The 230,686-nt window shown below is 45.0% G+C and carries 180 protein-coding genes, 4 tRNA genes, 3 rRNA genes, 12 pseudogenes and 3 riboswitches (2 of these 202 running past the window's edge); of the genes and pseudogenes, 48 read left to right on the top strand and 151 right to left on the bottom strand.

Features of this window, described 5'->3' with window-relative positions; translation table 11 throughout:
• Positions 1-2,435, bottom strand: partial view of a bifunctional cytochrome P450/NADPH--P450 reductase gene (locus NST56_RS03985; protein WP_339180157.1) — the 5' portion only. Its footprint begins 754 nt before the window's first position; only the first 2,435 of its 3,189 coding nucleotides appear in the window; it begins with the start codon at positions 2,433-2,435; its stop codon lies beyond the left edge, outside the window.
• Positions 2,436-2,584: 149 nt separating this feature from the next.
• Here NST56_RS03985 and NST56_RS03980 point away from each other — a divergent pair, with 149 nt between their 5' ends.
• Positions 2,585-3,655 (top strand): DUF3900 domain-containing protein, encoded by a 1,071-nt coding sequence (locus NST56_RS03980; protein WP_229148847.1) that lies wholly within the window; start codon positions 2,585-2,587, stop codon positions 3,653-3,655.
• 33 nt (positions 3,656-3,688) lie between these two features.
• Here the strand turns inward: NST56_RS03980 and NST56_RS03975 are convergent, their stop codons facing one another.
• Positions 3,689-4,798, bottom strand: a complete 1,110-nt coding sequence (locus NST56_RS03975; RefSeq protein WP_339180153.1) for an FAD-dependent oxidoreductase — start codon at positions 4,796-4,798, stop codon at positions 3,689-3,691.
• Between the two features lie 161 nt (positions 4,799-4,959).
• Between NST56_RS03975 and NST56_RS03970 the strand changes: the two genes are divergently transcribed.
• The gene (locus NST56_RS03970) at positions 4,960-5,463 is read left to right on the top strand and encodes a MarR family transcriptional regulator (protein WP_339180151.1); all 504 of its coding nucleotides are present in this window, start codon (positions 4,960-4,962) and stop codon (positions 5,461-5,463) included.
• 38 nt (positions 5,464-5,501) lie between these two features.
• Here the strand turns inward: NST56_RS03970 and NST56_RS03965 are convergent, their stop codons facing one another.
• The 4 genes from NST56_RS03965 to NST56_RS03950 all read right to left on the bottom strand — a co-directional run bounded on the left by NST56_RS03965 (position 5,502) and on the right by NST56_RS03950 (position 7,605).
• Positions 5,502-5,660, bottom strand: a complete 159-nt coding sequence (locus NST56_RS03965; RefSeq protein WP_339180149.1) for a hypothetical protein — start codon at positions 5,658-5,660, stop codon at positions 5,502-5,504.
• A complete protein-coding gene (locus NST56_RS03960; RefSeq protein ID WP_010333322.1) occupies positions 5,653-6,297 on the bottom strand; it encodes a Bax inhibitor-1 family protein in 645 nt (214 codons plus the stop codon). The genes NST56_RS03965 and NST56_RS03960 overlap by 8 nt, the downstream gene beginning before the upstream one ends.
• A gap of 115 nt (positions 6,298-6,412) precedes the next feature.
• A complete protein-coding gene (locus tag NST56_RS03955) occupies positions 6,413-6,580 on the bottom strand; it encodes a YezD family protein (protein ID WP_010333321.1) in 168 nt (55 codons plus the stop codon).
• A 155-nt stretch (positions 6,581-6,735) separates the two neighbouring features.
• Entirely contained in the window at positions 6,736-7,605 is an 870-nt protein-coding gene (locus NST56_RS03950; protein WP_326217774.1) for an STAS domain-containing protein, read from the bottom strand.
• Positions 7,606-7,801: 196 nt separating this feature from the next.
• Between NST56_RS03950 and NST56_RS03945 the strand changes: the two genes are divergently transcribed.
• The 3 genes and pseudogenes from NST56_RS03945 to hmoA all read left to right on the top strand — a co-directional run bounded on the left by NST56_RS03945 (position 7,802) and on the right by hmoA (position 9,135).
• Positions 7,802-8,404, top strand: a complete 603-nt coding sequence (locus tag NST56_RS03945; RefSeq protein ID WP_339180146.1) for a hypothetical protein — start codon at positions 7,802-7,804, stop codon at positions 8,402-8,404.
• Between the two features lie 109 nt (positions 8,405-8,513).
• A pseudogene (locus NST56_RS03940) lies at positions 8,514-8,698 on the top strand (VOC family protein); the annotation flags it as partial.
• 113 nt (positions 8,699-8,811) lie between these two features.
• Positions 8,812-9,135 (top strand): heme-degrading oxygenase HmoA, encoded by a 324-nt coding sequence (gene hmoA / locus NST56_RS03935; RefSeq protein ID WP_168747161.1) that lies wholly within the window; start codon positions 8,812-8,814, stop codon positions 9,133-9,135.
• Between the two features lie 38 nt (positions 9,136-9,173).
• On the opposite strand, the gene NST56_RS03930 is transcribed toward hmoA, so the two are convergent.
• The 28 genes from NST56_RS03930 to NST56_RS03795 all read right to left on the bottom strand — a co-directional run bounded on the left by NST56_RS03930 (position 9,174) and on the right by NST56_RS03795 (position 39,937).
• Entirely contained in the window at positions 9,174-9,869 is a 696-nt protein-coding gene (locus tag NST56_RS03930; RefSeq protein WP_010333316.1) for a DUF421 domain-containing protein, read from the bottom strand.
• 76 nt (positions 9,870-9,945) lie between these two features.
• Positions 9,946-11,289 carry an alpha-galacturonidase LplD gene (gene lplD / locus NST56_RS03925; RefSeq protein WP_339180143.1) on the bottom strand — a complete coding sequence of 448 codons (1,344 nt, stop codon included), beginning with the start codon at positions 11,287-11,289 and terminating at the stop codon, positions 9,946-9,948.
• A gap of 8 nt (positions 11,290-11,297) precedes the next feature.
• A complete protein-coding gene (locus tag NST56_RS03920; RefSeq protein ID WP_010333314.1) occupies positions 11,298-12,185 on the bottom strand; it encodes a carbohydrate ABC transporter permease in 888 nt (295 codons plus the stop codon).
• Positions 12,186-12,197: 12 nt separating this feature from the next.
• Positions 12,198-13,154, bottom strand: coding sequence for a sugar ABC transporter permease (locus tag NST56_RS03915; protein WP_268447756.1), 957 nt, complete (start codon positions 13,152-13,154; stop codon positions 12,198-12,200).
• A gap of 54 nt (positions 13,155-13,208) precedes the next feature.
• On the bottom strand, positions 13,209-14,717 hold the full coding sequence (locus tag NST56_RS03910) for an extracellular solute-binding protein (RefSeq protein ID WP_339180135.1): 1,509 nt from the start codon (positions 14,715-14,717) through the stop codon (positions 13,209-13,211).
• Between the two features lie 121 nt (positions 14,718-14,838).
• Complete coding sequence (locus tag NST56_RS03905) at positions 14,839-17,412, bottom strand: hypothetical protein (protein ID WP_339180133.1); 2,574 nt, start codon at positions 17,410-17,412, stop codon at positions 14,839-14,841.
• Positions 17,413-17,456: 44 nt separating this feature from the next.
• Complete coding sequence (locus tag NST56_RS03900) at positions 17,457-19,451, bottom strand: beta-galactosidase (protein ID WP_339180131.1); 1,995 nt, start codon at positions 19,449-19,451, stop codon at positions 17,457-17,459.
• 5 nt (positions 19,452-19,456) lie between these two features.
• Positions 19,457-20,110: a rhamnogalacturonan acetylesterase gene (locus tag NST56_RS03895; protein WP_339180129.1), complete on the bottom strand. Its 654-nt coding sequence runs from the start codon at positions 20,108-20,110 to the stop codon at positions 19,457-19,459.
• 3 nt (positions 20,111-20,113) lie between these two features.
• Positions 20,114-21,124, bottom strand: a complete 1,011-nt coding sequence (gene mgrA / locus NST56_RS03890; RefSeq protein WP_339180126.1) for an L-glyceraldehyde 3-phosphate reductase — start codon at positions 21,122-21,124, stop codon at positions 20,114-20,116.
• A gap of 9 nt (positions 21,125-21,133) precedes the next feature.
• Positions 21,134-22,972: a rhamnogalacturonan lyase gene (locus NST56_RS03885; protein WP_339180123.1), complete on the bottom strand. Its 1,839-nt coding sequence runs from the start codon at positions 22,970-22,972 to the stop codon at positions 21,134-21,136.
• A 49-nt stretch (positions 22,973-23,021) separates the two neighbouring features.
• On the bottom strand, positions 23,022-24,884 hold the full coding sequence (locus NST56_RS03880; RefSeq protein WP_339180120.1) for a rhamnogalacturonan lyase: 1,863 nt from the start codon (positions 24,882-24,884) through the stop codon (positions 23,022-23,024).
• A 121-nt stretch (positions 24,885-25,005) separates the two neighbouring features.
• Positions 25,006-25,635, bottom strand: coding sequence for a YesL family protein (locus tag NST56_RS03875; RefSeq protein ID WP_168747151.1), 630 nt, complete (start codon positions 25,633-25,635; stop codon positions 25,006-25,008).
• On the bottom strand, positions 25,632-26,294 hold the full coding sequence (locus tag NST56_RS03870; protein ID WP_339180116.1) for a YesU family protein: 663 nt from the start codon (positions 26,292-26,294) through the stop codon (positions 25,632-25,634). The genes NST56_RS03875 and NST56_RS03870 overlap by 4 nt, the downstream gene beginning before the upstream one ends.
• Positions 26,287-26,985, bottom strand: coding sequence for a rhamnogalacturonan acetylesterase (locus NST56_RS03865; protein WP_339180114.1), 699 nt, complete (start codon positions 26,983-26,985; stop codon positions 26,287-26,289). Before NST56_RS03865 ends, NST56_RS03870 begins: the two co-directional genes overlap by 8 nt.
• Positions 26,986-26,998: 13 nt before the next feature.
• The gene (locus NST56_RS03860) at positions 26,999-29,284 is read right to left on the bottom strand and encodes an AraC family transcriptional regulator (RefSeq protein WP_339180111.1); all 2,286 of its coding nucleotides are present in this window, start codon (positions 29,282-29,284) and stop codon (positions 26,999-27,001) included.
• A gap of 22 nt (positions 29,285-29,306) precedes the next feature.
• Entirely contained in the window at positions 29,307-30,341 is a 1,035-nt protein-coding gene (gene yesR, locus NST56_RS03855) for a rhamnogalacturonyl hydrolase YesR (RefSeq protein WP_339180110.1), read from the bottom strand.
• Positions 30,342-30,356: 15 nt separating this feature from the next.
• Positions 30,357-31,247, bottom strand: coding sequence for a carbohydrate ABC transporter permease (locus NST56_RS03850; RefSeq protein WP_010333300.1), 891 nt, complete (start codon positions 31,245-31,247; stop codon positions 30,357-30,359).
• A 3-nt stretch (positions 31,248-31,250) separates the two neighbouring features.
• Positions 31,251-32,180: a sugar ABC transporter permease gene (locus NST56_RS03845; protein ID WP_026014675.1), complete on the bottom strand. Its 930-nt coding sequence runs from the start codon at positions 32,178-32,180 to the stop codon at positions 31,251-31,253.
• Positions 32,177-33,460, bottom strand: a complete 1,284-nt coding sequence (locus tag NST56_RS03840; RefSeq protein WP_339180105.1) for an ABC transporter substrate-binding protein — start codon at positions 33,458-33,460, stop codon at positions 32,177-32,179. The genes NST56_RS03845 and NST56_RS03840 overlap by 4 nt, the downstream gene beginning before the upstream one ends.
• A 103-nt stretch (positions 33,461-33,563) precedes the next feature.
• Positions 33,564-34,679 (bottom strand): response regulator transcription factor, encoded by a 1,116-nt coding sequence (locus NST56_RS03835; protein WP_339180102.1) that lies wholly within the window; start codon positions 34,677-34,679, stop codon positions 33,564-33,566.
• Complete coding sequence (locus NST56_RS03830; protein WP_339180099.1) at positions 34,679-36,412, bottom strand: sensor histidine kinase; 1,734 nt, start codon at positions 36,410-36,412, stop codon at positions 34,679-34,681. Before NST56_RS03830 ends, NST56_RS03835 begins: the two co-directional genes overlap by 1 nt.
• On the bottom strand, positions 36,409-37,038 hold the full coding sequence (locus NST56_RS03825) for a YesL family protein (protein WP_268447771.1): 630 nt from the start codon (positions 37,036-37,038) through the stop codon (positions 36,409-36,411). Before NST56_RS03825 ends, NST56_RS03830 begins: the two co-directional genes overlap by 4 nt.
• Before the next feature lie 114 nt (positions 37,039-37,152).
• Entirely contained in the window at positions 37,153-37,434 is a 282-nt protein-coding gene (locus NST56_RS03820; protein ID WP_339180094.1) for a YesK-like family protein, read from the bottom strand.
• A gap of 52 nt (positions 37,435-37,486) precedes the next feature.
• The gene (locus NST56_RS03815) at positions 37,487-38,032 is read right to left on the bottom strand and encodes a GNAT family N-acetyltransferase (RefSeq protein WP_339180091.1); all 546 of its coding nucleotides are present in this window, start codon (positions 38,030-38,032) and stop codon (positions 37,487-37,489) included.
• 122 nt (positions 38,033-38,154) lie between these two features.
• Positions 38,155-38,724: a spore coat protein CotJC gene (gene cotJC / locus NST56_RS03810; protein WP_010333292.1), complete on the bottom strand. Its 570-nt coding sequence runs from the start codon at positions 38,722-38,724 to the stop codon at positions 38,155-38,157.
• A gap of 14 nt (positions 38,725-38,738) precedes the next feature.
• Positions 38,739-39,002 carry a spore coat protein CotJB gene (gene cotJB, locus NST56_RS03805; RefSeq protein ID WP_010333291.1) on the bottom strand — a complete coding sequence of 88 codons (264 nt, stop codon included), beginning with the start codon at positions 39,000-39,002 and terminating at the stop codon, positions 38,739-38,741.
• Complete coding sequence (cotJA, locus tag NST56_RS03800) at positions 38,986-39,234, bottom strand: spore coat-associated protein CotJA (protein ID WP_010333290.1); 249 nt, start codon at positions 39,232-39,234, stop codon at positions 38,986-38,988. Before cotJA ends, cotJB begins: the two co-directional genes overlap by 17 nt.
• Before the next feature lie 73 nt (positions 39,235-39,307).
• Entirely contained in the window at positions 39,308-39,937 is a 630-nt protein-coding gene (locus NST56_RS03795) for a TetR/AcrR family transcriptional regulator (protein ID WP_010333289.1), read from the bottom strand.
• Positions 39,938-40,188: 251 nt separating this feature from the next.
• Here NST56_RS03795 and NST56_RS03790 point away from each other — a divergent pair, with 251 nt between their 5' ends.
• Positions 40,189-41,172, top strand: coding sequence for an amidohydrolase family protein (locus NST56_RS03790; RefSeq protein WP_339180086.1), 984 nt, complete (start codon positions 40,189-40,191; stop codon positions 41,170-41,172).
• Here NST56_RS03790 and NST56_RS03785 read toward each other — a convergent pair.
• The 12 genes and pseudogenes from NST56_RS03785 to NST56_RS03730 form a co-directional block, all read right to left on the bottom strand.
• Positions 41,162-42,078, bottom strand: a pseudogene (locus tag NST56_RS03785) (NAD-dependent epimerase/dehydratase family protein). The gene NST56_RS03790 and the pseudogene NST56_RS03785 overlap by 11 nt on opposite strands.
• Positions 42,075-42,527: a nuclear transport factor 2 family protein gene (locus NST56_RS03780; protein ID WP_010333285.1), complete on the bottom strand. Its 453-nt coding sequence runs from the start codon at positions 42,525-42,527 to the stop codon at positions 42,075-42,077. Before NST56_RS03780 ends, NST56_RS03785 begins: the two are co-directional and overlap by 4 nt.
• 81 nt (positions 42,528-42,608) lie before the next feature.
• Positions 42,609-43,190, bottom strand: coding sequence for a TetR/AcrR family transcriptional regulator (locus tag NST56_RS03775; RefSeq protein WP_268447776.1), 582 nt, complete (start codon positions 43,188-43,190; stop codon positions 42,609-42,611).
• Positions 43,191-43,301: 111 nt separating this feature from the next.
• Complete coding sequence (locus NST56_RS03770) at positions 43,302-43,673, bottom strand: spore coat protein (protein WP_268447777.1); 372 nt, start codon at positions 43,671-43,673, stop codon at positions 43,302-43,304.
• A gap of 136 nt (positions 43,674-43,809) precedes the next feature.
• Positions 43,810-44,529, bottom strand: coding sequence for a YebC/PmpR family DNA-binding transcriptional regulator (locus NST56_RS03765; protein ID WP_010333282.1), 720 nt, complete (start codon positions 44,527-44,529; stop codon positions 43,810-43,812).
• 169 nt (positions 44,530-44,698) lie between these two features.
• The gene (locus NST56_RS03760; RefSeq protein WP_106021538.1) at positions 44,699-44,878 is read right to left on the bottom strand and encodes a phosphatase RapH inhibitor; all 180 of its coding nucleotides are present in this window, start codon (positions 44,876-44,878) and stop codon (positions 44,699-44,701) included.
• Complete coding sequence (locus tag NST56_RS03755; RefSeq protein ID WP_339180077.1) at positions 44,868-46,010, bottom strand: Rap family tetratricopeptide repeat protein; 1,143 nt, start codon at positions 46,008-46,010, stop codon at positions 44,868-44,870. Before NST56_RS03755 ends, NST56_RS03760 begins: the two co-directional genes overlap by 11 nt.
• Positions 46,011-46,209: 199 nt before the next feature.
• Positions 46,210-46,536 carry a lysozyme inhibitor LprI family protein gene (locus NST56_RS03750; protein ID WP_010333280.1) on the bottom strand — a complete coding sequence of 109 codons (327 nt, stop codon included), beginning with the start codon at positions 46,534-46,536 and terminating at the stop codon, positions 46,210-46,212.
• Positions 46,537-46,890: 354 nt separating this feature from the next.
• A complete protein-coding gene (locus NST56_RS03745; RefSeq protein WP_010333279.1) occupies positions 46,891-47,328 on the bottom strand; it encodes a hypothetical protein in 438 nt (145 codons plus the stop codon).
• A 222-nt stretch (positions 47,329-47,550) separates the two neighbouring features.
• The gene (locus tag NST56_RS03740; protein WP_339180073.1) at positions 47,551-48,558 is read right to left on the bottom strand and encodes a hypothetical protein; all 1,008 of its coding nucleotides are present in this window, start codon (positions 48,556-48,558) and stop codon (positions 47,551-47,553) included.
• 104 nt (positions 48,559-48,662) lie between these two features.
• The gene (locus tag NST56_RS03735) at positions 48,663-49,583 is read right to left on the bottom strand and encodes a DUF5655 domain-containing protein (RefSeq protein ID WP_254518091.1); all 921 of its coding nucleotides are present in this window, start codon (positions 49,581-49,583) and stop codon (positions 48,663-48,665) included.
• Positions 49,584-49,595: 12 nt separating this feature from the next.
• Positions 49,596-49,934, bottom strand: a complete 339-nt coding sequence (locus NST56_RS03730) for a hypothetical protein (protein WP_339180067.1) — start codon at positions 49,932-49,934, stop codon at positions 49,596-49,598.
• A 166-nt stretch (positions 49,935-50,100) separates the two neighbouring features.
• On the opposite strand from NST56_RS03730, the gene NST56_RS03725 reads away from it, so the two are divergent.
• From NST56_RS03725 to NST56_RS03690, 8 genes and pseudogenes are all read left to right on the top strand, one after another.
• Positions 50,101-52,110, top strand: a complete 2,010-nt coding sequence (locus NST56_RS03725; RefSeq protein WP_339180064.1) for a T7SS effector LXG polymorphic toxin — start codon at positions 50,101-50,103, stop codon at positions 52,108-52,110.
• Between the two features lie 4 nt (positions 52,111-52,114).
• Positions 52,115-52,588: an antitoxin YezG family protein gene (locus NST56_RS03720; protein WP_339180061.1), complete on the top strand. Its 474-nt coding sequence runs from the start codon at positions 52,115-52,117 to the stop codon at positions 52,586-52,588.
• Positions 52,589-52,622: 34 nt separating this feature from the next.
• Positions 52,623-53,093 carry a TIGR01741 family protein gene (locus NST56_RS03715; protein ID WP_168747130.1) on the top strand — a complete coding sequence of 157 codons (471 nt, stop codon included), beginning with the start codon at positions 52,623-52,625 and terminating at the stop codon, positions 53,091-53,093.
• A gap of 89 nt (positions 53,094-53,182) precedes the next feature.
• Positions 53,183-53,638 (top strand): TIGR01741 family protein, encoded by a 456-nt coding sequence (locus NST56_RS03710; RefSeq protein WP_339180056.1) that lies wholly within the window; start codon positions 53,183-53,185, stop codon positions 53,636-53,638.
• 238 nt (positions 53,639-53,876) lie between these two features.
• Positions 53,877-54,111: pseudogene (locus NST56_RS03705) on the top strand (hypothetical protein).
• Between the two features lie 153 nt (positions 54,112-54,264).
• Positions 54,265-54,408: pseudogene (locus NST56_RS03700) on the top strand (hypothetical protein); the annotation flags it as partial.
• 14 nt (positions 54,409-54,422) lie between these two features.
• Positions 54,423-55,463 carry a tetratricopeptide repeat protein gene (locus tag NST56_RS03695; protein ID WP_339180053.1) on the top strand — a complete coding sequence of 347 codons (1,041 nt, stop codon included), beginning with the start codon at positions 54,423-54,425 and terminating at the stop codon, positions 55,461-55,463.
• Entirely contained in the window at positions 55,453-55,650 is a 198-nt protein-coding gene (locus NST56_RS03690; RefSeq protein ID WP_339180050.1) for a hypothetical protein, read from the top strand. The genes NST56_RS03695 and NST56_RS03690 overlap by 11 nt, the downstream gene beginning before the upstream one ends.
• Before the next feature lie 206 nt (positions 55,651-55,856).
• Here NST56_RS03690 and NST56_RS03685 read toward each other — a convergent pair whose 3' ends face one another.
• The 4 genes and pseudogenes from NST56_RS03685 to srfP form a co-directional block, all read right to left on the bottom strand.
• Positions 55,857-56,975, bottom strand: coding sequence for a DUF3578 domain-containing protein (locus tag NST56_RS03685; RefSeq protein ID WP_127695783.1), 1,119 nt, complete (start codon positions 56,973-56,975; stop codon positions 55,857-55,859).
• A 145-nt stretch (positions 56,976-57,120) separates the two neighbouring features.
• Positions 57,121-58,501 (bottom strand): annotated as a pseudogene (gene rlmD, locus NST56_RS03680) (23S rRNA (uracil(1939)-C(5))-methyltransferase RlmD).
• Positions 58,502-58,558: 57 nt separating this feature from the next.
• Positions 58,559-59,470: a diacylglycerol kinase gene (locus NST56_RS03675; RefSeq protein ID WP_010333270.1), complete on the bottom strand. Its 912-nt coding sequence runs from the start codon at positions 59,468-59,470 to the stop codon at positions 58,559-58,561.
• Positions 59,471-59,622: 152 nt separating this feature from the next.
• The gene (gene srfP, locus NST56_RS03670) at positions 59,623-62,775 is read right to left on the bottom strand and encodes a surfactin resistance protein SrfP (protein ID WP_339182069.1); all 3,153 of its coding nucleotides are present in this window, start codon (positions 62,773-62,775) and stop codon (positions 59,623-59,625) included.
• Between the two features lie 130 nt (positions 62,776-62,905).
• On the opposite strand from srfP, the pseudogene NST56_RS03665 reads away from it, so the two are divergent.
• Positions 62,906-63,770 (top strand): annotated as a pseudogene (locus tag NST56_RS03665) (TetR/AcrR family transcriptional regulator); the annotation flags it as partial.
• A 30-nt stretch (positions 63,771-63,800) separates the two neighbouring features.
• Here the strand turns inward: NST56_RS03665 and gatB are convergent.
• From gatB to gatC, 3 genes are read right to left on the bottom strand one after another with little or no spacing between them, the layout of a single operon-like run.
• Positions 63,801-65,231 (bottom strand): Asp-tRNA(Asn)/Glu-tRNA(Gln) amidotransferase subunit GatB, encoded by a 1,431-nt coding sequence (gene gatB / locus NST56_RS03660; RefSeq protein ID WP_010333268.1) that lies wholly within the window; start codon positions 65,229-65,231, stop codon positions 63,801-63,803.
• 13 nt (positions 65,232-65,244) lie between these two features.
• Positions 65,245-66,702 (bottom strand): Asp-tRNA(Asn)/Glu-tRNA(Gln) amidotransferase subunit GatA, encoded by a 1,458-nt coding sequence (gene gatA, locus NST56_RS03655; RefSeq protein WP_339180045.1) that lies wholly within the window; start codon positions 66,700-66,702, stop codon positions 65,245-65,247.
• 15 nt (positions 66,703-66,717) lie between these two features.
• On the bottom strand, positions 66,718-67,008 hold the full coding sequence (gene gatC, locus NST56_RS03650; protein ID WP_003219442.1) for an Asp-tRNA(Asn)/Glu-tRNA(Gln) amidotransferase subunit GatC: 291 nt from the start codon (positions 67,006-67,008) through the stop codon (positions 66,718-66,720).
• Between the two features lie 412 nt (positions 67,009-67,420).
• Here gatC and opuE point away from each other — a divergent pair, with 412 nt between their 5' ends.
• The 3 genes from opuE (at position 67,421) to NST56_RS03635 (ending at position 71,192) form a co-directional block, all read left to right on the top strand.
• Positions 67,421-68,899, top strand: a complete 1,479-nt coding sequence (gene opuE / locus NST56_RS03645) for a proline transporter OpuE (protein WP_168747111.1) — start codon at positions 67,421-67,423, stop codon at positions 68,897-68,899.
• 105 nt (positions 68,900-69,004) lie between these two features.
• Positions 69,005-69,703, top strand: coding sequence for an MgtC/SapB family protein (locus NST56_RS03640; protein ID WP_229148773.1), 699 nt, complete (start codon positions 69,005-69,007; stop codon positions 69,701-69,703).
• A 109-nt stretch (positions 69,704-69,812) separates the two neighbouring features.
• Complete coding sequence (locus NST56_RS03635) at positions 69,813-71,192, top strand: alkaline phosphatase (RefSeq protein WP_339180040.1); 1,380 nt, start codon at positions 69,813-69,815, stop codon at positions 71,190-71,192.
• A gap of 68 nt (positions 71,193-71,260) precedes the next feature.
• Here the strand turns inward: NST56_RS03635 and NST56_RS03630 are convergent, their stop codons facing one another.
• The 19 genes from NST56_RS03630 to NST56_RS03540 all read right to left on the bottom strand — a co-directional run bounded on the left by NST56_RS03630 (position 71,261) and on the right by NST56_RS03540 (position 121,203).
• Positions 71,261-72,262, bottom strand: coding sequence for a phosphotransferase enzyme family protein (locus tag NST56_RS03630; RefSeq protein ID WP_268446539.1), 1,002 nt, complete (start codon positions 72,260-72,262; stop codon positions 71,261-71,263).
• Complete coding sequence (locus NST56_RS03625) at positions 72,255-78,674, bottom strand: HAD-IIIC family phosphatase (protein WP_339180037.1); 6,420 nt, start codon at positions 78,672-78,674, stop codon at positions 72,255-72,257. Before NST56_RS03625 ends, NST56_RS03630 begins: the two co-directional genes overlap by 8 nt.
• Positions 78,675-86,234, bottom strand: coding sequence for a beta-ketoacyl synthase N-terminal-like domain-containing protein (locus NST56_RS03620; protein WP_339180034.1), 7,560 nt, complete (start codon positions 86,232-86,234; stop codon positions 78,675-78,677).
• A gap of 17 nt (positions 86,235-86,251) precedes the next feature.
• On the bottom strand, positions 86,252-90,775 hold the full coding sequence (locus tag NST56_RS03615) for a type I polyketide synthase (RefSeq protein ID WP_339180032.1): 4,524 nt from the start codon (positions 90,773-90,775) through the stop codon (positions 86,252-86,254).
• Positions 90,768-93,440, bottom strand: a complete 2,673-nt coding sequence (locus NST56_RS03610) for a non-ribosomal peptide synthetase (protein ID WP_339180031.1) — start codon at positions 93,438-93,440, stop codon at positions 90,768-90,770. The genes NST56_RS03615 and NST56_RS03610 overlap by 8 nt, the downstream gene beginning before the upstream one ends.
• Before the next feature lie 20 nt (positions 93,441-93,460).
• A complete protein-coding gene (locus tag NST56_RS03605) occupies positions 93,461-102,559 on the bottom strand; it encodes an amino acid adenylation domain-containing protein (RefSeq protein WP_339180029.1) in 9,099 nt (3,032 codons plus the stop codon).
• 19 nt (positions 102,560-102,578) lie between these two features.
• On the bottom strand, positions 102,579-103,721 hold the full coding sequence (locus NST56_RS03600; protein ID WP_326217815.1) for an acyl-CoA dehydrogenase family protein: 1,143 nt from the start codon (positions 103,719-103,721) through the stop codon (positions 102,579-102,581).
• Entirely contained in the window at positions 103,708-103,977 is a 270-nt protein-coding gene (locus NST56_RS03595; RefSeq protein ID WP_229148756.1) for an acyl carrier protein, read from the bottom strand. The genes NST56_RS03600 and NST56_RS03595 overlap by 14 nt, the downstream gene beginning before the upstream one ends.
• Before the next feature lie 25 nt (positions 103,978-104,002).
• Entirely contained in the window at positions 104,003-105,064 is a 1,062-nt protein-coding gene (locus tag NST56_RS03590; protein WP_268446531.1) for an HAD-IIIC family phosphatase, read from the bottom strand.
• Between the two features lie 14 nt (positions 105,065-105,078).
• Positions 105,079-105,933 (bottom strand): 3-hydroxyacyl-CoA dehydrogenase family protein, encoded by an 855-nt coding sequence (locus tag NST56_RS03585; protein WP_229148753.1) that lies wholly within the window; start codon positions 105,931-105,933, stop codon positions 105,079-105,081.
• Between the two features lies 1 nt (position 105,934).
• Positions 105,935-106,636, bottom strand: a complete 702-nt coding sequence (locus NST56_RS03580) for an alpha/beta fold hydrolase (RefSeq protein ID WP_326227754.1) — start codon at positions 106,634-106,636, stop codon at positions 105,935-105,937.
• Complete coding sequence (locus NST56_RS03575; protein WP_326227755.1) at positions 106,633-107,616, bottom strand: BtrH N-terminal domain-containing protein; 984 nt, start codon at positions 107,614-107,616, stop codon at positions 106,633-106,635. Before NST56_RS03575 ends, NST56_RS03580 begins: the two co-directional genes overlap by 4 nt.
• Positions 107,606-109,111, bottom strand: a complete 1,506-nt coding sequence (locus NST56_RS03570) for a serine hydrolase domain-containing protein (protein ID WP_268450550.1) — start codon at positions 109,109-109,111, stop codon at positions 107,606-107,608. Before NST56_RS03570 ends, NST56_RS03575 begins: the two co-directional genes overlap by 11 nt.
• Entirely contained in the window at positions 109,108-113,598 is a 4,491-nt protein-coding gene (locus NST56_RS03565; protein WP_339180020.1) for an amino acid adenylation domain-containing protein, read from the bottom strand. The genes NST56_RS03570 and NST56_RS03565 overlap by 4 nt, the downstream gene beginning before the upstream one ends.
• 84 nt (positions 113,599-113,682) lie before the next feature.
• On the bottom strand, positions 113,683-114,876 hold the full coding sequence (locus NST56_RS03560; RefSeq protein WP_229148745.1) for an MFS transporter: 1,194 nt from the start codon (positions 114,874-114,876) through the stop codon (positions 113,683-113,685).
• 125 nt (positions 114,877-115,001) lie between these two features.
• Complete coding sequence (locus NST56_RS03555) at positions 115,002-116,192, bottom strand: CamS family sex pheromone protein (RefSeq protein WP_229148743.1); 1,191 nt, start codon at positions 116,190-116,192, stop codon at positions 115,002-115,004.
• A gap of 15 nt (positions 116,193-116,207) precedes the next feature.
• Positions 116,208-118,214 carry an NAD-dependent DNA ligase LigA gene (ligA, locus tag NST56_RS03550; RefSeq protein ID WP_339180017.1) on the bottom strand — a complete coding sequence of 669 codons (2,007 nt, stop codon included), beginning with the start codon at positions 118,212-118,214 and terminating at the stop codon, positions 116,208-116,210.
• 23 nt (positions 118,215-118,237) lie between these two features.
• On the bottom strand, positions 118,238-120,457 hold the full coding sequence (gene pcrA, locus NST56_RS03545; RefSeq protein WP_326227760.1) for a DNA helicase PcrA: 2,220 nt from the start codon (positions 120,455-120,457) through the stop codon (positions 118,238-118,240).
• Positions 120,458-120,516: 59 nt separating this feature from the next.
• Positions 120,517-121,203 carry a heptaprenylglyceryl phosphate synthase gene (locus NST56_RS03540; protein WP_268505806.1) on the bottom strand — a complete coding sequence of 229 codons (687 nt, stop codon included), beginning with the start codon at positions 121,201-121,203 and terminating at the stop codon, positions 120,517-120,519.
• Between the two features lie 238 nt (positions 121,204-121,441).
• Between NST56_RS03540 and NST56_RS03535 the strand changes: the two genes are divergently transcribed.
• On the top strand, positions 121,442-123,019 hold the full coding sequence (locus NST56_RS03535; RefSeq protein WP_339180007.1) for an FMN-binding glutamate synthase family protein: 1,578 nt from the start codon (positions 121,442-121,444) through the stop codon (positions 123,017-123,019).
• Between the two features lie 36 nt (positions 123,020-123,055).
• Here the strand turns inward: NST56_RS03535 and NST56_RS03530 are convergent, their stop codons facing one another.
• The 3 genes from NST56_RS03530 to NST56_RS03520 are packed head-to-tail and all read right to left on the bottom strand — an operon-like array spanning position 123,056 to position 126,137.
• Positions 123,056-123,370, bottom strand: a complete 315-nt coding sequence (locus NST56_RS03530) for a YerC/YecD family TrpR-related protein (RefSeq protein ID WP_003219429.1) — start codon at positions 123,368-123,370, stop codon at positions 123,056-123,058.
• Between the two features lie 2 nt (positions 123,371-123,372).
• Positions 123,373-124,368 (bottom strand): DUF3048 domain-containing protein, encoded by a 996-nt coding sequence (locus NST56_RS03525; protein ID WP_229148738.1) that lies wholly within the window; start codon positions 124,366-124,368, stop codon positions 123,373-123,375.
• 26 nt (positions 124,369-124,394) lie between these two features.
• Positions 124,395-126,137 (bottom strand): adenine deaminase, encoded by a 1,743-nt coding sequence (locus NST56_RS03520; RefSeq protein ID WP_268446522.1) that lies wholly within the window; start codon positions 126,135-126,137, stop codon positions 124,395-124,397.
• Positions 126,138-126,264: 127 nt separating this feature from the next.
• Here NST56_RS03520 and NST56_RS03515 point away from each other — a divergent pair, with 127 nt between their 5' ends.
• Positions 126,265-126,498, top strand: coding sequence for a DUF2892 domain-containing protein (locus NST56_RS03515; protein WP_029441181.1), 234 nt, complete (start codon positions 126,265-126,267; stop codon positions 126,496-126,498).
• A 13-nt stretch (positions 126,499-126,511) separates the two neighbouring features.
• Here NST56_RS03515 and NST56_RS03510 read toward each other — a convergent pair whose 3' ends face one another.
• A complete protein-coding gene (locus tag NST56_RS03510; RefSeq protein WP_168749395.1) occupies positions 126,512-127,786 on the bottom strand; it encodes an amino acid permease in 1,275 nt (424 codons plus the stop codon).
• Positions 127,787-127,929: 143 nt separating this feature from the next.
• Here NST56_RS03510 and NST56_RS03505 point away from each other — a divergent pair, with 143 nt between their 5' ends.
• A complete protein-coding gene (locus tag NST56_RS03505; protein WP_326334482.1) occupies positions 127,930-128,352 on the top strand; it encodes an Lrp/AsnC family transcriptional regulator in 423 nt (140 codons plus the stop codon).
• 39 nt (positions 128,353-128,391) lie between these two features.
• Here the strand turns inward: NST56_RS03505 and purD are convergent, their stop codons facing one another.
• From purD to mneS, 22 genes are all read right to left on the bottom strand, one after another.
• Positions 128,392-129,660: a phosphoribosylamine--glycine ligase gene (gene purD / locus NST56_RS03500; RefSeq protein WP_339179995.1), complete on the bottom strand. Its 1,269-nt coding sequence runs from the start codon at positions 129,658-129,660 to the stop codon at positions 128,392-128,394.
• Positions 129,661-129,674: 14 nt separating this feature from the next.
• On the bottom strand, positions 129,675-131,213 hold the full coding sequence (gene purH, locus NST56_RS03495; protein ID WP_339179993.1) for a bifunctional phosphoribosylaminoimidazolecarboxamide formyltransferase/IMP cyclohydrolase: 1,539 nt from the start codon (positions 131,211-131,213) through the stop codon (positions 129,675-129,677).
• Positions 131,210-131,797, bottom strand: coding sequence for a phosphoribosylglycinamide formyltransferase (gene purN / locus NST56_RS03490; RefSeq protein WP_339179990.1), 588 nt, complete (start codon positions 131,795-131,797; stop codon positions 131,210-131,212). Before purN ends, purH begins: the two co-directional genes overlap by 4 nt.
• Positions 131,794-132,834 carry a phosphoribosylformylglycinamidine cyclo-ligase gene (gene purM / locus NST56_RS03485; protein WP_326204335.1) on the bottom strand — a complete coding sequence of 347 codons (1,041 nt, stop codon included), beginning with the start codon at positions 132,832-132,834 and terminating at the stop codon, positions 131,794-131,796. Before purM ends, purN begins: the two co-directional genes overlap by 4 nt.
• 99 nt (positions 132,835-132,933) lie before the next feature.
• Positions 132,934-134,364: an amidophosphoribosyltransferase gene (purF, locus tag NST56_RS03480; protein ID WP_010333249.1), complete on the bottom strand. Its 1,431-nt coding sequence runs from the start codon at positions 134,362-134,364 to the stop codon at positions 132,934-132,936.
• Entirely contained in the window at positions 134,340-136,568 is a 2,229-nt protein-coding gene (purL, locus tag NST56_RS03475) for a phosphoribosylformylglycinamidine synthase subunit PurL (RefSeq protein WP_339179984.1), read from the bottom strand. The genes purF and purL overlap by 25 nt, the downstream gene beginning before the upstream one ends.
• Complete coding sequence (gene purQ, locus NST56_RS03470; RefSeq protein WP_168747096.1) at positions 136,552-137,235, bottom strand: phosphoribosylformylglycinamidine synthase subunit PurQ; 684 nt, start codon at positions 137,233-137,235, stop codon at positions 136,552-136,554. The genes purL and purQ overlap by 17 nt, the downstream gene beginning before the upstream one ends.
• Positions 137,232-137,486 carry a phosphoribosylformylglycinamidine synthase subunit PurS gene (gene purS / locus NST56_RS03465; RefSeq protein ID WP_339179981.1) on the bottom strand — a complete coding sequence of 85 codons (255 nt, stop codon included), beginning with the start codon at positions 137,484-137,486 and terminating at the stop codon, positions 137,232-137,234. The genes purQ and purS overlap by 4 nt, the downstream gene beginning before the upstream one ends.
• Entirely contained in the window at positions 137,479-138,204 is a 726-nt protein-coding gene (gene purC / locus NST56_RS03460; RefSeq protein WP_026014673.1) for a phosphoribosylaminoimidazolesuccinocarboxamide synthase, read from the bottom strand. The genes purS and purC overlap by 8 nt, the downstream gene beginning before the upstream one ends.
• Positions 138,205-138,277: 73 nt before the next feature.
• Positions 138,278-139,573, bottom strand: coding sequence for an adenylosuccinate lyase (gene purB, locus NST56_RS03455; RefSeq protein WP_010333244.1), 1,296 nt, complete (start codon positions 139,571-139,573; stop codon positions 138,278-138,280).
• On the bottom strand, positions 139,570-140,712 hold the full coding sequence (purK, locus tag NST56_RS03450) for a 5-(carboxyamino)imidazole ribonucleotide synthase (protein WP_168747095.1): 1,143 nt from the start codon (positions 140,710-140,712) through the stop codon (positions 139,570-139,572). Before purK ends, purB begins: the two co-directional genes overlap by 4 nt.
• Positions 140,705-141,193 (bottom strand): 5-(carboxyamino)imidazole ribonucleotide mutase, encoded by a 489-nt coding sequence (gene purE, locus NST56_RS03445; protein ID WP_339179976.1) that lies wholly within the window; start codon positions 141,191-141,193, stop codon positions 140,705-140,707. Before purE ends, purK begins: the two co-directional genes overlap by 8 nt.
• 140 nt (positions 141,194-141,333) lie before the next feature.
• Positions 141,334-141,435, bottom strand: a riboswitch (purine riboswitch).
• A 79-nt stretch (positions 141,436-141,514) separates the two neighbouring features.
• Entirely contained in the window at positions 141,515-141,712 is a 198-nt protein-coding gene (locus tag NST56_RS03440) for an NETI motif-containing protein (protein WP_010333241.1), read from the bottom strand.
• Positions 141,712-142,266 (bottom strand): DUF5698 domain-containing protein, encoded by a 555-nt coding sequence (locus NST56_RS03435; protein WP_010333240.1) that lies wholly within the window; start codon positions 142,264-142,266, stop codon positions 141,712-141,714. Before NST56_RS03435 ends, NST56_RS03440 begins: the two co-directional genes overlap by 1 nt.
• A 214-nt stretch (positions 142,267-142,480) precedes the next feature.
• On the bottom strand, positions 142,481-142,648 hold the full coding sequence (locus NST56_RS03430; protein ID WP_010333239.1) for a Fur-regulated basic protein FbpA: 168 nt from the start codon (positions 142,646-142,648) through the stop codon (positions 142,481-142,483).
• A 128-nt stretch (positions 142,649-142,776) separates the two neighbouring features.
• Positions 142,777-143,574, bottom strand: a complete 798-nt coding sequence (locus NST56_RS03425; RefSeq protein ID WP_268450577.1) for a hypothetical protein — start codon at positions 143,572-143,574, stop codon at positions 142,777-142,779.
• Positions 143,575-143,790: 216 nt separating this feature from the next.
• Complete coding sequence (gene pbuG / locus NST56_RS03420; RefSeq protein ID WP_010333237.1) at positions 143,791-145,113, bottom strand: hypoxanthine/guanine permease PbuG; 1,323 nt, start codon at positions 145,111-145,113, stop codon at positions 143,791-143,793.
• A gap of 135 nt (positions 145,114-145,248) precedes the next feature.
• A riboswitch (purine riboswitch) is annotated at positions 145,249-145,350 on the bottom strand.
• Between the two features lie 144 nt (positions 145,351-145,494).
• On the bottom strand, positions 145,495-147,036 hold the full coding sequence (gene guaA / locus NST56_RS03415; protein WP_168747092.1) for a glutamine-hydrolyzing GMP synthase: 1,542 nt from the start codon (positions 147,034-147,036) through the stop codon (positions 145,495-145,497).
• 162 nt (positions 147,037-147,198) lie between these two features.
• Positions 147,199-149,403 carry a DUF4129 domain-containing transglutaminase family protein gene (locus NST56_RS03410; protein WP_339179964.1) on the bottom strand — a complete coding sequence of 735 codons (2,205 nt, stop codon included), beginning with the start codon at positions 149,401-149,403 and terminating at the stop codon, positions 147,199-147,201.
• 20 nt (positions 149,404-149,423) lie between these two features.
• Complete coding sequence (locus tag NST56_RS03405; RefSeq protein WP_339179961.1) at positions 149,424-150,620, bottom strand: DUF58 domain-containing protein; 1,197 nt, start codon at positions 150,618-150,620, stop codon at positions 149,424-149,426.
• Positions 150,617-151,582 carry a MoxR family ATPase gene (locus NST56_RS03400; RefSeq protein WP_010333233.1) on the bottom strand — a complete coding sequence of 322 codons (966 nt, stop codon included), beginning with the start codon at positions 151,580-151,582 and terminating at the stop codon, positions 150,617-150,619. The genes NST56_RS03405 and NST56_RS03400 overlap by 4 nt, the downstream gene beginning before the upstream one ends.
• A 157-nt stretch (positions 151,583-151,739) precedes the next feature.
• Positions 151,740-152,612, bottom strand: a complete 873-nt coding sequence (gene mneS / locus NST56_RS03395) for a manganese transporter MneS (protein ID WP_010333232.1) — start codon at positions 152,610-152,612, stop codon at positions 151,740-151,742.
• A 413-nt stretch (positions 152,613-153,025) separates the two neighbouring features.
• On the opposite strand from mneS, the gene gabP reads away from it, so the two are divergent.
• The 6 genes from gabP to NST56_RS03365 all read left to right on the top strand — a co-directional run bounded on the left by gabP (position 153,026) and on the right by NST56_RS03365 (position 158,618).
• Positions 153,026-154,435: a GABA permease gene (gene gabP / locus NST56_RS03390; RefSeq protein ID WP_010333231.1), complete on the top strand. Its 1,410-nt coding sequence runs from the start codon at positions 153,026-153,028 to the stop codon at positions 154,433-154,435.
• An 86-nt stretch (positions 154,436-154,521) separates the two neighbouring features.
• Complete coding sequence (gene cotA, locus NST56_RS03385; RefSeq protein WP_168747088.1) at positions 154,522-156,063, top strand: outer spore coat copper-dependent laccase CotA; 1,542 nt, start codon at positions 154,522-154,524, stop codon at positions 156,061-156,063.
• 103 nt (positions 156,064-156,166) lie between these two features.
• The gene (locus tag NST56_RS03380) at positions 156,167-157,153 is read left to right on the top strand and encodes a DUF4003 family protein (protein ID WP_168747087.1); all 987 of its coding nucleotides are present in this window, start codon (positions 156,167-156,169) and stop codon (positions 157,151-157,153) included.
• A gap of 13 nt (positions 157,154-157,166) precedes the next feature.
• Positions 157,167-157,982, top strand: a complete 816-nt coding sequence (locus NST56_RS03375; protein WP_168747086.1) for an alpha/beta hydrolase — start codon at positions 157,167-157,169, stop codon at positions 157,980-157,982.
• An 81-nt stretch (positions 157,983-158,063) separates the two neighbouring features.
• Positions 158,064-158,273 carry a cold-shock protein gene (locus NST56_RS03370; protein WP_010333227.1) on the top strand — a complete coding sequence of 70 codons (210 nt, stop codon included), beginning with the start codon at positions 158,064-158,066 and terminating at the stop codon, positions 158,271-158,273.
• Between the two features lie 186 nt (positions 158,274-158,459).
• A complete protein-coding gene (locus NST56_RS03365; protein WP_010333226.1) occupies positions 158,460-158,618 on the top strand; it encodes a hypothetical protein in 159 nt (52 codons plus the stop codon).
• Between the two features lie 32 nt (positions 158,619-158,650).
• Here the strand turns inward: NST56_RS03365 and NST56_RS03360 are convergent, their stop codons facing one another.
• Together NST56_RS03360 and walM are read right to left on the bottom strand one after the other, a co-directional pair.
• Positions 158,651-159,697, bottom strand: coding sequence for a hypothetical protein (locus NST56_RS03360; RefSeq protein WP_326331529.1), 1,047 nt, complete (start codon positions 159,695-159,697; stop codon positions 158,651-158,653).
• A 65-nt stretch (positions 159,698-159,762) separates the two neighbouring features.
• Complete coding sequence (walM, locus tag NST56_RS03355) at positions 159,763-160,134, bottom strand: cell wall metabolism protein WalM (RefSeq protein WP_081720753.1); 372 nt, start codon at positions 160,132-160,134, stop codon at positions 159,763-159,765.
• A 441-nt stretch (positions 160,135-160,575) separates the two neighbouring features.
• Here walM and bdhA point away from each other — a divergent pair, with 441 nt between their 5' ends.
• Positions 160,576-161,616 (top strand): (R,R)-butanediol dehydrogenase, encoded by a 1,041-nt coding sequence (bdhA, locus tag NST56_RS03350; RefSeq protein ID WP_010333223.1) that lies wholly within the window; start codon positions 160,576-160,578, stop codon positions 161,614-161,616.
• Between the two features lie 48 nt (positions 161,617-161,664).
• On the opposite strand, the gene NST56_RS03345 is transcribed toward bdhA, so the two are convergent.
• Positions 161,665-163,086, bottom strand: a complete 1,422-nt coding sequence (locus tag NST56_RS03345) for a sugar porter family MFS transporter (RefSeq protein ID WP_339179949.1) — start codon at positions 163,084-163,086, stop codon at positions 161,665-161,667.
• Between the two features lie 614 nt (positions 163,087-163,700).
• Here NST56_RS03345 and NST56_RS03340 point away from each other — a divergent pair.
• A complete protein-coding gene (locus tag NST56_RS03340; RefSeq protein ID WP_229148714.1) occupies positions 163,701-164,696 on the top strand; it encodes a potassium channel family protein in 996 nt (331 codons plus the stop codon).
• A 62-nt stretch (positions 164,697-164,758) separates the two neighbouring features.
• On the opposite strand, the gene NST56_RS03335 is transcribed toward NST56_RS03340, so the two are convergent.
• The 3 genes from NST56_RS03335 to gutB all read right to left on the bottom strand — a co-directional run bounded on the left by NST56_RS03335 (position 164,759) and on the right by gutB (position 168,366).
• Positions 164,759-165,727 carry a carbohydrate kinase gene (locus NST56_RS03335; protein ID WP_339179945.1) on the bottom strand — a complete coding sequence of 323 codons (969 nt, stop codon included), beginning with the start codon at positions 165,725-165,727 and terminating at the stop codon, positions 164,759-164,761.
• 102 nt (positions 165,728-165,829) lie between these two features.
• Positions 165,830-167,221, bottom strand: coding sequence for a glycoside-pentoside-hexuronide (GPH):cation symporter (locus NST56_RS03330; protein ID WP_339179943.1), 1,392 nt, complete (start codon positions 167,219-167,221; stop codon positions 165,830-165,832).
• An 83-nt stretch (positions 167,222-167,304) separates the two neighbouring features.
• Complete coding sequence (gutB, locus tag NST56_RS03325) at positions 167,305-168,366, bottom strand: sorbitol dehydrogenase (RefSeq protein WP_106022472.1); 1,062 nt, start codon at positions 168,364-168,366, stop codon at positions 167,305-167,307.
• A 234-nt stretch (positions 168,367-168,600) separates the two neighbouring features.
• Between gutB and NST56_RS03320 the strand changes: the two genes are divergently transcribed.
• Entirely contained in the window at positions 168,601-171,102 is a 2,502-nt protein-coding gene (locus NST56_RS03320) for a tetratricopeptide repeat protein (RefSeq protein ID WP_339179938.1), read from the top strand.
• 94 nt (positions 171,103-171,196) lie between these two features.
• On the opposite strand, the gene NST56_RS03315 is transcribed toward NST56_RS03320, so the two are convergent.
• The 4 genes and pseudogenes from NST56_RS03315 to groES all read right to left on the bottom strand — a co-directional run bounded on the left by NST56_RS03315 (position 171,197) and on the right by groES (position 174,941).
• The gene (locus NST56_RS03315) at positions 171,197-171,820 is read right to left on the bottom strand and encodes an alpha/beta hydrolase family protein (RefSeq protein ID WP_339182064.1); all 624 of its coding nucleotides are present in this window, start codon (positions 171,818-171,820) and stop codon (positions 171,197-171,199) included.
• Between the two features lie 210 nt (positions 171,821-172,030).
• Positions 172,031-172,311, bottom strand: a pseudogene (locus tag NST56_RS03310) (abhydrolase domain-containing 18); the annotation flags it as partial.
• Between the two features lie 664 nt (positions 172,312-172,975).
• Positions 172,976-174,610: a chaperonin GroEL gene (groL, locus tag NST56_RS03305; protein WP_010333214.1), complete on the bottom strand. Its 1,635-nt coding sequence runs from the start codon at positions 174,608-174,610 to the stop codon at positions 172,976-172,978.
• Between the two features lie 46 nt (positions 174,611-174,656).
• Positions 174,657-174,941, bottom strand: a complete 285-nt coding sequence (groES, locus tag NST56_RS03300) for a co-chaperone GroES (RefSeq protein ID WP_003155970.1) — start codon at positions 174,939-174,941, stop codon at positions 174,657-174,659.
• 237 nt (positions 174,942-175,178) lie between these two features.
• Here groES and NST56_RS03295 point away from each other — a divergent pair, with 237 nt between their 5' ends.
• Together NST56_RS03295 and NST56_RS03290 are read left to right on the top strand one after the other, a co-directional pair.
• A complete protein-coding gene (locus tag NST56_RS03295) occupies positions 175,179-175,913 on the top strand; it encodes a type II CAAX endopeptidase family protein (protein ID WP_339179935.1) in 735 nt (244 codons plus the stop codon).
• Complete coding sequence (locus NST56_RS03290; protein WP_010333212.1) at positions 175,910-176,101, top strand: YdiK family protein; 192 nt, start codon at positions 175,910-175,912, stop codon at positions 176,099-176,101. Before NST56_RS03295 ends, NST56_RS03290 begins: the two co-directional genes overlap by 4 nt.
• Positions 176,102-176,146: 45 nt before the next feature.
• Here NST56_RS03290 and tatC read toward each other — a convergent pair whose 3' ends face one another.
• From tatC to moaC, 4 genes are read right to left on the bottom strand one after another with little or no spacing between them, the layout of a single operon-like run.
• Entirely contained in the window at positions 176,147-176,905 is a 759-nt protein-coding gene (tatC, locus tag NST56_RS03285; protein WP_326196856.1) for a twin-arginine translocase subunit TatC, read from the bottom strand.
• A 6-nt stretch (positions 176,906-176,911) separates the two neighbouring features.
• Positions 176,912-177,085: a sec-independent protein translocase protein TatAY gene (tatAY, locus tag NST56_RS03280; protein ID WP_010333210.1), complete on the bottom strand. Its 174-nt coding sequence runs from the start codon at positions 177,083-177,085 to the stop codon at positions 176,912-176,914.
• A 21-nt stretch (positions 177,086-177,106) separates the two neighbouring features.
• Positions 177,107-177,754, bottom strand: a complete 648-nt coding sequence (locus NST56_RS03275; protein ID WP_010333209.1) for a redox-sensing transcriptional repressor Rex — start codon at positions 177,752-177,754, stop codon at positions 177,107-177,109.
• A complete protein-coding gene (gene moaC / locus NST56_RS03270) occupies positions 177,751-178,263 on the bottom strand; it encodes a cyclic pyranopterin monophosphate synthase MoaC (RefSeq protein ID WP_010333208.1) in 513 nt (170 codons plus the stop codon). The genes NST56_RS03275 and moaC overlap by 4 nt, the downstream gene beginning before the upstream one ends.
• A 126-nt stretch (positions 178,264-178,389) precedes the next feature.
• Here moaC and abc-f (NST56_RS03265) point away from each other — a divergent pair, with 126 nt between their 5' ends.
• A complete protein-coding gene (gene abc-f, locus NST56_RS03265) occupies positions 178,390-180,318 on the top strand; it encodes an ABC-F type ribosomal protection protein (RefSeq protein WP_339179928.1) in 1,929 nt (642 codons plus the stop codon).
• Between the two features lie 226 nt (positions 180,319-180,544).
• On the opposite strand, the gene tsaD is transcribed toward abc-f (NST56_RS03265), so the two are convergent.
• The 12 genes from tsaD to NST56_RS03205 all read right to left on the bottom strand — a co-directional run bounded on the left by tsaD (position 180,545) and on the right by NST56_RS03205 (position 189,678).
• Positions 180,545-181,585 carry a tRNA (adenosine(37)-N6)-threonylcarbamoyltransferase complex transferase subunit TsaD gene (gene tsaD, locus NST56_RS03260; protein ID WP_168747077.1) on the bottom strand — a complete coding sequence of 347 codons (1,041 nt, stop codon included), beginning with the start codon at positions 181,583-181,585 and terminating at the stop codon, positions 180,545-180,547.
• Entirely contained in the window at positions 181,578-182,033 is a 456-nt protein-coding gene (rimI, locus tag NST56_RS03255) for a ribosomal protein S18-alanine N-acetyltransferase (protein ID WP_010333205.1), read from the bottom strand. Before rimI ends, tsaD begins: the two co-directional genes overlap by 8 nt.
• 9 nt (positions 182,034-182,042) lie before the next feature.
• On the bottom strand, positions 182,043-182,732 hold the full coding sequence (gene tsaB, locus NST56_RS03250; protein WP_010333204.1) for a tRNA (adenosine(37)-N6)-threonylcarbamoyltransferase complex dimerization subunit type 1 TsaB: 690 nt from the start codon (positions 182,730-182,732) through the stop codon (positions 182,043-182,045).
• Positions 182,713-183,189 (bottom strand): tRNA (adenosine(37)-N6)-threonylcarbamoyltransferase complex ATPase subunit type 1 TsaE, encoded by a 477-nt coding sequence (gene tsaE / locus NST56_RS03245; RefSeq protein ID WP_168747076.1) that lies wholly within the window; start codon positions 183,187-183,189, stop codon positions 182,713-182,715. The genes tsaB and tsaE overlap by 20 nt, the downstream gene beginning before the upstream one ends.
• Positions 183,190-183,203: 14 nt before the next feature.
• Positions 183,204-184,181 carry a thiamine-phosphate kinase gene (gene thiL / locus NST56_RS03240; protein ID WP_168747075.1) on the bottom strand — a complete coding sequence of 326 codons (978 nt, stop codon included), beginning with the start codon at positions 184,179-184,181 and terminating at the stop codon, positions 183,204-183,206.
• A gap of 181 nt (positions 184,182-184,362) precedes the next feature.
• A tRNA-Asp gene (locus tag NST56_RS03235) sits at positions 184,363-184,439 on the bottom strand.
• Positions 184,440-184,494: 55 nt separating this feature from the next.
• Positions 184,495-184,571: transfer RNA gene (locus NST56_RS03230), tRNA-Met, on the bottom strand.
• A 22-nt stretch (positions 184,572-184,593) separates the two neighbouring features.
• Positions 184,594-184,709 (bottom strand): 5S ribosomal RNA (rrf, locus tag NST56_RS03225).
• A 53-nt stretch (positions 184,710-184,762) separates the two neighbouring features.
• Positions 184,763-187,690: ribosomal RNA gene (locus tag NST56_RS03220) — 23S ribosomal RNA — on the bottom strand.
• Between the two features lie 169 nt (positions 187,691-187,859).
• Positions 187,860-189,409: ribosomal RNA gene (locus NST56_RS03215) — 16S ribosomal RNA — on the bottom strand.
• Together the 16S, 23S and 5S rRNA genes with 4 tRNA genes alongside form the textbook arrangement of a ribosomal RNA operon.
• A gap of 105 nt (positions 189,410-189,514) precedes the next feature.
• Positions 189,515-189,588, bottom strand: a tRNA-Gly gene (locus NST56_RS03210).
• A 13-nt stretch (positions 189,589-189,601) separates the two neighbouring features.
• Positions 189,602-189,678: transfer RNA gene (locus NST56_RS03205), tRNA-Arg, on the bottom strand.
• A 335-nt stretch (positions 189,679-190,013) separates the two neighbouring features.
• Between NST56_RS03205 and NST56_RS03200 the strand changes: the two genes are divergently transcribed.
• The gene (locus NST56_RS03200; protein WP_168747074.1) at positions 190,014-190,868 is read left to right on the top strand and encodes a manganese catalase family protein; all 855 of its coding nucleotides are present in this window, start codon (positions 190,014-190,016) and stop codon (positions 190,866-190,868) included.
• A 55-nt stretch (positions 190,869-190,923) separates the two neighbouring features.
• On the opposite strand, the gene NST56_RS03195 is transcribed toward NST56_RS03200, so the two are convergent.
• The 8 genes from NST56_RS03195 to NST56_RS03160 form a co-directional block, all read right to left on the bottom strand.
• Positions 190,924-192,012, bottom strand: coding sequence for a glycoside hydrolase family 26 protein (locus tag NST56_RS03195; RefSeq protein WP_339179920.1), 1,089 nt, complete (start codon positions 192,010-192,012; stop codon positions 190,924-190,926).
• A gap of 19 nt (positions 192,013-192,031) precedes the next feature.
• Positions 192,032-192,979, bottom strand: coding sequence for a mannose-6-phosphate isomerase, class I (gene manA, locus NST56_RS03190; protein ID WP_339179918.1), 948 nt, complete (start codon positions 192,977-192,979; stop codon positions 192,032-192,034).
• Positions 192,976-193,875 carry an ROK family protein gene (locus tag NST56_RS03185; protein ID WP_229150288.1) on the bottom strand — a complete coding sequence of 300 codons (900 nt, stop codon included), beginning with the start codon at positions 193,873-193,875 and terminating at the stop codon, positions 192,976-192,978. The genes manA and NST56_RS03185 overlap by 4 nt, the downstream gene beginning before the upstream one ends.
• Before the next feature lie 28 nt (positions 193,876-193,903).
• Positions 193,904-194,617 (bottom strand): transcriptional regulator GmuR, encoded by a 714-nt coding sequence (gene gmuR, locus NST56_RS03180; RefSeq protein ID WP_168747070.1) that lies wholly within the window; start codon positions 194,615-194,617, stop codon positions 193,904-193,906.
• 150 nt (positions 194,618-194,767) lie between these two features.
• The gene (locus NST56_RS03175; RefSeq protein WP_339179913.1) at positions 194,768-196,165 is read right to left on the bottom strand and encodes a glycoside hydrolase family 1 protein; all 1,398 of its coding nucleotides are present in this window, start codon (positions 196,163-196,165) and stop codon (positions 194,768-194,770) included.
• 18 nt (positions 196,166-196,183) lie between these two features.
• A complete protein-coding gene (celB, locus tag NST56_RS03170) occupies positions 196,184-197,509 on the bottom strand; it encodes a PTS cellobiose transporter subunit IIC (protein ID WP_339179910.1) in 1,326 nt (441 codons plus the stop codon).
• Positions 197,510-197,526: 17 nt separating this feature from the next.
• Positions 197,527-197,859, bottom strand: a complete 333-nt coding sequence (locus NST56_RS03165; protein ID WP_339182061.1) for a PTS lactose/cellobiose transporter subunit IIA — start codon at positions 197,857-197,859, stop codon at positions 197,527-197,529.
• The gene (locus tag NST56_RS03160) at positions 197,859-198,170 is read right to left on the bottom strand and encodes a PTS sugar transporter subunit IIB (protein ID WP_168747067.1); all 312 of its coding nucleotides are present in this window, start codon (positions 198,168-198,170) and stop codon (positions 197,859-197,861) included. Before NST56_RS03160 ends, NST56_RS03165 begins: the two co-directional genes overlap by 1 nt.
• A 177-nt stretch (positions 198,171-198,347) precedes the next feature.
• A riboswitch (purine riboswitch) is annotated at positions 198,348-198,447 on the top strand.
• A 54-nt stretch (positions 198,448-198,501) separates the two neighbouring features.
• On the opposite strand from NST56_RS03160, the gene pbuE reads away from it, so the two are divergent.
• Positions 198,502-199,668, top strand: a complete 1,167-nt coding sequence (pbuE, locus tag NST56_RS03155; protein ID WP_168747066.1) for a purine transporter PbuE — start codon at positions 198,502-198,504, stop codon at positions 199,666-199,668.
• Positions 199,669-199,684: 16 nt separating this feature from the next.
• Here the strand turns inward: pbuE and NST56_RS03150 are convergent, their stop codons facing one another.
• Both NST56_RS03150 and NST56_RS03145 read right to left on the bottom strand, forming a co-directional pair.
• Positions 199,685-200,251: a YdhK family protein gene (locus NST56_RS03150; protein WP_339179904.1), complete on the bottom strand. Its 567-nt coding sequence runs from the start codon at positions 200,249-200,251 to the stop codon at positions 199,685-199,687.
• Positions 200,252-200,447: 196 nt separating this feature from the next.
• Positions 200,448-201,425, bottom strand: coding sequence for an HD domain-containing protein (locus NST56_RS03145; RefSeq protein WP_339179901.1), 978 nt, complete (start codon positions 201,423-201,425; stop codon positions 200,448-200,450).
• A 71-nt stretch (positions 201,426-201,496) separates the two neighbouring features.
• On the opposite strand from NST56_RS03145, the pseudogene NST56_RS03140 reads away from it, so the two are divergent.
• The 4 genes and pseudogenes from NST56_RS03140 to NST56_RS03125 all read left to right on the top strand — a co-directional run bounded on the left by NST56_RS03140 (position 201,497) and on the right by NST56_RS03125 (position 205,181).
• Positions 201,497-201,966: pseudogene (locus tag NST56_RS03140) on the top strand (GNAT family N-acetyltransferase).
• A gap of 19 nt (positions 201,967-201,985) precedes the next feature.
• Positions 201,986-202,469: pseudogene (locus tag NST56_RS03135) on the top strand (DUF4944 domain-containing protein).
• A gap of 551 nt (positions 202,470-203,020) precedes the next feature.
• A complete protein-coding gene (gene phoB, locus NST56_RS03130; RefSeq protein ID WP_339179899.1) occupies positions 203,021-204,409 on the top strand; it encodes an alkaline phosphatase PhoB in 1,389 nt (462 codons plus the stop codon).
• A gap of 64 nt (positions 204,410-204,473) precedes the next feature.
• Positions 204,474-205,181, top strand: coding sequence for a DUF4352 domain-containing protein (locus NST56_RS03125; protein ID WP_339182058.1), 708 nt, complete (start codon positions 204,474-204,476; stop codon positions 205,179-205,181).
• Between the two features lie 312 nt (positions 205,182-205,493).
• Here the strand turns inward: NST56_RS03125 and NST56_RS03120 are convergent, their stop codons facing one another.
• Complete coding sequence (locus tag NST56_RS03120) at positions 205,494-206,948, bottom strand: collagen-like protein (protein WP_339179896.1); 1,455 nt, start codon at positions 206,946-206,948, stop codon at positions 205,494-205,496.
• A gap of 364 nt (positions 206,949-207,312) precedes the next feature.
• Positions 207,313-208,497, bottom strand: coding sequence for a macrolide family glycosyltransferase (locus NST56_RS03115; protein WP_339179893.1), 1,185 nt, complete (start codon positions 208,495-208,497; stop codon positions 207,313-207,315).
• A gap of 129 nt (positions 208,498-208,626) precedes the next feature.
• Between NST56_RS03115 and NST56_RS03110 the strand changes: the two genes are divergently transcribed.
• Positions 208,627-208,767 (top strand): hypothetical protein, encoded by a 141-nt coding sequence (locus tag NST56_RS03110; protein ID WP_268504030.1) that lies wholly within the window; start codon positions 208,627-208,629, stop codon positions 208,765-208,767.
• 22 nt (positions 208,768-208,789) lie between these two features.
• Here the strand turns inward: NST56_RS03110 and NST56_RS03105 are convergent, their stop codons facing one another.
• Both NST56_RS03105 and NST56_RS03100 read right to left on the bottom strand, forming a co-directional pair.
• A complete protein-coding gene (locus NST56_RS03105) occupies positions 208,790-210,052 on the bottom strand; it encodes a glycoside hydrolase family 18 protein (RefSeq protein WP_339179889.1) in 1,263 nt (420 codons plus the stop codon).
• A gap of 138 nt (positions 210,053-210,190) precedes the next feature.
• Positions 210,191-210,865, bottom strand: coding sequence for a GntR family transcriptional regulator (locus NST56_RS03100; RefSeq protein WP_339179887.1), 675 nt, complete (start codon positions 210,863-210,865; stop codon positions 210,191-210,193).
• 251 nt (positions 210,866-211,116) lie between these two features.
• Here NST56_RS03100 and NST56_RS03095 point away from each other — a divergent pair, with 251 nt between their 5' ends.
• A complete protein-coding gene (locus NST56_RS03095) occupies positions 211,117-211,854 on the top strand; it encodes a sulfite exporter TauE/SafE family protein (protein ID WP_010333182.1) in 738 nt (245 codons plus the stop codon).
• Positions 211,855-211,896: 42 nt separating this feature from the next.
• Here NST56_RS03095 and NST56_RS03090 read toward each other — a convergent pair whose 3' ends face one another.
• The 3 genes from NST56_RS03090 to NST56_RS03080 all read right to left on the bottom strand — a co-directional run bounded on the left by NST56_RS03090 (position 211,897) and on the right by NST56_RS03080 (position 214,352).
• Complete coding sequence (locus NST56_RS03090; protein ID WP_010333181.1) at positions 211,897-213,102, bottom strand: Bcr/CflA family efflux MFS transporter; 1,206 nt, start codon at positions 213,100-213,102, stop codon at positions 211,897-211,899.
• A 204-nt stretch (positions 213,103-213,306) separates the two neighbouring features.
• Positions 213,307-213,630: an AzlD domain-containing protein gene (locus tag NST56_RS03085; protein ID WP_339179883.1), complete on the bottom strand. Its 324-nt coding sequence runs from the start codon at positions 213,628-213,630 to the stop codon at positions 213,307-213,309.
• The gene (locus tag NST56_RS03080) at positions 213,627-214,352 is read right to left on the bottom strand and encodes an AzlC family ABC transporter permease (protein WP_339179880.1); all 726 of its coding nucleotides are present in this window, start codon (positions 214,350-214,352) and stop codon (positions 213,627-213,629) included. The genes NST56_RS03085 and NST56_RS03080 overlap by 4 nt, the downstream gene beginning before the upstream one ends.
• 117 nt (positions 214,353-214,469) lie before the next feature.
• On the opposite strand from NST56_RS03080, the gene NST56_RS03075 reads away from it, so the two are divergent.
• From NST56_RS03075 to NST56_RS03065, 3 genes and pseudogenes are all read left to right on the top strand, one after another.
• Complete coding sequence (locus NST56_RS03075; RefSeq protein WP_010333178.1) at positions 214,470-215,027, top strand: helix-turn-helix domain-containing protein; 558 nt, start codon at positions 214,470-214,472, stop codon at positions 215,025-215,027.
• 82 nt (positions 215,028-215,109) lie between these two features.
• Positions 215,110-215,603: pseudogene (locus NST56_RS03070) on the top strand (MarR family transcriptional regulator).
• A 15-nt stretch (positions 215,604-215,618) separates the two neighbouring features.
• Complete coding sequence (locus NST56_RS03065) at positions 215,619-216,248, top strand: nitroreductase family protein (RefSeq protein ID WP_339179878.1); 630 nt, start codon at positions 215,619-215,621, stop codon at positions 216,246-216,248.
• Between the two features lie 40 nt (positions 216,249-216,288).
• On the opposite strand, the pseudogene NST56_RS03060 reads toward NST56_RS03065, so the two are convergent.
• The 3 genes and pseudogenes from NST56_RS03060 to NST56_RS03050 form a co-directional block, all read right to left on the bottom strand.
• Positions 216,289-216,663, bottom strand: a pseudogene (locus tag NST56_RS03060) (SDR family oxidoreductase); the annotation flags it as partial.
• Positions 216,664-216,723: 60 nt separating this feature from the next.
• Positions 216,724-219,381 carry an MMPL family transporter gene (locus NST56_RS03055; protein WP_339179875.1) on the bottom strand — a complete coding sequence of 886 codons (2,658 nt, stop codon included), beginning with the start codon at positions 219,379-219,381 and terminating at the stop codon, positions 216,724-216,726.
• On the bottom strand, positions 219,378-219,836 hold the full coding sequence (locus tag NST56_RS03050) for a MarR family transcriptional regulator (RefSeq protein WP_326332700.1): 459 nt from the start codon (positions 219,834-219,836) through the stop codon (positions 219,378-219,380). Before NST56_RS03050 ends, NST56_RS03055 begins: the two co-directional genes overlap by 4 nt.
• 166 nt (positions 219,837-220,002) lie before the next feature.
• On the opposite strand from NST56_RS03050, the gene dinB reads away from it, so the two are divergent.
• The 3 genes from dinB (at position 220,003) to abc-f (NST56_RS03035) (ending at position 224,051) form a co-directional block, all read left to right on the top strand.
• Positions 220,003-220,512: a damage-inducible protein DinB gene (dinB, locus tag NST56_RS03045; protein WP_339179872.1), complete on the top strand. Its 510-nt coding sequence runs from the start codon at positions 220,003-220,005 to the stop codon at positions 220,510-220,512.
• 188 nt (positions 220,513-220,700) lie between these two features.
• Positions 220,701-222,077, top strand: coding sequence for an amino acid permease (locus NST56_RS03040; protein ID WP_010333171.1), 1,377 nt, complete (start codon positions 220,701-220,703; stop codon positions 222,075-222,077).
• Between the two features lie 339 nt (positions 222,078-222,416).
• Positions 222,417-224,051 carry an ABC-F type ribosomal protection protein gene (gene abc-f / locus NST56_RS03035; protein ID WP_339179869.1) on the top strand — a complete coding sequence of 545 codons (1,635 nt, stop codon included), beginning with the start codon at positions 222,417-222,419 and terminating at the stop codon, positions 224,049-224,051.
• 316 nt (positions 224,052-224,367) lie between these two features.
• On the opposite strand, the gene NST56_RS03030 is transcribed toward abc-f (NST56_RS03035), so the two are convergent.
• The 5 genes from NST56_RS03030 to NST56_RS03010 form a co-directional block, all read right to left on the bottom strand.
• Complete coding sequence (locus NST56_RS03030) at positions 224,368-224,841, bottom strand: GNAT family N-acetyltransferase (RefSeq protein ID WP_268450624.1); 474 nt, start codon at positions 224,839-224,841, stop codon at positions 224,368-224,370.
• 606 nt (positions 224,842-225,447) lie between these two features.
• A complete protein-coding gene (locus NST56_RS03025; protein ID WP_339179866.1) occupies positions 225,448-225,786 on the bottom strand; it encodes a thioredoxin family protein in 339 nt (112 codons plus the stop codon).
• A gap of 184 nt (positions 225,787-225,970) precedes the next feature.
• On the bottom strand, positions 225,971-226,360 hold the full coding sequence (locus NST56_RS03020; protein ID WP_268450627.1) for a DoxX family protein: 390 nt from the start codon (positions 226,358-226,360) through the stop codon (positions 225,971-225,973).
• A 126-nt stretch (positions 226,361-226,486) separates the two neighbouring features.
• Complete coding sequence (locus NST56_RS03015; protein WP_268450630.1) at positions 226,487-227,431, bottom strand: ring-cleaving dioxygenase; 945 nt, start codon at positions 227,429-227,431, stop codon at positions 226,487-226,489.
• Between the two features lie 26 nt (positions 227,432-227,457).
• Positions 227,458-228,078 carry a nitroreductase family protein gene (locus tag NST56_RS03010; RefSeq protein ID WP_010333164.1) on the bottom strand — a complete coding sequence of 207 codons (621 nt, stop codon included), beginning with the start codon at positions 228,076-228,078 and terminating at the stop codon, positions 227,458-227,460.
• Positions 228,079-228,559: 481 nt separating this feature from the next.
• Between NST56_RS03010 and NST56_RS03005 the strand changes: the two are divergent.
• Positions 228,560-228,703: pseudogene (locus NST56_RS03005) on the top strand (hypothetical protein); the annotation flags it as partial.
• Positions 228,704-228,762: 59 nt separating this feature from the next.
• Here the strand turns inward: NST56_RS03005 and NST56_RS03000 are convergent.
• Positions 228,763-229,536 carry a GNAT family N-acetyltransferase gene (locus tag NST56_RS03000; protein WP_010333162.1) on the bottom strand — a complete coding sequence of 258 codons (774 nt, stop codon included), beginning with the start codon at positions 229,534-229,536 and terminating at the stop codon, positions 228,763-228,765.
• Between the two features lie 206 nt (positions 229,537-229,742).
• Positions 229,743-230,686: the 3' portion of a PLP-dependent aminotransferase family protein gene (locus NST56_RS02995; RefSeq protein ID WP_339179858.1), read on the bottom strand. It continues 505 nt past the right edge of the window; the window shows 944 of its 1,449 coding nt (coding positions 506-1,449); the start codon falls outside the window, past its right edge; its stop codon occupies positions 229,743-229,745.

The raw sequence follows: 230,686 nt of genomic DNA, 5'->3' as shown, positions 1-230,686 counted from the left end.
ATCCGTTTTTTCAAAATTTGTTCCTGATAAACGCCCTCTTCCGTCATATCTTCCAATTCACGTTTATGAGGCGGACAGACGGTAAATGCGGCCAGCTCGCGTATTTGCGCCCTGGTTGCCGCTTCCTGCACCTCAACGCTGTAGCTGAGCAGATCATGCAGGCTGACAGGCTGATCCAAAGGCAGATGCCCGGAGCTGCGCCCGCTTGCCGTCAGTGTAACTTGGTCCGTTCCTTTTAAGCCGAATCTGTGAAGAATCCGGCTGACATTTGTCCTGCTGTTCCTTGGCAGAACGCCAAGGTGATCGCCCTCCCGATATTCGACGCCAGAAGGCAGTGCAATTTCAATATGGCGGGTGCTGCGGCCACTGTCTGCGGACTGGAGTTCTCGATTTTCCGCAATGGATGCGTGAACCGCTTCATACGACCGGGCTAATGGGGATTCTCCCAGCCCCCTGACAAACTGAAGGCTCAGCGTGCTTCGCTCCTTATCAGCGTTTTCATTAAGTTCGAGTCCGAAGGCTTTGATGGCGTCCGACCACATGCTTTTTTTCCACTGGTCAAGCTGTCCTTCAAAATCCCCGCTGACATCGCCCTCTCCGCGTGCAGAAAAACGGGTCGCCCCTTTTTCCGCTAGCTGCTCGTCAATGGTTCGCGGAACGTACTGATACGTGCTTGCCCAGTTATGATCACCACAGCCAAACACCGCATAATGGACACCCTCCAGCTCACCTGGCTGTATTTCGTCAAGCCACTGCACAAACTGACCCGCATTGCTTGGCGGTTTTCCATTATAGGAAGAGGTGACGATCACAACGGCTCCCTCTTTCGGCAGCTTTCCAATCTGATCGTTCAAGGGCGCCACCTCAGTCCTTACGCCGTGAAGACTCGCTGTATCGGCAAGCTCCCGGGCGACGCCTTCCGCGGTGCCGGTATCAGAGCCATACAGTACGAGTAACGGCCGATTGTTGAGACCGATAACCGAAGCACTCTTCGTTTCCTGTTTGCTCTTTTGTTCATCGTCGTGCGCCGCTTTTTCCTCCGACGGGACGCCGGCATGAATCGCTTCCTGATTTCGCGTTTGAACTCGGATGTGAAAATCACCGGGCTTAAGTGTCAGCGTTTGTTTGATATCAAGCTCATAATTCTCGTGATCAATCAAAGTGAAATATTTTAATACCATGCCCAGCACAAGTGTAGCTTCATGCAGGGCAAACTGCATGCCAATACAGGCTCTCTGTCCATTCCCAAACGGCTTGTAGGCATGATGAGGCACTTGGTCCTGATGTTCGAACCGTTCTGGACGAAATTCTTCAGCGTCCTCTCCCCATGCGTCTTGATCGCGGTGAAGCTGCGGAATCAAGACAGAAATTCTGTCCTTGGTTGTGATCGGATATTTTCCGCCAATGACCGTATCTTCCTTCGGATAAAGACTGAAAGCCGGAGCCGTCGGCCATAAGCGCAGTGATTCATTTAAAATCATCCGTATGTATTTCAGCTCGAGCACTTGTTTATAGGTCGGCGCTGCACCCGTCAGCACCCGGTCGACCTCTTCATACGCCTTTTTCAGTTTGTCAGGATGCTTCAATAAAAAGTAGATCGCAAACGACAGCAGGCCGCTCGTTGTTTCATGCCCGGCAATTAAAAATGTAATGATCTGAAAACGGATATTTTCATCATCAAGCTTCTCCCCGGTCTCCGGATCTTCCACCTTCAGCATCCGGGCGAGCAAATCTTTTTCATCCTGATCTCCATCCGCCTTGCGCTCCGCAATAATGCTGTCGACTAACGAAAACATCGTTTGAATATCGTGGTGGAATTGGCGCTTTGTTCTGACCATGAGTTTATCTTGAACATCGAGCCGCTGCATCTGGTGCATCGCTTCATCCAGCGCGCGCACCATGCTGTTGATAAACGGATGAGGCGTTTCTCTGTAGTAGCTGTTAAAACGATAGTTAAACCCGCATAACCCAATCGTGTCCAATGTCAGCCGGGTCATATCAGCGGGAACATCGACTGCTTCATTCGGATTGAGCCGAGCCCACTTTTGAATCAGCTGAACAGCGATATCAACCATTTTTTCATGATAATCCTTCATGGCCCGCTGGCTGAACGTCGGCATGAGAATGTTGTGCGCTTTTCTCCAGTTGGGCTCGTGCGTCCAGCTTGTAAACAATCCGTCACCCGAAAACGCGCGAACCTTTTCCAAAGCGCCTTCAATGCTTTTATCGAAACGCTCTTCATCACAAACTTCTTTCACGAATTCATGGCCGGACACCACAATTGTCGTACCCGCCGGTGTGTGAATTTGAAAAATAGGGCCTTGCTCTTCCGCCAATTTGATCAGTGACAGAGTCGGTTTATCTTTATCAATTAAAGGAAGATTGCCGAGCGGTCCAAACGTCTTCGGCTGAGGAATCGGGCTTGTTTCCTTCATCGAACCATTCCTTTCCGTATGTAATGCTTTCTATCTGACTACATTTCCCTTTCATGGTGACGATTATTCCATTTCTCTGATTGACGCCTGATCGTTGTTTTTTCTATACTTGAGAAGCTGTACAATACGCAAATAAGGTGAGTTCACATATGGATTTTGAAATTCGATTTTTATCCTTTTATGTCATACAGGTGGAAGGCAAGGATGAGCAGGCAAACAAGCAATTCAAGCACTTCCAGACCCTTGATACAGAGGAGTTTGAAGAAAGCGAGCTGAAGGACTTTCTTGACGGAGAGCTGAAAAAAATCGTCAAACGGAAAGCCGACCGCCATCCGCCATCCGAGCAGGTGCCGACGAAAATCGGCCACTTTATCGTCGAGCCCGGCCACGAGCTGGATTCCAACCCGAACTACAACTTGTTCAACCGCGCCCGCCTGGCGGAAACAAAAGAGGACTTTAACGAGCTGAGCGAACAGTTCGTCCGCACGTACCTCGACACGAGTGCGGTCCGCGGCGGTGTATTCTTAGTCGCTTCGGCTGTGCCGAGAAAATACTTCGACGAGTCATTTGTCTTCATTATGAAATGTGATTTTGAGCCGAAGGTCGCCCGCATCTCAGACGCGTCTTCCCTCATTAAAAAAGTCGAAATGGCCATTACGACAAAAAACATGAAGAGCATCCAATACCCGTTCATGCCGGAGGAAGGAATGATCGAGGAAGGCGAGCTGAAAATCCACCAGGCCTCGCACGCCCGCTATTTCGAGGATTTCCTGAAATTCGTTGAGTACGGTGAATCAATGCCGGAAATCATGAAAACCCAGGTCATGAACATGGTGCAGGAACACGTCTATGAGACATTTGAGGACAACAGTGAAGAGCTCAAGCAGTTTGAACAAGACATCGAAATCTGGGAAGCGAGCGAAAAACGGGAAATCCAAGAACGCCTCGACACACATCAAGTGATCGAAGCCTCCGCCCAGATCATTGAGCACACGCCGGAAGCCGAGCTGAAAATGAAAGTCGGAGAAACCGAGATTAAAGGATTGCTAGCTGATTTTGGCGAATCGATTCATCTCGCAAAAGTGAACGGGCGCTATGTCGCGCTGATTGAAGCGGAGACGATTTCGTTTGAGAAGGGCAGTTCACCGGTGGAGTTTTATAAGCCTGAGGGGCTGCATGAGGTGATTGAGCGGATACGGAATAAAACAGAGCAAGAATAAAAAGTCCAGAATTCAATTCTGGACTTTTCCTTTTTAATATCCTTCCCTCAACACCGCATAGCACTCCCCAATCAGCTCTTCCGCTCCCGGCTCTCCTTTCAGCCCGCGGCGGACGATTTCTGAAGATAAGTCCTGCACTTTGAGCGCTCTTGGTGCTCTTCTTTCGTCGTATGTCTGAAACGCGGTTTCGAGGTCGTCATGCTTTTTGAGCTCTTCGGAAAGCACAATCGCATCTTCAATGGCCATGGCCGCTCCTTGCGCCAAGGTCGGCGCTCCGGCGTGGGCGGCGTCTCCCCCGATGACGACGCGGCCTTTGTACCATGGCTCCTGCACGGCGACCTGCTCCAGTTTATTAAAAATGATGGGGTGTTCTTTTGACATATGCTTTGTGACAAAATCAAGCCCCGGGAAGCCTGAGAGGATCTCTTTGAGTCTATCAAACCGGGTCTCTTCCTCATCCCAGTAATCGCTCGTGCAAGGCTGGAGGACGAAGACATAGCCGGCGTGTTCCGCCAATGGCACGACGCCAATTTGTGTCTCTCCGCTTCTGTACATCAATGTCGCGTCCTCAAATGTGTAATCGGGAAGCTCGATATAAAAGCGCCACGCCCCCATGCCGAGAAACTCTTTTTCTATTTCTTTTTGCAGCATGGTATCCCGCACAATGGAATGAATGCCGTCAAAGCCCGCCAGAATGTCAGCCTGCATCTTTTCTCCATCATCACATACGGCAGTAACCGCTTCAGGCGTTTCTTCATAAGCCACAATCTTTTTCCCCCACAAAATCCTTGCGCCCGAAGCTTCGGCATGCTTGATGAGAATGTCATTTAACGTTTTTCGCAGGATATTATTGCGGCCCGGAAGCTTATCATCTAAGAAAGACTCACTGACTTTGAATAACAGATTCCCCTGCTTATCGAATGTTTTAAACCACGCTGTTTGAAATCCATGCTCGCAGCACTCTTCAAATACGCCCAGCTCCTTTAACACCGCCAGTGCGTTTTGCGGCTGGAGAATCCCCGCGCCGGTCTTGCGGTTTTCTGCAGCCGCTTCACATAAGGTGACGGAAAAACCTGCTTTCCTGAGAGAAATGGCTGCCGACAGCCCGCCAATTCCGCCTCCCGCTATCAGTATATGTTTCATGTTGATAACCACCTTTTCAGTTCGCTGTATGTAGTTAGGCACCTAACTACATTACCTTACTATGTCCGGTAAACAGCTGTCAATCACCTCCAACACAGGTTGCGTTCTGATTTTCCCTCCATTATAATCGTGTCACGACAAACGTACGGGAGCTTATTGTGATGGAATTAAAACATTTACCGCAATACAAGCATATAACAGAACACGCCGAGACGTATTCCAATGTGGACGCCGGCTCTCTTGAATTGTTTTTATCTTTGTTTGATATCTCGAAAAAAATGAATCATGTGATGGAGCATTATTTCGCCAGACGCGGATTGTCTGAAGGAAAATTTAAAATCCTGATGCTTTTGTTCGACGCAAAGGACCACACGTTAAGCCCGACGGAGCTCGCCAAGCAATCAAACGTCACGAAGGCGACGATTACCGGCCTGCTTGACGGACTGACGAGGGATGGATTTGTCCGGCGCAGGCATCACAACGAGGATAAACGAAAAATCAGCATTGAGCTGACAAAGGAAGGCAAAGAACGGCTGGAGCAATTTCTGCCGGGCCATTTCAGCAGGATTTCCGCAGTAATGGAAAACTACAGCAATGAGGAAAAAGACATGTTCGTAAATATGCTGAGTGATATGTTTGAAAAGCTAAGCGTGTTTAAAGACTAAAAAACCCGTCTGATCTGGACAGGCTACAGCACTTTTTCTTAAGGAACGGTGACAAATATGCCGTTGATCACAAACACAATGCCGATCAGAACGGATGTAAAAATGCCGGACACCTTTGTCACGCCACTGTACATAAAAAAACGCCAACCGTTACAAAAAGCGCCTATCTCAATGACAGGCGCTTTCTGATTAATCATCACTGCTTAAAATGCCAAAGAAGCGAAGCAGGTTGATGAACAAGTTGATAAAGTCAAGGTACAGCGATAATGCCATAACCGGAATTAAGTCCTCCGTAATATCGCGGTGTTTGATTTGGTTCAAATCATACAAGATATAAAGGGAAAAGACGATGGTTCCAATAACGGAATACGCCATCATCGCCGCGGAATTCAGCGGGCTGAAGATGCTGAAAATGCCAACCGCAATTAGTGCGATGAGCGCTACGAGCAGAAACGACGACAGGAACGATAAATCCTTCTTCATTTTTGCGCCGATTGTACCGAGCACGGCAAAAATTAAAAATGTAGATCCGAACGCTTCAAGCACCACATAGGCGCCGGCAATTGAAGCGTAGTGGCTGACAATCGGAAATAGGGTAATGCCGGAAACGAAGGCGAATGTATAAACAAACGCATACCCGACCGCTTTTCTTCTGCGCATCCAGAAGGCGATAATGATCATCGCCACTTCAAGGATCGAAAGCGGCAGCATCAAAGCGACAGGAATAAACTGGCCGATGTACAGCCCGACGGTTGCGATCAGCAGTGTAAAGATAAACACTGTCAAAATGCGCTGCATGATCGAATGCTTACTCTCATGAACTGTAGCTTGCATGTCAAAAATCCTCCTAAGAAATGATCTTAAAGGTCTATTATATAAAAAATGGATGAAATATGTATATGTTTTAAGGAGAATTTAATGTCGAACAAAAACCTTTAAAACACCTCTTTTACTTCGATTCTTTGCTTTTCAGTGAGAAACGGTGCTTTTCCACCTTCTCAATCTGGGTGACCTGGGAATCATGTACGGTGATTTGAACGGTGCCGAAATCCAGTGTTTCCAACGAGCTGATGATTTTTTCAATCACTTTCGGATCAACGGTTGTTTTTGAAAGCAATGACCTTCCCCCCTGTTCAGTTTTAATTCATAGTATTCTTATAAGAATTATAATATTATGTTTTTTCCAATAAATCAATGGTGATTTCCATTCAAATCAAAAAGGCATATGATCACCCAATCAAGGGAGGGTCATATGCCTCATCAGATTTCATCTTAGTTTTCTTCCAATACCTCAACAATACAGCGGACGCCCATGTTTTCAAGCGCCTGCTTCAACGAGCCGTATGTTTCATATTCACTGAAATCAAGCCCTAACTGAATCGATGTTTGGGCGACATCCGGTCGAATACCTGAAAAAACGGCTTTGACGCCAAGTAAGAAAAGTGTTTTCGACAGGTTGTACAATTGCTGCGCAACCATTGTATCCACAATCGGGACGCCGGAAAGATCGACTACAAGGCTTGTAATTTTTCTCTCAATGCATCGGACCGGCACTGTCTCTAAAATCACCTGCGCACGTTTTGTGTCGACAGAGCCAATCAGCGGCAATATGCCGATTCCATCCGCAATGGAAATCACCGGACAGCCTAATTCACTGATTAATTCCTGCTGAGAAGTGAGCCTCATCAGCATAAATTTTTGATACTGCTCGGAAAACTCAATAATCAGCTTATCGAAAGACTGATTCACAATACGATTCCAGCGGTCAGCATCCTCATTTGTGACGATATCCCGATGCTCTTTTATAAACGTAACAACAGCATCCCAGAATGCGATTCTTGAATTTGATATGGCTTCAACGACCTCATGCACCGGAACATCTTGCTCTACTCTTTTTTTCGCAACATTCAGCGCCCATTTTGCCATATTGTCTTGAAATTCAGTTTGTTCCTCCAGGAATGCACTTGCGATTGTTATATTAGTAAACGTATGTTGCTCCGTCAAAAGCTTTTTCGTATCTTCACTTAAATGCTCGGCGGAATATAATTCGCCCTGCAGCTGTCTCCGTAAACTGAACCATTTCTCAGTAATGTCAGCCGTATGGTCTATGATATATTGATATAGTTTTTGATCGATATTCACGGTCTGTCTCCTTTTTCGTAATAGAAGCTCTTATATTATAAAATTATAAATCGAAATTGTGAATGGGACTAGGGAAAAATAGATTGATTCTGCACACTGAGCGCATGCCAATTCTATCCATAGGCAGATTCACCAATATAAGCCCACTTTCATATCCTGTCAAATGTACAGTTTACTTGAGAAAGGACGTTATGATATGTATTATGATCCATATATGTATGATGGGCCGATCTATGATCCATGGTCCCCAGTAGAATATGATTACCGCTACCCAGTTGGATATCCAGGGCCTGGTATTGGCGGCGGCGCCGTACCTGGATTTGGCGGAGGTGCTGTTCCTGGTATCGGCGGAGGCGCCGTGCCGGGAATTGGCGGAGGTGCCGTGCCTGGTATCGGCGGCGGCGCCGTGCCGGGAATTGGCGGAGGCGCTGGGCCTGGTATTGGCGGAGGTGCCGTGCCTGGTATCGGCGGCGGCGCCGTGCCTGGTGTTGGCGGAGGCGCCGTGCCGGGTGTTGGCGGAGGAGCGCCGCAAGGGCCTCCGCCTCATAAAAAGCCGGCAAAACCGAAAAAGCCTCAGGGCTTGCATGGGGCAGCTTATTTAGTTGAACCCGTTCTCATTCAGCCTTGTCTCTTCCGATTTACCTATGTTTGGTTAACCAACGGCAGCTCATTTTGGTTCTTCCCAATCATTCTTGGAAGAGAATCCGTCGGCGGCTTTTATTGGGATGCCTCACACCATCGCTGGTTTTATTACGCCTTGGACACAAAACATATAGATGTCGTAAGCTGTTCATATTAATGGTCAATCAGCCGGTTCTTCCGGCTGATTTTTCTGTGTTCCTTTAGCTTTAACAGGTTAAGATATACATATCTATTGAATTGGAGGTCTCCCTATGATCAAACAAATCGACATTGTGGCGGACCATCCGATGGGACCAAACGCAAGCTGGCTGGAGGTCTCTTTGAGTATGAAGACATCTTTGGTACATATGATAGAATGAAGGCAAACGATGTAGAATTTCTCAGTGAGCCGAACCAAATGGAGTGGGGCACCTTTGTTCAATTTCAGGACGAGGACGGCAATGAGTTTTGATTGAAAGCATAAGTGCGGCGGCGGAGAAAATGCTCCGCCGTGCTCTTTTTTTGACATTGAGAATGAATTTCATTTACAATAACGGATATATGAGTGTGATTGGGGAGAGATAAATGTTTGTTCAGTTGAGAAAAATGACGGTAAAAGAGGGCCATGCTGATCAGGTGATTGACCGTTTCAGCGCTGAAGGAATCATTGAAAAACAGGAAGGCTTAATTGATGTGACCGTGCTTGAGAAAAACGTCCGCCGCGGCGATGAGGAAGTCGTTGTCATGATCCGCTGGGAATCCGAGGATCACTGGAAGCAGTGGGAAAAAAGCGATGCGCATATCGCCGGGCATAAAGCGAACAAAGGCAAGCCAAAGCCTGACTATATGATTAGCACTGAAGTGAGCATGTATCACGTGAGAGCTGTCAAACAAGGGACTCATCAATAACGGAAAAAGAGCTTGGGCTGTGCCGCAAGCTCTTTTTTTCATGAAAATCTGCTTTCTTCAAATGTGACGGCGTACAGCGGTTTATTAGCATGCCATTCAGCAAATAACACATCCTCAGTCTTTTCAATTCCCTGCTTTTTCAGCGTTTGCCGCAGCCATTGTTCGTCTACCCCCGCTTCTTGCAGGTTGTCATACACAATCTCTCCATCAAGAATTAACGTGGTGGGTAAAGACACATCTTGCGGCGGAAGATTCATATCTTTTCTCGTCGGATTGCCAAAATCAGATTTCTGAAGAACGCTGACCATCCCGTTTGTTTCTAATATGGCATATTCCACTTCCTGTATGGAAAAGCAGCCTGCCTGCCTTAAAAGGCTCTGCAGCTGATTAATGTCGAGCTTGTTTTTCTTTAGCATCTCATATTTCAGCTTCCCTCTATGAATGACAATACTCGGTTCACCTTCCAGGAACTTTCTGGAGCCCTTTATTTTTTGGGTAATGAATTCAATCAGATAAATCAGCAATCCCCATAGCAGTGAAGCAAAAATGATCTCTTTGATCTTAATTTCATGATCATACACTGCATTTCCGACCAGTTCCCCTAAAATCAAAGCAGAAATAAAGTCAAACGGAGTGATTTGAGAGAATTGGGTTTTTCCGAGAAACTTCAAAATGACAAATAAAATACCCAAACCGCAAACTAATTCTGCCGCTACACTGAGATAATCTCCCATGTTGATAGCACCTACTTCTTAAGAGCTACTATCATTATGGTCAACTGCATTATTTCTAAACGGTCACTGTTCGCTATTATAAAAACGCCTGGTGCTTTGACAGCATGTCGTCAAAAAGCTGCTCCGCATCCTGGCGGTCGAGTGTGACAAGCGGGTCATTGAGAAACGCTTGAAAAGCGAGACCGCGGTCCTTTGTTAATCCCGCTTCCGCCACTGCCTCCTGATTGGATACGTGTCGTGCCGCCAGCAGTTCCACACCCTTCGGCAGCGCTCCGGAAACAATCGGCTGGACACGGTTGCGGGTAATAAATGCGTTTGTTTCCACGATCGCATCTAATGGCAGATGAGCGACCTGGCCTTGATTCGGCAGATTCACATTTGTTACAAGTTCGCCCAGCCCGAGGAGTGCCGCCATGATGTTCACGCCCTCTTCACCTGATGCTTTCCTCTCAACACCCCGTTTTTGCTGTGCCATGTAATCCGTTTCTTTTTGTTTCCGGTCTCTGTCCTGTTTTCTGAAGGATATGGGTGTGAGGTGAAACTTCCATGTCTCAGGCTGTTTGAGATAACAACCGGGGAAAAACTCAGCCAGATGCCTGTCACCCGCAGCGGGGATGGCACCGTATGTTTCAAATAAATCAAATGCAATACGGTGTGCAGAGCGAAATACGCTGTCCTTCCAGCTTTCCCCCTCGAGCTCATAGCCGGATTCGGCATAATGCGCACAGAAATCATGGAAAACAGGCAGCAGATCAATATGCCGGTAAGAAGCTGCTGTCACCCATGTAAAATGGTTAATGCCCAGCACATGAACATGAATGTCTTCACGCCGCTTCACCTCTAGTCCAAGCCTATTTGTAACCATCTCCGCCAGCAGTTTTTGCGTGCCGAATACTTCGTGGCAGCAGCCGAACGCTTTTATACCGGGAAACACTTTATACAGCGTTCTCGTGCACACAGACATTGGGTTTGTATAATTGATGACCCATGATTCGGGGGCGTAGTCTCTTATTGCCCGGGCAATTTCTGCAAACATCGGAACGGCCCGCAAACCTCTCATGATTCCCCCAGGTCCGACAGTATCACCAACCGATTGATAAATGCCGTATCGCTCAGGCAGATGAACGTCCGTTTCCATGTCATCCAAGGTACCCGGCAAAATCGAAATAATGATGATATCTGCACCGGATAATACCTTTTTCAAAGTAGAAACCGCCTCATACCTCCATCTGCCGTCCCCGCTGTGATTGCCGATGATTTCATTTTTCTTTGCCGCTTCAAAATTCAGATCATAGAGCGCCACCGTGCCTGACATTCGTTTATCAAGGGACAAATCGCTCATCAAGCTTCGAGCCCAGCCTTGGGAGCCTCCGCCGATATACGCGATTTTGATCTGATCTAACGTACTGATATGAAACACTCCCTTTCTCAGCCTTTCACAGAACCGATCAGCATGCCTTTGGCAAAATGTTTTTGTAAAAATGGATAAACCGCCAGTATCGGTATGGTCGCGATGACGATGACAGCAAGCTTAATTCCCTGCTCCGGCGGAATGGTATTTTGCATCGTATCGCCATTGGTCGCCGTTAAGTCCGATAAAATCGTGACCTGGCGAAGCACCATTTGCAGCGGCCATTTTGCACTGTCATTGATATATAAGAGAGCATGGAAGAAATCATTCCAAATCCCGACCGCATAAAACAGCGCAAAAGTGGCAATGACCGGCTTTGACAGCGGCAAGGCGATCCGCCAAAAGACGCCGATTTCCGAACAGCCGTCAATTTTTGCTGATTCCTCAAGCTCCCGCGGCAGCTGCTGAAAGAAGTTTTTGATAATTATGAGGTTAAACGGATTGATCGCCATCGGCAGAATCAGCGCCCAATAGGAATCCAGCAACCCAAGTGATTTGACGACAAGGTACGTCGGAATCATCCCCCCGGAAAACAGCATCGAGAAAATCACCAGGTTTAACAGCAGATTCCGTCCTTTCACATGCCGTTTCGCCAGCGGATACGCCATCGTAAAAGTGAAAAACAATTGCACGGCTGTCCCGACAACAGTGATGAAGATGGATACGCCCATGCTTCTGATAAACGTCGGTGTCGAAAACACGTACCGATAAGCGTCAAGGGTAAAGGTTTCCGGGAAAATAAAGAAACTGCGCTGAGCCAGCTCAGCTTCTGTCGCAAAGGAACCTGCGATAATATACAAAAACGGCAAAATGGTAATCGCGCCGACGCCGCCGAGAAACAGAATGTTGCAGACATCAAATACCCGTCCGGCTTTTGTGTTGTGCATCGTGTGTATGTCAGCCATACTCTCCCTCCTCTAAAACAATCCTTCCTGATCGAACTTTTTCGCGATGTAATTGGCACCGAAAATTAAGATAATCCCGACAACCGATTTAAACAAACCGACAGCCGTGCTGTAGCTGTATGCGCCTTGGGTAATCCCCATCATGTAAACATACGTGTCGAAGATGTCGGCCACGCTGCGGTTGAGCGAGTTTGTCATCAAATACACCTGTTCAAAACCGATATTTAAAAAGCTTCCGATCCGTAAAATTAAAAGTACAATGATGGTGCTCCTGATTGCCGGAAGCGTAATATGCCACATCCGCCTGAACCGGCCGGCCCCATCCATGATCGCCGCCTCATATTGCTCCTGATCCACCGTTGCCAAAGCGGCGAGAAATAAAATCGTTCCCCAGCCTGTCTCCTTCCAGATGCTTTGCATGACAATCATCGGCCGGAACCAGTCAGCGTCTGATAAGAAAGAGATCTGATTCCCCGTCAGGCTCATGACCATTTTGTTGATGACGCCTGTATCGACTGTAAAGAAAACAAAGGTGATGCTGACCACGATTGTCCATGAGACAAAATGGGGCACGTAAATAAGGGTCTGAACGCACCTTTTATACACAGCCTTCCTCAGCTCATTCAACAGCAAAGCCAAAATGAGCGGCGCAGGAAAGGCAAAGAGCAGATCAAGGCTTGCCAGCATGAGCGTGTTGCGCAGCAGCCGGAAAAAATCCGGATTCATAAAAAAGTCTTTAAAATAATCAAGACCGACCCATTCGCTTTTCCAGAAGCCTAGATATGGCGAATAATCCTTAAATGCAATGAGAACGCCCCACATCGGCAGGTATTTGAAAACCAAAAAATAAAGCAGACCGGGAATAAGAAGAAGATAAAGCCATTTGTCTCTTTTGAGCGCAGCCATCCAGCTGATGCCTTTCTCAGCAGTGAGAACAGGTGCGTTTCCCTTCTTCGGCACCGTTTCCATATCTGTTCTCCTTTCGTGATACCGGCGCGCCCGCCGAACGGCAGGCGCATCGGTTTATTTTGACGTTTGATACAATTTGTTTAAGTCCTTCATCAGTTCATTGCCGCCGCTGTTTTCCCAAAGCTTCACCGCATCCTTGAAGCCTTTTTCATCGATTTCTCCGATAATAAATTGCGTTCTCGCATCAAGAATGATGTTGTCAAGCTGGGCTCCTTTTTGGGTATAGACATCGGAGACAAGCGACTCCGCCGGGTTAAAGACGGCTATTTTTTCTCCTTTCGTGATGATTTCTTTGCGATGCTGGAAGAGCTTTGTTTTCTGATCTTCGATGTAGTACTCGCTTTTCGGGATGGACATGCTGAACTGGGCCAAGCCTTCATGCTCATATAGGAGGGATTTGTTGTTTTTTTCAAGAGAGGTGAATACGCCGTCCTTCAGCTCATAATTTCGGTCCTCCACTCCGTTGTTGGTCAGAATCTGTGCTTCCTTATCGTTCAGCTTATCAAGGAAGGACAGTACCTCTTTCAGCTCTTTTTCCGTTTTCACGCTTGATTTTGGTATCGCAATCATGCCTGAATATCCTGATGTCGGGAAGGTGCGCTTGCCTTTTGGTCCTTCTACTGTGCCGACGATATCAATGACATCCTTGTTTGACTCATCCGCTTCTTCCATGGCACTTTGAATTTGCGACGCTCTGGAGCCTGTATCAACGATGACACCCGCTTTTCCTTTTACAACCGGGTCATTCCACTTCGCCGAATCCATAACAGCAAAATCCTTGTTGATCAACCCTTCATCATACAGCTTCTTAAAGAAGGTGAGCGCCTCCATATATTCCTTCGTTGTAAAATCAGGCACGAGCTTCCCGTTTTCAACGCCGTAGCGATTCGGGGCGCCGAACCAAATTTGCAGAACATCCCACGGGCTTCCATTGCCAAGCCCCATCCATTTCGGCACGACCATGCCGTACGTATCGTCCTTGCCGTTTCCGTCAGGATCTTTTTCCTTAAAGGCTTTCAGCACTTCATAAAAATCATCTAGCGTTTCCGGCATATCGAGCCCGACGTTTTTGAGCCAGTCGGTTCTGATGATCATACAGGCTCTAATCAAGTCTCTCGATCTGTAGACCCCGTACACCTCGCCATTTATTGAGCTGTTCTTGAGTATCTTTTCATCAGCCTGGCTTAAATTCTTGTAGTCTTTTAAATAAGGAGACAGCTCCCAAAAAGCGCCCGCTTTGACAGACTTGATAAAGCCGGCTGACTTATCTTTAATCACAATCGCATGAGGCATCTCTCCAGAGGCCATGACGATGTTAAATTTATCGTTGTAGGATGAATCAGGCACCCATGTGACCTCAATATTTTTGCCTGTGTATTTCTCTAACGCTTTTAATGATGGGCTTTTATCACTCGGGCTTTCCGGTGACAGCAGCGGCGCCATGATGTTGATCGTGTTTTTTGAATCGCTCGCTGAATTGGATGTTTCTGAATTGCTGCACCCGGCTATCATCATGGCAGCGAGCGGTAGAGCGAGCCATTTTTTTCGTATTCTTTTTTTCATGATGCGTCAGTCCCCCTTTTTCTCCTTTTCATTTCACCTTTGCCACCCCTAATATAAAGCGCTTACATAAATTCCTGCAATCTTCATTTTTTGCATCATTTTTCCTATAGAATGAAGGCTGTTATCCTTTTTTGCAGGATGTATCTTTTTTTGCAGGGAGGTATTCACCTATTAATTCAAGTGCCGCAATGACATTTAAACACCATTGAGATATAGTGTTTGTCGTTACCCACGGAAGCTCTTCAAGCTGAGTCCATGTCTCGATTGGCACGGGTTTGATCGGAAGCGGCGTATGGCTCAGTTTATGGTCGAGCAAAAGATTCCACGCTTTTTCGGCGAGATGATGGTCTTGTTTTTTTCTCGCAGCATAGGCTGTCATACCAGCCGCAAACATTGGCCAGTGAAAGTGCCCGTCATGGAGCACACCTCCGCTTTTTTTGCGTTTTTCTTCATCACTGAATGTGTAAAACTCGCCAAATTCACTCAGCATTTCCTCCCATTCGCGGTCATCGAGAAGCTCAGCCAGCTCCATCCACACTTGCGGCGCGCCAAACGCAATGATCATATGATAGCCGCCCGCGATGCCGTCTCCCATGTGATGAAGCATAGACGTCGCCGGATCATATTCAAACGTTGGACCTGATAATAAGCGAAGCGGCAGGCGTTTCAGACAGCTGATGCCCGTTTGGATTTTCCTCAGATATTCAGGATTCTCAGTCCGCTCCCATTCCGCCAGCCAGTTCGAGCAAAACGCCGCCCAATCCGGCCCCGTTCTGACGTGAGTCGGGTGCTCTCCCTTCTCGTAGAATGCACGCATCGGATCGGTGTTTACTAGGGCGGCATCGGCGTCCTTCACTTCTGTCAAAAGATCTCCCGTGCGCTCATCCCCTGTCAGATAATAGTAGAATTTATAAAGACCGGCCATGCTGATTCTCGCTTCCTTGCAGCCGCATCCCCAGTGCACCACGTTATGCCTGGAGCCAAGCCCCGCATATTCTCCGAGATGAAAACAGTCGGTTTCACTTGTATGGCGGGTCATTGCTTCAGCCATTCGGAACAGATCTTCTCTGCCGGAGCGGAAAAACGCCTGCCACAGCCATAAGGTCGGAACGAGTTCATTATTTTGCCACGCGTATCCGCCGAGATCATACCGCCACATATGCCGGATCGGGTCATACGTATGCATGACGTCCCCATAGTTCCAGAACCCGTACCATCTGCGCTGCTCCACTTCTTTTTGATAAAACAAGAAGGCGGCGTCCAGCTGTTCTTCCAGCTCTTTTTTGACCGGATCGGCCGTATCGATCACACTCCAAACGCCAAGCGCTTTTGACTCGTAATAAACGTCCGGCTCACAAATGAGCAATGGCGGTGCCTGCCATTTGTCCGCTAACGCATTCAGCACGTCATCTGTCGGCATCTGAGAGAAGCATGACAAGCTGATGTCGTTTGTGTTGGCAATGCCTGTCGGATCAGAGCGCATCTCATCAAACCCTTCGTACGCGCTGACAACATGGGTGTTCCCTGTATAATGCCTCAAATCCATTGCTTCCGCGTCTGGCGGCCAGAGCCAGACGGTCATGTTCGGTTGATCATCGGCAAGACCTGTTATCTCAAGTGACGACGGATATTTTTCAAAAAAATACCGCAGGCCGATTGCTACCCCTCCATTTTCGCCGCCCGCATAGCAAAGCCCCTTCGCCCGCTTGCCATGCAGCACGTCAACCCACGAATATTCCTTGCCGGTCCGTTTTGCCAGACGGTAATGATCGCTGGAGTCCTGAACGAGTTTCATATCATTCCAAACTGCGTTCTGCACGCCGTGTGCAAACCATTCCTTGTGCTCTTCACTTGGAGAAATCGGTTCGCCGTTGATGTGCCACTGATAAAGAGGATACCGTTCATTCCATTTGCGGGTGCCAAACAGCTGGGCGGGTTCTTTATAAACGCCTTTGTCCCCCGCAAAACGGAAATGGCGGTTATACGGCTCTCCCTGTAACAAGAGGTCAAACTGCATGCCAAGCCCTTTGATGAACTCTCGTTTGAAATTCCTGTCGATCAGCTGAGTGTGCATGATATTCATCTCTGAAAGCCCGGCATAAAATGTGAATCTGATGATAAAGGGCAGCCACTCTTCTTTTGTCTTTCGGAGTACATGAACCCCCTCCATCTTGATGACTGCTTTTATAGGACCTCTCTGTTCAATGACCACACGTTTGATAAGACTGACCGATGTTTCATGAAAAAAAACCTTTTCTGCCGCCATCTCCTTTCTCGTTTCCTTTATTACGATCAGCCGCCCGCATGCGGCGATCGGCTTTCCGTTCATCACCAGCGATTGAATGATGTCGGAGCCCGTTTTATTCACAGTGCAGACAAGCGCTCCGGTATCCACTTGGATTGCATCCTTTGACTCGTGGATCATGAGCTTTTTCGCTGGCGGCTGGGTCTCTTCTTTTTGCAGGGTAAAGCTTGTATCGGTTTGTTGACTGAACACAGCCGCGTGCTTCGTCCATTTGATGCTCCCGTCCGGCCAATAGGCCGACGGCTCGCTTTGCACATAGCCGCTTTCACCCTTTGCATTGATAAGCGCCAAACAGTCTCCCTTTTTCAATTCTCCTTTTTTCCAAGGCACCCCCCACGTTACACCGCTTTTCAGCTGAGGCTGTTCTGATAGCCATTTAATCTTTTTCATCGGTTCTCTCCTTCCATATAAAAAAGCTGATTCAATGCAAAGAATCAGCTGCGATTATCAAACTGAATCACACGGTATTCGTGTGGTCCGACTGACAGTCTCCCGGCTCCGACTGAACGATTAGCCAAAAGGTCGGTCCCCTCTTTTGGAAGCGTCACACTTCCGCCTTTTCCATTCATATTAACGATGACCCATACGAGGCCGTTTTCTCCTTTTCTCGGGGCAACAATCGTGCCGGGGGTGACATCGGATCTGACAGAAACTGCTGCTTCTCCCGCATAATGCCTGACGAGTGCTTCCAGCATCGCATCTCCTTTTTTGCCTGATGGAAGCGAGCCGAGCAAGACGATTTTCCCTTTGCCGTGCTCTCGTTCTGACAGAAAGGCATGGCCGGCACCAGGCCCGGATTCAACTGTGCCGAGAGTATTTCCGCTCCCTGCATCAAACACCGCGCTCCACAGTCCGAGCGGCGCCGTCATGCCAAACGCTTTTCCTGTATGTGCATCCTCGTTCATCGGGAACGTAAACAGCGTTTTGATTCCGGCTGTTTTCTCCAGTTCTCCAAGGCCATAATCGGTATGAACCGTATGCTCGCCCGTACGCCCTCCCGTCAGCGGCCCGGCAATCCATATGCCGCCCTCTTCAGCAAATGCGGAAGCTTTTTTGATAAAAGCAGAGGACAGATAAGGCACAAATGGCGTAAACAGCACACGATAGCCCTCCAGCGGAAAGCCTTCCGGAACGAGATCACGATGAATGCCCGTGTTGAGGATGCGCTCGTAAAAGTGTGTGATAAGCGTTCGGTGCTGGAGTCCCCGGTGAGGTTCTGTTTTCAGAAACACTTTCGCCCTGTCGGAATAGGTCATCGCAACATCAGCCTGCACGGGCACAGTAGAAAGAATGATCGGTTCGATTTTCTTTCTTGCCCGCTCAACCGCCAAAACGTTTTGATAACCGATCGTCGGCTCTCCCCATGCACTAAGGACGGAACCGTGTGAAATCTCGCTGCCGGAACGCTGCTGGCGCCACAGCCAGTAGCAAAATCCCTCGCTCCCCAAGGCATAAGAAGACACGGCTTCAGCTTGTAAATACCCATCGGCGTGCGGCATGGCACAGCTTTCGAGCGATGCTGCATACGACGGACTTGTTTCCAAAATCCAAAACGGGCGGTCTTTTTTGAAATGCCTCCAAATATCACAATTTAATAAAAATGCAGATACATTATCCTGGGAAGCGTACGTATCATAGGAAGCAAAATCGAGATTCTGAAACATCCGCTCATTGTCTGTGCTGAACATGACCGAGCCGTTATGAGTGATCGGCGCATCCGAATAACTGCGAATGATTTTCGCCTGTTCATCCGCAAATTGAGCGATCATCTCCATCGAAAACAGCTGATACATCGTGCGCAATGAAGCGTGATGCAAAAACGGGGCCGGACCCGGCTGCGGCACCTGCTCAAAGGTTTGATAGGTTTCGCTCCACACATCGGTCCCCCACGCTTCATTTAACCGTTCAATCACACCGTAACGGTTTCTGAGCCATTCATGCCATAAGCTTAGGCACGTCTCACACATGCATTCAGCCACATGACATTTAAATTCATTATCGAGCTGCCAGCCGATCAGCCCCGGCAGGTGTCCCAGCTCTTTGGCGATGCTTGTGGTGATGATGGCGGCTCTTTTTCGGAAATATGGGTTATTTGTACACGCATGCTGACGGGAGCCGTGCCCCATCACCTCTCTTTTTTCGTTAATGTGCATTCGCTCCGGCCGCCCGTGCGAGAGCCAAATAGGCGGTGTCGGCGTCGGTGTGCACATAATCGTTTCGATGCCGTTGTCATACATCCTTTTGATCATTTCCTTAAAAAAGCTCACGTCAATGTTTCCTTCTTCCGGCTCGATCACAGACCAGGCGAATTCACCAATTCGCACAACATTGATGCCGACCTCCCGCATTCTGTCAATGTCCTGCTGAATCGTGTCTTCATCCCATAATTCCGGATAATAGCATGCGCCGTGATATAGTTTTTTCCCCAAGTCCTTCACCCTTCTTTGACGATAGATTCTGTTAATGGCAGGCCGAGCTCCTTTATGCCTTTCGCTACGAGTTTTGCCATTTCATTTGCGCCTTTTTTTGTAAAGTGCGTGTAATCGTCAATCCCCTCAGAAACCATAAAATAGGTGTTTACTTTTTCTTCGCCTTTCTCAGTAAAGAAAGCGAGGCTTTTTTCCATTAGATCAATAAGCTGGACATTCTCCTCAGCAGCCGTCTGCTTCATGGCAATGCAATAATCAGGAAAGTCGTTCAAAAACACGACGTTTTCATAATGAAAGCGGGCTACTGGTGTAATGAGAAGCGGATGGGCGCCTTTTTCCCGCGCGCCTGCGATATATTGCTTTAAATATTGTTTATAGGTGGTATAGGGCTCAGTGTAGCGCTCAGGTTTGTTTTTCGACGCGTCATTATGGCCCATCTGCACAAACAGCCAATCATCCGGCTCGATCACATCAAGGATCGCCTGAAGCCTGCCTTCCTCCACAAAGGTTTTTGAGCTTCTGCCGCCGATCGCTTTATTGATCACCTGAATATGCTCCGGCAGATGCGAACCGAGAAACTGCCCCCAGCCCCCTTGATTTGTCCTTTCTCCATACGTTTGTACAGTCGAATCACCAGCAAGATAAATATGATTAGCCATGTCTCATTCCCCCTCGTTTTTTTCACTTAATATAAACTCAATGGCAGAAAGCTCTTCGTTTGAAAAGTCCGCTGATTGCAAGGCTTGAACGTTTTCCTCTATTTGTTGCGCCCGGCTTGCTCCAATTAAAACAGAGGTCATCCGGGCATCCTTTAAAAGCCATGAGAGCGCCATTTGCGGGAGCGATTGTCCCCGTTCTTTCGCAATCTTATTCAGCCTTTGCGCCTTACTGACCGCCCTTTCGGTTATGTGCTCCGTCTGCAGGAAAGGACTGTTCGCATCCCTTGCTCTTGATGTTTCCGGGATGCCTGAAACGTACTTTGTCGTGAGAAGCCCTTGAGCAAGCGGCGCAAACGCGATGCAGCCGGCTCCCTTTTTGTCCAGCACATCAAGCAGCCCTTTTTCCGGATCGCGGTGAAACATTGAATATTGCGTCTGATGAATGGCGAGCCGAACGCCGAGTTGATGTAAAAGTTCGGACGCGCGCTCAGTCTCTTCAGGACTGTAGTTTGACAGTCCCACGTACAAAGCTTTTCCTTGGCTCACAAAGTCCGCCAGCGCCTCCATCGTTTCCTCAAGCGGCGTTTCAGGATCAGGACGGTGCGAATAGAAGAGATCCACATAATCAAGACCCAGCCGCTTTAAGCTTTGATTCAAGCTGGCAGTCAAATGTTTTTTCGATCCGCCATTGCCGTACGGCCCTTTCCACATGTCATAGCCGGCTTTAGTGCTGATGATGAGTTCATCACGGTAAGGCGCAAAATCCGTTTTCAGCATGCGCCCGAACATCTCTTCAGCGGAGCCGGGCGGCGGGCCGTAATTGTTGGCCAGATCAAAATGGACAATGCCTGCATCAAATGCAGCTCTCAGCATGGACCGCGCGTTTTCCGAAGAATAGGCATCGCCAAACTGATGCCAGAGGCCGAGAGAGATAGCGGGAAGTCTTAATCCGCTTCGCCCGGCTTTGTGATAGGTCATTTTGTCATAGCGTTCAGCCTTTGCTTCGTAACCCATACATTCCTCCTAAAGCGGGATCTCCGCTTTGTTTCCCGCTATGTACAGAGCGGGCTTCGGCGGTTTTTTCATCCCTGTTCCGAGATAAAAGCTTGTATGCGGCGGCTGGTTGTACGCGGTATTCTGCCAAGCGATCCCGAGCCTGTAAACCGGATCGTGCATCAGCGTGTAAATACGGTGATGGGTAAAATGTGTCGTTGTATAGATACGGAGCGCACTGCTGTCTTCGGTTCTCCAAATGACCTCTTCCCGCCAGTCTCCGAACAGGTTGGCCTGAAGAACCGGGTTTCCTTTTGTCCCGTTGTTGGACAGCACATCTTCCGGCTGAAAAATCGTTTTTAAACAGCGGTTTTCAGCATCCCACTTTTCAATCTTTGGTTTGCCGATCGTTCCATTCCAATCATGATCCAAAAGCTCCCTGACCAAGTCTCCGTCCCACCAGATGGCGAAATTGGCTGAAGCAGGCGCTTTGGCGCTGATTTTTTCTCCTTTGCTCGTATAGAGCCCATATGACATTCCATCATTGCCCGGCGGATCGATTCCCCAGACAAGCGATCCCTTATACCGAGGGTCAATATGAGCAGCCATTCCTCTGCCGACATCTGTTCCGGCATGGACGCCCCATAACACCTCACCTGTTCCGGCATCACGCAGCGACAACCCATACGGCTTGCTTGCGTCTTCATGAACCTGAAACACTTCAAGCCCTTTGCGTGACGGATCAAGATCGCCGACGTGCATGGCGTCTCCGTGTCCGAGTTCCGTCGTGTACAGACCGGTTCCGTCATGATCGACCGCCATGGCGCCGTAAATAATTTCATCTTTTCCATCTCCATCAACATCAGCCACGCTCAAGCTGTGGTTTCCCTGTCCCGCGTATGCTTCATGCCCCGGCTGATTTGAATCAAACGTCCAGCGTTTTTTCAGCCTGCCGTTCCGGAAATCATAAGCAACGAGTACTGTTCTCGTATAATAGCCCCGTGCCATCACCAGGCTCGGCCGCTCTCCATCCAAATAAGCGATTCCGGCGAGAAAACGGTCCATGCGGTTGCCGTAGCCGTCTCCCCAATCCTCCAGTTTTCCCCGAGGCGGTTCATAATCGACAGTCGTGAGCGCTTCACCGGTTTCCCCTTTAAACACTGTCAAATATTCCGGACCTGACAGAATTCGGCCCTGCTCATTCCTGAAATCGGCATGCTCGTCACCGATGATGTTTCCTTTGCCGTCTATTGTGCCGTCGGCTGTTTTCATAGCGATTTCTGCTTTTCCGTCACCGTCTAAGTCATAGACCATAAACTGCGTATAATGGGCACCCGCTCTGATGTTTCTGCCGAGGTTGATGCGCCACAGAAAAGTGCCGTCCAGTTTATAGGCGTCAATGAGAACGTCTCCGGTATATCCATGGTGAGCGTTATCTTTTGAGTTGGACGGGTCCCATTTCAGGATGATTTCATATTCTCCGTCCCCATCCACATCTCCGACGCTCGCATCATTGGCGCTGTACGTGTACGGCTTTCCGTCCGGCGTGATACCGCCTTCCGGTTTGTTAAGCGGCACCTCTAGGACATTTTCCCGCCAGACGGGAGCTTCTTTAGACAGCTTTTCTTCCCGTCCTTTATTGATGGCTGCCACCTGGTAAACAGAGTCCGCCATTCCGTTTTGATCGAGAAAATTGGTGCTGTCCGCGATCGGCTTGCGGGTGATCCGCTTTCCATCCCGATAAAGGTGAAAAGCCATCGTCTCATGATCCGTTCCGAGAAAACGCCAGCTCACAAATACGCCTTGCTCCGTCTTGACCGCAATTAAGCCTCTGGTCAAATACTCCATCTGCCTCTTTTTTGGTTTCATTTTAAATGGGAACGGGCCAAGCGTGCGGCCCGTTCCTTCCCCCCTTCTGTTAAGGCGTATACATATTCGGTTTAGACTGTGCCGCCATGCCGTCTCCTAAAAAGAAGCTTGTATGCGGCGGCTGGTTATACGCGACATTTTGCCAGGCGATGCCGAGCCGGTACACAGGGTCATGCATCAGCGTGTACAGCCTGTGCTCGGTCGGGATGGTGGTGGTATAGATGCGGAGCGCACTGCTGTCCTCGGTTCTCCACACAGCCTCCTCCCGCCAGTCACCGAGCAGATCAGCCTGAAGAGCCGGTGTTGCTTTTGTAGAGTTATTGGAGGCAGCACCTGATGCAGTCAGCAGGTTTTTAGAAACGCCGTTTTGATAATCCCATTTATCGATCCTGTTGCTGTCCAGCTGTTCCCGCAGCAGGTCACCGTCCCACCAGATGCCGAAATTGGTTGACGACGGCACACTGCTGCCGATTTTGGCGCCTTTCGATGTGTAAAGAGAACCGTTCGCCCAAACCTCCTGTCCCGAATAGCGCGGATCAATATCAGCGGCCATCCCCCGGCCTACATCCTTGCCGGCGTGAACACCCCAAATGATTTTTCCTGTCGCGGCATCCCGGAAGGATAAGCCATATTGCGCGTTTTTGTCCTCATGAACCTGAAATACTTCAAGCCCCGGCCGGCTCGGATCAAGATCCCCGGTATGGAGGGCATCACCGTGGCCTAAGCCTGTCGAGTACATGCCTTTGCCGTCATGGTCAACAGCCATTGAGCCGAAGATGATTTCATCCTTTCCGTCTCCGTCAACATCCGCAATGCTTAGATTGTGATTGCCCTGTCCGGCGAACGCTTGATTGCCCGACTGAGAGGAATCCAGCGTCCAGAGCTTTGACAGTTTTCCGTCTCTGAAGTTATACGCAACAAGCATGGTTTTGGCATAATAGCCTCTAGTCATAATCAGACTCGGCCGCTGCCCGTCGAGATACGCAATGCCCGCAAGAAAACGATCGACCCGGTTGCCGTAGCTGTCTCCCCAATCCGATACGTTCCCTCGTGCCGGTTCAAAGTTTGAAGTGACAAGCTCTTTCCCCGTTTCACCTTGAAAGACAGTCAGGTACTCAGGACCAGAAAGCACACGCCCCTGCTCATTTCTGTAATCGGCATTCGCATTTCCGATCACTTTTCCCGTGCCGTCTTTTGTTCCGTCAGCGGTCTTCATCGCCACTTCCGCTTTTCCGTCACCATCCAGGTCATACACCATAAACTGAGTGTAGTGTGCGCCTGCTCTGATGTTTTTGCCGAGACCGATTCGCCATAATCTTGTTCCGTCCAGCTTATACGCATCAATAAACACTTCACCCGTATAGCCGTCCTGTGAATTATCCTTTGAATTGGACGGGTCCCATTTGAGGATCAGCTCATACTGCCCATCGCCATCCACATCACCCGTACTGGCATCATTGGCACTGTAGGTATAGGCTTCGCCCTTTGGCGTCGTGCCGCCAGGCGGTTTATCAAGTGGAACGGAGTGATACGGCTGTGCCCATACAGAGGCTTTTTCAGAAGCTGCCTGCTCGGTACCGTTTACAACAGCCCGAATGGAATACGTTGAGCCCGCAGATCCGTTTTTATCGATATAATTCGTGGATTTGACAGGCGAAGCATTCAGCTTTTGTCCGTCTCTGTACACATTAAACGCCACGGATGCGTTTTCTGTCCCAAGAAACCGCCAGCTGACAAAAATGCCGCCTTCCGTCTTGACTGCCACAAGGCCCCGGTTCAGCGCTTCCATCTGCCGCGCCGCTCCTTCTGCTTTGACAGGAAACACAGAACCCCCCATCATCAACAACACCAACAGTGTGAGAGTGGTAAACATGCTTTTTCTTCGTCTAATCATCAGACAGCTCCTTATCATTGATCTGTAAGCGCTTACTTAAATTGGATTTTATGCGCTTAAGAAGCTGTCTTCAATGTCACTTTTTTGCATAAACGTTTTTGGTTGGCTGCACTTTTTTGCCGGTTTGTCATTTTTTTGTTTACCCGGCCTGATGACGGTGCCGGGCCTCTGTTTTTTGAAACCCTCTGTAAGCAAAAAACATCGACACGAGCCCAAATAAACTAGGGCCGTAAAATGGGATCAGACCCGGAAGCGTATACAGCAAGTAAAGCACAAATCCGCAGCCGATCAACATGCAGCCGGTGGTCAGCGGCCGCATGGCGCCAAACAGCAGCGCTTGCGGAATATATTGGCGAAGCGGAAGCTCGTAATGCACATAAAGAGGGAACACATACATGAGCGCGACGGTGTACAAAAGCCCCGCCAAGAGTGTGCAGCTCGTCACAGTAAAGGACAGCCAATCCGCACTTGCCGAAAAATAATAATAATTGGCGGACAACATAAGCAAAAGAGCAATAAACGCAAGTCCAATCACATTGACCTTCAGAAACTCTTTTTTGTAGGTATCCAGAAATAACGCAAATACCGGGACATCTTTATGCCCCATCAGCCATTTCCGTATGACGGCACACATCGCGGCTGTGCTCGGCGCCCATCCGAAAAGAACGCCGCCCAAAAGTGTAAACAACAGCCACAGCCCGTTCAGCCACGCGATTTTCACAACCGCTTCACAGCCTGCATAAAGCGCATCCGTCACAGTCGTCTTCATCCTCTCACCGCTTGGTGCACAGACAAATCACGATAAGCGGCTTTCATCGGCGCCATTTGCCTCAGCCCGATTTTTCCTTTCGTTAACACAGGCCCGAATGTGCTTCCGTCATCCTGCCACTCCAGAATGGGCAGATCATTGATCGAAAAATGCACATACCCTTTATCCTTAATGAGCTTCATATGATACGGGGAAACAGCGTCGTCCGGAGAAGGCAGCGGATCAGCTCCCAGTGCAGCGAGGTGGAAACCGCGGCTTTTTCTTAGATTGCAGGTGCGAAACGCTCTTTCCTCCGGGTATTTTCTGCGGAAATACGACAGATGGAGCGCATTGATGTCTCCGGAATGGTATTCGGGGTACTTTCCTGTTCTTTTCTTGAGTCGCGAGTCAAATAAGTCCTCGCCTCCGATGCCGGCAGCCGCGAAAAACAGCATACACAGCCCCGGCTGTTCAATCGGGTAAAAATCCCACTTCACAATGATGCCATCGGGAAATGTTTCCGGGCACCAATAAACAAAGTGCGCTTCGTCCTCTACATGTGACAGGTGCATACGGTGCTCTTCGAATGAAACGTGCCCGCCTCCCTCCATCCGCCAGTCTTTCATATCGCTTGCTGAACGGAGCGGATTGCGGTACAGGCACGCGCCTTCTTTATACATGTTCTTTCCCCTCCCGGCTTACGAGATGATCCTTCAGCGGAAAGCCGATTTCTTCGATACTCTCGGCAACGAGCTTCGCAACCTCCATGGCCCCTTCTTCTGAAAAATGCGTATTATCCTCAATGCCGTCTGGATAATTCGGATGTTCACCCGGCTGAAACCACATAAACAAACGCTTTGACTCCTCCGGGCCGTATGCTTCATAAAGCGCCTTCGTTTTCGTTAGCAAATCAATGACTGGCACATCAAGCTCCTTCGCTAACGCTTTCATCGCATCCGGATACTCACCGAGCGTGTGCTCAATCCTTCCGTTTTGATCAAAGCGGCGGCGCTGCACCGATGTAACGAACACAGGCTGCGCGCCTTTTTCACGCGCTGTGTCCGCAAACAAAGTGAGAAATTGCTGATACGTCGAGTACGGTTTCGTTCCCCGCGGTTTCTGGTCATTGTGGCCGAATTGGATAAACAAATAATCGCCTTGGGATATACGCTCAGCAATCGTCTGAAGCCTTCCTTCCTCAACAAATGAATTGGTGCTTGCTCCCCCTTTGGCGTGATTGCACACCTTCACCTGTTCAGTGAACAATTGACCGAAAACCTGCCCCCAGCCTGCCATCGGCGCTTCATGCGGCGGGCAGTCGCTTACGGTGGAATCCCCTGCTAAGAATACCTGAATCGTTTTTTCCATCACATGTCCTCTCCTTTCACGGCGTTTCCTGATACATTTGCCTGAAGACTCCCGGCGGCATGCCGACCTGCTTTTTAAAAATCCGGTTGAAATAATTGTGGCGATAGCCGACTTCTTCTGACACATCATGAATTTTTTTATTTGTATTGACCAGCAGTTCTTTTGCTTTTTCGATTCTGATGCGGGTCACATAATCAATAAAATTAACGCCCGTCACTTGCTTAAAGGCCTTGCTCAAGGTATAAGAATTCATGCCCAGCGCATCCGCGCAGCTTTCAAGAGAAAGATCCGCCATATACTGCTCATGAATCATCGCAATCACACGTTCCGCCACCTGTTTTTGCTGTCTGTTTTTCCTGCCTTCAAGCTTGGCGAGGTACGGGGTGACAACCGCATCCATCAGCCAGGCAGCCGCTTGGACAGGCTCATGCAGCTCAGATATTTCGCGAAGCATATCCCTGTTGCCGAACAGCTCGCTCGGGTGAAGGCCGGAATGCAGAATATCCTCCTGGATGCGGGAAAACAGCTGTATCAGCGCAGAATGCACTTGTCTGTCGCTGACCGCCTTTTCAGCCATTTCAGCCATACATAAGCGAATCAGCTCCTCTGCTTCCGCTTTTCTTTCCAGCCGAATGGCCTGAACGATTTGTTTTTCAAGTTCAAAAGGATAGTAGGGTGCGGATGGCTCAGCCTGAAAAACATCATCCTGCAAATCGATGATCTGATGGCGATTGGCAAAACATCTGCGGGACTTGCCGCTTTTCACATCCTTAAACAAAGATGGGATATCCTTAATACGGGCCGATTGCCTGCTCATTGTCCCGGTCAGGCTTAGTCCCGTGACAGCACCAAATATGTGGGCCAGCTCTGAAAGATGCGCCTTCAGATCCGAGCCGCTCGTTTTCATCACAAGCACGGTGACGGAAAGGCGGCCAATATCAAGAATTAAAGGTTGAAAACGCCGGTTTGCCGCGAGCTCCTCATGTAAATTGGTCAGTGTAAACACAGCAAGCTGTTCATCGTCGGCATAGAACATGCTTTTATCACAGCGAAGCCCTGTCACCTGAAGATCAAGCACGTGAAATATGTTTTCCCCGATGTCCCATCCCGCATCCTCCATCCGCGATCTGAGGCTGTCCTCTGTGTCATAGTAAAAGTCACCCTGAAGCAGGTGCTGCAAAAAACTCTTTTTCATATGGGGCGTCTGCCGGAGCAGCTGCTCATGAAGCCTCCGGCTCTCAAGGGAAAGATCATTCCATCTCTTTTCAATCCACTTAAATTCGTCCTGACCTGACGCCTGCCATGCTTGTTTCTCTCCTCCCGTAAACAGTCCGAGCAGATGCTGAATCGGGCGATAGATACTCCTCGAAGCGTACCACGTCATGCACACAGCCAAGCCGATACAAACGACAAGCATCACAATAATCACCTTTGATAAAAACACCATCGGCGCTGTGATAGCTGAAAGAGGCGCCGCAGAAACAAAGGTCCACTTCTGGTGCATTCGCTTCATTTCTCCATAGGAGACGGAATACACCGTGCCATTCCAATTCATCTGAAAATGGCCTTTCTGGCGAGGCTGTTTTTTCACCTCATTCATTAAAGCATTTTCAAAATCCTTATCTCTTCCATGGAAAAGCACCTCCCGCTTTTGATCAAGAAGTAGCGCGCTGCCTTCAGGGTAAGGAGACAAACTTTGCAGAAGCGCCTCCATTTCTTTCGGATCTACCGTCAGCATGATCGCGCCAAACGGTTTCTCAGCCGCACCCGGAATGAGCTGAATCAGCGCGGCGTCTTTTCCCGATCGGCTCCAATAAATACTCCGATCGGAGTCGAGAAGCGAGCGGTATTTGCGAAGCATATCCTGTTCTGTCAGTGCGCTGTATTCGGGGCTCAGCACAAGAGGCCGGGGGCTGTTCAGAAAGATAGAAGCCTGCTGAATCAGCGGCTGTTGATCCCGCAAAAGAAACAGCTTCTTCGTTATTTGATAGGAGAATGTAAAGTCTTTCTCCAAATCCTTCTCGGCCAATCCGTTCATCAGCGAGGAATCGTATGCCATTTGGGCAAGCGTCAGCTCAAGCCCTTCCAGCTTCTCATCCATCCGGCTGACTTCACGCGCCACCTGTGTTTCATGCGACTTTTGCAGTTCTTTCTCCACCTTATCGATAGACAAAAAGTAGATGGCCCCGCCTGTCAGCAGTCCGGGAATACAGGCAATCAGCAAAATGAAAACAAAGTTTCTTTTGAAATACGTTCCCTTCCATCGTGAAACCCGTTCTTTCTGTTGAGGCTGTTTTTTCATCCCTTTCCCCCCGCCGCCGTCTTTACTGATACACGCGTTTTTTCGTTCTCAGCACATCAGCGAGAAATGTGAGTGCAAGTCCCTGTCCCCAGCCTTGTATTCGTTTGTAAGGCACTTGTTTGTATCCTTCCGCATTTTTCATGACGGCTGTGCCCGCGGATACTTTGCTGACACGTCCGTCCTCTTCCACCGCATCCAAAATAGCGGTAAGTGATTTCTGCGCGTATTTTGTATAGAGCTTCCCGCTCGACAGCAAAGCAGAGGCAATACCCGCCGATGCCGAAACCTCCAAATACGAATCCGGATCATCCAAAATGGTATGCCACAGCCCTGAATCGTCCTGCAGCCGGACAAGCGCGCTTAACTGGTCTCTAAGCGATCCGTCAATGATCATAAAAGAAGGATGCGTCACCTCGATGAGCGGGAGCGCTTTTGCCATCGTAAGCGCAGCCCAGCCATTCGCCCGTCCCCAATAAATCCCCGACAGGTGGTTTTGCGCTTTATTGTCCCAGGCATGGTAATACAGATTGGTCACGGGGTCCTGCAGCACGTCCTCATGTCCATGAAACTGGCGCAGGCCGTCCTCAAAATAATCCTCCCGCTCCATCACACGGCCGATTCTCAGCATAAACAGCCCCGCCATCATCAGCGTATCCGCCCATGCCTGCTCAGGAAACACATAATCCGACGAGTTCACCGTATGCTGAAGAATACCTTCCCCAAAGCGGGGCGCGTGATGAAGCACATATTCCGCCATCTCGCCAGCCGTTTCCAAATAGACGTTATCTCCCGTCACCTGATGCAGAAACAAAAGCGTATGCCCGATCGATACACCGTTGATCGATAGCGGCGGCAGCCCATCCTCAAGCTGTTCATCCACCCACGTTTTTAACAGTTTGATATACTCCTCGTTTTCCGTCGCTTCATACGCCTCTGCCACGCCGTAAAACGCGACGCCGCCCGGCCAATCCCACGCAAAATCCATTTGAAATGTCCGTTTCACAATTCTGTCCATAACGGATGTGACCTTTTCTTCATCAAAGATAAGCTGTGCCATCTGTAACACTCCTTTTTATTTTAATCCGGTCGTACTGATGCCCTGAACGATATATTTTTGAAACAGAAAGAATACGAGAATCACAGGCAGCAAAGAGACGGCCGACATGGCAAACATCGCTCCCCAGTTTGAAGCTGATTCCGTGTCCAGGAAAAGCTTCAGCGCAAGAGAAACAGGATAAAGCTCCGGCTTGTTCAAATAGAGCAGCGGCTGAATCAGCTCCTCCCACTTCCAATAGAAAGAAAAAATCGCAGACGTTGCAAGCGCCGGTGCAATGAGCGGCAGAATGATCCGCCAAAAACAGGCAAAGCGCCCGCACCCGTCGATCCTCGCTGCTTCATCCAGCTCCTCAGGGATCGTCCGGATAAACTGGATCATCAGAAAGATAAAAAACGCATGCCCGAAAAATTGCGGAACGACAATCGGTTTAAAAGAATTCAGCCAGTCTAATTTCGCAAACATAATGTACTGCGGAATCATCAGCACTTCATGCGGCAGCATTAACGTCCCCATCATGCAGGCGAACCAAAATGCTTTTCCTTTAAACGGAATGCGCGCAAAGCCGTAGGCAATGACAGCCGATGACAGGACGGCGCCGATTGTAGACAGCCCGACAATGATCGCCGAGTTTTTAATAAAGGTCAAAAACGGCTGACCCGCAATGCCCTTCCACCCTTCAGCATAGTTGCTGAGAATAAAAGGATCTGGAATGAGAGAATGAGAGGTTGTGAAAATACTGGAGCTTTCTTTAAAAGAACTGACAAACAGCCAAATGACGGGATACAGCAATAACACCGCCAGTGACGCCGTAAGAACATGGAACAGAATGCGTTTTGGCCTGATGCGCCCGGCTTTTTTCCCTTCAAACACCGGGGCTTGCCTGACAGGCTGGTTGACCGGCTCCATCCGTTATTCCTCCTTTGATTCGTAGTGAACCCAATATGATGATGTTTTAAATAAAATCAGCGTAATCAGCCCGACAATGATCAGCATGATCCACGCCATCGCCGAGGCGTAGCCCATTTGAAAATAGTTAAACGCCCGCTGGAACAAATAGAGTGAATACAATAACGTCCCGTCAAGCGGCCCGCCCTCGCCTTTTGAGATGATATAGGCTGGGGTAAAGGTCATAAAAGCAGAAATCGTCTGCATGACCAGGTTAAAGAAAATAATCGGCGTCAGCATCGGCAGCGTGATCTTAAAGAAACGCTGCACGCGGGTTGCGCCGTCCACGCTGGCCGCCTCCAAGTATGATGCCGGAATGTTTTTCAGCCCGGCCAGAAAAATCAGCATGGATGACCCGAACTGCCAGACGGACAAGAGAATCAGCGTCCATAACGCGCTTGTCGGGTCCTGGTACCAGAGAATTTTTTGATCGATCCCGACAAAAAACAGCAGCGCATTGATGACCCCGTCATTGCCGAAAATATTGCGCCACATAATGGCAACAGCCACACTTCCGCCGATGATCGAAGGCAGATAAAACAGCGTCCTGTAGATGGCTGTTCCCTTTGCCGCGTTGTTTAAAATGACGGCAATAAAAAGCGCGAAGCCGAGGCGGAGCGGCACCCCGGCAAGTACGTACGTGAAAGTGACCTTCAGCGACTGCCAATACTTTTCGTCACCCGTAAACATTTCCTTATAGTTATCGAGCCCGATCCACTTCGGCGCCGTAAACAGGTCGTAGCTTGTAAAGGACAGAAACAGAGACGCGCCCATTGGAATCACCGTAAAACAGAAGAAGCCGATAATAAACGGAGAAATAAAAGCATATCCCGCCAGATTGTCTTTTCTCTTACTCCGGCTTATTTTCATTCTGTCAGCCCCATTTCCCGTCAATTATTTCTCTCTAAAATGTCGTTGGCCTGCTTCCGGAACGTTTTGGCGGCTTTTTCCGGCGATACCTTCTGATACAGAATCTGATCAGACGTATCCTTCAGCAGCTTAATAACCTCAGCGCTTCCCACCGGCTCCGGCGGATCGGCTTTGCTGATGTTTTTCGACGCGGCTTCCACATATTCCACAATGTTGGCCTCTTCCTCATTCAGCTCCGGTTTTATCGCATCTGCCACCTTGTCGGATACCGGAACGCCCCGCTCGCCTTTAATCAGCTGGTTCGCTTCTTTATTATTCACGAAGAAATCAATGAACTTCGCGGCCTCTTTTTTATGCTCAGAGCTTTTCGGAATGGAAAACAGCATACTAGGCTTCAGCGTCAGTGCCTTTTCCTTCATTTGTTCAGGCGGCAGATAGAGAGACAGCGGTGAGTCTGTCAGCCGGGCAAAGCCCAAATATTGATTGGAGTAGTTCCATGTAATGGCTGATTTGCCTTTGACAATAAAGTCATCTTCCATCCCTTTAATTTGGGCGCTTTCGTCCGGCGTTGGCGATGTTTTTGCTTTGACCAGCCTCAGCTGCCGCTCAAAATAGTCGACAAACAGCTTGTCATCCTGATACGCAAGGCCCGTGCCGTCCTCTTTATAAAAACGCTCACCCTTCGTGCGCAAATAATACGGGAAGAAAATATCAGGCGGATGCATTCCGTTAGATCCGTATACGCCGGCTTTTTCCTGCAGCTCATACGCCAGCTTCTCATAATCCTTCCACGTCCAGTTTTCCTGATGAATTGAAACACCGGCTTTCTTCAGCAGATCATCATTGGCAATCACAGAAAGCACGTTGACCCCAAGTGTAAATCCGTAAAGCTTTCCGTCAATCTTTCCGCCGGACAGCATATTCTCATCGATTGAACTGACGTCAATTGTTCCGTCCTTCATATATGGCGTTAAATCCTCAAGCTGATTTTTCTTTCCGTATTGCGCCAAATATGCCGTATCCATTTGAATGACATCAGGCAGCTGGCCCGCGGCAGACATTGGCGCAAGCTTCTTCCAATAGTCATCCCAGTTCGCAAATTCCGCTTCAATATGGACATGCGGATTCTTTTTCTCATATAATTCAATGACCTTTGTTGTATAGTCATGCCGCGGCTGTCCGCCCCACCATGCGATTCTGAGCGTCATGTCCTCTTTTTTCCCTGACGCCTCTTCACCCGCAGAACATCCGCTGAAGAAAAAGACGCATACAAGTGACAGCAGCACGTAATAAACCTTGTTCAAATCAATCCCCCCTTTAATGTAAGTGCTTACATTTTATTTTAAAGGGTTGTGACGAGGCGAAACACTCAAAAAACAGTGGCGAAAGTTAAAAAAACAGAGATGGCTATCCTGCGGAAGCGCCTCCCTGTTTTCTTCTGAATTCTGACGGTGTCAGACCGGTATATTTTTTAAAGACAAGACTGAAATACTTCGGATTATCACCGAACCCGATTTCTTCCGCGATTTCTGATACACTCACATCCCGCCTCAGCTTCATCTGCTTCATCGCATGCTCAAGACGCACCCGTGTAACATATTGAGAAAACTTTTCCCCTGTCTCCTGCTTAAAGATTTTCCCCAGATAATCAGGGTTCATAAACAGCATATCTTTTGCTGCCCATTTCAGAGAGAGATTCGGATTGCCGAGCTCGTCGGCGACAAGCCTGGTGATTTTATTAATCAAATCACTCCGCTTTTGGTCACCGGCCGTTTCAGTTGCTTCCCGGAACAGCTGTCCTGCGTCCCGCAGCTCCCCCGTCCGGCTGATGATTACCCGGCAGCCTGCCAAGCCGTCTTCCGCCTTGTTCTCCAGATCGGGCGTGCCCTCCTCCACGGCAAACACCGCACGTCCTCCGCTGCAGCAAAAAGCTGTCAGCGCGGAACCAAATGCCTCTCTGGCCGCAGAATCTACAGGCTGAGTATTCTCCGCGATGATAAGGCGAATCTTCTTTCCTGCAAGCGAAGGCGGCGGAGACAGATGGGTGACACCGGCGATCAAACCTTCCAGGTATTGATCAGCTGCAAAGGAGCGGATATGATTCAGCTCATGTTTCAGGTGGGCGGCTTTCTTCTTCCGCACATCATGCTGCTTCAGCTCGGCGATGATCTCCTCTAATGAACGGATAATTTGCTGTTCATTGCAGGGCTTCAGCAAATAATGCCTTACCCCGTATTTCATCGCTTCCTTCGCGTACTCAAACTCCCCAAAACCAGACAGGACGATAAATTGCACGGACGGGCAGACGGCTGACACCTTTTTGATCAGCTCAAGTCCGTCCATACCGGGCATTTTTACATCAGTGACGACGATATGCGGCTGCTTGTTTACGATCTTCTCATACGCTTCAATTCCGTTTTGCGCTTTTCCGACTAAAGAAGCGCCGAGCGTCTCCCACTCAATGATCCCTGCCATTCCGTCAAGAATAATTCTCTCATCATCAGCAAGCAGTATTTTGTACATCACACCACCTCATTTCGGCACGGTATTGTCAGTAAAATCGCCGTTCCCTTCCCTTTCTCACTTTGAATGCGTAAGCCATACGGCTCCCCGAACATCAGTCGGATGCGTTCATGAATATTCCAGAGCCCGATCCCTCTTCCGCCCGTATTTTCAAGAATACGTTCGTTCATGCCAGGCCCGTTATCTTCGACAGTAATACAGACGCAGTCCTCCGTTTTTTTCGCTTGAATGCGGATGGCGCATGGCCGAGTAAAAGGCTCAAGCGCGTACTGAATCGCATTCTCCGCCAGCGGCTGGAGTGTCAGCTTCGGAATTCGGCAATGCTTTACCTCTTCGGCGATGTCCAGTGTGAAGTTCAAGCGCTCTTCAAACCGAAACCGCTGAATCGTCATATAGTGAAGCACAATATCCGCCTCCTCCTGAAGGGTCACTGTATCTTCTTTGATATGAATGCTGTTTCGCAGGAGAAAACCGAGCGACTCTACCATTTGAGAAATTTGCTTCTGCTGATTCGCTTTCGCCAGCCAATTGATGGACTCAAGCGTGTTATACAAAAAATGCGGGTTAATCTGGGCTTGCAGCGCCTTCAATTCTGTTTCTTTAATAATAAGCTGCTTTTCCACATTTTCTTCCATCAGCTCATTGATCCGCTTCATCATTACGGTAAAATGGCGGTTCAGCGTTCCCGCCTCATCCTGTGTGTGTTCCGGCAGTGACAGCGACACGCCCGCCTCAATCCCGCCGTGCTGCACCGATTTCATTGCGGATACAAGCTGCTCGATCGGCTCTGTGATGCTGTTGGCAATCTTCCGCCCGAAAAGCAAAACTACACTGAAAAACAAAAGAAAGCACGTACCGATCACCGTTTTCATAAAGGAAATTTTCGCGAACATCTGATCAAAGGGGATGACATTGTAGTAGCTCCAGTTTTGATAGGATGATTGAAGGAAAGAAATAAAATAACGTTTGCCATTCTTTTTTACCAAGTCATAACCAGGATGCCGCAGCGTCTGCTTTGTCATCTCAGGCGTAAGCACCGATGCACGGGCCGAATATACCAGATTGCCGTCCTTGTCTGCGATCATCATATCTCCGACCGAATCGCCCCAATCCTTCGGCAAATCACGAATCATCTGTTTCACATTCACTTGAATCAGCACCATGCCCAAGCCATTTAAACTCAGCTGATGAAACGATCTGATTTGCCGCGCTGAAATCAGGACAGGATCTGAACTGCCTAGGGTCATCCAAAGATTTCTGCCTTTTTGCGCTTTCGCCCGTTCAAATACCTCTTCCTGCTGCTGTTTCATAAGGTCCGATGAACTGCTTCCGGCGGAATACTCTGAGCCGCGGGCATCAATCAAATGAATCGAATCAATGTACTTTTCATCGCCGGCATATTGCGCAAGCTGATCCCACAGCTCCTGCTTCATTTGATACTGGTCATACGTATCATCACGGTTTTGCATGCTGAGAATGCGCTGAATGTGTTCATCGGTAATAATTTCATACGATACATCTTCAATTTTCTTCAGCTCGTCTTCAATCCGTTCAGAAGACATCCGCAGCACCTCCGAGGATTTGCGGTAAATCTGTTCATCATAGACATGAAAAGCGTACTGCACCCCGCTGTATACAAACAAAAAGGACACGGCCATAATCAATGACAGAAACACAAACAGCTTATCCTTAATCTTCATCCGCCTGTACCGGCCCGCGACTCTTCCTTTCATGCCGCCTTTTCTTTCTCCTGACGCTGATCTATTGACATAAATGCTTTAAAGGACAGCTTCGTTAACAACAAGCTCAGCGCACTACCGCTGAAAAACAGCAAAAACGTCACATGAAACAGCACAAGAAACAACATTCCGACCGCACCCGCTGCCATTATCAGCGTCACCAATGGCCGGCTGAAGGCAATCAAAAAGCTGATGCTCAGCACCTGTCTGAGCTTTACGTCAAAATGCGAAAAGACCGGAAACACATATAACAGCACAAACGCGAAAATCAATCCGATGCTCATAAACACATTCACCAGCACAGGCTGATTCATCTGAGCGGCAATCCGTATATCCGCAAACAAAAACAAGCCGGCCGTCACCAGAATGAGCCCCAACAGCTGAGCTGCCCCCCACTCCTTCTTAAACGTCCGGATAAAGACAGAAAACACTGGGACATCCGTGTTCCCCTTCGCCCACTCTCTCGCCACCGAAAACATCGCGGCCGTAGCAGGCATCAACCCAAACACAACGAGCCCGGCAAGAGAAAACAAGATCCACAGCACATTGACATAAGCCAGTCTCATTACCCATGTACAAAAACGATTCAGCCCATTTGTCAGGCTATGTATCATCAACATCACCTTCCTACTTCAGAAAACGCTTTCATTGTAAAGTAATATGTATTTCTCCACTCGAAAGAAAATTCCTGCCACCCCGTAAAAAATTCGACATCATTTGAGACGGCAAATGCCTTACCTTCTCCTAATTTGTCTTTTCAACAGCCGGAACACCGTCTCGATCAAGTACCCGGCAAACGCTCCGACTATCACATGAATCCCAAGCATGCCCAGCGCCATGCCATCCCAGCCGCCGACAAAAAAGATGCTGCACCAAATTGTAATCACACCGAGAACAATCAGCACGGCCAGTATGCATTCCGGCCATTTTCTTTGCGGCATCCTCAAACGCAGAAAAATAGATACACAAGCAGAAATACAAGCCGTCGCAATGGCCATCACATAAAAAAGGATCATTCGCCCTGTCCTCCCTTTTCAAAAAGGCAAAAAAGCCTCCTAAAAAGGACGCTTATTCTGACTTGTTCAGTTCTTTCTCAAACAAATGAAACCCCGAGGCATCTGATCCCTTGAATTCATATCCCATTCGCCTGTAAAAGGAATGCAAGGCGTCGTTATCAGCAACACAATCAAGACGGATCCGCTTCTTCCCCGGATACTCAACACCCGTCTCCGTCCATGTGAGAATCTCGGCCCCAAGCCCATTTCCCGCAAACCGGCGGCTGACCGCCAGACGGTGCAAATAAATGGACTCTTCGTGCCCCTCTTCTCCCCAAAGCGTTCTGTCCCATTCGCTCGGCTCAGGCAGAAGCATCACTACACCCGCCAGCTCTTGATCTTTTTGAAACACAAACACATGTCCGCTTTCAATCGAGCCAACAATATCATGTGAGTCATGTCCCTCCAGCAGCCCGCTCCACTGGTCAGAGCCCCGGTCCCGCAGCCATTCAGCCGTACGGACGAGCAGTCCCGTTATTTGCTCTGCATCCTCACGGTCTGCCAGGCCGGCGTAAAAATCATTTGCAACTGTTTCTTTCGTAATCTTAAAAGATGACATAAAGGCCCCCCGATCAAAACTAACTTACATGCATACCTCCATTATAATGCAAGCAAACGACAAAAAAACAGAATATTTTGTCTGTATGTAAAAGGACGCATGAAAGGGAGCCCCCGCTGCTGTTAAAAGAGTTTCTTCTTATCCCGTTCTTCTTTTAAAATCTCAACCGCTTCCCTAAAGCGCATAGAATGTATAATTTCACGTTCACGCAAAAACCGCAGGGAATCGTTCAAATCAGGATCATCCGAAATATCAATCAGCCACTGATACGTCGCCCGCGCTTTTTCTTCTGCTGCGATATCTTCATACAAATCCGCAATCGGATCGCCCTTCGCCTGAATATAGCTTGCCGTAAAAGGCACCCCCGCCGCATTATGATAAAAAAGCGCGCCGTCATGATTCGCGTAATGATCACCAAGCCCGGCTTCTCGCAGCTGCTCCGGCGTCGCATCTTTCGTCAGCTTATACACCATCGTCGCAATCATTTCCAGATGGGCAAACTCCTCCGTGCCGATATCTGTTAAAAGGCCGATGACCTTATCAGGAATGGTATACCGCTGGTTCAAATACCGGAGAGCCGCGGCCAGCTCGCCGTCCGCTCCGCCATACTGCTCAATCAAATATTTCGCCAGCGTCGGATTGCACGTGCTGACCTTGACAGGATATTGCAGCTTCTTTTCATACACCCACATTCAGGCATTCCTCCTTATACTTGCCACGGCCAAGGCCCTTGATTCCAATCCCACTCCTCGCCCGCGGGGCTATTGCCGTACTGCAAAAGCGGTCCGTAAGATGATTCGAATTGCCTTTTTAAGTGCCTTGCATAGCCGGAATATTGATTGAATTGCTTCAGCGCGTCTTCATCATCAGGATGTGTATCTAAATACAGGCTCAGCTCAACAAGCACAAAATCAGCTGCTTGAATCTGCTCAAGCTGGCGGTAATATTCCGCATCAACCTTTTTTGTCATGTGCGTCTCCCCCTCGATAAGGATTTTCATAAAAATCATAGAGATCCTTCCAAAGGGTGCCTTTCCTTAAAGCCTCCATCGGCGAAAACTGCTCCATATGCTCAGGCTGAAAGGTCATATAGAGATTAGGGGGCGTTCTGTAATATTTCTTCCCTATGGGCGGACAGGGATCAAAACGGCTGTGAAAGGGCGTGTATGATTTAACAGGTGTAAATGGCTGCATCTCCTTCATTCTGGCTCCTCCTTTCTCAATAACAATGACCTTAATAGGTATGAGACAGGAGGCGTCATTATGACTGAAATTCTTAATAAGGAAGCTTGATTTGTTTTTCTATCCCCGCTATCCGGAGCGGTCCCAAGAGCGTTAAACGTGTTAATTGATTCGCCATAAATAAAGGACTGTACTTCATGCCGCTCTCCAGCCAGGAACAAATCACCCCGATATGAGCGGAAGTGATATAGCTGACCAGTATCTCTTTCGGGATCTGAAGCTGTTTCTCAGATTCTTCAATAGATGAAAGCAATTCCTCGTAAATTCGTTTCTGAACGAATTCCGCCATCAAACTTCTGAATTGAGGAAGCCCTCTGTCACTCAGCATCACTTGAAAGTACTCGGCGTGTTCATGAATGTACTCAAAGAGCTTCACAAATGAAACAGGCGGATGATCCTCATTAATAATGACCGGTTCCACCGGCGTCTCAGGCTTAACCTGCTGGATCAAATCATCGAGAACCTCCGTCATGCTTTGAAACAGAAAATCCTGTTTATCCCGATAGTGCAAATAAAAAGTGCCGCGGGTCAGATCCGCTTTTTCAGTAATTTCCTGAATCGTAATCGAATTGGCTTCTTTTTCTTTCAACAGTGCGATCAATGCGTCTCTTAAAAATTTGTTCGTTCTTTTGACTCTCGGATCTACTTTATTTTTTTTAGACATTTTTTACCTCCTTGTCTAACTTTTATTTTCTTCTGGACAAATCATCTGCTGATGTCTTCTTCTAAACGTTTGCACGTTCTCTGTTTATTGACCTTTTCCCAAAATCTACTGTACCATGAACTTACATCTTGTACATGATGTAAAGTAATAAACACATTGTTCATTACCTATTGAAACGAAGCTTCTTGACGTAAAATGAGTGCACTCCATCTGATCTACACCAGACATGAAAAAGAGAGGAGCCTTTTGACATGAATGGAAAAATCGCATTAGAAGAGCACTGGGAATCTCCTGATTTTCCGGCAACAGGAAGTCACAATTTTACTGACGATGAATATTTCAGCGCTGTCCAACAACGATTGCAGGAATTCGATAAACGGATTGAAGACATGGATCGAAACGGCATCCAAACGTCAATTCTCTCATTGACACAGCCTGGTATTGAGGGCATCACCGATCCTGACAGAGCTGTAAAACTCGCAAAGCAAATGAACGATCACGCTGCGGAATTCTTCGTTTCCAAACATCCAGACCGTTTTAAAGCATTTGCGGCGGTTCCGCTTCAAGATCCTGAAGAAGCAGCGAAGGAGCTGGAGCGGGCTGTAAACGAACTCGGTTTTGTCGGTGCCCTGGTCAACGGCTACAGTAATATCGGAGACGAAAATACCGCTCAATATTTAGACGAGCCACAGGTACGCCCTTTCTGGGAGAAAGCTGCACAGCTTCAGGTTCCCGTCTATCTGCATCCGCGTATTCCGCTGCCAAATCAGCAGCGTATCTATGAAGGCTACGAAGGCCTCCTCGGCTCAGCATGGGGCTTTGGCGTTGAAACAGCAACACACGCCATCCGCCTGATTCTCAGCGGCCTGTTTGACGAATATCCGGATTTGACCGTAATTCTCGGACACTTAGGCGAGGGTCTGCCGTTTACGCTGCCGCGCGTCGAGCACAGACTGCGCCATCAGCGTCCTGAGACCCATGGAAACCATAAAAAAGCGCCGACTGAATACCTCCGCAAAAACTTTTATCTCACAACAAGCGGCGTATTCAGAACACAGGCATTAATTGATACATTGTTAGAGGTCGGCTCAGACCGCATCTTATTCTCGGTGGACTATCCGTATGAATCGATGGAAGAAATCTCTTCCTGGTTTGACCAGTGTCCAATCAGTGAAACGGACCGAATGAAAATCGGCACCGAAAACGCGGCAAGCCTTTTTAAACTCAATAGCTAAAAAGAAGACCTTCGGCAGAGCCGAAGGTCTTTCTAGATCGATCAGTCCAAAATGAGATCAGCGTTTCCAGTATGCAGCATGAGCAGCCGCAAACTCAGTCAGCGAACGGGGTTCTTTTCCTGTCACACGCTTCACTGTATCCGTTACCCGATGTTCCGCACCATGGCTGATCGCTTCATCTAATTCCGCCATAAAGCGCGCGTAATCCGCAGGCAAACCTGCTGTTTCCATCCTGTTTTTCAGCTCGGAAGAAGAAATGCTGACATGCGTCACCGGACGTCCCGCCATGGCTCCGATGATCTCCGCCGCCTCAGCGTAATTCAGCACCTCAGGTCCCGTAAGAATATGATGAGTATTATGAGGCACAATGTCAATCAAAGCACGCACTGCTGTTTCCGCAATATCATCGGCATCAATAAAACCAAGTTTTCCCTCACCCGCCGCCGTGATGATGTGCCCCTCAGTTTGAATGGACATGCGATGCTGGACATTGATGAAGTTTTGCATGAAGTATGACGGCCGCAGCACCGCCCATTCCGGAAACCCTTGTACTGCACGATGCAATGCGCCAAACACAGGACCATCCTCAGGAACAGCGGACGCACTGAGCATCACCACACGTTCAGCACCGAGCCGCTTCGCTTCCTTTAAAAATGGAAGCACATAAGGAGACGGGTCAAACACACCAACCGGCGCAACGAGGTAAATCCGTTTCACCCGCTCCAAAGCAGGCGTAAAGCTGGACTCATCCTTCCAATCAAAATATACATACTCCGCCTTGCTCATTTTGCCCTTATTTCTGCTCGCGATGCGAACGCTGTAACCCTGCTCAATTAACCGTTGCGCAATCCGGCTTCCTGTCGTGCCGGTTCCTCCCGTAATCAGAATCTGATCGTGACTCATCATTTTTCATCCTCCTCTGTTTGTATAAATGTTTCAATGGTTTCTCCAAATGTCTTATTGACGACAAGCGGATTCCAATAATCCTTATAATATAAAATGCTGCCGTCCTTCGTTTCAATCACACTGATATAGGTTTGCCGGTAAGGTAGCCCAGTCGCAATCGCATAGCCTTCACATTGAAACTCCGCAATGATCGTGTTTGTATCAGCCGAACGATACACTGTCGGAGCAGTAAACGCAGAAATATGAATGTTATCAGGAAAATCCTTAATATAATCGTAAATAGCCGCCTTCCCCTCAATTCTTTCCGGAAATCCCTCTGGCGCATAGGGAAACTCCAATACGGCATGTTCATCCCACAGCTCTGTCCAGCTCTCCATATCCTTTTCAAGCATATATTGCATAAATTTATTCAGTGTGTCACATGCTTTTTCGTATTCTGTCATCATCATGGATCATCACCTCGTATTTTATTTTAGACCATTCAGTCCAGAAAATGCGTCAAAGGGCTAAGCACCCTTTATCAAAAAAAGTCAATCAAGGACAGATAAACTCACTTCAACATAATCCTGAAGCTGGTCAAAATCAGCAGAAACCTTAGCGATAAACGTCAGAGACAGCCGACTCTGGTTTAAATATCGGGCAAGCGCCGATATATCAAGATGTTCCTTCAATTCTCCTTCAGCCTGTGCCCTTCTCAGTGCCTGATAAAAGGCCGTCTCAAGCTGTTTCGTCTGCCCTTCAAAGTACTGGGCAAGGTCCGAATCATGCGGGATTTGTTCAATAGCGCTGTTGATGATAAAACACGCCTTTGAACGTTCAGGATCTTTCAGGACATTCACACCCTCCTGAAAAATATCACGAATGGCTTCCTTGACAGATCCCGGTGCCTCAAGCCTTTCCACAACAGCCGCGTTTTTTCCTTCAAGATACGTTTTCACAGCGGACAAAAACAGATCCCGCTTCGTTCCATACGTATCGTACAAACTCTGGCGCGCAATGCCTAAATGAGAAAGCAGCTCTTGCAGCGACGTGCCTTCGTAGCCATACTCTCCAAAAACCTCTATCGCTCTGTGCAAAACAAGCGCGGTATCAAATTCTTTATTTCTACCCAAACGAATATCACCTCCTACAAGAAGATATTACCTTTTCCAGACTGAACAGTCAAGAAAAAGAAAAACAAAAAAACACCCTTGATCAGCAAGAGTGTCCGTTCTTCACACTTTTTATTTATGGCCGTCTTTTCCCCAGTGTCCCATTTGGTGGTGATGGTGTCCGTAGTTATTACCATCATGATGGCCATAATTTCCATCCTGATGGTGTCCGTAATGTCCATCAGGGTAATGGTGGTGATGTCCATCATTATCATAATGCATTCCGTAGCTCGGATAGCCTCCGCTTGGGTAGCCGCCGAATCCTCCAGACATGCCATAACCCGGGCTGCCTGCGCCTCCATAACCTGGATGGCCCATCCCTGTATACATGCCATGGCCCGGATAGCCCGCGCCTCCGTACATTCCGAATCCCGGACCGCCTGCACCATAGCCTGGGTAAGCGCCAAAACCGGGTCCGCAGCAGAAGTGTCTTGTATCAGTCATATCCAATCTCTCCTTCACATAGGTTACAGTCCAGCGTATGAGAAGGTCTTACAGCGCGTATAGACACCCGCCTATAAACTGCTAAAACAATTTCCCGGACAATAAAAAAAGCAGACCATGACAGTCTGCTCATTTTTTATTCACCAAGATCTACGTTATGATACACCTGCTGAACGTCTTCCAAGTCCTCTAACGCGTCAATCAGCTTTTCGAACTGTTCCTTCGCATCCTCAGGAAGTGTCACTTCGCTCTGCGCAAGCATAGTCAGCTCCGCTACCGTAAATTCCTCAACACCTGCGTTTTTAAACGCCTCCTGCACCGCATGGAATTGATCCGGCTCCGCATAGACGATCACGCTGTCATCCTCTTCTAAAATATCGCGGACATCGACATCCGCTTCCATGAGAATTTCAAGCGCTTCATCAGCCGTTTTGCCTTCCACACCGATAACAGCCGTCGCGTCAAACATATAAGCGACAGATCCGCTCACACCCATGTTCCCGCCGTTTTTTCCGAACGCTGCACGCACTTCCGGCGCCGTACGGTTCACATTATTCGTCAGCGCATCAACGATAATCATTGATCCGTTCGGCCCGAAGCCCTCATAACGAAGCTCATCATAATTTTCTTCCGCTCCGCCCTTCGCCTTCTCGATCGCACGTTCAATGATATTTTTCGGCACGCTGTAAGTCTTCGCGCGCTCAAGCACAACCTTCAGCGCCTGGTTGGATTCCGGATCAGGCTCGCCCTGCTTCGCCGCCACGTAAATCTCACGGCCAAACTTTGCGTAAACCCGACTCGTATTTGCGTCCTTAGACGCCTTCTTTTCTTTAATATTGTTCCACTTACGGCCCATGATGCTCCACTCTCTTTCATATATATCAATCTAAATACTGTTATTCACTTTAACCATTATACCTCAAATGGTTTGGTTGTTTCGAGTGTCTTGCGTTAGAAATAGAAGGAAGGCGGTAGTTTAAAAGTACGAGACGACACAAACTTCCAATAAAGCAAGAAAAAAAGCCCTAACTAAGGGCTTTCTTATCCTGATCAGTCATGACATGATGAGGGGAATGATCGATATACGTCGTGTTTCGATCCGTTGATTCCTTAAAACCGCCGGACTGTGTCAAGAAAGGAACTGCAATGCTTCCGCAAATAAGGGGAACAGCAAGACACATCATCACTTTTTTCTTAATAAGCATATAAACACTCTCCCTTTTGAATATCTTCTTGCGCTTTCAGCACTTTCCGATAAAACGCAGCAGCGTGCTCAAAATGACAGCGGCTTTCAAAAACAGCGGCAGCGCTGCGGGCACATGCTTCAATGTAAGCGTGCAAGTTCTTTTTTTCGAAATAGCTTAAAAGATCATGAATTTTGCGTTCGTCAACAATCTCTTTGTACACTGCCTGTAAGAACAGATACAATTCTTTATAAAATTTGTGGGCTCCCGCATTTGGATGGGTTGTGATATGTTCTAATCCTTCTTCTATTAGCTGAAACGCCTGCTGTTTTTGTCCAGCTTTGCATAATGTCCAGCTTAACCCAAACAAGACTTTCGGCAGCAAATCAGGGACCGTTTCTCTGCTTACTTTCGCTGCTTTTTGGAAGTACTCAATGGCCAAATCATATCTTCCTGACCTGTCATAACTGTTGGCGATGTTCAATAAAGATTTGCCAATGAACCGGTCGTTTTGAATATCCATTGCCAGCTCCAGCGCCTTTCTTAAATGCGGGAGCGCTTTATCATAGCATCTGAAGTCATCATAATTTCCCGCTATGACAAACAAGCTTTGTATTCTTCTCATGCTATATAACGGATGGTCTTGATAAATGTCTAAGGCTTGAAGGATATGATGCATCGACACATGGGTTTGCTTCATATGGTAATACGCTTCTGCCACTTTAAAATGAAATTCCGCTTTCTCAATTTCATCTGACAAAAACGGCAGTTCCTTCTCCGCCTCGCGATAAAAACCGATCGCTTCCACATATTCTTTTTGATCAAATTCATACATGCCGCGAAAAAACAAAGAGTAGTATTTCAAAAGGCCTGTGAGTTTTTTCTGAGGAGTTTCAATCGTTTCCAGAAGCTCTGTCACTGTAGGGCGATTCCCATATGTTTGTCCCGGCTCCAAATAATCCAGCATCAGCTGGTGCCGAAAACACATGAGAGAATAATAGATCAGCAAATCCTGATCCTCTTCCATCTGCTGAATGTCCTGCTCCACCTCCGCTTTCAGCACCTCAGCATCCGGAACACTGAACTGGCGAATCATCTTGTACCATTCATTAATCTTAACACCAACACGCGAAGACGGTATGGCTTGACTCAACGGCTTCCCTCCTTCTCTGTGAGATATGTCATATTCTATCAATCCCAAATTTTGAAAACAATATGAAAGGAAGAAATTGTTTTTTCATCCTGTCAATTTGTTTTCTCGGCAAAAAAGGACCCCATGGAAGGGTCCCGTGTCACTTATTTCCTATACGTTTTCACCGATCGTAACAGAGCTCTTTCGTCTGTTTTGCAAGCTATTCCGTTTGGACGACTCGGGATAAAGAACCTACGCCCTCATCATATCTTTTCTGAACTGTAGCATTTCTATCCTTCATCCATTGGCGCTGTTCACTTTTTAGGCCCACCATGACTGAAGCAGAAAGCTGCTTTTGCAAACCGCCGAATATCTCATTCATCGATCCGTCCCACATTTGATAGTTATAGCCGTAATCCTCAATCATTTGATAATCATAGTGTTTTTCTATCTGCTGACAGTTTGGCAAGATAATCTGATTTTGTGCTTTCCGATGCCTGCTAAGGGCTCTGTGTACCAGTTGTATCAGATGATTCGGTTTTCGCATTCTGCTCTTGCTCTGTCGGCTTCGTATAACTCACTTTATTCACGGTTTCTTCCTGATCCCTATCAGAAGCTCAGCTGTCAGAACACGCTGATATATATTCGTAAAATAGATAAAAACAGCGCACCCTATTTATATGTAATTGTCTCTGCTCATCCTTCTGTTCCCCAATGATCGCTAAATTAATTTATAGGTTTTTATATCTTTATTTATCTAAAATCAGATAACTAGACTATTAGAACAATATGTTTCTTTTAATAAACTTTAAAATAGAATTCAAACGCCAAAATGGTAAACTAGGTGATCGTATTAATGTAATTAAAAAAGCTCTCCTTCTTAAAAAGGAGAGCTTTTTCTTCATCTAGTCCATTTACTAGAATATACTGTTTGCATATAGTCTGAATGATCCCAATTATTATAAAGTTTTAGTTTCACTCTAGTCGATGCAGATTTTTTTGCAATGTTTGTGAATGTAACATTTAATTTTCTACCATATGATGCATTTCCAGAAGCTGTATCGATTGTTTTCCAAGAACCGTTTGTATAACGCTGCAGATATAATTTGCAATAAGCAGCACTTTCCCATGTTCCTGTTCTTCCCATTTCAACTGTAGTATAAACATTCTTATAGTTTTCTGATGTGTGAATATAAGATTTTGATTCTACAGTTGCATGAAAAGTAAAACTCGTAGTTTTACTAACAGCCTTGGCTGAATGACCCGATCCAATGAATACTAGTCCAAATGCCATCACACCCGCAAGAACTAGTGTCATCAAGTGATTTACTCTTTTCATTATCAAATACCTCCATCAAACCAATCAAAATTGTAAAATACAGGACTGTTATACATTATAAACCATGAAACCAAGAATTAAAATATATTTTATAAAATATTTTCTAGTAATCAAAACTAAGCTGAAGTTTATAATAAATTCTATTATTCAGCTGAAGTGGCATTTGGTTAATTTACTCACCTCGAAACATAAGAACTTGACTCTAAGTTATAGCCTTGGAGTCTAATCAACCACGATAAAATCCTGAACCTTCACTTGTTCCTCAGGCAAATCAAACTGATAAAGCATCTTCTTAGAATGGATATCAAACACACCCACGTACCCGCCAATGCCCTTTTTATGCTCTTCCTGGGCAACAACATACAGTTGATTCCCCTTAAACTTCCCCTCCATATAAGGGAATTTCAAGTCGTATGTATGAAAAGAAAAATCCTTCCCATATTCCAGCAAGTGAGCTTCCCCCTCTTTGTCTTCGTACGTCACATAAAAACTGCCGCTTTCTTTGTCATAGTACACGGTATCAGCATATTCAAGATCATCAGGATAAGAAATATACTTCGTCTTCCATGTCCCTTTTTCAATCACAGTCAGTTCATGCTGCGAGCTCGCGACAATAAATTCCTCCGAGTCTGCGAATGTATCAGCGTATGAGGCTAAGCTCAGGGTCTCTATGATTTCCTCTGTGTTTCTGTCAATCACGTAAATTGCCATGCCTTGAATGACATAAATATAATTCTCGTCACTCGACCCCATCGTGACAAGTGAAGGCAAGGTGAGGCTATATTCCTTTTTCGTTTTTTTGTCATTTATATGGATGTCATTCCCCGTCGTATCAACGTTATAGGCCTTAACAGAGACATCCTTTCCCTCATACCAAAACGCAAATGGATCTGACAGCGGATGCTTTTTTATGGCATCCTTCTCCAGCGTGTAATAAAAGGACTCATGTTCCGCTAATAAAACAATGTCTGTTGATGCGTAAGACTTCGTTTGGATGTACGGCACATCCGCCACCTTGAACGTGCGCCTATTAAATCTTTCGCCTGTTGAGGTTGAGAGCAGCGTGCTTTCTTTTATGAGAGGGTTGGAATAGATAAAATAGATGCGGTCTTCTTCGGGATGAATGGCGGAAGTTGTGACCGGATATGTGTTCTTATTTTGAGAGTAAATATATGCAGCCAACATTAAAACACTTGCGAATAAGCCCAATAGTATAAAACGCTTTTTCATATAAGCAACTCCCAGTATATGGTTCAAAACTCTATATCATTTTCAACATGCTCTGCACATTTCCCTTGTAACCCAATAAAAAAAGAACTTCTCAATGGAAGTTCTCACTTATTTTTCTCGTAGGATTGTTTGATCAATCCCATGATATATTCAATGTCTTCGTCATCTTTTATAAAAATCTCATAGTCGCCATTTCCCCAGTGGCCGGTCTCAGAGACATCTCGCATTCTCTCTTCGGGATCATCCAATTCTCCCTTTTTCATATTCACCCACACCTTAAGTCCGCTTTTTAAAAGAGAAATATCCACGAAGTTCCGCTTATTTGACGTAAACGCAATATAAATCTTCGTCGGTTTGATTGAAATATGATCGTCCAAATTTAAAATGAATTCCTTTAGCTGCTGATAAAGCTCTATGATGTCAAACGGCTTATCTGCAAGGTGATCCTCTTCAGAAAACACTTTAATTTCTTTACTGACCTCTTGAATGGTCTCACTTTGCCGTGAAATGGTCTTAATCGACTCGGATACGCCCTCAGCTTTCATTTGATTCATATGAATCAGACCATTTTCATATCTTTTCATCTCCCACAATTCAATTGGAAGATCTTTAAAATGGATGGATTGCTTTTGATACACTGTAAAAACAGGTGAAATAAAAATGACCTTAGACTGCGACCAGTCCACATCATCCCGCTTTAACGGACGTTCATGATTCTCATTGTACTCTAGAATAAAATCAGCTTTATGATTGAGCATTGCTGCTAAATAGGCGTAGCCCTGATCAACAACACTGAAGTTCTTCGTATTTTTATACTCGATAATCACGAAAGCACTTGTCTCATCATCAAACGCTAACGTATCAATGCGGAAATTATTAATCCTGAATTCGGATTTTACAAACCTGAGACCTAACATCTGCTGAAGATTTGTTTCACATAAATCCTGAATCTCTTTTTCTTTTTTAAAAGGTTTCTCGCGAATATCTTCTATCTGATTTTGGTTGTTTACTTTATAGAGATACATGCTGGGCTCCTTTTATTTTACTAGTTCCTTTAAAGTTTCTAAGGATAGACTCGAAACCGGATTTTGCGTTTTTGTTTTCAGTGTACTGCCAATTAAATAAGAATAATCACGGCACTCTGCCAATTGTAACCGGACTCTATTATTCGTTTTAGTGATCTTGGCGGGTTCATCAGATTCCCAAGCGTCAACGATTTTGTAAACATTTAAAATCACACCGCTCCGAACAACAATTGCCCGTTTACATTCCTTTGCCCTAGATAATTTCATATCCCAGTTCCCGCAGGCGCGGTTTGTTAGCGTGTCGCCTTTTTGAATATCCTTGATCTTTATGATTAAGAAATCTTTATCCAAATGAGCTCTTCCCCTTTTTATTGATCTATCGTTATCATATCAAATCTGTGCATATTTACACATGTCAAATGACTCATTTTTCCATCGAAACAAGTTTCCACAGCCATTCTCATCCCGCGCCGTGGTAAAATTTTGATATTGAGCGAACAAAAGAAGGGAAATGGTCATGAAAGTACTTGAAGCGAAAACACTGCTTTCTGAAGCGACAGACCGTACAAAAGAGTATAAAGAACTAAGAACGCAAATGGTCAATTTGAGAAAAGCCTTAAAAAGCGTCGCTGATCTCAGTGACAGCGAATTCTCAGGAAAAGGCGCCAGCAACATCAAAGCCTTCTATCACGACCACGTTGGCGTCACCGACCAATGGATCGACTACATCGACATGAAAATCGCATTTTTCAACAGCATCGCCGGAGCCGTCGAGGATAAAGCCCTCTCTGACGCATACATCGAAGAATCCTTTCTGGAACACGAGCTGGCAAACGCCCACCAAAAATCGAAATCCATCATGTCCGAACAGAAAAAAGCGATGAAAGACATCTTGAACGATATCAACAACATCCTCCCGCTCGACCTGTTTTCAACAGAAACCTTCAAGGACGAGCTGGCCGATGCCAACGACAAACGCAAAAAAACACTGGAAAAATTGGACGCCTTGGACGAAGACCTGAAGACAGAATACGCCCTGTCAGAACCAAACGAACAATTCATCAAATCCGACTTCCAAAAGCTCCAAGAAGCAACGGGCAAAGGCAAAAACGCCACACCCATCCACTACAACGCCAAGGCGTACCGTGAGAGTGACATACATAAGAAAAAAGGCGACATTGAAAAGCGGACTGAGGCTTACTTGAAAATTAAGAAAGAGGAAGCGAAGGAACGCGAGATTGAAAAACTGAAAGAAAGACTGAAAAACTACGATTATGCAGATGCCGATGAATTCTACTCAATGGCAAAAACGATCGGTTATGAAAATCTGACAGCAGAACAGCAAAGATATTTCACTCAAATTGAAAACACCCGTGAACTTGAAGCAGGCTTCAAAGGGGTTGCCGTCGGCCTTTACGATTCAGGAAAAGACGCGGTCACAGGTCTGTGGGATATGGTCACAGATCCGGGCGGAACCGTTGAAGCCATTACAGGAGCGGTGGCTCACCCGATCAAAACGTATGAAGCCATTTCAGCGGCAATCGAAGAATCATACCAAAAAGACATGGTGAATGGTGACACCTACTCAAGAGCAAGATGGGTGTCATATGCGGTCGGCACTGTTGTCACATCAGTTGTCGGCACAAAAGGCGTTGGCGCCGTCTCCAAAACAGGCAAAGCCGCCAAAGTGACGGCCAAAGTCAAAACAGCAGCAAGCAAATCAGCCACAGCACAAAAAGCCATAACGGTCTCAAAACAAACCATTGATCACATCAAACAAAAAGCAAACACAGGCATCGAAGTATCAAAAAAACATATCAAAACCAAGTTAAATCAAATCGGAGATCTCACACTTGCAGACATTCTCCCCTATCATCCCCGTCACGATTTAGTGCCGGCAGGCGTTCCTTACAACGCAGTCAATGGGGTCACACTTAAAGAGGGACTTCAGAAATTCGCCAAGGTCATCCTGCCGAAACCGTACGGAACTTCTTCAAGCGGAAGACGAACACCAGCGCCAGTTGTACCGCCGGTAACTGTCAAATATGGCGAGCATTATGCAAAATGGAGCAGAAAGAAAGTACTGAAGCCGAATGTTGTCTATAAAACAAAAGAAGGCTACACGTACACCACTGACAACTATGGTAGAATTACAAGTGTCAAAGCAGACTTGCAGCTAGGAGAAGCAAAACGAAACCAATATGCACAGTCGAATGCTGGAAAGCCCCAAGACCGAAAGCCTGACGATGACGGAGGCCATTTAATAGCCACCCAATTCAAAGGCTCAGGCCAGTTTGACAATATCGTGCCGATGAATTCTCAGATTAATAGGAGCGGCGGGAAATGGTACAAAATGGAGCAAGTGTGGTCGAAGGCATTAAATGGAAAACCTCCTAAACAAGTAAAAGTTAATATAGAGCCCGTTTATCAGGGAGATTCACTAAGACCTGTATTATTTAATGTTGAATATAAGATAGGTAATCGTAGAGCTAGACAAGTTACTATAGAAAATAAACCAGGGGGTTAATCTAATGGAAACAAAAAAGATGGAAGTGCTATATCAAAAGATAGCAGAACAAATTAATGACATGATCCCTTCCAAATGGAGTAAAGTTGTTCTTTATGCAGAAATACTAGACGGTTCCAGAGAAGTGTATTTTTTCTTTCAAACACCAGAAAACGATGAATATATATACTCTCACGACATTCCAGAACAATTTCAAGTTAGTAAAAAAATTTATACAGAACTATTAATAGATCTTCAAGAGTTATTTAAACAGTTACACAATGAGTTCAAAGAAAATAATCCTGAAGCATGGACAAATTTGACACTGAATCTTGAAAGCGATGGAACGTTCTCAATTGATTATGATTATGAAGATGTTATTGAATCTACATTGGACGAATACCAAAGACAAATGATTTGGGAGTACAATAACTTAGGTATTTTCCCTGAAGACGAAGAGGATAAAGAATTTGTTAAGGATTATCTAAATATTAAATAATGCCATCAACAATTTAAAGTTAGAGGTTAATCTAATGGAAACTCAAAAAATGGGTGAACTATATCAAAAGATTGCTGAACACCTAAATGAAATGATTCCATCTCAATGGGAAAAGATCGTTTTATATGCTGAGATACTTGATGACTCAGCGGATATATACTTTTATTTTCCAACACCAAATAACAGTGATTATTTATTTTCTCATTTTATACCTGAACACTTTGATGTGAGCGAAGAGATTTACGATCAACTGCTAATTGAACTTCAAGAGCTATTTGAAGAACTAAAAGAGGAATTTAAACTAGGCAACCAAGATATTTGGACTAATCTCACTTTAAAATTAGAAAACACCGGAAAGTTTTCAATTGATTATAATTATGATGATGTTTTATCGTCTGAACTTGATGACCTTCAAAGACGAGATGTTTGGAAATATCAAAATTTAGGGATATTGCCTAAAGATGAGGACGACAAAGAATTTGTAATAAACTACTTCGGTCTATAAATCAAAAATGGCTCAGCCCTTCTCTGCTGAGCTATTTTGATAATTAAGATTTCTCGACGATTGAAGGTGAAAAGATTGGAAACAAAAAAATGCAAGATTTGTATCAGCTTATTAGTCAGAAATTAAATAACATCATACCTTGTGAATGGACAAAAATTTATCTTTATGCAGAAGTATTAAATGACTCTACCATGGTTCTCTTTCACTTCAAGACACCAGAAAATAATCAAATTATTTATTCACAAGATATACCTAACCATTACAACGTAAGCAAGGATATCTTCAAGACGTTGTTAAGAGAGCTAAGAGAACTTTTTGAAGAGCTAAGAACTGAACACAGAAATAATAACGATGATGTTTGGACGAACCTTACACTAACATTGGATCGTAGCGGAGAATTCCAATTAGATTATAATTATGATGATATTTTAGCATCAGAATTAGATGGATATGAAAGAATCGCAATATGGGAATATAAAAACCTTGGTATTTTGCCTCAAGATGAGGATGATAAAGAATTTGTAATTAGCTACCTCGGTCTATAATTAAAAAATAGCTCAGCCCTACTCTGCTGAGCTATTTTTTATAAACCAATCAAATAAAGAAATTTTAGAGGTTTTCCATATAAATAAATTGATTATAAATACAATTAATAAACTCTATAATGAGGCTAACCTTTCTCAAGACAATTATCTATCATTATGCAAACAACCTATAACATTACCAGAAGAAATAAAGTCATTTGTAAAATCAATGTAGTTACAATCTATTGGAGGGTCAACAATGGATAAACTGACAAAAGAAGAGTTGATCTTTCTTGTAAAGGAATTAATGAACCCAACATTAGATGATGAGAAAGTCAGTGAATATCTCGATTTATTAGAGAAAAAATGTTCCTCATCCGGCACCAAGTGATTTAATTTTCTGGAGAAATGAAGATTACACAGCGGAGCAAGTTGTAAGAATTGCTCTAAATTATAAAGATGAGTACTCTAATCAAACCGTTACACAGATATAGCAACCAACTCTCTAATGGCATAGAGATAATAAAGTTGCCACTGTGCTTGAGGTTAAAAGGGAAACTAAAAAAGTGGGTAGATTATTTTAATGTAGTAAAGTAAAGATGCTATTTTGTATTCGTTCATCTCTACTTAATAAAAGGAGCATCACCTTGACAATAAGAAAAGAATTAATAAAACAAATCCATTTAACAATCACAGCAATAAAAACAAACAATCAAAAGAATCCAACTCCAATGGTCAAAAACATATTAAAAAGATACGAAGAAGCAAAAGTCTTTATCCAACATTCATCGTGACAGATGCTGAAATGCTTAAAGCTGAGATCGAACGGGACATTGACATCATGGAAGAAGACCAAGACCTCTTGATTTACTATCAGCTCATTGCATTTCGTCATCAGCTTATGATCGACTATGTGATTCCATCTGAAGGAAACCAAATGGAGTTGTCAGAATATTTAAAGAGAATTGAAGGAACCAATAGGAAGATGGAGAAACTCGTTGAATACTACTATTACTTTTTTCAAGGAATGTATGAATTCAAACAAGGCAATTTCTTAAGTGCTATTACATTCTATCAAAAAGCGGAAAACACCATCCCCTATATTTCAGATGAAATTGAGCGAGCGGAATTTTATTTTAAAATGGCTGAAGTGTTTTATCATATGAAACAAACCCATGTCTCCATGCACTATTCTTCTCAGGCGTATAACATCTATAAAACACACGACCTTTACTCAGTCCGCCGCATACAATGCCATTTTGTGATCGCAGGAAACTACGATGATCTAGAAAGTCATGAAAAGGCGCTCCCTCACCTCGAACAGGCACTAAAAGGCGCACGGCTTCTTGAAAGCAAAAACAAGCGGATTTACGGCCAAGCTTTATTCAATATCGGAAATTGTTATCTTAAAATGGGCGAATTGACGAAAGCAGCAAGATACATGGAGAAATCGATTCTCCAATTCAAAAAATCAAATTTCAACAACTTGACACAAGCTTACCACGATTTAGCCTTAATTTATTTTCTTCAACATAAACAAGACCAGGCAATGGATTGTTTCAGAAAAGGCGTACGATTCGCATGTAAATTCGACGATGGCCTATTTAAAATTATGTTTGAAGGATTACAGGCGCTGTTTGTCAAAAAAGGAGAAGCGTCCATTTTATTAAATGTTTTCAACAAATTAGAGACATCCCAAGGATATCCTTATATGGAAGAGTTGGCATTATTAGCCGCAAAGTTTTATACTGAAATTGGGCAGATGGATGATTCTGTTATCTGTTTCAAAAAGATGGTTCATGCCCGCAAACAAATTCAGAGAGGGGATTGTTTGTATGAAATTTAAACTGACGTTGTGCGCTGTAATTGCTTTGATCGGTGTAAGCTTTATCAGTTCTTCCTTAGGAAATGAAGTAAATGTGGCATCCAGAAACATGACAAGCAAAGCTGCAAACGATTCAACGAACTCCCTAGCAGACAAAGCCACCTTTGAGAGAGACATTATGATTGCAAAAAATGGAACGCTTGGTTAAAGACAAGACGCAGCTTTGGGCTGCGTCTGTTTTCTTGAAAATTAGGAGTAAAAGTATGTTTTTTTAGAACTTTATCAGAATCTAAGTCATAGAAAATCCACTCTTTATATTACCAACAGTCAATAATGTACACTAATATATTGAGAGTAATAAATGACACTGTTATAATTTAGAAAGCATAGAGAAAGATACTAAAGTACGTTACTCTAGAAGTATTTAGGTATACCGTAGAGCGTTTTAAGATCAGAAAAAGTAATTTCTATCCCAACACGGTTAAGTTGCTCTTTACGCTGTTCAAACAATTTTTTCAACAGTTCTTCTTTCTCCTCATCTTTGCCTAAATGAATAAGACGATGACAAAGTGGACAAAGACTAATTATATTTGCCAATTGATCTAAGTCATATCGAAACTCTTCTTGTTTTGCAATAGGAACAAGATGATGCGACTCAACATACGGTTTATTTGTAGATTTTGAAATAAATGTTTTATGTGAACGATCTATTTCACATGTATAATTTGAAAGCATCATAGCTTTTGATGCTAAACCCGCATTTCTTGACCATTGTTTTTGCCCACCTTTGTTAAAGATTGGATCTGGGCGTTCTCGCTTTATATTAACTTCATATCCCCCAACTATACCCTCTGATACAATGAATTGCTGAGTCGCCAACTGATATTTCTCTTCATTATCCCCATCTTCTAAAAATAAACCGTCTTCCTTCAACAAAATGAAATCGTTAAACTGTTCTATAGATCTGTTTCCAATGAACCCTTCTAATTCTATGTATGTAATCAATAAAGCTTGTAAATCACTTATGATGGCTTCTTCATCCTGCAAATTACTAATATCATAATATCGACCACATATATGTCCTAATTCATATCCTTTCGCAAGATCACCTTCGCCTTTTAAACTAATATTCAAAAGGTTCATTTTCCGAGGTATAGTATTTAGTTTTTCTCTGATAATAGAAGCTGTCTTTTGAATTTTTGCCTTACCTAACTTGGTTCCATACTTTTCTTTGAAGTAAGTCCATCCTTGATTCAAGCTAACGTATAAACCACTACCGTCAGCATTAAACAAGTAAACAATATAGTAGCCTCTTGTTGCCGAGGTTGTAAGATTCTTTATAAAAATAGATATCCATGGAACCTCAGCCCATTTCCCGATCCCAATTGACCCTGCTACATGATATTTGGATAGATCTAATTTAGCCTCTGCAATAAGATTTCTCTTTATTTCATGACGAACAAGGTAACCAAGAGGATGATTCTTAAAGGTTTCACTCCTGGCATGTTGATAATTTTTTAAAACCTTTTTCAATTTTTCTTTGATGGGGAAATCTGAAAGACTTGTAACGTTATCTACTATTTTAATACACCCCTGTTCTTAAATATATTATTTAATATTATACAGGAAATTAAAAAGCCTCTCCTGATTCGAGAGGCTCTTGCTTTTTATAACTTCATTAATCCTCAAATTCAAGCACAGCCACACACTCCACATGATTCGTATGCGGAAACATATCCACAGGCTGCACTTCGAGCGTCTGATACCCGCCATCCACAAGCACCCGCAAGTCTCTCGCAAGCGTACCCGGATTACAGGACACGTACACCACCCGCTTCGGCTTCATCTCCACAATTGTCCGCAGGAGGGCTTCGTCGCAGCCTTTTCTTGGCGGATCTACGACTAGCGTGTCTGCCGTGATGCCTTCTTCATACCATTTTGGAATCACGGTCTCGGCTTCTCCAACCGCGAACTCTGCGTTTGTGATGCCGTTTAATTCTGCATTTCGTTTGGCATCCTCAATCGCTTCCGGCACAATTTCAACACCGTACACTTTTTTCGCCTGTTTTGCCAGGAAGAGAGAAATCGTTCCGATGCCGCAGTAGGCGTCGATGACGGTTTCTTCACCTTTCAGCTCCGCGTACTCAAGCGCTTTGTCGTATAGCACTTTTGTCTGCTCTGGGTTGACCTGATAGAACGATCTGGCGGAGATGGCGAATTTGACGTCTCCGATGAGGTCGTAGATGTATTCTTCGCCCCAGATGACATTTGTTTCGTTCCCAAAGATGACGTTTGTTTTGTTTGGGTTGATGTTTTGCACGATGGATTTGACGTGCGGGAATTGCGCTGTGATGTCTTCAATGATCTTCGCTTTGTGCGGGAAGTCGTTTGTTCTTGTGATGAAGACGATCATCATTTCACCTGTAACGACGCCGTATCTGACCATGATGTGGCGGAGCCAGCCTTTGTGGCGTTCTTCGTTGTAGGCTTTGACACCGTATGTGGCACAAATGTCTTTGACGGCTTGGACGGCTTCGTCGTTTTTAGATTGCTGGATCAGGCAGGCGCTCATGTCGATGATGTCATGGCTTCTTTGCTGATAGAATCCGGCGACGAGTCCGCCTTCCCGTTCTCCTACCGGCACCTGTGCTTTGTTCCGGTAGTTCCAAGGGTCTTGCATGCCGAGTGTCGGGTGCACGGTGACGTTGGACAGGTCCAGCTTGCCGATCCGTTCTAAGACGTCTTTGACTTGTTTTTGTTTAAACAAGAGCTGGCCCTTCGTAGGTCATGTGCTGAAGCTGGCAGCCGCCGCATTGCTTGTAAATTGGGCATGGAGCATCGGTTCTATGCGGGCTTTCTTCCTTCAACTCGATCAGGCGGCCGAAGGCAAAGCCTTTTTTGACACGTGTCACTTTGATTTGGGCTTTTTCCTCCGGCAGGGCGTTCGGCACGAAGATCGGGAAGCCCTGCACCTTTGCGACGCCCGCTCCTTCGTGAGTCAAATCCTCAAATGTCACGTCGTAGTATTCGTTTTTTTCTACTGGGGGTTTCATTTTCATGTATGTTCACCTCTTGTTTTAAGCGAAAGAAAAACTTGGCCTATTAAAGCCAAGTTTTTAGTCATCCAGCTGTTCCGCTTTCTCTTTCGGCATGACGACGTGAATATGTCGGTACAGATTCACGAATTCGCCTGGCAGCATGCCGCCGTACTCGCCGTCCAGGTTCAGCTGCATCTTTTCTGATACATTGACTTTCACGCGGTTCGCTTTTGTATAAATAATGTGCTGGTCGTTGATGTGTTCGCCGCGGAGCGCCATCGATGCGACTCTGATAAATTCAGCAAGGTTTGCTTTCTTTAATATCATCAAATCAAACATGCCGTCATTCAGGCTGGAATCCGGCGCGAGTTTTTCGAACCCGCCGACGGAATTTGTCAGCGTGACCAAAAATAGCATGATTTCACCTTGAAACAGCTTGCCGTCATATTCAATCTCGACTTCTGTCGGACGAAGTGAAGGCAGCATTTCCATTCCCTTTAAATAATAAGCAAGCTGGCCGAGCATCGTTTTGAGTTTGCTTGGGACGTCGTACGTCAGCTCCGTCAGGCGGCCTCCGCCGGCGATATTGATAAAATACTGGCCGTTGACCTGTCCGATGTCGATCGGGCGGGCAACGCCGTTAATCACCGTATCCGCCGCTTTTAGTATATCCTCTCGCGGAATGCCGAGCGCTCTGGCGAAGTCATTTGTTGTGCCGACTGGAATGACGCCGAGTGTCGGACGATTGTCTAATGGGGCAAGCCCGTTGACGACCTCGTTGATCGTTCCGTCTCCGCCTGCCGCAATGATCAGGTCAAACTCACGCAATGCCGCTTCCTTGGCAGCGTGCGTTGCGTCTCCCGCGCATGTTGTGGCATGGGTGGAGGTTTCATAGCCGGCTTGTTCAAATTTTTGCAGGACCTGGGCAAGATGCTTTTTAAAGACCTCCCGTCCCGAAGTCGGATTGTATATTATGCGTGCACGTTTCATTATCTCATCATCCTACTTAAGAGTATCCGATCCATTTTTACACTAACAACCTTTAATTATACTATGAGTTAAAAAAATCGCAACAAAATGTACATAATCTTACAGAAGGAAACACAGAAAAGCCCCAGCATAGCTGAGGCTTTTTGTCATTTTTACTCTTCTTCTGTTCCCGGTTTTTTCTTGCGGAACTTCGCCAATACTTCGTATACGATTGGCACGATTAAGAGCGTCAGAAGCGTCGAACTGATTAAACCGCCGATAACCGTTACGCCGAGTCCTTTTGAAATGACCTGGCTTCCGCCTTCGAAACCGAGTGCTAATGGAATCAAGGCGCCGATTGTCGCGATGGCTGTCATCAGGATCGGACGGAGTCGTGTGGAGCCGGCTTCTAAGAGCGCTTCTCTTGTAGACAGTCCTTCCGCTTCCTTATGAATTACGCGGTCAATTAAGACAATGGCGTTTGTAACAACGATACCGATCAGCATCAGCATACCGATCATCGCGTTCAGACTGATTGTCTCACCTGATACGTAAAGTCCGACAAGGGCACCGATGATTGTAAACGGCAGTGAGAACAGAATCGCAAATGGCGCTAATGCTCCGCCGAATGTAATCACAAGCACGAGGTAGACGATCGCAATCGCCGCAAGCATCGCTAATCCAAGCTTCGTAAAGGAATCCGCGATATCTGCGGAAACACCGCCTGTATCGATCGTTACATTGTCAGGCATGTCAAGCTTATCAATTTTCTTCTGGACATCAACGGATACAGCTGTAACGTTGTCTGATGTAACCTCACCTGTGACATCAGCATACACTTTTCCGTCACGTTTAGACACCGTATCAGATGTTGTGCCTTCTTTTACTTTTGCCACATCACCGATTTTGACTTCTTTGCCGGTCGCTGATGTGATCTTTTTGTTCTCTAAATCTTTGACACTCTTATACTCGTCTTTTTCGGTTTTAATGTTCACGTCAAGCTCTTTGCCGTCTTTTTTCACGGTTGTGAGCGGGTCCTGTGCTGTCTCTGACATTAAGGCCTTAGAAATTTGAGAAGCTGTTAAACCGAGTTTGCTCAACTTTTCTTGGTCAGCCACAAATGTGTACTCATCATATGTGCTGGAAAGGCCTGAGTTTACGTTCTTCAGATCCTTTTCATCCTTCATGACCTTCTCAATGTCTTTGACAGTGTCTTTAATTTCATTTTCTGAATCGCCATACACATAGTATGTCAATTCATTGTTATTGCCTGAAGAGCTGAAGTCCTGTGACTTCCATTCTCCGCGGTCAGACTGCTTTTTGATTTCTTTCAGCACGTTGTCTTTTTCTTTATCAAAGTTCGGCGTGTCGCTGTCATATTTGATATAGAACAATGCGCTGTTTGAATCTCCTCCGGCAAGCGGGCTGCCAGAGCCTAATGAATACTGAACCGTATCGACATGCTTGCGGTCAAGCAGGATTTTTTCTGCTTTTTCAGCTTCATCTTCCGCTTCTTTTTTCGTTTCACCCGGTTCAGGGCTGTATGTGATCTGCATCGTTTTTTCTTCCTCTGACGGAAGGTAGCTGGCACCGATTAACGGTACAAGGAACAAGCTTCCGAGCAGCATCAGAACGGCGATGATAGACGTGATCCATTTGTGGCTCAGCGCCCAGTTCAATACTTTTTTATAGATGTTTGCGAGTCTGCCAGGTTTGTGTTCTTTCGCTTTTACAGGCGCTCCCGTTAATGATTTTTTGAACAGGCTGTGTGCGAGCATTGGCACGAGCGTGATCGAAATCAACAGGGATGCGGCAAGCGCAAATACAATTGTTAAGGCGAAAGGAATAAACAATTCACCAATTTGTCCGCCTACCAGTGCGAGCGGCAGGAATACCGCGATCGTCACAATAGTTGATGACATGATCGGTTTAAACATTTCCTTCGTTGCTTCACGGACCAGAGCTTTTCCGCGCAGCGGTTCATCTTTCAGCCTCATGCGGCGGTAAATGTTTTCGATCACAACAATGGAGTCATCAACAACCCGTCCGATGGCAACGGTCATTGCACCGAGCGTCATGATATTCAGTGTGATATCAAGCTGTTGCAGCACGAAAAGTGCGATCAGCAATGATAATGGAATAGAAATAATTGAAATTAATGTTGATTTGATATCTCTTAAGAATAAGAGAATAATCACAATCGCAAAAATAGCACCGAAGATGGCTTTGCTTAACATTGTTTCAACTGACTGTGTGATCGGCTCTGCCATGTCGAGTGTTGCGCTGTAGTTGAAGCCTTTATGGTCTTCTTTGAACTGCTTCAGTTCATCTTTGACATTGTCGGCAACCTCTACCGTGTTGGCATCGTTTGCTTTGATGATGTTGATGCCGATGCTGTCTTTTCCATTTGTGCGGGAAATTGATTCAGCTTTTTTGACATCTTTAATCGTTGCAATGTCAGATAGCTTGACCGTCGGCACGTCTGTGCTTACGCTTTGCTGCGCCTGTGCTGCTGCCTGCGGGCTTTGAGCCGCTTGTGCACTTTGTGCTGCTGCTGCGGCGTTGCTGCCTGCACTAGAAGCAGATGCCGTTGGAATTCTCATATTCTTCAAATCTTTAATGGTTTCAATATCGCCGCTGACGACGACAGATTTTTCTTTATTTCCGAATGTGTACAATCCAAGCGGCGTTGTCACATCTGACCCCTGAATCACTTGCTTAACTGTATCTTCATCAAGGCCGTATTCTTTCAGTTTGTCTTCTTTGAAAGAGAATTCAACCTCTTCCACCTGCTGGCCTGATACTTGGACTGAAGCAACGCCTTCTATTCCTTCAAGCTTAGAAACGAGGCTGTCCTCCACTTGTTTTGTCAGCTTTTGCAGATTATCTGAATCACTGGACACGCTCAGCGTCAGAATTGGGAAGGAGTTCAAACTGTAGCGTGAAATGTCCGGGTCTTTCGCGTCATCAGGCAGGCTGACGTTTTCTAATGCTTCAGCCGCTTCTGTTTTCGCTTTGTCCATATCTTTCTCATAATCATATTCAATCATAACCGACGATGCATTTTCATAGGACGTCGACGTAACAACGCTCACGCCGTCCAAATTCTGCACCGCTTGTTCAACCGGTTTCGTTACTTCATCAGCGACTTGGCTAGGCGTCGCTCCCGGATATGTCGTGCTGATTGTCAGGTAGGGCATGTTTACATCAGGAATGGATTCTTGCTTCATATTCATACCCGCGTACAAGCCGGCTGCCGTTACAATAATCGTCATCAGCCATACGGCGAATTTGTTTTTCAGAACGAAATTAATAACGTGATTCATCATATCCTCCATTGTGTTTTTATTGACTGACTGGTCATTCTATATAATACTAAACGGTATAACGCAACATCGTCAACTCATATACCAGAAAATTTTTCTAAATTTTTCAAGGATTAAGGGGAAGCACATCATGAATGAGAAAAAAGAGAGAATCATAAAAACAAGCATTCGTTTATTTGCGAAAAAAGGATACGCTTCGACGACCATCCAGGAAATCGCCAGCGAATGCGGCATCTCAAAAGGCGCTTTTTATCTGCATTTCAAATCAAAAGAAGCGCTGCTATTGTCTGCCTGTGAATATTACATTGGCATGTCTATGAAAAAAATGCAACAAATAGAAGAGAATCTCGCCGGACAGCCGCCTAAGGATGTGCTGAAAAAACAAATCAGCGCTCAGTTTGAGGATTTTCGCGATCATAAGGATTTTATTGTTCTGTTGCTTACTGAAAATATCATCCCGGAAAACCAGGAAGTGAAGCAATACTTTTACAAAGTCACAGCCGAGACAGATAAACTGTATCGGAACGCTTTGCTTGCGACTTATGGCAAGGAAACTGAGAATTACCTCTCAGACCTCTCCATCATGGCAAGAGGCATTGTGCACTCCTATATGAATGTGATGGTGTTTAATGAAGAAATCAAAATTGATGCAGACAAAATATCTGAATTTATCATGGAAAGACTGGATGATCTTGTACAGGGGCTAAGCCGTTCCAGCCTGAGTCCGCTCATGCCAAAAGATATTTACAGCCTAATGCCCGCGAATAAAGGTCAGATCCTTCAGGACATTCAAAAAGTGAAAGAAAACAGCGCATTGCCTGAGGACATCATCGTTTCGCTCGATGTGATCGAGGAGGAGCTGTCGCAGGAAAAGCCACGCAAGCCGATTATCAAAGGCCTGCTGTCAAATTTGACCGGAAGTGATTTCGAAGAAGTTGAAAAGCTTCGCGCTTTGATCTCTATCTTTATTTCTATTTGATCATAAAAAAGCAGCTCCCTCTGCAATGAGGAGAGCTGCTTTTTCATTAGCGTTTTTTAATTTCTTCAAGCAGGATTTTGTTAACCATCGGCGGGTTGGCTTGTCCTTTGGACGCTTTCATAATTTGTCCGACAAGGAAGCCGATCGCGCGGTCTTTCCCGTTTTTAAAGTCTTCAATTGACTGAGGATTATTGTCAAGCGCCTCTGTGACAAGCTTCAGAAGCACACCTTCGTCAGAAATCTGCACAAGGCCTTTTTCTTTCACAATTTTCTCAGCGTCGCCGCCTTTTTCAATTAATTCCTTGAACACTTTCTTCGCGATTTTAGAAGAAATCGTTCCTTTTTCAATCAATTGAATCATGCCGGCAAGGCCTTCCGGTGTCAGCGCCACATCAGAAAGCTCTTTTTGCTCAGCGTTCAGATAAGCTGACACCTCACCCATGAGCCAGTTTGATGCTTGTTTTGCTTCAGCACCTTTTTGAACTGTTTCTTCGAAGAAGTCTGCCATTTCTTTTGTCAGTGTCAGAACCATCGCATCATATGCAGGCAAGCCAAGCTCATCGATATAACGCTTGCGGCGTTCATCCGGAAGCTCAGGAATGCTTGCTTTTACGCGCTGCTTCCATTCATCGTCAATGTAAAGCTCGACAAGGTCAGGCTCAGGGAAATAACGATAATCGTCAGAACCTTCTTTGACACGCATAAGAATGGTTTTCTTCGTTGCTTCATCGTAACGGCGAGTTTCCTGCTGGATCACACCGCCGGACAGAAGAACCTGCTCCTGGCGTTTTTCTTCATGCTCAAGGCCTTTTTGAACAAACGCAAAGGAGTTCAAGTTTTTCAATTCCGTTTTTGTGCCGAATTCCTCTTGGCCGATCGGACGAAGAGAGATATTGGCGTCACAGCGAAGTGAACCTTCTTCCATTTTACAGTCAGACACGCCTGTATATTGAATGATGGACTTCAGCTTTTCAAGATACGCATAAGCTTCTTCCGGCGTGCGGATATCCGGCTCTGATACGATCTCGACAAGCGGCGTTCCCTGGCGGTTGAAGTCAACAAGAGAATAGCCGTCGCCTGTATGCGTCAGTTTTCCGGCATCTTCTTCAAGGTGAAGACGTGTGATGCCGATACGCTTCGTTTTTCCGCCGACTTCAATTTCGATCCAGCCGTTTTCGCCGATCGGCTTATCAAATTGAGAAATCTGATACGCTTTCGGGTTGTCCGGATAGAAATAGTTTTTGCGGTCAAACTTCGTATCCGTCGCGATTTCACAGTTCAGCGCCATTGCCGCTTTCATTGCGAATTCCACGGCTTCTTTGTTTAGTACAGGCAGGACACCCGGATATCCGAGGTCGATGACGCTTGTCTGTGTATTCGCCTCCGCGCCGAATGGCGTCGGAGAGCTTGAGAAAATTTTTGAATTTGTTTTTAATTCAACGTGGACTTCAAGTCCGATTACCGTTTCAAAGTTCAATTCATTTCACCCCTTACAATTCAGGTTTTGCTTTATGATGGTCTGTCGCTTGTTCAAATGCATGAGCGACGCGGTATACAGTGCTTTCGTCAAAGTGTTTTCCGATGATTTGCAGGCCGAGCGGAAGTCCGTCTGCAAATCCGCATGGCACGCTGATACCCGGAACGCCGGCAAGGTTGACCGGAATTGTTAGGATATCGTTAGCGTACATTGTGAGCGGGTCTTTCGTGTTTTCACCGATTTTAAATGCAGGTGTCGGTGTAGTTGGTCCAACAATGACATCATATTTCTCAAATACGTCTTCGAAGTCTTTCTTAATTAAAGTACGCACTTTTTGCGCCTTTTTATAGTACGCGTCATAGTAGCCTGAGCTTAAAGCGAATGTTCCAAGCATGATGCGGCGTTTCACTTCATTTCCGAAGCCTTCAGCGCGCGTTTGCTTGTATAGGTCGATCAGGTTTTCCGCGTTGTCTGTGCGGTATCCGTAGCGGATGCCGTCAAAGCGTGCAAGGTTCGCAGACGCTTCAGAAGATGACAGCAGGTAATACGTCGCAAGCGCGTATTTACTGTGCGGAAGAGATACTTCTTCCCATGTAGCGCCAAGGCCTTCTAGAACTTTGAGCGCTGCAAGAACAGATTCTCTCGCTTCTTTGCCGACGCCTTCGCCAAGATATTCTTTTGGAACAGCGATTTTCAATCCTTTGATATCGCCAGTTAATGAAGAAAGAAAATCTGGAACGTCTACATTTGCGCTTGTAGAGTCCATTTTATCAACACCTGAAATGGCCTGCAGCAAGAATGCGTTATCCTCAACCGTACGTGTAATCGGCCCGATTTGGTCTAAAGAAGACGCAAATGCGACCAATCCGTAACGGGATACGCGTCCGTATGTAGGCTTTAACCCGACAACGCCGCAGAAAGAGGCCGGCTGGCGGATGGAACCGCCTGTGTCAGATCCAAGAGAGAACGGAACTTCTCCCGCAGCAACCGCAGCCGCAGATCCGCCGCTTGAACCGCCGGGAACCGTATCTAAGTTCCAAGGGTTTTTCGTCAGCTTGTAAGCTGAGTTTTCTGTTGATGATCCCATGGCGAACTCGTCCATGTTCAATTTTCCGATTGTGACCGCTTCAGCATCTTGAAGGCGCTGAACGACAGTTGCGTCGTAGATCGGGTCAAAGTTTTCGAGAATTTTGCTGGAGCAAGTTGTGCGCAGCCCTTTTGTTACGATATTATCTTTTACGCCGATCGGCATCCCAAAGAGGAGACCATGCTCAGAACGGCTGTCAACCGCCTCATCGAGCTCCTTTGCGTATGCGCGCGCTTTTTCTTCATCTAATGCCAAAAAGGCTTGTACCTTATCATCAACCGCTTGAATGCGTTTATAAGATTCATCGACCAGGTCAGAAATCTTAATCTCTTTTTTATGTATGAACTGTTTTAATTCTGTGATTTTGTGATCAAATAATGACATTCTTGTGTCCCTCCTTTAGTCCAGAATTGATGGCACACGAATATAGCCGTCTTTGTGGTCAGGCGCATTTTTCATGACATCCTCAACCGGAAGACCTTTACCCGCTTCATCTTCTCTCATGACATTTTTCATTTTCAGCACGTGAGTTGTAGGCTCCACATTGTCTGTGTTGACCTCGTTCAGCTCCTCGGCAAATGAAATGATGCTGTCAAGCTGTTCAGTGAACATTTTTGCTTCTTCTTCCGTAATCGCAAGTCTCGCAAGATGCGCAACGTGCTTTACTTCTTCTATTGAAATTCGTGACATATGATCCACCTCCACATATTTCTCCGTTAAGTCATATAATACTGATCATATCAAAAACAAGCCCTTTAAAGCAACAAAACGCCTTGGGGCGGGCCTGTGTTTTCGAGACAATACCCTATATATTTTATACTAAAAAGAGCCGGAGGAGAAACGAAATATTTTTCTGAAAATTTTTACTTTAATTATTTTTGAAAGCGTTTTAATCTCTATTCCCTTCTTGGTTTGCCCCGATATTTCCCGCTGGGCGGCCATGTTTCACCGCTTGAATGGGTGGGAATACTTTGTTAGGTTAAGTTACCAAGTGCACCTGCAAAAGAATGTCTTTTGTGTCGCACTTGCGCCAGGCTGCTTAACTGGCACCATCAATTTGAGAGGTGATGCAAAATTATTAGAAATGAAGAGAGGGTAAAACGTGAGTATTGAAATTATTATTTCTTTAGCAATTTACTTTATTGCCATGCTGTTAATCGGCTGGTATGCATTTAAGAAAACCACTGATATTAACGATTACATGCTTGGAGGAAGAGGTCTCGGGCCGTTTGTTACTGCTTTGTCTGCCGGAGCGGCGGATATGAGCGGATGGATGCTGATGGGTGTTCCCGGCGCAATGTTCGCGACAGGGCTGTCAACCTTATGGCTTGCTTTAGGTCTTACCATCGGGGCGTACTCAAACTACTTGCTGCTGGCTCCAAGGCTGCGTGCTTATACGGAAGCGGCGGATGACGCGATTACGATTCCTGATTTCTTTGATAAACGGTTCCAGCATTCTTCATCACTGCTGAAAATCGTATCAGCTTTGGTCATTATGATCTTTTTCACATTGTATACCTCTTCCGGTATGGTATCTGGCGGGCGGCTGTTTGAATCTGCTTTTGGCGCGGATTACAAATTAGGCTTGCTTCTGACTACCGGTGTTGTCGTATTGTACACACTGTTTGGCGGTTTCCTTGCTGTCAGTCTGACTGACTTCGTGCAGGGTGCGATCATGTTTGCAGCACTAGTGCTTGTGCCGATCGTTGCTTTTACCCATGTGGGCGGCGTTGCTCCGACTTTCCATGAAATCAGCGCTGTTAACCCAAATCTGTTGGATATCTTTAAAGGCGCGAGCGTCATTAGCATTATTTCCTATTTAGCCTGGGGCTTGGGTTACTACGGCCAGCCTCATATTATCGTCCGATTTATGGCGATTAAAAACATTAAAGATTTAAAGCCTGCACGCCGAATCGGCATGAGCTGGATGGTTATTTCAGTGCTCGGTTCCGTGCTGACCGGTTTAATCGGTGTTGCTTATGCCCATAAATTCGGTGTTGCTGTAAAGGATCCGGAGATGATATTCATTATCTTCTCTAAAATCTTGTTCCACCCTTTAATCACTGGTTTCTTGTTGTCAGCTATTTTGGCTGCCATCATGAGTTCCATCTCCTCACAGCTCTTGGTAACAGCAAGTGCTGTAACAGAGGATTTATACCGGACGTTTTTCAGACGAAAAGCTTCCGATAAAGAATTAGTAATGGTCGGGCGTCTGTCCGTCTTAGTGATTGCCATTATTGCGGTATTCTTATCATTGAATCCGAGCAGCTCCATTCTTGATTTAGTCGGATACGCGTGGGCCGGCTTCGGTTCAGCTTTCGGGCCTGCGATTCTGCTCAGCCTGTATTGGAAGCGGATGAACGAATGGGGCGCTCTTGCTGCGATGATTGTCGGGGCTGCGACCGTGTTGATTTGGATTACAACCGGCCTGGCAAAATCAACCGGCGTATACGAAATCATCCCTGGGTTTATCCTCAGTATGATTGCCGGCATCACCGTCAGCATGATCACAAAGCGGCCTGCAAAAGCCTCTTACCGATTATTCGGTGTTATGGAAAAACTGTTAAAGCGCAAAAAATAATCAAAAAGCCATCAAGCGCTGCTTGGTGGCTTTTGTGCCCTTGTTTTGCGATAAATACTGTGAGAAAATCATATTTATTTAAAAACACTATAGATAAGGGGGAAGTTGCTGTTGAGCTGGTACATTGATCCTGATATTTTATTAAAATTGGGCATTGCCACTTTAATTGGCATGGTCATCGGGCTGGAGCGCGAGCTGAAGAATAAGCCGCTCGGGTTAAAAACCTGTATTGTTATCGCCGTCAGCTCATGCATGCTGACGATCGTCAGTATTAACGCGGCATATCATTTCCCTAAATACTACCGCATCATGATGGATCCGCTGCGTTTGCCGGCGCAAATCATCTCCGGTGTCGGGTTTATCGGAGCGGGTGTTATTTTGCGGAAGAGCAACGATGTCATTTCCGGCTTAACCACATCGGCTATGATTTGGGGTGCGGCCGGGCTCGGACTTGCAACCGGAGCGGGATTTTATAAAGAAGCCTTTGCCAGCCTTCTGTTCATCCTGATCAGCGTTGAATTTCTGCCGTGGGCGGTCAGAAAAATCGGTCCAGACCGTCTGCAGGAAAAAGACATCCGCATCAGAATGTCACTTTCCGATAAAAACAAAATGACAGAGATTTTAAAAGAAATGAAAAGAAAAAACATTAAGACACACTCCGTCCGAATCGATGACCTTCATGAAAAAGAATTTCCGATCATGGAAGTCAAGGTCCGTGTCCATAAAAACAGATACACGACCGATGTCTACTATGATATAAAAGACATTGAAGGTGTCGTCGGCGTGAAGTGCGATACATTATAAAAGCCAATGGGGCATTATGTCCCATTGGCTTTTTGTGTGGAAAAAAACGTTGAAGTCTCTATTATATTCAAATAAAATACATATTAGTAAAATAATATAATAAAAGGAGATGTTTCTTATTTCAACCCGGTTCACAGTAACTGTCACCCTCATTTTAACTGCTTTCTTATGTATTTTTGCTGTAACAGAATTCACCTCCCCTTCTACTTCTCAATCATCTAAGAGCAGCCAGAGCAAGAGTCCCAAAAATATTATCTTTATCGTCGGAGACGGAATGGGTATGCCTATGATTAACAGCTATAGAACATTAAAAAGCGAAAAGCTGAACACTCCCGTACAGACAGCATGGGATTCTTATTTAACTGGAATGCAGATGACACACCCAAATGATCCTAGAGACAACATCACTGATTCTGCTGCTGCTGCAACCGCGATGGCCACCGGAACGAAAACATATAATGACGCCATTGCTGTAGACAACAAACATCAGCAGCTCAAGAGCGTAACAGAAGCTGCCAAAGAGAAAAAGATGTCCGTCGGCTTCGTCGTGACTTCGGACTTAACTGACGCCACTCCCGCTGCTTTTGGCGTACATAACGTCTCACGGAAAAATTACGATGAAATCGCCGATCAATTCTATGATGATCGCGTTAACGGCTCCCATAAAGCTGATATTTTACTGGGCGGCGGAGCAAAATATTTCATCCGTAAGGATCGAAACCTTGCTGAGGAATTCCAAAAAGACGGCTATCATTATGTGACAACAAAGCAAGACCTGAAAAATAATCAGCACGGTAAGCTGCTTGGGCTGTTTGGAGAGGTTGAATTGGATAAAGCGATTGACAGAGAGAACAGTACACCTTCTCTAAAAGACATGACAGAAGCCGCACTCAGACAGTTACAAAAGAACAAAAACGGTTTTTTTATGCTTCTGGAAGGAAGCAATATTGACAATGCAGCCCATGAAAATGATGTGGTAGGCGCTTTGAGCGAAATGGAGGACTTCGAGAAGGCCGTTCAATCGGCGCTTGATTTCGCAAAAAGAGATAAAGAAACATTGGTTATCATCACCGCTGATCACTCTACAGGCGGGTTCTCCTACGGCGCTGAAGGCATGACGCGCGAGACCGGCTATAAATGGGACCCTGCTCCGATCATCGGCGCAAAAAAAACGCCGGGCTATATGGCGGAAAAGATCGCTGAAGGGCAAGATGCCGAAAAGGTACTGAGCACTTATATTGATTTGGAACTGACGGAAAGTGAGATAAATCATGTGAAAAACGCAGCCTCACAATCGGATACAGCAGCTGTTCAAAAAAGTATTCAACTGATTTTTGATAAACGGTCTTTTTCAGGCTGGACGACATTAGCCCATACCGGTGAAGACGTACCAGTTTATGCTTATGGGCCGGGAAAGGAAAAATGGAAGGGACTCATCGACAATACGCAGCAGGCAAAAAACATTTTTGCTATTTTAGAACAAAAATAAAAAACTCCGGCGCACAGCCGGAGTTTTTTTTAGGAGCGCCGGTCCCGAACAGGATCGGCGCATATTTCTTAAGTCAAAGCCGAAAAGTCAAATTCGGTTATCGGCGTTTGATTTTCGATATCGTTTCTGAATCCCTTTAGCATTTCTTTTTCTTCTTCTCCTATTGAATCAAGGTCAAACATTTGATGCAGCAATCCATAAATCAGCATATGGCGCAGGCGGAGAAAATCCGGGATTTTCTTGAGCCATACGGCATCAATTTCATTTTCCTCCCTGTAGCCTTTCATAAAATTCGTCATAAATTCTTCTGTAAAAGCAGTTTTATTTTCATATGGAATAACCGGATACCACAGCACATTGTAGAGAAGGATGCTTATATCATTGACAAACCAGTTATAGCCGATATCGTCAAAATCAAACGTAGTGATTTTCCCATGATCCCAATTAAAATTTCCATGGTGCAGATCAGCGTGAACCAAGCCGTAACTATCCCGACCCTTTGGCAACTGACGCAGCTCTTCCATTAAAGCATCTGCCTGCTGAAAAACCTTCGTCTGATCTTCAGGAACATACTTTCTGAGCTTCAGCTGTTCCTCTTCATCCCACTCCTGTCTTTTAAAAGCAGGATTGCTCAGCTTGTAGCTTTTTGTCAGACTGTGCATTTTCCCTGTATATCTGCCAAGCTCGAAAAATAGTTTTTCATTCCAGTCAGATTCGTCTACTTTATGCCCAGGCGCTTTCTCATATACTCTGAGTAAAAACGCTCCGCCATTTCCATCTGGCACTTCCTCAACATCTTTTCCATTTAGCGACGGGATCGGTTTGGCTACTGAGAGTCCTCCTTCAGCAAGGTGATGGAGCCACTCCATTTCTCCCATAATGTAATTAGGCGACCTGCGAATTGTGTGTGTAATCTTTAAAATATAAGATTCATTGTCTTTGGCAAACTCATACACATAGTTTTCCGCATCGGCTAAGAATTGCACCTGCTCTCTTGTAAATCCATATATAACGGCAGCTTCTGCCAGAACCTTTTCTTCATTGAATATTGCTTTAATATCTTTATGCATGCTGATTCTCCCTCTTCATATATTTAGATAATTCTCTTATCGTGTGTTTTTTCGCAAAATTCAAATCATTAACATACCAGCCCTTCTTTTCCATCTCTACTTCCATTTTGACAGCGAGAAGCGAATTTCCTCCTAAATCAAAGAAATCGTTGTCAATTCCTACATGATCCAAGTGGAGAATATCTTTCCAAATATCCGCAAGTATTTTTTGCTGTTCTGTTTCCGGCCCGCTTTCTTCTGCTCCAGCTCCTATATGTTCCTTCACTAATAGAGCTCGCAAATGCTCCGGCCGGTTTGTATCTAAGGCCACTAAATATGGAGAATGTAGGGATTGTTCAGCATGCAGCACTTCCCAATGAGCATTTGTGTTTTCAATGAAAGCTTGCGGCAATACATCACTTGCAGCTGTTTTCTCCGTTCCATCTGGCGCAGGCTGCCGAGAGGATGCCCATTCGATATGCCCGCTTCGATCCTCTACATCATACACAGAGATGTAATAAACCCGATCCGCTTCTTCTTTAAAACGATGCGCAGCCAAGAATTCAGAAAAGGCCCGGTTTCTGCCTGAATCCTTAAACTCCAAGGATAGCGTCGCAAGCTGTTTTTCCCGTGCATATGAAGCCAGCCCTGACAGCACTTTATGTTCTATGCCTTTGCCTAATGCGCGGCAGCTGAGCAAAAATGTATCGATCTTTAATGAGTCTTCCATTAGGACTCCCATGATCGCACCAACAATGCCTTCATCACTAAATCTGTCCGCCGCTTCAACAATCCAGCCGATGTGTCCGTCCGTATCAAGCCGCTGGGCAAGCTTCTCCTCTCGGTAAACCGACGGATTCAAATTGAACTGATTGATTCTCGCACTCATTTGAGCAACACGCGGCAAATGCTCTTCTGTCATTTCAGTCAAAGCGACACGCAGCCCTAAGCCGGAGAGAAATTCTTCAAGTGAACGGGCCGTTTTGAGATCTATTTTTCTTTCTTGCGCGGCCAAGTACCGTTCCGTGCGTTTATGATCAGCTTCTGTCACTCTGAACCTGTCAAATGCCCAGATGTGTTTTAAAAACATTGGGATGGATTCCGTATCAGACGGCAGAAGCAAGGTTAGAACCTCAGGCAGGCGTTCGTTCATCTCAAGGCATTGAGCAGGATCATCATCTAAGAATATAAACCGATCCGCAGAGATGTTCAGCTCATCCGCCATTTCTTTAATATTTCTCGCTTTTTCATTCCAATTAACGCGAGATAGGACAAAGTCTTCCTTTTGCAAAATCATATCCGGATGACGTTCAAATACATCCCAGACGTCTTCTTCGTTGTTTCTGCTTGTCAGCACAAGAAGCAGACCCTCTTCTTGTTTTTTCTTTAAGAATCGCTGCAGCGCTTGATGAGCAGGAGTAACGGTGATCCCATCCGCCCCAGCTTCAGACACTGTACCGCTCCACAACGTGCCGTCACAATCGATGGCAGCCGCTTTAAATGGAGGTTTCAGCCATGCCGTAAGTTCGCGCGCCACCCTTGTACCCATCGCCGCATAAAACTCTTCAGTGAACGGTATTCGTGCCGCCCGTTCACTTTGCGGGTCAAAAATATCATCAAGCTGGTACGTTTGTTGGAGAGTGCGGAGATCAATCAGATGGATATCCTTTTCGTCAGCTAGCTGCGATACCCAATTTTGCTGTGCCTGCATGATGATGTCCCAGAGCCGCCCTTCTCCCATGTTTTCCAGTGGCAGCAATCCGATGAAATAAGGCACTTCCTTTTTCTTTTGCTTGATGATGGCAAGCAGTTCGTCTGAATTATATTGGAGGTGAGAAATTCTTTCTTCCAAAGAGAGCCCAGCATCTCCCGCCATGTCTTCAAGACGGATCAGGAGCAGATTAGCACCGTTTTTTTGGCGTGACAGCAGGCTTTCTTCATTAAGTAATTCTTGAAACACCTGCCCGTAAGGAGACAGCTTTACGTCAAAATGAATATCAAACTGTTCACCCCACCATTTTAGATAAGGCACAATCGGATCAGCTATGAAATTGGAACAAACAGCTAATGGACACTCAATTGTTCGGTTTGCTTCTCTCTCCCTTTTTCGCTTTGCCTCTTCCTGTTCTTTTTGGCTGAGCACCGGAATGTCCTTTATGATTTTTTCGGGATCTTCTGCAGCTCTTTCGGCTAGAGAGATAAAATGAGAAACAAACGCCTGCATAGATTCATGAGTGAAAAGAGAACGGTTGTATTGAAGCACACATTTAAGCTCTCCCGTCACTTCTTTCACAACATCCATTTTCATATCAAGCTTTGAAATGCCCTTTGCAAATTCATATGTTTCAAATGTCAGTCCATCAGCCTCTATTTTTATATTCGGGTCATACTCATTGTGATAAATCAGCATGGTGTCAAAGAAAGGATTATGATTCGGCTTAATCACCGGCTGGAGTGCTTCCGCCATTTGATCATATGGATAATCCTGATGGTCATATGCTTCAAGCAATGTTTTCTTCGTGTATTGAAGGTTATCAGCAAACGATTCTTCTGAATTTAAATGAACTTTAATCGGAAGGAAGTTCGTAAACATACCGATTGTATGCTCAATATCCGCATGACGCCGGCCTGCCACCAATGAGCCGATCATCAGCTCCTGCTGGTCTGTATAGCGGGACAGGAGCATGGCATAAAGCTGGAACAGCATGACGTTGTTCGTCAGCTGCTGCGCCTCTCCGATTTTCTCAAGCTTTTCTAAAACGTGCGGAGGAATTGTAAACTTGATTGCCCTGCCTAAAAAGCTTTGTTCTTTACGCTCGTAATCAAGCGGCATATCCAGCACAGGCACTTCGCCCTCAAGCTGTTTCAGCCAATACTCTTTTTGGCGTTTAAACATTTCGCTTTTGAAAAATGACTGCTGCCACTCCGCGTAATCCTTGTACTGGACCATGCTACCGGGAAGCTGTTCTCCTCTGTATAATTGGGTAAATTCTTTGATAAAAATATTCATCGAGGCGCCGTCTGCCACAATATTATGCATATCAACCAGCAGCGCGTGCTTTTCTTCCTCAATTTTAACGAATTTTACCCGAATTAATGGGGAGACCTTGAGATCAAACGGCCGGATAAATGAACGGATTTCGTCATCAAGCTCGTCCATGTTCGCCTGTGTTTGTTCAATCGAAAAATCAAATTGCTGATGGATTCTTTGAACAGGCTCTCCATCCTTTATTTCAAACGTCGTACGAAGTGTTTCATGTCTTTCTATCAGTCGTTTAAACGTATCCTCGAAATGGGCGGCATCAATTTTCCCAAGGCATAAAAGAGCCATCGGCATGTTATACGTGGTAACCTGCCCGATTCTTTGATGAATTAAATACGTTCTCCGCTGTGCCGCTGACAGCCTGTAGACATCTTTTTTCTCCGCAGGCTGAATAGCTGTATATTGATTTCGGTCAGAGCGCTCGATAAGCGCGGCAAGCGTACGGATTGTCGGATGCTGAAACACGTCGCTTAACGTAAGGTCCGCCCCAAATTCCTTGTGTATGCGGGAAATGAGACCGGTGGCATTTAATGAATGCCCGCCTGTTTCAAAAAAGTGAGCATCCAAAGTGACACGTTGGACTCCAAGTATGTCCTTCCACATGACGGCCAAAGCCGCTTCTGTCTCAGTAAATGGAACATCAGATCCAGTATCATCAGTCTGTCCGTCATTTGTTTGCTCTGGCACCAAAAGCTGAAAGTCTTCCGCTGAGCGTGCTCCCGGTTGTTCTTTTACCCGATCAATCCAGTAGCGCTCTCTTTCAAAAGGATACGTCGGAAGCGGAATAAGGCGGCATTGTTCCTGATCATAAAAAGCTTTCCAATCGATTGGAACCCCGTGCAGCCACACATCTCCCAGCCTGCTCAGCAAATAACGGTAATCGGTGGCTGACTCCTTCGGATGCCTCAACAGCTGGATTGCGATTTGCGACTGATCCTCCGCCTGATACAGCTTGCTGACAAACGAACGTAAAGCATTTCCTGGACCGACCTCTATAAAAATCGGATTCAATTCTTCTTTTAAACGTTTTGCGCAGTCCATAAATCTGACGGTCCCCCGCAAATGATGAGCCCAATATGTCGGGTCTCCGGCTTCTTCGTCTGTGATCCAGTCCCCTGTTACATTTGAGACAAACGGAATCTTTTGATTTTTAAATTGATAGGCTGAGAGTTTATGTTTCATGTCCTCTAAAACCGATTCCATCATATGTGAATGGAAAGCATGAGATGTATGGAGCTTTCTGCAGCTGTGCCCCTCGGCGCTCAACTTCCTTTCCAATGCCTCAATCGCGTCTGATTCCCCTGATACAACACATGAATCCGGTGCATTCACAGCCGCGATTGAAACCGTTCCGTCTGTATACCGTTTGATCTCAGCTTCGCTTATAGAAACGCTGAGCATGGAACCGGACGGCAGTTTTTGCAGTGCAGCTCCTCGAAAACTCACGATTTCAAGAGCATCTTCCAAAGAGAGCACACCTGAAATTGCTGCAGCTGTATACTCCCCAATACTGTGTCCTGCCATTGCTTTTGGCTTAATTCCCCAGTGGATCAGCATTTTTGCAAGTGAATATTCGATACAGAATAGAAGAGGCTGCGTATATTCAGTTTGATTAATCAATCCTGCATCATGCTGATTATCATTTGAGAAAAGCACCGTGCGCGGATCTGTATCCATGTGATTTTTTAATATGTCAAAACAGTCATCGAGCTCTGCCCTGAAAACCGGTACGGTATCGTAGAGCCCTTTAGCCATATCAACATACTGCGCTCCCTGTCCTGGGAAAAGAAAGACGACAGGCCGGCTTGCAGTTTGGGAGCTTCCGGTTTTAACAGACTCATGGCGGTTTTCATGAATAGCTTGAAGAAGCTCAGACACATCCGAGGCCACAATAGCTCTTTTATAAGGGAACGAATGTCTCCCCGTTTTAAGCGTGTATGCTGCATCAGCCAGATTGACCTGCTGATTTTTCATAAAATAGTCTGATAGCCGATCTGTCATGTTATCTAACGCTGCCGGCGTTTTGGCTGACAGTACGAAGAGTTCCGCATCATGTCTTTGACCTGTCCCGTGCTCTGCCGGCGCTTCTTCCAATATAACATGGGCGTTTGTTCCCCCTATACCGAATGAGCTAACACCCGCCCTGCGCGGAAATTCATTTTCTTCCCAAGGAGTGAGTCCCGTATTGACGACAAATGGTGATTGTGCAAAATCGATTTTGGCGTTTGGTTTTTTAAAATTCAGAGTCGGCGGGATCACCTTATGCTTTAAGCTGAGTACAGCCTTCATAAATCCAGCCACTCCTGACGCATCATTTAAATGACCGATGTTGGACTTGACAGACCCTATTCTGCAGTAACCGCGGCGGTCTGTTTGATAGGCTTGCTTTAAAGCCTCAATCTCTATGGGATCACCGAGTGTCGTGCCCGTGCCGTGAGCCTCAACATACGTAATGGTTTCAGGATCAACCTCGGCTATGTGCAAGGCTGTTTTGATGGCTGTTACCTGACCTTTTGTGCTTGGCGCCGTATATCCCACCTTACGGCTGCCGTCATTATTGACCGCCGTTCCTTTTATCACAGCGTAAATATGGTCTCCGTCTGCTTCCGCATCCTCAAGCGTTTTTAAAATTACAGCTCCGGCCCCATCTCCAAAAACTGTACCTGCCGCCTCATTGTCAAAGACGCGGCAATGTCCGTCTGGAGAATGAATCATGCCTTCTTGATAGAGATATCCAGATTTTTGCGGAAGGCGAATGGAGACACCACCTGCGACCGCCATATGGCAGTCACCATTTAATAAAGCCTGAACGGCAAGGTGAATAGAGACCATCGAGGTCGAGCAAGCGGTTTGCACCATCATGCTCGGCCCTTTTAGATTGAGCTTATAGGAAATAAGTGTCGCCATGTAATCCCTCATATTCAAAACAGCTGTTTCAAGCGTCTTCGAGTCTTCTCCCGATTTAGCACCCTGAAGAGCCCTCAGAACCCATTCTGCATTGAGGCCGGCTCCGGTATAAAGACCGATCTGTCCTTTATAAGTGAAAGGATCATAACCGGCATCTTCCAACGCAGTCCACACGCATTCATGAAAGATGCGAAACTGCGGATCCATCATGGCCGCTTCCTTCGGCGTATAGTCAAAGAAGCCGGCGTCAAACAAGTCTACGTCCTCCACAATTCCTTTTGCTTTTACAAATCGCGAATCATTCAGCAGCTCTTCATCGACGCCCTCTTCTTTCAGTTCCTCATCAGTGAAAAAAGAAATTGTCTCTTTCGCATTTATCAAATTGCTCCAAAACTCCTGCATGTTTTTCGCTCCCGGAAATCGTCCTGCCATTCCGATAACAGCAATTTCAGCTCCGTGATTCGAATTGTTAGAATTACTCATCTATTCGCCGCCTCTCAATCTTTTATCTCGCTGATTGCGCATCCGCGTTTTTCTCCGTCCGCTGGACACAGCCGCCAATTCCTCTTTCTCCTCATCACTTTCTTCTTGATTAGGACTAATAAATTGCGCTAAAGCAGCCACAGATGGGTATGTGAATAAAGTCACCACCGCCTCATTTGTTCCCAGTTCTTTATTTAGACGGTTTGTCACTTGTACAATATCTAAAGAGCTGGCCCCAAGATCAAAAAAGTTATCATGTATGCCGACCTGCTCCAAACCCATAAAATCCTGCCAGATGCCGCAAATGATCTGTTCTGTTTTGTTGCGCGGGGCGACATATGGATTATTCAATTCAGGTCTGGTGTTTACGGCGGCTGCCTTTTTCTTCTCACCCGCTCTGCTTTCTGTATTCATGGATACCCATTGCCTGATTCTGTGATCCAAATCACCTGTTGAGACCAATAAATGGCGATTACGGACATCAGACAGCACATATTGAAAAAGCTCGCCCCCTTCTTCGGGCAAAATCGCAAGATCAGCAATTGATTCTCCAATTGTAGATTCAAGCTGTCCCCAAAAGTTCCAGGCATCCCAATTGACGCATATCCAAGGAGTCTCGCTGCGCTGATTCATCTTCACGGAAAAGGCATCCATATAAATATTCGCTGCGGAGTAAGCGGAAAAACCGAGACCGCCGAGTAAAGCACTGATCGATGAAAACAAGAAGCAGAAATCTATTTTTTCGTTTTTCAATAACGATTCAAGCACTTCCAGGCCTCTTACTTTAGACTTGAATTGATCTTCTCCGCCTTCAATTGCTGCAGGTATATCCTTAATGGCCCGGAATGATGAACTGCCCGGGAGACCAGCGGCGTGAAAGACGCCGTTCAGCTGCCCGAATTCAGCATGGATTTCTCTCATAACAGACTGCATATCTAACAGGCTTCCTGCATCCGCCTGAAAGGCTGTCACCTTTGCGCCCAGCCGTTCCAATTCTTTTATTTTTCCGATTTTCACCGCTATCGGATCATCTTCCTGATGTTCTTTGCACCAGCTTTCCCACTGGCTTCGCGGCGGAAGTTCGCTTCTTCCTGTCAGAACCAGGCGGACATTCCCTTCTTGCGCAAGCATCTTAGATAAAACAAAACCGATTCCGCCAAGTCCTCCAGTGATAAGATATACGCCACTCGGGCGGATCATCTCTGGCAAGCCGGATGTTTTATTTAACTGAATAGGCTGATACGTCTGCACCCATCTGCGGCGGCTTCGATATGCGATAATCTGATCTAGATCCGGGGCTTCGGCTTCCTCCATGATCTGGTCAATCAGCTCCTCTTCTTTCCATGTCAAAATGTCCGGTAAAGGAGGGATATCGATGTTCCAGCACTTCATATGGTTGTATTCTTGCGGTATAACTTTCACCGGCCCTAAAATCGGGGACTTTTCTGCATCGATTTGTTCTTCTCCCGTCACCTCATGAATGCCGCTTGTCAGCACAAACATGTCACATTGATTCATTTGTTTTTGATTGGCTGCTGCCTGTGCAGTAAAAATCAAACTGTAATAGCCGCTTTCACTGTAAACACTGAATGATTGCTGAGCTTCTCCTTGTTCAGAAACGCTCCATAGATGCATTATGCGGTTTGGAAGAAGTCCGTCTGAAGCAAGTGACGAAAACAAACGCTCATAATGCGTGCTGTCGGCCGGATTAATGACATATAATCTGCTGTTCACTTTTTCAAATTGCCGGCCCCTTGTAACAACTGCCGCTTCATGCCCATGACGGCGTATCGTTTGCACCAGCCGGTCTCCAAAGGCTGTTCCTTCATGAAAGACAAGCGTTTTCCCGCTTTCAGCTGGCTGCTCTTGCTTTCGACTGTTTACGGACTTAATCTTTCTTTCCCATGATGGAAGGTAGAACCATTGATCCATCGTCTTCTTTCGATTTGGCTCATCAGCTGCGGCGAAAGCAGCCGTATTATCAGCCGCATCTATCCAATAGCGTTTTTTCTCAAAAGGATAAGGCGGCAGTGATATGAGACGCTTAGACTTATCACCGCAATACTGGTTCCAGTCAATCTCATATCCGCATACCCAAATCTGGCCTAATTTCTTCAAGAAATAAGCATGGTCATCAGCCGTTTCTTGAGCATGCCGGACTGTATGAACGATGTCATGCCGGCTTGTTCGCTTCTTATGCCTTTTGGCAAATGTACTGAGTGTGCTGCCGGGACCGACTTCGATCAACAGCACGTTTTCATCACTTAGAATTTGCTCTAATCCTTCTTGGAAACGCACTGTGCCTCTCAAGTGCTGAGACCAATAAGTCGGATCTGCTGCTTGTTCCGGCAGTATCCATGTTCCTGTTACGTTGGAGACAAAAGGAATACTTGGGGGATGAATATCCATTTGCTTTACAAGTTCTTCAAATTCCGCAAGAATCGGCTCCATCATATAGGAATGAAAAGCATGAGAAGTATGCAGCTGCCGCCCGGCAATGCCCTTCTCTTCAAGGAGAACCGCTAACGCCTCAATCTCCTCACTTTTTCCGGATACTACGCATAAATCATGAGCATTGACAGCCGCAAGCGATAGACCGTTGGCAAGTAGCGGCTGCAGCTCATCCTCGGATAGCTGGACACTCATCATCGCCCCGGACTCCAATTTCTGCATCAATCGTCCCCGCTCCATGACCAGCATTAAGGCTGTGTCTAACGAAAAAACGCCTGACAGGCACGCTGCGGTATACTCGCCAATACTGTGCCCGATCATATAATCCGGTGAAATGCCTGCGCTTTGCAGCAGCTTTGCGAGCGCGTATTCAAAGATAAACAGCAACGGCTGCACAACAGCAGTATCCGTCAGTCGCACCCCGTCTTTTGAATCTGGAAAGACGGTCGCCTTCAAATCCATCTGATGTGTTTTTTCAGCCAAGGCAAAGCAGCGGTTTGCTTCTTTCTGAAACACTGGTTCTGCTTCATATAAATCTTTCATCATATCAATATACTGAGAGCCTTGGCCTGAAAACATAAAGGCAGCCGGGCGCCCGCTGTTTCTTTGAAAGCCTGTGAGTTCTGCGCCGCTATCCCATTCCGCTGATTTTGACAGCACGACAGATTTCCTGTATGGAAATTGTTTTCTGCCGGTTTGTAAGGTATATGCCACATCCTCTAACGGAACGTCCGGATGCGTCTGGAGAAATTCCTTCAAACGATTGGTCATCCGGTCTAAAGCTGTGTCAGTTTTAGCTGACAAAACAAGCAGATGTCTTTGTCTTTCAGAAGCTTCTTTGCCTGACAGCGGCTCTTCTTCCAGTACGACATGTGCGTTTGTCCCGCCGATTCCGAAGGAGCTGACACCAGCCCGCCTAGGATAACTGGATTCCTTCCAGTATTTTGCCTCAGTATTGACATAAAACGGCGTCCGGTCAAATTGAATATGCGGATTAGGCGATTTATAGTTCAAACTTGGCAGAATTGTTTTATGTTTTAGCGATAAGACGGCCTTAAAGAGGCCGGCAATACCTGCAGCACTGTTTAAATGCCCGACATTGCTTTTAACTGACCCGATTGGAACTGTCATCGTTTTATCACTTTTAAAGACCTGGCTCAGCGCTTCTATTTCGATTGGGTCGCCCATTTTTGTACCGGTTCCGTGAGCTTCGATATACCCCACTGTTTCCGGATCGACACCGGCATTCTCGTACGCATTCTTTAATACTTCTGCCTGACCTTCTACACTCGGAGCGGTAAAACCGACTTTTCGGCTTCCATCATTATTCATCCCTACCCCTTTTATGACCGCGTGAATGGTATGCCCCTCTTTAACAGCGTCCTCATACCTTTTTAAAACAATGATTCCGGCACCATCACCAAAAACTGTACCGCCTGCATCATGATCAAAAGGTCGGCAATGCCCGTCCGGTGACTGAATCATACCGTCCTGATACACATACCCTGATCGCAAAGGCGTGCTGACGGTTACGCCTCCCGCAAGCGCCGCGTCACATGCCCCGCTTTGCAGCGCCTGACATGCCGCTCCGATATTCACTAAAGAAGTGGAGCAGGCTGTCTGCATCGTGATGCTTGGTCCGTGCAGGTTTAATTTATAAGCAAGCTGGGTACTGAAGAATTCTCTGTCATTTAACAGCATGGAACTGAACTGCTCGGCCCCATCCAGCTTCCCTGCAAAACGGGTAATCCATTCAAGATTCGGACTCGTCCCGGCATACACGCCAATTTTACCTGTTGTTCGTTCCGGATCGCAGCCCGCATCCTCTAACGCTTCCCATGCGCATTCATGCAAAAGCCTGAATTGCGGGTCCATCAGTTCTGCTTCTCTTGAGGAATATTGGAAAAAGTCAGCATCAAACATATCGGAATCCTCGATGATACCCTTCGCTTTTACATAACCGGGATGCTGCAAGAGCTGATCATCAATGCCTGACGCTTTTAATTCTTCATCCGTAAAGAAACTGACAGATTCTTTGGCGTTTACGAGATTATTCCAAAACTCATCCAAATTGCCGGCTCCCGGAAAACGTCCTGCCATGCCGATGATCGCAATATCAGATCCCCGGCCGTTCGGAAGGCTTTGCGGCACCTTTTGATGCTGCGTCTTTTGCGGCTGCCCGGTCATCGTTTGAACCTGTTGATGAAGATGCTTCGCCAAGCTGCGAACTGTGGCAAATTGATAAAGCATAACCGGATCCACTTTCCATTTCAGGTAATCCGTGAATTTTGCCGCCAATTGAGAGATATCAAGTGACGTAGCCCCTAGCTCAAAAAACGGCATCTCATCGTCCAGTTCATGGTATCCAAAATGCTTTATGACAATTTCACTGATTGCCTTTTCAACAGCTGATAACGTCAAGACCGATAATTCGGGATGCAGATCCGCCTGTTGCTGAGGCGCACCTTCCTCCCTATCCTGTGCTAAGCTGTCAGGCAGCGGGAAATGCTGCTTTGTAAAAGGGTAAGTCGGCAGTGCTAATCTTTTATTATACTGAGGTTCATGCAGGGCGCTGAAATCAATCTCGGCGCCAAGACTCCACAACGCTCCGTATATATGTAACTTTAAAACGTCTGTGTATCCTCGCGTGCCAAGTTCACCCGTCAAGCCAACTGATCGGCGCTCTGTAAATACTGATGCACCCTGAGTCAAACGTAGATCTATGCAAACAGCAGGTTCCTCCCGCAAGCAAGACGAGATGTGTTCAAAGAATCGAATCGGCTTGCAAATTTGGCCGGCCCAATAGCTGGCATCTGCTGCTTCGTCATTTGTAAGAACTTTTCCAGTGACGGATGAAACGACTGGAATGTCTGGTGATCTTATTTCCATCGTACCAAGGAAGCGCATGAATTCTTCCGCTGCGTCAGCCAGCAGATCCGATTGATATGCGGTATTTCCATCAAATAACTCAGCAGCTATTCCTTCTTGTTCAAGCCGTGCCTTCAGCTGATACACATCCTCTGGCAAACCGGAGACAGCACAATACCGCTCATCAATCAGTGCAAGAGATAATGATTTTTCTAAGTATTGAATGATATCCGATTCTGATAGACTGACACCGAGCATTTTTCCTGCTGGGGACACGCTGATTAACTCTCCACGTTTATATGCAGCAATGGCACCTTCTTCAAAGGAAAACATCCCTGCCGCACAGGCCGCCGTAAACTCTCCGAATCCCCGCCCGATAAAGCGGTCTGGCGTAATGCCGATGTGCTGTAAAAAACGGGCTGCGGCGAATTCCATGATGAACGACAACGCATGGACCAATCCCAGCTCTTTCTCTTCTCGGTATGTTTTTGGGGCAGAAATGCACGCTTTTAAGAAGCTGAGGACATCCTGCTGAAAAACGTTTTGCACCTTTTCAAGACAAACATCAACTTCTTTTTTGAACAGGTTCTCTGTGCAGTACAGGTGCGCATATCGGCCAAAGCCCTCTTGAATGTCTCCCGCAAATACAAACATGGTACTGCTTGGAACAGCTGTCGATTCGCTGATTCGTTTCTCACGCCGATGATCAGAAAGCTGATCAAGCAAATCCTTTTGATGTGAAGCAACAAATGAGATTCTGTACTGAAATTGTTTTCTGCCAAGCTGTAATGTACGAGCTATGGCTGGCAACGGCGCTTCGGGATTCCGGCGAAGAAAATCAGCCATTTGATCCATAGAGCGGTCAAGCTCTTGCCTTGTTCTCGCAGAAAGAACAACAAGCTCAGGACTGCCGGCTGGCATTTCATCAGTAAGAAATGGAGGCTCTTCAAGGACAACGTGCGCATTAGCCCCGCCGATTCCAAAGGCGCTCACTCCGGCTCTTCTCGGTCCTTGCAGAGATTCCCACTCGGTCAGTTCTGTATTGACGAAAAACGGCGTGTTCTCAAACTTGATGCGCGGGTTCGATTTTTGATAGTGAAAAGCGGGCGGTAACTTTTTATAATGAAGCATCATAACGGTTTTGATAAATCCTGCTATCCCAGATGCGGCGTCCAGATGCCCGATGTTCGCTTTAACAGAACCAATGCGGCAATATGCTTTTTTATCTGTATTGAAAGCACGGATAAGCGCCTCTATTTCGATCGGATCTCCGACTGGCGTTCCTGTCCCGTGGGCCTCAACATAACCAATGGTTTCCGGGTCCGTTTCCGCCATTTCCATAGCTGTGGCAATGACATTTGCCTGGCCTTCCACACTTGGAGCCGTATACCCGGCTTTATTATTTCCATCATTATTAATTGCAGAGCCCTTGATAACCCCATAAATCACATCGCCGTCAGCTTGGGCATCTTTCAATCGCTTTAATGCAACCACTCCGGCTCCTTCACCAAAAATGGTTCCGTTCGCCTTTTCATCAAATGGTCGGCAATGACCGTCTGATGAATAGATCATTCCTTCCTGATAAAGGTACCCAGATATATGCGGCAGGCTCAGGGTCACACCTCCAGCTAATGCAAGGTCACATTCTCCTCCAATCAAGCCCTGGCATGCCATATGAATCGCGACAAGAGAAGTCGAGCAAGCGGTTTGAACGGATACACTCGGACCTTTCAAATTAAGTTTATAAGCGATTCGTGACGCGAACGACGAATCATTTAAGTGCATGATTTGAAAAGCGTCTTCATTCTTATGAAGAGAAGACATATGTCGGCCCATCCAGGACAAATTGCTGGAAGCACCAGCATACAGCCCGATCAGCCCGTTAAATCGTTCAGCATCACAGCCCGCATGCTCCAGCGCTTCCCAGGTACATTCATGCATGAGTCTGATTTGAGGATCCATCAAAGCAGCTTCTCTGGGTGAGTAGCCGAAAAACTCTGCATCAAAGTCAGAAACTTGATCAATGATCGGCTTTGCTTTTACATACTCCTCTTGATGAAGCAGCGACTCATCCACTCCGGCTTCTTTTAATTCTTCATCGGTAAATTGAGTGACCGATTCTATTCCTTTTAAAATGTTGCTCCAATACTCATCAATATTTGCCGCGCCTGGAAACTTGCCTGCCATACCGACTACCGCTATTTCCAGTCCTGTTTCTGTCCATTGTTTATCGTCAGCCATGGAAATCAGCCTCCCATCTATTTTCGTCTCATTCGCTGTTTTCGCCGGTTTTTCCCTTCATTTATGACTTTTTGGCGATCTGGCTCTATTCCTTTTTTGTGCAATTCATCACCGCTTTGCTGAGATTTGACGGCTTGGGTTAGCGCTGCAACCGTCGGGTGGCTGTACATCATCACAACCGGGATATCCACGCCAAGTTCAGCTTTGATCCTGCCGCTTACTTGAAGAAGATCAAGTGAAGAAGCCCCTAATTCAAAGAAATTTATATTTACATCAGTCTCGGAATGAAAATAATCTTTGAAGATATCCATCAGTCTTTCTTCAAGAGTGTCCAAGCGCTCTTTCGTCAGTACAGGCTCTGCGTTTTGTCCACCCTTTTTCACATAGCTGTCTTCTATTCGTTTGTGTACGTCCTGCAGTGAAATCAGCACTTGCGGATAGTTCAGCTGCAAAGCTTTCCTAAACGCATTTGCGCCTAGAGCCGGCAGGATTCCTTTGTTTTGCTCATCTGTGTTCACTATTTTCGAAAGGATGGCTGCCGTTTCCGATTCATGCGACATCCCTACTTGTTCCCAGCGGTCCCAGTTGACCGCTATCATGTTTTCGCCTTCTTTTCTGCATGCATGTGCAAAACTGTCCAAAAATGCATTTGCTGCTGCATAGCCGACCTGGCCTCCTGCTCCTAAAAACGAAACCAAAGAGGAACAAAGCAGAAAGAAGTCCGGATGTTTGTCTCTAAATGCTTTTCTTAACAGAGCAGTTCCTGCGATTTTGGCTTTTGCCATATGCCACTCATCGTCTGGTGTCCTTGCTTGAATCACTTTACCATCGGGAACGCCCGCTGCATGAATAACACCATGAATGTCTTGCCCGAACCGGTATTCTGCCTTTTGCAAAGCGTTTTGAAGCTCTGCCTCGTCTGAAACGTCCGCCTGCAATACCAGCACCTCAGATCCCAGCTTCTCAAGCTCAGCCACTGCTTTGAGTTTTCTGGATTCAGCCGTGCCGTTTTCGGCTTCTTCCATATCTTGCAGGCTTGTTCGGCTTAGCAGCACCAGTTTTGCTTGAACCTTTTCGGCTAAATATGATGCAAGCGATAATCCGATCCCGCCGAGGCCTCCTGTAATGAAATAAACACCTTTGTACCTGAGAGTGTCCGTCATATCCATCTCATCTTGTTTGACCGCCTGCTTCGCCCGCCGAATCCACCTGCTGTTTCCTCGATAAGCCACCACTGGCTGATCATCTTCTTTAGTCAGTTCATAAGAAATGATTTCAGCCCAGCCTGATTGACCGTGCCGCGGATTCGGACAAAGATCGACGGTTTTGCAGCTGATTTGCTTATACTCTTGAGGAATGGTCAGACAGACTCCTGTGAGTGCGGCCTGGTGGGGCTGAAGCTCTTCCATTCCCGTCACATCATGCGCCTGATTTGTCACAGCGGTGATGTTCATTCTTTTATTACTCTCTGCCAGCAACCGGACAAGATCAAGAAGAGGAAGATAACCGGCTAATGTGTGTTCCGCGATGTCCGCATCACAGTGATCAGAATCCTGCATCCACATGCAGAGGATTTCATCAGGGACAAATCCCCTTATTTTCAGCTCATCCAGAAGTTTTTGCAGATGAGAGGTTTCACGATGATTTACTGTAAACGTGTTTCTGTCTATTTCTGCAAAGCGATCACCCGGCAGGACAGACACTGCTTCCGCTTGCTGTTTTAAGAGATATTGGCTGACATTACTGTTTTGTTCAAAAATGAGTATCTGCTTTCCTTTGTGGGTTCTTGACTTGATAGCCGGTTCTGTTCTTTCCCAGATTGGGATGGAAAACCATTTATCAAAAGGAAGCTGCTGTTCATCCGATGTAGCACTTAGTTTTAATTCTTTTTTGATCTTTTCCTCCATACTGCCTTGAGACGGTTGCGGATCGGGAAATATTTGATGCTCAAAAGGATACGTCGGAAGCGGTACTCTTTCGTATGAGTCATCTTGGCGAAAATGCTCCCAGCTGAAGCTTGTACCATGCGCCCAAATCTTACCGATGCTATTTAACAGATATGTCCGGTCAGACGATGCTTCCTTCGGATGCCTGATGATGTTTACAGCGGCATGCCGATCAGTGAAGCTCTTATGCTTTCTTACAAATTGCGTTAATGTATTCCCCGGTCCGATTTCGACAAATACAACGTTGTCCATTTGCAGCAGTGTATTCAGCCCTGAATCAAAGTCAACCTTTTTCATAATATGAGAGGCCCAATAATGCGGATCTGCCGCCTGCTCCCCTTTTATCCAATCACCTGTCACATTCGAAATAAAGGGGATGCCGTTTGCTTGTAATTCCATATCTTGAAGACAATCAACAAAACGGGATGCCGCCGGGTCCATCATGCTTGAATGGAACGCATGAGACGTTTTTAAATGCTGAATCGCCACTCCTTTTTTCTGCAGGCTGGCGGCAAGGGCATTAATCGGCTCTCTTCGCCCCGATACAACCGATAAACCCGAGCTGTTTGAAGCCGACAGCTCAACTCCCGCCGTCAATTCCATCTCTGTCTCTCTGCAAGGCAGGGCGACACTTAGCATTTCTCCCTCGGGCATATCCTGCATCAGCCGGCCTCTCACCGCCACCATATGGAGGGCGTCTTCTAATGAACAAACGCCGGACAGGCAGGCTGCCGCTATTTCCCCTATACTGTGGCCGATCATGTACTGCGGCTTAAGCCCCTTTTTGATTAAGAGGGACGCCAGCGCATATTCAAAAGAAAACAGAATCGGCTGCGTATACGATGTTTGATGGATAAGCCTTTCAGCTTCTGCGCTTTCTGCTTCATCAGCTGGAAACATCACGCTGCTTATATTGATTCCTTCCTCTGATTGGAGAATGGTAAAACAGCGTTGCAACTCCTCATGAAATATATGCTCCGTATCAAACAGCTGTTTCCCCATATTGACATATTGGGAGCCTTGTCCGGAAAACATAAAAACGACAGCCGGCTTCTCCAGCGCCAGAGAAGGCTTTGACATTCCGCTTGTTATCCCTAAAGGACCTGCCGTAAAAGCCTGGCGGTACTGAAAAAGCTGGCGGCCCTCCTGCAGTGTGTACGAAATGTCCTGAAGGGGCACCTCTTTGTTCTCTTTTATAAATTGCTTCACCTGATCGACAGCCTTCACCGCGGCTTTTTGAGATCGGGCAGATACAAGCATGAGTGACTCTTCCTGATCTTTATAACATCGTTCCTTTAGCGGCGGCTCCTCCATAACGACATGAACATTCGTGCCGCCGATACCGAAGGAACTGACCCCCGCCCGGAGTACCTGGGCAGATGTTGTCCATTTTTTTGCTGATGCGCTGACATAAAAAGGGCTGTTTTCAAAATCAATTTTCGGATTTGGCTTTTGATAATGAAGGCTTGGCGGCAGGGTTCTCGCTTTGAGACTAAGCGCCGTTTTAATCAACCCCGCAATTCCAGCGGCTGAATCCAAGTGACCGATATTTGTTTTAACTGACCCTATTGCGCAGTACTGTTTTTTATCGGTTTGAAACGCTTGTTTGAGCGCCTCTATTTCAACAGGGTCCCCAAGAGAGGTGCCCGTGCCGTGTGCTTCGATATAAGAAATGCTTTCAGGCTCTACTCGGCTGATATTCAGCGCTTTTTTAATGACATCCGCCTGCCCTTCGATACTCGGGGCGGTAAAGCCAACTTTCCGGCTACCGTCATTATTATAGGCTGATCCTTTAATGACAGCGTAAATATGATCTTGATCCTTCAGCGCCTGCTTTAAGGTTTTCAACACGACGACACCGCAGCCTTCACCGCCGACCGTCCCTTTTGCTTCTGCGTCAAAGGTACGGCAGTGGCCGTCCGGCGACATAATCATCCCTTCTTGATACATATAGCCTTTTTTGTGGGGACAAGTCACCGTCACTCCGCCGGCGAGCGCCATTTTACAGTCGCCAGTAAGCAAAGCCCTGGATGCGAGATGCACAGCGGTGAGAGAGGAAGAACAGGCTGTATCCACTGCGATGCTCGGTCCTTTTAAATTTAATTTGTAGGAAACTTGCGTATTCATAAAATCCTTATCCGTCAACTGGACTGCTGCAAACTGCTCAGAAGAACTGCTGCTTCTCAACAGCATTGAGCTTGCCTGCCAGTACAAATTTGCAGAAGCCGCGCCGAATAAGCCGATAGGCTGCGAATAGTTTTCCGGATTGTAGCCCGCGTTTTCAAGCGATTCCCATGTGACTTCATGAAACATTCGCACTTGCGGGTCCATCACCTCAGCCTCCCGCTGCGAGTAGCCGAAAAACGCCGCATCGAAATGGTCATGCCTGTCCACTTTTCCTTTGGCTCTGACGTAATCCTTATGATCCAGTTGTTCTTCAGGAACACCAGCTTCCATCAGTTCTTCTTTTGAGAAAAACGTAATCGACTCCGTGCCTGTTTTGAGGTTCTCCCAAAACTCCTCAATATTTCTGGCACCTGGGAAACGGCACGCCATTCCAATAATAGCTATTTCTAAGCCTGTTGTTTTACTCATCAGAGTTCCCGCCTAACAGTTGTACGACATTTTCTAAATCTTCCGCTGCCTCTTCCGCCCCCTCAGCATCTGCTGCAGAATTCTCAGGCTCCACTTGCCGGCTGAGCTGGGCTGCTATTGCCGATACGGAAGTGTATTGGAACAGTTGAATAACTGATAACTCCTGCCCGAACTGCTCTTTCATTTTGTTCGATAGTTCAACGATATGAAATGAGTTTCCGCCGATATCAAAAAAGTTATCCTCCATGCTGATATCAGATTCAGGGATATTCAAAATCTCGGCAAAAATTGAAACTAATTTTTTCTCGGTTTCATTGTGCGGTTTTATGACTTTCTCGAGCGATTCAGGCTCTTCCGTTGGATCAGGGAGCGCCTGAAGATCGAGCTTTCCCGACAGGTTCATCGGAAATGATTCCACCCGAATGAACCGTCTCGGGATCATATAACCGGGCAGCTTTGATGCTAAAAACCCTCTCATTTTTCGAGTTTTCAGCTTTTGATCGGAAATCAGATACGCCACAAGAAACTGATCATTTGATTCCTTCCGAACTGGAATGACCACAGCATCATGAATGATTTGTCCGGACTCGCGGTAATCTAGCAGTGTCTGCCTAATCTCATCAAGTTCCACTCTGAATCCTCTGATTTTCACTTGATCATCGTATCTGCCGAAAAATTCGATCAATCCGTCAGACCGCCATCTCGCTAAGTCACCGGTACGATAAAGCTTGCTGGCAGGAATATATTGCGGTACTGTAAACTTTTTAGCCGTCAGCTCAGGCTGGTTGATATATCCTCTAGCCACCCCGTCGCCTGCAATGCATAATTCTCCGTACACGCCGATCGGCACAGGCTGGCCGCAGTGATCTAAAATAAAAATCTGCTCATTCGGCATCGGCCTGCCGATCGGCACAGCTGCTTCCTTCCAAGACTCGGGAATGATAAAAGCGGCTGACTGTACCGCGCATTCCGTCGGTCCGTAATTATTTGTCATCACTGGCTTGTCAGCTCGAAACGTTTGTAAAAATTGCTGAACCAATTGGGGCGGTAGGACTTCGCCACCTGCCAATATTAACTTCAGCTCTTCAACGTGATGCGGCTCATTCTCATCAGCCGCTTTGATCATAAGGCGTAAATGGGATGGCGTTGCGTCTGAAATATGAATGTGATTCTCTTCATAAAATGACCACAGCCCTTTTCCATCCATCCTCGCATGATCCGGTGCAATATATAAGGTGTGCCCGAGAAGCAGCGCGGGAAACAGCGTTTGCACCGAAGCATCAAAAATATGTGACGCAAGCATTCCTATGCGGAGGTGCACTTGTGAAAGCGGCTGAAAATGAATGCCGTCCAGGCCAGACACCAAATTGACGACTTGACGGTGCTCAACCATCACGCCTTTCGGTTTGCCAGTTGTCCCGGATGTATACAGCACGTAAGCGAGGTCTTCAGGAGACGGCTGACGCTCCTGCTCCGCTGCCTGATCGAATTTCAGCATCTCCTCTATAAACAATCTGTTTTGCCGGTCAGCAGAATTGGCAGTGTCTTCATTCGTGATCACTAAAAGCGAACCGCTGTTTTTCAGCATATATTCCATCCGCTCAGACGGAAGATTCACATCTAGAGGCAGATAGGGACAGCCAGCTTTCAAAATGCCCAATATGCCAATCACCATTTCAGCCGAGCGATCGACCATCAGCCCCACAGGCTCCTCATGGCGAACACCTTCTTTTATCAAAAAAGCCGCGATTCGGTCTGACAATTCATCTGCCTCACGGTATGTGAAGCTGACATCTTCATAAACAATCGCAGGCTGATCCGGCTTGCGATCGGCCTGTTCTTTGAAAAGGTCGACAATGGATTTATTTTTCGGATATGGCTGATCTGTTTGATTAAAAGCGGTGGTGATTTGCTCTCTCTCTTCTTGAGAAAGAAATTGCAGCTCAGAGATGAGTGTCTCTGGTGCTGACATTGCCTGCTCTGTCAGCGTGCAAAAATGTCCCGCTATCCGTTCAGCAGTTTCAAATGTGTAATGCTTCAAATTCCAGCTCACCTTACCAGTCAATATCCCTTCATCACGCTGGATGGAAATCAATAAATCGGTGTCCATCTCTTTCAATGACGCAGGCTGCTGAAGGCCAGCCACTGCAAGGGAAATCCCGAAGCGGGGCTCCCCCTTTTTATGCAAAGGATGAAGCTCATCCAACAGGATTTTCACAGGATAATTTTGATGGGCATGCGCTTGTTGAAAAGCCTGTTTCACCCGCTCAAGGCAGTCTCTGAAACTCATAGAAGGATCTGTTTTCACCAGCAGCGGAAGAAGATCATTGATTATCGGCTGCGTTTCCCGCTGCTTCAGTACAGGAGCCGCCGTTATGATATCCGTCCTTCCGGTGTACCGATGCAGCAGTGTGACCACTGTAGTCATAAAAATGATAAACAGACGCAAATCCGATGCTCCGGCTGCCTTTAAGATGGCCTTTTCCAGCTGAGGCGGAAATGTGAAAGTTAATGAAGCTTCTTCACCTTTTTGGTCAAGGTGCTGTGAATGATAAGGAAAACGGCAGTCCGTCGGGATATGAGATAATGCAGCCGTCCAATATTGCCGCTCCTTCACTTTTTCAAGAGCTGCAGTTTTCAATTGAAAGACATCGGTTTGATTCATTCTATATTCACCTATTTCTGCTAGATTTTCAGATCGTCTAGTTCCAGCAACGATACTTCTTCTAAATCATTGATGCCTGAAGCCAGTTCTATATCTCTGAGAGCGGTTTGCTTACACGCGCTTCCGGCTGACAGCACCTCTTTAATCCCTTTCGCAATGCTTTCGATGGTTTCTCTTGTAAACAGTTCGGTGCTGTATTCAATGACAGAAGATAAACCGTTTTTGTCTTCTGATGCGATCCACAGCAAGTCAAAGCGAGAGACCGCTGTTTCATACTCATAATCGGTCAATGTGATCCCATCTACCTCTAAAGCAGGCTGACTTAAATTCTGGAGGGCAAAAACGGTATCAAAAATGTGATTCCGGTTTAGCTTCCTATCTAACTTCAAGTCTTGAACCATATGTTCATACTGATAATCCTGATGGTCAAAATCATCAATGACCAGCTGCTTTACATGTTGCAGGAATTGAGTGAACGTCATTTCTTTTTCGGGATAAAACCGAAGTGGGAGCATATTTACAAATATACCGATGATCCGCTGCAGTTCCTCCTGCCTTCTCCCTGCAACAGGAACTCCTACCACAATGTCAGACTGTCCGGTGAGCTTGTGCAGCAGGACTTGATAGATTGCTAAAAGTCCCATAAACAACGTGGCGTCTTCATCAGCCATTATCGCTTTAAACGCCTCAAGCTCTTCTCCGCTGATATGAAATCGGTAATGAGCGCCTGCAAAGCTTTTAACATCAGGTCTTTGATAATCAGCCGGCAGCTGAAGCTCACGAAAACCGTCAAGCCGCTTCAGCCAATATGTTTTCACTTCATTCAAATCATCAGACTGAAGCATCTGATTCTGCCATTCTGAGAAATCTTTATACTGCAGCTCCAGCGGCGCAAGCTCCTTACCGTCATACAGATCCATAAACTCGCTGACTAAGATATCCTGAGATAAACCGTCAGAAATAATATGGTGCATATCAAGCATCAGAATATACTCATTATCGTTATTCTTAATAACCCCCGCTCTCATAAGCGGAGCCTGATCAAGCTGGAACGGCTTTAAGAAGCCGCTGATGACTTCTTGTTCTTTTTGCTTCCGCACTTCCTCATCTGCCGTATGTGATAAGTCAAAAAAGTCTGCATGGAATTCCGCATGCTCAGCTATGCACTGCATTGGAACGCCGTCTACCGCTTCAAAGGATGTTCTTAAACTCTCGTGCCGCAAGATCAATTGCCTGAATACATGCTCAAGCTTTTTCATCTCAAGCTTTCCTGCAATCCGGCCCGCTGTGAACTCATTGTAGCCAGTACTTGTTTTATCAAACTGCTGAACTAGATAAAGCCGCTTTTGCGCTGAAGACAGGGAATAATAACCCCGTTTTGCAGCTTTTTCTATCTTTTTGTACATTTTCTTTTCGGCTCGGCTGATAAAATCGGCCATTTGCCTAATCGTCGGAATCTTAAAGAAATCCGGCAGTGCAATTTCGACATGAAACGCTTGATGAATAACAGAAATGAAAGTAATCGCTTTTAACGAATCCCCGCCCATTTCAAAGAAATCATCGTCTATGCCGATTTGATCAATCTTGAAAAACGACTGCCAATGAACAAGAAGTTTTTTCTCGATATCAGTCACCGGCTCAGCATATTCAGCGGTAAGTTCTGGCCGGCCGTACAGCGAAACGTCCTCTTGCTCTTCACCGTTAGGCTGCTGCAGACGATTTACATATTTTTGTATCCTTTCCTGCAGATCCGTGGCAGACACCACAATCTGATCCGTGTGCTCAAACGTGAAAATTCTTTCGAAGACCTCTCGACCTTCTTGTGCGCGGATCAGCGTATTCTCTAAATCCCCTCCAATAGGTATATCCGGCTTTTTGCCGTCTTCAAATTCCCAGCCGTCCAAATTTAGAGCTGTCCACTGAACCGGATGCCGTGAATTATGATCATATACAAAGGCATCGACAAACTGGTTTACTGCAGTATAGGCGGTAAATCCAAGTCCTCCCAATATCGGCGATAAAGATGAAATCAAAAAACAGAAATCAAGCGGACGATGTGCCAGAGCTTTTTCCAAAACTGCAACACCCGTCATTTTTGCTTGAAAATGAGCATTTGAGAAACTTTTATCCGTTTGTTCCATCATCCTGAATGACCGTTCGCCCGTTACACCAGCCGCATAGATGACACCATGGATCGAACCATACTTACGCTCGGCCATTTGAACCAATTCAGTCATATCGGCTTCACAGCTTGCATCCACAGCAGCCACGGTCACTTCTGCACCGGCTTCTTCTATCTCATATACCGACTTTATTTTTTTAACCGTTGGATCATCCTCAGCATACGTGCTAATCAAGGACTCCCATTCACTCCGTGGCGGAAGGCCTGAACGGCTCGTCAAAATGAGTTTTCCTTGGGTTTTCTCAGCAATCGTTTTTGCTGCATTTAAACCGATAAAACCCAGCCCGCCAATCAGCAGGTATACGCCGCCGGGACGAAGGTGTCCCCCTGATGATTCAGAAGGCACGGCTGTTCGAATAAAATTCCGGGTGTATCTCTTGTTATTTCTGTAAACCGTTAAGAGATTCCCAGACTCTGTCATCAGCTCTGATTTGATGAGCTCGAGCAGCTTGTCTTCTTTCCAGGATCCCTCTTTCTGACTGTCTATATCAATCACTCTATAGCGAAGGAACGGTGTTTCCTGAGATATGACCATACTAGGCCCTAGATGTATGGCTTTCTCTGGATACAGCGTATCTTCTCCGCCAAGCTGATACGTAAGAGATGATAGTGCAAAGATTGAAATTTCCTGCTCTGTTCCTTTCTTTTTCAACGCCTGGCCCAAGTAAAGCAGGGAATAATAGGAATAAGTTTGCATTTGCTCAATCCACTCGGAAGTGTCTGCGGATTCATCCTTCTCCGCAAGCCCCCAGAGATGCAAAATCCGGCTGTATCGGATGTTATCCTTCTCAAACACTTCAAAGAGACGGCTGTAATCTTCCGCTGAATCAGGGCGAAGCGTGTAAACGCCTTTTTCAACCTGCTGGTATTGATGCCCTTTTTGAATGATGACACAAGAGTCATAGGATGATTGGAGATCGCGAATAAGCTTATGGCAAAAATCACTGTCCTCCATAAAAACTAGCAAAGTTTCTTCCACCGCTTCGATCTCGGGAGAAATTGCCAGGATTTCTTTCTCCCATTGTGGCAGATAGAACCACTCCTGAAGCGGAAGCTTGCCCCCTGAATGCTGTTTGCCTTTCTGGGCGGCGATATGACTCCGTTTATACCAATACGATTCCTTTTCAAAAGGATAGTGAGGCATAGAGATCTTCCGAGGATTTCGGCCCTCGTGAAGACTGTGCCACTCAATGTTCGCGCCATACATCCACATCGTTCCGATTCTGCTGAGTAAAAACTGAACATCCGACATACTCTGCTTGCTGTTCTTCAGCACATTGCAAGCATGCTGACGGAGCTCATCCTTAATCGATCTTTTTACCAGCACACTTAAATCCTGCCCCGGGCCGATTTCGATAAAGATGGCATTTTCCTGCTTCGATAACACGGCAATTCCTTCGGCAAAGCGCACGGTCTCAGTCATGTGCCTCTTCCAATATTCATAATCCGCTGCTTCCTCATCCGCAATCCAATCCCCGGTTAAGTTCGAAAAGAAAGGTATACCAGGCTTTTCGTAAGCAATGTGCTTAGCCGTTTGCCCAAATCGTTCAGCAGCGGATTTCATAACCTGCGAATGAGCAGCTATTGATCCTTTTACTCTCATGCAAAGCACTTTTTTGGCTTTCAATTGTTCTTCAAATACAGCAATGTCTTGCTCAAGCCCCGACACAATGCAGGAAGCGTCATTCACAACAGCCAATGAAATATGATCAGGCAGAATGGCCTTCAGTTCTTCCTCCGGCAGTGGCACACTCAGCATTGTGCCTGCAGGCGCCTCTTGCATCACATGTCCCCGTAAGCTGATCAGCTTGATGGCATCACTTAGTGTAAATACTCCGGATACTGCGGCAGCAGTTAGTTCACCGAAGCTGTAGCCAATCATTGCCCATGGACGGAGTCCCCACTTCATAAGCAGAAGTGACAGCGCATATTCCAGCGCAAAAATAGCCGGCTGGGCATACTTCGTCTCTTGAAGTTTTTTCACGGCAGAGTCTTCATGCTCCTGATCGGGATAAAGAAAATCTTCAAGCCTTTCTCCGGTCGTTTCATAAAATTCATGAAAACAGCGATCCATCGTTTCTTTGAAAAACGGCTCCTCCCTGTACAGATCCCGGCCCATGTTGACATATTGACTGCCCTGCCCTGTAAACATAAAGATTAATTTTTTATCCTGCTTTTCCTGAATCCGTGACATTCGGCTGAGTCCCCTGTCCTTCTTCTCAGAAAGCAAACGGATGACATCATGTCTGTCCTTTGCCACAAACATTTGCCGATAATCAAAGTGCTGTCTTCCGGCCTGCAGCGTATAAGCGGCGTCAGCGGCATTAAGCTCCGGATTCCTTTCCATCTGCTCGAGCAGATGGTCTTTTGTTTTTTCAAGAGCATTCATCGTTTTGGCCGAAAGAGGAAACAGCTGATATGCACGCGGATGTTCTTCACGTTCACTGACAGGCGCTTCTTCCAAAATCACATGGGCGTTGGTGCCTCCCATACCAAACGAACTCACTCCGGCGCGTCTTGGGGTATTTGCCTTCTCCCACATTTGGAGCTTGTCATTCACCAGGAAAGGACTGTTTTTAAAATTAATATTCGGATTAGCCTCTTTAAAATGAAGGCTCGGAACAAGTTGATGATGCTTTAGAGACAGAACTGTTTTGATGAGACCCGCTGCACCGGCTGCCGCATCAAGATGGCCTATATTTGTTTTTACCGATCCAATCCGGCAAAAGGCTGTCTTATTCGTTTGAAATGCTTTAGTCAAAGCTTCAATTTCAATTGGGTCTCCGAGAGCTGTTCCCGTCCCGTGGGTTTCTATATAACTGATCGTTTCCGGCTCAATGCCAGCGTCAGCAATCGCATCTCTTATCACCTGTGTCTGGCCTTCCACACTCGGTGCATTGAATCCTACCTTTTGATCACCGTCATTGTTGACCGCAGATCCTTTTACCACCGCATAAATGCGGTCCCCCTCGGCTAAAGCGCGGCTCAATGATTTCACTGCGACAAATCCGACGCCATCGCCGCCTACGGTGCCTTTGGCGTCTTTATCAAAGGCGCGACAATGGCCATCCGGCGATTTCACCATATTCTCTTGGTAGATATATCCGGAAGTAACCGGATGAAGAATAGACACACCTCCTGCCAGCGCAACATCTGATTCACCATTCAGCACAGACTTGCAGGCCAAATGCAGCGCAACCAAGGAAGTTGAGCATGCTGTCTGAAGCGTGATAGCAGGACCTTTTAAATTGAGCTTATGAGCAACCCTTGTGCTGATCGTATAGGTATCATTTAAAGAACCAATTTCAAATAGCTCTGACATCTGGCCATCCAGTGAATCTGCGAAATGCTGAAGCCATTGAAAATTTGAAGTTGTCCCTGTAAACAAACCAATTTTCCCTTCATAATCAGCGGAAACACAGCCTGCATCCTCCAGCGTCTTCCACGCGTATTCATGAAGAAGGCGGATTTGCGGGTCCATAACCTCCGCCTGTCCCGGTGAATAGCCGAAGAAAGATGCATCAAATAAATCGGGGCCTTCAATGATTCCTTTCGCTCTTACATAATCAGTTCTGGTAAATGTTTGTTCATCAATGCCTGCCGCAAGCAGTTCTTCATCACTGAAAAAGGAGATGGATTCCTTGCCGTTTTGCAGGTTGCGCCAAAACTCATCTATGTTTTCGGCTCCGGGAAAACGGCCGGCCATGCCGATGATGGCGATGCTTTCATCTGATGGAGCACTTTTCTTTGATATTATTGGTGTTTTGTTTTCTCGCTGCTTTTCATCAGGAGCTGACAAAAAATCTGCAAGAGACTGAACTGTAGGACGCCGGAACATCTCAACCATCGGAATACTTCTTCCCGTTTTCTTAGAAAGCTGCTGATTGACCTGAATCAGATGCAGAGAAGTGCCGCCAATTTCAAAAAACTTGTCCTGTATATTGATACTGTCTTTACCAAGCACATGCCGCCAAATCTCCAGTACCATCTTTTCTATTTCAGAAGCAGATGATGGCGCAATCGCCTTCCGTTCTGTCTCTTTTGTAAGTTCAGGCAATGCTTTTTTATCCAGTTTTCCGTTTGCTGTAAGCGGCATCTCACTCAGCACAATAAAGTGAGATGGAATCATATATTCAGGTAAATGCTGGCGTAAGAAAGCGCGCAGCTGTTTTTCATCAATCGTCTCGTCAGTAAAAAGATAGGCAGCCAGGCACGGTGTCTGGGACGCGTCCTTTTTTACAACGGCCGATGCCGCTTTTACCCGTCCGTACCGGCAAAGCCAGTGCTCAATTTCACCGCTCTCAATCCGATACCCCCTAAGCTTGATCTGGTCATCGTTTCTGCCTAAGAACTGAATCGTTCCATCCGGTAAAAAACGGGCGGCATCTCCTGTTTTATATAAGGTTTCACCCGGTTTAAAGGGATGTACCACAAAGCGCTCAGCAGTCAGTTCCTCCCGCCCCAAGTAGCCTGCTGCTACTCCTTTTCCACCGATATATAATTCGCCTTCCGCCCCTTGCGGCAGCAGATTCAAGTTTGAATCAAGAATGTATATATCGGTGTGTGCGGCAGGACGTCCAATCGGCACATATAGATCTTTATCCCGAACAGAGGTGTAACGGTGAATCATACAGCCCACCACCGTTTCCGTTGGACCGTATTCATTAAAGATCTCAATTTGTCCATTGAAGTTTTCTTCAATTTTTGCAGCCAAGGACGTTTCTAATTGCTCTCCCCCCAGTATCAGGCATTTCATCGCACTGTTTTGAAACGGCAGCTCGGAAATGAAATGCAGATGGGAAGGGGTCAATTTCATGACGTGGGCGCGATTATCCTTCAAAATCTGTTCCACAAGAAGCTGCTTGTTTTTATCCTGATACACAATAATTGCGTTTCCGGTCGCAAGCGGGGTAAAGATAGAGGTCACCGTTAAATCAAACGACAAAGATGTATAAAGGGCGAAATCTCTTTTTTCCCCTCTTACATATTGTTCGGCGGCCCAGGAAATATAATTTTCAAGACCTAGATGCTTAACAAGCACCCCTTTTGGCCTGCCTGTTGTTCCAGAGGTATATATACAATACGCAATGTCCTTCGAGCTGTAATGCTTCACCAGATTGCTGTCGTTCCCCTGATAAAGCTTTTGGTCGGTAATATCTACTTTTAGACCATCGTACGAGTAAACCAGGCCCTCAATATCTTGTGTTAACAGCAGTTTTACTCCGCTGTCCTGAAGAAGATATTCAATTCTTTCTGCAGGATAATCGGGATCAATCGGAACATAAGCGCCGCCTGCTTTTAAAACAGATAGACAAGCGATCACCATTTCAATTGAATGTTCTGTTATAATACCGACTCTTTGTGCAGGTTTGACACCCTGCTTTTCTAAAAAGCGGGCGAGCTGATTCACTTTTTTATTCAATTGATCGTAAGTCAGGCCTTCTGAGCGAAACGTCACAGCCAGAGCGTCGGGCGTCTTTTCCGCCTGCTGCTCAAACAAATCTATAACAGTTGGTTGGTCGTTTTCGGTCATGCCTTTATAGTTACAAAATTCTTCTAGCTGATAATGTATTTCATCTTTTGAAAGCATATTGAGGCGATGGATGGATCTTTCCGCCGGATGCTCAATGACTTCCCATAACAGATTGATAAAATGCTGCCCCAGCCTATTCATTTGAGCAGCCGACATGACATCGGGATGATATATAAATGAGAAATGAATATGTTCATCAAAAGCCTGTACACTCAATGTCAAATCAAATTCAGTCTGTTCGAACATATCATATTGTTCGATTGTCAGAGGATGGTCGCGTGACTTAAGCATTTGATCAAGCGGATAGTTTTCAATTACAACAATCGAGTCGAACAATGATTGTTCAGCAGTCAGCCCCGCATATGTTTTTAAATCAGACAGTGGCGTATGCTCATATTCACTTCTCCTAGCAGTCTGTTCATGTGCCAGCTGAATCACATCTAAAGGTGTGGATTGAGGCATAAAGCGAAGACGCAGCGGGAGCGTGTTGATAAACAGTCCTGTCATCTGTTGAATCCCCGGCACATCAGCATTTCTTCCTGAAACAGTTGTCCCAAAGACCACTTCTTCTTGATCAGAATACTTCATCAGAAGCAATCCCCATACAGTGTATATAATTGAAGCAAGCGTAACTTGCTGTTCAGAAGCAAATGCCCGCAGAGCCTTTCCTTCTGAAGCCGGGAGCTTGATCTCGTGTTTGGAAAACATGGCGTTTCGGTTGCCCGGCCTTTCTGTATTCGGCAACAGTTGCACGGGCTCCCAGCCTTTCAATAATTCTTTCCAAAATGCTGCCTGACTGTCTTTCGTTTTATGCTGCTGTGCCTGCTGCCATTTCACAAAAGCTTGATAGGATGGTTTTTGCGAAATAACAGGTGACTGTCCCTTTGATAACGCTTGATATGCTTCCAGCCACTCTTTGAGGACAATTCCCATGCTCCAGCCATCCATCAAGATATGATGAAAGCTGATCATCATCCAACTGGAATCCTCTCCTGTTTGATACAACGTGACGCGGAATGGCACTTCTTGAAGCTGAAACGGCTCTTTTCGGTCATGCGCCGCAAGCTCCTCCTTCAGCTTCTCTTGGGAAATACCTTGCTTGAATAGGAGGTTCTGGTACCGAATATCTATTTTATGATGCTTTAATACAATTTGAATCGGCTTCGATGTTTCCTTCCATCTGAACACCGTCCGAAGCATTTCATTTTGCTGAACCGTTTGCTGCCATGCCTTTTCAAAAAGAGTATGCTCCGGTTCGCTTTCCATTTTTATGAGCATTTGTTCAAAATAGGCGTTTCCTTCCGGCTCCATTAAATGGTGAAAAAGCATCCCTTCCTGAATGGCTGTCAGCCCGAGTATGTTGGCTATATTTTTTTTATCTATTTTTTTCATTTGCTCACTCACAGAATCCTCTCCATCCCGCCTATATATGTTTAACAAAATATCGTCTCAATCCATAATTCGCGATCACCTGCTGTTGAATTTGAGATGTTCCTTCAATGATCTCCAATACTTTGGCTTCTCTGTACAGCCGGGCGGCTGAATGGTCTTTGCTGAAGCCTCTTCCCCCGTGGATCTGCACGTTCGAGTTGGTAACGTCAACAGCGATCTTTGAAGTGAAATATTTTGCGATAGACGTTTCCGTCACGGCTTCTGGATCTTGTTTCATCCTCATTTCGCCGGCTTTCATACATAAAGCGCGTGCTGCATGCAACTGCGTTACAGCATCACCGATCATGCCTTTAATCATTTGATGTTTGTAGAGCTTCTCTCCGAATTGGCTTCTCTTTCGCGAGTACGTGACTAACGAATCAACGGCTTCCTGTGCAATCGCCAAGCCGGCCCATGCAACACTGTATCTCCCGTGATCCAAAGCCAAGTTAACGATATAATTAAAACCGCCTCCGGCTGGTCCTAATATTTGTTCATCAGAAACCTCGACGCCGTCAAACTCTATTTCTGCAAGATAAGAAGCTCTATTGGCCATCATGCCTTCCATTTTTTTTACCGTTACTCCGCTCTGACGGCTGTCTACAATAAAGGCGGTCACTTCTTCTCCATCACGGGCGATAACGAGAAAAAAGTCAGCAATGGCACCAAAGGAAATCCATTTTTTTCTGCCGTGGATGATATAGCGGCTGCCGCTTTTTGTATACGATGTTTCAATGTGGTTCGCGTCTGAACCAATGTTCGGTTCAGACAATGCAAACGCTCCGATCTTCTCTCCTTTTCCGATTGGTACAAGCCATTCTTCTTTTTGGCGTTCTGTGCCGTACCGCAGTAGAGATTCACCGACTAACGAATTCACAGTCAGCAGGGTTCGAATATTACAGCACGCTTTACCTGCTTGTTCAGTAAACAAACCGTATTCAATTGGGTTCAATCCCAAACCGTGATAGGTTTCCGGAATACCCGCGGCAAAATAAGATTTGCTCCCTAAATCTTTTATCAATTCTTCCGGGATGCACTCCTTCTCATCAAATTCTCCCGCAAACGGTCTGATTTTTTCGTTACAGTAAACCTGGAATTCTTGAATGATGTCGGCTTTTTTCTCAGCTGTTTTCATTTGCAACGGCTCCCGACTGTTTCTTTTCAATCAGACTGACGATCCGATTTACAGTGCTGAAGTTCGCAATATCTAAATCTTCGTTATCAAGCTGAAACCTAAAATTTTGCTCCAGAAATGTCACAAGCTTCATCGCAAATAAAGAATTCACAAACCCCATTTCAAAGATGTGGTCATCATTTGATAACTCGATTTCATCATCAAAAACTACCAGATTTTGTTCAATATATTCTCTTATTTGTTCATGAAGATTCATTAATTTGCTCTCCCCGCTATTTAGATTAATTGCTGCTTTCCGCAACAGGCGATTGGCTGAATTCAGTTTTGACCTCAACATATGCAGGATACGGCTGAATCTGGCTCAGGTCATTTTCAAATAAGATGAAGCCGTCTGGACCCTTTGTATGCTCTTTGAAGTTGGCAAACTTATATGTGATATACATCACTCTGTTCCGATCTGTTTGTTTAAAATCTGCAAACAGTTTTTTGCTTTGCTCTTTCGCTTCATTTAAGATGGCTGTGAGCAAAATCGTACCGACGCCGCGAGACATGACCCGGCATGACATTAAAAGAAGTTTAATGTGCCATTCATCCTCTTTATTTTCGATTAAAGAGAGTCCGATTTTGCCATACGAGCCGTACTTATCCTCAAGCTCGCAGACTAAAAGCATATGAGAATCCGACTTTCGAAAATAATCCAATTCCTCATAATCGTATGTTTTTCCGCTTGCATTCAGCTGATTCGTACGCACCGTAAGCTCTTCAGCCCGCTGCAGGTCGCTTTCTTGCGCATAGCTGATTGTAAACTTCATATTCAGACTGGCAAGAAATTGCTCGGATGGTCCTTCAAACTGCTCTTCTGCCTCTCTTCTGTGATCATCCTCCACATACATCTGTCGGCGCCTTTTTGCATCCTCTGTTATAAATGCCGGCTTCAGGAGAGGATCGTTGATGAGATCCTTATAGTGGGCAGCATCCCAGCACGAAATGTCCGGATGGGCATTTTGCACTTCCTCTCTTTCAAACACTTGGTCGTCAATAAAAAGCAGCGTATCCTTATGGATATTGAGATTTTGGCTAATCTTTTCCAAAGAAGACGACTTTGCATTCCAGCCGATTTCCGGATATAAAAAGAAATGGTCTATTCCGAATTCCTTTAATTTCTCCATAACAGACGCTTCGTCATTTCTGCTTGCAATAGACAGCAGTATGCCGCGTTCATCAAGCTCGGTCAAAATTTCTTTTATACCGTCCTTCAGCTTTACATCATCGGATTCAAGCAGAATCCCATCCCATAAGGTATGATCTAAATCCCAGACAACACACTTAACTCCCTTTTTCAATGGGCGTTCCTCCTTTAACTGTATTGGAAAAATCCCTGGCCTGACTTTCTTCCCAGCTTTCCTGCATCCACCATTTTCACAAGCAGCGGACATGGCCTGAATTTTGAATCTTTGTAGCTTTCATACAGAACCAGCAGGGAGTTAAGGATCGTATCAAGACCAATTAAATCCGCAGTCGCAAGCGGCCCCATTTTATGCCCGAATCCGCCGCGGAAAATTTTATCAACATTTGCCGGTGTCGCTACCTGATCTTGAACTGTCCAAATGCTTTCATTAATGGTCAGCATTAACACGCGATTTGATACAAACCCTGGAAAATCGTTCACGACAACAGGTTTTTTGTCAAAAGATTTCAAAAACTGTACGGTTGCATCGACAGTCTCATCAGAAGTGGCATCACCCCGAATCACTTCTACGAGTTCTTTCAAAGGAACAGGGTTCATAAAATGCGCTCCAATCACCTTTTCCGGGCGATGCATCAGTGAACCTACCTTCGTAATTGAGATGCAGCTTGTATTTACAAGGTAGATGGTTTCTGTATGGCAGATATCACGTAATTGCGTATATACCTGCCGTTTGATATTCCAATCTTCCGTTACATTTTCGATGATGATATCAGCAGGTTTCAAATTGCTCGGCTCAGTCGTAAACTGAATGTTCTCAAGCACATCATCCAGTGACATGCTGAATTTATCTTTTCGCATAAGCTGAACAAGCCGGAACGTCTTTCTTATATTTTCTTCAGCGGCTTTCAGTTTCTCGTCGCTGACATCCAGTAAAATCACATGATACCCATTCGCAGACAAATCAAGAGCCATATCGGCCCCCATGACGCCCCCTCCGATAACACCGGCGTTTCTGAAATCCATTTCACACCACTCCTGTCTGATTCAAAATATGATTGATTTTTGCTGTCACTTCTTCTGTCCTTTGATTAATAAAAAAGTGGTCGCCCTCAAATTCGTAAAAACTGCATGTCTGATCGGTGTACTGATTCCAGTCCGATAAATCAAACAGCACAGACGGCAGATCACGTTTTCCGTAAAAAATCGAGATATCGCAGGAGAGAGGTTGAACGCTTGTATTCCTGTAGGTCTCTAGGAGCTGAAAATCAGCTCTTAAAATAGGAAGGAAAAAATCAAGCACCTGCTCATTTTTGTTGAACTCTTCGGGCACACCTCCCATCTCAATGATCGCTTGTTTTAAAGCGGAATTTGAAAGCTGATGAAGCACTTTCTTTTCCGGGATATGAGGAGGAAACCGCCCGGAAAAAAACATATGGATCGGCTGTTTATTTTCAGCGGTTAATTTCTTTTGCAGCTCATATGCAAGCAACGATCCCATGCTGTGTCCAAAAATGGCATAATCGGAATCGCCCAAATGGGATGTTGCTTGCTCAAAAAGGTCTTCTGCCACAGATTCTGCATGATTCAGCAAGGGCTCAGACATTCTTGTTCCATGTCCGGGAAGCTCCAAGGCCACCAGTTCAACTGACGCATCAAGAAACCTTTTCCATCCGCTAAAGATGGTGCTCGAACTCCCGGCATATGGCAGACAGAATAATTTGATCATTTGACCCTCTCCTCTTTACCAATATCCTTCAAACATTCAATATGTGCTGCTTCAAGCTCCAGCACTTTTTTCAGTGAATCTTTAATCCGGTCTTCATAACCGGAAGATGATTCTCCCGAAAAATAAAGCTTTGCCGCAAGATGCCGCGCCGTTTCCCATTCCTTAATAATGTCGGCTGTCACAGCTGTAAGCTGGTCAAACGCCGGAAGAAGGGAGAGGCGGTATTGCTCAATTTTTTTTATATTTAAAATCTCATTAAATGAGTGAAGGAGCTTTTCGCTGTCTCTTATGCTATGAAATTGATCGATAAACCGGCTGAAACTCGTCAAACCGGATAACATTCGTTCTAGATACTTGGTGACATTTTGAACAAAATAAGCACTAGCATCCTTGAAGATGCTATGCCCTGAGCAGTCCTTATCTGGATCATAAGTAAAAGAGGCATATGAATGAAAAGCGGCAGGCGGCTGAAAATAGTCATGATAAGCTTGATAGGCTTTGACCAGATGATGATTTGAGATGTTTCTGGTCTCATATGACAAGTTATCCGGATAACGGTTTTCAATGGCAAGAACGGTCTGTTCAGCGTCATGAAAGCCGTAAATCAACATGCAGTTGCGGTTATGTTTAGACATATATTCCTGCCTGTAAGGCTGGGCGTATGTGTCCAGCCATATGATGACGGGTTTGTTTTCAAGAATGTCCTGTTTTATATCAGTTATGAGATTGCCGCTCATTGATTGCTTATCCGCGTAAATCCCCTGCAAATTCATGACATGCTCGGGATCATGGACTTCTGTCCGTTCAATTATCGGATAACCTTCTTCATCCATTTGATAAGAATAAATATCATTTAAAAGATAAGGATACATCTCTTGCTGAAACGAGCGAACGACGGAAAAATAACAGTTAAAAAAACAGCTGCGATAAAATAGTTCGTTAAACGGCTGAATACCAGGGATATATGCTTCACATTTCATGCGTTTCACTCCTTCTTGCGGCACGTTGATTGAATAAGCATGCGGTTAAACCGTATATACAGGAGGCAAATAGTAGCATATAGTAAACCGCTGCCAAATATAGAAGAGAAACAGGGCCCCAGATGAATATCATGCTCCATGGCAAACCATTAAAGGCAAAAACAGAAATAAGCTTCGGCACCAGCATGCCTACTGCCAGTAATAGCCCCCAAAGCAATGCCTTTATCCTTGTCCGCTGTTGAACGGGAAGGCTTTTCGCTTTTGCTCTTCTCAGCCAAATATAGATACGGCATAGAAGAACGATAAATAATATACTGAATAAACCCAGCATGCTGGCAGCTGCTTTATCAATAAATTGAAAGGGATCAGTTACAGCATTGTCCTCTATTTGGTTTTGGCCGGAAATCGTTTGTAAAACAGAACGAGCAATTTTCTCAGGGTACGCACTGTTCATATTGGCCAGAACACCTACAGCCGCATTATCATCGGAGCTGACGATAATAAACGAAGAAAAATTAGGATTGGAGCCGGCATGAAACACTTCCTTGACTCTGCCCTTTTTTTCAAAAACTGACCATCCCGCACCGTAATATACGCCCGGCTCGACTGCTTTTACACTTTTATCCGGCAGGTGACTCTGTTCAATCAGCCGGTCTATATCAGCGTCACTGTGTTTCAGTTGAAATTGAAGCCATTTGGATAAATCCTCTCCGTTTGTGAAAATATATCCGGCAGGCGTGTTCCCCCTATACTCAGGCGCCTTATAGGCTCTGGCCTTTACAAATCCAATTTTAAAACCTGCTGATACATCACCTGCATGACCAGCGGTCCTCCCGGCATACGTGTTTGACATATCTAATTGCTTAAAAACATGCTCAGCCATATATCGCTCATATGGCTGTCCTGATGCCTGTTCGATGATATATCCCAGCACATCATAATTAATTGTGGCATATTCAAATGCAGTTCCCGGCTTATGACTAAGTTTAACTCCCTGTAACCCTTTTGCTGTTTGCTCCAAGGCGTCTTTTCTTGAATCAGCTTTAATATCCGCTATCGACAAAAATGGGATTCCGCTTGTATGATGCAGCAGCTGACTGATCGTGATATTTTCTCTCTTTCCTTTGTAAACTGCATAAAATCCGCTGACATACCGGCTGACAGGATCATTCAGACTGATTGTCCCCAAGCGGGCAAGCCTAAGCACGCCGAGAGCAGTAAACGCCTTAGAGGTTGAGCCCATCTCAAACAATGTCGAGCTGGTCACAGGGCGGTTATGCCCCTCATCGGCATAACCGAATCCCTTTTTGTACACCACCTCATTACCTTTTACAGCAACCACTGAAATCCCAGGTATTCGGCTTTCCTTCATCTGCTTTTCTATCAGGACGTCAATACGCTTATCAACTGGTGTCTGAGCGCTTGCCTGTCCCCCATTCAACGTTTGAACTGACAGAATACAAAGACATAAAACCAGCCATACAATTCTCATCATTTGAACAAGGAATCCAATTCTTCCATAGATAATGAGGCAGTCTCAAAATCTGATGGCGTATATTCGACAGACTCTTGCTTACAACAATGTTCAGCTAGCTCCGTCAGCTGTACAGAAAATTCATCTAGAAGCTGTTCCATATCTTCTGTTTGATAAAGGCCGCTGCAGCTTAAATCCACCGTAAGCTGTCCGTCATAAATTCCCGCTGTTAAATCTAGACTGACTGTCAGATCATTTTCAGGTGATGACTCGGCTCCTGAATTTAAATAAGTCATGCTGTATTCAGGTTTATCCGCTAAAAAACGGTCAACTTCCCCTAAATAATTAAAGCGCAGCTCGGGTTTTATATGGTCCGGCATTCGCTTACTCAAGTAGGTGAGGGCGCCGTAGCCGATACCTTTATTAGGGATGCTCCGTATGTTTTCTTTCACCGAACGGATTTGGGCCGGCAGATCGGCCTCAGTCTGAAACACGGCAGGATACATGGCTGTAAACCACCCGAACGTTCTCGAAAAGTCTAAGTGTTCCTTCAGCGGCTCTCTTCCGTGGCCTTCTAATTCTAAAGAAATAACGTCTTTGCCAGTACATTGACGGCAAGCACGGATTAACGCAGTGAGCAGCAAATCATTCGTTTGGGTTTGATACGCCTCATTTGCTTCACTCAGCAGTTTTTGAGTCAATTGACGGCTCAAAACCCGTTTCAGTTTTTTGCTGTCTTTTACTTTCGAACCCTCAGCACGGAGCCCGTAGAGCGGCTCAATCTTCCTCACTTTTTCTGCCCAGTAGCTGTATTCTTCTTCCGCCTCACGGGAATCGGCATACTCATTTATCGAAGCTGAGAATTCCTGGTAAGAATGTGTCTTTAAAGGCAGTCCCTTTCCTTCCTGCTTGTTCGTTGAATGTAAAAGAGAAAGAAAATCATCAATCAGGATTTGCCATGATACTCCGTCCGCAATCAGGTGGTGCGCTGTAAATAACAGATGCGTTTTTTCTTTCGCTTTGATTACACCTGTTTTAAAAAGCACATCGTTGTATACGTCCGTCTTTTCTCTCATTTTCTGTCCGATCACTGCTATTTGCTTGGTTTGCTCCCCCTCAGGAAGACTCGATACATCCCCATATTCGATATGAGGCTCAATATCTTCATTGTGATAAACCAAGGTCATTGATTCTTTTTCAACAGTCATTCTTAAAGCATCGTGATGGCTGATCAAAACAGACAGAATCGCCTTTACATTTTCCAGGCTGATCTCTTTTTTAGCAGTGAGCATGACCGATTGATGCCAGAAATGCTCGCACTTTAAATTTAAGGACCAAAACCATTTTGTTATCGGTGTGTCCATGACCCTGCCTTCAGCTTTTTGCTGCGGAATGGAGGGAGCTTGTTTACTCGTCACGACACTGACAAGCTCTCTGAATACGGGATATGTCAAAATATCCTGGGTCCTTATAAAAAGCCCTTTTTCTTTCATTTTTGAAACAAATTGAATGGCTTTAATGGAATCTCCGCCAAGTTGATAAAAATGATCTTCCGGGCGAATATCAGTCTGGCCGAGAATCTCTTTCGCGGTTTCCAGAAGAACCGCCTCTGCGGCTTTCTGCTTTTCGTCTAAACTGCAGAACGTTTGCTCTTGAGACAGTAAAGGGTCAGGGAGCGCTTCTCTGTCTGTTTTTCCATTTTGCGTAAGCGGAATCCGATCCATATGAATAAAGTAGGCCGGGACCATAAAAACGGGCAGTTTGTCAGAAAGCTTTTTCCGGAGCTCCAGCGCTGTCGTTTTGGTTGAGCTGACAACATATGCCACCAGTTGTTTTCTGCCCTGTGAATCAGCAAAATCAATGACAACGGCCTCATCTATGTCTTCTAGCGAAAGCAGGGCTAACTCAATTTCTCCCAGTTCAATACGGTAGCCTTTTAATTTGATTTGATGATCTTTCCGCCCTGCATATTCAAGCAATCCGCTGCTGGATCTTTTCGCCAGATCGCCTGTCTTGTACATTTTTCTGCCCTTTATAAAAGGGTTATCCAGAAAACGTTCTTTTTGGAGATTTGGGCGCTTCCAATAGCCCCTGGCGACATTATCGCCTGATATGTACAGTTCGCCTTGGGATCCAGGCAGAACCGGCTGCAGCTGTTCATCTAATAAATAAAGTTCAGTGTTCTGCAGCGGAATCCCGATTGGGACCGAAGCTTGCTTATCCTGTTTTGGATTATATTTGTGGATCATACAACCCACTGTCGCTTCTGTCGGTCCGTATTCATTAAAAATCTCAATGCAGTGATCTGATAATTCTGTTACCTGACGTGCTAATGAAACAGGCAGCTGCTCCCCGCCGACGATCATTCTTTTTATAGAGGAGTCTGACAAATTTTCATCTTTCAATAACGCTAAATGCGCTGGCGTCAGCTTGATAACAGCCGTTTTCTTTTCCTTTATGATTCGATGAAGTATAAACTCCGATATATCTTCTTGTCTGTAAATGATGATTTTATTTCCTGTCACTAATGGGGTATAAATGGATGTAACGGTTAAATCAAAAGCTATGGATGAGTAGAGCGCAAAGCTATCACTTTGGGAAGAAGTATAATTCTGAGAGGCTGATATGATGTAGTTTACAAGGCTTTGATGTTCAATCATCACGCCTTTAGGCTGCCCTGTTGATCCTGAAGTATAAATCATATATGCGATGTCGGAAGGATCGTTCTTGATGTCTAACTGTCCCGTGTCTAAATCATGAAACATGGCGCAGTCAAAGCTGATTTTTTTCACGTGGCTTGGCAAACGGCAGTCTATCTCAAAAAGCGGATCTGTGATAAAAAACGCCGCTTCACTGTTTTCTAAAATATATTGAATGCGTTCGGCTGGATACTCGGGATCAATCGGCACATAGGCGCCGCCTGCTTTTAAAATCCCCAGCAACACAGCGATCAAATCCGGTGAATGTTTCATGCTCACGGCAGCAAAATGATCGCGGCTTATTCCTTTATGTATAAGGTAACGGGCAATCTGGTTGGAGCGTTTATCCAATTCTTGATAGGAAACCTGTTTGCTTCCATCCTCAATCGCTGTATGGAACGGATGCTGTGCGGCTTTCCCTTGAAATAATTGATCGATTGTCTGATCTTTCGGATAATCGGCCCGTGTCTGATTCCACTTCACGATTTCGTCTCTTTTTTCTTGTTCAGTTAATAGAGACAAATTTCTTAATTTCATTTCTGGATTCTCGATAACTAATAAAATCAAGCGCTGTAAACGGTCATTCAATAGCTGAATGTCCGATTCGCTGTAATCGGATACCTTGTAGTCGAACTGCAATTCGATCGCTCCGCCTTCATCCCATTCTTTAACGGCGATCTGCAGGGAATAAGGCTGCGACCCGTTATATAATTCATCATATTCGACATGACATCCGCTTATATCAGAAGCTAGGTCAGTGTTATATGAATTAATATAAATTTGGAAAAGCTGGTCGTATCCCTGTTTTGAGAGCTGCAGTTCCTTCACCAGTTCGTCATAGGGATATCGTTGATGGAGAAAATATTTCATATAATCGGAATTGACTTCTTGCAAAAAGTCTGAAAAACATATTTCATGCTCTGTTTTCTTTCTGAACGGCATCGTACTGACAGTCATCCCTGCAGTGCTTTTTTCCTTCTTACCTGATCTGTTTAATACTGGCGTCCCTATAATGAAATCATTCTCTCCGGTTATTTTGCTTAAATACCAAAACAAGGATGCAGTAAACAAAGCGTTTAACGAAGAGCCTTGCTGTTGAATAAATTCATAAACTGCGCTCGAATGCTCCTGCTCCATCTTAAACCGTTTGCGTTTTCCGGCAATGTGTGCAGAACTTTTTGAGAGGAAGCTGTCCGGCAAATGAGAAAATTCATCTTTCCAAAACGCGGCATCTTTATGATATCGGGATGAAGAAAGGTATTTTTTCTCTTTTTCTATGAGTATCGAATAATTGTCAGCGCCTCCTGTAAGCAATTCACCGGCTGTGAGCTGCATGTACAGATTTTTAATCTTATCAATGATAATTTTCATAGACCAGCCATCAGCAACAATATGATGGCATTTGATTAAATATCCGCATGTCGCTTCATCTGTTTGAAATACATAAAATTGAGCAAGCGCGCTATCATATAAAGAGAATGGTATTTTAAATTCCCTTTCCGCCCAATCTAGCATTCTTTCAAAAGGATGATCGGTTTGAGTAAAATCGGCAGACGGCACATGGACATGGGCTTTTTTTTCTATGTATTGAAGAACTGATTCTTCCTGCTTCACGAGCCTTATTCTAAGGGATTCTGTCTGACTGATACAAAGCTGAATGGCTTTTTGTAATGTCTCAAGATGAAGTTTTCCATTGATTTGTACAAGTCCGCCAATATGATTAATAGCTGTATCAGGATATAAATTTTCAATATTTAAAATTCTTTTTTGGTGATGAGAAAGAGGAAATAAGTTAAAGTGACCGTCCAAAAATTCCACCTCTTTACAAAAAGTATTTAATAACACCAATTTAAACACACAAAAATATTTTTGTAAATATTTATAATATATTGTCTATATTTGTTCATTTTTTAGTTTTAATGATAGAAGCGCTGAAACAGTAAAAATGATAAAATTCAAGAAAAAGACATATTGCACACCAAGCCAATCAGTTAGACTGCTCATAATCAAGATAGAAGCTCCGTATACAAATGTGCTTATTGTATGCTGAGCAGACAGGATTTTTGGCAGCAATGTTTCGTTTATGTTCTCCTGCACATAAGTTCTGATCGCAATCCCCCTGAGCTGAAATGAGGGTCCCAGAATAAAGACAAGAAGCAAGGATGCCAACGCATACTTGTTTAGCGCAAGACATAATGTAGAAGCGCCGATAGCAATTGAAGTCCATAAAATCATTGAGAACAGCTTTCCGTTGATGCTTTTCGAAAATTTCCATACGATTAAACCGCCTGTAATGGTACCCGCGAAATAGCTGGCATTAATAAACCCCCACCATGTTTCGTTTTTATGAAGCACTTCATCGACATATACAAGAATGATAGCCCCCGTCCAAATGCTTCTGCCGAACATGGATAAAAGCTCAAGAACAGTCAGCATTCTGATAACAGGCATCTGATAAATCGCTTTCCAGCCAGCTGCGATTTTATCAATAAAAGATTCGTTTTCTTCCTGTTCGCCATCTCCTTTACCCGCATCCTTGACAAAAAATAAAGACACTGTTGAAGTGCCATAAAGCACAAAAGTCAGCATTAATAGCAATTGGGGCCCGAGCCATTTGATCAAAAGGCCGCCGAGCAGCCAACCGAGCAAGAGCACGATCTGATCAGAGGTCAGCACAAGACTGTTTGCTTTTAATAGCATGGGTTTTGGAACAAAACGGGGAATCATAGAATTTCTGACCGGGATGGTTCCTCCATCTAACAGCGACATGAAAAATACAATCAAGAAAAAGATTACAATAGATTTAAAATCTATAATAAATATGAGGAGCAGCAAAGATAAAAGTATGGTTTGCGTCAGCTGTAAAAAGATCAAAATCTGCTTGAGCCTGTATTTATTGATAAAAACAGGTATAAAAACTGCGCTTAATGATTGGCCGACAAATTGCATCATGGCCACAAGCGATGCCAAAAAAGCCGAGTCTGTGACTTGATAGGTAAACAGGGTCAGAACAAGCACATATAGAGAATCTCCTAAATTGGCAATCGACTGCCCCGCCCATATGAAATAAAAGGATTTATTTTTCATATTTTCAACCCTTTTCTATTTTTTGAACATCATAACATAAATGCATACCCTATCCAACGATCCTCAAATTCAATATAAACGCAAAATAACCCCAGCGCCGCTGCGGCGCAAGGGGTTAACTTATTTTAGTCATAAATGTGAACAGTCGGCTCTTTATCGCCAGCATCACGGAGAATGACCGCTTCCTGGCCGTCTGAGGATGTAATATCCACTTCGAGATCTAGTGAGCTCTTTGAGTAATAGTCCATGACCTCACCCGTTAAGAACTGGGTAAACGCGACGACTTCACTCTTTCCGTAGAATTGCATCGGAATTTCGATTTTCATTTTCTTCATTTCATCGTTTTCATACAGGGCCGTTCCGACAACACCTGTGTAGTTCGGGAAGTAGTTGTCAATTGAGTTTTTGAATCGTTTAAAGACTTCAGAATCATCCGGATATTTCTCTGCAGTGCTCGTATCGGCCGGATAGAAGACGTATTTTTCATTTACATCGTCCCAGTTTGAAATATCAGAGGAGCCTGCTTTGACTTCTGTTTTGGCGATAAAATTGCCGGGAACGATGGATGTTTTAGACGCCTGTTTGTAAAGCGCAATCGTAATCGGCACATTCTTCAGGTTGTCTTTTTTGCGAAGGCGGTTAATGACCTCCTGCGCGATTTTTTCTCCCTGTTTACGGAGTGTGCTGTTATCAATTTCCACTTCTTTTTGAGGGTCGCCTGTTTTCTCGCGGTAGTAATACACTGAATTTAACGCCAAGCCGATCATAACGCCGCCAAGCTGGATGGAATTCTTGTCTTTTCTGACTAAGTAATCATGTTCCAGCATAGAAGCTAAATAAACCGGACTGCTTTCGTTTTTCTCTTCTGTTGAGCCAGAGCTAGGGAGCGCTGGGTTCAGACCTTCGTTTTTAAAGTTTTTATCTTCTTTTTGAGCTTTTTTCAGATCAGATCCTGTTTTTTTCCGAGCCAGCCAGCTTAATACTGTATCTTCATCTAAATATTGTCCTTCTTGGAACAGATAATCGTCTGTCGAGAAAGAGTCTTGGGCAAGGCGCATCAGTCCCGTTTCAAACTCATCAATATCAAGTCTTGTATTCAGCTGTTCCGTTGTCAGGCCTCGTGCTTTCCCCGCTTTAAACGGAAGCACCATTTTGTAATAGGAGTCAGAGATATTGTATTTCGGGATAATCGCTTTTTCTGACGATTTCGCCGTTTTTTGCGTAATCTCTTCCTCCTTCTTCCCCCCAAAACCTGACGAACAGGCAGACAGCATCAACACTGCCGCCGTTGCCGCCATTACCAACGTCTTTTTCAATAGAAAACACTCCTCTTATTTCTTTAGCTCTCCCATTAGCTGTTGTTCATTCCACACTTCAATGTTCAGCTCTTGCGCTTTTGTCAGCTTGCTTCCCGCCGCTTCTCCAGCGATAACCAAGTCTGTGTTTTTACTGACGCTTCCAGTCATCTTTCCGCCGAGCGCTTCAATTTGCGCTTTCGCTTCGTTTCTTGACAGCTCTTCCAGCTTGCCTGTCAGAACGATGGTTTTGCCTGCAAAATAGGAATCGCTGTCCTCTGCTTTTACTTTTTTCGGACCTTTATAAAGTGTGTTTACGCCCAGCTCCTCAAGTTCGGCCAAAAGCTCGAGCATTTCTTCTTTATGGAAATAGGTGATGACTGCGTCAGCCATTTTTTCACCGATTTCATCTATTGCGAGAAGTTCCTCTATGGTAGCTTTTTTCAGATTGTCCAAGCTTTCAAAGTGCATGGCGAGCGTCTTTGCAGCCTTCGAGCCGATAAAGCGGATGCCGAGGCCGAATAACAGGCGCTCTAATGAGTTTTCCTTTGATTTTTGTATAGAGCTGATTAGGTTTTCAGTTGATTTTTCGCCCATGCGTTCGAGCTGAATCACCTGTACCTTCGTCAGCTTATACAGATCTGCCACATTACGGACGAGATTCTCCTGAAACAGCTGTGTGATCACTCGTTCGCCAAGCCCGTCAATGTTCATGGCATTGCGGGAGACAAAATGAATCAGCCCTTCTCTGATTTGTGCAGGGCATTCAGGATTGATGCAGCGAAGCGCCACTTCTCCTTCAATGCGGACGAGTTCACTGCCGCATTCAGGGCATTCTGTCGGCATGCTGAATTCCTTTTCTTCCCTCGTGCGCTGTTCAACGAGAACGTTCACGACTTCAGGTATAATATCGCCCGCTTTTTTGACGACTACCTTATCCAAAATCCGGATATCCTTCTCTTTAATTAAATCTTCGTTATGAAGGGATGCTCTTGAGACCGTTGTCCCGGCTACTTTTACCGGCTCAAGAATCGCGGTCGGCGTAATCACACCCGTTCTTCCGACATTTAATTCGATATCGAGAAGCTTTGTCACGACTTCTTCTGCTGGAAACTTGTACGCGATGGCCCAGCGCGGACTTTTCGCCGTAAAACCAAGCTCCTCCTGCTGATCAAGGGAATCCACTTTGATGACGATGCCGTCAATTTCATACGGGAGATCGGCTCGTTTCGCCTGAATGTCATCAATCATCGCAATGACTTCTTCTATGCTGCCGCATTTTTTCCGTTCCTGGTTCGTTTTAAAGCCGATGTCGTCGAGAAAATCAAGTCCTTGGCTTTGTGTCTCCACACCCATTTCGTCAAGCTCCGCTATACTGTAGACGAAGATATCGAGATTTCGTTTCGCCGCAATTTTAGGGTCGAGCTGTCTGAGTGATCCCGCAGCGGCATTGCGCGGATTTGCGAACGGTTCTTCCTCGTTTTTGATCCGTTCTTCATTGAGCGCTTCAAACGAACGCTTCGGCATATACGCCTCTCCTCGCACTTCAATCGAAAGGCTGCGTTTCATTTTGAGCGGAATAGTGCGGATCGTCTTCAGATTTTCCGTAATATCCTCTCCCGTCGTCCCGTCGCCTCTTGTCGCGCCTCTGACAAAATAGCCGTCTTCATAACGGAGAGAAACAGCAAGACCGTCTATTTTTAGCTCCACATTATACGCCACATCATCACCCACGGCCTGTCGCACACGGCGGTCAAAGTCGCGGAGATCGTCAGCATTAAACGCGTTGCCCAGACTGAGCATCGGCGTGCCGTGAGTGACTTTTTGAAACGCATCAAGCACAGCGCCGCCGACACGCTGTGTAGGAGAATCAGGCGTTCTGAGGTCTGGATGCTCCTCCTCAATCGCAATCAGCTCCTGCATCAATCTGTCGTATTCAGCATCAGGGACGCTCGGTTCATCTAAGGTGTAATATTCATAGCTATACTTGTTGATGGTGCGGCGCAGTTCTTCTGCCCGCTGCTTCGCTGTTTCTTTGTCCATCTGCTTCTTCCTTTCCTCTTCAATTACTGCTTTTCTATTGGCGCGAATGCCGCTAACAGGCGTTTCACACCGATCGGGCTCGGGAAGGCAATATCGAGTTCGGTCCCTTCTCCTTCGCCTTTCACGCTGACAACGGTTCCTGTGCCCCATTTTTTATGCCCGGCTTTATCTCCGACAGCCCAGCTGAGGGTATCGCCGCCTGTTTTGCTTGCGTAGGACACCGGACGGGAAACAGGGCCGCGTCTCGGCTGCATTTTTCTCGCAGACGGCGCTCTCGTTTCTTTTTTCTCATTTAGGTTTTCCAATAAATCATCTGGAATTTCACCGATAAAGCGTGATTCCGGGTTCATGTTTGTTCTGCCAAACAACGTGCGCATTTTTGCGTTGGTCAGATAAAGCTCCTGCTCCGCTCTTGTAATGCCCACGTAAGCGAGACGGCGTTCTTCTTCCATCTCTGCTTCTTCCATCAGTGAACGGCTGTGCGGGAAGACGCCTTCCTCAAGCCCCATAAGGAAAACAACCGGGAATTCCAGTCCTTTTGCGGCGTGCAGCGTCATCAGCGTGATCGCATCCGTGCCGCCGGATTCCTCTTCTTTCTGGTCGAGCTGATCGATATCAGCGATCAGTGCCAAATCTGTCAGGAACGCAACGAGTGTCTTGTCTTCGCTTTTCTGTTCAAAGTTTTTCGTTACGGACAGGAACTCGTCGATGTTTTCTAAACGGCTTTGGGCTTCAATTGATTTTTCTGCCTTCAGCATTTCTCTGTATTCGGTTTTATCGAGAATTTCTTCGGTCAGCTCGGTAATTGATAAATAGTCCTGCATGTTTGTCAGGTTCTCAATCATCTGTCTGAAGCTGTCGAGCGCGTTGGCTGCCTTGGCGCTGACGCCGATGAAATCAACCTGCTGAATCGCTTGGAATAGTGACAAGCCGTTCATCGCGGCATATGAAGCGATTTTTTCAAGTGATGTGGCGCCGACTCCGCGCTTCGGCACATTGACAATACGCGTAAAGCTGATGTCATCATCCGGATTGGATACGAGACGCAGGTACGCGAGAATGTCTTTGATTTCTTTTCTGTCATAGAATTTTGTGCCGCCGACAATGTTATAGTTCAAGCCCGCTTTGAGAAGCGTTTCCTCAATCACACGGGACTGGGCGTTTGTCCGATACAAGATGGCGATATCCGACAGCTTCCGTTTGCCGGAGTGATGAAGCTCATAAATTTTCCCGGCAACAAATTGTCCTTCACCGAATTCATTGTCTCCGCGGTAATAGGAAATTTTAATTCCTTCATCGTTTTCCGTCCATAGATTTTTCGGCTTGCGGTTTGTGTTGTTTTGGATCACTTCGTTGGCCGCGCGCAAAATCCGTTTTGTTGAACGGTAGTTTTGTTCAAGCAAAATTACGCTGGCATTCGGATAATCCTTTTCAAAGGAAAGAATGTTGGCGATGTCCGCCCCGCGCCATCTGTAAATGGACTGGTCGGAGTCGCCGACAACGCAAAGGTTCTGGAAACGCTCCGCCAGCTGCTTCACGAGCATGTATTGCGCTCTGTTCGTATCCTGATACTCATCGACGTGGATGTATTGGAATTTGCGCTGATAAAATTCAAGCACTTCCGGAATACGGTCAAACAGTTTAATGGTCGTCATAATTAAGTCGTCGAAATCAAGAGACTGGTTTTTCAGCAGTTTCTTTTGATAATCAGTGTATACATCGCTGACGACCTGATCATAGTAGCCACCGGCAACCTTAGAGAATTCCTCCGGTTCGGTCAATTCGTTTTTCGCACTGCTGATCGTGCCGAGGATACTTCTCGGATCAAATTTTTTCGGATCAAGGTTGCGTTCTTTCAATATCCCTTTGATGACTGAAAGCTGGTCAGCCGTATCAAGGATTGAAAAATTACGGTTGATCCCGATGCGGTCGATATCTCGGCGCAAAATTCGCACACACATGCTGTGGAATGTGGAAATCCAGATATCGTCCGCGCCAGGCCCGAGAATGCTCTCCACACGTTCTTTCATTTCTCTGGCCGCTTTATTTGTAAATGTGATCGCCAAGATGTTCCACGGCGCCACATGCTTTTCCGCCATTAAGTAAGCGATTCTGTGCGTCAGGACACGCGTCTTTCCGCTTCCCGCTCCCGCCATCAGCAAGAGAGGCCCGTCCGTTGTTTTGACAGCTTCCTGCTGAACGGGGTTTAAACCGCTTAATAGTTGATTGCTAATGTAATTCAAAATTCGTCACCCGCCTATACAAACATATGTTCTATCATAAAACAAATCCGTACATTTCGCTACTCGCCTTTGACAGCTGCTACTGTCTTTAGCGCTTCATCAAAATCCTCATACACAGCGTTGCCCACCACAATGACATCCGCGTGCTCGGCATACTGTTTCGCCGTCTCCGCATCTTTGATGCCGCCTCCGTAAAACAGGGTGGACGATTGCAATACAGCCTTCGTTTTCTTCACGGCTTCTATGTCCCCAAGAGCGCCGCTGTATTCCAGATAGAAAATCGGAAGCTGCAGCAGCTCAGACACGCGCGCATAGGCGATGATATCGTCATGATTCAGATTGGTGTCCGCCTCCGTTAAAGCCGCGGCTTTGCAATCAGGATTTACGATACAATAGCCTTCCGCCACAATTTCTTCCATCGACATCAGTTCTCCATATTCCTTCATGGCCTTCTGATGCATTCCGACAATCCAATCCGGATTTTTGCTGTTTAATACACTTGGAATAAAATATAAGTCAAAGCCGGGGACAATCGCTTCAATCGCTGACACCTCAAGTACACACGGCACCAAAAACCGTCTCACCTGAGATAGCATCCGCAGGACATTATCCTCCGTTACACCATCGCTTCCTCCGATAATGACCGCATCAGTCCCTGACTCACAAAGAATCTCCAGCTGTTCATCAGGCAAATCTTTATTTGGATCGAGTTTAAAGACATGCTTCCACTCCGTTACATCGTACACGTCATCCGTTCCTCCATTCGTTTCTTACCATTTAAACATTATAACAAATTCACATAGCGCGGAAAAACGGAAAAAGCCGTCATTCTCGTTATTCACTGAAAAAGGTGTTTTGATTCTATTTCCGCAGAAAAAAAGCGGCTGTTTCGCTCTCTTTTTATAGTAAAAACACAGTAATATTTTCTATTGTTTGGAAACGCTCCAACAGTGGAAATGGTTACATAAAAAGGGAGGCTAACAGATGGAATACATGATCATTGCACTTATTGCATTTATCATCGGGATTATCGTTATCCCCATCGCATTGTTTGTCTGGATCTACATAAAGGACGAAAAACAGCAGGAGCATTCGATCCTCCGCAATTATCCTGTCATTGGAAGGTTTCGCTATATTTTTGAGAAAATCGGTCCGGAGCTGCGGCAGTATTTATTTAGCAATGACAATGAGGAACAGCCTTTTTCACGAAAAGAATATGAGCAAACTGTCATTTCCGGAAAATATAAAAGCAGAATGATGGGTTTCGGATCGGTAAGAGATTTTGATCAACCGGGCTATTATATCCGAAACGCCCTTTTCCCAAAACAAAAAGAAGAATTGCGTGTGAGCCAGTCTCCGAAAATCGAAACCCACATCTATAAAATCGATTCGGACAATCTGTTCAGACGCAGCGAACATGCCGAACGTATTAAGGCTGATCCGTATTATCTCCATCCAGATGATGTTCAAGTCATCGGCGGGAGTACATGCGAAAAGCCTTTCTATGTGAAGGGATTAATCGGGCAATCCGCCATGAGCTACGGTTCACTTGGGGAGCGCGCCATTACAGCGCTGTCAAAAGGGCTGCACCAGGCGGGCGGCACTTGGATGAATACCGGTGAAGGCGGATTGTCTGAGTATCACTTAAAGGGAGGTGCTGATATCATCTGCCAAATCGGTCCCGGTCTTTTTGGCGTGCGCAATAGAAAAGGGGAATTTTCGTGGGAGGAATTCAAAAAGAAAAGTCGGCTTGACCAAATTAAAGCGTTTGAGCTGAAGCTCGCACAAGGAGCGAAAACCCGCGGCGGACATGTGGATGGCGCTAAAGTGTCAGAGGAAGTGGCGGAAATCCGGAATGTCGAACCCGGAAAATCAATCGACAGCCCAAACCGCTTTCATGAATTTTCAAGCACACCTGAAATGCTGGATTTTATTGAAAAGCTGCGAGACGTCGGTCAAAAGCCGGTCGGCATTAAAATTGTTGCAGGCCAGCCTGATGACTTGCATGAGCTTTTTTCTTATATGCAGAAAAGCGGAAAACATCCTGATTTTATAACAATAGACGGGAGTGAAGGCGGTACCGGTGCTTCCTTTTATGAGCTTGCCGACACAGTCGGCCTCCCGATTATGACCGCGCTCCCTATCGTTGATACGCTGCTCAGACAATACGGCTTGCGTGACCGGATGAAACTTTTTGCTTCCGGAAAGCTGCTGACCCCTGACAAAATCGCGGTCGCTTTAGCTCTGGGCGCTGACTTTGTCAACATTGCACGCGGCATGATGTTTTCAGTCGGATGCATCCGCGCCCTCGTATGCCACACCAACACATGCCCGGCAGGCGTTGCGACAACAGATCCGAAGCTGCAAAAAGCGCTGAGCGTTGAAGAAAAGCAGCACCGTGTCTGCAACTACGTCATTTCGCTGCGTGAGGGGCTGTTTAATCTGGCAGCAGCAGCCGGGATCGATTCGCCGATTCATTTTTCCCAGAAGCATGTTGTCTATCGTAAAGAGGATGGCAGCACAATTGACATCAACAAACTGATTGAGAAAATTGTTTCATAAAAAAAACCGCCCCTAGCCAAACGGCAGGGCGGTTTTTTATTTGGAAGAAGACTCTGTTTCAGTCTCCTTCACACGGTCAAGCGCCATCTCATAGGCGTCATTTCCATAATTTAAGCAGCGCTTCACACGGGAAATTGTCGCAGTAGATGCGCCTGTTTCTGTTTCAATTTTATGATACGTGTTTCCTTCGCGGAGCATGCGCGCCACTTCAAGGCGCTGAGCCAGCGATTGAATTTCATTAATTGTGCAAAGATCATCGAAGAACCGGTAACATTCCTCCAGGTCTTTCAGCGATAAGATAGAGTTAAATAGCTGGTCCAGCTCTTTGCCGCGTAATTTATCGATTTGCATCGTTACACACCTTCTCCTTTACTAATGGAAGCCGCATCGAGATCAGGCACGATATTTATCCATGTCTTTCCTGGTACAAACGGCAGCCATTTGCCTTCTTTCACCGGCACAATTCTCCCGTTTACATATTTCCAGTCTGCTTCAATGACGTTTCCGTGCTGAAACAGCAGACCTTTACCACCTGATTCTATGTCGATGTCACGCCTTCCATCTTGGTCAATAGTATGATGGCTGGCTTCAACAATGAAAATATTTTGCATTGCAACCGGCTTTCCGGTCTCCCGGTCTGTCGTCATGACACCATCAGAGCTTCTCGTATAAGCTTCAGCTTTTTTATCATAGTTGTATTCGACAAGATTTGTAACGTTTTTTGTTCCATAATCTACCCGAACATTATAAGATTCATTTACAGGTTTTGCATCTGATGTTTGAAACAGCATTGGATCTGTTTCCTGCTTCAGCTCATATCCCTTTTGTTCCGCCGCCTTTTTTATGTACTCATAAGACGTGTAGGAATTGTGGGGCGGTTCACTGAAATCAGCTCTCCAAAATAAGCTTCCGTCAAAATCCAATCCGTTAATATAATCGGCAGCTCCGGATTCCAGCTGCTCCTTGGCGCCGGGACTCCAACCGTGATGGACAAATATGCTGTCAAAACCGTTGCTGAGAGTGACGAAATATTCCCGCGCACTCCGCACAGGTCCGACAGTTTCAGGCATCTGGCTTTGAAAAATGGCCAGAAACCTTGTAATTTGGCCTTCGGCAAGCGCTTCTATGACAATGTCGGCTTTAGACAGTCCTGATTGCGGCCGCGCCTTCGGGTGATTGTTCACCACGACAGCAACAGGCCTGCGTTCAGCTGCCTTCTGCTCAGTCTCCAATCCCGTCAAAGGGGCTTTCAGCTTCTTTGTGTGATCAGGGACAGCGTCCTTCTGCTGACAAGATACTAGCATGAAAAACGCGAAACACAGCACGCAAACTGTCATCCATTTTTTCATATGTCGGCTCCCCGCTCTTTTATATTTTAACGCATTATCGATGGAAAGAGTACAGTTTTTTTCATCACGTCGAAGATTCCTCTTGGCGTAATGCGTATATACGGGAGGTGCGTGCTTTGTAAAAAGAGCAGCGTATAAACCGGATCACAATACTCATAGCCTCTTTCAGTCAATAGATCTCTCAGCTTCTGTTCCTTTTCCAGCACGATGTCATACGATTCCGAAGAAGCGCATCCGCACAGTGAAAGCGGAATTTCGTGAAGGATTTTTCCGTTTTCCGCAAGCACAATTCCCCCACCGATTTCTTTCATGCGGGAGAAAGCAAGCAGCATATCCGCTTTGTTTTTTCCGATCGCAACAATATCACCCGTCGTCGTAAAGGAGCTCACAAATCCCTGCACACTTGAGGCAAATCCTTTTATCATCGTATTCACGCGCCATTTCCCATGTCTGTCAAGCATCGTTAAATAACTTTCATCATGGTCAAATGAAAGCTGTTCGACCGAGTTGTCGATCTCAATCATATACGGCTCCATAATCACCGCATTCCGCATTTTTACGCCCATCGGCATGGAAAACTGCAAATCATCCATCGTCATATCATATGAAAGCTCAAGCGGGACAAGACCGCCTTTGTTCCAGTTCGTATGTGGAAACGCATTCACATCACGGCCGTCTTCACGCAGAATCTTGCCTTTTGACAGAACGGTTACCGGATTCGGCTGCAACGGGTCCTCAAGGATATTCAGTGATGCAAGTCTTCCCGGCCCGACAATGCCTAAATAATCATCCATTTGGTAATACTTCGCGATATTAAATGATGCCATATTGTACGCATCGATTGCCGGAACCCCTTCTTCCAGGGCAATCCGGATGAGCTCGTTTGTCATGCCGCCTTTATAAAAATTAGGCGTAGCGCCGTCTGTTGTGTAAAAAAAGTGGTCATAGTAGCGGAAGCCCTTTTCATGAAGCTCCTGCAATATGTTTCTTAAATCAGGGCGAATGGACGAATTGCGAAGTGATACATAATAGCCCAGCTCCAGCCTTCTCATCACTTCCTCACCTGTCATGGCTTCATGATCACAATCCGCTCCGAACAGCTTCATTTTTGTAAGCGTTTTATCTGAAGCGCCGGGAAAATGCCCTTCTATGCGTTTCCGCTGTTTTTTTGTGGCCTGCATACAATGAAGCATTAAATCATCGCCATCTACAAGACGCGGCCATCCGGTCATTTCTCCGCCTTGTATGACATCCGGATGTTCAATCCACTGCTTTCTGACGTCAAATGGAAGAACGTGATCCTCGTTCAGAACCTCGGTCTGCAGGTCATATCGTGACCACCAAAAATACTGAACCGGAAGCTTTTTGAGTTCATTCAAAATAGTAAGCGCTTTCTTTTTTCCGCTTTGCAAAAGCAAAAATAAGTTATCATTTACGAATGTCGTTGTACCGTACTGAGACACATATTCCGCCAGCGTTTGGGGATTATATATTTGAAAAGGATGTGCGTGCGGTTCGATATAGCCAGGCACAATGTATTTTCCTTCACAATTAATCGTATGAATTTCTTCGGTTCTATCCGGAAGTTCATGACCAACATAAACAATACGGTCCTGATAAATCCAAATGTTTTTTTTCAGCCATTGTTTTACATATGGATTTAAGACGAGAGCATTCCGTAAAAGGAGCGTTGGAAGCAGCTTAGAGTCTACAACATCAACCTGTGCCCTGATGTCTTTATTTTTCCAGTTAAAGGTGCGTTCGGACATTCACATACTCTCCTTTACATGTATTAGACTCATGGTATCACATCCTTCTCCATCACGCACGATAAAAACGTTACAAATTTTTGAAGGTTCGATTAAAAAACTTTTTAAAGTAAAAGGAGCGGATTTCATGAAACCTAACATCAGTCTCATCAATGCCGTCTTCCGTATCGCCTGCGGACTGACAATTATGTCAGCTGCGAGTGCCAAGTATACGAAAAAACCTTGGTGCAAAATGCATCTGTTCTGCATCTTTATAGGCGCCATGAAGGCAGGTTCAGGCATACTGCGTTTCTGTCCCGTAACCTATATGTTTCAAAACACCATTGATGAAAACCATGGACAGGATCATCAAGAATCGTAAGAAAAAAGCTTGATCATAAAATGTGATCAAGCTTTTTTTCAGAATATCCCTTTGTCTTCATATAGAAAAAACCAACAGCCACAAACGCAGCCGGATACAAGAGCGCCCAGCCGCTAAATAAGTAGATTACTGTACAAAGAAGAAGCGCCCCCAAAGCCATCCACCAGCCTGAATCCTTCCAGTTCAGCAGTTTCAGCGCTGCCGCCATAGTGCATATGTAAGATGCAATAAATGCCGAGCTTGGTCCTTTCAGCAGCGTTGTCAGATCAATTTGAAATATGCCGTTCGCCATAAGAACGAAACCAAACACGATAGCCAGCGCTGTTAATACACGGACAGGTGTATGTTTTGTATGACTGAGTTTCCCGAAGTACCCCGGAATATGACCTTCTCTCGCCAACGCATAGACCATTCTTGAAAACCCTGCGATGTTGGCATGAATGGTGGCGAATGTAATAAAAAGAGCTAAACAAGTCGTTACATATACCCCAATATCCCCCGCTCCTTTTGATATGAGCATCGTCAGAGATGCGATTTCTCCCTTTTCTCCATATGCATGGGTGCCCACAGTGACAAACGACAGCATAATATACAGCACCGCCACACAAGCTGCCGCTAAGAATAAACTGATTGGTACATCCTTTTCGGGATGTGTAAACTCTTCAGCTAATGGAGTAATCATTTCCCAGCCTACAAAAGAAAAAAAGATGATGACAGAAACAGAACCCGCGGCAAACCAGCCATGCGGCAGAAAAGGCTTAAATTCAGCTGCTTTTACGTGAGGCAGTGAAACAGCAACAGAAATGACGAGCAGCAACAAAATGACACAGATGACGAGTATGCTGATGTTTGCTGATAATTGAATGCCCCTGATATGAAGCAAAATAGAGATCGCCAGCATACTTGCTGCAATGAAAGCAATCTGCCAATCCGAAGCCTTTGTGACGTAGCTGACATAATGTGCGCCAGTCAAAGCGATCACTGGCACACCGATCGGAACCGATCCCAGCATAATCCAGCCCAAAATGGCTCCGGCTTTTGGCCGAAAAGCAAGCTGTACATAAGCCGTGATTCCTCCTGCGCTTGGCGCCATTCTGACAAGGCGCGCCAGTGTGCCGACGAGCAGAAAAGATAAGAAAGACATAAATCCCCAAACCAATAAAGAAGCGGGACCAGCGGTGTCAGCCGTGACAGACGGAAGAATTAAAATCCCGCAGCCCAATACGGCCCCGATCGTTAATGCCGCTCCTTGAACCCAAGTAATCGAACGCTGCAATTCCGGCAAAATGATGCCTCCTCCCATGTTGATGGCTTAATTATAGAAAAAAGATGACGACACTTATATGCTACAATTAAGCTAAATCACCAACATCACCTAATCATAAAAGGTATTTTTATCAATTCACCTAAATATGTAAAGGAGCCATACGAATGGATGATACAGACCTTCAAATTCTTTCGCATTTACAGCAAAATGCGAGATTAACGATGGTTGAATTAGGAAAGCTTGTCGGACTCAGTTCTCCAAGTGCGGCGGAACGTGTCAGAAAGCTCGAGGACAAAGGGGTCATTACCGGGTACAGCGCTGATATCTGTTATGAAAAGCTAAACAAACATGTCACTGCTTTTATCCTGATGGAGCCGAAAAGCTGCAAACACTACGCCGTTTTTGCCGAAGCCCACCCCGATGTGGCAGAGAACCACCGGATTACAGGTATGTACAGCTATGTGACAAAAGTGGTGACGGAATCTGTGCATACCCTAGAAGATTTTATAGACGCTTCAATGGCCCATGGAAAACCGACCACGCTTGTTGTGCTTTCTTCTTCCGCTTTCCGGCACGCTTTGGTATAACAAAAAACCCGCAGCACAATCTGCGGGTTTTTCATCTCTTTATTTTTGAGCAGCCTTCAGAGCGCGCGCCCCGATATCTTTTCTGAAAAACAGTCCAGGTTTGATGATCTCATCAACGGCCCTGTACACTCGGTTTCGTGCCGCTTCAAACGTTTCGTCAAAGGCGGTCACATTGGCGACGCGTCCGCCGTTTGTGACGAACTCTTCACCTTCTGCTTTCGTTCCGGCATGGAAGACAACAACTTGATCAGCATGTGCTGTCAGGCTGCCAATCGGCGTGCCTTTTGCATAGCTTTCAGGATAGCCTTCTGAAGCAAGCACGACACTGACTGCCGCCGTATCCTTCCATCTCAAGTCAACGTCCTTATCATCTAAAAGATCAAGAAGCACCTGTACCAGATCAGATTCCATGCGCGGAAGCACGACCTGTGTTTCCGGGTCGCCGAAACGTGCATTAAATTCAATGACCTTCGATCCATTCGCAGTGAGCATCAGTCCCGCGTACAAAACGCCTGTGAAAGAACGCCCTTCTTGAACCATTGCTTTTGCGGCTGGCTTGACGATCGTTTCTACAGCATGACATACGGTATCTTCCGAAATTTGCGGAACAGGAGAGTAAGCGCCCATACCTCCTGTATTCGGCCCTTTGTCTCCATCAAACGCGCGTTTATGATCCTGGGCAATGACCATCGGATATACCTTTTCTCCTTTGACAAATGCCATGAGGGAAAACTCTTCGCCAGAAAGAAATTCTTCAATTACGACAGATGCGCTCGCATCACCGAATTTTTCATCTTCAAGAAAATCGTGCAGACACGCGATGGCTTCTTCTTCCGTCATCGCAACGGTTACGCCTTTTCCAGCCGCAAGTCCGTCCGCTTTAATGACAATCGGAGCGCCTTTTTCCTGCACATAAGCCTTGGCTTTTTCAAAGGATGTAAACGTGTCGTATTCTGCGGTCGGTATGTCGTATTTCTTCATTAAATCCTTTGCAAACTGTTTGCTTCCTTCGATGATCGCAGCGGCTTTTGACGGACCGAACACACGAAGACCGGCTTTTTCGAACTCGTCAACAAGGCCCTCAATTAAAGGAACCTCAGGTCCGACAATGGTCAGCCCAACCTGATTCTCTTTAGCAAATGAGACAAGCCCGGCGTGGTCGCTTTCCTCAATGTTTACAAGCTGTGCAGAAGATGCCATGCCGTCATTTCCCGGAGCGGCAAATACTTTATCAACGAGGCTGCTTTGCGCCACCTTCCATGCCAGCGTATGTTCTCTTCCGCCTTTACCGATAATTAATACATTCACGCGTTTTCATCCCCTTAATGTTTGAAGTGTCTGATGCCGGTGAATACCATGGCAATGCCGTATTCATCCGCTTTTTTGATGGAATCCTCGTCACGCACAGATCCACCCGGCTGAATGATAGCCGTAACGCCTGCCTTTGCAGCTTCTTCAACCGTATCCGGCATTGGGAAAAATGCATCAGATCCGAGCGCACTGCCTTTTGCTTTTTCTCCTGCTTGCTCGATTGCGATTTTCGCTGATCCGACACGGTTCATTTGTCCGGCTCCCACGCCGACTGTCATGTTGTCCTTCGCGAGAACGATCGCATTGGATTTCACATGTTTCACGACTTTCCAAGCAAGCTTCAAATCTTCCCACTCTTGCTCGTTCGGCTCTCTTTTTGTCGGAATGCTGATCTCAGCATCATTAAAGCCGTGCATATCTAAATCTTGAATCAGCAATCCGCCTTGTACAGATGTCAGCTGTTTTTCTTTTTGGACGGCAGCTGTCACATCAAGTGTCAGCAGGCGGAGATTTTTCTTCGCTGTCAGGATATCAAGCGCTTCTTGGCTGAATGAAGGCGCAATGATGATTTCTAAGAAAATGTTATGAAGCGCTTCAGCTGTTGGCTTGTCCACTTCACGGTTCAACGCGATAATGCCGCCGAAAATCGATGTTTTATCTGCTTCGAACGCTCTGTCAAACGCTTCTGCGATCGTTTCGCCAGTTCCCACGCCGCATGGATTCATATGCTTCACAGCAACCGCAGCAGGCTCCGTGAATTCACGAACAATTTGAACAGCTGCGTCCGCATCTTTAATGTTGTTGTAAGAAAGCTCTTTGCCGTGCAGCTGTTCTGCTTGTGCAATAGAACCTTTGACAGGAAGCGCGCTTTGATAGAATGTTGCTTCCTGATGCGGGTTTTCTCCGTAGCGAAGCGATTGTTTTTTCTCAAATGTAACGGTGAATTGTTCTGGTTCTTTTTCACCGACAACATGTGTCAGATAGTCAGCGATCAGCGCGTCATATGCTGCAGTGTGACGGAATACTTTTGCCGCCAGCTCGCGTTTTTTCTGAAGCGAAACATCGCCTTCTTCTTTGATTTGATTCAGAACAGGGCTGTAATCCGCTGGATCAACGATAACCGTCACATCCTGATGGTTTTTCGATGCCGCACGCAGCATGCCAGGTCCGCCGATATCAATGTTTTCAATAGCCTCTTCGTACGTCACATTCTCTTTAGAAATCGTTTCTTTAAATGGATAGAGGTTGACGACAACCAGGTCAATTGGCGCAATGCCGTGTTCATTGATCTGCGCCATATGCTCTTCGTTGCCGCGAACTGCAAGAAGACCGCCGTGAATATTCGGATGAAGCGTTTTTAAGCGACCGTCCATAATTTCCGGAAAACCTGTCACTTCAGAAATTCCGATGACTTCAACACCGTTTTCTTGAAGAAGCTTTTTTGTGCCGCCGGTTGAAATAACCTCAACGCCAAGCTCTGTCAGTTCTTTTACGAAAGGAACAAGATTTGTTTTATCTGAAACACTGATTAGTGCGCGTTTAATGGTCATGCCTTTTCACCTCTGTTATTTAATCCTAATAGCTGTTTAATCACACTTGGATACCATTTATGCTCAAGCTTGTGAATCCGCTGTTCAATTGTTTCCAATGTATCATGTTGATTAATGTCAATTGCCTTTTGAGCGATGATCGGCCCTGTATCCATTCCTTCATCGACGTAATGAACGGTAATCCCGGCCACCTTCACACCCGCCCGGTATGCCTGTCCGACTGCGTCTATTCCAGGAAAAGCGGGAAGAAGGGACGGATGGATGTTGATGATTTTTCCTCCGTATGCCTGGAGCAGCGTATCACCGATCAGTCTCATATAGCCGGCGAGAACGATCAATTCTACTTCATGAAGATGAAGCTGTTCAATAATGGCCCGTTCAAATGCGGCCTTGTTTTCATAAGACTTCGGCTCAAATGCAAAGGATGGAATCTGGAATCTTTCCGCCCGCTCGATGACTTTCGCCTGCGGTTTGTCGCAAACGAGGAGTGATACGAACGCATCCCAGTTCTCCTCTTTCAAGCGTGTGACGATGGCTTCGAAGTTTGAGCCATTTCCGGATGCAAATACCGCAAACTTTTTCATGAAAGTGCAGCACCGCCGAATGTAACGCCTTCACCTTGTTTCACTCGCCCGATTAAATAGGCTTTTTCGCCGTGGCTTTCAAGCGTTCCGATGACTTTTGTGAGATGTTCTTCTTTTACTGCCAGAACAAATCCGATGCCCATATTAAAGACGTTAAACATGTCTTCTTCTTTCAGCTTGCCATGCTCCTGCAAGAAAGAGAAGATCGGCGGGATCGGCCAAGAGCCATGATCGATTTCCGCACTTAAGCCTTCAGGAAGCATACGCGGAAGATTTTCAATAAATCCGCCGCCTGTTACGTGCGCCATACCATCAATGAGTCCGCTTTTCACAGCCGCAAGCACAGGCTTCACGTAAATTCTTGTCGGCTCAAGCAATTCTTCGCCGAGCGGGCGTTCAAACGGCTCATACGTTTCGTCGAGATCAAGCTCTGCATCGTCCAGAAGCACCTTTCTCACAAGGGAAAATCCGTTGCTGTGAAGACCGCTGGAGCTTAGTCCGATTAAAAGGTGGCCTTCCTTAATGTTTTCGCCTGTCACGATTTCATCCTTTTCCGCCACACCAACTGAGAAACCTGCGATATCGTATTCATCAACTGTATATAAGCCAGGCATTTCAGCGGTTTCTCCGCCGACCAAGGCTGAACCTGACTGCTCACAGCCATCCGCAACGCCTTGTACGATCTGCTCAATTTTCATGGGATCTGCTTTGCCGACCGCTAAATAGTCGAGGAAAAAGAGCGGCTCCGCACCTTGCGCAAGAACGTCATTGACACACATTGCGACAGCGTCTACACCAATCGTGTCATGTTTATCCATGGAAAAAGCCAGCTTTAATTTTGTGCCGACACCATCTGTACCCGAAATTAAAACGGGTTTCTGATAAGAAAGCTCCGACAGATCAAACATGCCGCCAAAGCCGCCAAGGCTGCCCATAACACCAAGCCTTTTCGTACGCTCCACATGTTTTTTCATCCGTTTTACAGCTTCATATCCGGCTTCGATGTCAACTCCTGCGTTTTTATATGCTTCAGACATCCTATTCACTCCTTTAAGGCGCTTTTCAAAATTTCTCTCCGATCAAGGGCAGAAAGAGAAGGCAGCCGAACTGCGCTGCCTTTATGTCATTTTCAAGTTTTATTTGGTTAACACCGCTTCTTTTACATGAGGAAGCACAGTGTCCTGATAAATTTCAGTCGGATATTTCCCTGTAAAGCAAGCAAGACATTGCCCGCAATTAGCGTCTTCGTATTTTCTGCCGATTCCTTTCAGCAGCCCTTCGACACTCAAAAATGAGAGAGTGTCAGCTCCGATTTCCTGACGGATTTCTTCAACCGAGTGAGAAGACGCGATCAGTTCTTCATGTGTAGACGTATCAATACCGTAGAAGCACGGATGAGCGATCGGCGGCGAACTGATTTTCACATGCACTTCTGTCGCACCCGCTTCTCTGAGCATCGTTACGATCCGGCGGCTTGTTGTTCCGCGCACGATAGAGTCATCCACCATGACGACGCGTTTTCCTTCTACAACACCGCGCACTGCAGAAAGCTTCATTCTGACACCCTGCTCACGCAGAGCCTGTGACGGCTGAATAAACGTTCTGCCCACATAACGGTTTTTGATTAACCCAAGCTCGTACGGGATGCCTGTTGCTTCTGCGTAGCCGATAGCCGCTGAAATACTGGAATCCGGAACGCCTGTCACCACATCAGCTTCAACCGCTGATTCCTGAGCAAGCATTTTTCCAAGGTTTTTACGCGCGCTGTGCACGTTAATGCCCTCAATATTGCTGTCAGGCCGTGAGAAATAAATGTATTCCATGCTGCAAATAGAACGGTTGATATTCATGGAGAAGCGCTCTGATTTCATGCCATCATCATTGATAATCAGCATTTCGCCCGGCTCCACCTCGCGGAGATACGTCGCGCCGACGACATCAAATGCACATGTTTCTGAAGCGACAACATAAGCGTCTCCCATCATGCCGATTGACAGCGGTCTAAGTCCGTTCGGGTCAAGCGCGACAATCATTTCTGTTTCAGTCATGATCAGGAACGCGTAGGCGCCTTTCAGCATGGAAAGCGAGTTTTTAATTTGATCCTTCAGCGTGAAGTGGCCGCTTCTTTTGATCAGGTGAGCCAAAACCTCAGTGTCTGAAGACGTCTGGAAGATGCTTCCTTGATTTTCAAGCTGCTGCTTCAGCTGAGTGGCATTCACCAAGTTCCCGTTATGGGCAAGCGCCAGGCTGCCGTTGTTTTGGGAGCGGAAGAGGAGCGGCTGAACATTTTCATATCCGCCGCCGCCGGCTGTTGCATACCGAACGTGCCCAATTGCGCCTTTCCCCTTCACTTTGCTGAGCTCACCGTTTTGAAATACTTCAGTGATCAGCCCTTGGCCTTTATGCGCCGTCAGCTGTTCACCGTCAGTTGCCACAATGCCCGCGCCCTCCTGTCCTCTGTGCTGGAGGCTGTGGAGGCCGTAATACGTAATTTGCGGGGCTTCTTCATGTCCCCAAATCCCAAAAACGCCGCATTCTTCATTTAAGCCTTTGATTTCAGCAAGCATGGGATAGCTCCTTTCCACGCGCGTTCAAGCTCTTTCGTCTGCGCGTGAATCAATTGTTGTCCGTCTTGATTTTGAATGCTCAGAAGTCCGTCAGCTGTTACCTCACCGATATGAACCGCATCTTGTACAGCTGCTTCAAACGCTGCTTGATGTTCTTTTTTCACAGAAACAACGAAGCGGGATTGAGATTCAGAGAATAATAATGCTGCTTCCCCTTCAACAGCCACGCTAGCGCCAAGGTTTTCCGTCGTCATGACACTTTCCGCAATTGCTACGCCTATGCCGCCTTCAGATACATCGTGCGCTGATTGAACAAAGCCTTGTTTAATCGCATCAAGCAGTGCCTTTTGGCGTGCCTGCTCTACATCAAGATCAATTTGCGGCGCTTTGCCGTAAATGCGGCCTTCTGTCATTTTTTGCAGCTCGCTTCCGGCAAACTCAGGTTTTGTTTCGCCGATGACGTACACAAGGTCGCCCGCTTGTTTGAAATGCTGCGTTGTAATGTGATCTGTATCTTCAATTAAACCGACCATGCCGATTACAGGTGTCGGGTAGATCGCCGTGCCGTTTGATTCGTTATAAAGCGATACGTTTCCGCCGATTACAGGTGTGCTGAGAACGTTACACGCCTCACTGATGCCGTCAGCCGCTTTTTCAATCTGCCAGAAAATTTCCGGTTTTTCCGGGTTTCCGAAGTTCAGGTTATCTGTAACCGCAAGCGGTTCTGCACCGGAGCAAACGATGTTGCGCGCCGCTTCAGCGACAGCGATTTTTCCGCCGACCTCTGGATCAAGGTAGAGATAACGGGCGTTACAGTCAGTTGTCATCGCCAGCGCCTTTTTCGTTTCGCGGATTCTGAGAACACCCGCGTCAGATCCAGGAGCCACAACTGTATTCGTCCGCACCATGTAGTCATACTGGTCGTAAACCCACTCTTTGCTTGCGATCGTCGGCTGCTGCAGGAGCGCCTTCAGTGTTTCATTCGCATCGTCAATTTGAGGAGCCGGGATATCTGTCTCTAAAAATTCACGGTAGTAAGCCGGCTCTTGAGAAGGCTTGTGGTAAACCGGCGCTTCTTCTGCCAAGGCATCAACAGGGAGCTCGCATACAACCTCACCTTTATGTGTCAGGCGCAGCATTTTATCATCTGTTACACGTCCGACAGAAACTGCTTCAAGATCATACTTGTCAAAAATATCGATGATTTCCTGTTCACGTCCGCGCTCAATAACAAGCAGCATCCGTTCCTGTGATTCAGAAAGCATCATTTCATAAGCGGTCATGCCTGTTTCACGCTGAGGGATCAAGTCAAGGTTCATTTCTATGCCAGAACCCGCTTTACTTGCCATTTCCGCGCTTGAGCTGGTTAGGCCGGCAGCTCCCATGTCCTGAATGCCGACTAAGGCGTCACATTGAATGACTTCCAGGCACGCTTCAAGCAAAAGCTTTTCCATAAACGGATCGCCGACTTGAACCGCGGAGCGCTTTTCTTCAGAAGCATCAGACATTTCTTCAGACGCAAACGTAGCGCCGTGAATTCCGTCTCGCCCTGTTTTTGCGCCGACATACATGACCGTGTTGCCGACACCCTTTGCCTGGCCTTTTTTGATGTCTTCATGATTGATTAATCCGACGCACATTGCGTTGACAAGCGGATTACCTTCATAGCTGCTGTCAAATTGCACTTCGCCGCCGACTGTCGGGATTCCGATGCAGTTCCCATATCCGGCGATACCTGCTACTACTTCTTCAAACAAGTACTTCACGCGCGGTGAAGTCAGTTCACCAAATCGAAGAGAGTTTAATACAGCGATCGGACGCGCACCCATTGAAAAGACATCACGGATTATGCCGCCTACGCCAGTCGCAGCGCCTTGGTACGGTTCGATGGCTGATGGATGGTTATGCGATTCAATTTTGAACACAACCGCTTGGTTATCACCGATATCAACGATTCCGGCGCCTTCCCCCGGACCTTGCAGCACGCGGTCGCCGCTCGTCGGGAATTTACGCAAAATCGGCTTTGAGTTCTTGTAGCTGCAATGCTCTGACCACATGACAGAAAAAATTCCGATTTCTGTGTAGTTCGGCAATCTTCCAAGAATGGATTCAATCAATGCAAACTCATCATCACTGACACCCATTTGCTGATATATTTTCTCTTCTTTAATTTGTTCTTTACTTGGTTCAAGCAGTAGTGACATGAGTTTCCCTCCAATTTTTCACGATAGACTGAAACAATTTAAGACCGTCGGCGCTTCCAAGCAGTTCATCGACCGCGCGCTCTGGATGAGGCATCATGCCTAACACATTTCCTTTTTCATTTACAACACCGGCAATATCGCTGACACTTCCGTTAATATCGGAACCGTATGTGAAAGCAATTTGATTGTTTTCTTTTAATGAAGCAAGCGTTTCGTCATCACAGTAGAAATTCCCTTCACCGTGGGCAACCGGAATTGTAATCGATTGGCCTTTTTCATAGGAAGAGGTGAATAAAGTTTCGTCGTTCTGCACGATTAATTCAACCGGACGGCAAATGAACTTCAAATCTTTGTTGCGTCTCATTGCACCTGGCAAAAGGCCAAGCTCCTGTAAAATCTGAAATCCGTTGCAGACGCCGAGGACAGGTTTTCCTTCAGCCGCTGCCTGTTTTACAGCAGGCATAATATTCGCAAATCGGGCGATGGCGCCGCATCTCAAGTAATCTCCGTAAGAAAAACCTCCCGGGATTAACACGCCGTCGAAGCCGTCAAGGCTTGTTTCCTCGTGCCAGACGTATTCCACATCATGGCCGAGTTCATCCTTTACAGCGTGATACATATCGATATCACAGTTAGAGCCGGGTAATACTATCACCGCAAATTTCACTGTGCGACTACCTCCTCAACCTCATATCTGTAATCTTCAATCACTGTATTCGCAAGAAGTTTTTCGCACATTTCTTTCACTAGCACGTCAAGATCACGGTTCGACTTTTCAATTGTTAGCTCCATGTATTTCCCGATGCGCACGTCGGCGACTTCCTTGTAAGACATACTGTGCAAGGCATGCTGGACAGCGCTCCCTTGTGGATCCAGTACACTTTCTTTTAAGCTGACATAAACTTTTACTTTATACATGATGAATGCCTCCCAGTCTTTTGAAAATCTCTTCGTATGCGTCGGTTAAGCTTCCCAGATTGCGTCTGAATAAATCTTTGTCCAGCTTTTCGTTCGTGTCTTTATCCCACAGACGGCATGTATCAGGTGAAATTTCATCCGCCAAAAGCACTTGCCCGTCTGCATCTAAACCGAATTCAAGCTTGAAATCTATTAATCTGACATGACAATCGTCAAAAATGCTTTGAAGCTCTTCATTTACTGTTTTTGTAATGGACTTAATGGCTTCTACCTGCTCAGGAGTCGCCGCTTTCAAAAGCCAAATATGATCTTCTGTGATGAGCGGATCACCCAGCGCGTCATCCTTGTAGTAAAACTCGATAATCGGCTGTTCAAGCTCCGTGCCTTCTGGAATGCCGAGACGTTTGGACATGCTTCCTGCCACAACATTTCTGACGACGACTTCAAGCGGCACAATCGTTACCTTTTTAATGAGCTGCTCTGTTTCCGACATCCGCTCGATAAAGTGGTTATTAACTCCTTTTTTATGGAGGTGTTTGAAAATCAGGCTTGAAATCTCATTGTTTAAGCGCCCTTTGCCGCTAATTTCCGCCTTTTTTTCTCCGTTAAAGGCAGTGGCAGAATCTTTATACACCACATACAGCGTGTTTTCGTCATCGGTTTTGTAGATCTTTTTTGCTTTTCCTTCATATAAAAGTTCATTCTTCACAATATTCACGGAAGGCCTCCTAACCCGAATGTTGGGAATTTTCAAACTGCAGCGGCTTAGAAGAAGCCGCTAAAAGCTTCTTCTAAGCTAAACCTAAACGTTCAAAGATCAGATCCACATTTTTCAGATGGTAATGATAATCAAAGCAGTCAGCAATTTTTTCCGGAGAAAGACGGGACGTGATTTTCTCTTCCGCTTCCACAAGCTCACGGAACGGTACTTGCTTCTCCCATGCCTCCATTGCTTTCGGCTGCACTGTGTCATAAGCTTCTTCACGAGTCAGGCCTGTGTCAATCAATGCCAGCAGCACGCGCTGAGAGTAGATCAGCCCCAATGTGCGGTCCATGTTGCGCTTCATGTTTTCCGGGAAGACCGTTAAGTTCTTCACGATATTGGAGAAACGGTTCAGCATGTAATTCAGCGCGGTTGTCGCATCCGGAAGAATAATCCGTTCCGCTGAAGAATGAGAAATATCGCGCTCATGCCATAACGGAACATTTTCGTAAGCTGTCATCATGTAGCCGCGAATGACACGCGCTATACCTGTCATGTTTTCAGAACCGATCGGATTCCGTTTATGCGGCATTGCGGATGACCCTTTTTGCCCTTTCGCAAAAAATTCCTCGACCTCACGTGTTTCACTCTTTTGCAGTCCGCGAATTTCAACTGCGAATTTCTCAATGCTTGTCGCGATCAAAGCAAGTGTCGCCATATAATCAGCATGGCGGTCACGCTGAAGCGTTTGTGTTGAAATCGGTGCTGCTTTCAGGCCGAGTTTCTCACAAACATATTGCTCAACAAACGGATCAATGTTCGCATATGTGCCGACAGCACCGGAGATCTTCCCAACCTCAATGCCCTCCTTCGCTTGTTTAAAGCGTTCAAGGTTGCGTTTCATTTCTTCGTGCCAAAGCGCAAGTTTTAAACCAAATGTTGTAGGCTCTGCGTGTACGCCGTGTGTACGGCCCATCATGACTGTGTATTTATGTTCTTTCGCTTTTTCTTTTATGATGTCAACAAATCTCTCAAGATCCTTGAGCAGAATGTCATTTGCCTGTTTTAATAAGTAAGAAAGAGCAGTATCTACGACGTCAGTTGACGTTAAGCCGTAATGCACCCATTTTCTTTCTTCGCCCAGTGATTCGGATACAGCGCGCGTAAAAGCAACTACGTCATGGCGCGTGTCCTGTTCGATTTCTAATATGCGGTTGATGTCAAATGATGCGTTTTCGCGCATCAGCTTTACGTCTTCTTTTGGGATCACGCCAAGCTCCGCCCACGCTTCACAGGCAAGAATTTCAACCTCTAACCATGCTTGAAATCTGTTTTCATCCGTCCAAATCGCGGACATTTCAGGTCTTGAATAACGTTCGATCATTCTGCTTGTCCTCCGTCTCTATTTCTCCATTTATTTGTGATCTCCTGAATCCATTCGTCTTCAGGCTGCTTCATAAAAGTAATATGCCCCATTTTGCGGCCTTTTTTAATTTCATGTTTTCCGTATACATAAAGCTTTGCTTCTTTTAAAAGCTCCGGCTCTTCCTCTGGGATCTTTACTTCATCGCCGAGAAGATTCACCATCATGCCAGGCTTCAGCAGCTCCGTTTTTCCAAGCGGAAGGCCGCAAACCGCTCTGATATGCTGTTCAAACTGGCTTGTTTCGCAAAGATCCAGCGTGTAATGTCCTGAATTGTGCGGTCTAGGCGCCAGTTCATTAACCAAAAGCTCATCGCCCTCTGTCAGGAACATTTCAACAGCAAGCGGTCCGACAAGATTCAGCTCATCTGCGAGCTTAACGGCCAGCTCAGCAGCCTTTGCCTGAATCCTTTCTTCAACCCGTGCAGGCACGATGCTTTGGAACAGAATATTATTGTGGTGAATGTTCTCCGCTGCCGGGAACGTCGAAATTTCTCCGTTTACCGATCTGACAACGATGACCGACAGTTCCATTTTAAAAGAAACCCAGCTTTCGAGAATGCAAGTCCCTTGCTCTAAAAGAGCTGAAGCCTCTTCTATTTGTGACGCTTCCTTGATGACAAATTGGCCTTTGCCGTCATATCCGCCGCGGCATGTTTTCAGCACTGCGGGAAGCCCCAGCGACTGAACCGCCTCTTTCAGCTCATCCTTTGTTTTGACGATGCTGTAAGGGGCAACTTCACAGCCCGCGGATTGAATCGCTTTTTTCTCTGTTTCACGGTTTTGGGTAATGAGCAGCAGCTCACTTCCTTGCGGGAGATACGCATGATCTTTCAGCCAATGCAGCGCATCATAATCGATGTTTTCAAACTCATACGTGATAATATCGCTGATCTCAGCCAATTTCCGAATCGCTTCGCGGTCATTGTAAGACGCGGTGATTTCAATATCCGCGACCTGCCCGCACGGCGAGTCTTTCACCGGATCAACGACCGCGACTTTATACCCCATTTGCTTTGCGGAGACAGCCATCATTTTCCCAAGCTGTCCGCCGCCGATCATGCCGATGACGGCTCCTGGATAGATGATTTGATTAGACAAGCTGATCACTGCTTTCTAACACTGTTTGTTTTGTATTTTCTCTTCTTTCATCTAACGTTCTGGCTAGATCCTCGTCAAAAGCTGACAAAATTTGCGCCGCTAACAGACCTGCGTTCACAGCGCCCGCTTTTCCGATGGCTGTTGTGGCAACCGGTACGCCTCCAGGCATTTGCACGATGGAAAGAAGTGAATCGAGTCCGTTCAGCGCCTTAGACTGAACCGGAACGCCGATAACCGGCAGCGTCGTTTTAGCAGCTGTCATCCCCGGCAAGTGCGCCGCACCACCGGCACCAGCGATAATGACCTTGATGCCTCTTTCTCTGGCTGTTTCAGCGTACTCAAACATGAAATCAGGCGTCCGGTGAGCGGAAATCACCTTCTTTTCGTACGGCACTTCAAGTTCTTCAAGTATGTCGCATGCGTTTTTCATTGTCTCCCAATCGGAAGTGCTTCCCATGATGATTCCTACTAGCGGCTGCATTCTGTTCCCACCTTCTAATGCTTTAGTTTTCAGAAAATAAAAAATACCCGGCTTTGTATTGCATTATGAGGAAGCAATACAAACCGGGCATGGTGCATGTATCGGCAGTCGTTCGCTTCTGCGATATATCCATGTCAGTTTTATCGATCACTTTCCTGCATAGTCCGGCAATTTACGGTTGCCGGGTAGAAACTTATGGGCCATATTCCCAAGATTATATGAGGTCGTGTTTTGATTTCATGTTTATCTTAACAACGGACATGAATAATGTCAACGACATTATCGAACGATATAAAAATTCATTCTGCTAATGTTCGTGTTTTAGATCAATTTCCCTTCAAATACGATTTTTTTTCCGCACGGAACGATCTGAATTGACCCATCTTCCATCTTTTCCTTGAAGATCGGCTCTTCCATTCGACGTACAGGCATATACCCTTCTTCTTTCATTTGCTGAAGCACTGCTTCGATCGTTTGCTGTTCTGTCACTTCAAACTTTTTCTTCTTCGGTTTTGCCATTATTCTTTAATTCTCCTCTTCTTCACCGCTTTGACCCAGAAGCCGCCGTGGATCGTTTTTGGTTCATACGCAATAATAAAAGCTTTTGAATCAAGCGTTTTAATCGTCTCGTACAGCTGCAGCTCATATCTTCTCGGCGTCAAAATCTGCAGAGCCGTGCGGTCGCCTTCAAGTCCGCCTGCCACCCAGTTCGTCACGCCATAGCCTTTTTCACGAAGCTGCTTCGGAAGATCGAGGTCAAGCTCTTTTGTAATCACATTGACCATAATATAGCCAAGCGCTAGTTTTTCTTCGATTTTCATGCCGACAATCACGCCCAGACCATAGCCGAGTGCGTACGCAATCACGTTTTGAATCTGGTCTAAGTTATCGAGCACGAGGCTCAGCCCGGTCACATAAACCAAAATTTCAATCGTGCTGATTCCGGCCGCTAAATACCGCTGGCCTTTCAGTGTTAAAATCATTCTTATCGTAAAAAATGATACATAAACAACATTGATAATCAGAATAATGAGAACCATTGCTAATCCGTTTGATAATAAGGTTTGCATCATTTTATAAAACCCCCTTACTCATTCAACTTACGTAAAGCATTCATATTCTACTAGAGAAATGTACCCTTTACAATCAGCTATGGCCGTTATCGCAGACAAAATTTTTCGACACACTCTCTTCCTCACTCAGCAATAGTTTACCCTCTTTCTATCCTTTTCAAAATCCAAACAAAAAAGCCTGCTTTTCAGCAGACTCACATTTCTTTATTTATTGTCACATCTCTTTTTTCATTTTCCGAAGGGACTCATATTCTTTCTCAAGTTCACTCAGCGTATAATCAGCGAGCTGTTCCCCTCTTCCGCGATAAAATTCTGAGAGCATTAATTTGGTTTTTAAAAATTCCTTCTTTTGATAAATCGCCTGACGAAGTAAATGGGCCATGTCCATCATCCTCCACAGCATTTTCCTCATCATACACGGATTAATCCTACAATTCAACTGTGTTTTTTAGATATATTTGTAAAATCTGTGACATCAAAAAACCGGCCTTTTCAGCCGGTTTTTTTACATTAAAGCGGGATAAGCGACGCCGTAAAATATTCAGAAATAAACGGCCATGTCACTGCCGCAAACAGCAGCGCAACGGCTAAAACAGCAAACACACAATAGATGTAGTCAATCGGTGCCTCACTTGCCGTCTGATACAGACGCTGTACATACAGCGCCATCATAAAGAAAAGCGAAAACAGGATTAAGACTGTGAAAAGGACAGTCAGCATCGGTACATTCACAATCGCAAATATCATCCAAATGATTGAAACGGCGATCACCGGTACAAGCAATGAGCCAAAACCAGCAGCAGCTTCCTTGAATGATACCTTTTGCTTCATCATATACCGAGACACGGCCCATATTGAGAAGACCATAACAGCAAAAAAGACGAGCATATACACAAGAACGACAAAAAATCCGTCATAAAACGCGTGATGGCGTTCTCCAAAACCGAGCGGCCTGTTCCAGCTCGCCTTTAACTGAAACCAGTTCCCGATTGAAAAAACGATACTGAATATGAGCATTGAAATAAGACCATATTTATAATGAGAGAAACCATCTGCCACGACCGTTTTCGCCGGAGATTTCAATATTGAAAAAGCAAAGCCGCAATATCTGTTAATGGCTGCCCAAACAGAGGCTAGCTTTTCTTTCGCAGACGATTCTACGCGTTCCTTATGTTGTTTCTGCTTTTGTTTCTGCTTCTGCTTGCTTTGGCGGCTGGCCTTTCTCGACATCCGCGATAGCGGCTCTTCATCTATTCCTTCATTCTGGTTAACTTCTTCTTCCAACGTTTCTTTTCTTTCTTCCGTCATGTTAGCAACTCCTATCAAAAATATACGGCGGAATACCATTCAGCAAGAAAATAAAACACTTATATAAGGTACCGAAGCCTTCCTGAACAGTCAAGTCATTTCCATTTCAGTAAACAAGGGCGGCACATCTACATGACGGTATATGATATGAAATGGTTTTGCCTTTCGCAACAAAATAAAAAACCAGCCTCAAAAACTGCAGCTGGTTTTCAATCATTATTTCAAGAAAATAAAGTAAAGAATAAATACAACAAACAGTCCGTACATGATCGGATGAACCTCTTTGGCTTTACCTTTGCACACCATTGTAATCGGGTAGAAAATAAATCCGATCGCAATTCCAGTCGCAATGCTGTACGTTAGCGGCATCATGATCATTGTAAGGAAAGCGGGAACCGCCACTTCAAACTTATCCCAAGCGATTTTGCCAAGCGGCGCTACCATTAATGCACCCACTATGATCAGTGCCGGAGCTGTTACATTTGACGTAACGACTGATAGAAGCGGTGAGAAAAACATAGCGAGCAAAAAGAGAATCCCAGTTACAATTGCCGCAAAACCGGAACGGGCCCCCGCAGCAACACCCGAGCTTGATTCCACATAAGACGTTGTTGTAGACGTCCCAAGCACGGAGCCGATAACGATTGAAGTTGAGTCAGCTAAAAGTGCACGGCCTGCACGCGGCAATTTGTTTTCCTTCATTAAACCAGCCTGTGTTGCCACAGCAACCAGTGTACCAGCCGTATCAAAAAATCCGACAAACAAGAATGTTAAAATGACGATCAGCATTTGCACAGAGAAAATATCCGGCAAGTGAATCCAAGCTTGTCCAAACGTCGATTCAAGGCTTGGCACACTTCCGACGATTTGAGACGGAACCGGAACCAAACCGAAAATCATACCGGCAATCGCCGTTAACAGCATCCCGATAAACACGCCTGCGTTCACGCGAAGCACCATTAAAATAACTGTTACAATGACACCGAAAATCGTTAACAGCACAGGACCGCTGTGAATGTTTCCGATTGTGACAAGGGTTGAAGGATTCGATGCAATGATCCCTGAGCCCTGTAAGCCGACAAATGTAATAAATAGGCCAATCCCCGCTCCGACTGCCAATTTCAGCTCAGGCGGAATAGCGTTTATGATTTTTTCACGAAAACCTGTTAAAGAAAGAGCAACAAAGATCAGTCCTGAAATGAAAACACCAGACAAAGCGGCCTGCCAGGAAATCCCCATACCGAGAACAACAGAAAACGCAAAAAACGCGTTCAGCCCCATACCGGGCGCAATGGCAATCGGATATCTCGCAATTAAGCCCATTAAAATACAGCCTGCTGCTGACGCCAAAGCTGTCGCCGTAAAGACCGCACCTTGATCTATTCTCAATGCTTCCGGAAAATCTTTTACACTTTCCAAAGCTAGCGTAATCGGATTGACGAACAGGATATACGCCATGGATAAAAAGGTCGTTAATCCGCCGATGATTTCGTTGCGATAGCTGGTGCCCAGCTCATCAAACTGAAAAAACTTTTTCAAGCTATTTGACTCCCTTCACTCTTTGCTATTTATCCTGCCCTGAAATCGCCAAATAAAAAACGCCCCAATATATTTTGGGACGCTTGACTACAGACGGATTCCAGTTTGAATAAATAAACGTGTTTTATTTATATCAAACGAAAGAAATGTTTACGTAGTCAAGCCATTTACGGTAGCTTGGTAGAAACTTGCGAGCCATATCCCCGCGATTATACGAATTCATCTTATTTGATTTCTGTGTCTATTGTACCAAGTTCGATTTGAAAAAACAATATAAAAAAACGAACAATAGTCGGTTAAAAATTGATTTTGTTCGTAATAAACAAAAAAAACCATCTTCTCGGCATAATTGCCAAAGAAAATGGTTTTCGCTAATTTTACTTATTCCCACTCAATCGTCGCAGGCGGCTTACTTGTAATATCGTACACCACGCGGTTAATGTGCTTCACTTCATTTACGATACGTGTAGAAATCACTTCAAGCACATCCCATGGGATACGCGCCCAGTCAGAAGTCATGCCGTCAATTGAAGTAACGGCGCGAATTCCGATTGTGTAATCATATGTTCTTGCGTCACCCATAACACCAACGCTGCGGATGTCAGGAAGAACAGTGAAGTATTGCCAGATATCACGCTCTAACCCGTGATTTGCTACTTCTTCACGCAAAATCGCATCTGATTCACGAACGATTTCCAGTTTTTCTTCTGTTACTTCGCCAAGAACGCGGATGCCGAGGCCCGGTCCTGGGAAAGGCTGGCGCCATACGATTTCATCCGGAATGCCGAGCTCTGTGCCAAGCGCGCGCACTTCGTCTTTGAAGAGCGTGTTTAACGGCTCGATCAGTTCAAACTGCATGTCTTCAGGAAGCCCGCCGACATTATGGTGAGATTTGATCGTTTGCGCCGTTGCAGTACCGCTCTCGATGATATCAGTGTAAAGCGTTCCTTGTGCAAGGTAGTCGATGCCTTTGAGCTTGTCCGCTTCATCGTCGAACACATAAATGAATTCATTACCGATGATTTTGCGTTTTTGCTCAGGATCAGAAACGCCTTTCAGTTTATTTAAGAATCTGTCTTTTGCATCTACTTTAATCACGTTCATGTTAAAGCCTTCGCTGAATGTTTTCATAACACCTTCAGCCTCGCCTTTACGGAGCAGGCCATGGTCTACAAAGATACAAGTCAGCTGGTCGCCGATCGCTTTATGAATCAAAACAGCAACAACAGAAGAATCAACGCCGCCGCTAAGCGCACAAAGAACCTGTTTGTCTCCGACCGTTTCACGGATTTTTTGCATTTCGATTTCGATAAAGTTCTCCATTGACCATTTGCCTTCACAATCGCAAACGCCGAATACAAAGTTTTTCAGAAGGTCATTGCCGTATTCAGAATGGCGCACTTCCGGGTGGAACTGAACGCCGTACCATTTTTTATCCGCTTTGCTCATTGCTGAGTTCGGACAGTGATGGCTTGTCGCATCAACAGTGAAACCTTCAGGCACTTCTACAACCAAGTCACCGTGGCTCATCCAAACCACTTGTTCATTCGGAAGATCTTTGAACAAATCAGGTGTTCCTTCGATGTGGATGTTCGCTTTACCGTATTCACGCTGGCTGGCCGCTTCTACTTTACCACCAAGGTAATGAGTCATCAGCTGCATGCCATAGCAAATTCCCAATACAGGAACATCTAATTCGAAGATTTTCTCGTCACAGCGGAAAGAGCCTTCATCATATACACTGTTCGGACCGCCGGATAAAATAATTCCTTTTGGATTCATTTCTTTAATTTCTTCAGCCGTCAATGTATGGGGATGCAGCTCACTGTATACACCAAATTCACGGATGCGGCGTGTAATCAGCTGATTGTACTGACTGCCGAAATCAAGGACAAGAATCATTTCATTCACTAACTTTGTCATGGTTGTCACCTAATCTCCTCTAAGTTTTTTGACACAGAAAAAAACGAGGACAGATATGAAACACGCTCCGCCCTCTTTTGGCAAGGCCGTTTGCCGGAGTCAGGCAACTCGCTCCCAGACTCCGATAATATTCACTAATTCTAACAACACGTCGATAAGCGGTCAAGACCATCTTCTTTTAATTAAATTTTCCCATAACTCTCTGGAATCATTCCAAAGCTTTGCCGCATCATCATTTCTGTACAGCGCCCGCTCATAGTTTGCTGTCAGCTTTAACATGTCTTCAGAATGATATGTTTCGTCAATTCGTTTTGCATATTCCCGCAGCGTTTCGCTGTCACGTTTGGGCAGGCCTCTTCTTTTCATCTGTTTCAGAAGCGCGCCGTATGCCTCAAAAAACACATGCTGATCACTGCGGCGCTTCCATTTTCTCACTGTGAAAACAGGTAGCCATAACGAACGGAATACATACAGCAACACAGCTGCCAAAAGTACCGCAGCAATGGCGACATACCAGCCTGTACTAACACTTGCATGCGCAGACGGCGTTTTTTTAGAAACGGCAGGCTCACGTTTTTCCTTTTGTTTTTCCTCTTTCTCCGGCTGTTTTCTCTCTTCTTTCTGGTCCTCTTTTGCTTTCTCAGGCGGATTGCTGCTCTCGCTGCCGGAATCCTTTTTATCAGAGGAAGCAAACTCAGCCGGATTTGTGAATCCTTTTGTCGGCTCAAAAGTGACCCAGCCCTGCTCTGGAAAATACACTTCTACCCAAGAATGGGCGTTGTTATTTGTCACTTCATAGATGCTGCCTTTTTTGTTCCCCGCTTCTTTATATTCACCTGACGTATATCCCTTTACCCAGCGTGCCGGAATGCCAGCTGAACGCAGGAGCACCACCATCGAGGACGAAAAGTTATCACAATAGCCTATCTTTGTTTCAAACAGAAATTGATCCACATAATCTTCGTCATCTTTAGGGACGGTCACGTTTTCTGTTTCATAGGTGAACTCATTGGATCCTAAATAGTCCTCAATAGCTTTCACCTTATCAAACATATTATCCTGGCCCTCAGTCAGCTTTATCGCAAGGTTTTTCACCCGCTCAGGAAGTGTATCAGGCAGTTGCATATAGCGGTCGCTGAATGTGTACTCTTCACTGTTTTGTCTTACTTTCACTTTTTGCAGCTCATCCTGTTTATAGACCGGGGAATTGTACGTCACTGTATAACTGCCCATGTTCCGAATATCACCGCTCTGCTCACTGATCGGAGTTATTTGTTCAGTGTTCCCGTTCATTTCAAGTGAGACGGCCTGCTTAGGCTTAATATTTTGGGCACCAATCGGATACATTACATGGTTATATCCATAATGCTCATCGACCTTTACGCGTACAGTGTTTCGCTCTGTGGAAACCTTATGATCAAACCACAGATTTTCCACATTGCCGCCGCTAAGCTGATACGACATGCCTGTATCTGTTTCAATCCAGCCTTTTCCCGTATATGTATCCTTCGTTTCCACCCGGAAATATGTGCGCTCTTTTCCCTGCCACGTGAAAACAGGGGTATCGTCCTGCTGAAACGGACCGCCAAGCGATTCATCGTGATTCCCGTATCCGATTTTACTTTCTCCTGCCGGCACCCGGTCTTGATTGGTGACTTTTTTGAGAAAAGGAACGGGATCCGGCCACTTCGGATCTGATTTCGGGGCGGCAAGCCCAAATCCCACCGCGGCCAAAATCAGCACAGACAGAGGGAGAAACCATTTCAGAACAGACGCTTTCGGTAGTATTATTCGTTCCATCAGCTTAATGCGTTCCAAATACAGAAGGCCCATCATAAAGAAACCAATCAGCACGATACGGATAACGGCGTAGGAAGCGTCATAAGGCGTAAATGTATCAAGAATCGTAATATATGCCACTGTCATCATAAAGAAAAATAAGATTCTCCTCTGGTAAATCACCCAGTAATGGAGGAGATAGACCAGCAGCCACAGCAGCACAAAAAACAGCAGGGTCCGAAAAGAAGGAATCATATCATTCCATTGTCCTGTCTGAATAAATGTGATATTCAAATAGACGTCCTGTAAAAAAGAGCTGACCCAGCTCAAGTCAAAAATAGACCCTTCATAAAACAATATGTGTATCGAAATGAACGTAAATAAGACACAAAAAGGAACGGTGACAAACCACCTCATCCTGAAAAAAGTCAGCAGAAACGTCAAGCCGATAAAGACAATAAAAAAGCCCGTATGCTTCGTGTCAGTAAAATGATCCAGCGGCCTGAGCCACTCCCACAGCAATAAAAAAGCCAGAAAATAAAATAACAGCAAGCTCAAACGGTTTCCCTTCTGATCATCAAGCGGCATGTACACCGTCACCTCTCTTTCTAAACAACACGCGAAGCTCGCCCGCCTCTCATGATTTGAACTCTGATTTGGTGTTTCAGCAAGCGTTCGATCATCATATACTCACCCTGAGAAAGATCGGTGTCTTTCTCTTTTGCGAGTATAATGGTAACCGGGCTGATCCCTGCTTCTGGCATTCTCATCAAATCCTCAGTGATCTGCCCCGTGACAATCACTTTATCAGCCTGGCGAACAGACGGCTTCCCAAGCTCCTCACGTGCATAGCGGCTTACTCGGTCAGCAGCATTACAATCGCAAACGGCTAAATGATGCAGCATGTGTTTAAAATGCTGCTCACCCTCCTGAATCGGAAAAATGGACCTTTCCTTACCGATTGAAGCCAGACCTGCTCCTGCGTTATTTTTTAAAACAGAATGAAGAATTGAAGCTGTCACGGAAACAACCTCTTCGAATCCGTCAGAGCTAAAACGGTCCATCAGAAGAAACAGGTTTTTGCTTTTCGACGGTTCAAATTCCTTCGTCATCAGCTGGCTCCTTCTTGCCGAAGTCTTCCAGTCTAACGCCGCAAAACGGTCTCCCGGCTGATAGTTCCTTACACTCGCTGCGACTGAAGACTGGTGCTGATGAACAGGCGATGCCCCGCTTACGCCATCTTCCTGATAACGCTCATTCAGCTGATACTGAAGAGACTGAAAGGACGGATAAACAAACACCGCATCATCAGCTCCATAAAACGCCGTTTTTTCAATCAGGCCGAGAACATCCCCGGCCCGCACCCTAATTGCATGAAAATGATGTTCTCCACGCGGTACTGGCGCTATTCGATATGACATCGTGATGCTCCGTTTGAACCACGGAAACACCAGCTGTTTGGCCAAAGCTTCATCTCCGTTTAATGGCTCTAACCCTGACGGCAGACAATCTTCAATCACCATATACATCAGGGGAAACGGCAGTTTTCTTTTAAGCGTAATCGAAGCTTCAAGCCTGTCTCCCGCATGCAATTGCGTTTTGACGATATGCCGCGACACCTGAAAAGAGCGGAGAGGGTACATCGCCAGCAGCCCGGCGTATACAACAAAAGGGAGAAATGCATAAAACAAAAACCAGCTGACAAAGCCGCCCTGAAACATTGCATAAGAGAAAACAGCACCCGTCAATAACGTTAATGCGAGCAGTTTCCACCCGTACATCAACCATTGAAATGTCTTTTTCATCGGCGGACCGACGACCTTTGAACCGGAACTTTCACGTTTGACATGATCTCCCGTACGATTGTTTCTGCCTGAACCCCTTCGAATTTTGCTTCCGGCTGCAGAAGCATCCGGTGCGGCAGCGTATAAGGAGCTAGATATTGAATATCATCCGGAATGACATAATCGCGGCCATGAAGCAGCGCAAAGGCCTGGGCCGCTTTCATAAGTCCGATGGATCCGCGCGGACTGACGCCTAAGTGAACTGAAGCATGCTGTCTCGTCTTCTGCACGATTTCGACAATATATTCCTTCATGCTGTCATCAGCACGGACATCCTGCACTTCTCTTTGCAGGCGAATGAATTCTTCTTTTGAAATCACAGGCTCAAGTGTCTCAATCGGATGGCTTTTTTCCTGAAGAGATAAGACATCGAATTCCTCTTCAAAGGACGGATAGCCCATGCGAAGTTTAAATAAAAAACGGTCAAGCTGGGCTTCCGGCAAAGGATATGTCCCTTCATATTCCACTGGATTTTGCGTTGCCATGACAAAAAATGGAGCGGCAAGCGGCATTGTATTGCCATCTACCGTGACGCTTCCCTCTTCCATCGCTTCAAGCAAGGCAGACTGTGTCTTAGGAGATGTTCGGTTGATTTCGTCAGCCAGCACGATATTCCCCATAATCGGGCCCGGCCGGTATTCGAACTCCATTGATTTCGCATTATAGATAGAAACACCCGTTACATCGGAGGGCAGCAAATCCGGTGTGAATTGAATTCGTTTAAAATCTGCGCCGATTGATTTCGCCAGAGCGCGAACCATCATCGTTTTCCCTACGCCCGGCACATCTTCAAGCAGCACATGTCCTTTGGCAAGAATAGCTGCTAAGCTGAGTTTTGCGATGTCTCGTTTTCCAACCATTACTTTATCGATATGTTCAACTGCTTTCCCCAGCAAAGGATGCAGGTCTTCTTGGTATGACATTCTCTTCCTCCTAGTCATCTACAAAATTCATCATATAGTAACCTAACTTTACCACAAAAAACGACCTGTATAAAAAAACGATTCTAGCAAATTGTTACCAATACATACAGGCCATTCAAACAAAAAAAGCTTCCCATGACAGGAAGCTCTTTACCAGTTATTTGTTTTCCAAAGGCTCCATATGAACATGCGAATAATCAATCGCATGCTCCTCCTTCATTCTCCGCTCAATTTCATTCGCGATATCATGGCTCTCTGTAATATTTAACTCTGAGGACACTTCAACCACCACATCTACGTGAACAGAACTGCCTAAATATCTCGCCTTGATGTCTTTTAAACGGCTGACACCGGAGATTTTTTCAATCGTCTGTTTATAATCGGACATGTCCTTTACGTCAAAGCCATCCGTCAATGAATGCGATGATTCTTTGAAAATATCCCATGCCGTTTTGCAAATGAGAAGGCCAATGACAAACGCTGTCACTGTATCAATCCATGCCAGATGGAATTGCGCAGCCAAAATACCGATAAACGTGCCGACACTGACGAACGCGTCCGATTTATTATCAGCAGCTGCCGCAAGCAGCGCTTGGCTGTTCACCTTTTTAGCAAGCCTTTTGTTGTACTGATAGACAATCAGCATCATGACTGCCCCGCCTGCAGCCGTCCAAGCCGCAATGATGTCCGGTGTCTCTTCTTTCACAGAAAAAATAGATTCACCGGCGCTGAAAAGCACTTGCAGGCCGACAACCATCATAATAAACGATGCGATAAGAGATGCAATTGTTTCCGCCCGAAAGTGGCCGTAAGGATGATCTTCATCAGGAGGCTTTTGAGAGATGCGGAGACCGATCAGCACAGCAACAGAAGCAATAATGTCGGTTGTATTATTTAACCCGTCTGCCGTAAGAGCTTCCGAGTGGAATACATAACCGATGATCAGCTTAATCGCGGACAGCACAAGATACGCGGCAATACTGACCAGCGCCCCGGATTCTCCCTTTTTCAATTCATCATATCTCTCCATAAAAAAACCTCCTTTCCGCTCACGTTTTCCTATCATTATGATACAAAGCTGAACAGCAGTGGGTCTATAGAAACATGATTCACTCACCACAGAAAAATAGTGACGGTAGAACTCTTTTTACTTAACGCAACAAATTTTCATTTATAAAAAGTGTTTCAAACCCAATCATGCCAATACTTCTAGCCAATCAACACTTTTTCAAAAATATAACAAATTAAAAAAACGAATAATTGACGGAAAATTTTTTCTTTTATTTCGAACATACGCACTCCAAAAACAGCAAACAAAACCCAACAAATTTGAAATAAACTGTTATATTTTCTGACATAAATTTTCGACAAAATGTATATTTATGTTACAGTTTCAATTATCATAATATTCAGTAACAACTCTATTCTTCAAGGAGGTAACATATGAACCAGTCTCAATCAGGATTAAAAAAAGAATTAAAGACCCGACATATGACGATGATTTCTATCGCCGGCGTCATCGGAGCCGGACTATTTGTTGGCAGCGGTTCAGTAATTCACTCGACCGGGCCCGGTGCCATTGTCTCCTATGCATTAGCCGGATTACTGGTCATCTTTATCATGCGAATGCTTGGTGAAATGTCGGCCGTAAACCCGACAAGCGGATCATTTTCCCAATACGCTCATGACGCTATCGGACCGTGGGCCGGATTTGCAATCGGCTGGCTCTATTGGTTTTTCTGGGTTATTGTCATCGCTATTGAAGCAATCGCGGGAGCCGGCATTATCCAATACTGGTTCCACGATATTCCTCTGTGGATGACGAGCCTAATTTTGACGATTTTACTCACTCTGACAAACATCTACTCTGTTAAATCGTTTGGTGAGTTTGAATATTGGTTCTCCCTCATTAAAGTTGTTACAATCATCGCATTCTTAATCGTTGGTTTTGCATTTATTTTTGGCTTCGCCCCAGGCAGTGATCCAGTCGGTTTCGCAAATATTACGGGCCAAGGCGGATTTTTCCCTGAAGGCATAGGCTCTGTATTGCTCGGAATTGTTGTCGTAATCTTCTCCTTTATGGGAACGGAGATTGTTGCGATTGCTGCCGGTGAAACATCAAACCCGGTTCAATCCGTAACAAAAGCGACCCGATCCGTTGTGTGGCGCATCATTGTCTTTTACGTTGGTTCAATCGCCGTTGTCGTTGCGCTTCTGCCTTGGAACTCAGCTAATATTTTAGAAAGCCCTTTCGTCGCTGTTCTTGAGCATATTGGAGTGCCGGCAGCCGCGCAGATTATGAACTTTATCGTCCTCACAGCTGTACTTTCTTGCCTGAATTCAGGTTTGTACACCACATCCAGAATGCTGTATTCACTTGCAGAAAGAAACGAAGCGCCGCGCCGCTTTATGAAACTGAGCAAAAAAGGAGTTCCCGTACAAGCAATTGTTGCCGGAACATTTTTCTCTTATATTGCGGTCGTAATGAACTACTTCTCACCTGACACCGTCTTTTTATTCTTAGTTAACTCATCAGGCGCAATTGCCCTGCTCGTCTATCTTGTCATCGCTGTTTCCCAGCTGAGAATGCGAAAAAGTCTCGAAAAAACAAACCCGGAAGCATTGAAGATCAAGATGTGGTTCTTCCCGTTCTTAACCTACGTGACCATTATTGCCATCTGCGGTATTTTAGTATCCATGGCATTTATTGAATCGATGAGAGATGAACTGCTGCTGACAGGCTTTATCACAGGCATCGTGTTGCTTTCTTATCTAGTGTTCAGAAAACGCAAGGTGTCTGAAAAAGCATCAGCCAAACAGGTTACTCAGCAACAGCCCGATATCCTGCCTTAACGGCAGGATTTTTTTTGTCACCTTCACGTCCATAGTGTCATTAACTATAGTACCAATTAGGAAAATTTAAATAAGGACAGATGAAAATGACACTTGAAAAATTTGCGGATGCTCTCCCAATCCCAGATACACTAAAGCCGGTACAGCAGTCAAAAGATAGCACATACTACGAAGTAACCATGGAGGAATGCTACCATCAGCTTCACCGCGATCTCCCTCCAACCCGCCTGTGGGGCTATAATGGTTTATTTCCCGGCCCTACCATTGAAGCCAACAGAAATGAAAACGTTTATGTGAAATGGATGAATAACCTTCCTTCAGAGCATTTCCTACCGATTGATCACACCATTCATCACAGTGACAGCCAGCATGCCGAACCCGAGGTAAAAACCGTCGTTCATTTACACGGTGGCGTCACTCCTGATGATAGTGACGGTTATCCTGAGGCGTGGTTTTCTAAAGACTTTGAACAAACAGGACCTTATTTTAAACGTGAGGTTTACCATTATCCAAATCAGCAGCGCGGAGCTATTTTGTGGTATCACGATCATGCCATGGCACTGACGAGGCTGAATGTGTATGCCGGGCTCATCGGCGCTTATATCATTCATGATCCAAAGGAAAAACGCCTAAAGCTTCCATCAGGTGAATACGATGTGCCGCTTTTAATCACGGACCGTACGATTAATGAAGATGGCTCTTTATTTTATCCGAGCGGACCGGAAAACCTTTCACCATCACTGCCTAATCCGTCAATCGTTCCAGCCTTTTGCGGAGATACAATTCTCGTCAACGGGAAGGCATGGCCATACATGGAGGTCGAACCGAGAAAATACCGCTTCCGCGTCATCAATGCCTCTAATACGAGAACATATAACCTGTCACTTGATAATGGCGGAGAATTTATCCAGATCGGTTCTGACGGCGGACTTTTGCCACGCTCCGTCAAGCTAAACTCTTTCAGTATCGCGCCGGCTGAGCGCTTTGATATTCTCATTGACTTCGCCGCGTTTGAAGGACAATCGATCATTTTAGCAAACAGCGAGGGCTGCGGAGGCGATGTTAATCCGGAAACAGACGCAAACATCATGCAATTCAGGGTCACAAAACCGTTAGCCCAAAAAGACGAAAGCAGAAAGCCAAAATACCTGGCATCTTACCCTTCAGTGCAGCACGAAAGAATACAAAACCTCCGAACATTGAAGCTGGCAGGAACTCAAGATCAATACGGCAGACCCGTCCTTCTTCTCAACAACAAACGCTGGCACGATCCTGTCACTGAAGCACCGAAAGCCGGTTCTACCGAAGTATGGTCGATCATCAATCCGACACGCGGAACACATCCCATCCATCTTCATTTGGTCTCCTTCCGTGTATTGGACCGGCGCCCATTTGATACTGCCCGTTTTGAAGAGCGCGGAGAACTGTTCTACACCGGACCCGCCGTTCCGCCGCCACCAAGTGAAAAAGGCTGGAAAGACACGGTTCAGTCCCACGCCGGTGAAGTCCTGAGAATTGCCGTAACATTCGGGCCATACACTGGGCGGTACGTATGGCATTGCCACATTCTTGAGCATGAAGACTATGACATGATGAGACCGATGGATGTGATTGACCCCCATAAATAAGACCCAAAAAACTTGCCTGCTGCCGGCAGGTTTTTTTATCTATGAAACTTTTTCTTCCATAAATCGTATAACTTAGAAACAGCGAAAAAAGGAGCTGCTTACTATGCTGTCAAACGATCTCAAAAATAAAACAACTCAATACATTTCAATTTATGACGAATTAAAATCAAAATTAAGATGGAAAGTTGCTCATAATCAGATATTAATGCTCATCTCCTCTGCATATATTGTGAATAAAAGAGATTTTGATTTTCAGCGCTTTTATAATTTGAGCAGCTATATAAAATCAAACATCGGCAGCTTTTCAACTCTCAGTTCTCACCACCGATTTACTGTCGCATCAATTCTGGATATTCATTTTCAGCATGAGGCGAAGCAAGCGTTTCTTACGTTTATCGATGTATACAACCAAATGGTGAGGCTTGGTTATAAACGGGATATTTTCACGTACATTTCCGCTCTGATCTTGCTCACCGGCAAGACCGAAACGATAAACCAAAGAGAACAGATGAACATGGGGCTCTCTGTTTATCAGCAGATGAAGAAAAATCACTATTTTCTCACTTCAACTCAAAATGTTCCGCTTGCCGTATTGCTTGCCCAAAACGGAAAAGGGTTGCAGGCGCTGAACAAGGCAGAATCATGTTACCAGCTGCTGTCCGCTAACGGCTTTAAAAAAGGCCAATACTTACAACACGTCAGCCATATTCTTGCTCTGCAAAGTGAAAAAGACCCTGAAATCCTTGTATCCCAATGCAAACATATCTTTCAATCCATTACTGAATCTCATAAAAAGCCAAAAGATTTTCATTATCCCGATCTCTCCCTCCTCACATTCTTGGAAGAGCCGGATATCAAAACCGTTTTGGGCATTGCGCATGAACTGAACCAAGAAAAAGCATTTAAATGGGAAAAGGATATGAATTTCAAAATTGCTGTCAGTTTATATCTCAGCGAGTATATGGAGAAAAATCTGCTGATGGAATCAGGGCTGTACACAGCTATTGAAACAGCCATCCAAGCACAGCAAGCAGCCGCGACAGCTGTGATCATCAGTTCATCAGCCATTCATTCGCATGACGGAAACTAAAGGAGGAGAAAACATGCCATACATCACATTAGAAGATCAGACCCGACTATACTACGAAACTCACGGCAGCGGGACACCAATCCTATTTATACACGGCGTGCTTATGAGCGGACAATTTTTCCACAAACAACTTTCAGCGCTATCTGCCAATTATCAATGTATTCGTCTCGATCTTAGAGGGCACGGCGAATCCGACAAAGTTCTTCATGGACACACCATTTCCCAATACGCCCGTGATATTAAGGAATTTATGTGTGCGATGGAGCTTGAGCCTGCCGTCCTTGTCGGCTGGTCAATGGGCGCTTTCGTGGTATGGGATTATATCAATCAATTTGGGAATGATAACATTCGAGCCGCTGTTATCGTCGATCAATCGGCTTCCGACTACCAATGGGACGGCTGGGGACACGGCCCGTTTGACTTTGACGGCTTGAAAACAGCGATGCACGCTATTCAAACTGACCCGCTTCCATTCTACAAAAGCTTCATCAATAATATGTTCGCAGAGCCGCCTGCATCAACAGAAACAGAATGGATGCTTGCCGAAATGTTGAAACAGCCGGCAGCCATTTCAAGCACGATTTTATTTAATCAAACGGCAGCAGATTATCGCGAATCCATTCAAAACGTTCATGTGCCGACATTGTTATGCTTCGGAGAAGACCGCAAATTTTTCTCAATAGAAGCCGGAGAACACCTGTGTGAACATATTCCAAACTCAAAGCTCGTTACATTTTCTAAGAGCAGCCATTGTCCGTTTTTAGAAGAACCGGATGCTTTCAACAGAACGCTCCTGTCCTTTTTAGATGAGCGGATTGGAAAGTCATAAAGAAAAAGGAATTAGGAGATTAGGGCAAAGTATGAGACAATAAGAATGTGCAGTAAAATACATGAGGGAAGAAGTGACTTTATGTCTTACTATAATAAACGAAATCAAGAACCGCTGCCAAAGGAAGATGTGAGTACCTGGGAATGCACAAAAGAAGACTGCAACGGCTGGACCAGAAAAAACTTCGCCAGCAGTGACACGCCATTGTGCCCTTTGTGCGGAAGTAAAATGGTCGAAGGCATTCGTTCATTAGTGAATCTCCAAAACAACAGCCAAACGAAAACAAGTTAGCTCTTCCCTTTTTTTAAAAAGCAGTCTCTATCAGCGAACAATCCTCGATTAGAGAAGCAAATCTTATATCCAATAGCAAGGCCTCCCGGTTTGACGAGAGGCCAAGATAATGAAGCCCAAAACTGTAAACGTTTCGGGCTTTTTCACTTTTGATTATGGTATAATATGGATATGAGAGGTGATGATGTGATCAAAAATCAACAGCAGGCTGACCTGGAGAAACGAACTTCTGACAAAAAGTTGAACTTGGCTATAAACTTATGTGCGGAACTTATGAATTGGTCAATACCAATTATTCGTTTCTTTAAATGGCTCGGATCATTTGCCCTGCACCTCGTCCATTAAAAAAATCACTCAGCATTTGCTGAGTGATTTTTTCAGTTGATGACAGAAAAACTATTGATGATGCCATTCGGATTTTCCCATACTTTTTTGAACGTCTTCGTGTCAAGGTCATAAGAATAAATTGTTCGAACCTTGGCTTCACGCCCTGTTTCGTCCTTCAGCTTTTTAGCCCCTTTGGCTTCGGCAAGGAAATAAATTTTCTTTCCGTCCTTGGAGAACTGCGGCTGCGCGTCAATTAACAGCTTATACGTTTTCTGATTTGAAATGATTTTTTCATAGGTTTTCGTGTCTGCATTCAGCATTTGAATAGAAGCCGTTTGCTCCGTGCCTTTTTGTGTATATGACGTAAACAAAATCCGTTTATCGTCATCAGAAACAGCAATATCACTGATAAACTGCTTCAGGCTCTTAAGCTCATGAAGGCCGCTTTCATGACCGGCCGAAAAATGAATCTTTGTCGGCTCAGGATCGATTCCCTTCTCATTGGCTTCATCCGTTTTTTTGTAGTCTTCTTCTACAGAATAATGAAGCAAAGCAAATGAATCTGTTTTTTGGTTATAAAAGAAGCTGCTGACGCTGTCATCCTGGTCATTAGCGGCTGGATACAGGTTTTTGTACTTCTTCGTTTTCAAATCAAAGGATGCGATACGGAAATTGCTTTCGTCCGCTTTTCCTAAACGGAAATAAATTTTTGAGCGATCCTTTGATAAAAACAAGCTGTCCGCGCTTTCCGGACCTTTATAAAGCATAGTTTTCTTATCAGACTTAAGATCAAGCTTAAAAAGCCTCATCTCATTTTGATCGTTATTGCTTGTATAATAGAGCGCCTGCTGCTCTTGATCCAAGGCAAACGCCGGATAGCTGGTCAGCTTCTCCTCATGGATCACCTTATCATTTTCATAATACTTCGTCAGAAGATCGGTATCGGTAATCGAAACCAGAAGCTTCTCATTGTTCTCGGTGCTCACGGAAACATCGGCCGCACTCTCACTGCTTTTATCTTTAAAAGAATAAAACATAAAACCCGCAGCTGCCGCCAAAACAACGACGATTGCCAATAAAACAATTCCTTTTTTCATCTCTTATCTCCACCAATAGAAAAAGCAAGAATGCGACTTCTTGCTTTACAGATTTAAACTATGTATTAATAGCTGTAATGCCCCGATACTTTTCCTTTGCTTAATGGGTATCCCAGCGCTTTAAACGCTTTAGGGCTTACATCCAGCACTGCATTAGGCATTCTGCCAACATCATTTTTATAAACCGTAATGACCTTTTTAGGTTTCGCTTTTGCATAAGCTCTGATTTTTGTCCCATTTCTAGGTACGTCAAATCCGATCTTTGTCGCACAGTCCCAATGTCCAAGTTTTTTACCTGAAGAGCCTTTTTTCCCAACTCCGTTATACCAAGTAATATTTCCGTTCACATGTTTCGCACTGGCATCTGCCGAAAAACTGAAAGCTCCCAAAGTACTTCCTACTAAGATAAAAGCGGCTAAAATGACTTTCTTCAACATTTCGTCCCCCTGTTTATTAACATCTAGGAAAAATTATACACGATCAACCGGGGATTTTTTATTTCAATATCCTTACAGTAATGTTACAAAGTCAAAAAAATGTCCTCTGCTAAAATAAACCATGGAAGATTATCCTATTATAATTGCAGTGTTAGCGTTATAATTGTTGATAGAGTAGTTGACGCATTCAATATGAACGAACCATTACCGTATTGTTCAAGCCAAATTCATAGTTATGTAAACGATTCTTACTCTCTCATCATAAAGAAAAAAGAGTGTGCGAGACTCTTTTTTCTTCAAAGTTTCTTTTTTCAAAAAAACGTAGTCTATATTATATATAAGTTTTATCTTTTTTTGGTTTTTAAAAATGGCGATTTTGTGAACAGTTCATATTGATCGGTGCGGAATTACTCATATCAAAAGATATAGGAGTGGTAATCCATGAAGGCAGCTAGATGGCATAACCAAAAGGATATCCGTATTGAAAATATTGAAGAGCCAAAAGTGGAACCGGGAAAAGTCAAGATCAAAGTCAAATGGTGCGGCATCTGCGGCAGTGATTTACACGAGTATTTAGGAGGCCCGATTTTTATCCCGGTGGACAAACCCCATCCTTTAACAAAAGAAACAGCACCTGTCACAATGGGGCATGAATTCTCCGGTGAAGTTGTTGAAGTCGGGGAAGGTGTTGAAAACTATAAAGTCGGAGACCGAGTCGTTGTGGAACCGATTTTTGCAACACATGGACATCAGGGTGCGTACAACCTTGATGAACAAATGGGGTTCCTCGGCTTAGCCGGGGGCGGCGGCGGATTCTCCGAATATGTCTCTGTAGATGAAGAGCTGTTATTCAAACTTCCTGAGGAATTATCATATGAACAAGGCGCACTCGTTGAACCTTCTGCGGTCGCTTTATACGCTGTCCGCTCAAGCAAAATCAAAGCTGGTGACAAAGCGGCTGTATTCGGCTGCGGCCCGATCGGACTACTTGTCATTGAAGCGCTGAAAGCTGCCGGCGCTACTGAAATTTACGCTGTTGAGCTCTCACCTGAGCGCCAGCAAAAAGCTGAGGAGCTTGGCGCCATTATCGTGGATCCGTCCAAAACAGACGATGTAGTGGCCCATATCACAGACCTTACAGGTGGCGGCGTTGACGTAGCCTTTGAAGTAACCGGGGTTCCAGTCGTTTTACGCCAAGCTATCCAATCTACAACAATTGCCGGTGAGACAGTGATCGTCAGCATCTGGGAAAAAGGCGCTGAAATTCATCCGAATGATATCGTAATCAAAGAACGCACAGTGAAAGGAATCATCGGGTACCGTGACGTATTTCCAGCTGTATTGTCATTAATGAAAGAAGGCTATTTCTCGGCCGATAAACTCGTTACGAAAAAAATCGTGTTAGACGATTTAATCGAAGAAGGCTTCGGATCTCTGATCAAAGAGAAAAACCAAGTGAAAATCCTTGTCAGACCAAACTAAACATACTAAAAAAGAATCCGCATTCAAGTGCGGATTCTTTTATTCCTCTTAGCCAATCACTTCAGCGCCGGCCTCTTCTTTAGCCTCACTGCGATCGTGAGCACGGAAGCTTTCCTCAAGCTGCTCAAGCGAAAGACCTTTTGTTTCCGGTAAAAACTTGTTCACAAACAGAATCGAGCAAATTCCCAGCGCAACGAAGATGAAAAACGTTGTTGATAACCCAATGCCTGCCATCAAAATAGGGAATGTCAGACTGACTGCGAAATTGACCATCCACAAGCAGAATACCGTAACACCCATTCCCAGACCGCGAAGGCGCAACGGGAAAATTTCTGAAAGCATCAGCCACGTCACTGGTGAAATCGCGCCCTGCTGAAATGCCAGGAACGAAACCGTTAACGACAGAACCACATATGGAAGTGCAGGCGATCCTTCCAGCACAAGTGAAAATATTCCGATCAGCAGCAATGCCGATGTCGTTCCGATCAGCCCTGTAATCAGCATCGGCCGACGACCAACTTTTCCGAGCAGCCAAATTCCAACGAACGTAGCCAGAACGGAGATCACACCATTGGCAATATTTCCGATCAGCGCTGCTTCCGTTTGGAACCCGGAATCTCTTAAAATTTCAGTGCCGTAATACATGATGGAGTTTACACCCGTAATTTGCTGTACAATCGCAATTCCGATTCCTATGAATACAATCCGGCGCACCCACGGCACTGCTAGATCTTTAAACGTAGCTTTCTCAAGCTTATCCTCTTTTTTGAAAGCGGATTCAATTTCAGCCAGCTCAGATGCAGCGCGATTTTCGTCTCTGATTTTCTTCAAAACCCCTAAAGCATCTTCATTCCTTCCTTTTGAAACAAGCCAGCGAGGACTCTCAGGCATTCTGATCATTCCAAAGAACAGGAATACGGCCGGAAGAGACGCTATCACGAGCATAAATCTCCATACATTGGAACTGTCCCCCATTGTTGTCCCGAGGATGGCATTAAAAACAAAGGCCAACAGCTGCCCGGATACAATCATTAATTCATTCTGGGTCACCATCCGTCCCCTGCTTTCCATAGGTGACATTTCCGCTAAATAAGCAGGCACCGTCACTGATGCGCCCCCGACGGCTATCCCAAGTACAAAACGGGAAATGATCATGATTGTTACGTTTGGAGCCAGTGTACATCCAATCGTTGAGATAAAAAATATAATGGCAAGGAAAAGAATGTTTTTGCGGCGTCCGTTAAAATCAGACATCCTTCCGCCAAGCACAGCTCCAAGTGCAGCTCCAAAAAGAAGAGAACTGGTGACGAGCCCCTCTGTGATAGCATTGAGATTAAGCTGATCAGGCTCACCCATATATGGTAAAGCCCCATTTAATACTCCGGTATCATAACCGAAGAGAAGCCCGCCGAAAGTCGAAACTAAAATAATTGTGCGTAAAAATGACATTTGACTGCCTTTTGTATTCATACCGTTTCCCCCAGTCTTTTTCAAAATCGATCACTGCGTATTTTAAAAACGTATTCTAGGGCTGCAACCTTTCTCAAATGCCGAGAAAAAAGTTCAAAATGTCTCTTATCACTGGCTATATAACCTTCCCTTCTTTTCAGCATGCGTTGAAGCCAATTATTTTGGAAGCGATTTCATTATGCTAAACAACAGTGGGTATATTTTTGGTGTCTGACTTAACGAGTTGTCATCTTATAGTCACTTCGTAGTGTTGTTATAGTAATATTGTAGTTATATATTTGTTACTTCTGCTAATATCATAATTATAAAAACGCTTTCAGTCAATATCATTTTCTGAATTTTTTTTCACTTCAAGTCGGTAAAATGACCACTTCGTAGGGGAATTGAACTTTTTTCTTGCCGAAAATGTGGAATCATTATGTATGTTATGCGACATTTCTGTCATCCTCATTATGAGTAAGTGTTGGTTAACTTCTCCTATATAAATCTTCTCTGCATGATTCACTGCTCACACATTCAAATGATTGTTTCATATTCAAGGCAAAAGGAAATAGAAAAGAAACATAAAGATGGCTAAATGGCTGGCTCTAATTGAATAGGAGGAGGCAATAAAATTGAATGAGATTTATATCATTGCAGGAATTTTATTGTTGGCAGCGGGGATGATTGATTTTATATGGACAACATTATGGCTCGAGAGCGGAGCCGGTCCGATCACAAGATGTTTATCTGCATGGCTGTGGAAAGGCTTCCGTAAGATCAGCGGAGATCACGCAAAGGTTCTCAGTACGGCAGGGCCCCTGCTGTTATGCATGACATTATTGGTGTGGATCGGTTTATTTTGGAGCGGCTGGACGTTTATCTTCTCAAGTGACCCTCATTCTCTTGTTGTTACTCAAAGTAAAGAACCAGCCTCCTGGTCAGATCGAGCTTATTTTTCTGGATATGTGATGTTTACATTAGGAAATGGCGACCTTACACCGAACGGAGCCCTTTGGAAGCTTGTGACAGTCGGTGCTACAGCTGAAGGTCTGCTTACAATTACTTTTTCTGTCACGTATTTAATTTCTGTCTTGAGCGCAGTTAATCAAAAGCGCTCATTCGCCCAGAGTGTACTGAGTCTTGGGCATAACGGAACAGAGATTGTCCAAACTGCGTGGAACGGGAGACATTTTCACGACATGGATCTGCTTCTCGCTACATTTTCTTCAGAGCTGGGAAAGCTGACCGCTCAGCATAACGCCTTCCCCATTCTTCATTTTTACCATAGCACACAGCGTGAGGAATCTTCCGTGATTGCAGTCACTGTACTGGATGAAGCGTTAACCATTTTGACATATGGCATTCCAAAGCAGTATCTTCCGAATCAGCTGCACATAAAAGAAGCGCGCTCAAGTGTTAAAAACTACTTAGACACCGTTCATACAGCATATATCCATCCGGCTGAACAAGAACCGCCGGAGCCCAACCTTATGAAGCTAAGGGAATGCGGCATACCAACCCTATCAGAACAAACCTTTCGAACAGCGATTAAATCTATAAAAGAACGGCGGCAATTGCTTTTGGGCATTGTTCAAGCGGGTGCGCGTAAGTGGCCTGTCCAAAAGTAAAGTAAAAAAGAGGATGCCTCCCAAAAGTCCAAAAGACTTTTAAGAAACATCCTCGATTTTTATCACAAAGATATAGAAGCTTCAATCTCTTCCATACGCGGCAGCGCATCTATCGCTCCAATTTTGGTGCAGACAAGCGCTCCCACCTTATTGGCAAAAGATACGATATCACGCAGCTTCTCAAACTCAGTTTCTACCGATTGAATCTTATCTGTACCAGCTAATTTGAATAAGGCTGCACCGACAAAAGCGTCTCCAGCTCCTGTAGAATCAATCGAAGTGACAGGAATACTCGGAATGATTTCATGTTTCTTGCCATTAGACAGCATTGTTCCGTTTTTCCCAAGAGTCACAGCAACCATCTTGGCTCCGATGCCATGGAGGATATTGACACCCTCTTCATGATCCTTCGCACCGGTGATGATCTCCAGCTCCTCGTCACTCACCTTAACAAAATCACTTAAAGCAATGGCTCTTTTTGCAGCACTAACAAACTCAGAGACTCTTCCCTTCCATAAATCCCCTCGATAATTAGGATCAAATGAAAGAAATTGCCCGTTATCCTTCGCAATGGACATAAGCCGTAAATAGACTGTACAAAACGGATCAGATAATAATGCCGTCGCTGAGCCAAAATGAAGGATTTTTGCTTGATTCATTTTATCCTGATCGACATCTTCGATCGTAAACAGAGCATCCGCGCCCCTATTGAAAACAAAATCACGCTCTCCGTTATTCTTTAATGAAACAAAAGCAAGCGTTGTAGGTGCTTGCTCATCCATCACCAGCATAGAGGTATCAACATGAACACCTTCTAACGTTTGCTTCAGAAAATACCCAAAGGGATCCTTCCCTACTTTTCCTGCGAAAGCAGCGTTCCCTCCCAGCTTGGCAATAGCGGCTGACACATTTGCCGGGGCGCCCCCGGCACTTTTTAAGAAATGGCGCCCTTCCATTAAATCAACATCCACATCGGTACAAAAGAAATCGATCAATAACTCCCCAATACAAACAACAGACTGACTTCGCATGTTATCACACTCTTTTTACATATTCTAGATTACAGTCTCAGTATATTACTTTCAGTCATAAATACAACCTTTTACATCGAATATTAGAAATATTAAATATATTCACTTACCTGGAGTTCTTCTCAGCTCGGTGATGATCTGTTTATATCTTTTTTCAGTTAAAGGATAAAAGGCTATGATGATGATAGAGAGTAAAATAAATAGTCCCGGTATTAAAGCATTCATATGTTTAATCGCATTCAGTGACGTTACGGTTTGATCAGTATTCGCCACATATCCTGCGATTCCTAAATAGATCGCAGAAAACGAACCGGCCAGTGCAACACCTAACTTATTGATAAAACTCATACTGGAAATCACCACTCCGTCGGCACGAACCCCTGTCTTCCATTCCGCATAATCAACACAATCGGCAACCATTCCCCAAGCAAGCGTATTTAAAGGGGTTGTAAAGAACCCTGAAGCAAATAGCCAGATGAAAATGAGCGTCACCGAAGAATACGCCGTAAAATGCAGACCTGCATACGAAATCAGTGACAAAGCGGCCGATATGATCATCACATTTTTCCTGCCCCACTTCTCAGAAAAGTATGGAATAAACAAGTTACTGATGAGGGCTGCTCCAAAAAATAAAACGGTTCCAAAGAACACCAATTCCTTATGATTCACGTTATACGTAAAGTAGTACACCATTGTACTGATTTTAATATTAAACCCGATTGCAAATGCTAAAAATGATGACGTTAGAATCAGCAAAGGTTTGTTTTGAAACAAAACAGATAACGTCTTTTTCATTCCCTGTTTCTTTGTTTTCTTAGGCGCAACCCGCTCACGCACAGTAAAGAAACTAAAGAGGTTCAAAGCGATGCTAACAATGGCATAGACGAGAGCTGTCATTTGAAACCCAAATGCCTGGTTCTCTCCTCCCAAAGCTGCTGCAAGCGGTGTTGCGCAGGAGATGGATAGAAGGATTCCGACATAAACCAAGATCATACGAGTCGTTGTTAATACCGTTCTTTCTTTTACAGAATTCGTCATCCTTCCCGTTAAGCTGTTCACCGGAATCGTTTGCATACTAAAGGACATGCCGAGCAGAATATAGGTAATATACGCATAGACGATGTTTCCCGTTGCTCCAAAGTGAGGCGTGGTGAAACACAGGACAGTAAATAATGCGAAAGGAAATGCAACCCACAGCAGATAAGGCCTTGCCTTTCCCCACCTTGTGTTTGTTTTATCTAAGATAACCCCCATAATCGGGTCAAAAATAGCATCCAGCACCCGCACAACAAGAAATAATGTGGCGATGACCGCAGGCTGTATGCCGCCGATGTCCGTATAATAAAACAGCAGGTATGCGTTTACAAATTGAAACACAATATTATACGACATATCACCAAAGCCGTATCCGATTCGTTCAAGCCAGGACAAACCGGCACTGGATTTTGTTTGATGTTTCGCCTTCATTACCGTTGCTTTTTCTGTTTCGATCATCTTTCCCACCCCAAGAATCCGTTTTCATTATTGATTACAAATCCAGTAAATAAGAGGGAGAATACAAGATTCTCCCTGTTCACTCAGCTATTCGGATAAACCATCACTTTTAAACATTCATTCTTAAATTGCAGTGCCCGCTCCATCGCCTCTTGCGTCTGTTCCAGCGAATATTGGTCCGTTACAAGATGCTTCGTGTCGACAATGCCTGAAGCGAGAAATTCGATTCCCTTCGGATACGTGTTGGCATAACGGAAGATCCCGTAAATATCAATCTCATTGTCCGCAATAAACGGCACATTAAGCGGGATCTCGTTCTGAGAAGGCAAACCAACAATCGCCAGTTTCCCGCCCCGGCGCACAGAAGCCAGTGCGGATTGCAATGCTGCTGGATTCCCCGCTGTTTCCCAAGCAACATCAACGCCTCTATCATTCGTGATCGTTTTAATCTCTTCAAGCGCGTCCTGTTCACGGATATTAATAATATGAGTCGCTCCCATTTTTTTCGCAGCTTCTAACCGCAGCGGCTCTAAGTCGGTCACGATAATTGTGCTTGCCCCAAATGCTTTAGCTGCCGCAACAGCCATTAACCCAACAGGACCCATCCCCATAATCGCAATCGTTGATCCGGGCTGAAGCTTCGTTCTCGCCGCTGCATGGATACCGACAGAAAACGGTTCAATCAAGGCAGCATCCTCATAGGAAAGTGAATCTGGAATAGAGAAAACAAAGTCCTGTCTGATTTTGATATATTGTACAAACGCGCCGTCTACCGGTGGTGTGGCCAAAAACTGTACATCCGGACAAAGGTTATAGCGCCCTTCCTTGCACGCCTCACAGCGTCCGCACGTGACACCCGGCTCAACAGCGACGCGGTCACCTACTTTGAATTGTTCAACAGACGAGCCGACAGCCGCGATTTCTCCCGCGCACTCATGTCCGAGGATAAATGGCTTTTCCACTACATAATTGCCTATTCTGCCGTTTGTATAGTAATGCAGATCCGATCCGCAAATTCCGACAGCCATCACCTTAATCAACACTTCATCCTGGCTGATGTCCGGCACAGGCAATGTTTCTATTCTGATTTCTCTAGTGTTATGCATAATAGCTGCTTTCATGGTTTTAGGTACTGTGTGAGTCATTACGGCAAATTCCTTTCTTTATGAACACTATTAACGGCATTTAAGCCGCTTCATCAAGAAATGTAAGTGCATACATTTTTGCATTTTCTGTTACTGCCCTCATTTTATCTGCTTTTCAACATGTTCAACAGCTTTTCATGCTGTATAAAAGGACAGCCGCACTGTACTTTTTGATTTTTCATATACAAAACAAGCAGGATTGATAAAATAGTACTAATAGGAGGTGCAGGTTTTATGGCTGAACTGGAAGATCGAAAACAATTTGCAGAATTGCTGGCACCTGGCGTAAAGTCATTAAAACTTCATCCAGATTATAAAGTCAGAAGAAATAAGAACGAAAAAACAGGACAGTCTTATTTAGACAACATTTCACACCAGCTGGGAGTTTCCCCAAACACGATTAAAAGCTGGATCGGACAGATGGGTGTGAACTATGTTCCCGGAAGAATTGAAGACGGAAAACTGTTCGGAATGATCTGGATCATTCTTGAAAAAACCGATATGAATATACAGTGGTTTTCCGACCTGCTTGAGACCACCACTATACCGGTAATCAAACCTGCACTGCCTGTATGGGCGGCCTCATGTCTTAAAAAAGCGAAAATAGTACGGCAGGACAATTCATTCGGAGCACCGCTTGATCAAGATATTGAAAAAACAGTCAAGCGTTTATTTCCTGATGTTCTCGCCCATAAAACGAATGCGCTTACAGAACAGATCCCTTTGACACACAACTTACCGTCACGCTGGTCGGGTCACTTTATAGGACGAAGATTTGACATCGAGGCGATACGGCAATGGATGCTTTCCCCATCACCCGTCTGTTTGATTACCGGATGGGCAGGCATGGGGAAAACGACTACTGCTCTTGAGGCAGCCTATTCCTGTATCGGCGGCGATTCCTCAGATTGGCCGGCATTCAACAGTATCATCTGGCTCAGTGCTGATTGGAAGGGATTAAGCTTTAGTGATTTTCTAAATACGATTGCCTATCAGCTCGGTCGAACGGAACAAATCAATAAATCCATAAACGAAAAACGATTTGTCGTCCGTAATGCTCTTGCCAATTATACTAGAGAAAAACCGGTCCTGCTGATCGTGGACAGCATAGACACTGCCGAAAGAGACATTCACGAATTTATCACCAGCCTGCCTCAAGGTGTGAAAGTCCTCCTCACAGCACGTGAAAACTTGAAGCAAACCTATCGGGAAGGCTTCGGTGAAATGGTAACCATCCAGCTGAGCGGACTTGAACAAACAGATGCCCTGGAATATTTTCATCAAGAAGTGAACCGCTGCCTGCAAATGTGCAACGATCCAACTAAACGAGAAAAGCTAGCGCAGCTGCTGGAACTATCCCCAGAACTGAAGAGTGGGTTCATTTCAGCAACAGCCGGAAACCCGAAAGCCATGGCACTCAGCATCGCCTATATGTCAGACGATGATATTCCCGCTCATCAGCTGATTCATGAGCTCGGAAAAGCAGGCTACTCACTATTAGATCTGTTTGATTTTCTATTTGGGCGCACATGGCACAGATGCAATGAAGATACATGGAAGCTATGGCAGGTGCTATGCTTTTTCAGCAAGCCGCCAGATGAAAAAAGCCTGGCGGCAGCGGCCGGATTAGACGCTCGCCGTTTTCATTACGCAGTTGAACAAATGCGGTCTTTTGCTCTGATTCAGCCCGAACGAAGCAAAGGAAGTACACAGTACTTAGCGCACCAAACCGTTGTCGCTTACGGAGAACAGCACTTATCCGAACATCACGAATATGAAACAGAAGCCCGCAGCCGCTGGGCGCACTATTATATTCATTATGCAGAAACCCACTTAAAACGGGAACAGCCAAACTCTATCTATTGGAGCTATCTCTTGGGACGTGATTTGAACCAAATCAAAAAAGAATGGCCAAACATCTTAAAGGTGATCAAATGGTCAAGCGAAACCGATCAAAAAGAAATTCTAATCGAACTCATCACCCGCATCAGCCATTTTCTAAGCAGAATCAACCTGCCCCTGCGAATCGAATACGGACGTAAAGCCGCTGATGCCGCCCATCAATTAGGCCAAAACACACGAGAAGCCTTCTTCAGAATCGACACAGCGGGCTGGGCACTGATGGAAGTCAACGATTTAGACGGGGCTCTTCAGCAAATTGAAGCCGGCCTAAAAACGCTGGAACAATCAGACACTGAAGAGCAAGACGTTCACGATCTAAAGGTATGGGGACTCGCACTGCAATCGAGGCTGTTACTAAAAGCCGGAAGTCATGAAAAAGCGGAAGCGATTTTAACCGAAATCAAAGATAAACCGATTTCCCCTGCGATTCAGCACAGAGTTCTATTGGTTCGCGGAGATCTGAGCTTTGTGAAAGGTCATAATGAAGAAGCCATTCAATTATACGAAGCGGCAAATCAAATCAGCTCCATGTATGGGGGCGAAAAAACGGTAGAAGCCTATTTCAATTTGGGTGTGGCTTACGTGAAGTGTGGTCAGTTTGAGAAAGCGGAAGAAGCTTTTGAGCAGATGCTTTATGATAAACATAACGCGAATCAGGTTGAGTTGATTTATTATTATTATGGAATGGCTCAGCTGTTGTACCGTAAAGGAGAGAAAACGAAAGCGATGAATTCTAATCAGAATGCGATTCGTTTGATTGATTCTTGGGAGCCTGCGATTGGGATTCGGGGTGAGGTGGAACAACTGGCAATGGTGATTAAAGAAAACGACTAGTACGTAGTTCTGTCAGGAATCTCACTCAGTTTCTTTATTATAAATAGAAAAGGCCAACTGAAGTCGCAGTTGGCCTTTCGTTTCTTATTAATGTCTACAAATGTACTGAACCAGATTTTCCCGTATGTATTCTTTCTCGTATAAAGGAAAGCGTATCATTTGCCAGCTTTTTGCGGCAAAGAACAATGCCGGAATGACCACAATTATAGACATATCTTTTCGGTTTCCCCCAACTTTCCCATAAAGAATCTGCATCTTTTAAGTCAATATACTGATCATGTTTAGCAGAGATCAGCAGAATGTTATCTTTATTAACTTTTGGCAAGGCTTGGCTAGGATCTGTGATATTCCAAGATTTCACTAATTCCTCATAGGTCACACCATTTTGTTCTAATTCTCCTCTTATGAATTTACCTGGGATCGTGTTCCATATTGAATAAGAAAGGCGATTGGCATAAAAGATTGATACCACTACATCAATTTGGGATTCTAGGGTAGCAATTAGATTCGTAACCCATCCCCCTAAGCTTACTCCCATTATGATAACAGGCCCTTTTTTATTTGCTTTTATCCAGTGAATTAACGCTCGTAAATCTACAACGGCCTGTCTTGACGACTCAATTGTACGATCAATATTTGCACTAATCATCAACTCGCCATTATACAATGAATTTTCCGGTTCTCTTTCAAAATGGTATGGAAGAGAATAATAATACATGTTCCAGCCTAAATCGTTCATTATACGATTATGAAATATTTTTTTGATCCTATTGTACGAATCCATGCGCCAGCCATGTACAAAGATAACATTGGGTTGATCTATATCATTTTCATTAAAAAAAACCTCCCCTTTTAAAGTATCATTAACAGGATTCCCAGATTGAATTAAAGATTCATAGCTAAAGGTTCCAATTTTATAATTTTTTCCTGATTCATTCAAATCAATTGAAACATCAGCTATATTTGCACTGTAAAATTCCTCTCTATCATCTATATCGGCTGTAAAAGCAGCAGAAAAATGTTTATCTTTGCTTCTTTTTCTGTGTAAATCATATAATGCCAAGCGATCTATCATTTCTGAGAAATGCACGATTAAGTCCTCCTTGATAATCAAAAAAACGAATATTAGAGTTAATAATTGGATTGTCCTGTCTCCATAGAGTCGGAACGGATTTTATCAAGATGTTGGTGAAAGAATCTATCTCCATCGACAGTTTCTCTTTATACTTAACAAAAAAGACGAGTTCCTTATTGCAAGGAAAACATCGTCTTTTAGTAGCAATAAAAGCAGCAAAAATAGACATTTTAATAGGATTTCTCTTTGACAGTGCTTTCCCGGGGAAACCGTTTAAGAGTATTGGCGGTACTATTTATCTAGATAACTGGGTCTTTTTTTGTCGTATGAGAGTATACCAATATTGTCTCCTGTCTTCAATAGAGAGAAAGGTACCAAAGGTTGGTTTCTGGCTACATCCCAAGAAATGCCTCGTGTTATTTTTCGAGAAGATGGAATTCAACTCACTTCTGGTTTTCAGCAGTCGAAGACGAGGTCCGTCCTGCGAGTCCTTAAAAAGCACAAAGTAAAAAATAAAGTCAAGATGCAAATAAAGCACGGATTGTATGATGAGAATTTTGTATTTTGATCGATTGAATAGTCCATATCGGAGTTATCTATCGTTTATCAAAACTATTGAAAATCGATATAAAACAGTGCTGAAAAAATCAAACCACAAAAAACAGAAAAAAAAGAAGCCTCTCACAAGTTCGGTGAACTCATGAGAAGCCTCAAAAATTTATAAATGGCATCAAAAGGGCATCAAAAATGACGTCCGTTACCGACAACCCCTTGTAAATCAAGGGTTTTTTGTCGGTTTTACATCATTCCACCCATACCGCCCATGCCGCCCATGTCAGGCATTCCTGCGCCGCCGGCGTTTTCTTCTGGTTTGTCAGCGACAACAGCTTCAGTTGTTAAGAGCATTGCTGCTACAGAAGCTGCGTTTTGCAGTGCAGAGCGTGTTACTTTCGTTGGGTCAACGATCCCTTTTTCGATCATGTTTACCCATTCGCCAGTTGCAGCGTTGAAGCCTACGCCGATTTCTTCGTTTTTGAGGCGCTCAACGATGACAGATCCTTCAAGACCTGCATTGTGCGCGATTTGACGAATTGGCTCTTCAAGCGCGCGAAGCACGATGTTGATACCTGTTTGCGCATCACCTTCAGCTTCAACGGCAGCCACTTTGTTATATACGTTGACAAGCGCTGTACCACCGCCGGATACGATGCCTTCTTCAACAGCTGCGCGAGTTGAGTTCAGGGCGTCTTCGATGCGAAGTTTACGCTCTTTCAGCTCAGTTTCAGTCGCAGCGCCGACTTTGATGACAGCTACGCCGCCAGCAAGTTTAGCAAGACGCTCTTGTAATTTTTCTCTGTCGAACTCAGAAGTTGTTTCTTCCACTTGTGCGCGGATTTGAGTGACGCGTGCAGAAATTTTATCTGTTTCGCCAGCGCCTTCAACGATTGTTGTGTTTTCTTTTGTAACCACAACTTTAGAAGCGCGTCCCAATTGTCCGATTTCAGTAGATTTCAGGTCAAGGCCAAGATCTTCTGTGATGACTTCTCCGCCAGTAAGGACAGCGATGTCTTCAAGCATTGCTTTACGGCGGTCACCGAATCCAGGAGCTTTAACAGCCACTGCGTTGAAAGTACCGCGAAGTTTGTTCACAACAAGTGTTGCAAGAGCTTCACCTTCAACATCCTCAGCGATTAGAAGCAATGGTTTGCCTTGCTGAACAACCTGCTCAAGCACAGGAAGGATTTCTTGAATGTTTGTGATTTTTTTATCTGTGATTAAGATGTAAGGATTGTCAAGAACCGCTTCCATCTTATCAGAATCAGTTACCATGTAAGGAGACGCATATCCGCGGTCGAATTGCATACCTTCAACAACTTCAAGCTCAGTTGTGAAGCCTTTAGACTCTTCGATTGTGATAACGCCGTCGTTGCCTACGCGCTCCATTGCTTCAGCGATAAGGCTTCCGACTTCCTCATCAGCAGCAGAGATCGCAGCAACCTGAGCGATAGATTCTTTGCCTTCGATTGGCTTAGAAATTTCTTTCAGGTTCTCGATCGCAACGTTTACAGCTTGTTCCATACCTTTACGCACGCCTACAGGGTTAGCGCCTGCTGTTACGTTTTTAAGGCCTTCGCGGATCATTGCTTGCGCAAGAACTGTCGCAGTTGTTGTACCGTCACCGGCAACGTCGTTTGTTTTGCTGGCTACTTCAGCTACAAGCTTAGCACCCATGTTTTCAAACGCGTCTTCAAGTTCGATTTCTTTAGCGATTGTTACACCGTCATTTGTAATTAACGGAGAACCGAATTTTTTCTCTAGAACCACGTTGCGTCCTTTTGGTCCTAAAGTTACTTTTACAGCATCAGCAAGTGCATCAACACCGCGAAGCATTGCGCGGCGAGCTTCTTCACTAAACTTAATATCTTTTGCCATGTGTACGAAACCTCCTCGAATTTTTAAGTATTTGTTTATTTAAGAATTAGCCGATAACAGCTAAAATGTCGCTTTCACGTAAGATTAAGTATTCAGTACCTTCGTATTTCACTTCAGTACCTGCGTATTTTGAGAAGATAATGCGGTCGCCCTCTTTTACTTCTAAAGCAACGCGCTCTCCGCTTTCTAACACGCGACCTGAACCAGCTGCCACGATTTTGCCTTCTTGCGGCTTTTCTTTTGCAGAATCCGGTAACACAATTCCGCTGGCAGTTTTTTCTTCAGATTCTACGAGTTCAATGACAACGCGATCACCTAATGGCTTTAACAATGTAATAACCTCCTCAATAGTATGAATATGTAATTTTAGCACTCAGCACTAAAGAGTGCTAACACAACTCTTATAATAAAGAATCTGACTTCCAATTTCAAGTGATAAGATAAAAAATTTTTCACGCTTACATCATTCTTTTCAGCTCTGATATCCCTTGGTTTTTTCACCCCCGTTCAATTATGTTACAATAGCTGTAGACAAAAGAAACCCACTTAACAAAGGAGTACATACCATTTGAGAAAACAGTATTGGTTTATTATTTTGACATATATCATCATGCAGTTTTCAGCAGTAATCGGGATTCCCTTGTTATTTAAATTCGGTTATGCGGGAGTACAGCCCACAAAAGAAAATCTGCTGCACGCGCAGGGATTATGGTCCGTCATCAGTTTTATGGCCTGTCTGATTGTTGTATTGCTCATTCTCAGAACTGTGCCTAAGACTACGTTGCGAAACGAAAAGAAAGACTCTGTCGGACTATCGATCCTTTGGGCGATAGCCGGTTTTTTCATAGCCCTTTTCTCTCAAGGAATAGCCGGTTCTATTGAATATTATGTATTTGGCATCGGAAGAGAATCAGAAAATACAAAAGCCATCCTGGATGTGATTCAGGCAGTCCCGCTTATGATTATCGTTTCTTCTATCATCGGGCCCATATTAGAAGAAATCATCTTCAGAAAAATCATTTTCGGCGCGCTGTACGAAAAAACGAATTTCTTTATTGCCGGACTGATCAGCTCCATTATTTTCGGAATTGTTCATGCCGATTTAACGCACCTTCTGCTGTATACGGCAATGGGCTTTACCTTTGCATTTCTATATGCGAGAACCAAACGGATTTGGGTGCCGATTTTCGCCCATGTAATGATGAATACATTCGTCGTCATTATGCAGCTTGAGCCTGTTCAGAAATACCTTGAACAGCAAAGCACACAAATGCAATTGATTATTGGAGGATTACTTTCATGAGAAACCCGATAGTGTGGGGAATGATCTACTTTGCCGTAGGGTGCATCTTTACTTATCTCGCCGCAAGCTCACCAGGCAGCATGTGGTCATTTTACTCCATCCTGCTGATGGTGTTCGCTGCATACAACATCAGCATTTCTTTTAAGATGTTCGCCTTTTCATTTAAAACAAAGAAAAACCAGAAATAAAGAAAATCCATTTCTCTTCTATGAGAAATGGATTTTTTATGATGGCTAAGAAGAAACGTCCTGATCGGCAGCACTGCTTTTCTGCGCTTTCCGATAGGCAGCCTTCGATATTAAAATACTGATTTCATACAAAATCAAGAGCGGAACAGTCACCATCATATGAGACAAAAGCTCAGGTGGTGTAATCAGAGCAGCAATCACAAGCAGCGTAAAGTACGCATACTTTCTGATTTTCGTTAAAAACATCGGTGTCACAATTCCAAGCCTTGTCAAAAACATAAGGATGACCGGCATTTGAAACAATAGTCCAAACGGAATCGTCAGCTGCAGAAGAAAATGAAAATATTCATTAATTCCAATTACCTGAGTGACATTCAAATCCTGAGAGATCCGTTTCATAAAATCGACAACAAAAGGAAATAAAATATAATAGGAAAAAGATAAACCCGCTAAAAAAAGCAAAATAGAGATCGGAATGTAGCTGAGCGTTACTTTGCGTTCCCTTTCATAGAGACCCGGGCTCACAAAAGCCCAAAGCTGGTAAAGAATAACCGGCGAAGTCAGGACAATCCCGATGATAAACGCAAACTGCATAAACACATAAAGCGGGTCTGTCAGATTAAACGCATTGAGCGTGAGCTCCTTCGCTTCATCCGTTTCTTGCAGATACACTATAATCGGCTTCGCTAAAAAAAATCCCGCGATAAAGAAAACGACAAACGCCAGCGCCACAACCAGCAATCGTTTTCGAAGCTCCGCAATATGCTCCAGCAGCGACATTTGATTCACTTTCATTTGTGTCATCCTAACTTACTGATTCTCTTTCTTTTTTTCCTCATCATCACTCGCTAATCCTTTAGTAGCGTTTTTGAATTCACGAAGTGTGTCTCCAGCCGCTTTTCCCAACTCAGGCAGCTTTTTGGGACCAAAGATAATCAGAGCAACGATTGCGATAACAGCAAGGCTTCCAGGACCGATCGGCATATTTGGGCTCCTCCTTTCCGGTTACTCGATTTCCTCTAAAACAGAATAATGCTTCAAGAAATAAACCAGTGACTGAAGCTCTACAGCTAAATCTATATGATGAATTCGAATGTGTTCCGGCACATTCAAACGGGCCGGCGTAAAATTAAGAATACCCTTAATCCCTAACGCAACCAATCTGTCGGTAATCGATTGGGCCGCAACTGCGGGCACTGTCAGAATGGCAACTGATTCGCCTTTTACATGTTTTTCAAGATCATCGAGGTTAAAGACGGGCACACCGCCTACCTCAGTTCCTATTTTACTCTCATTTATATCAAAAGCCATAGAAATTTTCGTGTTATTATTTTTTGTGAAATTATAGTGAAGAAATGCTGTTCCTAAGTTCCCGACACCAATCAAGATAACGTCTGTCATTTCATCCTGATCAAGTGTTTTTCGGAAAAATGACAGCAAATAATCAACATTATATCCGTATCCTTTTTTGCCAAGAGCTCCAAAATAGGAAAAATCCCTGCGAATCGTGGCAGAATCAACCTTTACGGCATCACTGAGTTCAGCAGATGATACACGCTGTTTTCCTGACGCATGCAGATTCTTTAAAAAGCGATAATAAAGCGGCAGCCGTTTTGCCGTCGCCTGCGGAATTTTTGATTGATCCTTATTCATTTTTGGTCCTCCAAATTATACTCGGATAGTTCTCTTTTAAAGTCACCGTTTTTCCCGCCTGTCTTTTCCAGCAAGCAGGTAGGGCCGATGACCATCCCCTTATCAAGCGCCTTGCACATATCGTAAACAGTAAGGGCACACACCGATGCAGAAGTTAGCGCTTCCATTTCCACACCTGTACTCCCTTTCGTTTTGACCTGTGCTTTTATATGAAGTATAACTTCTGTTTCTTTTATTTTCCAGTCAAACGAAATATCGACCCCGCTCAAGGATAGCGGATGGCACATCGGAATGATATTTGATGTTTGCTTTGCAGCCATAATGCCCGCCACCTGAGCGACAGCAAGTACATCTCCTTTGCCGATATCATGGCTTTTTATTTTCTCGTACACTTCACTCTTCATGTGTACGCTTGATACAGCCGCCGCAGTACGGACAGTCGAAGATTTTTCGCTGATATCCACCATCTGGGCTCTGCCCTGTTCATTAAAATGAGAAAATCCATTCATAGTAAAAACTCTCCTTAAACAGATCATACACTATTTTCTTCTCTATGTCTTATCCGGCCAATGTATTGTTTGCTGAGTTCTGGTTCATAAGCTACACTTAACTTATTATAGCAGAGGTGAAATAATATGATGATCTTACAAATTAATCAGCTTTCCAAATCATTTGGTGCTGATACTATTTTAAACAATATAAAGCTGGAAGTCAGAAACCGTGATCGCGTCGCAATTGTAGGAAGAAACGGCGCAGGGAAATCTACACTCCTTAAAATTATCGCAGGTCACCTTTCATATGAAAAGGGTGAAGTTATCAAGCCAAAAGATATCACAATGGGCTACTTAGCCCAGCATACCGGCTTGGATTCTAAGCTTACCATAAAAGAAGAGCTGCTGACTGTTTTTGATCACTTAAAAGCAATGGAAAAAGAAATGCGCACCATAGAAGAAAAAATGGCGGCAGCTGACCCAGGTGAACTGGAAAGCATCATGAAAACCTATGACCGCCTTCAGCAGGAATTTAAAGATAAAGGCGGCTACCAATATGAAGCAGATGTCAGATCTGTGCTGCACGGTCTCGGCTTCAGCCATTTTGACGATTCAACGCAGGTGCAAAGCCTGAGCGGTGGTCAGAAAACAAGACTGGCCTTGGGTAAGCTTTTGTTAACACAGCCTGACCTTCTCATTCTAGATGAGCCGACCAACCACCTGGACATTAATACGCTGACCTGGCTTGAACATTATTTGCAAGGCTATTCAGGCGCCATTCTGATTGTTTCTCACGACCGCTACTTTTTGGATAAAGTGGTGAATCAGGTGTACGAGGTATCTAGATCAGAGAGCAAAAAGTATCACGGCAACTACAGCGCTTATCTCGATCAGAAAGCTGCCCAATATGAAAAGGATCTTAAGCTGTATGAAAAACAGCAGGATGAAATCGCTAAGCTGCAGGACTTTGTAGACCGAAATCTGGCGAGAGCCTCAACGACAAAAAGAGCACAAAGCCGGCGGAAACAGCTTGAACGGATGGACGTCATGTCAAAACCGCTCGGCGACGAAAAATCAGCAAATTTTCTTTTTGATATTACAAAACAGAGCGGGAACGAGGTCCTGCGGGTTCAGGATCTGACCATCAGCTATGAAAACCAGCCACCGCTTCTGACAGATGTTTCGTTTAGGCTGACAAGAGGAGAAAGCGCCGCTCTTGTAGGTCCCAACGGAATCGGAAAATCAACCTTGCTGAAAACATTAATAAACACACTGAAGCCAGATCAGGGAACAATAGCGTACGGCTCAAATGTCAGTATCGGTTACTATGACCAGGAACAAGCTGAGCTGACCTCCTCTAAACGCGTCATTGATGAGCTGTGGGACGAGTATCCGGAGCTTCAAGAGAAAGAAATCAGAACGTGCCTCGGAAATTTCTTATTCTCCGGGGATGATGTGCTTAAACCCGTCCATTCCCTAAGCGGGGGCGAAAAAGCAAGAGTGGCCCTGGCCAAGCTGATGCTGCAAAAAGCTAACTTTCTCATTCTTGATGAGCCGACAAACCATCTTGATTTAGACAGCAAAGAAGTTCTCGAGAACGCCTTGATCGATTATCCGGGTACATTGTTATTTGTCTCACATGACAGATATTTTATTAACAGAATCGCAACAAGGGTATACGAGCTTTCTCCAAACCATATTGAGGAATACCTCGGAGATTACGATTATTATACAGAGAAAAAAACACAGCAGGTAGAATTGGAGAAAATGAAACAGCAAGAGGAAACTGAAAAAGCAACGGCTGCACAGAAATCCGACTCTAAACGTTCATACGAGGAAGAAAAAGAATGGAAAAAGAAAGAACGCCAACGACTCAGACGCATAGAAGAAATTGAAACGACAGTTCAGACCATAGAAGAAAACATCAGTCACAATGATGAATTACTTTGTGATCCGGAAGTATATCAGAACCACGAAAAGGTACAAGCTATCCACGCTGACAACGAGAAACTCAATCAAGAATTGGAAAACCTATTATCAGAATGGGAAGAACTATCCACAGAAGAAGATTAAAAAAGTCAAGCACCTCTTTTTTAGAGGTGCTTTTTATCCACAGTAAATACCCTTATAAGCAAACGAAGAAAGCGACTTATACACAATATCCACAAAATATTCTGAATTTATCCACTTTATTAACAGCCTCTCAACCCCTTTATCCATCTATATCTCCATAATGACTAACAGATATGTGGATAAATTGAGAATTATCTGTTAATAACAATAAAAAAGCCTCACGTCATTATGTCGTGAGACCTTGATAAGAAGTCAGTTCAAGACCAGGCTGGCCATTCATATCATATGATCCGCGAATCCCTTTTTCAAAAGCAATAGTACCGGCCGCAGCAATCATTGCAGCATTATCTGTACATAAGGATAGCGGAGGAATGATGAGCGCTGTCCCCTCATGCTGGGAGAATTCCTTCTGTAACGCCGCTCTGAGCCCTCTGTTTGCAGCAACTCCGCCGGCTAAAAGAACCTGTTTGACACCATATTCTTTTGCAGCGCGTGCCGTTTTTGTCACTAAGACATCAATGACGCTATTCTGAAAACTGGCAGAAAGATCTTCCGGCGCAATGACCTGTCCTTTTTGAGCCGCGTTATGAAGCGTATTGATCACAGCGGATTTCAGCCCGCTGAAGCTGAAATGATAAGAACCTTCTTCAAGCCATGCGCGAGGCAGAGGAATAGTGTCATTACCTGATTCCGCAAGCTTGTCAATCTGCGGTCCGCCTGGATACGGGAGCCCCATCGTTCTTGCCACTTTGTCATAAGCTTCCCCTGCTGCGTCATCGAGTGTTTCCCCGATCACTTCAAATGAACCGTGTTCTTTCATATAAACCAATTCCGTATGGCCGCCGGAAACGACCAATGCAAGCGCTGGAAAAACGATCTCTTCTACCAGACGGTTTGCGTATATATGGCCCGCTATATGATGGACTCCAACTAACGGAATATGATGCGCAAAGCTCAATGCTTTAGCGGCGTTTACCCCGATTAGCAGTGCTCCCACCAATCCCGGGCCTTCAGTAACTGCAATCGCATCTATATCACGATATGTCATGTCTGCTTTACGGAAAGCCTCTTCGATCACTAAAGTGATTTGCTCCACATGATGTCTTGATGCAATTTCCGGCACAACCCCACCGAATCGTTTATGGCTTTCAATTTGAGAGGCCACAACGTTCGAGACGATTTCTGTTCCGTTTTTTACAATCGCTGCTGCCGTTTCATCGCAGCTCGTTTCGATTCCTAATATATAAAGATCTTTTTGCTCATTCATTTATCGTCACCCACATAATTAACGCATCTTCCCCGTTATCAGTATAATAGTTCTTCCTTATTCCACCGGGCTGCATCCCGAACTTTTTATATAAGCTTTGAGCAGGGTGATTGGAAACCCTCACTTCAAGCGAAAGCCGCCTCGCCTCTTTTTCTTTACAAAGCTCGAGAGCTGAACGAAAAAGTGCTTCTCCTAAAGACTGGCCCCTATACTCTGGTTTAATCGCTATATTTGTGATTTGGGCGTCATCCATCACAATCCAAATTCCGCAATAACCCGCGATACAATCGTCCTTTTCAATCACGAGATAGTGGGCATATGGATTTTCAAGCAATTCATGATAAAACGAATCCTTCGTCCAGGGAGACGTAAAGGAGGATGTTTCAATATCGTATACGTGATCAACATCATTAAGCTGCATTTTTCTAACTGCTGCTTTTGTTTTCATCCTATCACCCTACTTTTGACTTTCAATCCATTTCGCTTCTGCTTCTGCAAGCCGTAAATAATCCGGCACAAGCCCGTGAATATCAACAGCTTCCCTATCCGCACCTGCGTAAGCCAATTCTGAAGGGCGGGGATTATGCTGAGCCGCAGGCCCTATGACTCCTTTTGTTCCTAATACATCCAGTATCGTCTCCTTGTGTATGGATGTATCATGACCTAAAAACAAAACAGGGCGATCCTTCTCTTTTAGCATCTCCAGCCACTCTGTCAGCATCACGTTTTGATCCGGAACAGCCTGCTCTAAAAGCCCGTTTTTATATTCATAAAGACCTGTATACACCTGTCCGCGTCTCGCATCAAATATAGGGCTGATCAGACCATCAAAGTGACGTCCATTTGCCGCCAGCGCTTCAAGACTTGATACAGCAGAAATCGGAATGTTTAAAGACCATGCAAGTGTTTTGGCAATTGTTACACCGATTCTCACCCCTGTGTACGAGCCTGGACCTTTTGCAACAACAATTTTAGAAAGATCCTGCGGGGTTAGATCACAATCATTCAGCAAAGAATGAACAGCAGGCATCGCCCTTACAGAATGATTCTTTTTTAAATAAGTGATGTATTCTGCTATGACAGTGTTGTCCCGAAGCAGCGCTATGCCTAAAGTATAATTCGATGTATCAATCGCTAATATTGTCATGTCTACTTATCTCCTCACAAAGCATTTCATACCGATTCCCCACCGCTGTAAAGACGATCTCTCTTTCATCATCACCAGCTCTTTTAATGACAATTTGCAGTCGCTCCTGCGGAAGCTGCTCTTCAATTAAATGTGCCCACTCCACTAAGCAGACACCTTGTCCGTGAAAATATTCATCAAGTCCCAAGTCTTCACTCTCGTCTTCCATTCTGTATACATCCATATGATAAAGAGGAAGTGAACCATCGTTATATTCTTTTATGATTGTAAACGTCGGACTGTTTACAACACGTGTAATTCCGAGTCCTTCAGCAAAACCTTTTGTAAAGGTTGTTTTTCCAGCTCCTAAATCGCCCTCTAATGTCAGGACGTCCCCAGGCTTTGAAAACGATGCAGTCAGCTTCGCAATCGCTTTTGTTTCTTCAGGATTTTCAGTTCTCCATTTTAATTGCTTCACACGAGTCACCCGTCTTATTTAAAATGATTATATCCTTTTTTCTCTAAAGTCATTGTTTCTTCTTCTGTCTTTAATATGACATTGGATTCTGTCTTTTCCCGGACACATCCAATCTTTTTAATTGGCAGTTGAAGTCTGCAGCACTCCTGCTCTAACACATCCCAGTCTTCCTTTGAGATCGTCCCAGTCAGTTCAAAATCCTCTCCGCCAAACAAAGCCCATTCCTTCCATTTGGAATTCAGCTTAGGCAAGTCTGGATGAACTGGAAGTAGGCTCTCGTCAATTTCTATTGAAACGGAGCTGGATTCTGCAATTTCATGCAGTTCACTTGCCAATCCGTCACTAATATCATTAAGAGCCACACGCTGAGCGTTCGAGCATAGTCTGCCAACACTCACTCTTGGCTGAGGCCGCTTATGCCTATTGATAAAGTAATTTGTTTCAAATGATGTTTCCGGATGGGAAGACTCTTTTAGCAGCAATGAAAGTCCAGCGGCAGAAGAACCGATTTCACCAGTGACAAAGACAATATCATTCGGCTTTGCCAAACTGCGCAAACAGGCACGTCCCTTTTCAACTTCCCCAATCACAGTCACTGTGACGACTAGTTTATCGGAAGTAGAAACTGTATCACCGCCAATCAGATCCATACAATATAGTTTCGCCAGTTCATTCATTCCTTCATACATTGCTTTGATTTCTGATTCCGTCCATTTTAAAGGCACTGCAAGAGACACTAAATAAAACTTAGGGATACCTCCCATAGCGGCAATATCACTTATATTTATGGCTAACGCCTTATAACCAATGTCCTCCGGCGAAGAATAGCTCAATTTAAAATGCACGTCCTCTACCATTGTATCGACACATACAATTTCCTGCACACCGTTTTTCGCTGTGTAAAGAGCGGCATCGTCTCCAATTCCTACATCAACGGAAGAATGGTGAATGGTCCGAGGAGTAATACTATTAATTAAATCAAACTCATCCATTAACCAAACCTCCTTTTGGTCTGACCATGTTTTATATGTACTGTATCTAGTGTATCGGATTATGCTGAAATATCCAAGATGTTGCTGATATAAAGAAAGCTTGGCTATCATACCAAGCAAAAGACGCAATAAAAGAAAACACAAAAAAAAACGAAAACATGATCGTTTCGTTTACAATAAATGGCGGTCCGGACGGGACTCGAACCCGCGACCTCCTGCGTGACAGGCAGGCATTCTAACCAACTGAACTACCGGACCATTTTAATTTGGTTGCACCCTTTGGGCACTCCTTATTTAAAAGGATAGATTTTTTTGGTTGCGGGGGCAGGATTTGAACCTGCGACCTTCGGGTTATGAGCCCGACGAGCTACCGAACTGCTCCACCCCGCGATGATATAATTAAGATAAAACAGCTTGGCGGCGTCCTACTCTCACAGGGGGAAACCCCCGACTACCATCGGCGCTGAAGAGCTTAACTTCCGTGTTCGGCATGGGAACGGGTGTGACCTCTTCGCTATCGCCACCAAACAATTGAGAGTGTTCTCTCAAAACTAGATAACAGATGTGACATCATTAGAAATTAGGTTAAGTCCTCGATCGATTAGTATCTGTCAGCTCCATGTGTCGCCACACTTCCACCTCAGACCTATCAACCTGATCATCTTTCAGGGATCTTACTTCCTTGCGGAATGGGAAATCTCATCTTGAGGGGGGCTTCATGCTTAGATGCTTTCAGCACTTATCCCGTCCGCACATAGCTACCCAGCGATGCCCTTGGCAGAACAACTGGTACACCAGCGGTGCGTCCATCCCGGTCCTCTCGTACTAAGGACAGCTCCTCTCAAATTTCCTGCGCCCGCGACGGATAGGGACCGAACTGTCTCACGACGTTCTGAACCCAGCTCGCGTACCGCTTTAATGGGCGAACAGCCCAACCCTTGGGACCGACTACAGCCCCAGGATGCGATGAGCCGACATCGAGGTGCCAAACCTCCCCGTCGATGTGGACTCTTGGGGGAGATAAGCCTGTTATCCCCGGGGTAGCTTTTATCCGTTGAGCGATGGCCCTTCCATGCGGAACCACCGGATCACTAAGCCCGACTTTCGTCCCTGCTCGACTTGTAGGTCTCGCAGTCAAGCTCCCTTGTGCCTTTACACTCTGCGAATGATTTCCAACCATTCTGAGGGAACCTTTGGGCGCCTCCGTTACCTTTTAGGAGGCGACCGCCCCAGTCAAACTGCCCACCTGACACTGTCTCCCCGCCCGATAAGGGCGGCGGGTTAGAAGGTCAATACAGCCAGGGTAGTATCCCACCGATGCCTCCACCGAAGCTGGCGCTCCGGTTTCCAAGGCTCCTACCTATCCTGTACAAGCTGTACCAACATTCAATATCAGGCTGCAGTAAAGCTCCACGGGGTCTTTCCGTCCTGTCGCGGGTAACCTGCATCTTCACAGGTACTATAATTTCACCGAGTCTCTCGTTGAGACAGTGCCCAGATCGTTGCGCCTTTCGTGCGGGTCGGAACTTACCCGACAAGGAATTTCGCTACCTTAGGACCGTTATAGTTACGGCCGCCGTTTACTGGGGCTTCAATTCGCACCTTCGCTTACGCTAAGCGCTCCTCTTAACCTTCCAGCACCGGGCAGGCGTCAGCCCCTATACTTCGCCTTACGGCTTCGCAGAGACCTGTGTTTTTGCTAAACAGTCGCCTGGGCCTATTCACTGCGGCTCTCTCGGGCTTTCACCCTAACAGAGCACCCCTTCTCCCGAAGTTACGGGGTCATTTTGCCGAGTTCCTTAACGAGAGTTCTCTCGATCACCTTAGGATTCTCTCCTCGCCTACCTGTGTCGGTTTGCGGTACGGGCACCTCTCACCTCGCTAGAGGCTTTTCTTGGCAGTGTGGAATCAGGAACTTCGCTACTAAATTTCGCTCGCCATCACAGCTCAGCCTTATGGGAAACGGATTTGCCTATTTCCCAGCCTAACTGCTTGGACGCGGATATCCAATACCGCGCTTACCCTATCCTCCTGCGTCCCCCCATTGCTCAAATGGTGAGGAGGTGGTACAGGAATATCAACCTGTTGTCCATCGCCTACGCCTTTCGGCCTCGGCTTAGGTCCCGACTAACCCTGAGCGGACGAGCCTTCCTCAGGAAACCTTAGGCATTCGGTGGAGGGGATTCTCACCCCTCTTTCGCTACTCATACCGGCATTCTCACTTCTAAGCGCTCCACCAGTCCTTCCGGTCTGGCTTCACAGCCCTTAGAACGCTCTCCTACCACTGTTCGAAGAACAGTCCGCAGCTTCGGTGATACGTTTAGCCCCGGTACATTTTCGGCGCAGAGTCACTCGACCAGTGAGCTATTACGCACTCTTTAAATGGTGGCTGCTTCTAAGCCAACATCCTGGTTGTCTAAGCAACTCCACATCCTTTTCCACTTAACGTATACTTTGGGACCTTAGCTGGCGGTCTGGGCTGTTTCCCTTTCGACTACGGATCTTATCACTCGCAGTCTGACTCCCAAGGATAAGTCATTGGCATTCGGAGTTTGACTGAATTCGGTAACCCGGTAGGGGCCCCTAGTCCAATCAGTGCTCTACCTCCAAGACTCTTACCTTGAGGCTAGCCCTAAAGCTATTTCGGAGAGAACCAGCTATCTCCAGGTTCGATTGGCATTTCACCCCTACCCACACCTCATCCCCGCACTTTTCAACGTGCGTGGGTTCGGGCCTCCATTCAGTGTTACCTGAACTTCACCCTGGACATGGGTAGATCACCTGGTTTCGGGTCTACGACCACGTACTCATGCGCCCTATTCAGACTCGCTTTCGCTGCGGCTCCGCATCTTCTGCTTAACCTTGCACGGGATCGTAACTCGCCGGTTCATTCTACAAAAGGCACGCCATCACCCGTTAACGGGCTCTGACTACTTGTAGGCACACGGTTTCAGGATCTCTTTCACTCCCCTTCCGGGGTGCTTTTCACCTTTCCCTCACGGTACTGGTTCACTATCGGTCACTAGGGAGTATTTAGCCTTGGGAGATGGTCCTCCCGGATTCCGACGGAATTTCACGTGTTCCGCCGTACTCAGGATCCACTCTGGAGAGAACGAAGTTTTGACTACAGGGCTGTTACCTTCTATGGCGGGCCTTTCCAGACCTCTTCATCTACCTCGTTCCTTTGTAACTCCGTATAGAGTGTCCTACAACCCCAAGAGGCAAGCCTCTTGGTTTGGGCTAATCCCGTTTCGCTCGCCGCTACTCAGGGAATCGCATTTGCTTTCTCTTCCTCCGGGTACTTAGATGTTTCAGTTCCCCGGGTCTGCCTTCTCATATCCTATGAATTCAGATATGGATACCACTCCATTACGAGTGGTGGGTTTCCCCATTCGGAAATCTCCGGATCAAAGCTTGCTTACAGCTCCCCGAAGCATATCGGTGTTCGTCCCGTCCTTCATCGGCTCCTAGTGCCAAGGCATCCACCGTGCGCCCTTTCTAACTTAACCGTTAAAAAGAATCACTATGTGATATCTTGTGTTACTAATTGAATGTGATGTCTACTGTTATCTAGTTTTCAAAGAACACGTTTCGAAGGAATGATCCTTCAAAACTAAACAAGACAGGGAACGTTCTGTTTATAAGACCCAAGGTCTTATATTCCGTAAATATCCTTAGAAAGGAGGTGATCCAGCCGCACCTTCCGATACGGCTACCTTGTTACGACTTCACCCCAATCATCTGTCCCACCTTCGGCGGCTGGCTCCATAAAGGTTACCTCACCGACTTCGGGTGTTACAAACTCTCGTGGTGTGACGGGCGGTGTGTACAAGGCCCGGGAACGTATTCACCGCGGCATGCTGATCCGCGATTACTAGCGATTCCAGCTTCACGCAGTCGAGTTGCAGACTGCGATCCGAACTGAGAACAGATTTGTGGGATTGGCTTAACCTCGCGGTTTTGCTGCCCTTTGTTCTGTCCATTGTAGCACGTGTGTAGCCCAGGTCATAAGGGGCATGATGATTTGACGTCATCCCCACCTTCCTCCGGTTTGTCACCGGCAGTCACCTTAGAGTGCCCAACTGAATGCTGGCAACTAAGATCAAGGGTTGCGCTCGTTGCGGGACTTAACCCAACATCTCACGACACGAGCTGACGACAACCATGCACCACCTGTCACTCTGCCCCCGAAGGGGACGTCCTATCTCTAGGATTGTCAGAGGATGTCAAGACCTGGTAAGGTTCTTCGCGTTGCTTCGAATTAAACCACATGCTCCACCGCTTGTGCGGGCCCCCGTCAATTCCTTTGAGTTTCAGTCTTGCGACCGTACTCCCCAGGCGGAGTGCTTAATGCGTTAGCTGCAGCACTAAGGGGCGGAAACCCCCTAACACTTAGCACTCATCGTTTACGGCGTGGACTACCAGGGTATCTAATCCTGTTCGCTCCCCACGCTTTCGCTCCTCAGCGTCAGTTACAGACCAGAGAGTCGCCTTCGCCACTGGTGTTCCTCCACATCTCTACGCATTTCACCGCTACACGTGGAATTCCACTCTCCTCTTCTGCACTCAAGTTCCCCAGTTTCCAATGACCCTCCCCGGTTGAGCCGGGGGCTTTCACATCAGACTTAAGGAACCGCCTGCGAGCCCTTTACGCCCAATAATTCCGGACAACGCTTGCCACCTACGTATTACCGCGGCTGCTGGCACGTAGTTAGCCGTGGCTTTCTGGTTAGGTACCGTCAAGGTACCGCCCTATTCGAACGGTACTTGTTCTTCCCTAACAACAGAGCTTTACGATCCGAAAACCTTCATCACTCACGCGGCGTTGCTCCGTCAGACTTTCGTCCATTGCGGAAGATTCCCTACTGCTGCCTCCCGTAGGAGTCTGGGCCGTGTCTCAGTCCCAGTGTGGCCGATCACCCTCTCAGGTCGGCTACGCATCGTTGCCTTGGTGAGCCGTTACCTCACCAACTAGCTAATGCGCCGCGGGTCCATCTGTAAGTGGTAGCCGAAGCCACCTTTTATGTTTGAACCATGCGGTTCAAACAAGCATCCGGTATTAGCCCCGGTTTCCCGGAGTTATCCCAGTCTTACAGGCAGGTTACCCACGTGTTACTCACCCGTCCGCCGCTAACATCAGGGAGCAAGCTCCCATCTGTCCGCTCGACTTGCATGTATTAGGCACGCCGCCAGCGTTCGTCCTGAGCCAGGATCAAACTCTCCGATAAAGTAGTTTGACTGACTACGCACATCGCTGTGCGATTTTATAATAAAACTTGAATTAACAGGTACGTTTTGTCTTGTTTAGTTTTCAAAGATCATTCAATAAATAATGGAGCGGGTGATGAGAATCGAACTCACGACATCAGCTTGGAAGGCTGAGGTTTTACCACTAAACTACACCCGCGTGTATATTATATTGGCGCGCCCGAGAGGAGTCGAACCCCTAACCTTTTGATCCGTAGTCAAACGCTCTATCCAATTGAGCTACGGGCGCTTATCGAGCGACTTAACTATCATACTATTAATTGATATTAAAGTCAAGATGTTTTTTCGAATGCTTTTTTTAAAATCTTTTTGATTCGACTTTATCTATTATACACATTCTGAAGTGTTTGTAAACACCTTCGAAAAACTTTTTTGTTTTTCATTTTTTTGTGCTGTTCATCAGCGACATTTAATACTATACCATGTGTTTTTTCATTGGTCAACACTTTTTCTATATTTTTATTTCGATTTTCTCATTTTCTTTTCCGCTGTTTGTTAGTCCGTATATTTTATCTGATTGAACAGATGATATAAAAACAAAATAATATAGAAAAGAGGCATGTTATGTTTTACTACAAAGAAGAATTGATCAATATCATTAAACCCGATAAGCCAGATCCGGCCGCAGCTAAAGTACTGCAGGAAATATTAGGCGGACATTATGGAGAAATGCGTACAATGATGCAATATTTCTTTCAAAGCTCCAATTTCAGAGGAAAGCAGAAACAATATCGTGATTTGCTGCGCGGTATCTTCTTAGAAGAAATTGCCCATGTAGAGCTTGTGCAAAATACAATCAATGCTTTGTTGGATGAATCAGGCGGTGCTGGTGTCGGCAGCCAGGGTATAGATCACGCTCCCCTTGATGAAGCAGTTAAACATGCTAACCCCCATCATTACATTATTGGCGCACAGAGTTCACTCCCGGTTGATGCGGGCGGCAATCCTTGGAACGCCTCCTGGGTGTATAATCACGGAAACTTAATCACTGACCTGTTGGATAACTTGTTGCTTGAGTCTACTGGTGTTCTCCAAAAAACAAGAATTTATGAAATGAGCTCTAATCAGACGTTCCGGGAAACTCTCGCTTTTCTTATTGTACGTGACAATGCTCACCAAAATGCTTTCGCTAAAGCGCTTGAGACTTTGGGCGTTGACTGGGCTAAGCTTTTTCCTGTTCCGAATTACGACATTAATAAATACCCAGAGTGCAGAAAGTATGTTGATTTGGGCTACCATAATGTACAGTTTAACTTCAGATTAGATGAAACAAGAATTGCAGAGATCTTCCAAGGAAAATCTCCAAGCAGAAATGGCGGCGAGCTGCAAGTAACCGAACCTCCTGCTGGATTCCCTGTTCCGGTTCTTCCAGAAATGCCGAATGAACATAGTCCCGGCTTAGGGGATATGAACGCTTGATGAGCAAAAGGTTCTCAAGGATATCCTTGAGAACCTTTATTAATGTAAAACGTTTTTATTCAACTATAGGTGTTAATGTATCACCGTTCCATACTTCTCCCTTATTTAATGTCCAGCTATCATTATAGAGAGCGGAAGCGCCTTTGTTCACAGCCGGGCTCCATTCATCATTCCAGGCCAGATAATAAGTGGTTTTAGGGTATTTCTGTTTTATCGCACTCATAAACAGGCTGTAATCAAAGCTGCCGTTTGCAGTTTGCGGACCAACTTCCGTGAAAGCAAAGGGTTTATTAAGTGCTGTCAGCTGGTCGTATCCGCTTATCGAATATGGATCTTGAAAGTATGCATCTAACCCAACGATATCCACGTATGAAGCTCCAGGGTAAAAATCTGTTTTGAAATCCCGATTAGCGTCGGGGGAGTAAACCCATAATAAATGATCCAATCCTCTTTCGTCAGTCATATAATGATAGATTTTGATATAGAGCTGTTTATATAAGAAGATTCTTTCATCATCCTTTTGATTATATGACGCCAGCCCCCACCAAAACCACTCACCGTTCATCTCATGCAGCGGCCTGAACAGAACGGGCACGCCTTGGTTTTCCAGTTGTTGAAGTCCGTCAGCAATTTTGCTGAGCATGGCGTTCAGCCGCTTCCCCTCTGTTGATGTAGAGTCTAACAGTTTTTTATACTGATCATTGGTAATCGGTGTTTTAAAATGTCCTGACTGATAAGCAGGATTTGCTAGATGCAGACTGATCTGCGGAATCCCTCCGCTTTTCCAGTAAGATATTAAATCACTGTTGCAGCTCACATCTATAGAATCTTCAATATTTGAGGTTTCAAGCCATCCCCTCGCGTAATCACAGCCGTAAATGGCAGGTGATTGTCCGGATGCGTTCCGGATTCTTTCTGCTTCTGCCATAGAGAATGTGTCATGACTGTAACCGCCAAACGCACCGGAAAGCACCCTGTTTTCAGAACGATTCGGCAGGTGGGCAAGCCAATTCATCACATCTTTTGTTGTCTGCTGTGCTTTAGGATTAACAGGTGACACAGTATGTGCTTGGATCGGCTCAGTCAAAACGGCAGACGCAAATAAAAATAAGATGAACAAACAGATGATAGGTTTCTTTAACACAGAAATTCCTCCGTTCTTATTAGGGATGAGATATGATCAGCTCGCAAGTTCCTTCTATTGAAAACTCGCCAAAATGGGCAGGCAAAATAAAGTGTGAGCCTTTCTTGCATTCATACTGCACACCGTTGTTTTCTATTATCCCTGAGCCTTCGACAACACTGCACAGCAAATAGGTTTGATGAGAAGGGAAAACCGGCTTGCCGCTGACGTTCCATTTGTAAACTGAGAAATAATCTGACTGAACATAAGACGTAATCACGGCATCCTTCATTTCTTTCACCGACGGTATTGGTTCAGAGTCCGTATGCGGTATGTTTACGACTTCCATCGCTTTTTCTATATGGAGATCCCTTTTTTGGCCATGGTCATTACAGCGTTCATAATCGTATACGCGATATGTGGTATCGGAATTTTGCTGAATTTCAAGGACGAGGGTGCCCTCACACAATGCATGCAGCGTGCCGCTTGGCACATAAAAGAAATCTCCGGGCTTTATGTTGATGCGCCTAAGCAGCCCGTTCCAGTCACCGCTTTCTATAAGCTTTTTGAATTCTTCCTTCGTGCCTGCATGATGTCCCAGAATCAGTTCTGCGTCTTCTTTGCAATCAATAATGTACCAGCACTCTGTTTTTCCAGGGTCTCCGTTTTCGTGTACCATGGCATAATGATCATCAGGATGCACTTGTACAGAGAGGTCCATGTTGGCATCTAGTACTTTCACCAGTAATGGAAACACGCTTCTTTGCGGAAAGCCGAAAAACTCCGGGCATTCTTTCCACACTTGATCCAGTGTTTTTCCTGCCAACCGGCCATTTTGAATAGTCGATGATCCATTGGCATGGGCCGAGACAGCCCAGCATTCACCCGTTTTTTCTGAAGGGATGCTGTAGCCGAAGCTATCACGAAGCGCTGTGCCGCCCCATATCCTTTCTTTAAAAATCGGCTCTAAAAATAAAGGATGCTTCATGATGGAACCTCCCCGGATGCTTCTTCTGCTTTTAATGCCTGATCGGCTAAAACAAACGTTCCGATGATTCCGGCATTTCTGCCTAAACGGGGAGATACAATATACTCATTTATACTTTCTGATAATTCAGAAAAATTAAAGTAGCTGTTCATTATTTTAGGTACATATTGATATATATAAGGGAACAGCTGGCTCTGATTCATGACGCCGCCGCCAAGAATCATTTTTTTGGGTGCCAGGATGAGGATATATTGTGCCAGAGCCTGCGCAATATAATATCCTTCAAGTTCCCAGACCTCATTTACATGTGATAAATCTGCGGCCTTGTTTCCCCATCGTGCTTCTATAGCGGGACCGGAAGCCAGACCTTCGAAGCAATCCTTATGATAGGGGCACTTTCCTTGATACGTGTCATCCGGATGGCGGCGAATATAGATATGGCCCATTTCAGGATGTGACAATCCTTGCAGAAGCCGCCCTTCTATAACCGCGCCTGCACCAATGCCAGTTCCGATCGTGATATATAAGCAGCTGTCGAGGTCTTTAGCTGCACCGAAAAGAGATTCTCCGAGCGCCGCAGCATTTACATCTGTGCTGAATCCGACAGGAATATTCATTTCTTCTTTTATTGTTTTCAAGAATGGATAGTGCCTCCAGCCTGGTTTAGGCGTGGCAGTAATGGTTCCATATGTTTTACTGTTTACATCTATATCAACGGGACCAAAGGAGCCGATGCCGATTGCCTGCAGCGAGAATTGGCGAAAATATTGAATCACTTTCTCTATCGTTTCATCCGGCATCGCTGTTGGTAGCTCCATTCTGTCAATGATCGTTCCATCTTCTGTTCCGACGGCACACACAAATTTTGTGCCGCCTGCTTCAATACCGCCAAGCATGCAGATGGCCTCCTTGTTATCTCCGCGATCAGCGCCTTACATTTACCGAAGTGACGACAAATTTGTCATGCCGATGACGTGAAAAGGAATATTCAAATGGAATTCCGTTATCTAAAAAGCCCACGTGCTCCACTTCAAGAATGGGATCATCCTGTTTGCAGCCCAGATGCTGCTGATCCATCTCATCAGATTTACAGGCTCTGATTTTCCGGTGTGTTCCGGCAATCTTTAGCTGAAGCCTGTTTGTGATGTGTTCATAAATAGAGTGGTGCAGCACCTCATCATTAATGCCGGCTATTAAGTGTGTCGGCATATATGTTTTTTCCAACACATATGGCTCTCCTTCCACAATCCGCAGCCGTACAACATAATAAACCGGCGTTTTTTGATCAATTGATAAATGGGCAGCCACTTCCTCAGTGGGAAATTGCACCTCGAACTGAATGACCTTGCTTTTGATTTTTTTGTCTTTTAACAAATTGGTCAGTCCGAGGATTTCATTGCTGACGACATGGACATGATCATCCTGTATCGCAGATTGAATGATAAAGGTTCCATGACCGCGTTTTCTGAATAACAGTCCTTCAGCAACTAAATTATCAAGAGCTCTTTTCATCGTCATGCGGCTTGAATTGAACTCTTTTGCAAGAGATATTTCATCGGGAATCGGCTGATCGATGGGATATACGTTATTTTTGATTCGTTTTCTCATTTCATTTGCAATGATTTCGTATTTATTCATTGGTATCCTCCGGCAGCTGAAAAAATTTTGATATCAAATAAGCTTCTTTACCGATATCATAAGTTCTTTTCCCTGTTTCATCAATGTTATGGCTATTTGTTGTCTCTATTAGAAATCTTGACCGCCGGAAGACCTTTTTGCTATAGCAACCTAAAAACCATTTTTCTCAGCAACCTCTTTGAACCATTTTCCGCTCTTTTTGACCGTTCTTTCTCCGTCTTTCTCCAGATTGACTGATACAAATCCGTATCGGTTTTTATAAGCGTTTGTCCATGACCAATTGTCCATAAACGTCCATAAGTGATAGCCTTTTACGTTTGATCCTTCCTGTACAGCGCGGTAAATCCATTTTAAGTGCTCTTTGATAAATTCAATTCGGTAGTCATCCTGAATCATGCCCTGTTCATCTCTGAAACGCTCTTCCCCTTCAACTCCCATACCGTTTTCAGAAATAAAGCACTCGATATTCCCGTAATTTTCTTTTAGATTGATCAGGATATCATAAACGCCTTTTTCGTAAATCTCCCAGCCTCGGTGAGGATTCATTTTTCGGCCCGGCATGACGTAAGGATCGAAATACCTGTCAGGCAAAAACGGCGCATCCGGATTCGGCAGGTGCTCTTTTGCTTTTACACGTCTCGGCTGATAATAATTCACACCTAATAAGTCAACCGTATGCTGTGTAATGATCTCAAGATCCTCTTTCTCGTATTCAGGCATAAAGCCTTCAGTTTTTAAAATGTGTATGAGTTCTTTTGGAAACTCGCCTTTTACAGAAGGGTCTAAAAAAGATCGGTTAAAGAACGCATCTGCTATTTCTCCCGCTTTTACATCTGCCGGGTGGCTGCTTCTCGGGTAGGATGGCGTCAAATTTAAGATGATGCCGATTTTTCCATCCTGCCTCATCTCTCTGTAAGCCTGTATGGCGCGGGCGCTTGATAACAATGTGTGAAACCCGACTTGAACGGCTTCTTTAAAATCTACCTTGTTCGGATAATGAAAATCATATAAATATCCGCCTTCGACCGGCACGATCGGCTCGTTATGGGTGAACCATTTTTTCACGCGATCGCCAAACAAACGAAAGCACGTTCTCGCATAGTTTTCATAAGCGTCCACCGTTTCTCTGTTTGCCCAGCCGCCGATGTTTTGAAGTTCCATCGGCATATCGAAATGAAATAAATTGACAAAGGGTTCTATTCCATTAGCTATGAACTCATCAATGACGCTGTTATAAAAGTCCGCTGCTTTAGGGTTGATCTCGCCTGTTCCGCCCGGTATTAAACGTGACCATGAAATCGACATACGAAACGAGTTGTGGCCAAGCTCCTTCATCAGCCTGATATCGTCTTTATAGTTGTCATAAAATTTCGATGTGGATGCAGGTCCTACATGTCCAAAAAAGCGATGAGGCTCTTTTTCAAACCAGTAATCCCAAATATTCTTCCCTTTTCCGTCTCGATCGGCGGCACCCTCCGTTTGTGTCGCTGAAGCAGATGATCCCCACCAAAAATCTTTCGGAAAACGATACTGTTCTGTTTGAGTCAAGTTCTCTCTCTCCTTATGTCACATTTTGATGCTGTTATCATTTTGCTGTGCTGTTTCCTGAACAGCCTGTTCCTTTTCTTTTGCCAAATGTAATTTATCCATCGCTTTCAGGAACGGGAACCATATCACAAAGACAATCATCAGATTGACAAGCTGCATCACGCCGCCCATGATTGAGTTTGTCGCCATGATGCCATTAATAAATAGCGGAACCGTCCATGGAACCGTGACACCTGTTGGAGGCGGAACAAGTCCCGCGGACATGGCCAGATAGGTGACGAGTGTGACAACCATCGGCGCCAAAACCCAAGGCACAAGGATGATCGGATTCATCACAATCGGCAGCCCGAAGATAATCGGTTCGTTTACGTTAAAAATCCCTGGAGCAAGGCCGAGTTTTGACACTTGCTTCATCTGCCTGCTTTTCATAAATATGAGAATCGTAAACACAATCGCCAGCGTCATCCCGGTTCCGCCCATTCCCACTGTATAAATCTCCATAAACGGTTTTGAGATGATATGCGGTACTTCTTTCCCCGCTGTGTAGGCTGCCAGGTTTTCCACCTGCAGTGTATTCCAGATCGGATCCATCACAGAGTTGATAATGATTTGCCCATGCAATCCGAAAAACCATAGAATTTGAATGAAAAATACAGCAATCAGCGTCGGTATGATACCGCTTCCAAGTCCGACAAGCGGAGCCTGAATCGCATGATAAATGACATCATGCATATTGGTTTTGAAAAGCTGGGTGACCACAACGTTAATCAGCAAAAACACAGTCAATGTGATAAAAGCCGGAATAAGTGCGGCAAATGATTTTGCTACAGCCGGCGGAACCCCGGCAGGCATTTTGATCGTCAGGTTTTTTTGAACGATTCTTCTGTAGATTTCTCCAGAAAGAAATGCCGTGATCATTCCCAGAAACATTCCTTTGGCACCGAGGCGGTCTACCGGAATGACGCCGGTTATGGCTTCTCCTGTTTCCGGCTGAACAATAAAAGGCGTCAGCAGGAAAAAGGAAACCAAAGCGATCGCACCGCCAAACACAGCTTCGACCTGATAGCTTTTTGAGAGATAATAGCCTATACCGAACACGACGAAGACAGACATAATCCCCATGGTCGCCGTAGACGCAATGCCAAAATTGGACTGAAACGATGTGAGCATTGAAGCATTCATGATTTTATTTAAAAACGGCAGGTTCGTTAATACCACAAAAATGGACCCGAATATCGTAAGCGGGAAGGCCAGCATAAACGCATCGCGCAATACCTGCAAATAACGGTTATTATTTAACCTCCCTGCAATTGGAACAAGGAATTGGCTGATTTTCTCGAACACCCTATCCACCCCGATTTTTATAGATTCTTTGTTTTAAAGATGCCAAGCAGCTCTTTTACCAATTCTTTCATGGCCAATGTTGACATCAGGTGATCTTCCGCGTGCATAAGCAGCAATGAGAAATTGGCTGCCTCGCCGCTTGATTCTTTCTGTATCATTTGAAAGTGAATGTCATGGGCTGCAGATAGAGCATCCTCAGCCTGGGCAATAAGGGCATCTGCCTCCCCCCTGTTTCCTTCCTTGTAGGCGCGCAGTGATTGAATGATGCAGCTGCGGGCATTGCCGCTGTGGAGAATGAGCTGAAAGCTGATTTGTTCGTCTGTTAAGTCGGCAATTTTTATGTGCTCCATCATTGTTGCCCCATTAATGACAAAGCCTGTTCATATGCTTTTTTGCCATCTGCCATTCCGTAAGCCATCATGTCAATGACCTCAACCCGAATGTTGTATTGGTCGGCTGCTTTTTGCAGTTCGCTTTTCAGAAAGCTCATTTGCGGGCCGATTAAAACCGCGTCTGCCTTTTGCATATCTTCTTTCGCTTTATCCTGGCCGACTGCCCAGATCTCCGCTTCCTCTCCAATGGATTGCGCGTATTCTTTCATTTTTGTCACCAGCAAACTGGTGGACATTCCCGAACTGCACGCAAGTAAAATTTTCTTCAATGGATGTCCCTCCCCTTTTGTAAAACGCTTACAAAATTCATTATAGTCAATTAATTTTAAATGTCTATACTTTTATATAATAAATATATTCATATTATTTTTCGTTCAACTATTTATCAAATTTTTCTATGGAAGATTCGCTCACAATATGTTAAACTCATCCTCAGAAACTAAATCAAATAAATAGCTATTTTTACTTGTATAACCTCAATGATATGGATTGAGGGTGTCTACCAGGAACCGTAAAATCCTGATTACAAAAATTGTTTATCACTTTTTTTGTAATCAGGATTTTTTTATTTGTTAAAAAATTGAAGTAAAGGAGTTTGTTATGAATTTTAAAGTTTTTCTGCTTGCAGCTTCTACGATTGCAGTTGGATTGGTTGAGTTAATTGTGGGTGGGATTCTTCCTCAAATCGCAAATGATTTACACATTTCCATTGTTTCGGCCGGACAGCTGATCAGTGTGTTTGCGCTGGGATATGCTGTTTCAGGGCCGCTGCTTTTGGCATTGACCGCGAAGGTTGAACGGAAGCGTTTATATTTAATTGCGTTATTTGTTTTCTTTTTGAGTAACCTTGTCGCCTACTTCAGCCCTAATTTTGCGATGCTGATGGTATCAAGGGTATTGGCGGCGATGAGTACAGGGCTGATTGTTGTGCTTTCCTTGACGATTGCGCCGAAAATTGTGGCGCCTGAATACAGAGCCCGCGCAATTGGCATCATTTTTATGGGATTCAGTTCTGCCATCGCATTAGGTGTGCCGCTTGGCATATTGATCAGCAATTCCTTCGGATGGCGCATTTTGTTCCTTGGAATCGGACTTCTGGCGCTTATCTCTATGTTGATTATTTCGATCTTTTTTGAGAAGATACCGACGGAGAAAATGATTCCATTCCGGGATCAGATGAAAACAATCGCCAATGCTAAAATCGCCAGCTCGCACCTTGTGACGATGTTTACATTAGCGGGGCACTACACTTTATATGCTTATTTTGCCCCGTTTTTAGAGACGACTCTCCATCTAAGCTCTTTTTGGGTCAGCATTTGTTATTTCCTATTTGGAATATCTGCCGTGTGCGGAGGTCCTTTTGGAGGAGCGCTTTCTGACCGGCTCGGTTCCTTTAAGAGCATCTTGCTGGTGACCGGTTCCTTCGCCATCATTATGTTCTTATTGCCGCTGTCAACGTCGTCTATGATTTTCTTTTTGCCTGTTATGGTCATTTGGGGATTGCTGAGCTGGAGTCTGGCTCCCGCACAGCAAAGCTACTTAATTGAGATTGCACCGGACACGTCTGACATTCAGCAAAGCTTTAATACGTCTGCGTTACAAATCGGGATTGCCCTTGGTTCAGCCATTGGCGGTGTTGTATTGGATCAGACGGGGACTGTTGTGTCAACAGCTTGGTGTGGAGGATCGATTGTTGTGATCGCCGTTCTGTTTGCTTTATTTTCTTTAACAAGACCTGTTCATACCGTAAAAAAATCCTCCTTGTAAAGGGAGGATTTTTTTATTATTTAGCTGAAAGCTCGTCTTCAGTTACCCACTTATGATTTTTTACTTTTTCTCCGCTTGTTGTCGATGTATAGTCCACCATGTATCCCGTTGTTTTTTCTGCAGAGTCGATTTCAGCAGTTGCTCCCTTCATGCCTTTCATGTGAGAGGCCTCTAAGAGTACCTGATCTCCGGGATTGAGGGGTTTATCTCCTGCATCTTTTATCTCTTCTTGGATCACCCATTTGTGATGATCAACTCGCTGTCCTCCGGTTGTCGGTGTGTAAGAAACAATATATGCCGTTGTATCGTATGCGCCTGTAACTGTTGCTTCGGCGCCCTTCATCCCTTTCATATGAGAGGCATTGATGATGACCTGGCTGCCTATTTTATATTTAGGATGTGTCGATTCCGTTAATCCCTCTGGAACTTCAGCAGATCCGGAATGATCCATTTCTTCGTGTGAGCCGGAGTCCGAATGACTGTCATGAGTGCTTTCTTTTTTGCTATCGCTATTGCCGCATGCTGATAAAACGAAAATAAGAGACAGCAGTAAAATTCCAAGTGTCTTTTTCGAAATCTTCATGTTCATTCTCCTTTGCTTCATTTTTGGTGTGAACCTTCACATCTGCCTGTCATACATGTTCTTTTCAAGAATACGATACCCCCGAAAGGTATGTAAATGCGCTAATATTCTCATAACATATGCTGCTGTTTGTCCTATTCCCCGTGATCCGCAGAATAAAACGCGCTGGATAAAAGCCGCGGTTGCGCGGCTTCGGTTAGTTTTCGATTACTTTGACATACACTCCTTTTTTGGCTTTCCGATAAGCGGCCTCTCCCATTTTTCTGATATGTTCAGATACTGATGAGGATGTGATCCATTCATTATGAAAGAAAATAGTAGGGTCGATGAGACGCATTTTCGTTTTTCGATGAAAATCATAATGAATGTCATCCTCTTTTACTAATATGTGAGGATGTATTTTTTCAAGCAGTCTCAGTACTTCGTCATTCTCTGATGAATGCAGGATGCCTACTACCTCTTGGTCTGTTTTCAACAAATCTTCGGCGGCAATGACATTGTGCTTCAGCGCAGCCTTCAGCGTTTGCGCTAAGTATTCATACCCATATACATTCACTGGGTTCATAAAGAAATCAATCACTTCCTTGTAATACACTCGCACAAACCATTCAGCTGTTTCGATACCATCTGGAAACACCCTTCCGTTTCTCACAACGAGATGGTCCAAAAAGATTTCAGCTTCACGCAGCGTGATCTGTCCATATTGATACATGTCACGCAGCGTGTAGTCGATGCGATCAGCACACAGCTCCGGTGCGGGCTGTTCGAGCAGTGTCCATCTTGTATCATTTAATAAAAGATCGTCAGCATCATAACCATGTTTTTTTAGAATTTCCGGGATCTCGGATTGGTCAATGACTTGTTGAAAAATGTTTTCATGATAATCTTCCGCTTCATTTTCAAATACAAAATCAATTACATGAGAAAATGCTGTGTGCGACACATCATGGAGAAGACCGGAGATCTGCTCTTCTATGGTTCCCCCCAGCCTTTTGATTAGAAGCATAACGCCAATGGAGTGCTCATACCGGGTCACATTCCACTTTGGATTGACTAAAAAGCTGGCGCCGCCTTGATAAACCCCTTTTAATCTCTGCACGGGTGCGCTTTTTATGAGTTCTTCCAGTACTCCGTCTATTTGATGCCTGCCGTATAGCACATCGTTTATTTCCATACTATCACCTCAACATCTATTTTCCTCTTTCCATTTTATATATTGTTAGTAAACAAAAGAAAGAGGTCAAGTTGAAGATCATCCCAAGTAAAGAATTAGCCAAGCAAATAGGACTGATTTCTTTGCCGCGCATTGGGGTACGCCTCAGATGAAAATGTCCAGCGATACATTTCAATGAAATGAATTGGACAGTTATGATGCTTTAGATGAGGATGGTACATCATTGGTTGATTACATACATCACAAATGGAAAAGGCTGCAATATTTTTTCATTAGACTGATTGAAAAGAAAGAAATTGCACAGCTTTGCTGAGAAAGGCTGAAGAAACAGCCAAGCAATGGCTGTGTAAACAGATAAAGCTCATCACAACAAATGATAACATACACGCGATGGCATTTTACCAAAAGCGAGGCTATCAATTCACCGCATTGTTTCAAAACACAGTTGAAAAAGCAAGGCGGATTAAACCAGAAATTCCCGAAAAAGCTGAAAACGGGGATTTTGATTCGGGATAAAAATCTTTTTTTCAAAGGAAATTGATTTAGGATAGGAGTTTTTTATGTTTCATCATTATAAATACCCGCTCATTTTTACGGTTTCATATTATGCGCTTTTTGCGTGATATATTTTGCCTATCAATTCATTCATCACCAGATTAGAATACTCAAATTACCTAGGAGAAAGCAAGGACAAACATTGGAGGCTGTTTTTACTAAGAACGAAGAAGCACCAATTGAATACATCGGCAATCTTTATTGGATTAGTGATCAAGCTAAAGCAGATAACACATATTTGGAATCGCTCATTGTGAAGAAAGATGATGAGGTGCTGCTCCATTCTAATACAGAAACACCGGTAAGAGATTTTTCCGGCGGCAGTTTTCGTGACGGAAGCCCAAAAGAGAAGTCAATCTCTTTTAGGCACACCTAGATGAAATTGAGCTTAAAGGGCATGACCTCACTGTTGAAGTGATATGGAAGCAGGGTAAGCAACATTTTGATACCGTATTTTCGCTTGATGAAAAAACTTTATTTCATCATTAAAGATTCACAATCCGGAGTCCAGCCTGAGCCGTAATGGTTGCTGGTTAAAAATAGTCAACAATATATTTAGCTAGGGCTAAGAAAGCACCTGTAAAATCAGGGAAGGCAGTTGCATCGAGTACACTTTCAAACGTCTCATTGGCTGTTTCCATCCTCTTTCAAATACAAATAATAGGTATTCAGTTTTATTTTTTCGGCAGAAATGACTCCTTCCGTATAAAAACGATTTTCTCGAAATATCTTATTGTATACAAATCATTCCATACTTTTGCGAAACCGCGCTAATCGAAAGCATCTAATTAATCCTCTCTGAATTAAAAACAGTTCACTCAAAATCAAGGGAAGAAGAAAAATAGAAAGAACCTGTCTCAAATTCCTTTTTGGCTTTCCAATTGATAAACAATAATCAACTTCTTACAATTCCCTTTTCCACCATCACCATAGTTAGTCATCTTGTAAATTCAATCTTTAAAAACGATTAATACTAGCTTAACACTTTAAAAATATAATGGGTTTGTCATTGAGGATCATATTTTTAGGAGGTTATTCAGTTGAAAAAATTCCCGAAGAAGCTGCTGCCTATTGCGGTGTTATCATCTATTGCGTTCAGCAGCCTAGTCAGCGGCAGCGTATCTGAAGCCAGCGCCCAGGAAAAGAAAAAGGGGAATCAAAACGAAATTAAGAATGTCATCGTCTTGATCGGTGATGGGATGGGTGTGTCTTATACGTCCGCTCACCGTTACTTAAAGGATAATAAAAAGACAAAGGTTGTAGAGCCTACGACTTTTGACCAATACCTTGTCGGACAGCAGACCACGTATCCTGAAGACCCTGAACAAAATGTAACGGATTCTGCTTCCGCCGCAACGGCTATGTCAGCTGGGATTAAAACATATAATAATGCAATTGCTGTGGATAATGACGGTTCAGAGGTCAAAACAGTTCTTGAAGCAGCAAAAGAAAAAGGAAAATCAACCGGGCTTGTCGCCACTTCAGAAATTACACACGCCACTCCGGCTTCTTTCGGCTCGCATGATCACAGCCGGAAAAATATGAATTCTATTGCAAACGACTATTTTGATGAAATGGTGAACGGCAAGCACAAAATTGATGTCCTTCTAGGCGGTGGAAAAAGCAATTTTGACCGCAAGGACCGTAATTTGGTAAAGGAATTCAAAAAAGCGGGATACAGCTATGTGGATAACCGCAAGGACATGCTGAAAAACAAGGACAGCCAAGTTCTCGGCCTATTCGCTGACGGCGGCCTGCCTAAAAAGATCGACCGCACGAAGGATATTCCTTCATTAAAAGACATGACCAACACAGCCCTCAAAAAATTAAGCAAGGACAAAGACGGTTTCTTCCTCATGGTTGAAGGAAGCCAGATTGACTGGGCCGGGCATGACAATGATATTGTCGGCGCCATGAGTGAGATGGAAGATTTCGAACAAGCCTACAAGGCGGCAATTGATTTCGCCAAAAAAGACAAGCATACTTTGGTTGTCGCAACGGCTGACCATTCAACCGGCGGATATTCCATCGGTGCGGACGGCATTTACAACTGGTTCAGTGAACCAATTAAAGCGGCAAAGCGCACCCCTGACTTTATGGCAGAAAAAATCGCCGACGGCGCAGATGTTGAAAAAACTTTAAAAACGTATATTGACCAAAAGAAATTAGCTTTAACTTCATCTGAAATTCAATCTGTTGAAAACGCGGCAAAATCGAAGGAAGTCCTTGATATTGATAATGCGATTGAGGAGATTTTCAATAAACGCTCCCACACAGGATGGACAACAGGCGGACATACCGGCGAGGATGTTCCTGTCTATGCGTACGGACCATCCAGTGAAAAGTTTTCCGGCCAAATCGATAATACCGAAATCGCCAAAAATGTTTTCGATGCTTTACAATACAACATTAAAATTAAAGATAAGTAAGAGAATACAAGGTGGCCCGTTGCTTGTATAAGGAACGGGCTCTCTTTTTAATGGAGGACTTATGATGAAAAAGACTCTATCGATCTTATTTTTTATCGTCATACTTGCGGGCTGTTCCTCAAACGTCAATTCAGAAAAACAAAATACAGCCGGAGAGCAAACAGCAAAAGCCACACCGCAAAGCACTTCGTCTCAAAAAGACAGTATAGATGAGTATCAGCCTAATGCACAGGTAACAGATGACCGGTCATTGCTGAAGGTCAATCAAACGTTTTCTGATGACAAAGGAGAAGCCGTCTTAAAAGATATCAAACAAGTCAATCAAACTTATAAGATTGGAAACGTAGAGTTAACAATAAAAGAAATGAAGCTGATCCACTTACGTCCGGATTACAGCATGATTGATTATTTTCATGTATTAACACACGATGAAGAGTTTGATTTCGTTAAAGTTTTCGTTGATATCAAGAACACATCTTCCGAGAAAGTGAATTTTGCCCCGGTTGCATTGATGAAAACAAATACAGGAGAAACCTTTGATTGGAACAAAGATATTTACCTAGAAGAGTTGAATGGTGAATTAGAAGCCGGCGCCGAAAAATCCGGCAATCTCGGCTTTATTGTAAACGCAGCAAGTGGCCATGCTCACGATGAACCATCAGCTGATAAGAAGAAAAAAGAGATCAAGTGGATTGAAATCACAACAAGTGACGTTTTTGACCAAAACCATAAGAAAATCAGTGATTCTCAAAAGATCAAAATTGAATTTTAACGATTGCCTTCCAACACGGAAGGTTTTTTTATTGGTGAAGTTAAGCTGTCACCTTGTATGCCCATTTGATATCCAGTTATCACTAAAAAAGATAGAGTAAATCGAACTTCTTTTTCTTTCCTATCGTGATAAAAGTCGTTCAGTGAGCTATGAATTTCGTATTTGTCTCTTTTCCGCATACACCTGAGGTAAAAAGAAACTGGAGCGTTTGTATGGTCAACTTAAATCAGGTCAAAAAAAGCACTGTTGAACGATTAAGTACTAGTAAGATCAATAGAGTACTTTTGTTTGTTCATGACACAGTGCTAATTGTTAATCTAATTTTTTAATTACAATTGAAGCGTTTACGTTAGTTTGTGTCCCTCCCGCCAAAGTCTGCAGAGTCACTGCGGCAGCGGACGTATGATTTCGAAGAGTGAGGACATCGCCGGCTGCTATGGCTATAATAGCCTGGCCGTTGTTTTGCTGAGTACCTGCACCTGAACCGTAGACTGTATTCGTAATCGGTGCACCATTTAAAAATAATGTAAATTGGTTAGGCTCTACTCCCGAAACAGAAAAAGTGACCTCATAGTCTCCCGGAGTGGTAATTGCAATTTGAGAAGTCCCGGGGGCATGTGTAATTCCAGGGGTGGTTATCCCTGTTGAATCAAAAATGACATCAGCCTCTATAGCTACTGTTTGAGCACTAAAGTTATAAATATACCCGTATTCGGATAACCCAGCTGCTCCTGTGCCGGTTGCTCCTGTGGCTCCCGTGGCTCCGGTGGCTCCGGCTGGTCCGACGTCACCGGTTGCTCCTGTGGCTCCCGTGGCTCCGGCTGGTCCGGCGTCCCCAGTTGCTCCTGTGGCTCCCGTCGCTCCTGTGGCTCCCGTCGCTCCTGTGGCTCCGGTTGGTCCGGCGTCACCGGTTGCTCCTGTGGCTCCCGTTGCTCCCGTGGCTCCGGCTGGTCCGGCGTCACCGGTTGCTCCTGTGGCTCCCGTCGCTCCTGTGGCTCCGGCTGGTCCGGCGTCTCCTGTGGCTCCCGTCGCTCCTGTGGCTCCCGTCGCTCCTGTGGCTCCCGTTGCTCCGGCGTCTCCTGTGGCTCCGGTGACTCCCGTTGCTCCGGCTGGTCCGGCGTCACCGGTTGCTCCTGTGGCTCCCGTTGCTCCCGTCGCTCCGGCTGGTCCGACGTCACCGGTTGCTCCTGTGGCTCCCGTCGCTCCTGTGGCTCCGGCTGGTCCGGCGTCCCCGGTTGCTCCTGTGGCTCCCGTGGCTCCGGCTGGTCCGGCGTCCCCAGTTGCTCCTGTGGCTCCCGTGGCTCCGGCTGGTCCGGCGTCTCCTGTGGCTCCTGTGGCTCCCGTCGCTCCTGTGGCTCCGGCCGGTCCGGCGTCTCCTGTGGCTCCCGTCGCTCCTGTAGCTCCGGCCGGTCCGGCGTCTCCTGTGGCTCCCGTCGCTCCGGTGGCTCCGGCTGGTCCGGCGTCCCCGGTTGCTCCTGTGGCTCCCGTCGCTCCGGTGGCTCCGGCTGGTCCGGCGTCCCCGGTTGCTCCTGTGGCTCCCGTGACTCCTGTTGCTCCGGCCGGCCCTGGTGGTCCGGTGGCTCCCGTAGCCCCGGCCAGTCCTGGTGGTCCTGTGGCCCCTGTAGCTCCGGGCAGCCCTGGCAGCCCCGGTGGCCCTGGTGGTCCTGGCGGTCCTGGTGGTCCGGTGGCTCCAATACTGCCTGGTATACCGCGTAATCCACGTGGTCCCTGCGGCCCTCTTGCTCCCCTTACACAACAGCAGCACATACATGAATGTTTAGGCTCAGGATTTTTTTTAGGGCCTACTCTACAACTGGGGCTTGAAGAGTTAGATCCACAGTAAGGGCATCTATGTGACGGTTTTCGAGACATATTTTCTATTCACATCCTTTTATAACTGTATTTACCATACACTTATTCATAATATGAAAAATGACGTTGAGTGTGAATGAATACGAAAGTATTTCTCCTGCTCCATCGCCCTCAGAAAATGAACCCTTACATCTATAATCCTCTTGACAAAACCGTTGATCCGCAAATTGACTCCGGTTATTTCTGCAATGCCAGCAAGACCCTAAATGAAAAAAGAGTGAGAACATATAAATCTCACTCTTTTTCTTATTTTTGCTGTTTATTTTCTCTGATCTATAAATTGATCGATCTGCTCCATTACCTCTTCCATATTCATGCAACCCTGAAAGCTTTGATTGATTTTTTGAATCCCTTCCTTGTATCGGTCGTTATTCAACACTTCTTCCACTGCATGTTTTAAAGACTGCGCGGTTACATGGTCTTTAGATACTGTATAACCGGCTTGTAATTCAGTCAGTCGCTGGGCCACCATTGGCTGGTCCTTATCGTGCGGCATTACAACTAAAGGAACGTTAAAGTGAATGCCTTCATTTACACTGTTCATTCCCCCATGAGTGATGAAAACGTCTGATTGTTCCAGCACTTCCAATTGAGGCACATATGAAGCAATGATAAAGTTTTCCGGCGCTTGCTTTAATCTTGTCAGATCAGCTTTTTCTCCCGCAGCTATCACGACCTTGCCCCTGACATCAGAAAAGGCATCTATACATAAGTTGAAAAACTCCTCAGTTTCGTCTAATACCGTCCCCATTGAAATATAGATAACTTTCTCACCTTTCAATTTCTCAATCGGGAAATCAGTTTTTTCCGCTCTCTTTGGAAAGCTTGGACCGATAAATAGAAACTCATTGCCGAAACGATGGCTTTCCGGCTGAAAATATCGGCTTGTGTACACTACATTTAGGCCACCTTTATTATTCATGAATTGAACCATATTTTCAGGTGATACACCGTAATTTTGTTTCATCTCTAATAATAGATCTTCACACTCTTTATCCAATTGTAAAGGCACTTCTGAATCCGGATGCAGAGGCAATATCTTCAAATGCTCTTCATCGAATAAAAAGGAAGCAGATGAAGAGATGCCCGGGATGTTGAGATAATCTCTGACCAGCTCTCCCGCACCGAATTTATCATAATAAACAAAATCAAACTGAATGCTTTTTGACAGTTCTTTCACGATATTTAATATGGTCAGAGATGTCTTTATATGAATTTTTAAGAAGGAGAGAATACCGTCAGGGGAACCTGTACGAACGGGAACTGTCCTCAGCAAATCCTGATGAAGGTGGACAGTCGCTCCTACCGCTTCTAATCTTTCTTTATACCTTTCAGTGGAGATATAGTGGACATCGTATCCTCGATCGGCAAAGGCTTTCGTAATGCCTAATGTAGGATTTACGTGGCCTTCTGCAGGAAAATTTAGGATTAATACTTTTTTCATTCTGACAACTTCCTCTCACTCGTATTCCGTAAGCTTTCATAAGACGATATGCAATTTGTGCCTGATTAGACTGATATTAGTTATCACTATCGATCATAATTGGGGAGACCGACGCCATGCAAGTGACAAATGCACGAATTATTCTGCCACTTTAGGCTGATGCGGTTTTATGGCTTTCAATCTGTTACGATTAAGGATATCGCCAGCGTCAGTGAACTGACAATCTATCCGGTACTCAGAGCTGCACGAAGCAGCTTAAAACATCACTAAAAAGACACCGTGTTCGGTGCCTTTACACTTTTCTGATCGTAAAAAATTTACGCAGAAGCCACGGTGCTGGTGTGAATCCGAGTGTTAACTGCCAGGCGCCAATGGCTTGTAATCCATATTCTCGGACGATCAGCATCTTTTGGCTCATGCTCCTGACATCTTCAAACCATACTTCATGCGTCCGTCCCTGCTCATCTCTGTAGCGAAAAAATGGCGATTGATATTCGTTTGAATACTGAATGGGTGCTTGGTACCTCATCGCTGTTTCAATTGATTTTTGATTTGAAATAGCTGAAGCCACTGTTCCCGGCTGGTAAGGGATGATCCAATTGTAGCCGTAGAGCGGGACACCGATGATGATTTTTCTCCGCGGCACCTGGGCAATCGCAAATTCAATTGTTCTTCTTATTTCAGTAATCGGCGCAACAGGCCCCGGCTCGCTTCCCGCATGATGCCAGTCATACGCCATGATAAACATATAATTGACGACCGCTCCGATCCCTCCGTAATCATAGCCCCTCAGCCATGAAATATCATCACTTGTTTTTGCCGGAACAGCTATGGTCAGCACATAGCCACCCGGCTGCAGACGATCTCTGAGCTGACGCAAAAATCCTGTGAACAGATCCCGGTCTGCGGCGCTCACTTTTTCAAAATCGATCATCACGCCGCCATATCCCCTTGTGGATACCAAGTTATAAATATTGTTAACCAGATTGGTTCTCGCAGTTGGATTGTTTAACACTTGGCGTACGAGTTCCGTGCTGAAGCCTGCTGAGGTTAAATTTGTTATTGTTGCAAGCGGCGTCACTCGTCTTCTCCATGTGGTTTCAATAGCGGCTGCGTCATTCAATTGGTTTGCAATGTCGCCATTAGGCGCAATATGGTATTCGAAAATGGAAATCGAAGACGAATACGGTGCGTAATCATTGATTAAATCGCGATCAAGCTCCGGATTACGGAGCACGTAAAAGCTTAACGTTCCCGCAATATAGTTTGAGATATTGGGGATCGTTAGTCTCATTCCTGCTTGCAAGGCATTTGGGTTTATAGCGGGATTTGCGGCTCTTAGCCGTTCTGCTGGAACAAACGCTTTTGCCGCAATAGCTGCGAGCGTGTCGTCCGGCTGTACTGTATATACATAAAGAGGGATAAGCAGAGCCTGCCCCGGCACAATATTCGTTTCTTCTAACCCATTCACACCCCGTATTTGATCAACAGAAGCACCGTATCTTCTGCCTATGGAAAACAAAGAATCACCCGGCCGGACGATATGGATAAACATGTCTAACCCCCATTATTCGTTAGTCAATCATCATAGAATCTTATTAATGGGCTTCCTTATATATGATTTGCGATTTATTAAGTGGATGAGAGCAATAAAAAATACCAAGGACTCTTCCTTGGTATCCGTACATGTCATTTAATTTTCTTTTCCTTCTTCAAGCACACGCTTCAAATGTTCTGAGTCATGATTGAAATGAGCCATCATATATTCTTTGGCTGCTTCTTTGTTTCTCTTTTTGACTTCTTCAAATATGCTGCGGTGTTCACGCAGGATCGTTTCAGGGCGGTTGTCCCCTTTATAATTAAGGATTCTGCAAAAATGAATCAGATCATTTACATGCTCAAGCAAATTTTTCAAATGTCTGTTATGGCTAAAATCGACAAGCAGCTGATGAAACTTTTGGTTTAAGCTGATCATTTCAGTTTCTTCCGCTCCGTTACGAATCGCGTTTTCTGTTTCTTCAAGCTGTGTTTCAAGCGTTTGAAGCTCTTCGTCATTCGCTTTGTCTATTACCAATTCGACAGCAAGCAGCTCGAGAGGAATTCTGATTTTATAAATTTCATCTACATCTTTAGCTGTTAAAGAAGCGATTGAAAATCCATTCCGGTCATCTGCCCGTAACAAGCCGTCTTTCTCAAGCAGCCGCATAGCTTCCCGTATCGGAGAGCGGCTGACGCCGAAACTTTTAGCCAGCTGTGTTTCATTGATCCGTTCCCCCGGCTTAAAAGTTCCGTTAAAAATCATTTTTTTCAGCTGGAAATAAAATTGCAGGTAATAAGGAGTCGGCTTGTCTAATTTAAATTCATCCATATACATAATACCTCTTTTGAATAGATTCAGGGGTCTGTTCTTCATCAAAATCATATAACAGATAATAAAGGGAAGCAACAAACTGCCTTGTCAAATCCCCAAATTTGCGGTACGATATTTTTGCTAAACGACGGTCGACGGACTACTGTCAACCAATGAGATGATCCTCTCATGTGCTACCGAACAGTTCGCCTCAGCTACAATCACTAGATCATTACATTTACAGCTCAGTATACAATGGAGGAAAAGCTATGCTCATTATTCTTGTTATGTTTCTTCTTGGAATCATTTTAGGCTTTATTGGTGCTGGGGGAGCCGGCTTTGTTATCGCTCTTTTAACCCTTGTTTTTCATATTCCGATTCATACGGCTTTAGGCACTTCCCTCGCCGGTATGGCTTTCACCAGCTTATCGGGGGCGTACAGCCATTACAGGGAAGGCAACATCCAGTTAAAAATCGGTTTAACGGTCGGGTGCTTCGCTGCCGTTGGATCATTTTTCGGGGCAAAGCTGACATCTTTTATTCCGGCCGATTTGCTTCATTATTTGACAGCGGGAATGTTATTTTTATCAGCGATTCTTATTCTAATCAGGTTATTTATCTTAAAAGAAAAACCTCAAGTGAATCAAAGCAATGTATCAATGTATACAAAAGCCGTGATTTTAGGAATCGTATCAGGCATACTTTCCGGCACATTCGGCATCGGTTCTGCTCCTTTTATCCAGATCGGTTTAATGATTATGCTGAACCTGTCCATTCGTCATTCTGTCGGAACGACGATGCTTGTCATTATCCCTCTTGCTGTAGGAGGAGGCATAGGGTATATCACGGAAGGATTTGTTGATTATGTATTGCTGGTCAAAGTCTTGATCGGAACCATGTGCGGTGCGTATGTTGGCGCGAAATTCACCAATCTCATGCCAAAGGCCGTCTTGAAATCCGCAATCTTTTTGACTCCGGCCATCGCCGGCCTGCTTTTGCTATTTTAATGAGATCAAAAAAAAACCTGACATGCCGTCAGGTTTTTTTGATTAATTTTGCTTCACGCTCTCCTTTGTTAATCTAAAAAAGGCGAGCGAACCGATAACTGCTGTAACAAACATGATCGCTCCCATCGGAACAGCTGTCGTCTCATCAATGCCCACAAGCGGCGAAACGATGGAGCCAAGGAGCAGCGGGAGCATTCCCAGCAGCGCACTTGCACTTCCGGCGCGGTGCCCCTGTTTTTCCATGGCCAGCGTAAATGTGCTCGTCAGAACCATGCCGATCGTAATCATATAGACAAAAATAGAGATAACCAATGCAGCGAGAGGGCCGTGAATCATCGTCATCGTTAATAGCACGGCAGTCGCAATCATAGCTGTAATGACCGCCATGCGGAGCAGGCTTTTTTCATGAATGATTCCGCCAAAGCGCCCGATCATAAAACTTCCCGTAATAATCGCCAAGCCGTTTATGCCGAATAAAATACTAAACACCTGCGGCGACACCCCATAAATATCCTGGTACACAAAAGGCGTACCGGATACATAAGCAAAGCTTCCTCCGTGAATAAATCCGACAGTTAACGCGTAGCCCATAAAAGAACGATCCTTCAGCAGGCTCCCCATCGTTCTGACAGATGTTCCGATTGAGCTTGGAATCCGCTTTTCCGGCGGCAATGTTTCTTTTAACTTCAGCGCAATAATCAGAACAAGTACAAATCCGATGATCGTTAAAAAGTGAAAAATCGTATGCCACGTTGCAAACGGCAGCAATAAAAGAGCACCGCCTGTCATTGGCGCAATCATTGGCGCGACTGCAGTAATCACCATTAACAGTGAGAAAAATTTAGAAAGCTCTCTCCCTGTAAACACATCCCGCACGATTGCCCGAGACAGCACGAGTCCCGCAGAGGCCGTAATCCCCTGTAAAAAACGGGCTGCCACTAGTGTTGTAATGTTTGGTGAAAGCGCACAGAACAGAGAAGATAACGCAAATAAGAAAATACAGATTAATAGCGGTTTCCGTCTTCCCTGCGCATCACTGACCGGCCCGACAATCACTTGACCTATGGTAAGCCCGATCAGACAGGCTGTTAAACTTAACTGTACAAGCGAGGCACTGGCCGATAAATCATCGGCAATGTCAGGAAAACTAGGCAAATACATATCTATATTAAGCGGGCCCAATATAGCAAGCATGCCGAGCAGAAACGCCAATGCCAAACGCTCTTTTCCAGTTGGATTTTGCAGCATTCTATCAAAACCTTCCCTTTAATCTAGTATTTATTTTCAATAGATGTCACTCCAACAATTGATTGAAGCTGTAAAACATTTGTATATTGTACCATAACTTTCAGCCAGTGAAAGCCGCTTAAAGATTGAATCATAGACACAAAAAATACCAGGGTCTGCTCCCCCCTGATATCGTGAGTTTTGATGTAAATATAAACAGCTGTTTTATACCCATAAGCGCAAGCCGGCCATAAGAACAACACCGCTGATAACTGTCATAGATAAACTTTTTGTTTTCATTGCAATCAATAGAGTTGGAATTAATACAACAGCCACCTGCCAATTCAATTTCAGAGAATCATTGGATTGAATCATGCAATCCTTCACAACAAGTGCCGTCAATATACAAACCGGTACATAGGAGAGCCATTTCAGCACAGGCACCGGCAAGGAAATATTCCGTACAACTAAAAATGGAACCACGCGGGGAATCACTGTGACCAGCGCGCAGCCGATAATCACCGTCAGGATGTATGCATTTATGCTCATTTATCTGTCACCACCCCGATTGTCGCTACGATGATCGTTGACATGATGACAGCGAGATGAGACGGCATAATGAAAGAGAAAATAATCATCGCAATCACCATATAAATGATGAGAGATACATAGTGTTTAACCTTTGCAGGCACAACATGTTCCATCTGCAAAATCAGCAATGCTAAAAACATAGCCGTCACCGCAAAGTCGAGTCCGAACATTTCCGGATCGGTAATCCATTTACCAAAGACTGCACCTGCCACACAAGAAAGCACCCAGCACGCATATGCAGTGAGATTTAAACCGAACATCCATCGATCACTAATCGGTTCTTTTTTTACAATCTTATTTGAAGCAACACCAAAGGACTCATCTGTCACCATCATGCCGATCCCCACATTTTTCACTAGCGAATACTTTGAAAAATGAGGAGCAAGCGAAGCACTTAATAGAAAATTTCGTAAATTCACAATAAACGTTGTCAGGATAATAGCGGACATCGGACTGTTGGCTGCTAACAAAGCACAGATAATGAACTGGGCGCCGCCTGCAAAAACCAAACCTGACAACAGTGTAATTTCAAGGACACTTAAATGCGAGGCAATCCCCACGATACCGGCAGCCAAACCTATACTGATATAGCCGATTAGCGTCGGGACACAATCTTTAAACCCTTGTATGAACGATGGCTCGCATGTTTGGGCATGAGTTAGTTCCTTCTCTGATATCATTCTGTCCCCCTCCTAGTCTAACATATTATACACATATACGTTATAGCTTACAACAGTATGTAAGAGCTGATTTTAATGTGCTATAATAAAGCGAATATGACGTAAGGAGATACATGTATGGATGATATCCAAGCCATTATCGCAAAGAATCTTGCCAAACTCAGAAAAAGCAGAAACCTGACTCTTGATCAAGTTTCTGAGTTAACAGGCGTCAGCAAAGCGATGCTCGGACAAATTGAGAAAGAAAAATCGACCCCGACTGTCACCACTCTCTGGAAGATCGCAAATGGGCTGCAAGTATCTTTTTCTGTTTTTCTGAAAGAAGACAAGCCGAAAGTAAGAAAAATTAATCTCAAAGATATTGAACCTGTTACAGATAATGAAGAAAACTACATCGTTTACCCCTTTTTTCCCTACAATCCTGAAACAAAGTTTGAAATTTATGTTGTCGATCTGAAACCGGGGTGCATACATGAAGCAAAAACACATTTAGGAGAAGAATACATTTTAATTAAAGAGGGCGAGTTAACCGTCAATCTGCAGGACCAGAAGCATACGCTTGTTTCCGGAGACGCCTTGCAGTTTACGGGATCCACACCGCACAGCTACATCAATTCATCACAGGAAACGGCCAGCTTTTTTCTGCTGATGTTTTATCCTGAGCCGCAAGGATAACAAGAACCTCCCAACTTATATGTTGGGAGGTTTTTCAAATGTGCAAAAGGCTTGCAAATTGAAATCAATCGTTGTATATTAATTGATATGTCAATCATTGATATATCAATTATTTTTTTGACAAGAAAGAAGGGATGGGTTTTGGCATCATTTTGTTCTGAGGAAGCCGAGATTTTATATCAGCTGCAAGGCGTGAACAAAGTGATTGGCGTGAAGTTCGAGGCATGCACGGGCATCAGCCAATCTCGTTTGGAATTGCTGACATTGCTTTATCATGCGGATGAGATTAGTCAAAGCGACCTTCAAAAGAAAGTCAATATCGATAGCGCGGCCGTCACAAGACACCTAAAACAGCTTGAAGCAAAAGGCATGGTATCAAGACGGCGCAAGCCCGAAGACAATCGGATTACCCTTGTGCGGTTAACAGATCAAGGAAGAAAACGAATCGAGTCTTCTAAGAAAGAAAAGGAGCGTTTCATGAAAGAAATGCTCGCAAATGTAAGTGCTGAAGAGCGCCGCGTGCTTATTAATGTGCTTGGGCGCATGCGAAACAACATAGATAATATCGAAGCTTAAAAGGAGTGTATCAACATGATTAAAACAAACGATTTTATGGAGATTATGAAAGGACGCCGTTCCATTCGCAATTATGATCCGACAGTGAAAATCAGCAAAGAAGAAATGACAGAAATCCTAGAGGAAGCTACAACTGCACCATCCTCTGTCAACGCGCAGCCATGGCGTTTTCTCGTCATCGACAGCCCGGAAGGAAAAGAGAAGCTCGCGCCGTTAGCAAGCTTTAACCAAACACAGGTCACAACTTCATCTGCCGTCATCGCTGTTTTTGCAGACATGAACAATGCAGACTATTTAGAAGAAATTTATTCAAAAGCCGTTGAGCTCGGTTACATGCCGCAGGAGGTAAAAGACAGACAAATCGCTGCCCTGACTGCTCATTTTGAAAAGCTTCCTGCACAGGTAAACCGTGAAACGATCCTGATTGACGGCGGCCTTGTTTCTATGCAGCTTATGCTGACTGCACGCGCGCACGGCTATGACACAAATCCGATCGGCGGCTACGATAAAGAAAACATCGCAGAAGCCTTCGGATTAGACAAAGAGCGTTATGTGCCTGTTATGCTTCTTTCTATCGGAAAAGCTGCGGACGAAGGATACGCTTCCTACCGTCTGCCGGTTGATACCATTGCAGAATGGAAATAATACAAAGCTCCCAAGAATGACTCTTGGGAGCTTTTTCATTTTAGATAAATCCGCCATGCACACGGATCGTCTGGCCTGTGATCCATTGGGATTTTTCGCTCACCAAAAAGTCAATCACATTTGCGATATCCTCCGGTTCGCCAATGCAGTCGACTTGTTCACTCCTTCTAGCTGCTGCTCGGTTTTGCCTGCATGAAACAGCCCGGTGTTCTCTGGCCCTTGTGCAACCGCATTAATGGTGATTTGTTTCCGGCTAATTCTTTGGCTAGCTGACGGGCGAATTGCTCAACCGCGCCTTTTGTTCCCGCATATACGCTGTACGCAGGAGACATTTGCCTGACAACAGATGCAGAAAAGTTGAGGCTTTCCCCCCCTTCCCCTCCATGTATTTCATCGCTTGCTGACAGACGAAAAACGGCCTCTTCCATCTACAAAAAAGAGTGATGAACAAATGAATTGTCACCACTCTTTTTTTCTATTCTATATTTTTCTTTCTGCCAAACGGCCACCAGTTTCCTTCTCCAAATGTAACAATGATTGCCGGCATCAAGAGCGGAAGAATGACAAGGCCGTAAAGCAGCAGCCCGATAATGATGACACTTGCCACCTGCATCAGCGTATTGACGCCTGATGGCATCATCGCCGCGAATGTACCGGCCAAAATAATAGCCGCGGTGATGATGACAGAGCCCATTTTGCTCATTGACCTGATGACACCTTGATGAATGCCAAGGTGTACCTCTTCCTTAAATCGGTCCAGCAAGAAGATCGAATAATCTACGCCTAACGCGATCAATATGACAAAACTGAAGAACGGTACTGCCCAGCTGACGCCGGCGTTACCTAAGCCGTTTACAAAAATTAATTCCGTTATGGATATCGACGTATAATACGTCAGCAGCAGTGACGCGATCATATAAATCGGCATGATCATGGAGCGGAACAAAATCGTTAACACAATAAACAGGCCAATAATCATGATCACCATTGTTCTGGAGAAGTCCGTTGTGGAAAGCTCTTTTAAGTCAGCATTCACACTCGTGACCCCGCCGAATACGACCTGTGCATCCTCGAGAGGAGTGCCGTCCACTTCGTTTGCTACAGCTTTTTTGATTTGGTTTATTGTTGTAATGGCTTGTTCTGAATAAGGATTAGAATCCAAGACGACGCTTAATTGCACGCCTTTGCCGTCTTCAAAGGAATATTGGTCGATTGACTTCTTAAAGTCTTTATCCTTCATGACTTGATCAGGAATGAATATCCCTGTATCCCTTACGGTTGAGCTTTTGCTCATGTCCTCTAACATATCACTGGAAGCTGTCATGCCGTCAGAGATTTTCGTCAGGCCATCATTTGCACTCTTCACGCCCCCTGCAAGCTTCTTCAGGCTTTCTGTCAGTGTTCCAGCTTGCGCCTGCTGGCCTGAGATCTGCTGGTTCGCTTGTTCAAGTCCGGTTTGAATCTGTCCAAGCTGTCCGCTGATTGCCGCAAGCTGCTGCACGGTCTGTGCAGTATTGCCGGTTTGGGAAATCTGTTTACTTACGAGCTGCAGCTGCTGATTGATTTTGCCCAATCCGTCTGCCGCATCGCCCAGTGAACCGCCGGAGCTGCTATTTGAGTTTGAGCCAGTTTGACCCGCCATTTGATTCAACCCGTTTTCGATATCAGTTAAACCGCTTTGGACATCTGCAATTCCTTTTACCGTCTTATCTAGCCCGTCTGAAACCGAGCCTAGCTGTTTATCAATATATAAATCTTTGATTTTTTCACCAGTCGGCTGCGTGATGGTCAAGACAGAGTCAACATGCTCGACTTTCTCAATCGCTTTGCTGATATTTCCGAGATAAGGGATTGTATCAGCTGTTGTGAGATCTTTGTCTCCTTTTATGACAACATTGATCGGGAACGCTTTCCCTTCACCGAATCCATCTTTGATGGCCTCGAGAGCTTTTACTGATTTATAATCGCTGCTGATTTCCGCAGTCGAATCGAAGGAAATCTGGTCATCATAGGTCAAAATAAACGGAAGCGTGATAAACACCGTAATGGCAATAAACAGAAACGGACGCATAACGGAATGTCTGCCGAGAAACGCCCATAATTTGTTGTCACTGTGCGACAGCACTTTCTTAGAAGGCCAAAATAATTTCTCACCCAGCGTTACCATAAATAATGGCAGCAGTGTATAGAGAATGATCATTAAGATCCCTACACCGACTGCGACCCCTACTGCGGATTGGAAAATCGCAAACTTCGCAAATCCTAAGGCGGAAAAACCGACCAATACCGCAAATCCACTAATAAATAAGGTTTTTCCTCCTGTACGGTAAGCGATAAGCGCCGCTTCTTTTTTATCATGCCCGTTTGCTAACTCTTCACGGAATCGGGTAAGAAGCAGAATGCAGTAATCTGTTCCGATACCGAACAGGATGGCAACTAAGAAGGTTTGCGTAAACGTCGAGATCGGAAAATCTACATTGTATACAAGGATGCCCAGTATAGATTGACTGATCAGATAAGAGAAACCGACAACTACAATCGGGATAAAAGGCGTCACAACAGATCGGAACACGATCAGCAGTAAACCGATGATCAAGCAGACTGTGATCACTTCCGTTTTCTTGAGTCCTTCTTCTGAGCTGTGAGCGAAATCCTGATTGATGAGAGAGGCTCCCGTAATATATGCAGTCAAATCATTAGGAACGATTTTATAGATGTCATCCGCGATTTTTTCCGCTTTTTTATCAGAACCTGTAATCGTGACAGGAATGAGAATCGTTTTCTTGTCTTTTGAAATCAATTGGTCTTTGACTTCTTTTTCTGCTGTTAGAGGAGACGTTACTTCTTCTACACCGTCGATCTTTTTGACTTTATCAATCATTTTCCTGAGCTGATCCTCTGTTTCTTTCTTCAGAGCGTGGTCTAATGTAACGACGATACTGAGCGAATTATTGTCTTCGCCCGCTTGTTTTAAAATGGCATTTGCTCTTTCTGAAACAGCATCAGCAGGAAGCTGGGCCTGCCCCTTTTGATTGGCCAGCTCCGTTAAGTTCGGAGAAAACAAACTCAATACGACGGTAAGTGCTAATATAACTGCTGCAATGGCCCACTTGAATTTGATGATTGCTCTCATTCTGCAGAATCTCCTCCTTTAAATTTGCTTTTTAGAATGGTGAATATCTCTATGATAGAATTTAAGTGTTTCTCATCTATATCATCAATCAGCTCTTTGAGAGCATTAAAAATGGCTGAATCTAATTCTTCCAGTATGGTTTCACCGCTGGCTGTGATGTTAATAAGCTTAGAGCGCTTATCACTTTTTGCCGGACAGTCATCCCATTCAACCAATCCCTTATCGATCAGCTTTTTCAGCCTGTTCGAAATCGCGCTTTTATGTACATTTTGATACATGGCCAGGCTGCCGGGAGACGTTGGGCCCTTGACTTTTAAAATTTTTAACAGGTCTGCCTGCTCCCTTGAGATATGCTTGAAGACATCCTGATTGATTTCACGATGCACAAACTCTGTCCCTTCAAGTAATACTTCTACAAACAGGTTTATCGCCTGACATAGCTTTTGTTCATTCAACATCTGCCCCTCCTCACTATAGTTTACCCCTCTAAACTTTATGATCAATGTCAATTAGTTTATTCCCCTAAACTATGTCTGTCAACATATTTTATTCACGAACACGACAACAAGAACACTCGTTCGTGTATAATAGATTCTATAAACGCGAAAGGGGAAAATTAACATGTCGGATTTTTCATTAAAATTGTATGAATATAACGTCTGGGCCAATCAGCAAATATTCAACCGATTAAAAGAGCTTCCAAAAGAGGTGTACCACCAAGAAGTTCAAAGCGTGTTTCCATCGATATCGCATGTGTTGTCTCATGTTTATCTTTCTGATCTCGGCTGGATGGAAGTGTTTTCCGGCCAAAGCATGACCGATGCTTTGGCGTTAGCTGAACAACTTAAAGAACAGACAGAAGCAAAAGAAATGGAGGAAATGGAAGTCCAGTTTCTGACATTATCGGAGCGCTATACATTATTTTTGCAGCAAAAAGAACAGCTCAATAAGCCCCTCCAGATTATAAATCCCTCAGGTGGAATCATGAAAACGACTGTTTCTGAGCTGGTTCCCCACGTTGTGAATCACGGGACATACCACCGCGGCAACATAACAGCGATGCTGCATCAGATAGGGTACGCATCTGCTCCGACTGATTATGGGCTTTATCTGTATATGAAAAAAGCATAAAATGGCGTAAACAAAAGCGGCTCCCACAATTGAGCCGCTTTTTTCGTATCATGTGAAGAATCGATAAACCTTAAAATTTCCTTCCATATTTCCTGTATAGTAAAAAAGATCGAAATTTTAGTGTTATAATAATCATTAAAAATATATTGCTGACTCAATAAACAATTTTCAATGGAGGAACACACAAAGTGACAGACGACATGACGAAAGACAATATAAATCAGCAAAAATTGGAAAGAGGCCTGAAAAACAGGCACATCCAGCTCATCGCCATCGGCGGGGCCATTGGAACGGGCTTATTTCTCGGCTCAGGAAAATCCATTCATTTTGCCGGACCGTCGATTCTATTTGCTTACATGATCACAGGGATCATTTGCTTTTTGATTATGAGATCTCTGGGTGAACTGCTGCTATCAAATTTGAACTATCACTCTTTTGTTGATTTTGTACAAGACTATTTAGGCGATATGGCAGCCTTTATCACCGGCTGGACTTATTGGTTCTGCTGGATTTCGATTGCAATGGCTGATCTGACAGCCGTCGGGCTCTACACTCAATATTGGCTCCCTGGTGTGCCGCAATGGGTGCCCGGCTTAATCGCTCTGATTATTTTACTGATTATGAACTTGGCAACCGTCAAGCTTTTTGGAGAATTAGAATTTTGGTTTGCTTTAATTAAAGTCATTGCCATTTTGGCGCTGATCGTCATTGGCCTTGTCATGATCTTTAAAGGTTTTTCCACAAGCTCAGGCGTCTCCAGTTTCACAAATCTCTGGAGCCACGGAGGTATGTTTCCAAATGGCATGCACGGGTTTATCCTGTCGTTCCAGATGGTTGTGTTTGCCTTTGTCGGTATTGAACTCGTCGGGCTTACAGCGGGTGAAACAGAAAACCCTGAAAAAGTCATCCCTAAGGCGATCAACAATATCCCTGTAAGGGTGCTGCTTTTCTATATTGGGGCGCTTCTTGTGATTATGAGCATCTATCCATGGGATGTCATCAACCCTAGCGAAAGCCCATTCGTACAGGTCTTTGTTGCAGTCGGCATCGTCGGTGCGGCAAGCATTATCAACTTTGTTGTATTAACGTCAGCTGCCTCAGCCTGCAACAGTGCTGTATTTAGTACAAGCCGAATGGTCTATTCACTGGCGAAAGATAAGAATGCGCCGGAATCAATGGCAAAACTGACACCGCGCAAGGTACCGAGAAATGCATTGTTCTTTTCAGCTATTGTGATTTTAATCGGTGTCACATTGAACTACATCATGCCGGAAGGCGTATTTACCTTGATCACAAGTATTTCCACCGTATGCTTTATCTACATTTGGGGAATTACCGTTATCTGCCATATGAAATACCGTAAAACAAGACCTGAATTAGCGAAAGCAAACAAATTTAAGCTGCCGCTTTACCCATTTACGAATTACTTAATTTTAGCGTTCCTGGCGTTTGTCCTTGTTGTGCTGGCATTAGCACAGGATACTCGGGTTTCTTTATTTGTTACACCGGTTTGGTTTATTTTGCTGATTGTGATTTATAAAGTAAGAAAATTAAAGCAGCAATAACCCTCTTACAGCTTCTGCCCTCAGAAATGAGAGCAGGAGCTTTTTTAATTGAATATCCAGAGGAGTTCCAATTTTTCTTTGCTCAAATTGAAAAATAATGCTATATTGTTTGTAATAAATTGAGAAGGGATGATGGGTGGACAATGATTAACTAATCTTATTTTTCCCGTTTGAAATTGTATATTTCAAATCATAAAAAATAGGATTAGTCTGCCCATTTTCTATATACGTAAGAGCTATTTATGAAGAATAGCTTATTTCATCATGGCAAAGGCACGGCTAATCCTTCCAAAACATTTGGGAGGATTTTTTTGTTCTCCCTTAAAGCGAGGGATATAGATGAAAGAACAATTAAAACTTACAAACGTCAGCTATGAAGTGAAGGATCTTACCATTTTTAATCACATACATGCAAGCGTTCAGCAAGGCGATATCATTGGAATTATCGGTAAAAATGGAGCTGGAAAATCGACACTGCTTCACCTGATCAACAAGGACTTAACTCCGTCACAGGGACAAATCCAATGGATGCAGCACGGCTTAAAAACGGTGCTGGTTGAACAGGAGACTGAATCGTATTCCTTTGAGAATCAGACACCTGCCGAAGTGAAACTGCTGGAGAAATGGCATGTGCCAGCCCGTGATTTCAGCCAGTTAAGCGGCGGAGAAAAACTAAAAGCACGGCTGGCAAAAGGACTATCAGAGGATGCAGACCTGTTCCTGCTAGATGAACCGACAAACCATCTTGATGACATAAGCCTGCAATTTCTCATTCAACAGCTGAAAAATGTTAGCGGCACTGTCATTCTCGTTTCGCACGATCGGTATTTCTTAGATGAAGTTGCCACGAAAATATGGTCAATCGAGGGCCACACGCTGACTGAATATAAAGGGAATTACTCTGGTTACATGAAGTTCCGGAAAGAGAAAAGACTGGCACAGCAGCGTGAATATGAAAAACAGCAGAAAATGATTGAACGAATTGAAGCACAAATGACAGAACTCACTTCATGGTCGAAAAAAGCCCACGCACAATCGACGAAAAAGGAAGGGTTTAAAGAATACCATCGTGTAAAAGCAAAGCGCACAGATGCCCAGATCAAATCGAAACAAAAGCGGCTTGAAAAAGAACTCGAAAAAACAAAGGCTGAACCTGTCGATCCGGAATATACTGTTCGTTTTTCAATTGATACAGCTCATAAAACAGGAAAACGGTTTTTGGAGGTTCAAAACCTGACGAAGTCATTTGGCGAAAAGACACTGTTTCAAAACGCCCGCTTTACGATTCAGCACGGAGAAAAGGTTGCCATTACAGGCCCAAACGGCAGCGGAAAAACAACCTTATTGAAAGTCATTCTTGGACAGGAAACGGCAGAGGGAAAGGTATGGATATCACCATCTGCAAAAATCGGTTATTTAACACAGGAAGTATTTGATTTGCCTTTAGCACAAACACCGGAGGAGTTATTTTATCAAGACACGTTCAAGGCAAGAGGGAACGTGCAGAATATCATGACGCAATTGGGCTTTACAGCTTCTCAATGGACAGAACCAATTCAACATATGAGTATGGGTGAGCGTGTAAAGTGCAAGTTGATGGCATATATCTTAGAGGAAAAAGACGTGCTGATATTAGATGAACCGACCAATCACCTCGACCTGCCGTCACGCGAACAGCTGGAAGAAACACTGTCACAATACAGCGGCACACTGATTGTGGTATCACACGATCGTTATTTTCTTGAGAAAACAACGAACAGTAAACTCGTTATTTCAGACAATGGCATCGAAAAGCAATTGAAGGACGTTCCTTCAGAAAGGAATGACCGGGAAGAGCTTCGTTTAAAGCTAGAGACAGAAAGACAAGAAGTGCTGGGAAAGCTTAGTTTTATGACGCCAAATGATAAAGGGTACAAAGAGCTTGATCAGGCGTTCAATGAGCTTACGAAACGAATGAAAGAGCTGGATCAATAGTGTGTAAGGGATACCAAGGGCTTTCGCCCTTGGTATTTTTTAAGCCTTCGCCAAAAGATAGAGCCTTAAATGACATTGCCTGCAAAAGGCTACATTTAGCACATGCTTCCGGGACTTAAAAAATCAATGATAGACGCCACTTCTTCTTCAACAACCTCAGACATCTCAATGATTTTGGAATTCCTCATGACTCTATCGATTCCCATGACCTTAGCGTCTCAAAGGAGGGAATAAAATACGCCGCGACGCTACCCAAGTAGTCATTGTCTTTTATCGGACTAAACGCGTCCGCTAAGCAGACCGGCATTTTCACCTGCTAGCACAGCTGTCTCCGCATTTTGATATTTGTCATGATATAGCCCATCTTCTGATAGAGATGGACGGCTGTCTCGTTGTGCGCAAACACATGAAGCGCAAGTCTTTCCACGCCCATCTCTCTTGCTCTTCCATCCAGCGTTTGAAGCGCCAATTGAGCCAGCCCTTTTCCGCGATAGGCTTCATATAATCCAAAGGAATAAATAAACGCTTCCTTTTGTGGATGGAGCGGATCAGCATATAGCCAGAGCCAGCCTATCCTTTCCCCTTGTTCATTTGTAATGTTCCAAAAGGTGTGATTGCTGCTGTTTCGTCCATCCGGAATCATTTTCTCATATGCTTGCTCCGATTTCTCAATCGCCTCTTTTTCTGTCCAAGTTCCCGACGCTATGTTTTGTTTCGCATAATTTTGCACGGACATCCCGCGAAATGCTTTAAACTCTTCCACAGTCATATCTTCCAAAGTTAACGCCATCCTGTATTCCTCCTTGTAAAAAAAGTCCAGCCAATGCCGGACACTCACCGCGTACAAATGAAAAGCTCTTCAATAACCCGTTTTAAGCCTCTGACTCTCTATCATTCGATAAGAGAAAAAGATTTCCTGCAAACCAGTATAAAAGACTGTAGGGATATAAGAGAAAAAATGCATCATCTTTAAAAATGCAATGGCCCTGCCGCGGCGAAAAGTTTTTGGTCCATGATGCTGTGAACCGCCTCTTCCCTTGTGACGATCCCCACGATGATGCCCTTCTTTCTTAAATATCTTTGCTCTAATTAATAAAGCCCCCTTCCTACATTATTTGAATATTACTATTTCTAGAAAATCAAAAAGGATGCTACACCTTGTAACACCCTTTTTTGCTTCACTTATTGGTTTGTTTAGAAATGATTTTGCTGGAGTTTGATGTGATGTTTTTATGCAAGCCCAATGATATTCTACTAGATGACGGCTGAAGATATGATGAAATGAGAAAATCATTTATATCCCCTGATTGTTCCTCATGTATGATACAGATCATCTTGATTCATTTGCTCCAGCCCCATTTCTGAGAGCTCCTTTTCATTTGGAAAGCGTAAAGCTTTATTCATCTTCATATAAACGATAAACCCTTTTCAGCCTTTCTTCGAACTGTTCAAAATGAACAAAACGAGCTTCTCTCAGAAACTCAGTCCCATCGATAAACAAAAGAAGCACAGGGACGGTGAAGACCGAAAATCGGCCGGCTACCTCTTCTACATCGTCAGCATTGATATGCCCCAATGTGATGTTTGGAAACTGATCCAATAATATTCTGAGTTGCGGCAGAACAGCATGACATACTGTACAGCCGGGTCTTGATATATAGATAAAACTGAATTGATGCTGCTTAATAAAATGCTCTATAGCATCTAATGAATGTAATTCTGTCATCTCTTTCATCCATTTACTCCTTCAAATTGGTCTATTTTTCATGACCAAGCATCGATACGTATCATTCACTATACACATTTATATTTATGATATCCGCTTTTTTGCTTTGCAGGGCACCTGCAAGTTTGCATGAAAATGGCAAAACAAAAGAACAGTTACCGCTTGCCAGTAACTGTTCTTACATACTTTCGTATTAAAAATGCAAAGCGTAAGCCCCTGAACCGATGAGTGCAACCCCGATGGAGACTGCAATCAACACCACGTTATATTCAAAACCGCCCGCGCCATTCGCAAATCCTTTCGCTCCATGGACTTTTACGATGGCACCTAACATAATGATCGTTATGATAGCAGCTCCAAGCGGGAGGAATACACCTAAAATAAATAAAATTCCGCTTACTAATTCCCCAAAACCTGATAAAGCGGCCGCGACGTTACCTGGTTTAACCCCAATTGATTCGAACCATTGTCCGGTTCCTTTAATCCCGTATCCGCCAAACCAGCCGAATAATTTTTGTGATCCATAAAACAGAAACACCACACCAATCATAATACGAATAAGCAATAGTCCTGCATCTTCCATTTTTATCTCTCCTCATTTTTGATGTAACATGATGTGCTGAAAGGCAGCACATCATGTTATTTACCTCCAGTAAATTCCAGCGGTCATCTGTTGAATATATGTCTCTTTATTTCTCTTCATGCGTTATTACAATCCGTCTAACTCTCTCACTTCAAACGGCAGCAGCCCTTGTTCAATTTGTGTTCGATGCGGTTCATACTGCACAGGCAGCATCAACCTTCCACCCATTGTTTCTGGTGATTCATCATGAGCAAAGCCCGGCGGATCAGTTGCAATTTCAAACAGGATTTCCCCATGTTCTCTGAAGTAAACCGCATTAAAATAATTTCTATCCTGAACAGGAGTCACACCGTATCCGTGAGAAGCAATATATCTTTGCCAATCTAATTGATCTTCGTCATCGCTAGCACGCCAAGCGATGTGATGCACCGTGCCGACTCCCATTTGTCCGCGGCCAATAGGCGTTAATTTAAGGTCAATCACATTTCCGATATCACCGGCAGAACGAAAACGAACGAAGTCTCCTTCCTTGCCGACTTGTTCCAGTCCCATGATATTTTCTAATAGCTCAGCGGTTTTATCAGGCTGTGCTGATAACAGGCTTGCACCGCCAAAGCCTTTAATGGCAACATCAGGTGTTATATCTCCAAACGTCCACGTATTGGCTTCTCCTTCTTCTCTTTCTACGATTTCTAAGTGCAGACCGTGCGGATCATCAAATTCTACATATTGTTCTCCAAAACGCTCGATTTTGGTGTATGGAACGTTGAACTTGTCAAGTCTCTTTTCCCAAAAAGCCATAGCTCCCTTCGGCACGACATAAGAAGTCACGCCAACTTGACCGTCCCCAATGATGCCTTTGCGGGCTCCTGCCCACGGAAAGAAGGTGATGATTGTTCCCGGCTTCCCGCCTTCATTTCCAAAATAAAGATGATACGTACCTGGATCATCAAAATTGACAGTTTGTTTGACCAATCGAAGCCCCAGGACTCCTGCGTAAAAATCTGCGTTCTCTTGAGGGTGACCGACAATTGCTGTAATATGATGTATTCCCATCGTTGTTTTAGCCATTTTTACCCGCTCCTTTGCATGTTCATTTAGATATACTCAACAAACTCATTCACAGGTTTCCGGTAACCGCGCGGCCTTCTGCTCTCTGTTTTTTCTTTCCCGATTGTAATCATCATGACAACCTCAAATTGATCATCTATATTCAAAATCCGTTTCACGGCTTCAGCATCAAAGCCGATCATAGGGCAGGTGTCCCAGCCCTTTTCCTTAGCACTCAGCATAAACATCATCGCAGAAAGTGAAGCATTCCTTATCGCCTCATCCCTCTTAAATTGTTCTCCCTTGCTTTCATAAAATGAAACGGTGTCTTGAACCATGTGGTCATACTCTTGCTTATTTAGCACCCCCAACACCTTTAATCCTTCATAGATGTCAGCCGCTTGCTGATATGCCTGCTTATCTCCTAATACCAAAAGAACCGCAGATGAGCTAAACACTTTATATTGTCCGTTTGCGGCCTGTTTCAGCTTTTCTTTTACACCCGGGTCTAGAACCGTCACATATTTTGTATGCTGTAAATTAAAAGCCGATGGAGCCAATGCAACCCATTCAAACATCTCATTAAGTTCTTCTTTCGTGATTGGATGATCTGATAGGAAGTTGCTTGCAGATCTTCTTTCTTTGACTAGCTGTGAAAATTCAGCCATTTACGCCACTCCTCTTTTATCTCGAATTCGAGATATTATATTAAAAAAAATCACATTAGAAGGATTGAGATTCTATATACAAGCAGGTTTATGCTTGGTCATGGCTATTTATCTCGAATTAAAATATCTTGAATATGAGATAATAATAAAATATGGATGTTCAAATGTCAACAGTTTTAAAAAAATAGTGGAATTTTCCACTGAAGCAGATGTTAATTGGTGTGCCATCACCGCTTGTTTCATAAGAGCCTATATGTTTGGTGTGTGATCTTTTAGCCCGGCTCCAACTTTTTTTCTTTCACCTTACTTCCTTGCCAATTCTTTAATCATCAAACCAATTCATAAATCCCCTTTTGAAGGTCTTCAAGCGATGCATAAGCATATGATAAGCGAACATAATCCCCTTTTTCCTGAGCATAGATACTGCCGAGATTGAGAAGAATCCTTTTGATAAAGCTTTTTATAAAGGGATTTCATTGATATGGAGACTGTCAACCATTGGGCATTATCTAAAGAAGAATTAAAAAGCTTTTTTCATGAAAAAGGCATGTCATCTCATGTACTGGTACCGGATGATGGCGAATCCTATTCATTTTCAAATGGAGAAAAGGGTTCATGTGGATAAATACGGTATTCTCCGTCAGCTTGGTGCTCAAGAAAAGACCCTTCCTAAGAAGGGTTTTTTCAACCTGATTTTTTAAAAAAGATGGAGTATTTGGTTGATATCTTAAATCCAAGTTTTTTTGCTAAATGAATAGATGATTTGTTGCTGACATCACAATCCCAGCTAGGGGTGACGCCTTTTTCGAGACAATCATTTATAAAGGCAATCCCAGCAATATAAGCGAACCCCATCCCTCTATATTCTTCGCTTGTATAGATATCCATTTCCGCATGATCGCCGCCTAGAAATATGGAAGTGCACTCACTGACAACATGATTGTCATACAAAACAGCGAATCCAAATCCGTCTTTTAAAAAATTCGAGACTGAACCCCAATACTCCTCATAATAAGCTTTATGAAATTCAGTGCTGGTTGAAATGATATCTTCATTTATTCTTTTTAATGTAAATCCCTTTGGAAGCTGAAAAGCCTTTTTGGCAGAAATTTGTTGAGAAAGCGCATATCGCATCATTTGGTTCAATTCATCACGCAATACAGTTTTTATTACGCTGTCCCATGAACGATTGGGAGAATACAGCGTAAATCTTTTTTTGGTTTCTGCTCTCTTTTTGTGTAATTCAACGATACATTCGTTGACATTTTGATTCCTTTCAACCCCTGCAACATAATAAATTCCTGAACTGGTTCCTATCAGAAATGATTGATCATCTGCATAAACAACTCCTGGAATGGTTTGTTCTAATATTGAATAAACAAATGTCGGGCAACATGTTTCTTTATGATGGATCAATGCTTTGACATCACTATATTGTTCTTTCTTTACCTCCTGCAAACTGTACCCTCCTGTCACTTTCTCTCTTTTATTCTATCCATAAAAGAATTCCCTCTTTTAAGGGACACTTCTGTTTTTTAGAACAGCCCAGTAAGATGAGGAGATACCTACTCCTCTACATATTCAGCTTACATTTCTAAGAACGCATAAAAATAAAAACATACCAACATTGCTTGATAGATAGGTTCTCAACATTGAATGCATATTTATTTACTTGCAAGTTCCTTAATGATCAAACTTAATTCATAAATTCCCTTTTGGAGATCTTCAAGGGATGCATAAGCGTATGACAAGCGAATATAATTGCCTTTTTCCTGAGCATAGATACTGCCAAGATTGAGAAGAATCCCTTTTGTTAAGGCTTTTTTATAAAGTAATTTCATAGATATCGAAGGCAAAATTTTTAACCAAATAAAGAATCCCCCTTTTGGAATAGTCCAAACAGCTGCATTTTTCATATTGGTTTCTAAAGCGCTCGTAACAAATTGCCTTCTTATCTTTAATTGATGTCTCACACGTTCTAAATGCCGCTGATATTGGCCAGATGTGAACCATTCCGCCGCAACTCTTTGAGATAACGAACTGGATCCGTAATCTGTCTGCATTTTAATGTCAGATAAACGTTCAATCACTGGTTCCGGTCCGACTATCCATCCAATCCTTAAGCCGGGGCTTAACGTTTTCGATAAACTTCCTACATATAGCACATGGCCGTTTTTATCTATTGTTTTAATAGGATATGGCGGGTTTTCATCTATCCACAGCTCACGATATATGTCATCTTCAATAATGGGAAGCTGTGTTTCCTCGCTTGCTGCAAGGATTTCTTTCCGCCGCTCTTCTGACATTAAGATACCAGTCGGATTATGAAAACAAGGGTTTGTATATAATATGGCTCTCCCCCGTTCTCCCTTTGTCATATGAATATGGTTTGGCAAAAGCCCCTCTTTATCCATAGGAAGTCCGGTCAGATTCATTCCGGCTGATTGAAATACATGTAATGAATAAAGATAAGATGGCTGATCAAGAAAAACAGTTGATCCTCTTTGCAAAAGCCCCATTGATATAAGCTGTAAGGCTTGCAGTGCTCCTGAAACAATAAGAATGGATGAAGGAGAAGCCTGAATCCCGATTGTTTTTAAATAAACAC

This window comes from Bacillus sp. FSL R5-0560, from assembly GCF_037966305.1.
In the GTDB taxonomy this organism is placed as follows: Bacteria; Bacillota; Bacilli; order Bacillales; family Bacillaceae; genus Bacillus; species Bacillus mojavensis.
This window is presented reverse-complemented; position numbering and strand designations above follow the sequence as displayed.

Coding starts and splice junctions, on each gene's coding strand:
- NST56_RS03275 (WP_010333209.1), bottom strand. CDS start 177,754: ATGAATAAGGATCAATCAAAAATTCCGCAGGCGACGGCAAAACGGCTG.
- NST56_RS03100 (WP_339179887.1), bottom strand. CDS start 210,865: ATGGATGAATTTAAATTAGACAAGCCGACTCCTTATTACCTGCAATTT.
- NST56_RS03425 (WP_268450577.1), bottom strand. CDS start 143,574: ATGACGGAAGAAAGAAAAGAAACGTTGGAAGAAGAAGTTAACCAGAAT.
- NST56_RS03580 (WP_326227754.1), bottom strand. CDS start 106,636: ATGATCAAATTATTCTGTCTGCCATATGCCGGGAGTTCGAGCACCATC.
- tsaB (WP_010333204.1), bottom strand. CDS start 182,732: ATGACAATATTAGCGATTGATACATCGAATTATACTTTAGGCATAGCG.
- NST56_RS03675 (WP_010333270.1), bottom strand. CDS start 59,470: ATGAAACGTGCACGCATAATATACAATCCGACTTCGGGACGGGAGGTC.
- walM (WP_081720753.1), bottom strand. CDS start 160,134: ATGTTGAAGAAAGTCATTTTAGCCGCTTTTATCTTAGTAGGAAGTACT.
- NST56_RS03980 (WP_229148847.1), top strand. CDS start 2,585: ATGGATTTTGAAATTCGATTTTTATCCTTTTATGTCATACAGGTGGAA.
- NST56_RS03970 (WP_339180151.1), top strand. CDS start 4,960: ATGGAATTAAAACATTTACCGCAATACAAGCATATAACAGAACACGCC.
- NST56_RS03760 (WP_106021538.1), bottom strand. CDS start 44,878: ATGCTTATTAAGAAAAAAGTGATGATGTGTCTTGCTGTTCCCCTTATT.
- NST56_RS03905 (WP_339180133.1), bottom strand. CDS start 17,412: ATGAAAAAGATTAAATGGCTATCAGAACAGCCTCAGCTGAAAAGCGGT.
- NST56_RS03085 (WP_339179883.1), bottom strand. CDS start 213,630: ATGAGCATAAATGCATACATCCTGACGGTGATTATCGGCTGCGCGCTG.
- NST56_RS03710 (WP_339180056.1), top strand. CDS start 53,183: ATGCAAGATTTGTATCAGCTTATTAGTCAGAAATTAAATAACATCATA.
- NST56_RS03030 (WP_268450624.1), bottom strand. CDS start 224,841: ATGGCGTTAACTTTGGAAGATATGACTGTGGAAGAGTTTAAAGCATTT.
- NST56_RS03320 (WP_339179938.1), top strand. CDS start 168,601: ATGGCTGAACTGGAAGATCGAAAACAATTTGCAGAATTGCTGGCACCT.
- NST56_RS03875 (WP_168747151.1), bottom strand. CDS start 25,635: ATGAAGACGACTGTGACGGATGCGCTTTATGCAGGCTGTGAAGCGGTT.
- NST56_RS03570 (WP_268450550.1), bottom strand. CDS start 109,111: ATGATGAGAATTGTATGGCTGGTTTTATGTCTTTGTATTCTGTCAGTT.
- NST56_RS03915 (WP_268447756.1), bottom strand. CDS start 13,154: ATGGAAACGGTGCCGAAGAAGGGAAACGCACCTGTTCTCACTGCTGAG.
- NST56_RS03960 (WP_010333322.1), bottom strand. CDS start 6,297: ATGCAAGCTACAGTTCATGAGAGTAAGCATTCGATCATGCAGCGCATT.
- NST56_RS03515 (WP_029441181.1), top strand. CDS start 126,265: ATGAAACCTAACATCAGTCTCATCAATGCCGTCTTCCGTATCGCCTGC.
- NST56_RS03835 (WP_339180102.1), bottom strand. CDS start 34,679: ATGTACAAAATACTGCTTGCTGATGATGAGAGAATTATTCTTGACGGA.
- NST56_RS03410 (WP_339179964.1), bottom strand. CDS start 149,403: ATGCCGCTTGATGATCAGAAGGGAAACCGTTTGAGCTTGCTGTTATTT.
- NST56_RS03770 (WP_268447777.1), bottom strand. CDS start 43,673: ATGACTGATACAAGACACTTCTGCTGCGGACCCGGTTTTGGCGCTTAC.
- NST56_RS03615 (WP_339180032.1), bottom strand. CDS start 90,775: ATGAGTAAAACAACAGGCTTAGAAATAGCTATTATTGGAATGGCGTGC.
- purH (WP_339179993.1), bottom strand. CDS start 131,213: ATGACCATTAAACGCGCACTAATCAGTGTTTCAGATAAAACAAATCTT.
- ligA (WP_339180017.1), bottom strand. CDS start 118,214: ATGGACAAAGAAACAGCGAAGCAGCGGGCAGAAGAACTGCGCCGCACC.
- NST56_RS03080 (WP_339179880.1), bottom strand. CDS start 214,352: ATGATATCAGAGAAGGAACTAACTCATGCCCAAACATGCGAGCCATCG.
- NST56_RS03110 (WP_268504030.1), top strand. CDS start 208,627: ATGCACGAATTATTCTGCCACTTTAGGCTGATGCGGTTTTATGGCTTT.
- NST56_RS03620 (WP_339180034.1), bottom strand. CDS start 86,234: ATGGCTGACGATAAACAATGGACAGAAACAGGACTGGAAATAGCGGTA.
- NST56_RS03585 (WP_229148753.1), bottom strand. CDS start 105,933: ATGGATTTCAGAAACGCCGGTGTTATCGGAGGGGGCGTCATGGGGGCC.
- abc-f (WP_339179928.1), top strand. CDS start 178,390: ATGATGATCTTACAAATTAATCAGCTTTCCAAATCATTTGGTGCTGAT.
- tatAY (WP_010333210.1), bottom strand. CDS start 177,085: ATGCCGATCGGTCCTGGAAGCCTTGCTGTTATCGCAATCGTTGCTCTG.
- NST56_RS03870 (WP_339180116.1), bottom strand. CDS start 26,294: ATGTATAAAGAAGGCGCGTGCCTGTACCGCAATCCGCTCCGTTCAGCA.
- pbuE (WP_168747066.1), top strand. CDS start 198,502: ATGAATTTTAAAGTTTTTCTGCTTGCAGCTTCTACGATTGCAGTTGGA.
- NST56_RS03330 (WP_339179943.1), bottom strand. CDS start 167,221: ATGATCGAAACAGAAAAAGCAACGGTAATGAAGGCGAAACATCAAACA.
- NST56_RS03435 (WP_010333240.1), bottom strand. CDS start 142,266: ATGATGCAAACCTTATTATCAAACGGATTAGCAATGGTTCTCATTATT.
- NST56_RS03945 (WP_339180146.1), top strand. CDS start 7,802: ATGTATTATGATCCATATATGTATGATGGGCCGATCTATGATCCATGG.
- NST56_RS03520 (WP_268446522.1), bottom strand. CDS start 126,137: ATGTCCGAACGCACCTTTAACTGGAAAAATAAAGACATCAGGGCACAG.
- NST56_RS03115 (WP_339179893.1), bottom strand. CDS start 208,497: ATGAAAAAAGTATTAATCCTAAATTTTCCTGCAGAAGGCCACGTAAAT.
- tsaD (WP_168747077.1), bottom strand. CDS start 181,585: ATGAATGAGCAAAAAGATCTTTATATATTAGGAATCGAAACGAGCTGC.
- NST56_RS03560 (WP_229148745.1), bottom strand. CDS start 114,876: ATGAAAAATAAATCCTTTTATTTCATATGGGCGGGGCAGTCGATTGCC.
- NST56_RS03790 (WP_339180086.1), top strand. CDS start 40,189: ATGAATGGAAAAATCGCATTAGAAGAGCACTGGGAATCTCCTGATTTT.
- NST56_RS03015 (WP_268450630.1), bottom strand. CDS start 227,431: ATGGCTAAAACAACGATGGGAATACATCATATTACAGCAATTGTCGGT.
- purL (WP_339179984.1), bottom strand. CDS start 136,568: ATGTCACTACTGCTTGAACCAAGTAAAGAACAAATTAAAGAAGAGAAA.
- NST56_RS03965 (WP_339180149.1), bottom strand. CDS start 5,660: ATGATTAATCAGAAAGCGCCTGTCATTGAGATAGGCGCTTTTTGTAAC.
- cotA (WP_168747088.1), top strand. CDS start 154,522: ATGACACTTGAAAAATTTGCGGATGCTCTCCCAATCCCAGATACACTA.
- tatC (WP_326196856.1), bottom strand. CDS start 176,905: ATGACACAAATGAAAGTGAATCAAATGTCGCTGCTGGAGCATATTGCG.
- gatC (WP_003219442.1), bottom strand. CDS start 67,008: ATGTCACGAATTTCAATAGAAGAAGTAAAGCACGTTGCGCATCTTGCG.
- cotJB (WP_010333291.1), bottom strand. CDS start 39,002: ATGACAAAAAAGGTTGATGCGGAATATTACCGCCAGCTTGAGCAGATT.
- NST56_RS03020 (WP_268450627.1), bottom strand. CDS start 226,360: ATGGAAGATGCAGGACTATTGCTTATTCGTATTATGATTGGTGTGGTG.
- manA (WP_339179918.1), bottom strand. CDS start 192,979: ATGAAGCATCCTTTATTTTTAGAGCCGATTTTTAAAGAAAGGATATGG.
- NST56_RS03315 (WP_339182064.1), bottom strand. CDS start 171,820: ATGTATTATTATTCTCTTCCATACCATTTTGAAAGAGAACCGGAAAAT.
- NST56_RS03695 (WP_339180053.1), top strand. CDS start 54,423: ATGCTTAAAGCTGAGATCGAACGGGACATTGACATCATGGAAGAAGAC.
- NST56_RS03090 (WP_010333181.1), bottom strand. CDS start 213,102: ATGCTGCAAAATCCAACTGGAAAAGAGCGTTTGGCATTGGCGTTTCTG.
- NST56_RS03370 (WP_010333227.1), top strand. CDS start 158,064: ATGTCTTACTATAATAAACGAAATCAAGAACCGCTGCCAAAGGAAGAT.
- NST56_RS03625 (WP_339180037.1), bottom strand. CDS start 78,674: ATGAGTAATTCTAACAATTCGAATCACGGAGCTGAAATTGCTGTTATC.
- NST56_RS03635 (WP_339180040.1), top strand. CDS start 69,813: ATGTTTCTTATTTCAACCCGGTTCACAGTAACTGTCACCCTCATTTTA.
- purN (WP_339179990.1), bottom strand. CDS start 131,797: ATGAAAAAGTTTGCGGTATTTGCATCCGGAAATGGCTCAAACTTCGAA.
- purS (WP_339179981.1), bottom strand. CDS start 137,486: ATGTATAAAGTAAAAGTTTATGTCAGCTTAAAAGAAAGTGTACTGGAT.
- NST56_RS03850 (WP_010333300.1), bottom strand. CDS start 31,247: ATGGAGCCGGTCAACCAGCCTGTCAGGCAAGCCCCGGTGTTTGAAGGG.
- guaA (WP_168747092.1), bottom strand. CDS start 147,036: ATGACAAAGTTAGTGAATGAAATGATTCTTGTCCTTGATTTCGGCAGT.
- hmoA (WP_168747161.1), top strand. CDS start 8,812: ATGTTTGTTCAGTTGAGAAAAATGACGGTAAAAGAGGGCCATGCTGAT.
- NST56_RS03360 (WP_326331529.1), bottom strand. CDS start 159,697: ATGAAAAAAGGAATTGTTTTATTGGCAATCGTCGTTGTTTTGGCGGCA.
- groL (WP_010333214.1), bottom strand. CDS start 174,610: ATGGCAAAAGATATTAAGTTTAGTGAAGAAGCTCGCCGCGCAATGCTT.
- NST56_RS03145 (WP_339179901.1), bottom strand. CDS start 201,425: ATGGAAATAAACGATGTGCTATACGGCAGGCATCAAATAGACGGAGTA.
- NST56_RS03335 (WP_339179945.1), bottom strand. CDS start 165,727: ATGCGAAGTCAGTCTGTTGTTTGTATTGGGGAGTTATTGATCGATTTC.
- NST56_RS03505 (WP_326334482.1), top strand. CDS start 127,930: ATGGATGATACAGACCTTCAAATTCTTTCGCATTTACAGCAAAATGCG.
- NST56_RS03930 (WP_010333316.1), bottom strand. CDS start 9,869: ATGGGAGATTATCTCAGTGTAGCGGCAGAATTAGTTTGCGGTTTGGGT.
- NST56_RS03535 (WP_339180007.1), top strand. CDS start 121,442: ATGGAATACATGATCATTGCACTTATTGCATTTATCATCGGGATTATC.
- thiL (WP_168747075.1), bottom strand. CDS start 184,181: ATGGATGAGTTTGATTTAATTAATAGTATTACTCCTCGGACCATTCAC.
- NST56_RS03405 (WP_339179961.1), bottom strand. CDS start 150,620: ATGAAAAAGACATTTCAATGGTTGATGTACGGGTGGAAACTGCTCGCA.
- NST56_RS03095 (WP_010333182.1), top strand. CDS start 211,117: ATGCTCATTATTCTTGTTATGTTTCTTCTTGGAATCATTTTAGGCTTT.
- rimI (WP_010333205.1), bottom strand. CDS start 182,033: ATGAAAACAAAAGCAGCAGTTAGAAAAATGCAGCTTAATGATGTTGAT.
- yesR (WP_339180110.1), bottom strand. CDS start 30,341: ATGGCACAGCTTATCTTTGATGAAGAAAAGGTCACATCCGTTATGGAC.
- NST56_RS03610 (WP_339180031.1), bottom strand. CDS start 93,440: ATGAATCAAACCGATGTCTTTCAATTGAAAACTGCAGCTCTTGAAAAA.
- gatA (WP_339180045.1), bottom strand. CDS start 66,702: ATGTCATTATTTGATCACAAAATCACAGAATTAAAACAGTTCATACAT.
- purF (WP_010333249.1), bottom strand. CDS start 134,364: ATGCTTGCTGAAATCAAAGGCTTAAATGAAGAATGCGGCGTTTTTGGG.
- dinB (WP_339179872.1), top strand. CDS start 220,003: ATGTCGGATTTTTCATTAAAATTGTATGAATATAACGTCTGGGCCAAT.
- bdhA (WP_010333223.1), top strand. CDS start 160,576: ATGAAGGCAGCTAGATGGCATAACCAAAAGGATATCCGTATTGAAAAT.
- NST56_RS03185 (WP_229150288.1), bottom strand. CDS start 193,875: ATGCTTGGCGGTATTGAAGCAGGCGGCACAAAATTTGTGTGTGCCGTC.
- purE (WP_339179976.1), bottom strand. CDS start 141,193: ATGCAGCCGCTAGTAGGAATCATCATGGGAAGCACTTCCGATTGGGAG.
- NST56_RS03750 (WP_010333280.1), bottom strand. CDS start 46,536: ATGCGAAAACCGAATCATCTGATACAACTGGTACACAGAGCCCTTAGC.
- NST56_RS03630 (WP_268446539.1), bottom strand. CDS start 72,262: ATGCATAAAGATATTAAAGCAATATTCAATGAAGAAAAGGTTCTGGCA.
- NST56_RS03525 (WP_229148738.1), bottom strand. CDS start 124,368: ATGAAAAAATGGATGACAGTTTGCGTGCTGTGTTTCGCGTTTTTCATG.
- NST56_RS03530 (WP_003219429.1), bottom strand. CDS start 123,370: ATGCAAATCGATAAATTACGCGGCAAAGAGCTGGACCAGCTATTTAAC.
- moaC (WP_010333208.1), bottom strand. CDS start 178,263: ATGAATGGATTTTCTCATTTTAATGAACAGGGCAGAGCCCAGATGGTG.
- NST56_RS03380 (WP_168747087.1), top strand. CDS start 156,167: ATGCTGTCAAACGATCTCAAAAATAAAACAACTCAATACATTTCAATT.
- NST56_RS03780 (WP_010333285.1), bottom strand. CDS start 42,527: ATGATGATGACAGAATACGAAAAAGCATGTGACACACTGAATAAATTT.
- NST56_RS03820 (WP_339180094.1), bottom strand. CDS start 37,434: ATGATCCTTTTTTATGTGATGGCCATTGCGACGGCTTGTATTTCTGCT.
- NST56_RS03165 (WP_339182061.1), bottom strand. CDS start 197,859: ATGGAGCACATAAAAATTGCCGACTTAACAGACGAACAAATCAGCTTT.
- NST56_RS03715 (WP_168747130.1), top strand. CDS start 52,623: ATGGAAACTCAAAAAATGGGTGAACTATATCAAAAGATTGCTGAACAC.
- srfP (WP_339182069.1), bottom strand. CDS start 62,775: ATGAATCACGTTATTAATTTCGTTCTGAAAAACAAATTCGCCGTATGG.
- NST56_RS03065 (WP_339179878.1), top strand. CDS start 215,619: ATGATTAAAACAAACGATTTTATGGAGATTATGAAAGGACGCCGTTCC.
- NST56_RS03885 (WP_339180123.1), bottom strand. CDS start 22,972: ATGAAACCAAAAAAGAGGCAGATGGAGTATTTGACCAGAGGCTTAATT.
- NST56_RS03290 (WP_010333212.1), top strand. CDS start 175,910: ATGAGAAACCCGATAGTGTGGGGAATGATCTACTTTGCCGTAGGGTGC.
- NST56_RS03075 (WP_010333178.1), top strand. CDS start 214,470: ATGGATGATATCCAAGCCATTATCGCAAAGAATCTTGCCAAACTCAGA.
- NST56_RS03575 (WP_326227755.1), bottom strand. CDS start 107,616: ATGAAATGTGAAGCATATATCCCTGGTATTCAGCCGTTTAACGAACTA.
- purM (WP_326204335.1), bottom strand. CDS start 132,834: ATGTCTGAAGCATATAAAAACGCAGGAGTTGACATCGAAGCCGGATAT.
- NST56_RS03895 (WP_339180129.1), bottom strand. CDS start 20,110: ATGGCTAATCATATTTATCTTGCTGGTGATTCGACTGTACAAACGTAT.
- NST56_RS03595 (WP_229148756.1), bottom strand. CDS start 103,977: ATGAATCTTCATGAACAAATAAGAGAATATATTGAACAAAATCTGGTA.
- abc-f (WP_339179869.1), top strand. CDS start 222,417: ATGAAAGAACAATTAAAACTTACAAACGTCAGCTATGAAGTGAAGGAT.
- NST56_RS03440 (WP_010333241.1), bottom strand. CDS start 141,712: ATGGCAAAACCGAAGAAGAAAAAGTTTGAAGTGACAGAACAGCAAACG.
- NST56_RS03795 (WP_010333289.1), bottom strand. CDS start 39,937: ATGTCTAAAAAAAATAAAGTAGATCCGAGAGTCAAAAGAACGAACAAA.
- cotJC (WP_010333292.1), bottom strand. CDS start 38,724: ATGTGGGTGTATGAAAAGAAGCTGCAATATCCTGTCAAGGTCAGCACG.
- NST56_RS03830 (WP_339180099.1), bottom strand. CDS start 36,412: ATGAAAGGAAGAGTCGCGGGCCGGTACAGGCGGATGAAGATTAAGGAT.
- NST56_RS03400 (WP_010333233.1), bottom strand. CDS start 151,582: ATGTCATACCAAGAAGACCTGCATCCTTTGCTGGGGAAAGCAGTTGAA.
- NST56_RS03860 (WP_339180111.1), bottom strand. CDS start 29,284: ATGAAAAAACAGCCTCAACAGAAAGAACGGGTTTCACGATGGAAGGGA.
- mgrA (WP_339180126.1), bottom strand. CDS start 21,124: ATGGGTTACGAAGCAAAGGCTGAACGCTATGACAAAATGACCTATCAC.
- NST56_RS03690 (WP_339180050.1), top strand. CDS start 55,453: ATGAAATTTAAACTGACGTTGTGCGCTGTAATTGCTTTGATCGGTGTA.
- NST56_RS03720 (WP_339180061.1), top strand. CDS start 52,115: ATGGAAACAAAAAAGATGGAAGTGCTATATCAAAAGATAGCAGAACAA.
- mneS (WP_010333232.1), bottom strand. CDS start 152,612: ATGGAGAGATATGATGAATTGAAAAAGGGAGAATCCGGGGCGCTGGTC.
- NST56_RS03150 (WP_339179904.1), bottom strand. CDS start 200,251: ATGAAGATTTCGAAAAAGACACTTGGAATTTTACTGCTGTCTCTTATT.
- NST56_RS03105 (WP_339179889.1), bottom strand. CDS start 210,052: ATGTTTATCCATATCGTCCGGCCGGGTGATTCTTTGTTTTCCATAGGC.
- gutB (WP_106022472.1), bottom strand. CDS start 168,366: ATGACTCACACAGTACCTAAAACCATGAAAGCAGCTATTATGCATAAC.
- NST56_RS03815 (WP_339180091.1), bottom strand. CDS start 38,032: ATGTCATCTTTTAAGATTACGAAAGAAACAGTTGCAAATGATTTTTAC.
- NST56_RS03430 (WP_010333239.1), bottom strand. CDS start 142,648: ATGGCCCATTTACTTCGTCAGGCGATTTATCAAAAGAAGGAATTTTTA.
- NST56_RS03375 (WP_168747086.1), top strand. CDS start 157,167: ATGCCATACATCACATTAGAAGATCAGACCCGACTATACTACGAAACT.
- NST56_RS03975 (WP_339180153.1), bottom strand. CDS start 4,798: ATGAAACATATACTGATAGCGGGAGGCGGAATTGGCGGGCTGTCGGCA.
- gmuR (WP_168747070.1), bottom strand. CDS start 194,617: ATGAATAAATACGAAATCATTGCAAATGAAATGAGAAAACGAATCAAA.
- NST56_RS03010 (WP_010333164.1), bottom strand. CDS start 228,078: ATGGCTGAATTTTCACAGCTAGTCAAAGAAAGAAGATCTGCAAGCAAC.
- NST56_RS03745 (WP_010333279.1), bottom strand. CDS start 47,328: ATGAAAAGAGTAAATCACTTGATGACACTAGTTCTTGCGGGTGTGATG.
- NST56_RS03765 (WP_010333282.1), bottom strand. CDS start 44,529: ATGGGCCGTAAGTGGAACAATATTAAAGAAAAGAAGGCGTCTAAGGAC.
- NST56_RS03880 (WP_339180120.1), bottom strand. CDS start 24,884: ATGATAAGGAGCTGTCTGATGATTAGACGAAGAAAAAGCATGTTTACC.
- purB (WP_010333244.1), bottom strand. CDS start 139,573: ATGATCGAACGTTATTCAAGACCTGAAATGTCCGCGATTTGGACGGAT.
- NST56_RS03735 (WP_254518091.1), bottom strand. CDS start 49,583: ATGTATCTCTATAAAGTAAACAACCAAAATCAGATAGAAGATATTCGC.
- NST56_RS03825 (WP_268447771.1), bottom strand. CDS start 37,038: ATGTTGATGATACATAGCCTGACAAATGGGCTGAATCGTTTTTGTACA.
- NST56_RS03725 (WP_339180064.1), top strand. CDS start 50,101: ATGAAAGTACTTGAAGCGAAAACACTGCTTTCTGAAGCGACAGACCGT.
- NST56_RS03920 (WP_010333314.1), bottom strand. CDS start 12,185: ATGGCTGACATACACACGATGCACAACACAAAAGCCGGACGGGTATTT.
- cotJA (WP_010333290.1), bottom strand. CDS start 39,234: ATGAAGGAGATGCAGCCATTTACACCTGTTAAATCATACACGCCCTTT.
- NST56_RS03910 (WP_339180135.1), bottom strand. CDS start 14,717: ATGAAAAAAAGAATACGAAAAAAATGGCTCGCTCTACCGCTCGCTGCC.
- NST56_RS03025 (WP_339179866.1), bottom strand. CDS start 225,786: ATGAAAGAGATGACAGAATTACATTCATTAGATGCTATAGAGCATTTT.
- NST56_RS03125 (WP_339182058.1), top strand. CDS start 204,474: ATGAAAAAGACTCTATCGATCTTATTTTTTATCGTCATACTTGCGGGC.
- NST56_RS03345 (WP_339179949.1), bottom strand. CDS start 163,086: ATGAATACAAAAGGCAGTCAAATGTCATTTTTACGCACAATTATTTTA.
- NST56_RS03200 (WP_168747074.1), top strand. CDS start 190,014: ATGTTTTACTACAAAGAAGAATTGATCAATATCATTAAACCCGATAAG.
- NST56_RS03055 (WP_339179875.1), bottom strand. CDS start 219,381: ATGAGAGCAATCATCAAATTCAAGTGGGCCATTGCAGCAGTTATATTA.
- NST56_RS03600 (WP_326217815.1), bottom strand. CDS start 103,721: ATGAAAACAGCTGAGAAAAAAGCCGACATCATTCAAGAATTCCAGGTT.
- NST56_RS03740 (WP_339180073.1), bottom strand. CDS start 48,558: ATGAAAAAGCGTTTTATACTATTGGGCTTATTCGCAAGTGTTTTAATG.
- NST56_RS03120 (WP_339179896.1), bottom strand. CDS start 206,948: ATGTGCTGCTGTTGTGTAAGGGGAGCAAGAGGGCCGCAGGGACCACGT.
- gabP (WP_010333231.1), top strand. CDS start 153,026: ATGAACCAGTCTCAATCAGGATTAAAAAAAGAATTAAAGACCCGACAT.